Consider the following 229,613-nt stretch of genomic DNA (forward strand, 5'->3'; position numbering starts at 1 on the left):
GGTAACCGGCGAGAGTGACGCTGTGCCCGCCGGTGAGTGACGCGAGGATCGCAGCGCGCAGATCGCCGTCGTCGGGTAACTCGGGCGGGATGGTCCTGCCGATGTCGAGGGCGGCAGCCACCAGCGTGGTGAGCGACGGCCAACGGCGGTAGAGGGCCGCCCGGCTGACGCCGCTCCGCTCCACCACGCGGCCGAGCGTCACCGGCTCGCCGTCGTCGATGAGCTGCAGAGTCGCGTCGAGGATCTGCGCATCGAGGTCCTCATCGCGTGGCCTGCCCGGCCTGCGTCGCACCGTTTCCGCGATCGTCATCTCGTCACCCCGCCACCACAGCGCGGTCGCGCAAACGCGCGACGGTCTCATCGCCGAGCCCCGCGGTGCGCAGCGGCGCGAGCGCGTCGCCGTGACGCCCGCGCAGCCGGGCGAGCATGGTGCGCATCGAGACGTCCATCGGCTCGCTCGAGCTGAGGATCGACAGATCGTCGAGGTCGAAGCCGAGCCGCGCCATCAGCGCACCCATCACCGGCTTCATCCGCTGCTGGATCGCCGGCATGTTCGGGTCAGTGCGCGAGTAGTCGGCGACGATGTCGTCGTCGCTCGCGCCGAGCGCCAGCAGCAACAGCGCGGCGAGGACGCCGGTGCGGTCGCGGCCGGCCGCGCAGTGGAAAGCCGTCGCACCGGGGGCGAGGGCGATCACCGTCACCGCCGTCGCGAGCTGCGACGCCGCTGACTCGACCATGCGCGCATACATCTCGCCCATCTGCACGTGATCGATCGCGAAGGGGCCGTCCTGCGGCATCCCTTCTCCGATGCTCGTCATGAGCGGCAGGTGATGATAAGCGACCGGGTAGTCGGCGAGCGGGCCGCGCCCGGTGATCTCCACCTCGCCGGCGGTGCGGAGGTCGATGATGGTGGACAGCCCCGCGTCCACCAGTTCGGCGGCATCGGCGACGCCGACCGTGCTGAGGTCATCGGCGCGGATCGCAACTCCCGACCGCAGCACACCGCCGTCGACGGGGGTACCGCCCAGGTCGCGCAGGTTCACGGGTGCGCTCAGCGAGAAGTCGTCGCCGATGCGGTCGTCGATGGTGGTCACGTAATTCTCCTTCGGATGAATGCGCTGATCTGGTCGATGACCGTGACCAGCACGATGATGCAGATGACGATGGCGCTGAGATGGCCGTAGTCGTACATGCGCATGGCGGTGGTGAGCTCGAGACCGATGCCGCCGGCACCGACGAGCCCAAGGATGGTGGCGCCTCGGACGTTCCCCTCGAACAGCAGCAGCGTGTACGAGACGAGAAGCGGCGCAGCCTGGGGGAGCACGCCGTATTGGATGACCTGCCGCTGTGACGCACCCACCGCCCGCATCGCCGTCATGGGGCCCTCATCGACGGACTCCATCGCCTCGGCGAAGACCTTGCCGATCGATCCGATGGACCCGAGCGTCATCGCCAGGATGCCCGCGAAGGGGCCGAGCCCGACGGCGGAGACGAACATGAGGGCGAACACGAGATCGGGAACCGAGCGGATGATGTTCATCCCCCAGCGGGCCGGATAGTAGATCCAGCGAGGGGCGAGAGTGGATGCCGCGGCGAAGGCGACGAGCAGCGACAGCACCGCCCCCAGCACGGTGCCGACGATCGCCATCTGCAGCGTCTCGATGAGGAGCGCGACGATCGTGCCGAGGTCGGAGAAGTCGGGCGGAAAGAGCCGCCCGAGGAACTCCGACATGTTGACCGCTCCGTCGGCAAGCTTTGTGAAGTTGAACTCCGCACCGGCGAACGACCACAGCAAGATGACCGCCGCGACCGGCAACCCGATGAGGAAACGGGTGCGCGGGAGGGTGAACGCGCGCTCGAGCCGGTGTCGCTCGGGTGCCGAGAGCCGGTTCCCAGATGTCTCGCGCACCGCCGTGCGGGGCTGCTCAGATGAGGTGGTGGTCATGGTCGTCTCCGTCGTCGTAAAGCGATTGGAGGGCCGTCGCGGCGAGGGTCACGGTCGGAGCAGACACCGTCATCCGCCCGCGGCGGAGCCCGACGATGCGGTCGCTGTGTTCCAGTGCGAGTGGCAAGACGTGGAGGCTCACCAGCACGGGGATGCCGTCGTCGTGGGCGATGTCGCGGAGAAGACCGAGCACGGAGTGGGCCAGGCGAGGGTCGAGGGACGCGACCGGTTCGTCGGCGAGGATGAGCCGCGGCTGCTGCATGAGCGCCCGCGCGATGGCCACGCGCTGCTGTTGGCCGCCGCTCAGCGATCGCGCGGGCATGGTCGCCTTATCGGCGATGCCGACCCGGTCCAGCAGTTCGAGTGCACGCACCCGGTGTGCGCTGGTGAAGCCGCCGACGAGGTTCAGCGGTCCGGACGCGTGCAGGGCGCCGGTCAGCACATTCGTCAAGACGCTGAGCCGCGGGATGAGGTTGAACTGCTGGAACACCTGGCCCACTTCCGATCGGAGCCGGCGCAGCTCGCGCCCGCGCGCCTGACCGACGTCGTGCCCGGCGACGAGCGCTGTTCCGCCGGTGATCGGCGCGAATCCGGTGAGGCTCTTCATCAGCGTGGACTTGCCCGACCCCGAGGCGCCGAGGAGGGCGACGGTCTCGCCGGGGCGGACCTCGAGGTCCACGCCGCTCAGCACCCGGTTGGTGCCGTAGGAGACCTCGAGGCCGCGGACCGCGACCAGCGGAGCGGACGAGAGGTCCGCCTCGCCGGTGCGCGGCTTCTCCGCAGGGAGCGACGAGGTCATCAGCGCAGGTCCTCGAGCTTCACGCCGGCGACGGCGGCGATGTCGACGAAGCCCTGGAACTCCTCGGGATCGGGGGCGATCATCGTTTCACGACCGACGAAGCCTTCGCCGAGCGCTCCGAGTGATTCGGCATTCTCCTCGGAGAAGACCTGCGGAAGCGCCTTCTCGAGGAGCGTGCGCGTCTCATCGTCGAGCGACTGGCGTGCGAGCACGGCGCCCGCGATCGGCATGGAGGGGCTTTCGCCGATGCCGCGCCACTCGCCGTCGGCGAAGGGGAAGTAGGGCTCTCCGAGCTGGGTGAGCATGATGGCCGTGCACGCGGCATCCACCTGTCCCTGTTCCAGAGCGGCGAAGCTGCCCTCGTGACCGCCGGCGAAGATCGCCTCGTAGTCGGTGCCCTGTTCGAGGCCCTCCTCGTGCAGCATGTAGACCGGCATGAAGTAGCCCGAGCTCGAGGCCTGGTCGGCGAACGCGACCGTCGCACCCTCGAGGTCGGCGACCTCGGTGACGGGCGAGTCGTCGAGCACGACACAGGTGGAGACCGGTGTGTCGTCGCCCTGCCAGGCGAGCAGCGCGTCGACCTCGCCGGTGTTGACCGCGAGGGCGGAGGGGAAGCCGCTCATGATGCCGATGTCGACGTGGTCGGCGCGGATAGCCTCGACGACGCTGAGATAGTCGGGCACGTCGGTGATCTCCACGTCGCGACCGGTCTGCTCCTCGAGCAGGGTGGCGAGGGCGTCGATCGGGTTCTCAGCCGACGGGTCGTCGCCGAGCGGAATGGTGGCGATGGTGATGGGGGCGGATGACCCCTCCCCGTCTCCGGGGGAAGCGGAAGCGGCTGCCTGGCAACCGGCGAGGGCGACGACCGTGAGGCCGCTGAGGGCGAGAAGGGGGAGTGTGGTGCGACGCATGAGGGCGGCCTTCCGGGTGAATTTCGAGGTCATCGGTATTCGAACTCGAGAAGGTGAAGGCGAATTACGAGACCGCCGGACTGCGAATCGAACGGAAGGTGAACAGGCGGTGGGTCATGCGCTGATCCCACGAAGCGAACGGTGCCGGGCTCAGCCGACGGTGTCCCCCGAGGCATCGCTGAAGGACTCGGGCTCGGGCCACTCCCATTCGGGAAGAAGGACGCTCAGGGGAGCGGTCCGACCGCCACTGAGAAGGACCGTGGTCGCGATGTTGTACGGGTCGATCTGCCTGATGAACTCGCGGCACCTACCGCAGGGCGGCAGGATGGTCAGCCGGTCTTGGCCGTCTCGCCAAACGGCGACGATGCGAGCGATCTGATACTCGCCGCTCGTCACCATCGAGGCGATGGCCGCGTGTTCCGCGCAGAACCCGGTGCCGCTTCCCGTATCGATGTAGACACCGGTGTGGATGGCGCCACTCGTCGTTTCCAGTGCCGAAGCGACGTTTCCGAACAGGCGATCGTTCGACCAGTGAGGGTTGAGGGTGGCCTCTGCGATGTCGATCAGGTTCACGCGGGTCGCCATCATCCGAGACTAGACACTGCCCTCGACTGCAGCAGCGCGTGGAGATGCCCCGACGCCTCCAGCAGCGCGACACTTCGACGCGTGAGATCGGAGAGTCGCTCCTCGAGAAGCCGCCGCGCATCCTCCGTCATCCCGTCGGCGCGGAGCTGGCCGAGTAGGCGCGCGATGGGCGGGATCGGGTACCCGCCGGCCCTCAGGGCGGCGACGATCCGCGCTTCGCTGATGGCCCGCGCCCCGTATCGACGTGCATGGCCCGCAGCGCTGCGATCCGGGGCGATCAAGGCCTCCTTCTCCCAATGACGCAGGGCCGAGGTGCGGACGCCGAGCGCGTCGGCCAGTTCGCCGATCGTCATCACGTCGTGTTCGTCGAAGTCGTCGGCGCGATCAGCGAGAACCGCGTCGAGGCCTCGGAGGGCTTCTCGCACGTTTCCACGTGATCGTGAGATCTCGGCGTGAAGGTCGTCGATGCGTTCGGCCGCGGCATCCATCGGTTCTTCGAGCAGTGCGGGCATGATCCGGCGTGCAGGAACGGGTCCGATCGCCGCGGTCAGCGCGCGGTAGGCGCGGAGGGCGACGACGTGGTGAGGTCGGTAGCGCCGATACCCGTTCTCGCCGCGGTCAGCAGCAGGGATGATGCCGAGCCGTTCCAGGTCACGCACCTGCTGTGTGGAGTAGCCGACCTGTCGGCCCGCGGCCGAGGTTGTCAGCGACACCTCTTGAGGGTTTGGCACGTTGGTTCCGTCCCTCCCGGCCTCCAAGTCCACATAAGCACATGAAGCTCAGGATGGAGGAATGGATATTCAGGAGATCGTCGCGACCGCCCGGGCCTTCGACGGTGTACTCGTGGTCACCCTCGAGGCGGGGAGCGGGCTGCCCGAGCTCGCCTGGGGTGACGTGTTCGTCTACTACGCACCCGACGGCGTCATGCCCGAGCGCACCCAGCCCTACGCCACGGTTGTCACGAAGAACTACCCCGGCGACGAGGCGTCGAAGCTTGACGAGCCCGGTCGCTTTCGTGTCAACATACACGTCGGGCGCGAGCGGGTCGCAGAGCTGACGGATGCCGCTGCCCGCCCCGCCGCGACAGACACGTTCGTGCGACATCCGCTGTACGGCGACGTCGGGTGGGTGTCGATCGTGAACCCTGGACCGGTCACATCCGGGATGGTGCTCACGCTCCTTCGCGACGCGCACGAGGCTGCGCGCACCCGCGTCATCCGACGCTCGAAGGGGAGCTGAGACCTGGCTTCGCCGCAGGCGCTGAGCGAGACTGACCGTCGCCTGGTCGCGGGGTGGGCGGCGGATTGCGCCGAGCGCGTGCTGCCGCTGTTCGAGCGTGTTGCGCCGGGCGACCCACGAGCACGCGACGCGATCGCCCGTGCCCGCGCCTTCTTCCGCGGAGAGCTCGACGCTGCGGGTGAGATCCGGCGCCGCTTCGTCGCTGGTCGCGCGGCCGCTGGCCTCAGCGACGCGGCAGCAGTGGCCGCAGCCCGGTCGGCGGCACAGGCGGCTGGTGTCGCCCACATGGGTGCGCACGCACTCGGGGCGGCAGCGTATGCCGCGCGGGCGGCCGGATCGGCGGCACCCGATGATCCGGATGCCGCCGCCGACGAGATCCGGTGGCAGATCACCGCGTTGACTGCCGAAACTCGGGCGGCGTTACGCCGGCTTCCTCCTCTCGGGGAGAACACGGCAGGTCCGCTCGGTGGCGGTCTTCTCGCGCGGGGCGACCTGGCGGCGCACATCCGGCTGATCCAGGCGGCGCTGGTCAAGGTCTGATCACGGGCGTCCACTGTCGATGTCCGCCTCCGCGCTCGCGAACCTCGGCTCCGAGACGCGTGAGCCGATCGTTCAGAAGGGTGCGGGTTCGTGGCGGTTGTCGGCGGGTCCGTCGGTGATCCGGAACTCCAGGCCCGGGTTGGTCCATCTCGCCCACAGGTCGTCAGGAAGGTCTTCCTCGGGGGTGAAGTGCACCCCGTGGCCGGGTGGGTTGTCGGTGTAGATCCGTCCGGTGGGGGAGGTCCACTCCATCACTCCACCGTCCCGTTGCCGGACTTTCCAGGCGGTGAACTGTTTCATGCTGTGGTGCCTCTGACACAGGCAGCACAGGTTGCAGATCTCTGTCTTCCCACCGAGGGCGGCGTCGTGGTTGTGGTCGACCTCGCATTTGCGGGCGGGCATGCGGCATCCCGGCCACCGGCAGTGCTTGTCCCTGCCTTTGAGGAACCGGTCCATCGGTTTGGTGCGCTGGTAGGTGTCCACCGCCATCGTCAACCCCGTGATCGGGTGGGTGAGCAGCCGCTCCCACGTCCCGTAACTGTTCCCCGCCAGCAACCGGGCGGTCTTCGCGTCGATCGGCCCCACCCCGGCGAGATCGCACGGGACGTCGCTTCGTCCCATGAGGGCCATCACCGGGATCACGACCTGCACCTTCGCCGTGATCGCCCCAAGACCTCCCGGCTCATCGCCAGACCCGGTCGGGTCCACGTTCGGTGTGGAGGTGAGGAGCATGTCGGCGAACAGGTCCGCACGGACCTCGTCCAGGGACCGAGTGTCATCCGATCCCGGTTCCCGGGCGGCGATGACCTCATTCGCCTGATCGGTGACCCGCTGGAAGATCCCCTCGATCAGCACCGTGGAATGCACAGACCGCAACTCCGACATCCCCTCCCCGACCGGGTACCGGACGATCTTCCGCTCCCGAAACGCCCCCGCATGCCGCTCCGTCAGGGTCCGCGGGTTCATCCGCTCCGCAATGACCTCCAAATCCGCACGAGCACGACCCGGGGTCTCGTCCAGACAGATCTCGGCAGCGAGCTGGTCGAACTCACCCTTCAGCTCGATCGGCAGCCGCCGGCCGATGTCCTCGACCACCGCGACATGCGCCCGAGTGATGAGCCCTTTCTCGAGGCAGTGCACCGTCGCGGGGTAGTCGTTCACCAACGCAAACGCACTATCGATCTGGCGCTGCACCGACCGGTCCGACAACCGCACCGCTGCGGCAATCTCCGCCGCCACACCCCGCAACGCCATATCCCGGTCACGCACCACCGCCGACGACCCCTCCGCCAACCGTGCCGCGAACGCGCCCGCCTCAGCAAGCGCACGCGTCTGCTCCGCCTCCGCCGCGGCAAGCGCCTCTTGAGCGGCTTCCACCCGCGTGAGCACGCCAGTCAGCTCAACCCGGTCCTCGTCACTGAGGAGTGAAAGCCGCGGGTTCGAACGCATGTATGAAGCATCCCACCCACCTCCGACATCGGATTTCGAATCATCTCGCCCTGCATCACAAGGCAGCAGCCAGCCGTACACCACGCGCCCGGCTCCGCCCGACATGCCGGTACCACTGCGCGCAGAGGACGAGGACGATAACCCCATCGACGAGCCCTCCCGCGTAGTACATCAGCATCGCGCCCGCCTCGGCCGCACCAGCGCCGACACCGAGCGGAGGGTGCGCGTAGATCCATTTCGCGAGGATGCTGTGCGCTGCCATCGCCGCGAGCAGCACACCAGCACGAAGTCCGAACCCGGTGCGATGCGGCGCAGGGTCGATCGGGATGATCGCAGCGGTGAAGAGCAATCCCGCGAGCAGGAAGTGAATAGACACCACCAGATGCAGAAGAGGGTTGCCCTCCAAGAGCGCGTATGCGCCGCTCGTGTACAACAACCACAGACCGCCCACGTTGAGGACGGCGGCGACGACCGGAGTGCTGATCACCTGAGCCGGCAGGCTCCGCAGCAGTCGCGAGAGACGACGCGCGCGGCTGACGTGCAACGATCGCAGCGCCAGAGTGACAGGCGCGCTGAGGACGAGCAGCAACGGGCCGGCCATGCCGACGAGCAGATGTGCGCCCATGTGCGCGACGAAGTCCTCGTGGGCGGCCGCGGCGAAAGGCCCGAGAAACGTTGCAGCGATGAGCAGGACGCCCGAAGTCCACGCCGCGGTTCGGAACCACGGCCACGATCGACCCCGGTGGTGCTGAAGAGCGACGCCCGTCGCATAGGCGGCGATCGCCAACCCGAAAGGGATCGCGAAGATCACATCGCCGGGGAGGGACGACGTCGAGTGCGCGTGCATCATCCTCCGGCAGGCAGGATGTTACGGCGAGTCCGGATGAGCAGCACCACCCCGGCCACGATCATCAGCAGTGCAATGGCGTTCCACGTCAGGTCGTACGGGAGCAGATCGTCGACGTATCGGATCTGGTGGATTCCGAGGAGCTTGTGCTGGATGAGCCCGTCATAGAGCTGGAACCCGCCGCCACCCAGAAGCACCCCGCCCCACCACCGCGTCGCCCAGAAGGCTCGGCGCCGGCGCAGATCAGCGACCAGGAACAGTCCGCCGATCGTCGCGAACCAACTCAGTGCATGGAAGAAGCCGTCGGACACCAGGCCGATATCGGTCCCCGACAGGTCGTAGAAGTGATGCCAGTGCAGGATCTGGTGGAACACCGCCTCGTCGATGAACGCCACCGTTCCGATGCCGAAGAGCACTCCCGCCCACACGTTGCGTTGCGAAGCCTGCCGCCTCGCCGCGACGTCGATCTCGGCCTTCTCGGCTGCTGAAGTGCTCACGTTCGTCCGCCCTCTCTCGTGGAGAGCTCGACGAAACCAGACCGACTACGCCTCGCCGAGCCCCTTGACAGCCAGAGCCGTCGGGCGCGCCTCGCCGTCACAGCGCCGACGCCGGCTGCCGCACTCCCGCCGCCGCCCCGGAACCTGCCGACCCCGCGCCCACCTGCTCCCACGCAGCCGCGAGCATCCCGACCCCTGCATCCAGGTCCTCCACGCGTGTCGTGAAAGGGATCCGCAGGAACCGCTCGAGCGACCCGTCGATGGAGAACTTCGGCCCGGCGATCAGCGACATCCCGCGTGCCTGGCAGATCGAGGTCAGTGCCGAACTGCCCGGATGATCCAGCTGGACCCACAGCGACAGGCCGCCGTCCGGCCACGGCGTCGTCCACTGCGGCAGCCGTCGCTGGAGCGCTTCATGCAGCGCGAAGCGGTGCTCCCGCAGCATTCGCTGGCGATCCAGAACCAGCTCGTCCAACCTGCGCACCACGCGCTCCGCGATCAGCTGCTCGATCGGCGGGGTGCCGAGGTCGCCGGCGGGCCGCGCCTGCACCAGGCGGCGGATCACCGACTCGTCCGCCCGGATCCACCCGACCCGCAGCCCGCTCCAGATCGACTTCGACAGCGAGCCCAAGGTGATGATGCCCGATCCCTCTGCTCCGAAGTGTCGCGCGGCGTGGCGGGCGAAGGGCCCGTCATTCCACGCGCGGTCGATCGACAGGTCGACCGTCGCCTCGTCGATCATCAGGGTCGTGCCCGCAGCCCGCGCCGCAGCGACGACTCGCGCTCGATCCGAAGGCGCCATCGACGCTCCCGTCGGGTTGTGGAAGTCGGGGATGAGATAGGCCGCGACGGGGCGCGTGCGCTGGATGGTCGCGACGAGGTGAGGGATGTCCCATCCCGCGGTCGTCACGGGAGTCGCAAGCATCCGCGCCCCCGCCCGCTGGAACGCCTCGTAGGCGTGCGGGTAGGTCGGCGACTCGACGAGGGCGAGATCCGACCGGGTGACCAGCGTCTGCGCCACGAGCGCGATGGCGTGCTGGCCGCCCGTGGTCACGATGATCTGGTCGCGCACCGTGGGCAGTCCGCGCGCGGTGTACCGGTCGGCGATCGCCTGGCGCAGCCCGTCGTTGCCGAGGAGGTCGAAGCCCGGGAAGGTCGTGATGTCGGGCAGCTCCGCCATCGTCTCGGCGATGAGCTCCCGCAACCCCGCGACCGGCGGGGGGATCGACCCGGCGAAGTTCACGGCCTGGTTCGGCCGGCGCGAGACATCCCGGAGGTGGGGGAGGGTCGCGCGACTGCCCGACCCCTGCCGGCTGACCAGGTGCCCGCTGTCGCGGAGCGCCTGGTAGGTCGCAGCGATCGTGGTGCGGCTGCGGCCCGACAGCACGGCGAGCTCACGTTCCGACGGCAGCTGGGTGTCGACGGGGATGCGCCCGTCGGCGATGAGCAGCCGGATGCGCCCCGCAAGCTCGGTGTAGGCAACGCGCTCGGCTCCGAGGCTTCCCGTCATCGACAGCAGCTGGCGTGCAGACAGGCGGGTGGCGGGGACGGACATGAATCCAGCATCCCCAACTGGACCGCGCGCGCCAGCCCACCGACGCAGTTGGCTCAGACATTGGCAGGAAGTGGATGCGGGAAGGCGGTCCTGAATGCTCTGGGTGGCTCTGTTCATCGTCGCGGCGTCGATCGCCGTCCTCATCGCCTGGACGATGCTGGTCGTGCAGGGGGACGATCCGGGACCACGGCCCACCCGTGACGATTACGACACACGGAGACCCGAATGACCGACCTTCTCGGATTCATCGGCCTCGGCCTCATGGGGTCGGCGATCGCGTCGCGGCTGCAGTCGCGGCATCCGCTCCTCGTCTGGAACCGCACCCGCTCAGCCACCGCGCCCCTCGTTCAGGCGGGTGCCGAGGTCGCCGACTCCGCCGCCGACGTGTTCGACCGGTGCGCGACGGTGTTCGTCTTGGTCACCGATGAGCGGGCCGTCGATGAGATCGTCGCGCCGGCCGACCTGCGGCAGACGACGCTCGTGCAGATGAGTACCGTGCGGCCCGCCTACTCCGCGGAGCTCGCCGCGCGCATCACCACCGCCGGTGGTCGCTACGTCGAGGCACCGGTGTCGGGCTCGCGGCAGCCGGCGCTGAACGGTGCGTTGATCGGGATGCTGGCGGGCAGCCCCCACGCCGTCGACGAGGTCGCACCGCTGCTCGACCCGGTCTGCGCGATGATCGTGCGGTGCGGCGAGCCGCCGCGGGCGATGCAGATGAAGCTCGCCGTCAACACCTTTCTCATCACGCTGGTCAGCGGGCTCGCCGAGTCGTTCCACTTCGCCGAGACGCACGAGCTCGACGTACGACTGCTCGAGCAGATCCTCGGCGCCGGCCCGATGGCGTCGTTCGTGTCGCGCGCGAAGGCGGCCGCGATCGTGGCGGGAGACTTCGCGCCGCAGGCGGCGATTCCGGATGTCGCCAAGAACGCCCGCCTCGTCGTCGCCGCGGCCCGCGAGAACGGCACGACCGCGACCCTGATGGACGCGTGCCTCGAGCTGTACGCCGAGACGCAGGCACTCGGTCATGGCGGCGATGACATGGCCGCCGTCATCACGGCCTATCGCGCGCGCACCGCGGGGCGGCGATCATGACGTCCCTCCCCGTCCTCACCTACCTGCAGCGTCGTGTCGCCGGTGAGCTCCTGACCGGTGACGCGACGCTGCTGCACTACCCGACGCCCATCTCCCAGCTGCTCGGGATCGAGATCGTGGCCGTCGATGAACGCGCGGCGACGGTCCGCATGGCAGTCACCACCGGGGTGCACGGCAACCAACAGGGGACGGTGCACGGTGGCACGATCGCCGAGCTCGCCGACGCCGCAATCGGAACGGCGCATTCCACCGTCATCCGCGAGGGGGAGTCGTTCGCGACGATCGAGCTGAGCGTCCGTTTCCTGCGCCCGGTGTGGCACACGACGCTCGCGGCGGGGGCATGGTGCGAGCACGCCGGACGCACCGTCTCGCACTACCGCTGCGAGATCCGTGACGACGAGAATCGCCTCGTCGCCATCGCCGAGAGTGCGGTCATGACCGTTCGGGGCGAGGCGGCAGATCGCTCCGGCCCGACACGACACAGAACCGACACGACACAGAGAGGAGACGACTGGTGCACGAGATCAGACTCGGGGATGACGCTGCTGAGGCCATCCGCTACGACGAGGTGCTGCGGGTCCCCGCCCTGAGCGTCGGTCGCTACGTCCTCCCGGCGAGTGCGGAGGATCCGCAACAGCCGCACACCGAAGACGAGATCTACCTCGTGCGGTCGGGACGCGGCATCCTCCGCACCCCCACCGGTGAAGTCGCCGCCGTGCCCGGCGCCATGCTGTTCGTGCCGGCCGGCGAGGAGCACCGCTTCGTCGAGATCGAAGAGCCGCTCGACGTGATCGTCGTGTTCGGCCCGGCCGAGCACACGAACAGGCCGGTCGAGCACAAGGACATAAAGGAGAGAGGATGACCCGGACCGTCGCCCTCGTCACCGGAGGCAGCCGCGGCATCGGACGCGCGATCGTCGCGAGGCTCGTGCGGCGCGGCTACAGCGTGGTGTTCACCTACACATCTGATGAGGCGGGGGCGACCGAGACCGTGGCGGAAGCCGCGGCGTCGGGTGGGTCGGTGCGGGCGCTGCGATGCGACGTCACCGATCCGGATGGGCCGGAGCGGATGATCGCCGCCTCCGAGGATCTCGGCGACCTGGTCATCGTCGTCAACAACGCCGGCGTCACCGGCCCGATCGGACCCGTCGCCACGGTGGCGGATGACACGGTCGCGCGTGTGCTCGACGTCAACCTCGTCGGGGCGCTGCGGGTGTGCCGCGAGGTCGTCCGTCGCTGGGAGGGAAGAGCGGTGCAGGCTGACCGCAGCATCGTCAACGTCTCCTCGATCGCCGCCCGCACCGGGGCGCCGGGGGAGTACGTCTGGTATGCCGCCTCCAAGGCGGGCGTCGAGGCGCTGACCGTCGGGCTTGCGAAGGAGGTCGCCGCTGCCGGCATCCGCGTCAATGCCGTCAGCCCCGGGACGACCGACACCACGATTCACGCGCGCGCCGGACGCTCCACCCGGGCCGCCGAGGTCGGCGCCCGCTCGCCACTCGGTCGACCGGCGAATCCCGACGAGATCGCGGCGGCCGTGGAGTGGTTGACGACGAGCGACGCCGGCTACGTCACCGGCACGGTGCTCGATGTGGCGGGAGGGGTGCGATGAAGACCGACAGCGCCGTGGACTGGACCGCGCCCGACGCGAAGGGCGATGCGCTCCTCGGTGCCGGCGCGACGCGGGCGGAGAAGACGCTGACGTACGGGGTCGGCGTGGCGGGGGCGGCTCTCATCGTCATCGCCGCGTGGATCGAGAACGTCGACTGGAACGTCGTGCTCTACATCGTGGCGGCGATCATCGCGCTGGATGTCGTCGGCGGCGTCGTGGCGAACGGGCTCAACGCCGCGAAGCGCGATCACTTCGGTCCGCCGTCGGCGACCGGGAGGTCGGTCGGTGGGCGGCTCGTACGGCGGCCGGTGCTCTTCACGGCGCTGCACGTGCATCCGATCATCGTCGGGCTGGTCTACCCGCCGCACCTCTGGTGATGGGGCCTGCTGTGGTACCTCGCGATCCTCGCGGGGACAGCCCTCGTGCGCGCCGTGCCTCTCTATCTGGAGCGCCCGGTCGCGCTCGGGTTCTGTGCGCTCGCCCTCATGGCCGCCGTCTACACGCCGTCGCCCGAGATGTGGGGCTGGCTCCCGGTCATGCTCGCGCTCAAGCTCGTGCTCGCGCACGCGGTGCAGGAGGAGCCGTATCGGCCTGTGCGGTGACGCGATCTCCTGCAGGAACGAGTTGACGTGCGAGGTGCTGGTCGGTGGCGGGGTAGCGTCGGCGATATGAGCCACGACGACATCGTTCCTGCTGAGACGCCGCTCGAGGAATGGTTGGGCCGTCTCGCCGAGGCGCGGGGGGCGCCGGGCGGCGGCGCCGCGTGTGCTGTCATGACGGCGATCTCCGCGGCGTTGCTCGGCATGGTCGCGGCCTACACGCCCGATGATGTCGAGGCGGAACGGGCTGTCGGGCGATTGCGCGGCAGGCGGCGGGCGGCGACGCGGGCGGCCGAGGAGGATGGTGTTCGCTCCGCCGCTTTCGGCGCCTCCCTCGCGATGAGCGATGGGCCGGAACGCGAGCGGGCGGTTCGACAGGCGACGGTGGAGGCGATCGAGTCGTCGCTCTCGATCGGTCGCATCGGCGTATCCCTTCTCGACGACGTCCGCCTGTTGGCCGACATCGGTAACCGTCACGTCGAGGCGGATCTGCGTGTCGCTGCGGAGGCGCTGCGCGCTGCGCTCGAGGGCGCGCACCTCACTGCGGAGGCCAACCTCGACCTCTTGGAACGGCATAGGACGCAGGATGATCAGCTCGACCCGCGCGTCGAGGAGTTTCACCAAGACCTCGCCGAGCTCGCCGAGAAACGATCGGAGTGCGACAGCATCGCGACCCACCTGCGTTCCCGCTGAACCTGCGAGTGGGTTCCGATCGCGTCGTTGTGGTCGTCAGTTCGTGAGGAAGAGGACGCTGATCAGCATCGCGATGATGAAGGTGCTGAAGGCGAATGCGATGTAGGTCTGCCCTGTGACGATGGCGCGCGCGCGTGTCGTGAGGATGTTCACGTCGGAGGAGGAGAACGTCGTCGCGAGCTGGGCGGCGAGGTAGTAGTAGTCGGCGAAGACCGGCGGGATCCCACTTCTGCCGGGGAACTCCAGCGACTCCTCCTGTGTGTTCAATCGGGCATAGTGAACCGCGTAAGCGGTGACGGTGACGAGCCATGCGGTGATGACGACGGCGAAGCTGAGTGCGTTCGCGAGGACACTGTCGAGCAGTCCTGGCAGCACGAGCACGAGAACGACGGCGATGACCGCCAACACAGCCCACTGGGCAGCGGAAGAGGGGATGGCGAGGCTTCGGCTCGGCGAGTTCGTGGCCGCCAGCCAGACCTTGAGAGTGCCCGCGTCAGCCTTCCTGAAGGTCATGTGCGTGAGGATCAGGAACCCCGACGAGTACGCGGTCCAGAACACGAACGCTGTGAGGTGTGGATGCTCCATCCAGCGGCATGGCCGAAGCGTAGCGGCCGTCGCGCGTCCCGGCGAGAATGCGCGGATGTCGATTCAGTCCCGCGTGAACCGGTCAGCCAGCTGCCGCCGCGAACTGATCTCCAACTTCCGGAAGACCTTGCGCAGGTGGTAGTCGACCGTGTTCGGGCTGATGAACATGGTCGCGGCGATCTCGGCGTTCGTCGCGCCTCGAGCGGCGAGCAGGGCGACCTGACGCTCCTGGCTGCTCAGTGGATCCACCGGCGTAGAACCCGACGGCACCGTGCCGCCCGCGGCGAGGATCTCCCGGCGCGCGCGCTCGGCGAAGGTCGTCGCGCCGACGGCCTCGAAGTCGCGAAGAGCATGCGCGAGCTGCCCCCGGGCGTCGGTGCGCCGGCGCACGCGACGGAGCCATTCGCCATACACAAGGCGGGTTCGCCCCGTGTCGCCCCGATGCGACATCGGGAAGAGCGCGATCGCCTGGACGAAGTGCCGCTCGGCATCGGCGTCATCCGACAGCAGCGCCAGCGACCTCATGAACAGTGCCCGCGCCACCGTCGAACCGCTGGCATCGGCGCAGACCTGGATCCGGTCGAGCGCCCACTGCGCCGCCGCACGGTTGCCACTGCGAACAGCGGCCTCGACATACTCCGGCAGGTGATGGAAGCTCGCCTGCAGAAAGGGATGCCGCACCAGCGGCGTCAGCCGCTCGAACGCCGACTCATACGACCCGGCCGCGATCTCGTTGATCGCGATCGCTCCCACGGCCATCCGTGAGATTCCGCCCCACCCCGCCTCGTGGATGGCATGGGTGATCTGTTCCACCACCGTCGACGGCGTGCCCTGCCACGCGAGGAGGGCGGCATTGACCGCCTGTTCGTCGCCGAAGCCCAGGGCTCGACGCAGCTCTGCCGACTGCTCCACATAGTCGAGGGCCGCCTTCGGATTCACACGGCTGAGCTCCACCGCGCTCAGGATCCACATGCAGGCATCCACGTCGCGGAGCGCACCCGTGGTACGCCCGATGTCGGCCGAACGCCGCAGGAGTTCGGCCGCGGCATCCCAATCCCACAGTGCGACGCACGGGACGGTGACGAAAAAGGCCAGCGACGTCAGACCCGCTCCTGACTCCGCCCGCAACGCCTCGGTCGCGCGCCGCAGCACGGGCGCGGCGGTGGCGTAGTCGTCGAGGATGAACGCGCTCGCCGCCTGCAGGACCACCGCTGCGATGTCGTCGCCCTGCGATGCCTCGCGCATCCGAGCACCCAGTTCCTGCACTGTGGCGCCGAGGGCCTGTTCTTCGGTCACCGTGGCCGAATTGAGGGCGAGGAGCAGCGCTTGCCGGCGAAGGCCGGGTGCCACGTCACCGACGAGGTCGGCAGCCGACATGAGCTTCGCCATTCCCGTACGCAGGCCCTCCGGGTCGGACAGGAACAGCCCGGCCATCGCCTCGACGATGAGCTTGCGAGCTCGCCCCACGCTGGTGAGGTCGACGTCGCTCCCTGGGAGCAGCTGCATCGCAAGGCGCGCTGCCCCCGCACTGAGAGCCGCTTCGGCGGCAGCGACCGAGCGATCGCTCGCCTCCGAAGCGTCCGGTGTCAGTTCCGCCGCCCGCGCAAGTAGATGGGCACGGGACAGCATGCCACCGCGGGCGCCGGCGGTGTCGGCGGCGGCGGCCAGTTCGGCGGCGACCTCGGCGTCGGTCCCGTGCACGGCGGCGGCCGCGTGGTGCGCCGCAACGTCGAGCTGCTCACGCCGACGAGCGCCATCAGCGAGTGCGCGGTGCACCCGGCGCCTGGCCGCGTCGGTGGCGGCGCCGTAGACGGCCGACCGGATGAGCGGATGCCGGAACCGCACCGTGTTGCGCACCGAGACGAGATCGATGGCCTCGGCCGGTGCCGACGCATCGGGCGGAATTCCGAGCGCATCGGCAGCTGCCTGGACCGCAGCCGGATCACCGGACGACTCGGCGGCCGCCACGAGCAGCCAGTCTCTACTGGGTGCGGGGAGCTCCGCCATCCGCTGGGTGTAGATCGTCTCGAGCCGGCCGCCGATGGGAATGGGGGAGTGCGCGATCGCCGTCGCCGTCAGCTGCGCGGCCGACAGCTCGGTGGCGAGTTCGCGGAGCGCGAGCGGGTTGCCGGCGGTGTAGCGCACGTACTCGGCGGCCACGGTGGGGTCGAGCTCACCATCCACTCCGCGGCGGAGGAGCGCCGAGCCCGCCTCGGTGCCGAGTCCGCCGAGCTCGATGCGTGGCACCCCCGCGAGTGCGCCCTCGGCGCCCTCGTCGGCGCGGGCCGCGACGACGACGCCGACGCGCTCGGCCGAGAGCCGACGAGCGACGAAGCCGAGTACGAGCAACGACTCGGCGTCGACGTGATGAGCGTCATCGACGACGCAGAGCGTCGGGCGGTCGGCGCCCGCGCGGGCGAGGAGCGAGAGGAACCCGAGGCCGACGAGGGGTGGTTGCGGGGGCGGACCCTCGTCGAGCCCCGCCGCGATGCGCAGCGCCGCACGCTGGGTATCAGGGATGTCATCGACGAACGCGATCAGCGGACCGCCGAGCCGCTGCAGCGCGCCGTACGCGATGCCTGACTCGACCTCGACGCCCTGGATCGCGAGCACGCGTAGGGTCTGCGTCTGATCGTGCACCGCCGACTCGACGAGCGAGGTCTTCCCGATGCCGGGCTCCCCGATGACGAGGAGTGCGCCGCCGGCCTCGTTGCGGACACCAGCCAGCAGCGCGCGGAGTCGCTCCGACTCCTCCGCACGCCCGAGCAGAGTCCGTCCCACGTCGATGCGGTCAGGGTAGCGGTACCGCTCCCACGAGGGGAAGCCTCTGTTTCCGTGCAAACCGCGGGCAGCCCCTGAAGGACTACGTGATCCACGTGGTGCACCCACGCCACCACCGGGCCACGCTGGCGTCGAGCAGATGGAGGATCCCATGCCCTACGTGACCACCGATGACGGAACGCAGATCTTCTACAAGGACTGGGGAGGTGACGGCGCACCCGTGCTGCTCAGTCACGGGTGGCCCCTGAACTCCGATGCGTGGGAGGCGACGGCGCTCTTCCTCGCCCAGCAGGGCCACCGCGCGATCGCCCACGACCGCCGCGGACACGGCAAATCGACGCAGACGTGGAACGGCAACGAGATGGACACCTACGCCGATGACCTCGCCTGCCTCATCGACCACCTCGACCTGCAGAGCCTCACCCTCGTCGGGCACTCGACCGGCGGGGGAGAGGTGCTGCACTACGTCGCTCGCCACGGCTCCGCGCGGGTCGCGAAGCTCGTGCTGGTCTCGGCCGTGCCGCCGATGATGGTGCAGACCGACGACAACCCGGGTGGGCTGCCGATCGCCGTATTCGACAATATCCGTGCGGGCGAAGCAGCCAACCGGTCCCAGCTGTATCGCGACCTCGCCGACGGACCTTTCTTCGGCAACAACCGCACCGGCGACGTGCCGCAGGGCACCCGCGACGCCTTCTGGCTGCAGGGCCTGGCCTCGGGCACCCGCAACGCCTACGAGTGCATCGCCGCGTTCTCGGCCACCGACTTCCGGCCCGACCTCGCCAAGGTCGACGTGCCGACGCTCGTCATCCACGGCGACGACGACCAGATCGTGCCGTTCGAGATCAGCGGACGCCTGTCGGCCGCGGGCATCCGCGACGCCGAACTCCTCGTCTACGAGGGCGGGGCGCACGGCCTGCCCGACACCGAACGCGAGCGCCTGCACGGCGACCTGCTCCGCTTCATCCGTTCTTGACCGCCCGCTCCGACACCCGCGCTCCACCGATCCGAAAAGGACCTCTCATGAGCACCGACACCCCCGACACGATCGTCCTCGTCCACGGCCTCTGGGTCACCCCGCGCAGCTGGGAGGAGTGGAAGGCGCATTACGAAGCCAAGGGCTACACCGTGATCACCCCGGCCTACCCCGGGTTCGAGATCGAGGTCGAAGCGCTGCGTGAGAACACCGACGTCATCGCGAACCTCACGGTGCCCGAGACCGTCGAGCACCTCGCCGGCGTCATCGAGGCGCTCCCGGCTCCGCCGATCATCATGGGGCACTCCTTCGGCGGATTGCTCACGCAGATGCTGCTCGCCCGCGGGCTCGGCGCTGCGGGAGTCGCGATCGACTCCGCACCCACCGAGGGCGTGCGCGTCACGCCGCTGTCGCAGGCGCGGTCGCTCTTCCCCGCGCTGAAGAACCCGGCCAACTTCCACCGCGCCGTCGGCTTCACCCAGGAGGAGTGGCACTACGCGTTCGCGAACGCTCTCAGCCGAGAAGAATCGGATGCCGCGTGGGAGCGCTATGCGATCCCGGCACCTGGCAACTGGGTGTGGGCCTACGGACTGCTTGCGAACTTCCAGCCCGGGCACCAGGAGACGTGGGTCGACTATTCGGTCGACCGCGCGCCGCTGCTCTTCATCGGGGGGAGCGTCGACCACATCATGCCCCCGGCGGTGAACAAGTCCAATGCCAAGCACTGGGGCAAGTCGCCGGCGCTGACGGACTACTACGAGTTCGAGGGCCGCGGCCACTGGACCTGCGGTGAACCCGGGTGGGAGGCCGTCGCCGACTACGCACTCGACTGGGCACTGCAGCACGCGCGGCCGCTGTCAGCGCGGACCGACGCCTGAGCGTCGCCGACCGGCGGGGGACGGGGATGCGCCTCACGCGGATCGGCGGCCCGACCATGCTCGTCGAGCTGGGTGGGTGGCGCATCCTCGTGGACCCCACCTTCGACCCGCCGGGACGACGGTACGCCTTCGCCCTCGGAACGTCGAGCACGAAGACGACCGGGCCCTTCGTGACGGCCGCGGATATAGGCCCGGTCGATGTCATCCTGCTCAGTCACGAGCATCACGCCGACAATCTGGATGACGCGGGCCGCGCGCTCCTGCCTGGCGCGACGCATGTCATCACGACGCACAGTGGGGCTCGGCGGCTGGGGATGGTATCGGCGCGCGGGCTGCAGCCCGACGAGTCGATCCTCCTCGAGGATGAGGGCAAGGAGGCTCTTCGCGTGCTGGCGACGCCGGGGCGGCATGGGCCGCCCCTCAGTCGAGCCATCGTCGGGGACGTGATCGGGTTCACCCTGCGGCGGCAGCACCGCCCGCATCCGGATCTCTGGATCACCGGCGACACGGTGCTCACCCGGAAGCTTCTTCGTGTGGCCGGAGGGATGACGGTGGATGTCGCGATCGTCAACGCCGGCGGGGTGGGATTCCCCGCGACGGGGCCACTGACCTACACGATGACGGGCCGTGACGTCGTGCGCTTCGTCGAGGCGCTGCGGGCGGGGGTCGCGGTGCCGGCGCACTACAACGGGTGGTCGCACTTCCGTGATGGGGAGGAGGGGCTGCGGCGGGCTATCGATATGGCGCCGACTGCGGTGCGCGAGAGGGTGCGGTGGCTCCCCGACGGGGTAGCGGTGGACTTATAGCCCGATCCCCCGCACGGCATTGGCGCGTCGCGACAGGCTGGGGAGGAGGAACAGATCCGCCACCCACCAGATCGCCGCCGCGAGGATCATCGGTATCCCGATCAGCAGGATCGACAGCAGCCACCCACCCCACCACAGGATGTTGAAGACGATCGCGGAGGGGATGAGGCCGAGATAGAAGCGGTGCGCGGCGACGCCTCCGAGGAGGAGCAGGAAGAGGTAGGCGATTCCCACGTCCCTGGCGGGCGCGCCGCCCTGGGAGACCGGCGGCGCGAACGGGCCCCACTGTCGGCCGTCCCACCACCGCAGCGCTCCCGTCGGGCCCGGATACCACCCGGCGGGCGGAGACTCGACGAGGGGGGTCATCGGCACGGTCGCGACGGTAGCCGTCGCGCGCGGCGGCGGAAGGAACGGATCGAGCGCCTCATACTCCGCTGTCGCATTCGGCGCACCCACGACATCGGCCGACCAGCTCCTTCCGTCCCAAAAGCGCTTCCCTCCGGCAGGAACGTCGTACCAGCCGGCCGGGGGCGTAGGGGGAGGGTTCATCGTCGTGGTCCTTCGGTTGGCGTCTCCAGTGGCGCGCCCGCCCAGAGTAACTCCGAAAGCTTCCGGTGTCTGGGGTGAAGTGCATCTTCCTCGCCACGAGCTGCCGCAGCTTCGCCCTAGTGGATCGTCTCACCTCGCTCGAGCATGGCGACGTACTGGGCGACGCGCGCAGCGCGCGACTCCGGCCGCTTGAGGTTGCCGATGCGGAACGTCATCGCGAAGCGGTTCTGCGCCGACTGGGCGGCGAACGCGGCGGCGATGACGGGGTCGGCATCCAGAGCTGCCTGGAGCTCGGCGGGAATGTGGCCGTCGCTCTGACGATACGCGGCGTCCCAGCGTCCGTCGGCTTTCGCGCGGTCGATCTCGCGCTGACCGGTGGGGCGCATCCGTCCCTCGGTGATCAGGCGCTCCGCGTGCGCGATGTTGACCTTCGACCACACCCCGCGGGGCCTGCGGGGAGTGAAGACCTGAAGGAAGTAGTCGGCGTCGAGCGCCTGCTTCTGGCCGTCGATCCAGCCGAAGCACAGCGCCGCATCGAGGGCCTCGGCGTAGGTGATGCCCGGCTTGCGCGACGCGGTCTTCCGGACGCGCAGCCGCACGCCGTCAGGACTGGGATCGGATTCCAGCCAGCGTTCCCACTCGTCGACGGTGTCGACGTGCAGCTCGGGCTTGGCGGAGGCGGCGACCATGATGGAAGGGTAGACGCCGGCGCCGACAGCGCTAGTGGACCTGACTCTCGACCTCGTCCGCCACGCGCTTGGCGATCTCGAGCGACGCCGTCGCCGCTGGGGACGGAGCGTTGAGCACGTGCACTTGCCGGCGGGCGGTGGCGAACGCGAAGTCGTCCACCAGTCGACCGTCGCGGCGAAGCGCCTGGGCTCGTACGCCGGCGTGGGCACGAGAGATACTGTGATCCGACAGCTCTGGAACAAGCTCACGCAGCGTTTCGAGCACACGCTTCCGTGACAGGGAGCGCAGCAACTCGTCGAGCCCGGTTCGCCAGAATCGCGCGCCGAGGCGCCAAAGACCGGGCCACTGCGCGCTCTCCAGAGCGTCCCGCGCGCTGATGCTTCGCCACGAATAGCCCTCCCGAGCGAGCGAGAAGATCGCATTCGGCCCGGCATGGACCGCGCCGTCGAGCATGCGTGTGAAATGAACACCCAAGAATGGGAACTCGGGATCAGGAACGGGATAAACCAGGCCTTTGATGAGATCCGCCTCTTCGGGCCGGACATCGAAGTACTCCCCCCTGAAGGGCACGATTCTCACGTCAGGGCGTAGGCCTGCCATCTGAGCGAGGCGGTCACTGTGAAGACCAGCACAGTTCACGAAACCGACGCCGTCGAACTCGCGCGCCCTCGTGACGACCACGACACCCTTCTCCCTCGGACGGATCTCAGTGATCTGCGCATTCAAGACGATCTCCCCGCCGCCCGATTCGATGATCGAACGGAGGGCTACGCATACACCGGGGTAGTCAACCACCCCGGTCGTTTCCACTCTGAGCGCCGCGACACTGGCAACGTGGGGTTCGAACTCCCGGGCTTCCCCGGGAGTCAGGAGGCGGCAGGGAACCCCATTCGCCTCGCCACGCCTTTGGAGTTCGTGGAGTGCTGGCAGCTGGTCGGGCTTCGTCGCGACGACGAGCTTGCCGCAAATTTCGTGCGCAACCCCATACTCTCGAGCGAATGCGGTCATTGATGCGGCGCCGGCTGTGCTCATCTTGGCTTTCAGGCTGCCCGGTTGGTAGTAGAGCCCTGAGTGGATGACGCCGGAGTTGTTGCCCGTCTGGTGGGCGGCGATGCGCGCTTCCTTGTCGATCACCGTCACCCGATGACCCCTGCGCGTCAGCTCAGCAGCAGTTGCCAAGCCGACGATGCCGGCACCAGCCACGACGATGCGGTTCTCCATTGGGCGTGGCCTCCTAAAAGAATGGACGACCGGGATGCGTCGCGGTCTATTTCACTATACTATAGGCGCCAGAGCCCTCCGACTCGCTGCAACAAGAGGGTCCCAGCCCAGACTCCGCAATATCTCCTCACCAAAGGGAGTGCCATGACGCCGCCCCAGCTGTCGCCTGCCGATGGTTTCGCAACACGTGGCCCGTCCTCGCTGCGGTTCGACGCCAATCTCAAGTGGCTGTTCACAGAACTGCCTTTTGAGGAGCGTTTCGACGCCGCAGCACGAGAGGGGTTTCGTGGTGTCGAGTACTCATCTCCCTACGACCACAACCCCAACCGACTTCTCGCTCGTCTCCATGACGCTGGGTTGGTGCAGGTGCTCATCAATACGCCGAGCGGCGCACCGGGCACGGTCGGTCGGTCTGGATACGCATGCCTCCCCGATCACGTCGACGACTTTCGAGAGGGGATCCGTCGTGCATTGGAGTACGCCACGGCGTTGGGAAGTCCCTACATTCACCTCATGGGAGGTGCCCGACCCGACCACGTGCGGTGGGATCGTGCCTACGCGCAATTCGTCGCCAACGCGGCCTGGGCCGCGGAGCAGGCCGCGGGTACGGACGTGACCTTCCTGCTCGAGGCGCAGAACCGACGTGATGCACCGGGCTTCGTGCTCGACTCGATCGAGCAAGCAGCGTCGATCGTCGAAGCGGTCAATAATCCGCACCTGGGTTTGATGTTCGATGTCTACCACTGTCAGGTGACGCAGGGTGACGTCGTCACTCGAATCCGCGCCCTCTTCCCCCTCATCCGCCACGTGCAGATCGCGGATCCCCCCCTGCGATCTGAGCCAGGCAGCGGCGAGATCAATTGGCAGAACGTGTTCGACGAGCTCATCACCTTGCAATACAGCGGATGGATCGGATGCGAATACCGGCCTCTCAACGAGACGGCGACGGGATTGTCATGGATGAAGCAGTACGGCTCATGAGCACGGTAGATCAAGCCGGCGTCCGTAGCGGTGCTCCCACCATCGCCCTCATCAGCGCCACATTCGCTGCGGTGGAGCCGGCCGTGCGAGGGCTGGCGGACGTCTTTCCCGATGCCATCCCCTGGAACCTGGTTGATGACCGACTATTGGTCGATGCGAACGAACAGGGCGGACTCACTCCTCCTCTCCGTGCACGCATGGTCAGACTCATAGAGCATGCGGTCGCGGAGGGCTCCGAGGGAGTTCTGTTGACCTGTTCGCTGTACGGGGATGTCGCCCAAGAGTTCGACAGCGAAGCTGTCCCCGTACTCGCCGCTGACCAAGCCTCCTTCGCTCTCGCGATTGACGGTGCCTACCCCCGCATTCTCGTCGTCGGGTCGCTGGCAGCGGCCGTCGACGACTCGACGCAGCGCTTACGCGCGGCTGTATCCGAAGCCGCTGGCGGATTATCGGTGTCGGCCACTGTGGCCGACGGGGCACTCCAGGCGACCACCGCGCGTGATGACGTAGCCCTGCTCGACACACTGCGTGGCGCCATCGATCCTTTTCGAGAAGAAGTGGATGCCGTGTTGCTAGCGCAGTATTCACTGGCGCCCGCAGCGGAGGGGCTCCGCGACGCGCTCGACATTCCGGTGATCTCCGGACCCCATGCATCGGCAGCGCTCATGAAGTCGCTCGTCGGCTAATGGTCAGTGCTCGTATAACCGCCGAGGAAGGCGCATCGATGATGGACGAACGGCCTGTCACGCTGTTCAGCACGTTGGCCACGCGCAAGGCCCTCGACGACGAGCTGCGTGCTGCGTGCACTGCCGCCACAGGCGCCGATCTCGATCTGGTGTACGACCCCACGGTCGGACTTGCGCGGCGACTGCGGGCGGGGGAGAGGGCGGATGTCATCGTCGCCGTCACGGCCGCTTTGCAGGACTTGGCCGAGGAAGGGCTGGTCGACTCTGCATCTGTGGTGCCCCTCGCTCGAACACGCGTGGGCGTCGCCGTCGCGCCAGGCGCGTCGCCGCCGGACTTGTCGTCCGTGACGGAATTCGTGGAGGCGATGACGAGCGCGAGATCGGTGGCCTATTCGGAAACGGGTGCAAGCGGGATTTATCTGCGCGACGTCCTTGCGCGCCTAGGCGTCCTCGAGGAAGTGGCATCCCGCGCAACGGTGCTCAGGGCGGGCTTCACCGGGACGGCAATCGTAGATGGCCGAGCTGATCTCGCAGTGCAGCAATTGAGCGAGTTGGCGTTCGTCGAGGGTATCGAGATCGTCGGCCCGCTTCCGGTCGAGATCGACCACGTGACAGAGTTTTCGGGCGCCTTGGTCGCAGGAGCGACCGCTGATCAACGGGCTCGCAATACTCTGGCGTTCCTCGCCTCACAGGATGCGCGGCAGCCCTACCGGCGATCCAAGCTGGAACCCGTTTGAGGTGCGGCCGCGCCCGTCAGGCCGGTTCGTCGGCGTCGCTGAGGGTAGCACCGTCTAGCGCCCGGTCACGTGCTCGTTCGATATGCACGCGCATCAGTTGCGCCGCTCGCTCCGGCGCTCCGGTCTCGAGAGCGTTGTAGATCGCGCTGTGCTCCTCTGCTGCCGAGTGAGCGTGGGTGGCACCAGCCTTCACGAAGAGTCTGTAGCGCTGTACTTGGCCGCTGAGGGAGCGGTAGGCGCCTTCGAGGAACTCATTGTTGCTCTGATGCGCGATGAGAAGGTGAAATCGATCGTCGGAACTCCAGTACAACCGGAATGAGTTCGGGTCGGTGTCCGCCTCCCTCGACGATCGCTCGAGGTCGTCGATCGAATCACGAAGTTCGGTGAGGAATTCCCCGGTCGTGTGCTCCGCTGCCCTCGCCGCGAGCGTCGGTTCGATCACGAGACGCGCATCCATCAGCTTCTCAAGTTCTACAGCACTGAACTGCGGCGCCACGCTATACCCCTTCAGCGCTTCACGGCGAACGAGACCAGTGTGCTCGAGTCGAGCGAGCGCTTCGCGAAGCGGCGTTTGACTGACGTCGAGCTCCCGGGTGAGCGCCCCGATGTTCAGTGGTTCACCCGCTCCACGCGTTCCGTCCATGAACTGCTCGAGCAGGATGTCGTACATGCGGTCGGCCAGTGGTTTGCGTGAAGAAGGTGGCGACACAGCGGCTATCCGTTCGACTGTTCACAAGAGATGGCAGTCAATATAGTATTCGGGTTTCAGGCACACGCAGTCGCGGTCGTCAGAAGATCTATTCCGCCGAAGTTGCCCGACTTGAGCAAGAGCTGGATGCGACGCTCGTCCAGGCTGTGCACCCAGGGAACACCCGCCGCGGCTTCAGACCCGATGAGTGCCGAGCGTATGCGCAGCGCCTCGACCACCGCCCCGGACGTCTCGCCACCGGCGATGACGAGCCGACGGACCCCACGGTCTGCGAGCCCGATGGCGACACTGGAGAGCGCCCCTTCGAGAAGCATCGATGCTCGCTCGGTTCCGAGCGCGTTTTGAACTGTCCGCAATTGCTGCGATGGCAAAGAGGTGTAGATCAGCGCGGACGTTGTCCCGGACAGGCTGTCGAACCACGCGAGAGCTCGTCGGGCGAGCTCCGATGGGTCGCCGCTCGTCAAGGCATCGATCCGATACGACGGCGTGGACCGCTTCATGTGTTCGATCTGCTCGAGCGTCCGCGCCGCGCAGCTGCCGGCGATTGCGACGCCTCGCGTGGTCGCCGTCGACGCTGCCGTCGCGCTGGTGTCGGCTTCATCTAAGGAGGGCGGGGTATTTCGCCACAGGGCTCGAGCCACGCCTGCCGCGAGCCCTGCGGCGCCGATCATGAGCGGAGCGTTCCGCACTGCCTCACCAATGACGTCGAGGTCGTTGACGCTGACGGCATCCACGACGACATATCGTTCGCCCCTGGCTCGCGCCCCCGCCAGCGCCCGTACCACGGCTTCACTCCCCGACATCACGGTCGGCAGGTCGATGAGGCCGACACGGTGCCGTGTCTGTTGCTGTAGCAGGAACGGTACTCGCGGATCCGTCATGGGAGTCAGCGGGTGGTGCCGCATGGGCGAATCACTGAGGAGTTCCGCGCCGACGAAGAGATGACCGAACAGCTGCCGTCGTCCGTGACGCGGCGAGCTCGGAGCCACGACGGTGGTCAAGTTGCCGCCATGCAGTTCGACGAGAGCGTCGGCGACGGGACCGATGTTCCCGCGGGACGTCGAGTCGAATGTCGAACAGATCTTGAAGTACAGCTGTGTCGCACCGTCGGCCAGCAGCAGCCTCGCCGTCCTCAAGGACTGTTCGACGGCGACGTCCGGCGGAATTGTCCGGGTTTTCAATGCAACGACGACGACGTCGGCGGAAGGCAGGGAGACATCCGGGGAGGGATCGCCGAAGACTATCGCGGTGCGCGCTCCCTCGCTACGGAAAGCGACAGCGACATCGGTGGCCCCGGTGAAGTCATCGGCAATGACGCCGATCATGCGATTTCCTCGCGGACTCGCGCGAGACGAGCGCATCGGCTCGCGAACACTCTCGTGGGCATGTTGGGTCGTCAGTGGCGGATATCGATGACGGTCCATGAGACGGGCGGAAGAGACACCGTGACGCTCGATCCGGAGATGGCGGCCGTGTCGTTCGCCTGGGGAGTCACCCGCTCGGGAGCGCTGAGAGTATTCGCGGCGTACACGTCATCGTCGCTCAGCGTGGTTGCTGTCACGGTGGCGGCCATGAGGTCTCCTCGAAGGACGATGTCGAGGTCGACCGTTTCGGTGTTCCCGCGGTTCACCGCAAACACCGTCGTGGCGTTGCGCGCAGCGTCGTAGGTTGCCACCGCATCGATCGTGGACACCTCGCCGTAACGGTCGGTGGAGTGGGACGGGCTTGTGATCTTGACCTGCAGCGCCTCGCCTCGACCGAGGGCCGAGGCCTGCGCGAATGGGAAGAACGTTGTCTGTCGCCAGGAGGGACCGCCCGGCTCGGTCATGATGGGCGCGATGACGTTGACCAGCTGGGCGAGGCTCGCCGAGGTCACGCGGTCCGCGTTGCGAAGGAGCGTGATCATCAGTCCACCGAAGGCGACGGCGTCGGCGACGGTGTAGACATCCTCGAGCAGGCGGGGCACCACGCCCCACTCGTCGACACCGTTGGGCCGCGTTGCCTTGGGGTAGTGGCTCCGGTACCAGATGTTCCATTCGTCGAACGAGATGTTAACCGTCTTGTCGGTTCGTTTGAGGGACTTCACGTGATCGATCGCAGCGACGACCTCCTTGATGAAGTCGTCCATCTGCGTGCCCGAAGCGAGGAAGCTGAGAAGATCCCCGTCTTGCTCCTCGAAGTACGCGTGGCAAGAGATGTAGTCGACGAGGTCGTAGGTGTGCTCGAGAACAACGCGTTCCCACTCGCCATGCGTGGGCATCTCACGATTAGAACTGCCGCAGGCCACGAGTTCGATCGACCCGTCGGTCTTCCGCATCGAGCGGGCGACCTGCGCTGCCAGCTTTCCGTAGTCATCGGCGGTCTTGTGCCCGATCTGCCACGGACCATCCATTTCGTTGCCCAGGCACCACATCTTCACGCCGTACGGCTCGGGGTGACCGTTGGCTGCCCGCTGCTCCGAGACCGTGGTTCCGGTTCGGACGTTGGCGTATTCGAGGAGCTCGATCGCGTTTTCCAGACCACGCGTGCCCAGGTTGACCGCAAGCATCACCTCACTGTTGACCGCTTCGGTCCATTTCGCGAACTCGTCGAGACCGAACTGGTTGCTCTCGATCGAGTGCCACGCGAGATCGAGCCGACGGGGTCGCTGGTCCTTCGGGCCGACGCCGTCCTCCCACCGGTAGCCGGACACAAAATTCCCGCCCGGGTAACGGATCGTGGTGATGCCGAGCTCCTTGACCAGATGGATCACGTCGCTGCGGAACCCGTTCTCGTCAGCGAGTGGGTGTCCCGGCTCATACAGCCCGTCGTACACGCAACGCCCGAGGTGTTCGACGAAGGAGCCGAATAAGCGCGGATTGACGGGGCCGACGGTGAAGTCGTGGTCGATGACGATACGGGAGTTGGCCATGCCGTGCATTCCTTTGCATCAGACGAAGAGTCCTATCACCCGGCCTCAGCGTGGGGCAGGGTGCGAGTGACTGAGCGGTATTGATCCTCGGCCCAACTATACTATAGTCTGCGGTTAGTGGCAAAGCTATCCGCTCGAAGTGGATGCCACCTCGACGCACCAATTTACGAAGGAGTAAGAATGCGCGCACGACCCGAACAGCGATTCAGAACACTCGCCAGACTGTCACTGCTGGCCGCCGGCGCGTTGGTGGTGGCGGGGTGCTCGCCGGCCGCTGACGACACCGGGGACACGACGGGCAGTGAGCCAGTGACGATCACCTTCGCTGCCTCGACATTCGGTGATCCGGGCCGCGGCGAGGGGCTGCAGGCGCTTCTCGATGAGTACAACTCCAGTCAGGATGCCGTGATCGTCGAACCGGCATCGGTGCCTTTCCCGACATTCGCGCAAACGATTCTCACGCAGATGGGCGCCGGATCGGGACCTGACCTCATCCGCTTCAATATGGCGGAATTCGAATCGGCGGCTGAGGCTGGCCTCCTCGAGCCGCTGACTGACAGCATCGATGCGGACGCGCTCGGGCTTACCCCCGGACCGGACCAATACCTAGTCAAGGATGGTGAGCGGTACGGTGTCGTGTTCGAGAACTCAAATTACGGACTGTTCTACAACGCAGACCTGATCCCGGAGCCCCCGACCACGTTCGAGGAGTTCGTCGAGATCGCCCAGGAGCTCACGCAGGGTGAGACGTACGGACTGGCGTTCCGTCAGACGCAGGCGGAGGAGGCCGGCGTGTGGCAGGACATCCAGAATTACGTGCTTGGGTTCGGCGGCGGCTGGTCGGACGGAGAGTCCCTCACCATCGACTCGCCGGAGAACATCGAGGGAATGGAAGCGTTCCAGATGCTCTACGACATGCCTGTCATCCCGCAAGGTGCTGACGCCGCTACGTTCCGCCAGATGTTCGCTGAGGGACTGGTCGGAATGGAGATCAATAACGGCGGATACGCGACGGCCACCACCGCGAACAACCCCGACCTGAACTTCAGTGTCGCCGAAATCCCTTTCCCCGTGCGTTCGCAGGGCACACTGCTCACGCCGATGGTCATGAACGTCAACAGCGAGCATAAGGACGCCGTGGTCGACTTCATAACGTGGCTGCTCCAGCCGGAGCAGCAGACACAACTCCAGGAAGTGCTCGGCGCCAGCAGTGTGGCTATCGATACGGAGCGGAGTGCCGAGAGCCTCGAGCTCTACCCGTTCCTGCCGGTCCTCGACTCGATGACGGAGTCGGGCGTGCCTCAGCTCGTTCTCGGCTACGAAGCGCGGACTCCCGAGCTGCGCACCATCATCGTCACCGAGGTCCTCTCGGCGCTTCAGGGCGAGAAGGACATGGCGACGGCACTGCAGGACGCGCAGCAGCAGGCAGAGGAGCTTGTGGGCCAGTGAGCCGACTTTCTCCGGGGGTCGCGCCGCACGGCGCGGCCCCCTCCTCCGCACCGTCGTCGAAGCCAGTGAGCGCGCGCCGCCGCCGTCGCCGCGTCTCGGGCAGCGCCTGGACGCCCTATCTGTTCATCGCACCGGCGGCTGTCTACATCCTCTTTTTCCAGATGATCCCGCTAGTGCAGGAATTCTGGCTGAGCTTCACCCGGACGTCTCTCCTCAACCCCACTCGAAATGAATGGGTGGGTCTCGACAACTACATGGCGATCTTCTCGGATGCGGCGTTCCAGCGGACACTCCTCACCACGCTCATCTACATGGTGGTGAGCGTCGTCGGAGCGGTCGGAATCGGGCTCGTCGTCGCGCTGCTGCTGAATGGCAAGTTCCCTGGTCGCGGCATCGCCCGCTCGCTCGTCACGATTCCGTGGGCCGCGCCCGGCATTGCTGTCGCGCTGATCTGGATCTGGATGTACAACCCTCAGTACGGCGTGCTCACCGTCCTGATGAGGGGTGTCGGCATCGATCCCGGCCGCAGTGGCGTCCTCGACAACGCGCAACTCGCACTGCCTGCAGTGCTTCTGACCACGATCTGGCAGTTGGTCCCTTTCGTCGCGGTTGTCTTGCTATCCGCGCTTCAGTCCGTGCCGAGGGATCTCATCGAGGCTGCGGAGGTGGACGGGGCGGGAAGATGGACGGTCTTCCGCGTCGTGACCTGGCAGGTCATCAAGCCGACGGTGGGTCTCGTCGCCGTGCTGATGACCATCTGGGCGCTGCGCCGGTTCGAGATCATCTGGGTGATGACGCGTGGTGGTCCTTCGGGAAACACACGCACCCTGGTCATCGGGCTCTACTCGCAGGCATTCGAAGCGCAGCAACTCGGTTCCGCAGCTGCCATCGGCATGGTCGGGATCGTCATCTCGCTCATCATCATCATCGGCGCGCGATTCGTGGCGCGTGGAGCGGGGAAGGAATCATGAAGCGACGAATGACCTGGGGCGTCTCGGCGCGTGTCATCGCGGTTCTCGTCATTCTGGGACTGGCGACATTTCCGATCTATTGGATGTTCGTCACCGCCCTGACACCGAATGCGCAGCTCTATAGCCCAAACGTCACACTCCTGCCGGACCTCTCCCGGCTCTCGGTCTTCGCCGAGGTGATCCAGGACGGCGAGCTCGTCCGGTGGCTTGTCAACAGCTTCATCGTCGCCGCTGGTACGACCGTGCTGTCGATCGGGCTGGGCGTACCGCTTGCCTACGCGCTGTCGCGTTACCGGTTCAAGGGCATGCTCGTGCTGGTGCTGGCTCTCCTGTTCACTCAGATGCTGCCCGAAGCGCTGCTCGTCGTGCCGCTTTTCGCCCTGTTCGGTCAGTTCGACCTGCTCAACACACTCCAGGGACTGATCCTCGCGAACACCGCATTCGCCCTCCCGGTCGTCGCGCTCATTCTTAAAGGAGCCGTCGATGGCGTCCCACGCGAACTGGACGAGGCGGTTCGGGTCGACGGTGGTCGTCCACTGACCATTCTCGGGCGCATCATCGTTCCGCTCATCGCACCGGCGATCGCCGCTGCCGCCGTCATCGCCTTCTTCAGTGCATGGAACGAATTCGTCTTTGCGGTGACTTTCGTGTTCGACAAGTCGATCCAGCCGGCCACCGTCGGCTTGGCAGGCTTCATCGGTGAGCAGAATGTGTCGACGCAGAGCATCATGGCGGCGTCGTTGCTCTTCACGCTCCCTGCAATCATCTTCTACATGTTCGTTCAGCGTTTCGTCGTGAGCGGCATGACGGCTGGCGCCGTGAAGGGCTGATAGGCGGCTATGGACCGGACGCATCGCCGACGAGGGAGAGCCGACGAAAACCTCGGCACCGTTCACGTCCACTGATCGTTCGCGGCAGCGTCGTAGCGGTCGGGCTCCGGTCCGCGCTGAAAGCGTCGGCCCGTGATCGAGGTGGGGGAGAGGCGCACCCAGCGGTACTTGAGGGTCGGGATCCACGGGGTGAGCGGCAGCGCCTCGGCCGCGTCGATCTCGCTCTGCAGTTCGAGGCGGGTCGCCATTCCTTGAACACCACGCTCGCGGCACCGTTGTCGTCGTACTCGTCGACCTCGAACGCGATGCGGGGGTTCGCTGACAGCTCGGCGAGCTTCGACCCGGGCGCCGTGCGGAACAGCACGTGCGGTCCGTCGGTCACGTAGTTGATGGGGAAGATGTCGGGCTCCCCCTGGATCGACACCGCCAGGCGACCCACCTGACCACGTGCGAGCAGGTTCCAGCACTCGTCCTCACTGAGGCCCCACACGGGCGCTGCGGTGATGTCATCCATCAGTGTTCCTCCTCGCCCGGTGGCCGTACACCATCGATGCAGCGGGCTGTTCGTGGGGAGTCTCCCGACAGGCGGAGAGCGGGGCAAGGACATTGGTCCCGCGGCATCGCCCCCTGTGCGCGACGGGACCTTCGGCCTGACCCGCTCGCGACCGTCATTTGACACTGACCGTGCACCGATCGGACGACATCGAAAGAGGTCACGATGGCCATGAATCCCCTCGCCGCTTCGCGAGGCCCGGCCGTCGGAACCGATCACCCCGGAGAGGCGGAGCAAGTCAGCAGCGTCATCGCGCTCGCCGACATCGGCATGGCGGACGTGCCCCAGGTGGGTGGCAAGAACGCCTCCCTCGGCGAGATGATCTCGCGCCTGGCATCCAGCGGTGTGCGGGTGCCGGGAGGATTCGCCACCACAGCGCGGGCCTACCGGACCTTCCTCGCGGGCGACGGGCTCGCGGATCGCATCGCGCAGATCCTGGCGACGCTCGAGGTGTCCGATGTGGCGGCGCTTGCCCGGGCCGGAGCCGAGATCCGCGGGATGATCAACGCCCAGCCCCTCCCGGCCGACCTCGAACGCGACATCCGCGAGGCCTTCGCGGCGGTGGTGGACGATGATGCCGGGGCCACGGGCGCCACCTGGGCGGTGCGTTCCTCGGCGACCGCCGAGGACCTGCCGGATGCCTCCTTCGCCGGGCAGCAGGAGACGTTCCTGCACATCGGCGGCATCGAGAACATCCTCGCGGCCATCAAGGCGGTGTTCGCCTCGCTCTACAACGACCGCGCGATCGCCTATCGCGTGCACCAGGGCTTCGCGCACTCCGACGTGGCACTGTCCGCAAGCGTGCAGCGCATGGTGCGATCCGACATCGGCGCGTCGGGCGTGATCTTCACCGTCGAGACCGAGTCGGGATTCCGCGACAACGTGCTGATCACCGGTGCGTACGGGCTGGGGGAGGCGGTGGTTCAGGGCGCGGTCAACCCCGACGAGTTCCTGGTCTACAAACCCGGCCTTCGCGCGGGACGGCCCGCGATCCTGCGCCGAAGCCTCGGTGAGAAGGCCCTCGCCCTGCGCTTCGCCGCCGAGAGCACCGTCGGGCACAGCACGATTTTCGAAGACGTTCCCGACGCCGAGCGCCGGCAGTTCAGCATCACCGACGACGAGGTCGCCGAACTCGCGCGCTCCGCGCTCGTGATCGAGGACCACTACGGCCGGCCGATGGACATCGAATGGGCGCGCGACGGTCAGGACGGGCGCCTGTACATCCTGCAGGCGCGCCCGGAGACGGTCGTGTCTCGAGAGGACGGAGTGACCCTCGACCACTTCGTGCTGCGCGAGCACGGCGACCTGCTCATCTCGGGGCGCGCGATCGGTCGTCGCATCGGCGTCGGGCGCGTGCGGGTGATGTCATCCGCCGAGCACCTGGAGCGGGTGCACGACGGCGATGTCATTGTCGCCGACATGACCGACCCCGACTGGGAGCCGGTGATGAAGAAGGCCGCCGCCATCGTCACCGATCGCGGCGGTCGCACCTGCCACGCAGCGATCGTCGCACGCGAGCTCGGCATCCCCGCCGTCGTCGGCACGGTCACCGCGACGCGCGAACTGACCGACGGTGCGCTCGTGACGGTCAGCTGCAGCGACGGCGATGAGGGCCACGTCTTCGCCGGACGTGCGCATTTCTCAGAGGAGCACACCCGGATCGATCCGATGCCGCCGATCCCCGTCGGGCTGATGATGAACGTCGGTGCGCCCGATCAGGCCTTCGCGTTCGCGGCGCTGCCCAACGCCGGAGTCGGGCTCGCGCGACTGGAGTTCATCATCAACGAGCTCATCGGCATCCACCCGCAGGCACTGCTGGATTGCGCCTCGATGGATGATGCGCTGCGCGACGAGATCACCGCACGCACGAGCCCTTACGGGACGCCACGGGAGTACTTCATCCGGCGGCTCGCCGAAGGGGTCTCGACCATCGCGGCCGCGTTCGCGCCCAAATCCGTGATCGTTCGCACGAGCGACTTCAAGACCAACGAGTACGCCCATCTGCTGGGTGGCGAGCGGTACGAACCTCACGAGGAGAACCCGATGCTCGGGTGGCGCGGAGCATCGCGGTATGTCACCGACCGCTTCGCCGACTGCTTCGCGATGGAGTGCGACGCGCTTCGTGCGTGATGAGATGGGGCTGACGAACGTGAAGATCATGGTTCCGTTCGTCCGCACCGTCGACGAGGCTGCGGCCGTCGATCGGAAACTCGCGGAGAACGGCCTGCGGCGCGGTGACAACGGTCTCGAGGTCCTGATGATGTGCGAGATTCCCTCGAACGCCCTCCTGGCCGACCGGTTCCTTGATCACTTCGACGGATTCTCCATCGGGTCCAACGACATGACCCAGCTGGTGCTCGGTGTCGACAGGGACTCCGATCTCGTCGCGGAGGCTTTCGACGAGCGGAACCCCGCCGTGCTGAGCGTGCTGCAGATGGCGATCGAGGCCTGCAATCGGAGAGGGAAGTACGTCGGCATCTGCGGACAGGGCCCGTCGGATCATCCTGATCTCGCCGACTGGCTCGTCAGCCACGGCATCGGATCGATCTCTCTCAACCCCGACAGCATCATCGAGACGTGGTTGGCGCTCGCGAAACGCGAGACCTGAGCCGGGCCAGACCGGCTGATCAGAGGTGCATGCTCAGGACGATCCGGCGCGAACCGTCCGCCCGCCGGTCATCCTCGACGCGGTGCATCCCGATCTTCTCCGCCACGCGCTGCGAAGCGCGATTGTCCGGGTGGATGAGTGCGATCAATTCCCGTACGCCCGCGTGATCCCGCGCGAAGTCGCGACAGGCGGCCGCGGCCTCGGATGCCATCCCCCGACCCTGCCACCGCGGCGCGACGTGGTACCCCACCTCGAGCTTCTTCGTGCCGTTGGCGTCCTGCCACGTGAGCCCGCAGTCTCCGACGAACTCGCCCTCGTGTGTTTCGATGATCCAGAGCCCGTAGCCGTGCTCCGAATAGCTGCGCTGGTTCCATGCGATCCAGGCGGCAGCTTGCTCGCGCGTCTTCGGCGCGGGGTAGAACCGCATGACGTCGGGATCGCCCAGAAGGTCGGCCATGTCATCGAGGTCGGTCGGCAGCATCTGGCGGAGACGGAGCCTCGCCGTGTCGTGGGGAACCACCCGAGCACCATAGCGAATGTCGTCGACCGCGGTCTTCAGCGACCCGACGGCACCACGACGACGGGAATCTCGAGACGGCCGATGAGGTCTTGGCCGACCGATCCGAAGAATCCCCCGGCCAGCACTCCCCGCCCGTGGGTGCCCAGCACCAGCAGAGAGCTGTCGCTCGCGGCGATGCTGAGGGCAGACGTGGCGTTGTCGTGGATGAGCACACGGTCGACCACGAGCTCGGGCGCGTCGTCGTGCAGTCGCTCGATGGTCTGGTTCATGAGCTGCGTGTGCTGCGCCCGCACGTCGCGCTGCGAGGACACCGTCGTGCTCGGGATCGGGCCCGACCATGCGTGCACGAGACGAAGGCTCTCACCCGCGGCGGCCGCCTCGGATGCGGCAAAGGTGAGCGCCGCATCACTCGACGGGTCCGACGCGAGGCCCACGGTGACAGGTCCGCTCATCTCGACCCATCCCGAAGGGACGATGCACGTGGGCACGGTCGCTGTCGCACTCACGCGAAGCGACATCCATCCGTGCAGTGCTTCGCGGACCGGGCGACCGGTGTCCACGCCGATCACCAGGAGGTCGGCATGTGTCGCGGCCTCCGTGAGCGCACGCGGCATCATGCCGCCGATGCGCGCGGTTTCGATCGGAAGCGACGGGTTCGCCGTGCGAAGGTGCCGCTCGGCTCGAGCGAGATCTTCTTCCGCCCTCGGCTGATCCTGGAGGAAGGGGTTGGTGACGAGGACGACCTCGACGCGCGCCCGGCGGCGAAGCGCGCGGTCGGTGACCCAGTCGAGCGCAGCATCCGCTCCATCACTGGCGTCGTAGCCCAGCAGAATGCGTTCCATGGCGACCGTCCGTCCCGGTATGTGACTCATCGCACGACCACCGTCGCGGTGGCGAGCCTGAGGAGGACCTGTTGACTGGTGGATCCGAGGAGGAAACGGGCGAGACGGCTGCGGCCGTGTGAACCGATGACGGTGAGCCGGGCGCCGGAGGCGAGTCGATTGATCACCGTCTCGGGTCTCTCGCGGCTCTCCACAACACGGCGCACCTCCACATCGGGATACTGCTGCGAGATCCCGGCCATGGAAATGCCGAGTGCCTCTTCGGTCAGCGACTGCATGTTCCGCAGGTAGCCGTCGGGATACGACCGAACGGAGAGGGGAATGGCGATGGGCGACCAGCTGCTCACAGCGGTCAGCGCCTCGCCCGACCGGTCCGCTTCAGCGGCGGCGAAGGCGATGGCGGCCTCGGACACTTCTGAGCCGTCGACCCCGACGACGACGCCGGACCGGCCGGTGAGATCGAGATCGGGCACGACCGCGACCGGACAGTGCGCGCCGGCTGTGATGCGGATCCCGTGGGGACCACGTGCCGGTTGTGACTCGGTTCCGCGGTAGTCGCTGCCGATGACCAGCAGCGACGCGTCCTTCGACGCGTCGATCAATCGTTCGACAGGCTCGCCGCGTTCGAGGCGTATCTCAACGGGTACTCCGCGTGCGCGGACGCGCTCGGCTACGTCCCTGAGCACGTCTTCATTCCACTCCTGTGCCCAGTCGACCACTTCGCCTTCGCCGCCGACTCCGACGGCACCGTCGATGATCGAGATCAGCTCGAGTCGCTCTCCTCGCGCGGCTGCCCTGTCTACCGCCCAGTCCACGGCACGGCGCGACACCGCCGCATCCGTGACTCCGACCACCACCTTCTGCTGCACCTCTCCACCGTCTTCCTCGGTCGACCCCGGTTTCCGTTGAGTCGACCATCTCGTCACTCGGACGACGCGGTAGGGCCGGAAGTCCCGGTGAGGAGTCGCTGGGGGCGCCGAGTGGCGGATGCAGCGCACGGGGAGCGGAGCGAGGCGCCGCTCGCCGGTCTCATGGGTGGACGCGACGGCGGGAGTCGAACCCGCAACGCTGTCGGGTATGAGCCGAAGCCCGGGACCGCCCGGATCGCCGCGATGTCCTCGACGCTACGTGAGCCCAGCGACATCCGCCAGGAATGTGAAGGAGAGTGTCAGGGTGTGACGGAGTGTTGCGGGGCGATCGACCGATCGGGCGGCGGAGGAGCATTGAGGGCACGCAGCATCCGCTCGAGCACCTCGCGCAGCTCGGAGCGCGCCGGCTCGGCGAGATCGGTCGTGAAGTCGACGCCGGCGGGAATCCACGACAGTCCGTACATGGTCTCGCGGAAGTCGGCGCCACCCACCGGCCAGCGCGTGTGCGCGGCATCCTCTTCCGTCGCCCCCTGTCCCCAGATGCCGAAATACTCCTTCATCACGTCGAAGGGCAGGTCGATGACGGCGTCGGCCTCGACGGGCTGCCGTGTCCACGATCGGGCGACGAGGATGAAATCCTCGACCTCCTCCGGCGTGAGCGGCCGCGGCTCGAAGAGCACCCGGGTGTGCTCGACGCGCGCGAGCCGATCGACGCGGAAGGTGCGCCAGTCATCGCGCTCGAGGTCCCAGCAGAGCAGGTACCAGTGCCGGTCGGCGGGGGCGAGGGCGTGCGGCTCCACGCGCCGACGGGTCTCGGCGCCGGTCATGGAGGTGTAGTCGAACCGCACCCGCTCGTGATCGCGGATCGCCAGCGCCAGCTCCCCGAGCACCTCGCTCGACACCGCCGCACCCGCCTGGATACCCGCCGGCTGCACTGCGTCGGCCAGCGCCGTCACCCGCCGCCGAAGCGGCGCGGGCAGCACCTGCTCGAGCTTCGCCAGCGCCGTGAGGGTCGTCTCGGGTCCGCTCACCAGCCGCTGGGATGCCGCGACGCGCAGCCCGATCGCCATCGCCACGGCCTCCTCGTCGGTGAGGAGGAGCGGTGGGACGGCGCTCCCGGCCTCGAGGCGGTAGCCGCCGGTGATGCCGGGCGTCGACTCGATGCGGTAGCCGAGGTCGCGGAGCCGCTCGACGTCGCGTCGCACGGTGCGCTCGGTCACGCCCAATCGCGCCGCGAGCTCGGTGCCGGGCCAGTGCCGATGCGTCTGCAGGAGGTTCAGCAGCGAGAGGGCGCGGGTGGTGGTGTCGGACATGTGTCGATTCTGCCCGTGATTGCGGACAGGATCTGTCCGGGTGCACTTCTACGTTCGATCCATGGCGAACGAACCGATCATCGAAGCGCAGGGGCTCACCAAGCGCTTCACCGTCAAGAAGAAGACCGTGGCGGCGGTCACCGATCTCACGTTCGAGGTGCAGCGCGGCGAACTCGTCGCATTCCTCGGACCCAACGGCGCAGGCAAATCCACCAGCCTGCGCATGCTCACCACGCTCCTTCCGCCCACCTCCGGCACCGCGCGGGTCGTCGGCCACGACATCCTGCACGACCCCGCGGGCGTCCGCGCCCGCATCGGCTATGTCGGTCAGCTCACCAGCGGCAGCTTCTCGCAGCGCGCTCGCGACGAGCTGCTCAGCCAGGGTGCGTTCTACGGGATGGGCCGCACCGCGGCATCCGCTCGGGCAGACGAGCTGATCGAATCGCTGGATCTCTCGGGGTTCGCGACCCGCACCGTGCAGCAGCTCAGCGGCGGGCAGAAGCGCCGGCTCGACATCGCACTGGGGCTGATGCACGCCCCGCCGCTGATCTTCCTCGACGAACCCTCCACGGGCCTCGACCCGCAGAGCCGGGCGAACCTGTGGGAGCACATCCTCGACCTGCGCACGCGCTTCGGCACGACGATCTTCCTCACCACCCACTACCTCGAGGAGGCCGACCGCTACGCCGAACGCGTCATGGTGATGGACAAGGGCCGCGTCATCGCCGACGACACCGCCGCGCGGCTGAAGGCCGAGCTCGCCGGTGATGTGGTGACCCTCGGTTTCAGAACAGCGGATGCCGCCGAGCGGGCCTTTCCGGTGTTGTCGGCGCTCAGCGGGAGGGACGTGCGACACGTCGAGGGGAGCGATGCGGCGGATCTGGCCGTCACGGCGCCCCAGGGCGACGTGCTGCTGCCGCGCGCGGTGCGCGAGCTCGACGCCGCCGGCATCGAAGTGGTGCGCGCGACCGGGGTGCCGCCGACGCTCGACGACGTGTTCCTGAGTCTGACGGGACGCACGCTCCGCGACGCCGACCAGCCGGCCGACGAGACCGAAGAGGCGGCCGGGAGGGCCGCCGATGACCAGGCCGCCGAGGCCGCAACCGAAGGAGCGGTGCGATGAGCACGCAGACACGGCAGCCCGTGGCATCCGATCGACCTGACACCGTGGTGCGACCGAACGTCGCCCGCGACACCTGGAATGTGCTGAGTCGGGAGCTGCGGCCGACGCTCCGCGACCCGTTCACGGTGATCTTCAGCCTCGTGCAGCCGCTGGTGTTCCTGGGGCTCTTCGCCCCGCTGCTCGTGGGGCAGTCGGGGGAGCCGGTGAGCGAGACGCTCCGCTGGTTCGTCCCGGGGGTGCTCGTCATGATCGTGCTGTTCGGCACCGGGGCGACGGGGTCCAACCTGCAGTACGAAATGATGACCGGCTCTCACGAGCGCACCCTCGTCGCGCCGATCTCGCGGGCGTCGCTGCTCGTCGGGCGTGCGCTGAAGGAGGTCGTGCCGATCGTGGTGCAGGCGATCATCATCGTGCTGATCGCGCTGCCGTTCGGGTTCCCGGTGAATGTGGCCGGGATGGTCATCGGGATTCTGCTGCTGGCGGTGTTCGGCGTGGGGCTCGGGTCGCTCTCGTACACGCTCGCGATCAAGACGAAGGACCGCGAGTGGCTCTTCTGGGGGGTGCAGCAGACCTTGATCTTCCCGCTGCTGATCCTCTCGGGCGTGCTGCTGCCGCTCGACGACGGGCCGGCGTGGATGCGCGCGGTCGCGACCGTGAACCCGATCAACTGGGTCGTACAGGCCGAGCGTGCGCTGTTCGCGGGTGACCTCGCGGCGCCCGTGGTGCTCTGGGGGTGGGTCGCGGCGCTGCTTCTCGCAGCGGTGGGGCTCGCCGTCGGGGTGCGCGCGATGCGCAAGAGCGACTGAGGCGGTTCTGCCGGCGAGGTGGGGCTGGGGCGGGATGCTCCCGGCCCCACCGCGCGCCTGTCGCATTGCGCTGCTCGCCGGCGCTTTCTGTGACAACCCAAGACGCGGGAATGCCGAGGGCGGCTGTTCGCCCGTCACGTTCGGCCGCTCGGCGCAGCCGTCTGCGACAGGCGAGGGGTGCGGGAGCGGCGGGTGGCGATCAGCTCGGCAGCCGCGTTCAGCCGCTCGCCGACGACGTAGACGGCCTCGTGGCCCCTTCGTAGCATGGGGGGATGCGTCTGAATGAACTCTTGGACTGGGAGCGTCGCGGCTGGGAATCGCTCTGCGACGGAACGAGCGCGCACTTCTACGGCGAACTGATGACCGATGACGCCGTGATGGTGCTCGCGACCGGAGCCGTGATGGACCGCTCCCAGGTTCGCGATGCGCTCGCGGCGTCGCCGACCTGGGACTCGTTCGAGATCGCAGACGAACGACTCGTCGAAGTGGGGCCGGGCGCCGCGGCCCTGGTCTATCGAGGCACCGCACGACGCGGGATGACCGAGCCCTTCGTCGCGGCGATGACGAGCGTGTACACATGCATCGACGGTGAGGTGCGACTGAAGCTGTATCAGCAGACCCCGGCGAGCGCATGAGGCGTCTGCCGCGTGTGACCAGCGAGATCGTGGGCCGCAGCTGCGGGAGGCGTCACGCGAGGCGCGGCCGGTAGCGGAGCAAGACCACGCCATTGTCGAAGCGGCGCTCGCCGAGCAGATCCAGATCGATCCGGATGCCGGTGGGCAGACCCGGCTTCCCGCCGCCGACCGAGACCGGGGCGACGTAGAGCTGCACCTCGTCGACGAGTCGGGCGCGCAGCGCGTGCCCCGCGAGATCGGCGCCGCCGATCAGGAGGTCGCGGTCAGCGGCATCCTTCATCTCTCGAACGACTGTCGGATCGAAGGAGCGCTCGATGCGTGTGCGCGCCGTTGGTGTGGCGGTGAGACTCGTCGAGTAGACGACCTTGTCGGTGTCGACGAACGCGGCGGAGAAGAGGGCGAGGGCGGCCGATCGCGCCGCGAACGAGGGATCGGTCTCCCAGACCGACATCCGTTCGTAGAGACGCCGGCCGTAGACGAGCGTGCCGACCGACTGCATCAGCTCCGTGTGCGCGCCGAAGACGTCGTCGCCGGCCGGAAGGAAGTCGAAGCCGCCATCCGGATCTTCGATGAATCCGTCGAGCGAGACATTGGTCGTGTAGAGCAGCCTGCCCACCCCAACCTCCTCACGTCGGCCCTCAGGCTACTCCCCGCGTGCGCTCACGCCGGAGGGGCGAGCACGCGGTGCGGAACCCAGCCCTCCCGTGCCGCGTCGTCACGACACCAGGCCCAGCCGCTCTCGGGATCGTCGCGGATGACATGGAGAAGACCCCCCGCCCGGGCGGGAAGTTCGGTGGTGTCGTAGCCGACGAGGACGACGCCCGTTCGTCCGTCGATCTGGATATGCCGTGCGGGCACCCACCCTGAGCCGCGCGGCGTCGTGACGAACACGAAGGCCGGCCACTCGGCGTCGCGGTCGCCGACCTCTACCGTGTCGCCGGGTTCGACGATGAGAGGGGGGCGATCGGGGATCTCGTGATCCGTGGTCACGACACGCGCGGGGAGCGGCGCAGACGGTGAGTGACCCAGGAGAGGCTCGCTCGTGCCGGCTGCCGCGATCTCCGACGCGGCGTCCGCGACGAAGGCTCGCATGGCCATCTGCAGCGATGTCCAGTCGTCGTCGACCTCGCCGCGATATGCGGCTGCGGCGATGCGCAGCATCTCGTTCTGCTCCTCGGGAGCCGCGCGAGCGATGCGCTCCGCCGCGGCATCCTTCGGCACGAATCGGCCCTCGCGCACGGTCACGAGCATTCGGGCGAGGGTCAGGATGACATTCCGCTCATCCCCGGTGAGGTCACCGAGGAGGGCAGGGAGGGTCGCCGTGATCGCGGCGCGGACGGCGCCCCGTGAGGGCTCAGGCAGGCAGTCCTCCGGCGCGACGCCGCGCAGGGCGTGGCCCGAGTCTCGCGCCATCGCCATGAGCAGGATCACATCGTGGTCGACGTGTGGTCCCGCGAGGCGTCCTGCGGTTGCGTCATCCCGTAGCCACTCGCCGTACTGGAACTGCACGACCGGCTCGGCCTCGCGCATGTGGTCCGTCACGATGACCGTCAACTCGACGGGGCGCGCGGGACCGTCGAAGGCTCGACGGCCGGACGTGCGGAGCAAGCCGTCGACGAGGCGCTCGCGTTGAGACGGATCGAGCGCATGGCTGACGACGGCCAGGAGGTCTATGTCGCTGTCGGGACGGAGACCGCCGGAGACGGCGGACCCGTACAAGATCAGGCTCACCAGGGTCCGTTCGAGCGCCTCGGCGATCACCTCCGCCAGGCGTTCGACTCTCTCGCTGTCCGTCTCCACGCGGTCATCCTGGTCGAAGCGTGTGCGTGTGTCGAGGATCGGCGCCGCTGGTTTCGGAGCGAGCGCGGTCGTCAGCGGCCCGCGAGCCACCTCCTGGCCGCGTCGACATCGCTCTGCGCGAGACCGTGACCGCCGGCGCGGACGTGCCGCTCGACGGCAGCACCGTGCGATGTCGCGACCTCGACGAGGCGATCGACACTCGCCGACGGCGCCATCGGGTCAGCCGCACCGTTGAGCAGCACGAGCTCGATTGCCGACGCGTCGCGGACGGGGTCGCGGTCGGCGAACGGGTACATCCCGCTGAACCCGACCACCCGATCGAGCGACTCGGGGTGCAGCAGCGCGGCCGCCGACGCGATGTTCGCCCCGTTCGAGAAGCCCGCCGCGATGATCCGCCTGCCGCTGAGCCCGTACCGGTCCCGCGCCGCCTCGAGGAACCCGACGAGCTCACCCGCCCGCGCGATCACGTCGTCGACGTCGAACACCCCCTCGCCCCTGCGACGGAACCACCGGGTCATCCCCTGCTCGCTCACCCGGCCGCGGGGTGAGAGCACACCGGCCCCGGGCCACAGATGCGGCACGAGCGCCGTGATCTCGCGCTCGTTGCCGCCGGTGCCGTGAAGGGTCAGCAGCACGGGGGCGTCGGCGTCCCCCGGCTCGAACAGGTGCGGCCAAGCGTCGAGGTCGACGGTGTTCCCAGCCCCGCTCACGCGGCGACCTCGGGGTTGTTCTCGGTCGGCAGCGTCACCGGCTGCACCCGCGCCTCGATCGCTTCGCGCGACGGCTCGAGCCACGGCGGCAGCTTCAGCGAGCGGCCGAGTTCGAGCAGCGGCTCGTCGATGTCGAAACCGGGGGTGTCGGTCGCGATCTCGAACAGCACGCCGCCCGGCTCGCGGAAGTAGATGCTCGTGAAGTACTGCCGGTCGAGGATCTCGGTCACCTGGTGGCCGCGCGAGACAAGGTCGTTGCGCCACGCCAGCTGGGTTTCCTGGTCGGGCACCCGGAACGCGATGTGGTGCACGGTGCCGCCGGCGGTCAGGCCCTCGGGTGCGAGGCCGGATGCGTGCACGTCGACGAGGGCGCCCGGGCCACCCGGGCCGGCCGCCAGGCGCGTGCGCCCGCCCTCCTGCTCGACGATCCGCATGCCGAGGTCGTTCACCATGAGGCCCACGGTTCCCTCGGCGTCGCGCACGGTGAGAACGCTCGAGTGCTGCCCGCGGATCGCGTACTCGGCAGGAACGCTCTTGGAGTCCCAGGGGTCGCGCGGGTCGCCCTCGTTCGTCGCGACGAGCTCGATCTGCAGCCCGTCGGGGTCGCGCACGAGAAGGCGCTCGTCGGTCGAGCTCCTCGAGGTGATCTTGGCCTCCGAGCCGACCGATGCGAAGTGGTCGACCCACCAGCTGAGCGACCCGGCGGGAACCGAGAACGCCGTCGAGGTCGACTGGCCCGCGCCGATCCGCCCGGGTGCGATCCCGCGCCAGGGGAAGAAGGTCATCAGACTGCCGGGTCGGCCCGCCTCGTCTCCGTAGTAGAGGTGGTACGTGCCGGGGGCGTCGAAGTTGACGGTCTTCTTCACCAGTCGAAGCCCGAGCCCGGTGATGTAGAAGTCGATGTTCTTCTGCGGGTCGCCCGCGAGTGCGGTGACGTGGTGCAGACCCTGTGTGGCGGCGGTCATGATCTCTCCTGAAGTCCGATGCCGGATGATGTCTATGCAAACGCATGGATCATTTGTTGCATTCCAGGATGCCGCAGAGCGGCCGATCGCGACAGGTCGGGCGGGGGACGTGGCATCCGTTAGCGTTATCGGATGGCGATGGTGACACGGCGGGGCATCCTCGCCGGCGTCGCGGCCGCCGTGGCGGGGGTGCTGGCCGTCGGCTTGGTGACCGCGGTGGTGCTCACTACCCTGCAGGCGCTTCCTGCCGGGGAGAGTCCGGTGGTCGACGACACCACGATCGGCGTCCAGCTGACCGGAGCGGCGGCTGCCGACCCCGGACGCGACGCACTCATGGCGTGGCTTGCCCGCGGCATCCTTCTCCTCGCCCTCATCTGGGGCGTGATCGGCATGTTCGCCGCACGTACGCGACTGGTGCGCCGACCGGGAGCTGCGGCCGCACGCGCGAGCTGGCTCGGTTCGACGCGACCCTGGCGTGCCCGGGAGTCGACTCTCGGCCTGCTGCAGCTGGACAAGTGGCTGCTCATCCTCGTTCCGGGAGCGCTCCTCGTCGGCACCCGGGCGGTGCAGACCTCCTTCCTGTCGTGGCCGCACCTCGTGATCGTGATGAGCGGATGGTGCGTGGCCGTCCTCGTGCTCAGGGCGCTCGTGGGTGCGCGCTCGCCGTGGCCGGTGCTGGCCGCTGCGGGCGGAGCGGTGGTGCTGCGCTGCGTGTGGACGCTGATCCCGGTCGCGATCGGCGGACCGGCAGCGGCGTGGTCGGCCCTGTGGACCGAACCGGTGCTGCGCTGGATCTACGCGCTCGTCGCCGCCGTCCTGCTGGTCTGGGTGTTCGTCGCCGCAGCCTGGGCGCTCGTGATGCAGGTGGGGCCGAAGGCAGCCACCGGGTTCGTCCTGGCGGCGATCGGTGCGGGGCTGGCGCTGCCGGCGCTGGTGATCGGAATCATCGGCGGAGAGACGGTCGCCGACGCGTGGGCGACCTCGCTTGCTCCCCTGGGAGGCCTGGCGCCTGCGCCGTACGTGTGGCTGGAGTTCCCGGTCGCCGCGGCGTGGTGGGCGGCGACAGCCGGCGGCGTGCTGTGCATCGTGGGTGCGGTTCTGGCGATTCCCGGGAGGCGCGCGGGCGCGGCTTCGGCTGCGAAGTGAGATTCCCGGAAAACGTACATCCGATGTTCCCCGGGTTTGTCGACGCCGCCGCCTAGGCTGAGCCGCGTGACTTCTCCCGACGCCGCCGCGCCCGACCCTTCTTCCGCTCAGGCGGCTGGCGGTGGAATCGCCTCCGACGGAATCACGGCCACGCATGTCCGGCGGTCGTTCGGTGACGTCCGTGCCGTCCGCGACGTGAGCCTGCATGCCCTTCCCGGCAAGGTCACCGGGCTCGTCGGGCCCAATGGCTCGGGCAAGACCACGCTCCTCTTGATGCTCTCGTCGCTGCTGGCTCCCGACGCGGGCGAGATCCGCGTCGCCGGCATCGACCCGGTCGCCGAGCCGCAGCGGGCTCGAGCCGTCATCGGATGGATGCCCGACGCGCTCGGCGCGTGGGGCTCGCTCACGGTGCGCGAGACCCTCGTCACGACCGGGCGGCTGTACGACCTGCCGCGGGGCGACGCGACGGTTCGGGCGGAGTCGCTGATCGACCTCCTCGATCTGCGCGCGCTCGCCGCGGCGCCCGCGCGGGTGCTCTCACGCGGACAGAAGCAGCGCCTCGGGCTCGCCCGCGCGCTGGTGCACGACCCGCGCGTGCTGCTGCTCGACGAGCCGGCCTCGGGCCTGGACCCCGAGTCGCGCGTGCACCTGCGGGTGCTGTTGCGCCGGCTCGCCGACGACGGACGCACGATCCTGATCTCGAGCCACATCCTGTCCGAGCTCGAAGAGCTCGTCGATGACGCCGCGTTCCTCATCGCCGGCGAGTCGGTCTCGTCCGACCGGGTCGCCGCGTCGGCGCAGCGTCAGCGGTTCTGGCGCGTGAGGGTCGCGGGCGGTGACGTCCGTGCCGCGCAGGCCGCGATCGCGGCCGCGCTGGAGAGGACGGATGTCACGGGCGACCGCGCCGGTGCGCTCGTATCGTTCTCGAGCGAGTCCGACGCGGCCGCGGGGCTCGCGGCCATCGTCGGTGCCGGGATCGCGGTGGCGGAGTTCGCGCCGTCGACGGGGCGGCTCGAGCAGACCCTGCTCGACCTGCGGGACGAGGCAGGTCGACCGCCGTCGCCCGTCGCCGAGGCATCGACAGCGGGCCCGGCGCCCGCAGCGGCGGCGGACCCGCCCACCGGCGATACGGACACCACGGGGGAGGGCGACCGATGAGCGCTCAGCGCATCGCCACCATCATCCGCCTGGAGCTGACCCAGCGTGTGCGGAGCGTCGCCTGGTACGTGCTCCTCGGGATCTTCGGGGTGCTGCTGCTCGGGGTGACCGCACTGACCTTCATCTCGGTGCCGCGCGACGCGTTCCAGGAGGCGGGGAGCACGGCGTACTCGATCATCGTGTTCTTCGTGCTGCTGCTGGTGGTGCTCGTCTCGCCCACCCTCAGCGGCAACGCCATCAACGGCGACCGAGACGCGGCAACGCTGGCGCCTGTGCAGGTGACGCTTGCGACGACGACCGACATCATGGTCGGCAAGTTCCTGGCGGCGTGGATCACGGGGCTCGCGTTCCTCGTCGTGGCGGCGCCGTTCCTGATCTTCGCCGCCGTGTTCGGCGAGGTCCGGCCCGACGTGCTGCTGGTGTCACTCGTGATCCTCGTCATCGAGGTGGCGGTGGTCGCCGGGTTGGGGGTCGCGCTCAGCGGCATCCTCGCTCGTCCTCTCTTCTCGGTGGCGGTGACCTATCTGACCGTCGCCGCGCTCGTCGTGGGGACGCCGATCGCGTTCGGGCTCGTGGGCACGGCGTTCCCGACCGAGATCGAGTCGCGTCAGCGCTTCCTGGAGCCGGTGTGGCAGGAGCCGATGCAGGTGCCCGAGGAGTGCATGACGGCCGAGCCCGGGGCGACCACGCCCTCGCCGGAGTGCGTCGACCTCGGCTTCGGGCCCGGGGTGGAGGAGCCGGAGTACGTGTGCGGGGAGTGGATGACCTCGACCTACACCGTGCCGCGCTTCGACCGCGTGTGGTGGCTGCTGTCGGCGAACCCGTTCGTGATCCTCGCCGATGCGACGCCGACGGTGTGGCGCGATGGCTACCCGGTCGATGCGTTCGGAACGCTGAAGGTCGGCGTGAGGACCGCGCAGATCGCTCCCGAGACGCAGCAGGTCTACGACGAGTGCGAGAACGCGACCCTCACGCCCGGGGAGCAGTACCCGACGGTCGAGGAGCAGGTCGACGGCACCGTGCCGAGCTGGTTCGTGGGACTCGGGGTGCAGCTGGCGCTTCTCGCCCTGCTGATGTGGCGCGCCGCGGTGCGGACGCACACGCCGTCGCGGCGGCTTCCGCCGGGCACGCGGATCGCGTAGCCGCGGCGCAGGGCGCGAGTCAGCGGTCGACGTACCGGAAGTGCTGCGCGTTGTACCGGTCGCCGTGAACGCCGATGCGCTGCGCGAGCCGGTCGAGGTCGTCGCGCTCGTCCGCCGACAGGGCGACCGTGGTCGCCGCGGTGTTCTCGGCGATGCGCTCGACCCGGCGGGTGCCGGGGATCGGCACGATCCAGGGATGCTGAGCCAGCAGCCACGCCAGCGCGACCTGCCCCGGCGTCGCCCCCTTCGCCGTCGCGAGCGCCGCGACATGGTCGATGAGCGCCCGATTGGCCTCGAGGTTCTCCTTCTCGAACCGGGGGAGCGCGCGGCGCATGTCGTCGTCCGCCAGCGTCGTCGACGCGTCCATCGTGCCGGTGAGGTAGCCCCGGCCGAGCGGGCTGAACGGCACGAACCCGATGCCGAGCTCCGCGAGAACGGGCAGCACGTCGATCTCGGGGTCGCGCGTCCACAGCGAGTACTCGCTCTGCAGCGCGGTCACTGGATAGACCGCGTGCGCGCGGCGGATGGTGCCGCCGGATGCCTCGGAGAGGCCGAAGTGCCGAACCTTGCCGTCGGCGACGAGCTCGGCGACGGTACCGGCGACGTCCTCGATCGGGACATCGGGGTCGACCCGGTGCTGGTAGAAGAGGTCGATGACGTCGGTGCGCAGGCGCCGCAGCGACTCTTCGGCGACGCGTCGGATATGGTCGGGGCGGCTGTTGACCCCGACGCTTGCGCCGTCCTGGATGTCCCACCCGAACTTGGTCGCGATCACCACCTGATCGCGCACCGGCGCGAGTGCGTCACCCACAAGCTCCTCGTTGACGTACGGCCCGTACACCTCGGCGGTGTCGAAGAGGGTGACGCCGAGGTCCACCGCCGCACGAAGCACCCCGATCATGTCGTCACGGCTTCCGGGGTTCGGGCCGTAGCTCTGCGACATGCCCATGCAACCGAGTCCGATCGCCGAGACCTGCAGGCCCTGGCCGAGGGTGCGTGTGTGCATTCTGCTGCTCCTTCTGCGGGTCCGGGCGTTCGTCCGGGCGTTCTCGGATGACGCTACGCCGCGAGGCGCCGGCACGAAAACGGGGTCGACACATCGCGTCTCGCGGCCAGCGGCGCGGCGCGGCATCCGTTCGCGCACTCTCGCGGGTGTGGGTGGCTGGTGGCAGGCTCGGGGCATGACGAGATTCGCGATCGACGCGCCGACGGCGTTGCGACTCCTGGCCGACAAGAGGGATGTCGCGGACGGACACTCACTCGTCGCGCCGGCGATCATGCGGTCCGACGCGCTTCGTGCCGTCTACGCCGACGTGCGAGCCGGACGGCTCGACGACCGCACCGCGAAACGGACGCTCGAAGCGCTCGCATCGCAGAAGGTGCGGGTGCTGGCCGATCGGGTGTCGCGCGCGACGGCGTTCGCGCTCGCGCGCGAGCGGGACTGGGATGACACGGGGCCGGCCGAGTACCTCGCGGTCGCGAAGCTGCAGGCCGACGCGATCGTCACCCAGGACGCGCTGGTGATCGCGGGGGCGGAGGGGGTGGTGGACGTCGCGGGGTACGAGGCGCTGTTCCGCTGAGACCTCAGCGGGTGGGGCGAGTCAGGCGAAGCGCACCCAGTTCGCGCCGCCGCCGGTCTCGACCTGCTGGAGGAGATCGAGCGCGTCGCCGTCCACCGCGTACAGCGACACGGTCGTCGAGCGTTCTCCCGCGGCGACGAGGAAGCGTCCGTCGGCGCTCAGCGCGAACCCGCGCGGCTGCGGCTCGGTCACGAAGAACCGGCTCGGCGCCGTGACCCCTCCGTCGGGGGCTACGGCGACGGCCGCGAGCGTGCTCTCGGTGCGCTCGGTCGCCCAGAGGTATCTCTCGTCGGCCCCGAAGTGCAGGTCGGCGCCCCAGATGAGGTGTCCCGCCATCGGGTCGGCGCCGAAGGTGCTGTGTGCGAGGCCCTTCGTCCGGTCGTACGCCGTCGCCGCGCCGACGAGGCGCAGCGTCCCGTGGGCGGTGTCGCGGGCGTAGTGCAGCACTTCGCCCGAGAACTCCGTCAGCACGTACACCGCGTCCTGTGCGGCGTTCAGCACGAGGTGCCGGGGACCGCTGCCCTCCGGCGCCCCCACCGTCTCGGGGTCGAGCGGCACGAGCGCGAGGTCGTCGTCGAGCGCGTACTGCGCGACGAGGTCGTCGCCGAGGGATACGAAGTACGCGTAGCGCCCGTCGGTGCTCGGCACCACCGCGTGCAGGTTCGCGAATTCCACCCGGCTCACCGGATCGCCCACCACGCCGTCGTTGATCGGGCACGAGATGCCGTAGCCGCCGCTGTACGCGGCGCCGAGGAGGCCCGTTCCGTCGCGCGTGAGCGCGAGGTAGTTCATGCCGCCGTCGGGGAGGTCCAAGCGCGAGCGCGGCTCCAGTCGGCCGCTCTCCCTGTCGAGCGCGAGGGTGAGGACGCCGGCGGGCTCCCCCTCCTTCGATCCCTTCACTCCCGCGTAGACGAGGTCGCGTGCGGCGTCGACGGCGAAGGTCGAGCATCCGGCGAGCCCCTCCGTGACGGCGAGACGCGTCATCCGCTCGTCTTCGAAACGGAAGACGCTGATCGAGCCGTCACCGGCGTTTGCAACGAGGACGAGCGCAGAGTCGGTCATCCCTCGATCGTAGGTGCAGGGTCGCGACGACTCGAGGGCTGATGTCGTAGCCCCGACCTAGACTTGACGGGCAATGACTGACGTCTCTCCGGCCGCGCATCCCGCGGCATCCGTCCCTCTCATCGTCGACGGCGATCGCGGGCCCCGACCGGGCTCCGGCGCTCGCGTCGACGAAGACCTGCTCGCAGGGCTCAACCCCGAGCAGCGCGAGGCGGTGACCTATCGCGGTCAGGCGCTCCTCATCGTCGCGGGCGCCGGGTCGGGCAAGACCAGTGTGCTGACGCGGCGCATCGCGTCCCTTCTGCGCAACAAAGAGGCGTGGCCGAGCCAGATCCTCGCCATCACATTCACCAACAAGGCTGCGGGTGAGATGCGCGAGCGCGTGCACCAGCTCGTCGGCGACCGGTCGCAGGGCATGTGGATCTCGACGTTCCACTCGGCGTGCGTGCGGATCCTCAGGCGCGAGGCCGAGCAGTTCGGGTTCACCAAGTCGTTCACGATCTACGACTCCGGCGATTCGCGGGCGCTCGTCAAGCGGCTGGTGAAAGAGCACGAGGCGGATGCCTACGGACTGACCCCCTCGGCGGTGCAGGGGAAGATCTCCAAGCTCAAGAACGAGCTCGCCGATGCGGAGTCGTACGCCCGCTCGGCGAACATGAACGACCCGGCCGAGCGCGTCTTCTGCGACGTGTTCGCTGCGTACCAGCGCGAGCTGCAGCGGGCCAACGCGTTCGACTTCGACGACCTGATCGCACAGACGGTGTACCTGTTCCGGGCGTTCCCGCAGGTGGCGGATGTGTACCGGCGGCGGTTCCGGCACATCCTCGTCGACGAGTACCAGGACACCAACCATTCGCAGTACGCGCTGATCCATGAGCTGACCCGCGCGCCGGGGTCTGACGGCGGGCCCATCGCCGAGTCGGGCGGCATGATGATCTTCGACGCGCCGGCGACCGAAGAGGCCGCGTCGCTCACGGTCGTCGGTGACTCCGACCAGTCGATCTACGCGTTCCGCGGAGCGGACATCCGGAACATCAGCGAGTTCGAGCGCGACTTCCCGGGCGCGAAGGTCGTGCTCCTCGAGCAGAACTACCGGTCGACCCAGAACATCCTGTCGGCGGCGAATGCGGTGATCAGCCACAACTTCGACCGTAAGGACAAGCGGCTGTGGACCGACGTCGGCGCGGGCGAGAAGATCGTCGGCTTCACCGGGTACTCGCAGCACGACGAGGCGCAGTTCGTCGCCGACGAGATCGAGGTGCTGCACAAGGGCGGGGTGCCGTACGACCAGGTGGCGGTGTTCTACCGCACCAACTCGCAGTCGCGTGCGCTGGAGGAGATCTTCATTCGCGCGGCCGTGCCGTACAAGATCATGGGCGGCACGAAGTTCTACGAGCGCGCCGAGATCAAAGACGCCCTGGCCTATCTCGTCGCGGTGGCGAACCCCGCCGACGAGATGGCGATGCGCCGCATCATCAACCGGCCGCGCCGCGGCATCGGCGACGTGACGATCGAGACGATCAGTCGGTACGCCGCCGATGAGCAGATCACCTTCCGTGACGCGCTGGGCAATGCCTCGGCGCTCGGTGTCGGACCCAAGATCCAGGCGGCGATCGCGCACTTGGATGCGGTTCTCGCCGAGGCATCCGATCTCATGCTGCCGCCGTCAGGTGAGCTGCCCCCGCCGACCGCCGTCGCCGACGGATTGCAGCTGCTGCTGTCGAAGAGCGGGTATCTCGACGCGCTGCGCGCGAGCCGCGACCCGCAGGACGAGGCGCGCGTGGAGAACCTCGACGAGCTCGTCGCCGTGGCCCGCGAGTTCGCGCGCAACAACCCGGAGGGGACGATCGTCGACTTCCTCACCGAGGTGGCGCTCGTCTCGGACGCCGATGATCTCGAGGATGCCTCGGGGTCGGTGTCGCTCATGACGATGCACACCGCGAAGGGCCTCGAGTACGACGCGGTCTTCCTCACCGGTGTCGAGGAAGACCTGATCCCGCACCGGATCTCGGCCGGTGAGCCGGGAGGCCCGCAGGAGGAGCGGCGACTGTTCTACGTCGGCGTCACCCGGGCGCGTAAGCGCCTGTACCTGACGCTGGCGATGACCCGCGCGCAGTTCGGAGAGGTGTCGGTGGCGATGCCGAGCCGGTTCCTGCAGGAGATCCCGTCGGATCTGCTCGACTGGCGCCAGTCGCCGGGCGACGTCAACTCGCGCGGCGGGACGCAGTCGCGGGCGCTCAATGCGCGGCGCGGGTCCTCTGGGTCGGGGTTCGGCGGGTCGGGGTCGGGGCGGCGCTATGGCGACGATCTCGTGCCGAAGTCGACGTCGCTGGAGAAGTTCGCCAACCGCATCCCGGCGAAGGTGCGCGACAACGGCGACATGGAGCTGGCGCCGGGCGACCGCATCCGTCACGACGATTTCGGCGAGGGCCGCATCGACGCGATCACCGGTGAGGGTGCGAAGCGCGTCGCTCACGTGCGCTTCGACACCGTCGGCATGAAGAAGCTCCTGGTCAAGATCGCGCCGATCGCGAAGCTGTAATCGCGCGCGCAGTGGGTGCGCGAGGCAGTCGGGGCCCGCGTTGTCGCGCGACCCGTCACAATCTGCTGCTCGTCGCGGTCGCGGGCGACGTTTTCTGACCGGTCGCGGCAGGCGCGAGCGGACACGACGGGTGGGGCGTCGCGCTGCGCCGCGCGACCCGTCAGATTCTGCCGCTCGATGCGATCGCGGGCCGCGTTTTGTGACGGGTCGCGGGGTCCGGCTCCGCGACCCGATGCCCGACCCGTCAAAATCTGCTGGTCGTCGTCGTCGGGCGCCGCCTTTTCTGCCGGGTCGCGCGGACCGATGCGCGACCCGTCAACATCTGCTGCTCGTGGCGGTCGCGGGCGACATCTTGTGACGGGTCGCGGCGGGGGCGGGCGCGACGGGCGGGGCGTCGCGCTCTGCCGCGCGACCCGTCCGACCGACCGCGACTGAACCGCGCCTTGCCCGGGACTGGCCCGCGACTGGTCCGCGACCCGCCCGCGCCTTGCCCGGGACTGGTCCGCGACCCGCCCGCGCCTTGCCCGGGACTGGTCCGCGACCCGCCCGCGACCCGCCCGCGCCTTGCCCGCGACTGGTCCGCGACCCGCCCGCGACATGCCCGGGACTGGCCCGCGACCCGCCCGCGACATGCCCGGGACTGGTCCGCGACCCGCCCGCGACTGGCCCGCGACTTGCCCGCGACTTGCCCGCGACTTGTCCGCGACCCGTCGAGAAGTGCTGTGTGGAGCGCGGGGGAGCCGCGTTTTCTGCCGGGTCGCGGAGGCGAAGCCGGCCGCGGCCCGCAGGGCCGCCGCGTAGGCTGGCACGATGGCACTCTTCGGGCGACGTAAGAAGACCGACGACCAGCGCGACGACGCGAACCCGCAGACGGGGACGCCAGACCCCGAGGCCCCCGAGACGGACATCGACGTCGCCGACGCCCCCGGGCTCGCCCCGCGAGAGGGTGACGATCCCGCGGCGGGCGGTGACGCGGCATCCGCTGCTCCCTCGACCGAGGAGCCGGTTCCGCACGTGAACATCTCGATGTCGACCTACGGCTCGCCGCGCACGGCGCCGGCTGCGAAACCGGTCGCCGCCGACGCCTCGGCGAACGAGCCCGCCGCCGGTGCGCAGGCCGCGGCGCCGCGCACCCCCGGCCCGGCCGAGGCTCCCGCGCCGTCGCAGACGGTTCCCGGGCTTCCCGACAACACCCTGGTCATCCAGGCACTGCGGAATCTCCCCGAGAAGCCCGAGTCGCTCGACCTCATGCACGTCGCCCGTCAGCTCCTGCAGGGTCAGCTGTTCCTGCGCATCAAGGGCGACGCCCGGCAGCTGCTGTCGGAGGGCGCTCAGCTGCCGCTCGCCGTCGCGACCGTCGGCGACAAGCAGTACGTGCTGGCCTTCAGCGGCGGGGCGGCCCTGCAGGCGAGCGTGGCGTCGGACGGCGACCAGCAGACATCCGCTGTCGCCCAGCCCGCAGCCACCGTGCTCCGCCACGTCGTCACCGGAAGCTACGCCGGCATCATCATCGACCCGTCGTCGGCGCCCGCGCGCGCGGTGATCCCACGAGAACTCATCGAGCGGATGCTCGATCAGGCCGACCCCAACGCTCTGGTGAAGCACCTGCTCGCGGGGCCGCGCACCGCCGCCACGGGTGCCGAGATCGTCGCGGCCATGCCGGGTGCGCGACTGTGGGTTGCCGTCAACGAAACGCCCGACGGCAAGGTCGGCGTCGCCGAGGCCCGCGCGAACGGCGAGCGGCTGCTGCAGGTGTTCACGCACCCGCTGGAAGTGGCGGCCATCGGCCGCGGCGACAAGGCCGCCCCGATCACGGCCGATCGGCTCGGGGCCGCACTGGCCGCGGATGCGGCGCTCGCCGGCATCCTCGTCGATGCTGCCGGCCCGTGGATCCGTCTCGGCCGCGAGGACCTCGGCCCCATCCTGCCGTGAGGCGGATGCCCGGCCGACGCGTGTCCCCCTGATGGGTGTCGGAGCGACGCGATAGCGTCGCGTGCATGGCGAGCCCGTTCACGATGCTGACCGTTCCCGGGCCCGCGGGCGTCCGCGAGGTGCGCCTGTCCAACCCCGACCGGGTGCTGTGGCCGGCGCTCGGGATCACCAAGCGCGAGCTCGCCGAGTATCTCATTGCGGTGTCGGGGCCGTTCCTCGCCGCGAACGGCAACCGGCCGGTGTCGCTCGAACGCTTCCCCGAGTCGGTCGAGGGGGAGCGGTTCTACTCCAAGAACCCACCGAAGGGCACGCCCGACTACGTCGAAGCGGTGACCGTCCGGTACAACAGCGGGCGGCGGCATCCTCAGATCGTGCTCACCGAGCCCGCGGCGGTCGTGTGGGCCGCCCAGATGAACACGATCGTGTTCCACCCCTGGGCGTCGCTGACGAGCAACACCGACAACCCCGTCGAACTCCGCATCGACCTCGACCCGCAGCCGGGCACCGACTTCGCCGATGCCGCCGCGGTCGCGCCCGCCCTGCGTGACGTGCTCGCCGAGGCGGGGCTGACGGCGTTCCTGAAGACGAGCGGCAATCGCGGCATCCACGTCTTCTGCCCGATCGAGCCGGAGTGGGAGTTCCTCGACGTGCGGCATGCCGTCATCGCCGCCGGTCGTGAGCTGGAGCGCCGGATGCCCGACCGCGTGACGACGAACTGGTGGAAGGAAGAGCGCGGCGAGCGCATCTTCATCGACTTCAACCAGGCCAACCGCGATCGCACGATGGCGGGGGCCTACAGTCCGCGGGCGCTTGCGGGTGCGACAGTGTCGACGCCGATCACGTGGGACGAGCTCGCGGATGTCGATCCCGCGGCTTTCACTGTGCGTTCGGTGCCAGACCGACTGTCGTCGGTGGGAGACCCGTGGGAGGGGATGCTCGAGGCGCCGGGACGCATCGACGTGCTGCTGGAGTGGTGGCAGCGCGACCTCGATGACGGGCTCGGGGAGCTGCCGTTCCCGCCCGACTTCCCGAAGATGCCCGGCGAGCCCCCACGCGTGCAGCCGAGTCGCAAGAATCCGGAGAACTGGCCGAAGGAGTAGCGCGGTTCGTTCCCAGGGTGGGGACGGATGCCGCGGCGCGACGTCGCGCGCAGTGCCCCTCAGGAGGGGCTTTCCGCGTTCGGCTGTCGCGAAGGGTCGTGCGCGGGGGCGCTTTGTGACAGGTGGTTCAGGGCGCGGCTCCAGGCGCCGTCGGCGCGGGATGCCGCGGTGCGACGTCGCGCGGTGTGCGCCTCAGACGGGCGTCCCCGCTTCCCCCGTCACAAAACGCCGTACCTGGCCGCGTTTCGGGGCAGATGTTGCCGGGGGAGCGGACGCCGGGCTGAACATTGCACGAAGATTGCGCGGCGCAGGGCGCCCCGAAATCTGCGCAACGGTCCTCATAGCGTCGGCGCGTGCCGGATGACCCGGCACCGCGAACCGAGGGGACCACCCATGCACACCGCACCCGCACCCGCCCACACCCACGACCACACGCTCGACGCGTCGACTCCGCTGCAGCGCCGTTTCGCAGCCGCTGCCGCGGCTGCTCTGCTCGCCGCCGTCACGCTCACCGGCTGCACCTTCACGCTCGGGGCCTCCGGCGCGGAACCCGACGCGACCGAGCCTGCCACCGCCACGACCACCGCCCCCGAGACCACCGACCCCGGGACCACCGACCCGGGCGGAACCCGCCCGGCGGGCGGGGACGCGGGGTTCATCGAGACCGAGGCCGGCGCGATCGCGCTCTTCCAAGACCGCTGGTACGACAACTTCTGCTCTAGCGTCAACGTCGCGATGGGCGACGAGAACTGCGTCGGCATCGCGATCGAGGCCCTCGAGATGATCGACGGCGCCGCCGACCGGGCCACGGCCGCAGGTGTCGATGACGACCTGCTCGCCGCGGCGACAGCGGCCGAGGACGCCGCCGCCGCGTTCCGCGCCGCCGAGTGCGACGTGTACACCTCCGACACGTGCGTCGGCCCGACCGACGACTTCACCGACGCGGTCCGCGCGTACGGCGACGAGCTCACCGAACGGCTGGCCGCGCAATGAACGCAGCGTCCTCTTCCACGCCGGATTGCAGGAACATTGCACGGCCGAAACGGCTCGCTCCGGCATCCGATTCCGTCCGTAACTTCGGCGACATGAACACCACCGCACCCTCTCGTCGCACTCGCTCACGGCTTCTGCCGGCCGGTGCGGCCATGCTCACGACGTCTGCTCTCGCCCTCACGGGTTGCATGAGCTTCGTCACTCCCGAAGCCGCCACGCCCGCGGGCATCGGCTTCGACGACATCCAGACCGCGACCATCCAGATCGAAGCCGTCGGCACCTTCGTCTCGCCCGAGATGGGCGGCTACGAAGCAGCCGGCCGCGGCTCCGGCTTCCTCATCAGCGAAGACGGCCTCGCCGTGACGAACAACCACGTGGTCGTCGGCGCCGGCACGCTGAAGGTCTGGCGCGGCGGCGACACGAGCGAGACGCTCAACGCCAAGGTGCTCGGGTCGTCGGAGTGCCTCGACCTCGCGGTCATCCAGCTGCAGGACGACGAGTACCCGCACTTCACGTGGCGCGAGGGGGAGATCACCACCGCCACCGACGTGTACGCGGCCGGGTTCCCGCTGGGCGATCCGGAATTCACCATGACCCGGGGCATCGTGTCGAAAGCCGACACCGCCGTCGACACCCCCTGGGCCTCGCTCGATCACGTGATCGAGCACGACGCGCGCATCCGCGGCGGCAACTCCGGCGGCCCGCTCGTCGACGCCGAGGGGCGACTTGTCGGGGTGAACTACGCCGGAAACGACCAGTACGACCAGAACCTCGCCATCCACCGCGACGAGGTGCAAGAGGTCATCGAGCAGCTGAGCGAGGGGGAGAGCGTGCTGAGCCTCGGCATCAACGGCACAGCCCTCATGACCGAGGAGGGGGAGGGGCTCGGCATCTGGGTCAACTCCGTCGCGTCGGGCTCGGCCGCAGACAGCGCCGGGGTCGCGCCCGGCGACCTCCTCACGAAGATGGAGGGCGTCTCGGTCGGCGTCGACGGCACGATGGCCGACTACTGCGACGTGCTGCGCACGCACGGTCACGACGCCACTCTGTCGGTGGAGCTGTACCGCCCCGCCGAGGGCGTGTACTACACCGGTCAGTTCAACGGCGAGCCCGTCGAAGCGGTCTCGGTGGCCACACAGGCCGGCGCGAGCTCGGGCGGCGGGGGAACCGGCGCCTCGGGCGGGTCGGGAGCGGTCTCGGCCGAGGAATACGTCTCGATCGTGGATGACACGGGGAGCGTCACGGTCGATGTGCCTGCCGCCTGGGGCGACCTCGACACCTCGGTCTACACCGATCCGCGCGGCGGTCAGTGGGCACGGATCGATGCCAGCACGGATGTCGCGGCGTTCGCGTCGGGCTGGTCGGTGCCCGGAGTCTCGGTGGTCGCCGCTCCGGCGGCCACGGCCACGATCCAGCCCGAGGAGTGGCTGGGCATGACCGCCGATTACCTCGAGCAGTCGGGGTGCACGCAGGGTGCCATCGATGAGTACGCCGACGACCTCCACACCGGGGTCTTCCAGTACTGGACGGGATGCGGCGAATCCGCGGCCGACTATCTGATGCTCGCCGCCTACTCCAACGACGGGCAGTACGTCATCGTGCTCGCGGTCACCGCTCTGAGCGAGAGCGACCTCTACGCGATCGACCACGCCCTGGGCAGCTTCGCGGCCGCCTTCTGAGAACGCGGGCCCCGACCACCGGGTCGGGGCCCCACCTGACGACAGGATTGCACCACAATGGCATCGGAATCATCACTGACAGCCCCCGCTCCGGTCGCCGGCGCGGGGACGACGCGCTTCGCCGAGGGGGGACTGAGCGTGACGGTGGACGTGCGCCTGCTGGGTCTCATCGAAGTGCGCGTCGACGGCAGAGTCATCTCTCTGCGCGGCGACATCCCCAAGGCGCTCGTCTCGCGGCTGGCGCTGAGCGCCGGCGACATCGTTCCGGCGGAGGAGCTGATCGCGGATGTCTGGCCGCAGCCTCCCGCGAACGTCCTCTCCACCCTGCGGGCCCACCTCTCGCGACTGCGGGCCGCGGGCCTCGGTGCTCATCTCGTCGGGGCGCGCGGGGGATACTCCCTCGATGTGCCCGCCGACCGGGTCGACCTGCTGAGGCTGCGCGCCGAGCTTTCGGCGGCCACCCGCCTCCCGGCGTCGGAGGAGCGCCTTGCCGCCCTGACCGAGATCGCCGCGCGCGCGGCGCGCGATCCGCTCCCGGGCCTGGACGCCATCCCGTACGTCGCTGCGGTGCGCACCCGTCACCTCGCCGATCGGCGGGTGCTCGAGGAGGATCTCGGCGAGCAGGCCCTCGACCTCGGCGACGCCGCTCTGGCGACCTCGGTGCTGGCCGGCACCGCTCAGCGGCATCCCTTCGATGAGCGCCCCGTGCGCCTCCTCGCCACTGCGCTCGCGCGCTCCGCGCGCATCCCCGACGCCCTCACCGCCATCGACGCGCTGACCACGCGACTCCGCGACGAACGCGGGCTCGATCCGTCGACGCGATTGCAGTCGCTGAGGTCATCGATCGTGCGGATGGACCCCGAGGTCGTCACACCCGATACCGGAGCGTCGGTGCGACGGGTGGGCGTCGGCATCCCCCTCACCCGCTTCGTCGGGCGCGCCGACGACCTCGCGCGCCTGCGGGAGCGCCGCCGCGACCGCCGGCTCATCACCATCGTCGGGCCTGCCGGGGTCGGGAAGACCCGCACGGCCGTCGAGCTCGCCCGCGAGGCGACGACGGCCCTCGATGACGAGCAGTACATGGTCGACCTCGCCGACTTCCGTCAGCCTGACGAGGTGGTCGCGGCGATCGCGTCGGTCGTCAGGGCGCGCGAGCTCACGATGGATGCGATCGTGCGGCGTCTCCGCTCCGGCCGGATCCTGCTGCTCCTCGACAACGCCGACCACGTTCTCGGCGCGCTCGCCGTCGCGGTCGACCGGCTGCTGCGGGACAGCGAAGGGGTGCGCATCGTGGTCACCAGCCGCGAGCCGCTGCGTCTGTCGGGCGAGGAGGTGGTGGTGCTGCGTCCCCTCGTCGGCGACGCCCACGTCGACGCCTGGCGGCTCTTCGCCGAACGCGCCGCCGACGCGCGCGGCGGCTACGGTTTCGACGACGGCGAGCTCGAGGATGCCCGCGCCCTTTGCCAGGAGCTCGAGGGCATCCCGCTCGCGCTGGAACTCGCGGCGGCGAGGCTCGACGTGCTCGACGCCGCCCAGGTGCGCGAGGGGATCGGTGCGCACGCCGCACCGCGGGGGCGACACGACAGCGTCCGCACGGCGATCGACTGGACCTTCGGGCAGCTGAGCGGACCGCAGCGCGAACTGCTGCAGGAGACCTCGCGATTCGCCGGTTCCTTCACCGTGGGCGCGGTCTCCGGAGCATCCGGTCGTCCCTGGGCCGACACCGTCGCCCTCCTCGATGAGCTGGTGGGCAAGTCCCTCCTCGCCGTCGAGCGCGGCGGCACCGGTCGACGCCGGTTCCGCATGCTGGAGTCGACCCGGGAGTACCTCGCCGATCGCGAAGACCCGGCGCGGGCGGCGGTCTGGCGGCTGCGGTACCGCTGGTGGTTCGCCGACCTCACGACCACGCTCGGTCCGACGCTGCGCACGTTCGAGGCCCGAGACAGCATGGCGGTCCTCGATGACTTCCGCGCCGACCTCACCGAGGCCTTCGACGCGGCGGTGGATGCGGGGGATCGCGAGGCCGCGGTGCGCCTCGCCGCCGGACAGGCGCAGTACTGGTTCCTGCGCGGGCTCATGGTCGAGGGGCGCAGCCGCCTCGAGCGGGCTCTCCAGCTGCCGGGAGACCCCACGCCCCTCGACGGAATCGCATGGCTCGAACTGGCGAACCTCGCCTACCAGACCGGCGATGCGGCGGCCGGGTTCGCAGCCATCGCCCGCGCGCGTGCCGAGGGGGAGCGCCTCGCCGATCCGTCGGTGGCGGCCGTCGCACTTTCGCGCGAAGCCTACGGTCGGGCGATCTTCGGTCAGGCCGACGTGGGTGAGGATCTTCTCGCACAGGCCCGGCACCTCATCGGCGAAGCCCAGGCGTGGGCGCGCGCCGAGGTGCACATGTCGGCGGGGCAGATCCGCCGCGCGCAGGGGAGGACGGATGACGCGCTGGCGGCCCTCCGCGCCTCGTACCGGATCGCCGCGTCCATCGGCTACACGTGGATGATCACGACCTCGAAGTACGTCGCCGCGAAGACCCTCGTCGACGCGCGCCGACCGAAGGAGGCCATCGATGTCGCGGTAGGTGCGGTCGACGAGGCGCGGGCCAATGAGGACGCCGCCGGCGCACTGGCCGTGGTCTTCGTGATCGCCGGGGCGTGTGCTTTCGTCGAACGCCACGAGATCGGGGCTCGCCTCCTCGGCGCCGTCGAGGAGCTCGGGCGTCAGTACGACTACAGCACCGCCATCGTGGAGGGTGAGGACGCCGAGCGCCTCCGCGCGTCGCTGAGCGTCGGCATGACCCCGACCGAGTTCGGCCATCAGTACGAGCAGGGCCGCCGATGCGGCTGGCCGGAGGTACGGGACATGCTCGCGCGGTTGCCGCGCCGCGAGTTCGCGATGGATCAGGGCTTATCGGGCGCCGACCAGGGCGCGTTGGCGTGAACGCCGTTCAGATCCACCTCTTCGGGGGGCTCCGGGTCACCGGTGAGGGGGCACCGCCGCCGGTGCGCGGCGCGATCCCCGAGGCCATCCTCTGCAGGCTCGCACTCGACCCGGAGCGGTCGTTCTCTACGGACGAGCTCGTCGAGGCGCTCTGGCCCGCCGCATCCGACAGCGTCGTGTCGAGCCTGCGCGCCCACCTGTCCCGCCTGCGGACGCGCGGGTGGGGGGAGCTGCTGCCTGGCGGGCGCGGCGGATACCGCCTGGCGGTCGCCCCCGAGGCGGTCGATGTCATCCGCTATCGGCGACTGCTTCAGGTCGGCGGCGCCGACCGCGCCCGGGCGCTCGCCGAAGCCGAGGCGCTGTGGATCGGCGCTCCGCTGGCGCGGGTCGGAGAATTCCCGTTCGCGCCGCCCGTCATCGCCGAGCTCGGGATGCTGCGGCGAGACGCAGCTCTCGAGCTCGCCGATCGGGAGGTGGCCGCTGCGCGGCCCGCCTCGGCCGTCGCTGCCCTCGCGCCGTGGGCCGATGACCTCGAGGACGACGAGGTGGGTGTGCGGCTCGCCGGAGCGCTCGCCGACGCGGGGCGCATCGCGGACGCGCTGGCCGAGGTGGATCGCCGCGTCGCGCACCGGCGTCGTGCCGGGGCAACGGTGTCGGCGTCGGAGGGGTGGGCGAGCCTGCGCGATCGCATCGCCCGCGGCGAGGGCGGTGGTGCGGGCCTTGCAGCAGCGGGCGGCGCAGGCGCCGGTCGGGTCGGCGCGCCGGCGCCGGCGCCGGCGCCGGGTGACCTCGGGGCCGACGCGTCAGGGGGTTCGGTCGGAACGGTCGCGGGTGCGGATGAACCAGGAGGGCCCTCGGCGGCGCGTCGGGCGCTGATCGGTCGGGTGGCCGAACTCGATCGCATCTCCGACGCGCGGGCTCAGTCGCGACTGGTTACCCTGACCGGGCCGGCCGGGGTCGGAAAGACGCGCCTGGCCGCCGAGGTCGCCCGTCGCGGGGCGGCGGGCGCCGACGACGACGCGCAGTGGTTCGTCGATCTCACCGTCATCCGCTCTCCCGACCGCCTGATCGGCGCGGTCGCCGAGACGCTCGGCTGTGCGAGCGAGATCGACGCGATCGCAGCCGCGGTCGGCGGGCGGCGGACGCTCGTGGTGTTCGACAACGCCGAACACGTCCTCGGCGAGACGGCCGCGCTCGCCGCCGCGCTGCTGGAGCGCTGCGCCGGCCTGAGTGTGCTCGTCACGAGCCGGGAGGCGATGCGGATGGCGGGCGAGCGGGTCGTGCCGGTCGAGCCGCTTCTCGGCGGGGCACTGGATGACGCGGTCGACCTGTTTCTGGAGCGTGCACGTGACAGCGGCGGAATGACCGGGTGGAGCGCCGATGATCGGGCCGCCGTGCGGCGTCTGTGCGTCGCACTCGACGGGCTGCCGCTCGCGATCGAGCTCGCCGCGGCGCGGCTCGACGTGCTGAGCCTCGATGAGGTCGCCGGTTCGCTCGAGGCCCTCGGACCGGAGGGGAGCGGGGCGGGCCGGCACGATTCGCTCGACGCGGCCATCGGCTGGAGCGTCGGCATGATCTCCGATGACGAGCGAGGCACCCTCGGCCAGCTGGCGCGTTTCTCCGGTTCGTTCGGCCTCGACGCTGTGGCCGGCATATGCCGGGTCGAAGGAGCCGACCCCCGCGAGTCGACGATCGCCCTCGTTCGTCGTTCCCTGGTCGTCCCCGCCGGGGCCGTCGGAGGGGGGCGCCGTTTCCGGCTTCTCGACACCGTTCGACGGTACGCCCGGATGCACCTCCAGGCCGAGGACGACGCCGAGTGGTGGGCGCGACACGGGAGCTGGATGGCTGCGTATGCCGATCGCACAGCCCCGCTCCTGCGGTCCGCGGCGGCGCCGAAGGCACGTGCCTCGCTGCGGAGCTATGCGGCTGATCTGCAGGATGCCACGGCCCGCGCCATCCGCTCGGGAGACCGCGCCCTGGCGGTCGAGCTCGTCGGGTCGCTGGCGTGGTTCTGGTACGAGCGCGGACAGGCCGATGAGGCGCTGAACCTCATCGATCAGGCGCTCGCCGTTCCCGGCCCTCGACGTCCCGGACCCGAGGCGCGGGCGCTGTATGCCGCGACGTTCATGCAGGCGGTGGGAGGTGATCCACTGGCGACCGTGCACGCCCTGCGCCGCTTCGCAGAGGCGGCCGACGACGCCGCCGACCCGCCGCACGCGATGATCGCGCACACGCTGCTCGGCTCGCTCGCCGCCGTCGAAGGCAACATCGAGGCGCGCGAGGCCGAGCTCGCGATCGCCGAGCGGTGGCGCACCCAGGTCGGGGAGGAAGATCGCTGGGCTATCGCGGATCACCTGTACATCCGCGGTGATGCGCTGCGGATCGCCGGACACCCGGCGCAGGCGCTCGACAGCCTCGAGGAGGGGTATCGGCTGGCCGCCGAGATCGGACACACGTGGACGCTCGCCGCGTCCTGTTACATCACGGGGAAGGTCTTGACTCAGGTGGGGCGCCCGCGCGATGCGGTGGGGATCCTCCGCACCGGCGCCGGCCACTCCCTCGCCCGGGGGGACCGGATCAGTGCGCTCGCCGCGGTCAACGCGATCGCGGTCGCGCTGGTGGAGCTCGGGGCGGTGGAGGAAGCCGCGGAGCTCTTCGGGCTCGTCGACGCGCTCGGGCCGCGCTTCGGGTTCCACCCCGTCGCGTCGGACGGGTCGTACGCCGAGCCGTTCCGCGCGCGTGCCGCGGCGTCGCTCGGCGGGGCGTGGGATCTCGCGCGCGCCCGCGGCGCCGCGCGCGACGTCGCATGGGCGCTCGAGCGGTCGGCCGCAGCGGCAGGCGGGTCCTGACGGGCGTCCCGTCGGGGTTCGCCTGTCACGAACGGTTGCTGCCGGGCGCGTCTTGTGCCCAGCGAGCGGCGCGGCATCCCTTTCCACCGTTCGTGTGTCGGCAGCGTCGGGTCGCGCGACGCGTGAGGGGGAGCGCGCGGCGGGATGGCGCGACACCGACGCGCACGCGAGACTGAGGCGATGGACCTCCCTGTCATGCCCCCGGTCGCGCCGATGCTCGCGAAGTCGGTCTCGGCGATCCCCGACCTCGGGCACGTCGAGCCGAAGTGGGACGGATTCCGCACGATCGTGTTCCGCGACGGTGACGAGGTCGAACTCGGCAGCCGCAACGAACGGCCGATGACGCGGTACTTTCCCGAGCTCGTCGAGGCGCTGCGCGCCCAGCTGCCCGAGCGCTGCGTCGTCGACGGTGAAATCGTCGTCGCGACCGACGGCGGTCTCGACTTCGAGGCCCTGCAGCAGCGCATCCACCCCGCCGTGAGCCGCGTGAATCTGCTCGCCACCCAGACGCCGGCGTCGTTCATCGCCTTCGACCTGCTCGCCCTCGACGACGACGACCTCACCGGCCGCCCGTTCTCCGAGCGGCGGGAGCTTCTCGTCGAGGCGCTCTCCCGCGTCGAGCCGCCGGTCTACGTCACCCCTGCGACGGGCGACCCCGCCGTCGCCCAGGAGTGGTTCGAGACCTTCGAGGGAGCAGGCCTCGACGGGGTGATCGCCAAACCTCTCGACGGCACGTACCAGCCCAACAAGCGCACGATGTTCAAGATCAAGCACGAGCGCACCGCGGACTGCGTGGTCGCGGGATTCCGCTGGCACAAGTCGGGACCGATCGTCGGCTCGCTGCTCCTGGGTCTGTACGGCGACGACGGCACTCTGCATCACGTCGGCGTGACGGCATCCTTCCCCATGGCCCGGCGCAAGACCCTGCTCGACGACCTCGCCCCCTACCGCGACGTCGACCTCAAGGCGCACCCCTGGGGAGGCTGGGCCGAGCACACGGCCGACGGCACGCAGCTCGCGGGTGCCGGCAGCCGCTGGAACGCGGGGAAAGACCTCTCGTTCGTGCCGCTTCGGCCCGAACTCGTCGTCGAGGTCGCGTACGACCACATGGAAGGCGAGCGGTTCCGGCACATCCCGTCGTTCCGTCGCTGGCGTCCCGACCGCGACCCGCGCTCGTGCACGTTCGCGCAGCTGGAGGTGCCGGCGAGCTTCACCCTCTCCGACATCCTGCCCGGGCTCTGAGGCGCGCGGCGCGCGCCCACGCGCGCTACGCCGCCGGTTCGGCGGCCTTCTTCTGCGCCCAGCGGGCCGGCTCGTTCGGCCCGTTCCAGACCTTGATGATTCCCCAGACCACCGCGGTGATCGGCACGGCGAGCACGGCTCCGAGAATGCCGCCGAGGACGGTGCCGACGGTCAACGCGATGAGGATGACGAAGGCGTGGAGCTTGAGCGTGCGCCCCATGAGCACCGGCTGCAGGAAGTTGCCCTCGAGCTGGTTCACGAGCACGACCACTCCCACGACGAAGAGGGCGTTGACCCAGCCGTTCGCGACGAGGGCGACGAGGGCTGCGAGGATGCCGGCCACGGTCGCCCCGACGATCGGGATGAACGCCAGCAGGAACACCAGGACCGCCAGCGGCAGCGCGAGCGGCACCTGCAGGATGACGAGGCCGATGCCGATCCCGACCGCGTCGACGAAGGCGACCGCCGCCGTTCCGCGCACGTACGAGCCGAGCGTCACCACCGTCTTGTCGCCGATGCGACGCGCCCGCGCCTCGCTCTCACCGCGGAAGGGACGCAGGACGAACTGCCAGAGCCACGGACCGTCCTTCAGGAAGAAGAACAGCACCACGATCATGAGGATCAGCCCCGTGACGAAGTTCGCCAGCACGCTGACTCCGGCGAGGGCGCCGCTGCCGAACTGGGCGCTGGTGACGAAATCGATGACCTGGTCGCTCCACTCCTGGATCTGATTGTCCGTGGGGGCGAAGGGCAGGGTGTTGATCCAGGCGACGAGCTGCTGGAATCCGGCCTCCGCCTGCGAGTAGAGGTCGTCCCACTGGTTGCGCACCGCCCAGACGATGAGCCATCCGGCGAGCCCGAGCACGATGACGACGGCGAGCATCGTGATGAGGGTCGCGACGACGGACGGCACGCCGTGACGGCGCAGCCACGACATCAGCGGAGCGAAAGCGCAGGCGAAGATGAGGGCGATGATCACGGGGATCCAGACGACCGACACCTGCTGCAATCCGATGACGGCGAGTGCGGCGATCCCGATGACGATGAGGATCTGCAGCGATCGGGTCGCCACCTTCCCGAGCCCATCGGCCCAGAGTCCGAGGGCCACAGGCGCCTTGGCCGCGGACGACCCGGCATCAGCGGCCGAGCCGTGCGCTCCGGTGTCGAAGTCGTGGCGGCGCGGGGTGCGACGGAAAAGTCCCATGGCTGAACCATACGGCCGGAGATCTCGCGCGTCCGGGTGGTTGCGCGGCACGTCGCGGGGGCTTAGGGGCCGGCGACGCGAGCACACACCTCCCGCCGTTGTGCGGCTCAGGATCGTCCGGAGTGAAGACAACCGCGACCATTGAAACTCAGTGTCACCGCGTGCGAAACTGGATCTCATGACGTCCGCGCCGATCCCCACCGCGACCGACAGCACCGACCACGCCACCGCGGGTATCGCCCTCCCCGGCGACCGCGCCGGCACGTACCGGGTGACCGATCCCCTCGACACGGACTACTACGGCGTCTTCGCCGACATCGGCGGCGCGGAGCGCGACGCGTGGTCCCGCGCGCGCGTGCTGATCTCGGAGTACGGCGACCGGTCGGCAGCGCAGTGGGATGCCGGTGAGTACGACATATCGATCGTGCGGCGTATGGGCGAGCTCGACCTCTTCGTCGACGGCATCGAGCATGACGGTCTGACCGCCCTCTCGCCACTGGCCGCGGGACTGGTCAACATGGAGATCTCGCGCGGCGACGGATCGCTCGGCACCGTGCTCGCGGTTCAGGGCGGCCTGGCCCTGCGCACCCTGGCGCTGTTCGGCAGCGATGCGCAGAAGGCGCAGTACCTGCAGCCGATCGCCCGCGGGGAGGTGCTCGGCTCGTTCGCCCTGACCGAGCCCGACCACGGCTCCGATTCGGTCTCGCTCGAGACCCGCGCGACGCGCGCCGCCGACGGCGGGTGGATCATCGACGGCGCCAAGAAGTGGATCGGCAACGGCGCCTCCGGCGGGGTCACCTTCGTCTGGGCCCGCGTCGAGTCGCCCGGCGCCGATGACCACGGCAAGGTGCGGTGCTTCCTCGTGCCGCAGGAGACCGAGGGGTACCACGGCGAGCCCATCACCGGGAAGGCGTCGCTGCGCGGCATCCATCAGGCGCACATCGCCCTGCGGGGCGTCCGGCTTGCCGCCGACGCGGTGCTGCCGGGCAGCCGCAGCTTCAAGGACGCCTCGACGGTGCTCTACGCCACCCGGTCGGGGGTCGCCTGGTCGGCGCTCGGTCACGCGACCGCCTGCTACGAGGCGGCACTGCAGTACTCCCAGCAGCGCGAGCAGTTCGGCAAGCGCCTCGCGGCATTCCAGATGGTGCAGGAGCGTCTCACCCAGATGCTCTCGGAGCCACCGCCATGCAGCTGTACTGCCGTCACCTCGCCGACCTCGAGGCATCCGGGGGTCTGCGGCCGACGCAGGCGTCGCTGGCGAAGTACCACAACACCCGCACCGCCCGCCGGATCGCCGCCACCGCGCGCGATCTCCTGGGCGGCAACGGGATCCTCCTGGAGTACGGCGTGATGCAGCACATGGCCGACATCGAGGCCATCCACACCTACGAGGGCACCGAGTCGATCCAGGCGCTCCTCCTCGGTCGCGACATCACGGGTGTGAGCGCGTTCGCCTGAGCGCTACTCCGACAGCGCGTCGCGCAGGCGACGCGCCACTTCGGCGCTGGGCGTGCGGCGCGGGAACACCGCGACCACGAGGTCGTCCGGGGCCGGTGCCGACTCCTCGGGCAGCACTCCGAAACGCCGGCGTGCGTCATCCAGCGCGCGCGTGAGAACCGACACCGGCACGCGTCTCGGACCGCGGATCAGCCGCCTCAGCACGTGGTTGTGCACCGCGGTGACGAGCGCCGAGAACCCCACCGCGTCGAGGGGATCGAGTCCCGGCAGCGCCTGACGGAGGTACTCGTCGAAGAGGCGCTCGTAACGGAAGACGGTCACGATCTCGCGGTCGCGCAGCGCCGGGATCTGCCGCACCACGGCATAGCGTCGCCGGGCGAGCTCGGGGTCGGCCGCGAAATGCTGATACACCTGCACGGATGCGTCGCATACGGCCGCCCACGGATCGTCATGCGGTTGCGCGAGAAAAGCCCGGAGTTCTTCGAGCAGGCCCTCGTGGTCGGCGAAGACCACGTCTTCCTTGCCGCCGTACTGGCGGAAGAACGTCGAGCGCGACATCCCCGCCGCCCGCGCGATCTGATCGACCGAGGTCTGGTCGAACCCCTGCGTGTGGAACAGCTCGACCGCGGCCGCCACGACACCGGTGCGGCCGACGAACGCAGGATCGGCGTCGCTCACGGTCCGAGCTTAGCGGCGGGCTCTCGCGGGCCGCGTGGAGCCGGTGCGACAACGTGATCGAGGACGACTCCTCACGCATTTGTCAAGGGCATGGCCCCGTTCGGTTCATGGTCCTTCACTGTATTCATGTCCCTCTTCGCCGCGGCGGTGAACACCACCGGTCAGGCGCTTCCGCGCGGTGAGCGCTACGACGTCGTGGTGGTCGGGGCCTCGCTCACGGGGCTCGTCGCGACCCTCCTGCTCACACAGTCCGGTCGCCGGGTGGCCCTGGTCGAAGCGGGGGTGATCGGTCCGGTCCGTCCCGGTGGGAGCCGCGATGCGAACGAGGAGACCGCGCTCGCCGCGGCGCTCGTGGCCGCCGGCGCGGCGCTGCACACCGGCACCGTGGTGCATGCCGTGACCTCGGCCAGCCCGTGCCGGCTCGACACCGAGCATGGTCCGCTCTTCGCCGATCAGGTGATCCTCGCCACCGGCGCGCGCGACGCCGACTCCGTCTATCGCCCCGGACCCACCCCGTCGCGCGGGCGCGCGGCGTCGTACCTGCTGCCGCCGCCGTCGTCGTCGTCGGATCCGAGGACGGATGACGGGGCGCGGCGCCTCTCCGACACTCCCGCGTCGATCAGCCCCGTGTCCATCGGGCCCGCGCCGGCGGTGGGCAAAGCACCGCGTTCGCTCGGGCGTATCCGCTACGTCACCTCCTGCCACGGACGAGGCCGGACGCGGGCGGCCCCGGCGGCCCTCGAGGTGGTCGCAGACATCCTGCAGCTCGCCCGCATCGACCGACCCGGGTGGAAGGTGACTCTCCAAAAGGCGAAGACCGCGCAGCAGGCGCACGTCGTGAAGACCGCCCGGAAACCCGACGCCCCGCCCGCGACCTCGTCGGTCGCGTAGCGGGGCAGCAGAGCCTCTCGCGTGGCGGGGCGTCAGGGTCGGCGAGCCCCCACTCAGCCGACGAACGTGATCACACCCGTGATGATGAGCGTGATGAGGGTGGTCCACAGGGCGATCGCGACGGCCTGCCAGAACAGCACCCGGCCGGGGGCGACGCCGGTGGACACCAGCGCCGCGGCGGTGAACTGCGTCGGCACCAGCAGCGGGCCGAGGAGGCTCACGCCGGGGGTTCCGTAGCGCTCGTAGGCGCGCATGACCTTCTGGCGACGCGGCGACTGCTCCGGTGCTTCCCGCCCCCCGCGAGTCGTCACTGCGGTGCGGACCCGGGCGCCGGCGAAGACGACCACGGCGACGCAGAGGAAGTTCCCGGCGAATCCGGCGATGCCGGCGACCACCGGATGGATGCCGCCGATGATGCCGATCGCCGCGGCCCCCTCGCCCTCGATGAAGGGCACGGCGCCGGCGAGGGCGACGATGAGCGGCCGGAGAAGCTCGGGCATCTGAGCGACGAGATTCTGGAAGCCGAGAACGAGGTCGGCGATGGGGTTCACGGTGTCTCCCTGCGGATCGGACGGAGCCGTCTGTCGGACGGTGATTCCATCTCACGCGGTCCGAGCCCGCGGCGGCAGTGCCGGAGCGTCACCTGCTCCCGGGAGGATGCTGGGCGCGAGGGGTGACAAAAGTCATGGTCGTACTGTGGCGGTGTGACCGACGCATCCCGTCCGACCGTCGCATCCGCGCCGCAGCCGGCCGCGCGAGCCCTCTCGCGCGGGGTGACGGCGACCTGGTGGTACACCGCCGGGTCGGTGATGATGTTCCAGGCCGTGACGCTGTTCTTCTGGCTCGTGCCGACGCTCACCGGCGGCGTGGCCCTCGAGGTCGCGGTCTACCTGGCCGCCTCGGCGGTGTCGCTCGCCTCGAGCGTGCCCCTGCTGGCACGGTACGGCCGGCGACGACGACTGGGCGATTCCGACGACGAGGAGCGGTTCTCCGCCACCGTGCTCTGGTCGCTCGTCGCCGCATCCGGCGCCGCAGCGGTGGTCGGGGCGATCGCCGTGTCGGTGCTCGAGGCCGCGGCGCTCGTCGCACTGGCGGTGCTGCTGCTGCGCTGGCGGCCCGGTGTACGGCTTCGTCTGGTCACGGCGGTCACCGTCGTGCTCGTTGCGATCTGGATCGTCGAGCCGGTCGCGACGGGTCGGGCGCTGACCGGTCAGGTCGATTTCGTCTACAACCTGTTCTCCGTGCTGCTGCCGCCCACCGCGGTGGTGTGCCTGTGGTGGTGGGACATCGTCCTCGCCCTCGATGAGGCCCGCGCCGCCGAGGCACGGCTCGCGGCCGCCCAGGAGCGGCTGCGGCTCGCGGGTGATCTGCACGACCTGCAGGGGCACCACCTGCAGGTGATCGCCCTGCAGCTGGAGCTGGCGGAGCGGATGCTGCCGCGCAATCCCGACGCCGCCGCCGAGCAGGTGCGGCTGGCCCGGGCGTCGGTCGACGAGGCCCGCTCGGGCACGCGCGCGCTCGCCGCGCGGTTCCGCGGCGTTCCGCTGCCCGACGAGCTCGCCAACGCCGCCGATCTGCTCCGGGCGGCTGGCCTCCGCGTCGAGCTCGACGTCGACCCGCGTGCCGACGCCGCGCCCGCCGACATCCTGGGTCCGGTGGTGCGGGAGTCGACGACGAACATCCTCAAGCACGGCGGTGGCGCGTGGGTGCAGGTGCGTCTCGCCCTCGAAACGGAAGGGGTCGGCCAGGTGTGGCGGCTCGACATCAGCAACGACCTACCGGTCCTGACGGCGCCCTCGCACGCGGCACCTGCCGGATCGGGGCTGCCGGGCATCGCCGAGCGGGTGGGCTCGGTCGGAGGGGCAGCGCGGTGGGATGCGGCGCACGAGCGCTTCACCCTCGAGGTCACCGTGCCCGCCGCATCCGTCGGGGGTCTGTCATGATCCGCATCCTCATCGCCGACGACGAGGACATGATCCGCTCGGCGCTCGCGGCGCTGCTGCGGCTCGAGGACGATTTCGAGGTCGTCGCCGAGTGCCGCGACGGAGAGGAGGCCGTCGCCGAGGCGGTGCGTCTTCGCCCCACCGTGTGCCTGCTCGATCTGGAGATGCCGGGCCTCGACGGCGTCGATGCGGCCGCGCGCATCCGTCGTCAGGCGGGGTCGAAGTGCGTGGTGGTGACGCGGCACGCGCGACCGGGGGTGCTGCGCCGGGCGCTCAGCGCGGGGGTCGACGGGTTCTTGCCCAAGTCGCGGCGGGCGCAGGATGTCGCCGCGGTGATCCGCGACGTCGCCGCCGGGCGGCGCTACGTCGACCCCGAGATCGCCGCCGACGCCCTCACCGACGAGCGGAGCCCCCTCACCGACCGCGAGCTCGACGTGCTGCGTGCGGGATCACGCGGTGAGACGATCGCCGAGATCGCGGCGACACTGCACCTCTCACCCGGGACCGTGCGCAACCACGTCTCGGCCGTGCTCGGGAAGCTCGGCCTCGCGACGCGTCAGCAGGCAGCGATCCTCGCGCGCGAGCGCGGGTGGATCTGAGGGCGGTCGGCACTGCGCGCCTCTCGCGCCAGCTGGCGCGATCTGCCGGTCTGCGTAGCCCTTCGCGTCAGGCGAACGCTGTCGCGCGGGTTCGGCTGGCGCATTGTGCGGGTCGGGCACGCATTTCGCGACAGGTGAGCGCGGGCCGGCGGGCCAGGGAAAGAGGCCCGGCATCGAGACAACCGGGATGAGGCGGTCCGTCGCCGGTAGTAGGGTAGGGGACTGGCCGATATCTCGATATCGAGATTTCTTCGGCCCACACACCACCGTTCGCCCAGCGAAGGACTCTCTGTGGATCTCTACGAGTACCAGGCCCGCGATCTGTTCGAGAAGTACGAGGTGCCGGTTCTCGCCGGCATCGTCGCCGACACCCCCGAGGAGGCGAAGGCCGCCGCCGAGAAGCTCGGGGGCGTGGTCGTCGTCAAGGCGCAGGTCAAGACCGGAGGTCGCGGCAAGGCAGGCGGCGTGAAGGTCGCCAAGACCCCCGAAGAGGCCTACGAGGCCGCCGAGGCCATCCTCGGCCTCGACATCAAGGGTCACATCGTCAAGCGCGTGATGATCGCGGCCGGAGCCCGCATCGCCCAGGAGTTCTACTTCTCCGTGCTGCTCGACCGTGCCAACCGCTCGTACCTCTCCCTCTGCAGCGTCGAGGGCGGCATGGAGATCGAGCAGCTCGCCGTCGAGAAGCCCGAGGCGCTCGCCCGCATCGAGGTCGATCCGCTCACCGGCATCGACCACGCCAAGGCCGTCGAGATCGCCCGCGCCGCGAACTTCCCCGATGACCTCGTCGAGCAGGTCGCGGATGTCTTCGTCAGGCTCTACGACGTCTACAAGGGCGAGGATGCCACTCTCGTCGAGGTCAACCCGCTGGTCCTCACCGAGGAGGGCGAGGTCATCGCCCTCGACGGCAAGGTCACGCTCGACGAGAACGCCGAGTTCCGTCACCCCGGCCACGCGCGACTGGAAGACAAGGACGCCGCAGACCCGCTCGAGGCCAAGGCCAAGGAGAACGACCTCAACTACGTCAAGCTCGACGGCGAGGTCGGTGTCATCGGCAACGGCGCGGGCCTGGTCATGTCGACCCTCGACGTCGTCGCCTACGCCGGCGAGAACCACGGCGGCGTGAAGCCGGCGAACTTCCTCGACATCGGCGGCGGCGCATCGGCCGAGGTCATGGCCGCGGGCCTTGATGTCATCCTGGGCGACCCGCAGGTCAAGAGCGTGTTCGTCAACGTCTTCGGCGGAATCACCGCCTGCGACGCGGTCGCCAAGGGCATCGTCGGCGCCCTCGCCGAACTCGGCTCGACAGCCACGAAGCCCCTGGTCGTCCGCATCGACGGCAACCGCGTCGAGGAGGGCCGCCGCATCCTGCAGGAGGCGAACCACCCCCTGGTGACGCTCGCCTCGACCATGGACGAGGGCGCCGACAAGGCCGCCGAACTCGCGAACGCCTGACCCGCAGCATCCGGATAAGGAACAACACATGTCGATCTTCCTCACCAAGGACTCCAAGGTCATCGTCCAGGGCATCACCGGCGGCGAAGGCACCAAGCACACCGCTCTCATGCTGAAGGCGGGCACCAACGTCGTGGGTGGTGTCAACGCCCGCAAGGCGGGCACCACCGTGCTGCATAAGGACAAGGACGGCGCCGACGTCGAGCTTCCCGTCTTCGGGTCGGTGGCCGAGGCCATCGAGAAGACCGGTGCGGATGTCTCCATCGCATTCGTTCCGGCCGCGTTCACCAAGGCCGCGATGATCGAGGCCATCGACGCCGAGATCCCGCTTCTGGTCGTCATCACCGAGGGCGTGCCCGTGGGCGACTCGGCCGAGGCCTGGGCCTACGCCACCTCGAAGGGCAACACCACTCGCATCATCGGACCGAACTGCCCCGGCATCATCACCCCCGATGAGGCGCTCGTCGGCATCACCCCGGCCAACATCACCGGCAAGGGCCCCATCGGGCTGGTGTCGAAGTCGGGCACCTTGACCTACCAGATGATGTTCGAGCTGCGCGACATCGGCTTCTCCACCGCCATCGGCATCGGCGGCGACCCGATCATCGGCACCACCCACATCGACGCGCTCGCCGCGTTCGAGGCCGACCCCGAGACCAAGGCCATCGTCATGATCGGCGAGATCGGCGGCGACGCCGAAGAGCGCGCGGCCGACTTCATCAAGGCGAACGTCACAAAGCCCGTCGTCGGCTACGTCGCCGGCTTCACCGCTCCCGAGGGCAAGACCATGGGCCACGCCGGCGCGATCGTGTCGGGCTCGGCGGGCACCGCCCAGGCGAAGAAGGAAGCGCTCGAGGCCGCCGGGGTCAAGGTCGGGAAGACCCCGTCCGAGACCGCCGCCCTCATGCGCGACATCGTCGAGGGGCTCTGAGCCGGATGCCGCTGAAGGGCGAGTACAAGCCGAGCACGTCGCAGTGGGCGCGTGAGCAGGCCGAGCAGTACGAGGCGTCGGGCGGAACCGAAGCCAACCTCCTGCGCGGCGTGCCGATCATCGTGCTGACCACGGTCGGCGCGAAGAGCGGGGGCCTGCGCAAGACGGCGCTGATGCGCGTCGAGCACGAGGGGCGCTACGCAGTCGTCGCCTCGAAGGGCGGCGCACCCGACGAACCCGCATGGGCTGCGAACATGCGCGCGCACGCGCACGTCGAACTGCAGGATGGCGCGGTCAAGCGCGACTATCGGGCGCGCGAGCTCTCGGGCGACGAGTACACCGAATGGTGGAACCGCTCGGCCGAGGTGTGGCCCGACTACAACGAGTATCAGAAGAAGACCGACCGCACCATCGCGGTCTTCGTCCTGGAACCGTTCGACCCGTCGGAGTAGCCCGAGAAATCCCCGGAGGATGCCGCGCCGCGCCGTGGTCGCGCCCGGTCGCCGGTCTACGATCGGGCCGTGAAGTCGGAGACCGCCCTCGTGCTGGCGTGCGTGGGCGCCCTGGGCGCGGCGGCGGGGATCGGTCTCGCGGTGGCGGTCGCCCTTCCGCCGAGCCTGGCGAACCTCGGCGCCACGGTGTACGAGACGCCGACCGAGGTCACGATCGCCGACGCCTCGGTGACTCTCACGGCGCCCGCGGGCTGGATCGTCCGGCGCCCGCCCTTCGACGATGACGAATTGACCCTCACCAGTCCCGACGGGCGACTCGAGATCGCGGTCACCGAGCTGGGCGGGGGCTTCGACACCGCGTATGCGGACCTCGTCCGCGGAAGCGACGCGCAGGGCGCCGTGCCCGTGACCGAGACCCTGTCCTCGGGCTCGCGCACCCAGCACACCGAAGTCGCGGGCGACGACGGCGGCGTCGTCCTGGCGGCCGTCGGAGACGAGCGCGGTCCGGTCAGCGCGGGAATCGTCGCGCGGGTCGCCGACGGGAGCATCGACGACTACCGCTACGCGATCGCCGAGGTGCTCGACACCGTGCGGGTCCCGTCGTGAGTCGGCACCCGAAGCGGCGCCCGAGGTCGCGGGGCTCACGGGGCCGCGGCGCGCTCCCCGTCGTCCTGATCGGCGCGCTCGCGCTGGCCGCGTGCGCACCGGCGACGGATGCGGCGTGGCGGCCCGCCGCTTTCCCCGCCGCCCGAGTGGCGGTGGGTGAGTTCCCCGCGGCCATCGACCCGGCGGCAGTGCCGGCGCTTCGCCCGGTGCGGATCCGCAACGACGAGGTGGGGATTCAGGCCCGCGTCGCTCTGCTCCCCGGGCAGACGCCCCTGGGCGACCGCGTCATCGGCGCGGTGCGGGAGGCGATCGGGGGCCGCGAAGCGGCGACCGGAGTCGCGTACACACCCCAGGTGCAGGCGCGCGGCGCGGGACTCGGCGACCGAAGGTGCGTCGCCGAATCCACCCGCCTCCCCGCCGCCGACCTGCTCGCCGACCCGCGTCTCGGACCCGCGAACGGCTCAGGCACCGCGGTGGCGTGCGACATCGTCGTCGCCGCCGGACCGTACCTCGGGATGCGGGTGCGCACGGTCTCGGGCGACGGCACGGCGATCAGCGCGGACACCTCGGCCACCCTCTACACCGACCTCCGCACCGGCGAGACCGTTTCGGCCGACGCGCTCTGGACCCTCGAGGCGGGTCCCGCACTGTGGGGCGACATCGTCGAAGCCCTCCGACGCGACGCGGGCGCCCTGAGCCTCGCTCCCGTCCAGCCTCCCGACGAGGCCGGGCTCGCCGTCATCGGCGCGGCCCTCGCTCGCTCTGTCCCCGCCGCAGGCACCGTTGTCGTCGAGGTGCCGGCCGGATTCAGCCCGCCCGAGCTGCAGGCACTCGGCATCGCCGCAACGACCGAGCCGATGGCGGTCTCCGTGCCTCTCGACGTGGCGACGCCGTATCTCACGCCGTTCGGGGCGGGTCTGGCCGGCGCTGTGGCATCCGCTCTGCCCTATGAAGCCCCGGCGACCATCCCCGCCGGGGCCGAGACGATCGACTGCGAGCTCGTGCCGTGCGTCGCGCTGACCTATGACGACGGCCCGTCGCCGTACACCGCCGGAATCCTCGACGAGTTGAAGGCACGCGATGCGGCGGCGACGTTCTACGTGCTCGGACAGCTTTCCCGGCCCTACGCCGACGCACTGCGCCGCATGCGCGACGAGGGTCACGAGATCGCCAACCACACCTGGAACCACCCGAGCCTGCCGTCCCTCACCGACGAGCAGGTCGCCGCGCAGCTGCGCGACACCAGCGCGGCGATCCAGAGCGTCGTGGGAACGCGCCCGACGAGCTTCCGCCCCCCGTACGGCGAGTACGACCAGAACGTCCTGCGCATCGCGGGCCTTCCGGCGATCCTCTGGGACGTCGACACGTTCGACTATCAGCGACCCGAGATCGACACGCTCATCGCGCGGGCGGTCGACGCCCCTCGCCCAGGCTCCATCGTGCTGATGCACGACATCCACCCCGGCACCGCGGCAGCTGCGGCCGCCACGTACGACGGGCTGCTCGACCGAGGCTTCTCGCTGGTGACGGTGACGCAGATCTTCGAGGGCGACATGCCGGCGTCGGGGGCCTGGACCTCGGGGCGCTGACCGGCAGCGCCGGCCTGCTGCCCTCTCGGGGACGTCAGGCGCCCAGGACGGCCTCGATCGGTCCGCGGGCGAAGTAGACGACGAACCCCGCTGAGACGATCCACAGCAGGGGGCTGATCTCCCGCGCCTTCCCGGCGCAGACCCGCACGATCACCCAGGAGACGAAGCCCGCGCCGATGCCGTTGGCGATCGAGTAGGTCAGGGGCATCACCGTCACGGCGAGGAAGACCGGGAGGAGCACCGAGAAGTCACTGAAGTCGATCGCCCGGATCTGCGACATCATCAGTGCGCCGACGATCACCAGCGCCGCCGCGGCCACCTCGGTCGGCACGATCGACACGAGCGGGGTGAAGAACATGGCGATGAGGAAGAGCCCACCGGTGACCAGGTTCGCCAGCCCCGTGCGGGCTCCCTCGCCGATGCCGGCGCCGGACTCGATGAAGACGGTGTTGGACGACCCGGAGGTGTACCCGCCGGCGACCGCGCCGACTCCCTCGACGATCAGCGACGAGCGCAGCCGCGGGAAGTTCCCCTGCGCGTCGGACAGGCCCGCCTCCTTCGCCAGACCCGTCAGGGTGCCCATGGCGTCGAAGAAGTTCGTGAAGACCAGGGTGAAGACGAGCATGAGGGCGGCGAGGACGCCGATGCGGGCGAACGCGCCGAAGAGGTCGACCTGCCCGACGAGCGCGAGGTCGGGCAGACTGACCCACTGCGCGGGGAGCTCGGGCACCGACAGCCCCCACCCACCTGGAGCGTCGACGGCGGAGCCGAGGTTCCACACCGCCTCGACGATGACCGCGACGACGGTGCCGCTGACCAGTCCGATGAGGATGCCGCCCCGCACCCGCCGCGCCATGAGGATGCCGGTGAGCAGCAGCGTGAAGACGAACACCAGCGTCGGCACGGTGCCGATCGAGCCCTCCACTCCGAGCCCGACGGGGGGTGAGCCGACACCGGTCGCAGTGACGAACCCGGCGTTGACGAACCCGATGAAGGCGATGAAAAGGCCGATTCCGACCGTGATGGCGAGCTTCAGCTGCAGGGGCACGGCGTCGAAGATCATGCGGCGAAGGCCGGTCGCTGCCAGGAGCACGATGATGAGGCCGTTGATGACCACCAGGCCCATCGCCTCGGGCCACGTCACCTCACCGACCACCGACACGGCGAGGAACGAGTTGATGCCGAGTCCTGCGGCGAACCCGAAGGGCAGCCGGGCGACGAGGCCGAACAGGATCGTCATCACGCCCGCGGTCAGTCCCGTCACCGCGGAGAGCTGAGCGAAGTCGAGGCTGTTGCCGTCGACATCGACACCACTGGAGAGGATGATCGGGTTCAGGATGACGATGTAGGCCATCGTCACGAACGTGACCACCCCGCCACGCACCTCGGCGGCGACAGAGGAGCCCCGCTTGGTGATCTCGAAGAACCGGTCGAGCCGGCTCTCAGGGGTGCCGTCGTCGTGCCGGCTCGATGTCGGGTCGCCGATCGTCGGCGCGTCAGATGTGTTGCTCACTGAGACCTCCCCCTCGACGTTAGCGGGTTCGGGCGACACCGATCGGTAGGGTCGTTGAGGCATGCAACGCTTCGTGGTCGCTCTTCTCGCCGCCGTCGACGCCGCAATCGCGGCGGCGGTCGGCCTTGCGCTGATCCTTGCCCCAGCGACGCTCCTGTGGGTGTTCGGGTTCGGCACCGACGCCGACTGGTCGGCGCTGTGGGCCGCGACCGCGTCCGTATGGCAGCTCGGTCATCTCGTGCCGCTGGACATCACGCTCCCGCCGATCTACCTCACCGCCGCCGGAATCGATGAAGCCGCGGCATCCTTCTCCCTCTCGCTCGCACCACTGGCCCTCGCCGCCCTCGCCGCGGGCCTCGCCGCGCGCACGGGCGTGCGGGCCTCGCGGTCGGAGGCGTGGGAGAGCGGACTCATCGGCGGGATCGTCGCCTTCACGGCGCTCGCCGCCGGCGTCGCGCTCACCGGAGCCAATCCGCTCGCGGCGGCGCCGCCGGGGCTCGCGATCGTCCTTCCGGCACTCGTCTTCGCCATTCCTGCCACCCTCGCCGCCGTCGTCACGGAGTGGCGGGAGGCCGATGTCGGGTTGATCGCCCGCGGCCGCGACGCGCTGGAGAGCCGCATCGGCGAGTCGGGCCTCGCGGCGGTGTCGGAGACGACCCGCGGCGTGGGGATCGTCGTCACCGGATTCGTCGGGGCGGGCGCGGTGCTGCTCACCGTGGCGCTCATCGCCCGTGGGCCGCAGGTGGTCGCGCTGTCTCAGGCCGGCAACGCCGACGTGCTCGGCGCGAGCGTGATCGCCCTCAGCCAGCTCGCGTACCTGCCGACCCTGGTCGTCTGGGCGGCCTCGTTCATCGCCGGGCCGGGCTTCGCCGTCGGTGCGGCGACCACGGTCGCTCCGGCCGGCACGCAGGTGGGGGTTCTCCCTCCGGTACCCCTTCTCGGCGTCATCCCCGAATCGACGACGTCGTGGCTCCTCCTCCTCGCGCTCGTTCCGGTCGCGCTCGGCGCGCTCGCCGGATGGATGGTGCGCTCGCGCCTGATCGCCGACCATCCGCGTGCGATCGCCGACGGGTGGGGCCTGCGCGCCACCGTCGCCGGCGCGATCGCCGCGCTCTCGGGCGGTGCCGCGGCGCTCCTCGCTCAGCTCGCCGGAGGATCCATCGGGCCGGGGGCACTCGCGCAGGTCGGACCGTCGCCCGCAGCGGTCGGGCTCGCCGTCGGCGTCGAGGTGCTCATCGGGGCGGCGATCCTGCTGGCGCTGCCGTCCGGGCGGGGGAGCGGAAACGACGCAGATGTCGACGGGTGGCGGGTCTGGCAGCCGGAGCCGTCGGACGAGCCCAGGCCCCTGACAGGGGATGCCACGGCGGACACGTCTCGGGTGCACGACACGGCGCCCGTGGACGGCACGGCTGACCGGGACGATGCAGGGCGCGTCGAGCCCGCCGACGATCCCGATCGGACCGACACCCAGCCTCTCTTCCCGCACCCCCGGCGCGGCGAAGGGTCGCCGCTAGACTGAGCCGGTGCTCACCGTCGCGGTCCTCATCTCGGGCGCGGGGTCCAATCTCCGGGCGCTGCTGGAGGCCGCGGCCGAATCCGACTATCCGGCGCGCATCATCGCCGTCGGCGCCGACCGCCAGGCCGACGGCTTCGCCCACGCCGAGACCTTCGGTGTGCCGACCCTGCTCGTGCCGTGGCGCGGCGCCGCCGAGCGCGAGGCGTGGGGAGCCGAACTCGACGCCCAGCTGCGCGTCTGGAACCCCGATCTCATCGTGCTGAGCGGACTCATGCGGCTCCTGCCCGCCGCGTTCGTCCAGGCGTGGAGCCCCCGCATCATCAACACCCACCCCGCGTACCTTCCCGAGTTCCCGGGAGCACATGCGGTGCGAGATGCGCTCGCCGCCGGGGCGACCCAGTCCGGCGCCAGCGTCATCCTCGTCGACAGCGGTGTCGACACCGGGCCGATCCTCGCTCAGGAGCGCGTGCCGATCCTCTCGGATGACGACGAGCACCGCCTCCACGAGCGCATCAAGCCCGTCGAGCGCCGCCTGATGATCGACGTGGTCCGCCGGATCGCGACCGGTGAGCCTCGACCTCGCTCGCGCCGCGGTTCCCGCGACGCCGGCGTCACCGACATCCGCTCCCGTCTGACCCCCCTCGCAACCCATCCCCGCACGCCTCGAGAAGGAGACCCATGGCCGGCCCGAGTCACGATCCGTCCCTGTACCGCGACCGAGATGTCGTGCCGATCCGCCGCGCACTGGTGTCGGTGAGTGACAAGACCGATCTGCTGCCGCTGGCCGAGGCCCTCGCCGCGTCCGGTGTGGAGGTCGTCTCGACCGGGTCGACGGCGGCGACGATCCGCGACGCCGGCTTCCCGGTGACGGACGTCTCGGCGGTCACCGGCTTTCCCGAGTCGCTCGATGGGCGCGTGAAGACCCTGCACCCCGCCGTGCACGCGGGCCTCCTCGCCGATCTGCGGCTGGAAGACCACGAGCGTCAGCTGGGCGAACTGGGCATCGCCGCGTTCGAGCTGGTCGTGGTGAATCTCTACCCGTTCGTCCAGACCGTCGCCTCCGGCGCCGAGGGCGACGCGGTCGTCGAGCAGATCGACATCGGTGGCCCGGCGATGGTGCGCGCGTCGGCCAAGAATCACGCCAACGTCGCCATCGTCGTCTCTCCCGAGTCCTACCCCGCGATCATCGACGCGGTCCGCGGCGGCGGCACCACCCTGACCCAGCGCCGCGAGCTCGCCGCCCGCGCGTTCGCTCACACCGCGTCGTACGACACCGCCGTGGCGGCCTGGTTCGCCGAGGGGACGCTCGCCGAGGAGGACCTGCCGGCCCACCTGACGATCAAGGCCGAGCGCCTGGCCACCCTCCGCTACGGCGAGAACGCGCACCAGCGCGCGGCGATCTACACCCGCGTCGGCGGGCACGGCATCGCTCAGGCCACCCAGCTCCAGGGCAAGGAGATGTCGTACAACAACTACGTCGACGCCGACGCCGCGCTGCGCGCGGCGTTCGACATGGTCAAGCCCGCGGTGGCGATCATCAAGCACGCCAACCCCTGCGGCATCGCCGTCACGGCGCCCAACGCCCTCGACCCGATCGCCTCCGCGCACCTGCGCGCGCACGAGTGCGACCCGGTGTCGGCCTTCGGCGGCGTCATCGCGGCGAACCGCACCGTCACGCTCAAGATGGCCGAGAACCTGCGCGACATCTTCACCGAGGTGATCGTCGCCCCGGAGTTCGAGCCGGAGGCGCTGGAGGTGTTCCGGCTGAAGAAGAATCTGCGCATCCTGCAGCTGCCCGCCGACTGGCGGCAGGAGCGGATGGACGTCCGTCTCGTCTCGGGCGGCCTGCTGCTGCAGGACGCCGACCGCTTCCCCGACGACATCGAGTCGGTCGCGAAGGACTGGCAGCTGGTGTCGGGGGAGCGGCCCGCAGAAGACGAGATGACGAACCTCATCTTCGCCTGGAAGGCGTGCCGGGCGGTGAAGTCGAATGCGATCGTGCTGGCGAAGAACTCCGCCACCGTCGGCATCGGCATGGGGCAGGTCAACCGGGTCGACTCCTGCCGTCTCGCCGTCGAGCGGGCGGGGGATCGCGTGACCGGTTCGGTCGCCGCATCCGATGCCTTCTTCCCCTTCGCCGACGGCCCGCGCGTGCTCATCGACGCCGGCGTCTCGGCGATCGTGCAGCCCGGCGGGTCGGTGCGCGACGACGAGGTCATCGCGGCTGCGCGCGACGCGGGCGTGACGATGTTCTTCACCGGGGAGCGGCACTTCTTCCACTGAGCGCGCGGCACGCACGGCGTTGCGCACGCGTCGAGCCACCGCGATCGTGGCGACCCACCGCGCGAGGGCGGGTGGCTCGTCGCGATGGGGGTGCTCGGCGTGGGCGAGCGGGTGGCCCAGCCGAGCACGTGCCTTTCCGACGTCTAAGCCGTGTGGAGATCCAGGGCCCGCACCCGAGTGCGCAGAACGGTGCCGCGGAACGGGAAAGCGCGCTCACCGTGATCAGCGAACCCCGCGGAGCGGCACGCCGGACGGCGTCCTCACCCTCGGGCCCGCCGAGGAATCGCGTCATGTCCGCGGCGTCGGCGGCGAGGAGCAAGGGAAGGTGCTCGGGCGCCCAGGGCCGGAGGGTCACGGTCGACATCGGGGCAGTCAACCACACCGCACCGACCTCGATCACGGCGGGCGGCGACCTTTCGTCGAGGGCCGCGCTCAGTCCGCGGTCGGGCGGCCGTACTCCTCGAGGAAGCGGAGCCACACCTCGCTCACCGTCGGGTAGGACGGAACCGCGTGCCAGAGCCGGGACAGCGGCACTTCTCCGACGACGGCGATCGTGGCGGAATGGAGGAGCTCGGCGACATCGGGCCCCACGAAGGTCGCACCCACCAGCACCTCGCGTTCGGTGTCGATGATCGCCCGCGCGCGGCCGACATAGTCGTCGGACACCGTCGATGCTCCCGCCACCCACGACAGGTCGTAGTCGATGACCCGCAAGGGCAGGCCCGCCTTCTCCGCGGCGGCGGCGGTGAGTCCGATCGACGCGACCTCGGGGTCGGTGAAGGTCACCTGCGGCACCGCGGCGTGGTCGGCCGTCGCGACGTGAACACCCCAGGGCGCGTCGTCGACCGCGCCGCCCTTCGCGCGTGCCGCGATGACGTCGCCGGCGGCACGCGCCTGGTACTTCCCCTGGTGGGTGAGCAGGGCGCGGTGATTGACGTCGCCGACGGCGTACAGCCAGTCGGTGCCGCGCACGAGCATCGTGTCGTCGACGTCGAGCCAGGTGCCGGACTCCAGGTCGATGCTCTCCAATCCCAGGTCGGTCGTGCGCGGGGTGCGGCCGGTGGCGACCAGCACGCGCTCGGCGGCGACCTCTGATCCGTCCGACAGCTCCAGGACAGCCAGCCCGTCGTCGGCGGCACGCGCGCGGGTGACCTCGACGTTCTTGCGCACGTCCACCCCGAGCCCGCGAAGCGACTCCTCGACCATCTCGCCGGCGAACGGCTCGGTGCCGCCGAGCAGCCCCGACCGGGCCACCAGCGTCACCTTCGTTCCGAAACCGGCGAACGCGGTCGCCATCTCGGCTCCCACGACGCCGCCCCCGAGGATCGTCAGCGATGCGGGAGGATGCTGCACCGCGGTCGCATCGCGACTCGTCCACGGCTCGACGTCGCGGAGCCCCGGAATGTCGGGGAGCAGAGCCGCCGAACCGGTGCAGACGGCTACCGCGTGCCGTGCGAGGAGGATGGTGTCGATGCCCTCGTCGTCGGTGACGACGACGCGCTTCTCTCCGTCGAGGCGCGCGTGACCCCGCACGAGGTCGATCTCCGCCTTCTGGAGCCACTGCACCTGCGAGTCGTCGTTCCACTCGTGGGTGATGCGGTCTCGCCGACGGAGCGCCGCCGAGACGTCGAGGTCTCCGGTCACCGCCTGCTTCGCGCCATCCACGACCTGCGCCGCCCGCAGCGCCGACGCGCTCCGCAGCAGCGCCTTCGAGGGCATGCACGCCCAATACGAGCACTCGCCGCCGACGAGCTCGGCTTCGACGATGACCGTCCTCATCCCGCCCTGCACGGCCCGGTCGGCGACATTCTCGCCGACCGCTCCGGCACCGATGACAACGACGTCGTACTCCCGGGTGATGTCCATGGTCCCGACCCTAACGCCGCGTGCCCGCGCGCGGGCGGGATTGCGGGTGCTCGCCGCTGCGCCGCTCCTTCCCGCCGTGCCGCGACCGCGGACGTCGGTCGCGGGATCACGCCTGCGTCGCAGGATTTCCGCCGGATCGTGCGACCCAGACGGGATTCTGCGACGCGGGTGGTCGCAGGGAGGGGTTGCGCGGTCGCCTAAACCGCTTTAGGGTAGGTACTTAACCGGTTTAGACATACGTCGACACACGAAGAGGTGACGGATGACGCAGCAGACCCGCCCCACCATCGCCGACGTCGCGCGCCGCGCGGGTGTCAGCAAGGGCCTCGTCTCGTTCGCGCTCAACGGTCGCGCCGGGGTCGCCCCCGACACGCGGGAGCGCATCCTCTCCGCCGCCGCCGAGCTCGGCTGGAGCCCGAACCTGCGTGCCCGCTCCCTCAGCGTCGGCCGTGCGTTCGCGTGCGGCCTCGTGATCGGCCGAAGCCCCGACGTCATCGCCGCCGACCCGTTCTTCCCGTCGTTCATCGCCGGCGTCGAGGACGAGTTCTCGGTGTCGGGACAGGTGCTCGTCCTGGCCGCTGCGACCCCGGGCCGCCAGGAGGCCGAGACCTACCGTGGCCTCGCCGCCGACAAGAGGGTGGACGGTGTCATCCTCTCCGACCTCCGCACCGACGACGAGCGCATCGCGCTCATCGCCGAACTGGGCCTTGCCGCCGTGACCCTCGGCGTCCCCGACGTGGCGAGCCCGTTCACGTCCATCTCGGTGGACGACGGTGCAGGCATCCGCCTCGCGGTCGATCACCTCGCCGACCTCGGTCACACCGACATCGCCCACGCCGCCGGCCCCTTCTCGATGCTCCACGGGCAGCACCGCTCGGCGGCCTTCACCGCGGCAGCGCGCGCCCGCGGCATCCGCTCCCGCATCATCGAGACCGACTTCAGCGCCGCGGACGGCGCCCGCGCCACCGAAGAGCTGCTGGATGCCGCGACGCCGCCGACCGCGATCGTGTACTCCAACGACAACATGGCCATCGCCGGCCTCGGGGTCGCCCAGCGGCGCGGCCTCGACGTGCCGCGCGACCTGTCGATCACCGGCTTCGACGACACCGAGATCGGCCGTCACCTCCACCCCGCCATCACGAGCGTCTCCACCGACGCGCGCGGATGGGGCGCGGCGGCGGCGCGGGCGCTCCTGGAAGCCATCGCCGGCGCCGAGGCCGGCGCGATCGACCTCGCCGACCCCCGGCTCGTGGTGCGCGCCTCCACCGGCGCTCCACGCGCTTGACCCCACCCGCGGGCATCGCCCGCACGCACAAGGAGATGAACATGCGACGACGCATCATTCCCGTGGCGGGAGCCGCCGCGGCCATCCTCGCCCTGAGCGCCTGCAGCGGCGGCAGCGGAGGCGGTGGCGCCGGCGGCATGGACAGCCGCGGCGACATCACCATCTGGTACTCCAACAACGAGGCCGAGATCGCCTGGGCCGAGCAGATGGTCGAGTCGTGGAACGCCGAGAACCCCGATGAGCAGATCACCGCGCAGGAGATTCCCGCGGGGTCCTCCAGCGAGGAGGTCATCAGCGCGGCCATCACCGCCGGCAATGCCCCCTGCCTGATCTTCAACACCTCGCCCGCCGCGGTGCCGGAGTTCCAGCGCCAGGGGGGCCTGGTCGACCTCACCGAGTTCGAGGACGGCGAGGACTACATCACCGAGCGCTCGGGCGACCTCGCCGAGCAGTACCGCTCGGAGGACGGCGGCTTCTACCAGATGCCCTGGAAGAGCAACCCCGTGATGATCTTCTACAACAAGGCCCTCTTCGCCGAGGCGGGACTGGATCCCGAGAACCCGGCGCTGTCGACCTACGACGAGTTCCTCGAGACCTCGCGCACCCTCAGCGAGGCGGGCGTGGCGGAGTACGCCATCAACCCCGCCCCGACGAGCGAGTTCTTCCAGTCGTGGTTCGACTTCTATCCGCTCTACGCCGCTGAGACCGGTGGCACCCAGCTGGTCGAAGACGGCGCCGCGACGTTCGACAGCGCCGAGGGAGAAGCGGTCGCCGACTTCTGGCGCACCCTGTACGCGGAGGGACTGGCCGGCCAGGAGCAGTACCAGGGCGATGCGTTCGCCGACGGCTACTCCGCCATGGCGATCGTCGGACCGTGGGCCATTTCGGTCTACGGCGACACGGTGGACTGGGGCTCGGTTCCCGTCCCGACCTCCGGCGGCACCGCGGCCGACGAGACCTGGACCTTCAGCGACGCCAAGAACGTGGGCCTGTTCACCGCCTGCGAGAACAAGGGCACCGCGTGGGACGTGCTGAAGTTCGCCACCAGCGAGGAGCAGGACGGACTGTGGCTCGAGGCCACCGGCCAGATGCCGCTGCGTCAGGACCTCACCGGCACCTACCCCGACTACTTCGCGGCGAACCCCGCCTACGAGCAGTTCGGCGACCAGGCGTCGCGCACCGTCGAGGTGCCGAACGTGCCGAACTCGGTCGAGATCTGGCAGACGTTCCGCGACGGCTACTCCGAGGCGGTCATCTTCGGTGAGGGCGAGATCCCCGCGTTCCTCTCCGACACCGCGACCGAGGTCGACGACCTGGCGGCGGGAGACTGACATGACCGTCTCCACCGGCACTCCCGGTCAGGACGCCACGGCGCGCCCTGGCCGGGAGCAGCCCGGGCGAGGCGGCGCAGACGGGTCTGATCGACCGAAGGGGATGCTGCGCCGCATCCTGGGTTCGCAACCGCTGGGCCTCATCTTCGCCGCGCCCTATCTGATCTTCATCGGGGTCGTCTTCGCGTACCCGATCGTGTTCGCGGTGTGGATGTCGTTCCACGACTACTTCTTCGCCGCACCCGGGGCGGTCGTGGACCGCCCGTTCGTGGGGTTCGACAACTACGCCGCCGTGCTGAGCGACCCCGACGTCTGGCGGTCGTTCGGGAATGTCGGGATCTTCCTCCTCATCAACGTGCCCCTGACCGTGGCCCTGTCGATGCTGCTGGCCACGGCGCTCGACCGCGTCGCGCGGGCGAAGACCTTCTTCCGCGTCGCCTACTACGTCCCCTACGTCACCGCGTCGGTGGCCGTGGTCGCGGTGTGGCTGTTCCTCTTCTCGGGCAACGGCCTGGTCAACAACATCCTCGGGCCGCTCGCCCCCGACCCGTCGTGGCTGATCAACTCCGCCCTTGCGATGCCGACCATCGCCCTGTTCGTCACCTGGAAGGGGCTGGGGTTCTACATCCTGCTCTACCTCGCAGCGCTGCAGAATGTGCCCCGCGAGCTCTACGAGTCGGTGTCGATGGACGGCGGTGGCCGCATCCGGCAGTTCTTCTCCGTCACGGTGCCGAGCGTTCGTCCCGCGACCCTGCTCGTGGTGCTGCTGGCGACCATCACCGGAGCGAATCTCTTCACCGAGCCCTACCTCCTCACCGGTGGGGGCGGACCCAACGGCGCGTCCACCTCGCCGGTGCTCCTGATCTACCAGCGCGGCATCGAGCAGGGGAACCCCGACATCGCCGCGGCGATCGGGGTCATCCTCATCATCTTCGTACTGATCATCGCGGCGCTCCAGCGCCGATTCGTGGGAGGGGAGGACCGATGAAACGGGCCCTCGGCAGTTCCGCCGCGATGTACGTCGTGCTGAGCCTCGGGGCTCTGGCGTTCCTCTTCCCCTTCTACTACATGGTGATCGGGTCGCTGCAGACGACGGTCGACCCGTCGCCGAGCGGCGCGTTCCCCGACCCGGGCAACCTCACGCTGGACAACTACGGCGCCATCAACGAGCGGATCGACCTGCTGCAGGGTCTGGCGAACTCGGGCATCTTCACCGGCGGGGTGATCCTCGGAACCGTGGTGTTCGGCGTGCTCGCCGGATACGCCCTGGCGGTGCTGCACTGGCGGGGGAGGAGCGCCACCTTCTCGCTCGTGCTGCTGGTACAGGTCATCCCGTTCCAGCTGCTGATGATCCCGCTCTACGTGATGATCGCGCGTGACTACGGACTCGCCGACTCCTATGCCGGCATGATCCTGCCGTTCTTCATCAACTCCACCGCGGTCATCATCTTCCGCCAGTACTTCCTCCAGCTGCCCAAGGAGCTCTTCGACGCCGCCCGCATCGACGGCGCCGGTGAGCTGCGGCTGCTGTGGAACGTCGCCCTGCCGCTCGTGCGCCCGGCGCTTCTGACGGTGGTGCTGCTGACCTTCATCGGCCCGTGGAACGAGTTCCTCTGGCCCTTCCTCATCACCAAGGAGGCCTCCATGCAGCCCCTCGCGGTGTCGCTGGCCAACTTCCTGTCGAACATCGCCGCGTCCACCGCCAACCCGTTCGGCGCGACCCTCGCGGGCGCCGTCGTGCTCGCCGCCCCCGCTGTCGCGCTGTTCCTGATCTTCCAGCGCTACTTCACCAGCAACGACCTCGGATCCGGAGTGAAAGGATGACAATGACATCCCCCCTGACCACCGTTCCCTATCGGATGACGCGTGTCGGCGTCGTGATGACACCGACCCCCGGCGACGCGCAGGAGGCCGAGGGGGTGCTGAACCCGGCCTCGGGTCGCGGTCCCGACGGCACCCTGTACCTCCTGCCCCGGCTCGTCGCCGAGGGCAACGTCTCGCGGGTCGGCCTCGCGCGCGTCGTGATCGACGACGGCGTGCCGGTGGGAGTCGAGCGGGAGGGCGTCGTGCTCCAGCCCGATCGCGGGTGGGAGCGGGGCGCCGACAACGCCGGCGTCGAAGACCCCCGGGTCACCTGGATCGAGGCCCTCGGGCTCCACGTCATGACCTACGTCGCGTACGGCCCGCTCGGACCGCGGACCGCGCTTGCGGTCTCGCCCGATCTCCGCCAGTGGCGACGTCTGGGTCCGGCGCTGTTCCGGTACGAGGAGTCGCTCGACATGGACCTCAACCTCTTCCACAACAAAGACACCGTCTTCTTCCCTGAGCCGGTGACGGCGCCGGATGGGACGCTGAGTCTCGCGGTGCTGCACCGCCCCATGTGGGACATCGGTGAGACCAAGCCCGGTCAGGGCGTGCGGGTGCCCGCCGGTGTCACCGACGAGCGCCAGTCGATCTGGATCAGCTACGTCCCCCTCGACGTCGTGCGCGAAGACATCGCGAACCTCGTGCTGTGGGAGCAGCACCGCTTCGTCGCGGGGCCGGAGTTCCCCTTCGAGGAGGTCAAGATCGGCGGCGGGCCGCCGCCGCTGCGCGTGCCCGAGGGGTGGCTGGTGCTTCACCACGGGGTGACGGGCGTCATCGACAGCGCCTTCTCGCAGCAGCAGAAGGTCAACTACGCCGCCGGCGCGCTGCTGCTCGACGCCGACGACCCCAGCCGGGTCATCGCGCGAACGCCCGAGCCGCTGCTGCGGCCAGAGACCGACGACGAGCGCAGCGGCATCGTGCCGAACGTCGTGTTCCCCACCGCGATCGAGGAGATCGACGGACGCCACTTCGTCTTCTACGGGATGGCCGACTCCAAGATCGGCGTCGCGCTGCTCGAACGCACCGACGCCACGACCGACTGAGCTCGACCGACTGAGAAGGAGAAGCACATGAACACGCACGCACGACGAGGTGCGCGCTGGGCCGTCACCGGCGCCGCGGTGGTCGCCCTGACCGTGGGGCTCGCGAGCCCCGCGGCGGCGACTGCGCCGGCGCCGGTCGCGGCGGCGACATCCGTCCCGTCCGCACCACTGACGAACCTCTCGCACCTGGACTTCCTGCTCGACCAGGCCACACCGCCGCCGGGCGTCGAGGGGCACACCACCTACCGCCTCGCCGAGGAACCCGAACTGACCTTCCCGTGGACGTACGCCGACGCCCGCGACGGCGGCACGTTCGAGCGGGTCGGCGGCGGACCCCTCGACCCCGAGACCGGGTACTGGGGGCAGGGGGCGTACAACGCCGACGACATCTCCCGGGCGGCGGTGGTCTACCTCCGGCACTTCGAGCAGACGGGCGACGAGGCGAGCGCCGACAAGGCGTACGAGCTTCTGCGCGGGCTCACCTACATGCAGACGGTGACCGGCCCGAACGCCGGCAACGTCGTGCTGTGGATGCAGCCCGACGGCACGCTCAATCCGTCGGCCGAGCCGATCGAGCTGCCCGACCCGTCGGACTCGGGCGCCAGCTACTGGCTCGCACGCACGATCTGGGCGCTCGGCGAGGGCTACGCCGCGTTCGCCGACGTCGACCCGGGGTTCGCGGCGTTCCTCGACGAGCGGCTCGACCTCGCCCTCGAGGCCCTCGACCGTCAGGTGCTCTCGCGCTACGGCGAGTGGACCGAGTCCGACGGGCTGCGCGTTCCGGCGTGGCTGATCGTCGACGGAGCGGATGCCTCGGCTGAGGCCGTCATCGGACTCGCGGCGCGGGCGTCCGCAGGCCCTGACGCGCCTGCCGCACGGGACGCGCTGGCCAAGCTCGCGGAGGGCATCGCGGCGATGTCGGCCGGGGACGAGGAATCATGGCCCTACGGCGCGGTGCTCCCGTGGGCGCAGTCGCGGAGCATGTGGCACGCGTGGGCATCGCAGATGCCGGCGGCTCTCGCCGTGGCATCCGATGTCCTCGACGACCCGTCGCTGCTGGCACCTGCCGTGGCCGACACGGCCGTCTTCACCCCCACGCTGCTGACCGCCGGCGGGGCGGACAACGGCTGGTTCCCGAGCCCGACCGACCGGGTGCAGATCGCCTATGGCGTCGACTCGCGGGTGCAGTCGCTGCTGTCGGTCGCGGATGCCACGGGCTCGGCCGGGCTCGAGAGCCTGGCGGGCCTCCAGGCGGCGTGGTACTTCGGTGCGAACCGGGCGGGGGAGCCGATGTACGACCCCGCGACCGGTGTCACCTACGACGGCCTGCAGCCCGATGGCACGATCAACCGCAACAGCGGTGCCGAGAGCGCCATCCACGGCCTGTTGACGATGCTCGCGCTCGACGCGCACCCTGCGGTCGCGGCGCGCGCCACGGCGTTGACGACCGTCGCCGCGCAGGACGGCCTGCGTGTCGTCGAAGCCGAAGACGCCGTGGCCACCGATGGCACCGTCACCACGCCCGAGTCGTGGACGGGGGAGTCGAGCTGGTCGGGCGACGCCCTGACGCTCGCTCCCGGTCAGGAGGCGACCTGGGAGGTCGGCACCGCCGACACGCGGCGCTGGCTGGAGCCGGTGGTGTGGTCCGATCCGGGTGAGACCTCGAGGTCGACCTGGCGATCGGGCGGGCAGCTGAAGGTCACCGGGCCCGCGCAGGGCATCTCGCCGGCGCCGGGCGTGCTCCTGCCGTACGCGCTGACCGCGCTGCTGTCGGAGAACCGCGACGAGGTCAGCGTGAAAGCGCTGAGCGGCGAGCTGATGCTCGACGCGATCCTGGTTCGTCCGTGGCTCTCGCGGCTCGTGCTCGAGGGCGACGGTGCGCGCACCGAGCCTCGTGCAGTCGACCGCGGTCGGCGTGCAGCGCGCCACCCTCGGCGCCGACGGTGTCGCCTCGACGATCCGCGTCTACGACGAGGAGGGAGAGCTCGTGCGCACGACGTCGGTGACCGGCGAGGCGAGCGTGGTCGTCCCGCGCGGCGGCTTCGCGCTCGCCGAGGGCTGAGCGCGGCGAGGTCGCGACCGGGTGCGGCGGCACGCGGGAGGACATCGGCACACGGGAGGATTCGGCGGGGGGCTGTGGTCCTCCCGTGTGTCGATCCCCTCCCGTGTGCCGCGCTTCCCGCGCGGCGGTTCGCGCTCGCCGAGGGCTGAGCGACACGGGGGTGTGCGCGGGGCACCACCCCCGTGTCCGATTTCCGCCGGAACCTCACCTCCGAGCGTGACAGGCTGGGGGCATGACGACGCCCGAGACCGTGCACGCGACGCCCCGCGACATGGGCTTCGCCGAGCGGTATCGGGTCATCCAGTCGCGCGACCGGCGCTTCGACGGGCAGTTCGTCACGGCGGTGCGTTCGACCGGCATCTACTGCCGGCCCAGCTGCCCCGCCCGAACCCCCAGAGAGCAGAACGTCACGTTCTTCGCCACCTCGGCCGCCGCGCACGAGGCGGGCTATCGCGCGTGCAAGCGGTGCCTGCCCGAAGCGGCGCCCGGATCGCCCGCCTGGGATGTGCGCGGCGACCTCGCCGCCCGTGCCATGCGGCTCATCATCGACGGCGTCGTCGACCGCGAGGGCGTCCCCGGCCTCGCCCGGCGCCTCGGCTATTCCGCGCGCCACCTCACCCGACTCCTCACCGCCGAACTCGGCGCCGGCCCCCTGGCCCTCGCTCGCGCTCAGCGCGCGCACACCGCCCGCACCCTGCTCGTGGGCACCGATCTGTCGTCGGCGGACGTCGCCTTCGCCGCGGGGTTCACCAGCGTCCGTCAGTTCACCGACACGATCGGCGAGGTGTTCGGGATGCCGCCGCGCGACCTCCGAGCACGCCGACATCGCCTCCACGGCGCAGCCCCCACTCCCGGGACGATCGACCTCGCGCTGCCGCTGCGGGGACCCATCGACACCGCGGGACTTTTCGGCTGGATGCGCGCGCACGCCGTTCCGGGCGTCGAGCGCGGCGACGCCGCATCCTTCGCCCGGGTCGTGCGGCTGCCGGCCGGACCCGCGTGGTTCGAGGTGCGCGAGGATGCCGGGCGGCTGCGTCTTCGCGCACGCCCGTCGTCGCTGCACGACCTCAGCACCCTCATCGCGCGGGTGCGGCGGCTGTTCGACCTCGACGCCGACCCGCTGGCGGTGGATGAGGCGCTGTCGGCTCATCCCGAGCTGGGCGCTGCGGTCGCGGACATCCCGGGTGTGCGCGTTCCGGGGGCTATCGACTCCGGCGAGATGCTTCTGCGGGCGATGATCGGCCAGCAGATCAGTGTCGCCGCCGCGCGCACGATGCAGGGGCGGCTCGCTGCGGCACTCGGAACCACTGCCGACACCCCCGACGGGCCGATGACGCTCTTCCCCGATCCGGCGGTGATCGCCGAGCGTGGCCACGAGGTGCTGCGGGGACCGGCAGCGCGCGTGGGCGCCGTCATCGCCACCGCCGCGGCGCTCGCCGACGGCACCCTCGCCCTCGGCCCGGGCGACGACAGGGCCGAGCAGCGCCTCCGGCTGCTCGCCCTCCCGGGCGTCGGACCGTGGACGGCCGACTACGTGCGCATGCGCGTCCTGGGCGACCCCGATGTGCTGCTGCCCGGTGACGTCGCGGCCCGCACCGGGGCGGCGGCCCTCGGCCTTCCCGGCGATCCGCGGGGCTTCACGGCGTGGGCCGAGCGCACCGCGCCCTGGCGCAGCTACGCGATGGCGCACTTCTGGTACGCGGCGCCCGTCACGCGAGCGTGGCGCGCGGACGACCGCACCGCCGACACCGCGGACAGCACGAACACCCGCATGGCCGACCCCGTGACCGACCCCCACCCACCCCACCTGTCGCCCTGCGCCCCACCGATCCGCCACCCGTCACCGCACCGACCCGCCGGAGGACCGCCTCATGAGCACCGCGATCATCCAGACCCTCGACACTCCCGACGGCGCCTTCACGATCCTCGAGCACGAGGGTCTCGTCGAGGCGTCGGGGTGGACCGCCGACCACGCCGCGCTCCTCGCCCGCCTCGCCCCGGCCCACCGTCCCGACGCGATCGCCGAGGGCGACACCGAGGCGGCCGTGGCCGTCACCGCCTACTACGCCGGCGACTCCGCGGCCATCGACGCCGTCCCGGTCCGTCAGCACGGCACGGCCCTGCAGCACGCCGGGTGGGAGGCCCTCCGCGGCATCGCACCCGGGCGGCCGCTCACCTATGCCGCCTTCGCCGCCCGGCTCGGCAACCCCCGTGCGGTCCGCGTCGCGGCCTCGATCTGCGCGCGCAATGCGCCGGCGCTCTTCGTCCCCTGCCACCGCGTGCTCCGATCCGACGGCACCCTGGGAGGCTTCGCCTGGGGGCTCGACGTCAAACGCGCACTCCTCGATCGCGAGACCCGACGCGCTCTGGCGCAAACTGCCTCTTGATCACAGCCGCTTCCCAGGTTTAGTCTGGAGGGCTGTCGCGATCGCGGTGGCTTCGGACCACCCCACACCCTGGAGGATGCCATGTATCAGGTCGACCACGTCGCGAAGATCGCCGCCCTCCTCCCCACGGCGCGGTAGCTCGCACTCCTCGGGTTCTCCTCCGGCATAACCGCCGCGCTCCGAGCGTTCCGTTCGAGCAGCGCTCCTTTCTGCGTCTCACCACGAGTGAGCGCTTCTCCGCCACGTCCCACCAAGGATCATGACCTCCTCCGCTCCGCCCGCGACATCCGCGAAAGCCCACCTGTCCACACCCCGCGCGCTCGCGCGGCTGCTGCCCTTCGTCCGCCCGGTGCTTCCGCGCCTCTCGCTCGGTGCCGGCAGCGCACTCATCGCCAGCCTGCTCGCCCTCTGCATCCCGCTGGTGCTCGAGGCGATCGTCCAGGGGCCGATCAGCTCCGGCGACCTCGGTCTCATCGGGTGGGGCGCCGCCGCGATCCTCGGGCTCGGCATCGCCGAGGCGGCGATGGTGTATCTGCGCCGCTGGTTCGTGCTCGCCCCCGCCACGATGGTGGAGTACGAGCTGCGTCAGACGTTCTACTCGCGTCTGCAGCGCCTCCCGGTCGCCTTCCACGATCGCTGGCAGTCGGGACAGCTCCTGAGCCGCATGATGCAGGACATCAGCACGCTGCGCCGCTGGATGGCCTTCGGCCTGGTGCTGCTCGTGGTGAACGTGCTGACCATCGTCGTCGGCACCGCGCTGCTGTTCCGCTGGCACTGGCTCCTGGGCACCGTGTTCCTCGTGGTGTCCGCGCCGCTGTGGTACGCCGGATACCGGTTCGAGAAGGCCTACGGGACCCTCGCCCGTCAGAGTCAGGACCAGGCGGGCGACCTCGCCACGTCCGTGGAGGAGAGCGTCCACGGCATCCGGGTTCTCAAGGCCTTCGGTCGCGGCAAGCACGCCCTCCAGAAATTCGCCCGCCAGGCCGAGACCCTCCGCCAGACCGAGCTGCGCAAGGCCGGTGCGGTCGGGTGGATCTGGTTCTGGCTGGTGATCCTGCCCGACATCGCCTTCGCGCTGTGCCTGGGCACCGGCATCTACCTCGCCGCGACCGGACAGCTGGAGGTCGACGCCCTCATCGCATTCTTCGCCATGACGACCGTGCTGCGCTGGCCGATGGAGTCCATCGGGTTCCTCTTCTCCTTCACCCTCGACGCGCGGACGGCGACCGACCGCATCTTCGAGGTCTTCGACGAGGAGAACACCATCACCGACCCCGCCCGACCCGTGCAGTTGACGAACGTGCGCGGTCAGCTGGCCTTTGAGGACGCCCACTTCCGCTACCAGGATGCGGGCGCCCACGAGGCCGATCTGCTGAACGGCATCGACCTCGTTCTCGAGCCGGGGGAGACGATGGCGCTCGTGGGGCTGACCGGAAGCGGCAAGACGACGCTCACCACCCTCCCGACGCGGCTCTACGACGTCACCGGCGGACGGGTGACCCTGGACGGGACGGATGTGCGCGACCTCACCCTGAAGGACCTGCGACGTCATATCGGCATGGCCTTCGAGGACGCGACGCTGTTCTCGCAGACTGTGCGCGAGAACATCCTGCTCGGGCGCGAGGACCTCGAGCCGGGTTCCGACGAGGCCGAGCGGATCCTCCATGAGGCCCTCGGCGTCGCTCAGGCGAGATTCGTCTACGACCTCCCTGCCGGCGTCGACACCGTCATCGGTGAAGAGGGGCTGAGCCTCTCCGGCGGTCAGCGTCAGCGTCTCGCGCTCGCGCGGGCGGTGGCGGCACGGCCCAGCGTTCTGGTTCTGGATGACCCGTTGTCGGCGCTCGACGTCGACACCGAGGCTCTCGTCGAAGACGCGCTCCGCGTCGTGCTGAAGGACACCACCGCCCTCGTGGTGGCGCACCGCCCCTCGACCGTGATGCTCGCCGACCGCGTCGCGCTGCTGGAAGCAGGGCGCGTCACGGCGGTCGGCCGTCACTCGGATCTGCTGCGGGAGAGCGAGCACTACCGGCACGTCATCTCCAGCCTCGAGCTCGCGGAGCGCGAGGCGCGCGACCCGTCCGACGTGCTCGACGCCCCGGCCGACGGCCGCGACGAACCCTTCGATGCCCTCGAGAAGGAGGTGACCCGATGAGCACGACCACCGTCACCGGAACCAGCGGCGAAGACCGCTCCGACTACACCCGGGAAGAGAGCCGCGCCATCCGGCGCCGTTCGCTCCGTCTCCTCGGCTCGCTGATCGCGCCCGTGCGCTGGCAGCTCGTGCTGGCCGCCGCGGTGCTCGTCGTCTCCACGGCGCTGCGCGTCGCCGGTCCGGCGCTCATCGGATTCGGCATCAACAACGCCCTGCCCGCCGTGGTCGATCAAAACGACTGGATGCCCACCATCGTCGTGGTCGGTCTCTACCTCTTCAGCGGCATCGGCGGTGCCGCCCTCATCGGCTGGTACGTGGTCGTTGCCGCGCGCCTCACCCAGGCGGTCATGCTCGACCTCCGCAAGCGCATCTTCCTGCACACGCAGAAGCTGAGCCTGGAGTTCCACGAGTCGTACACGTCGGGCCGCATCATCTCGCGGCAGACGAGCGACCTCGACACGATCCGCGAGCTCCTGGACGGTGGGCTCAATGAGCTCGTCTCCGGCATCCTCTTCGGGTTGTTCACCCTCATCGCACTGCTGCTCGTGGACTGGCAGTCCGGCGTCATCCTCATCATCATGGGGATTCCGCTCTTCCTCCTCATGCGCTGGTTCTACAAGCGCTCCCAGATGGTCTACCGCCAGTCGCGGGTGGTCAGCGCGTCTGTGATCGTGAAGTTCGTCGAGTCGATGACGGGCATCCGCGCTGTCAAGGCCTTCCGGCGCGAGGAGCGCAACGACAAGGAATTCGGCGACCTGGCCCTCAGCTACCGCGACGTCAACATCCGCTCGATCCGCCTGTTCGGCACCTTCGAGCCGGGGCTGATGGCGGTGGCCTCGATCGCGATCGCGATGGTGGTGCTATGGGGCGGCATCCGGGTGTCGACCGGGGCGCTCGGGCTCGGATTCCTGCTGTCGGCGGTGCTGTACGTGAGGAACTTCTTCTCCCCCCTGCAGGAGGTGGCGTTCTTCCTGAACTCCTATCAGTCCGCGGTCGCCGCGCTGGAGAAGGTGTCGGGTGTGCTGGAGGAGCAGCCGACGGTTCCGGATCCGAAGCGGCCGGTCGACCTGTGGTCGGCGCGCGGGCACGTGAGGTTCGACGGCGTGACGTTCGGATACGGGGACGACCGCGTCATCCTGCCCGACTTCTCCCTCGACATCCCCGCGGGCCAGACCATCGCGCTCGTCGGGACGACCGGGGCGGGGAAGTCGACGCTGGCCAAGCTCGTCTCGCGCTTCTACGACCCGACCATCGGGTCGGTGTCGCTCGACGGCGTCGACCTGCGGAACCTGCACCCGAAAGACCTGCGACGCGCGATCGTCATGGTCACGCAGGAGGCGTACCTGTTCAGCGGGACCGTCGCGGACAACATCGCCCTCGGCAAGCCCGACGCCACCCTCGACCAGATCCGGGCCGCGGCGCGGGCGGTCGGTGCGGAGTCGTTCATCGAGAAGCTGCCCGACGGGTATGACACCGACGTGAACAAGCGCGGCGGCCGGGTCTCGGCGGGGCAGCGTCAGCTGATCTCCTTCGCCCGCGCCTTCCTCGCCGACCCGGCGGTGCTGATCCTCGACGAGGCGACGGCGTCGCTGGACATCCCGAGCGAGCGCGCGATCCAGGAGGCGCTGCAGACCCTGCTCGCCGATCGCACGGCGATCATCATCGCCCACCGCCTCTCGACAGTGGCGATCGCCGACCGGGTACTCGTGATGGAGCACGGGCGCATCATCGAGGACGACACCCCCGACACGCTGATCAGCGGAGACGGCAAGTTCGCGCAGCTGCATCGGGCGTGGCGGCAGTCCCTGGTCTGACGCCCGGTGCAGGTCGCCGCCTCGCTCACAGAACGCCGCCAACCTCACAGCATCCGGCCTTCGGGCTGTGAGGTTGGCGCGACTCTGTGAGCTGAAGAGCCCCGGGGCACGCGGGAGCGGGGCGAGGCCCGGCGTGCGGTTAGAGCGACACCTCGGCGATGACCTCGCCGTACTCCGTCTCGCCGACGGGGGAGAAGCCCACCCGGCGGAAGAAGGCCTCCGGGCCGCCCTCGCCGGCCTCGTAGATCACGTTCACCGAATCCATGCCGCGCGAGCGCGCCTCGGCGAGCAGCTGCTCCACGGCGAACCGGCCGACACCGCGGCCCTGATCGTCGGCGTCGACGTTGATGCGCCACAGCACGGAGCGGAAGTACTCCTGCGGGAAATCGGGGTCGAAGTTGGCGCTGACGAAGCCGACCACCTCGTCGCCGTCGAGCACCACCCGCTGCCACGAGGTCTGCGGGTTGACCACGGTCGCGGCGATGCCGTAGCTCACCGGTGAGAGGAACTCCTCCTGGCCGGGCTTCAGCGACATGTTGTTGACCGCGACGATCGTGGACGCGGACAGTTCTTCGAGGCGAAGTTCGGCCATACCCGACAGGCTAGCGAGAAAGGTCACCTCACGTGCGACGAGGTCGCTCGACAACGGGCCGAACCGCGGCCCGAAGTATCTCGACGTCAAGATACTTCGGCCGGTTGGGATAGGGTGGGATGCGACGTGAACGACAGTCGAACGACGGCCGGCGGCGGCCGCATGAAGGACAGAGACGTGACGGAATCCACCATCATCTACACCTACACCGACGAGGCGCCCGCGCTGGCGACGGCCTCCTTCCTCCCCATGGTGCAGGCGGTGACGCGTACCGCGGGTGTGGACATCGAAACGCGCGACATCTCGCTCGCAGGCCGCATCCTCGCGGCCTTCCCGCAGAATCTGACTCCCGAGCAGCAGGTCGGCGACGCCCTCGCCGAGCTCGGCGGCCTTGCCACGCTTCCCGAGGCCAACATCATCAAGCTCCCCAACATCTCCGCCTCGATCCCGCAGCTGAAGGCCGCGATCGCCGAGCTGCAGAGCCAGGGGTACGACATCCCCGCCTACCCCGACGAGCCGCGCACCGTGGAGGAGAAGGACATCCGCGCCCGCTACGACCGCATCAAGGGCTCCGCGGTGAACCCGGTGCTTCGCGAGGGCAACAGCGACCGCCGTGCCCCGCTGTCGGTGAAGAACTACGCGCGAAAGCACCCGCACCGCAACAAGCCGTTCGCCGACGGGTCGAAGACCCGGGTGGCGACCATGGGTCACGACGACTTCCGCTCGAACGAGAAGTCGGCGCTGATCCCCACCGACGACGTGCTGACGATCCGCCAGGTCGCCGCCGACGGCACCGAGACGGTGCTCAAGGACGGCATCAAGGTTCTCCCCGGCGAGATCGTGGATGCCACGTTCCTCTCCGCGAAGGCGCTCGACGCCTTCCTCGCCGAGACCATCGAGGCCGCACGGGAAGACGACGTGCTCTACTCGGTCCACCTCAAGGCGACGATGATGAAGGTCAGCGACCCGATCATCTTCGGCCACGTCGTGAAGTCCTTCCTCCCCGACGTCTTCGCACGCCACGGTGCGGCCCTGACCGCGGCAGGCCTCACCCCCAACGACGGACTCGGTGCGATCCTCGCCGGGCTGTCGGAGATCGACGGCGGCGACGAGATCGCGGCGGCCATCCGCGCCGACCTCGAGGGCGGTCCGCGTCTGTCGTACGTCAACTCCGACAAGGGCATCACGAACCTCCATGTCCCCTCCGACGTGATCGTCGACGCCTCGATGCCCGCGCTCATCCGCAACGGCGGCAAGCTCTGGGGCGCCGACGGCGGCGAAGACGACACGCTCGCCGTCATCCCCGACTCCTCCTACGCCGGCGTCTACCAGACGGTCATCGACGATTGTCTCGCGCAGGGTCCGCTCGACCCGGCCACGATCGGCACCGTGCCCAACGTCGGTCTCATGGCCCAGGCGGCCGAGGAGTACGGCAGCCACGACAAGACCTTCGAGATCGCTGCTGCGGGCACCGTGCAGGTCGTGAACGCGGCCGGCGACGTGCTCATCGAGCACGAGGTGCAGGAGGGCGACATCTGGCGGGCGATGCAGACCAAGGATGTCGCGATCCGCGACTGGGTGAAGCTCGCCGTCACCCGTGCCCGCGCGACCGGTGCGCCGGCCGTGTTCTGGCTGGACAGCACCCGTGCGCACGATGCCACGCTCATCGAGAAGGTGCACACCTACCTCGCCGACCACGACACCGACGACCTCACGATCGAGATCCTCGCTCCGTCGGAGGCGACGCAGTACTCCCTCGACCGCCTCCGCCGCGGCGAGGACACCATCTCGGTCACCGGGAACGTGCTGCGCGACTACCTCACCGACCTCTTCCCGATCCTCGAGGTCGGCACGAGCGCCAAGATGCTCTCGATCGTGCCGCTGCTGGCCGGCGGGGGCCTGTTCGAGACCGGCGCCGGCGGCTCCGCGCCCAAGCACGTGCAGCAGCTCGTCGCCGAGAACTATCTCCGCTGGGACTCGCTGGGCGAGTTCTTCGCCCTCGCCGCGTCGCTCGAGCACCTCGCCGAGGTCACCGGAAACGGCAAGGCGAAGGTCCTCGCCGACACGCTGGATGCCGCGACCGGGACGTTCCTCGAGAACGACAAGTCGCCCGGCCGCGCCCTCGGGACCATCGACAACCGGGGGAGCCACTTCTACCTCGCGCTGTACTGGGCGCAGGAGCTGGCTCGCCAGAGCGTCGACCCCGAGCTCGCCGCCGCCTTCGCACCCATCGCCGAGGCCCTGGCGGAGAACGAGCAGCGCATCGTCGACGAGCTCATCGCCGTGCAGGGTTCCGCCGTCGAGATCGGCGGCTACTACCGTCCCGACCCCGACCGGGTCGCGCAGGTGATGCGTCCTTCGGCGACCCTGAACGGAATCATCGACGGCATCGCCTGACGCCGCCGAGGACCGCCGCGACGCCGAGGACCGCCGCGACGAGGGCGGGCAGCCTACATTCGCTCGCGCAGGAACGCCGCCTGCACGAGCCACTGGTAGGACTGCCCGCCCTCGTGCTCGTTGAAGGGGTAGACCTCGATCGCCTTATCGGCGACCGGCACCCGGTTGTACGCCGCGAACACCGTCGACGGCGGGCAGATCATGTCGTGAAGGGCCGCAGAGAACAGTGCGGGCGCCGAGATCCGGGCGGCGAAGTTCACGCCGTCGATGTACGACAGCGTGCGGAAGACTCGCTCCTCGGCGCCCCGGTGTACCCGCAGGTAGCGCACGATCTCCTGGTAGGGATCCGCGTCGGTCATCCCGACGGCGCGTTCGAAGTGGGAGAGGAAGGGCACATCCGGCATCACCGCGCGCAGCCCCTCGACCAACCCGCCCACCGCGATGGCGATCCCGCCGCCCTGGCTGCCGCCGGTGACGGCGACGCGGGTCGGGTCGACCTGGGGAAGCCCGCGCACGGCGTCCACGCCACGCACCCCGTCGGTGAACAGGCGCCGGTAGTAGTACGTGGCGGGGTCGTCGATGCCGCGGGTCATGAAGCCGGATGCCGCGGGCCCCGACCCGTGCGGGTCGGGCGTCTCGCCGCCCGAACCCCAGCCGCTGCCCTGCCCCCGGGTATCCATGAACAGGTGGGCGTATCCCGCATTCGCCCAGGACAGGCGCTCATGGGGAAGTCCGCGGCCGCCTCCGTATCCGTTGAACTCAACGACGGCCGGAAGGGGTCCCTCCGCGCCGCGCGGCACCCACAGCCAGGCCTTCACGGGGTCGCCGGCGAAGCCCGGGAAGGTCACGTCGTAGGTGTCGACGAGGGTCAGCGGCGTCGCGACCGGGGTGACGGTGACCTCACCCCCCGCGGCGCGCGCGGCGCCGATCGTTCCGGTCCAGAAGTCGTCGAAGTCGGCCGGTTCGGCAACGGTGGGGTGATAGGTCGCCAGCTCGGCGGGGCTCAGATCGAAGCGGGGCACCGGGTCAGCGTAGCGCTCTCCCGGCGTGGATCGCCGCGACTTCAGGAGTAGACGCTGACCTCGGTGCCGGTGGCGGTCCACTCGTAGATGAACCGCGCCGCGTCATCCCACATGTTCACGCAGCCGTGGCTCTGCGGGTAGCCCAGCGACGAGCGGAAATTCGATGCGCCGTGGAACGCGATGTCGGGTGCGAACCACGTGATGTAGGGCACATCCTCGGTGCAGTAGCTGTTCACCGCATCGGGGTTGTAGCAGAGCGCGCCCATGTCCTGAACGCGGGTGTACGCGAAGACGGTGAAGTTGCCGGTCGGGGTGGGCGTTGCGGCGGTGCCCGATGAGATGGTGAACGACTCCACCATGTTGCCGTTCTCGAACAGGTAGGCGCGCTGCGCGCTGAGATCGACCTCGACCGACCGGGCGAGCGCGACCGTGGCGAAGGGCGTCTCGGTCACCCCGAGCTCGATGACACCGTCGCCGGCCGCGAGCTGCGACGCGGCGTCGGCCGCGAGTCCGTCGGTGGACTCCAGCGCGCGTCCGTTGACTCCCGCGACGTCTTCGCGCAGCACCGTGCCGGCCCTGTTGGTGATGACCGTGGCGTCGACCGCCTCGCGATCCACCAGTCCCGGAAGGGTGTCGACGACCGACTGGATGCCCGCCTGGTCGACCTCGATCGAGATCGTGCCGCGGTCGCCGTCACCGAGGGTGATCCACGACGCGACGACAGCGCGGTCGAGCGGCACGGTGCGCTCATCGCCGATGTAGAAGCCCGCGGTGTCGAGCATGGCGTTGAGCCGCGACGCGGTCGCCTCCGCGATCGTCGTCGTGGTCTCGGCCTCGACGACGGCCAGAGTCGGTGCGACCTCGACGCGCTGCTCGCCCGCGAGGAACGCGTCCTGCAGGCTCTGGCGCACGGCATCGGCATCGATGCCTTCGCCGGGCACGGCGGGCGTGACCTGGTAGCTCGCGGAGGCGGTGTCGAAGGCGACCACCGCATCGACGGGCGAGACGGAGAGGTCGGGGGCGGCGGCCAGCAGGGCGTCGGCGGCGACCACCGGATCGAGCTGCACCTCCGCGTCGACGGGGGAGGGGAACCAGCCGGTCGGATTCCACATGGGGTGCTCGGCGAAGGCGGTCTCGGCGAGGGCCTGCGCGTTGACGGTCGCCCCGAGGTCGGCGCCGGTCAATTCGGCGTCGCCGGCGGGGCCGGTGAGGACGACCGTCGTCTCGGCGAGGCGTGTCTCGATCGCAGCGGCGGCGGCGCCGGGGGTCAGGAAACCCACCGGCACACCGGCGACCGCCGTGCCCGGAGCGATGAGGAAGACCGATGCCGCGACCATGCCGATCGCGGCGGCCGCAGCCGTCACGCCGATCCAGAGACCCCAGCGACGCTTCTTGGGAGTGGGTTCCGCGGGCGCCCAGGCGTAGGTCGGAGCATCTCCGCCGGGGACATCGGACGTGGGTGCGTCGGCCGTGTCGGCAGCCTGCGGCCGCGATTCAGCGGCCCCGTCGGCATCCGGCCGGGTCACAAGGTCAGTCACGCGGTCCCCCCGACTGCGTCAGTGTCGTCGTTACATGCTAAACGACCCTGCCGGCGGCGAGGGCAACGGTCTTATCACGACCCGGGGTGCGACCGAATCAGGGCGCGCAGAGCTCCTGGAACTTCGTCACCGTCACCTGGAACGACTCGCCGATCTCCGCGGCGTCCTCGACCTGGGTGAGGTCGCCGCTGGCCACGGAGTCCATCACCTCGGCGGTCTGGGTGAACATGTCCTGAAGCTCGGGCAGAAGGGCGGCGATCTCGTCGTTGGTCACCTGCGAGGCCGCGGAGCCCAGGCTGTCGGCGGCGGCGCGGGCCGCCTCGGCGACGGCGCCGGGATCTTCGGCCGAGGCCTCCTGGAACTCCGTGGTCGCCTCGGTGATGCTGTCGGAGATGAGCAGGCACGCGTCCTGGGTGGACTGACCGCCGTCACCCGAGGTGTCGGAGGATCCGTCGTCGGGGGCGCCCTGCGAGGCCGCCGAATCCCCCGAGGGGGAGGCGGCGGGAGAACCCGTGCATCCGGCAAGGGCCAGGACGGCGAGCAGGCTGAGGGTGCCTATGGCGGCTGTGGATCGCATGGCGACCTCCTTCGTCGACCTCCACCCTAGGACAGCCCGCGGATCACGAATTCGTAAAGACTCCGAGCAAATTCGCCGAATCGCTTGCATCCTGCTTAGTTCGTAAGGTGTACTAACAAACATGACCCCGGTCGACACCTCTCGTACGATCCCCGGCGACGCCGCTTCCCCGGCGCTGGCTCTGCCGCCGCGGGGGCGTCGCCAGACCGCGAAGGTGCTGCCCGAGCAGGCGCGTCGGCACAACCGTTCCCTCGTGCTGCAGACGCTGTTCCACGGCGGAGCGATGAGCCGGGCCGACCTGGCCCGGGAGACCCGGCTCACCCGCGTGACCATCTCCGACCTCGTGGCGGAACTGATCGCCGACGGTTTCCTGGCTGAATTCGGCACCCGCGAGGCCTCCGGTCCCGGCAAGCCGGCGATCCTGGTCGATCTCGACCGCGCAGGTCACCGTATCGTCGGTCTCGATCTCTCAGGCAGCGAGAGCTTCATCGGTGCCGTGCTCACGCTCGACGGAGAGATCGTCGCCCGGCACGAGGTGCCCGCGCCGGCTGCGGCCGGCGACGTCGTCCACACGGCGGTGGCTCTGGCGAGGTCTCTCGTCGCCGATGCCCACGCGCCCGTCCTCGGCGTCGGGGTGGGAACCCCCGGTGTCGTCGACGAGCACGGTGTGATCCTCGCAGCGCCGAACTTCGGCTGGGTGGGCTTCGACCTCGAGCGCGCCCTCACCGACGCGCTGCAGCTGCCGGTGCTGGTGGCCAACGACGCCAACGCCGCCGTCCTCGCCGAGTACACCCTCGGGGGAGCCGCCGACGACGTGATGCTCATCAAGGTCGGTCGCGGTGTCGGTGCGGGGCTCCTCACCGCGGGTAGGCCCCTCCGGGGCTCGCGCTTCGCCGCGGGCGAGATCGGGCATGTCACGGTCGGCACCGACGGCGGTCCGCAGTGCGCGTGCGGGAAGATCGGATGCCTCGAGGCGTGGCTCTCGGTTCCCTCGCTCTCCGAGCGCCTCGCCGGAGCACCCGACGACGACGCCGCCCGCGAGGGCGTGCTCCGCGACGCGGGGGAGCGGCTGGGGATCGCGCTCGCGCCGGTGGTCGCCACCCTCGATCTGTCCGAGATCGTGCTCTCCGGCCCGCCCGAGCTCCTCGACGGACCCCTCGCCGCCGCCACCGTCGATACGCTCCGCGCCCGCACGCTCGCACCCTTCCACGAGGGGGTGCGCGTCCGGATGACCGCGCACGGCCAGGACATCGTGCTGCGCGGCGCCGCCGTCATGGTGCTCTCCGGCCAACTCGGGGTCTCATGACGCCATTCGCTTCCGCTCCCCGCACACCCGGTCGGTCTCTCCGACCCCACCCAGAAGAAGGAACGCTATGAAGAAGACGCTCGTGAGCGCCGCCCTGCTCGGGGTCGGCGCCGTGGTGCTGGCCGGCTGCGCCGGCGGTACGGGCTCGGCCGGCTCGGACCAGGGCGCGGAGATCCGCGTGTGGCTGGTCGGCGCCGACACGCCCCAGGAAGCCCGCGACTACCTCGTCGAGACGTTCGAGGAGGACAACCCCGGTTCCACCCTCGTCATCGAGGAGCAGAGCTGGGAGGGTCTGGTCGACAAGCTCACCACCAGCCTGTCCAGCTCCGACAGTCCTGACATCGTGGAGTTCGGCAACACCCAGGCGCCCGCTTTCACCTCGGTCGGCGCCCTCCTCGATCTCAGCGACGAATTCGAGTCCCTCGGCGGGGAGGACCTGCTGCCCGGCTTCGTCGAAGCGGGTTCCTACGACGGGGCGTTCTACGCACCGCCGCTGTACTCCGGCGCCCGCGTGGTGTTCGCCGATCCGGCGCTCGTCGCCGAGGCACCCGCGACCCTCGACGACTACATCACCTCGGCCACCGCCCTCGCGGAGGCCAATCCCGGGAAGTCCGGCATCTACTTCGCCGGCCAGGACTGGTACAACGCGCTCCCCTTCATCTGGGAGAACGGCGGCGAGATCGCCGTCGAGTCCGACGGGGAGTGGGACGCGCAGCTGAGCTCCGACGAGTCGGTCGCCGGCCTCCTGCAGGTGCAGGAGCTGATGACGACCGCGTCCGTGGCGCCGAAGGACGGCGACAACGCCGAGCCGTGGACCCCCTACTGCGAGGGGTCGGCGATCCAGTTCTCCGCGCCGAACTGGGCCCTCGGTCTCGCGAGCGCCTGCGAGACCGAGAACCCGCCCGCCGCGCCGCTCGTCTACGCCCTCCCCGGCATGGACGGAGGACCCGCCCAGGTGTTCGCCGGCGGCTCGAACATCGGCATCTCGGCGAGGTCGGCGAACCCCGACCTCGCCAAGGAAGCTCTCGCCATCATCCTCAGCGACGAGTTCCAGACGATCTACGGCGAGAACGGTCTGATCCCCGCCAAGAAATCGCTCGCCTCCACCCTCGGCGACACGCCCGAGGCCGCCGCCTTCGCCGAGGCCGCGAGCAACGCCAAGCTGACGCCCGCATCTCCCGACTGGGCCGAGGTCGAAGCATCCCGCGTTCTGGAGGACTTCTTCGTCAAGATCGCCCAGGGCGGTGACGTCGCCGCGCTCGCCGCCGAGGTGGACACTCAGATCGAGGACATCCTGAACGGCTGACCGGCCGCACCACGCTCCGGGCCGGCGGTTCTCGCACCGCCGGCCCGGCCCACGACCACACTTGGGAGACCCGCCATGTCGACGCTGCACCGCGACGTCAGCCCCGCCGTGAGCGCGGTCGACGGTGAACGCCTCGTCGCCCCCGCACCGCCGCCGAGCCCCGGCAGACGCCGAGCGCTCCGCTCCGGCACCCTCACTCCGTACGCCCTCCTCACGCCGGCGCTGATCGTCCTCGCCGCCATCACCGGGTGGCCGCTGGTGCAGCTGGTCATCATGTCGTTCCAGGAGTTCGGTCGGGCGCAGGTCTTCGGCGCCCCGCCGGAGTTCATCGGCCTGGCCAACTACGTCGGCATCCTCACCGATCCGCAGTTCTGGCAGGTGCTCGCCCGTTCGCTGCTCTTCGCGGCGGTCTGCGTCGTCGCCACGATGATGCTCGGCATCCTCATCGCCCTCCTGATGCGGCGCCTGGGCACCGTCATCCGCACCCTCGTCTCGATCGGACTGCTGCTGGCCTGGGCCATGCCGCCGCTGTCGGCGACGATCGTCTGGGGCTGGATCTTCGACACCCAGTACGGCGTGCTGAATCAGGTGCTCTCCCAGGTGTTCGGCCTGGAGCAGTTCGTCGGGCACTCCTGGCTCATCGAACCGCTCAGCTTCTTCTTCGTCGCGACGATCATCATCGTGTGGGGTGCGATCCCGTTCGTCGCCTTCACCGTCTACGCGGGCCTGACCCAGGTTCCCGACGAGGTACTCGAGGCGGCACAGCTCGACGGGGCGGGAGCGACGAAGCGGTTCTTCCTGGTCATCGTGCCCTTCATCCGCCCGATCCTCGTGGTCGTGACGATCCTGCAGGTGATCTGGGATCTGCGGGTGTTCACGCAGATCTACGCCCTGCAGTCGATCGGGGGGCTGGCCGAGCAGACCAACACCCTCGGCGTGTACATCTACCGGGTCTCGCTCGGTGCCGGCGACTTCGGGGTGGGCGGGGCCATCTCGGTCATCGTGGTGCTGCTGCTGGTGGCGCTGTCGATCTTCTACGTCCGCCGGAACCTCCGGGAGGAGTCGCTGTGACCACGCTCGCCCCCTCCCGGAACCCGATGTCTCCGCGCATCCGCCGCCGCGTCGCGTCCGTCCTCGCCGCCGTCGCGGGTCTCATCGTCTTCGCATGCTCGGTGTTCCCGGTGTACTGGATGGTCAACACCTCGCTGCAGCCGAACGGCCAGGTGCGCGGCAGCGCCCTGCGGCTGTGGCCCGAGAACGCCACCCTGGAGAACTACCTCGGGGTGATCTTCGACCACGATCGCGCGCCGTTCCTCACGGCGCTCGGCAACTCCCTCGCCGTGACCCTGCTCACGGTGGCGGTCTCGCTCGTCTTCGCCTTCCTCGCCGCGCTCGCCGTCACCCGGTTCCGGTTCCGCAGCCGCGCGGCGTTCATCGTGACGATCCTCATCATCCAGATGATCCCCGCCGAGGCCCTCATCGTCTCGGTGTTCCGCCTCATCGACGGCTGGCAGCTGCTCAACACCGTGATCGGGCTCACCGCCGTCTACCTCGCCACCGTCCTGCCCTTCACGATCTGGACCCTCCGTGGCTTCGTCAACGGGGTGCCGATCGAACTGGAGGAGGCGGCGATGATCGACGGGTTGAGCAGGTCGCAGGCGTTCTGGCGGGTGACCTTCCCGCTCCTGGCCCCCGGTCTCGTCGCCACCGGCGTCTTCGGGTTCATCCAGGCCTGGAACGAATTCGTCTTCGCGCTCGTGCTGAACCCTCGCCCCGAGGCCATGACTCTGCCGGTGTGGCTTCGCACCTTCCTCGACCCCAACGGCGGCATCAACTGGGCCGAGCTCATGGCAGGATCGACGCTCGTGTCGATCCCCGTCGTGGTGTTCTTCCTCATCGTCCAGAGCCGGATGACCTCGGGGCTGGTGTCCGGGGCGGTGAAGGGCTGATGCGGGTCGGACTCGACGTCGGCGGTACGAAGACCGAGGCGGTCGCGCTCGATGAGGCGGGGGGCGTCGTCGCACGGGTGCGCCGCGCCACCGCGTTCGGCCCCGACGGCGTGATCGCCTCGATCCACGCGGCGGTCGAGGAGGTGAGCGCACAGGCGGGTGGGCCTGCGACATCGGTGGGGATCGGGATGCCGGGGCAGATCGTCCCCGGGTCGGGGATCATCTCCCACGCGGTCAACCTCGGCGTGCGCTCCCTCGACGTCGCCGCGGTGGTCGGCGCCGCGCTCGGCCTCCCCGTCGACGTCGAGAACGACGTCAAGGCCGCCACGCTCGGCGCGGCTGTGCTCCGCGGGCCCGTGGATCCGGCCGCCTCCGGCACTGCGGAGCCGGGCCTGGCCTACCTCAACCTCGGCACGGGGGTGGCCGCGGGGCTCGTCACCGGCGGCGCACTCTGGCGGGGGTCCCGCGGCGCGGCCGGGGAGATCGGTCACCTGAGCGTCGACCCTGCCGGTCCCCGGTGCCGCTGTGGTCAGCGCGGGTGCATCGAGGCGCTCGCCGGCGGACGCGCCATCGCCGAACGGTGGGCGAGGCCGGGGGTCCTCCCCGTCGCCGACGTCTTCGACTGCGCCGACGGAACAGACGCCGACGGTCCTGTCGGTGCGCGGGCCCGCGAGCTCCGCGACGACCTGGTGCGCGGGGTCGCGGCGGCGGTGCGGGTACTCGTCCTCACCGCCGACGTGGACGTCGTCGTGCTCGGCGGCGGTCTCACCGCCCTCGGTGACCGGCTCGTCACGCCGGTGCGGGCGGCGCTGCGGCGAAGCGGCGAGACCTCGCCGTTCCTGCGGTCGCTGCACCTGGACGAGCGCATCGAGCTCCTCCCGACCGGATCACCGGCCGCGGCGCTCGGAGCCGCCCTCCTCGGCGCAGAGCGGGGCGAGGAGGTGCTGACCGTTGGCTGAGATCGTCATCGTCGACAGCGCCGACGCCGCCGGCGCCCTCGTCGCGGCGGAGATCGTCCGCCTCATCGGTGAGAATCCGCGAGCCGTGCTCGGCCTCGCCACCGGGTCGACACCGCTCCCGGTCTACCGCGCGCTCCGGCAGCAGACGACGGGGGTCGACCTCTCCGGCGTCCGCGGCTTCGCCCTCGACGAGTACGTCGGGATCGCACCCGACCATCCCGAGAGCTACGCCTCGGTCATCCGTCGCGAGGTCGTCGAACCGCTCGGTCTCGACCCGGCGCTGGTCCACGTGCCCGACGGCGATCCCCAGCGGATCGCCGTGTCGGGAGAGGAGTACGAGCAGGCGATCGACGCCGCCGGCGGCGTCGACCTCCAGATCCTCGGGATCGGCACCGACGGCCACCTCGGGTTCAACGAACCCGGGTCTTCCTTCGCATCGCGGACCCGGGTGAAGACGCTCACCGCCCAGACCCGCCGCGACAACGCCCGTTTCTTCCCGAGCCTCGACGACGTCCCCCGGCACTGCATCACCCAGGGCCTCGGAACGATTCTCCGCGCCCGGCACCTCGTGCTGCTCGCGTTCGGTGTGGGCAAGTCCGCGGCCGTCGCGGGAGCCGTGGAGGGCCCGCTCACCGCGTCGCTTCCGGCGTCGGCGATCCAGCTGCATCCGCACGCCACCGTCGTCGTCGACGAGGGGGCGGCCTCGCAGCTGCGGCTGGCGGACTACTACCGCTACGCCTGGGAGAACAAGCCCGACGGTCAGGGCCTGTAGTCCGCGCCCCACACGAGCGGCAGCAGCACGACGCAGAGGGGAGCGAGCGGTGTGGTCGCGGCATCCTCGGGAGTGATCCACCGGGCCTCGGCGATCTCGGCCCGGGGCGTCGGGCCGGCCGGATCGATCTGGAGTCCGAACGCGTCGGCGACGACGTCGTGGCCCGGTTCGTTGGCCGCGGCGGTGCGGAAGACGCCGAGCGGATGCAGCGACGCGGCCGCGACCGAGAGGCCGAGTTCCTCGTGGAGCTCGCGAACGAGCGTCTCTGCGGGGTTCTCGCCGGGTTCGGGTTTGCCGCCGGGGTTCATGAACAGCCGCGTGCCGGACTTGCGCACCAGGAGCGCGCGTCCCGCGGCATCCGTCACCAGCCCCGCGCTCACGCGGATCTCGTGCGGGTTCACACGAACACTTTGCCGGGGTTGAGGATCCCCTGCGGGTCGAAGACGCGGGCGATCTCGCGCTGGAGCCGCCACTGGTCGTCGCCGAGCTCATCGGCGAGCCAGCGGCGCTTCAGCACGCCGACGCCGTGTTCACCGGTGAGCGTGCCGCCGAGCCGGAGCGCGGCGCGGAACAGCTCGTCGGCGGCTGCCCACACCTCGGCGGGAACCTCATCGGACCCGGCATAGACGAAGTTCGGATGGAGGTTCCCGTCGCCGGCGTGGGCAACGGTGGGGATGGCCATGCCGTACTCCCTCTCGATGCGCGCGATCTCGTCGAACATCGCCGGGAGGGCGCTGCGCGGTACCGAGACATCCTCGATGAGGGTGGTGCCGAGGCTCTCCATCGCCGGATGCATCGACCGGCGGATCGCCAGCAGCCGCTCACCCTCGTCGGGGTCGTGCGAGAGCACGACGGTTCCGCCCGCCGCGCGGAGGATCGCCGCGATCTGCTCGGCCTCGGCGCGCGCGGCGACGCCGTCGGTCTGGATGGTCAGCTGCGAGGCGCCGGGGGTCGGGAGGGGGAGGTCGAGGAGGGCGTGGACGGCCGCGAGGGATGCGGCATCCATCAGCTCCATGATCGCGGGCTGGATGCCCGCCGCGGTCACTGCCGCGGAACCGCCGGCGGCCGCGCGGACGGTGGGGAACGTCGCCGCGATCGTGCAGACCTCACCGGCGGTGAGGCGCCGGAGCTTCAGGGTGGCACCCACGATCACGCCGAGGGTGCCCTCCGAGCCGATGAGGAGCGAGGTGAGGTCGAGGCCCGTGACTCCTTTGACGGTGCGGTGCCCGAGGGAGATCAGACGTCCGTCGGCGAGGACGACGTCGAGCCCGAGCACCGCGTCACGGACGACGCCGTACTTCGCGCACAGGAGGCCGCCGGCGCCGGTGGCGATGTTGCCGCCGACGGTCGAGATCGCCCGGCTCGCCGGATCGGGAGCCCACCACAGGCCGTGCGGGGCGAGGGTCGCGTTCAGATCGGCGTTGAGGATGCCGGGTTCGACGACCGCGATCAGGTCATCGGCGCGCACCTCGAGAACGCGGTCCATTCTGCGGACCGAGAGGGCGATCTCACCCTCGCCGGCGTTCGCGCCGCCGGCGAGGCCCGTGCGGGCCCCCTGGGTGACGACGGGTGTCGACGTCCGGCTCGCGATGCGAAGGGTGGTCTGCACGTCGGCGACGTCGTGCGCGTGGACGACGGCGAGGGGCAGGCCCGTGGCGGCGTGGCCGGATTTGTCGGCGCGCGATGCTTCGCGGGCGGCATCGGAGATGTCCACGCGATCGCCGAGCGCCGCGCGGAGCGCGTCGAGCGCGGCGCCGGCATCAGGGGTCACGACGACAGCTGCCCCCGGCCGGCGAACACCCCGGCGGTGACGGCGATCACGCCGAAGACGATGCCGACCCAGACGGCGCCGAGGTCCCACCAGGCGAGGACGGCCGCGGCGTAGACGAGCAGCTCGACGAGGGCCCGGACGAACGGGTGCACCGCGAACACCGCCCGGGGAGAGACGAACAGCGCCCAGATGAGGATCGCCGTCACCGGGGCGCCGATGCCCGCGACGATGTTCCAGGGGAGAGGCCAGGCGAGGAAACCCCAGAAGGCCAGGGAGACGAACGCGAACAGCTCGCAGACGAACGCGAGGATGTCGATTCCCGACAGCGGTGCACGGGTGCCGGCGGGGCGCCCCTCGGCAGGGGCATGCGGCTGCTGCGGCGCGACGTTCGGCGTCTGCGCGGCGGTCGGTTCGGGGGTGCGCCCAGCGTCCTTCCGCGGCGCCTGGGTGGGCTCTTCGGGCATTTCCCCAGTCTAGGCGCGGGGGTGCGCCCCGAACCCGGGATGCGCGGGGTGGGCTGCGGCGACGGCGCTCACTCGCCCGTCCATGCGATCTGACGGTCGGGGTGGAACACGATTTCCTGTCGCCGCCAGAGCGGGCCGAGCCCGCCCACGCGGCGGCGGAACGACTCCCACGAGCGCTCCGGAGTGGAGCCGAGAGGCGCCGACCAGGCCGCCTCGGCTGCCGCCGCCAATCGCGGGAACATCATGGCGTCGAGCCCGGCCAGGTCGTCGATGGTCTCGGTCCACACGGCCGCTTCGACGCCGACGATGTCGTCATCGGCGATGCCGTCGATGACCGATACCGGATCCCACTCGTACGCTCGGCGCACACTCGTGGGTCCGCCTGCCCAGGTGAGACCGCGGGGAGTGTCGTCGTCGTACTTCATGTCGAGATAGACCGCATCGGCGGGGGAGAGGATGACACCGCTCGCGCGGCGGACGAAGGCGAGTGCGGCGTCCGCGCCCGCAGCGTCGGGGGTCGTGAGGCCCCAGTACTGTCCGACGGTCTCGGGCGCGACGTCGGCTCGTCCCGCGTCGTGCCAGGTCACCGGCACCTTGCCGAGATCGGCGACGAGCTGGGTGACGCGTGAGAGGAACGCGTCGTACTCGTCCGCAGCGGTGCCGAACGCCTCGTCGCCACCGAGGTGGAGGTACGGGCCCGGCGTGAGGTGAGCGAGCTCGCCGAGCACGTCGGCGACGAAGTCGAAGGTCGCCTCCTCATCGAGCCGGAGCGAGGAGAATCCCACGCCGAGCCCGGTGTACGGCGCGCCCGCAGCGGGCAGGGCCTCGCCCCGGCCGGCGGCTTCAGCGACGAGTTCGGGGGTCACGACGGGGTCGGCCGCCAGGTGCGGGTAGGCCAGGCCGACGGCGTGCGTGTGTCCCGGCAGGTCGATCTCGGGCACCACGGTGATGTGCCGCGCGGCGGCGTACGCGACGATGTCCCGGTAGTCCTCCTGCGTGTAGAACCCGCCCGGGCCTCCGCCGATCGCCGAGCCCGACGCGGCGTCGGTGAGGGCCGGGTGCGCGCGCAGCTGCAGCCGCCACCCCTGGTCGTCGGTGAGGTGGAGGTGCAGGTGCGTGAGTTTGAGGCTCGCTGCCCGATCGATGATCGCGCGGACATCGGCCACCGGGAAGAAGTGTCGCGCGACGTCGAGCATGAGGCCGCGATAGGCGAAGCGGGGCGCGTCGTCGATGCGGACGGCGGGGACGCGCCATCCCTCGGACGTCGGGGTGAGCAGCTGCGCCAGCGTGTGCAGGCCGGCAGCGAGGCCTTCGGCGCCGGCGGCCGAGATCTCGACGCCGGTGTCGGCCGCGACGAGCCGGTAGGCGCCGGGCGGCGCGATGTCGGAGGTGTGGGAGAGGGTGAGCGCGGGGGAGGAGGGGGACGCCTCGGCCGGCAGAGCGAGGGTCTGAGCAGTGGCGGTGGAGAGGATGCGGCGGGCCGCCGCCGCGGCATCCGGATCCGCGATTACCGGGGTCTGCGCTGTCAGTCGGAACGGGTCGCCCTCGATGACGGCCACGGAGCGCGGAAGGGGGACGAGGGCCGGATGCGCCGTCATGTAAGGATCCTTTACAAATAGCGGTCCCACCAGCCTATCGCCCGTCGTCCACTATGCTCGGGGTGTCGCGACTGGCGTTGAGGTGGGACACCACCGGGGAGCGACCGGGAGTCATCCGTCCGACCGCAGAGCATTCGACCGCACGCCTGGGCCGATGTCCGATCCGCCGCTGTGGAAGGAGACCGTCGTGTCCGATCCGATCTTCAACGCCCCTCTCGCCGAGGTCGACCCTGAGATCGCCGACGTGCTCGAGCGCGAGCTCGACCGTCAGCGGGGCTTCCTCGAGATGATCGCGTCCGAGAACTTCGTGCCGGTCTCGGTGCTGCAGTCCCAGGGCTCGGTGCTGACCAACAAGTACGCCGAGGGATACCCCGGCCGTCGCTACTACGGCGGCTGCGAGGTCGTCGATGTCGCCGAGGAGCTCGCGATCGAGCGCGCCAAGGCGCTGTTCGGCGCCGGGTTCGCCAACGTCCAGCCGCATTCCGGCGCCACCGCGAACGCGGCGGTGCTCCACGCCATCGCCCGCCCCGGCGACACCCTCCTGGGTCTTGCGCTCGACCAGGGCGGCCACCTCACGCACGGGATGAAGATCAACTTCTCCGGTCGGCTGTTCGACATCGTCGCCTACGGCGTCGACCCCGAGACCTCGCTGATCGACATGGACGAGGTGCGACGCCTCGCCGTGGAGCACAAGCCCAAGGTCATCATCGCCGGCTGGTCGGCCTACCCCCGTCAGCTCGACTTCGCGCGATTCCGCGAGATCGCCGACGAGGTCGGCGCCTACCTGTGGGTCGACATGGCGCACTTCGCCGGGCTCGTGGCCGCCGGCGTGCACCCCTCGCCCTTCCCCCACGCCCACGTCGTGTCCTCCACCGTGCACAAGACCATCGGCGGTCCGCGGTCGGGCATCATCCTCACCGATGACGCCGACCTCGCGAAGAAGATCAACACCGCCGTCTTCCCCGGGCAGCAGGGCGGCCCGCTCATGCACGTCATCGCCGCGAAGGCGACCGCGTTCAAGCTGGCTGCGACTCCCGAGTTCCGCGAGCGACAGGAGCGGACGCTGCGCGGAGCGAAGATCCTCGCCGACCGGCTCATGCAGCCCGATGTCGCCGCCGCAGGCGTGTCGGTGCGGTCGGGCGGCACCGACGTGCACCTCGTGCTCGTCGACCTGCGCGAGGCCGAGATCGACGGCAAGCAGGCCGAGGACCTTCTCCACGACATCCGGATCACCGTCAACCGCAACGCCGTGCCGAACGACCCGCGTCCGCCGATGGTGACCTCGGGTCTGCGGATCGGCACCCCCGCGCTCGCCACCCGCGGATTCGGTGACGCCGAGTTCGCCGAGGTCGCCGACGTCATCGCCCTCGCGCTCCAGCCGGGCGCCGACGTCGAGGCGCTGCGCGGGCGGGTCGCTGCGCTGACCGACGCCTTCCCGCTGTACCCCGGCCTCGCGCAGTAACCCGCGCGTCGCCTGCTGGCGCAATCCCACTCACCGGGCACCCGCCCCCCGCCACCCCGCGCCTCCCCGCGAGAATGCATCTGGACGCCGAGGATGCGGGAACACCCCGCACCCTCGGCGCGCAGATGCACTCTCGCCGCAGGGACGCAGAAGGAGAGACGACATGACGGCTCAGAAACTCGACGGCAAGGCTGCCGCCGCCGCCATCCGCGCGGAACTGACCGAACGGGTCGCCGCGCTCAAGGCGCGCGGCGTCACCCCGGGCATCGCGACGGTGCTGGTCGGCGCCGACCCCGCCTCCCAGCTCTACGTGGGGATGAAGCACAAGCAGTCGGTGGGCATCGGGATGAACTCGATCCAGCGCGAACTGCCGGCGGATGCCACGCAGGAGCAGGTCGAAGCTCTGATCGACGAGCTCAACGCCGATCCCGAGTGCCACGGCTACATCGTGCAGCTGCCGCTGCCGAAGCACCTCGACACCGATCGCGTCCTGGAACGGATCGACCCGGCGAAGGATGCCGACGGGCTCCACCCGACGAACCTCGGCCGGCTGGTGCTGAACGTCAACGCGCCGATCACGACGCCCCTGCCCTGCACTCCGCGCGGTGTCATCGAGCTCCTGCTGCGCAACGGCTACGACCTGAAGGGCGCGCACGTCGTCGTCGTCGGCCGCGGCGTGACCATCGGCCGGTCCATCGGGCTCCTCCTGACCCGCCGGGAGATCAACGCCACGGTGACCCTCACCCACACCGGCACCCCCGACATCCCCTCCTTCCTCCGCCAGGCCGACGTCATCGTCGCCGCCGCGGGGGTGAAGCACCTGGTGCGAGCGGAGGACGTCAAGCCCGGCGCCGCCGTCCTCGACGTCGGCGTGACCCGCGAAGACGACCCCAAGACGGGCGCGCAGCGCGTGTATGGCGACGTGCACCCGGACGTCGCCGAGGTCGCCGGCTGGCTCTCACCGAACCCCGGCGGGGTCGGACCGATGACCGTGGCGCTCCTCATGACGAACGTCGTCGAGGCTGCCGAGCGCTCGCTGGAGGCCTGACCCGCGGCATCCGTCCCTTCTCTTCATCCCCACAGCGCCTCCGGTCGCAGAAACACACCGGCGTCGCAGCCGATGGCAGGGATTCTGCGACATTCGCGTGATTCTGCGACCGACGGGTGATGCGTCGGGGCGGACGGGTGATGCGTCGCGGCCACCGGGTGATGCGACGGGTCCGACGGGCGATGCGTCGAGTCGCCGCAGTGCGCCGGGGCGGGTGTGGGCGGGGACAGGCCAGGAGCACCCCGGCCCTGGCGGGCCGGATTAGCGTAGGAGCATGGACGACACCGCGCGCCGTGCGATCGACCGGGCGCTCATGCCCCTGGTCGTGTCGACGGGGGCGTGGGGTGTGGTCGACGCGCACTGGCTCCCCGGCCCGGATGGCACACCGGTGGTGTGGCTGCGCACGCGCACCGAGATCGAGCGGGTCGCCCTGGAGACCCAGCCGTGGGTGGAGGCGCAGGTTCGGGTGATCCTCACGAGGCTCAGCGTGGACTATCCGCTCGTCGCCCGTACCCGCTTCGAGATCACGTCGCTCGAGCGGCAGCGGAACCTCTTCGATGACGGGCTCCCGGCATGACTGCGGACTTCCCCCGCTGCCCGACCTGCAGCGACCCGCTGCGGTACGAGATCCTCGACGACGAGCGCTTCCTCGTGGCGTGGTCGTGTGTGAACTGCGGGGTCATCCGCACCACCGAGCCGGTCTGACCCGCGACCGCGGCACCCCGGATCAGGTTGTGAAGCGCGACAGGAATCGCCGTGTCCGCTCCTCGCGCGGCGCGACGAGGACCTCACTCGGCGGCCCCTCCTCGACAACCCGCCCCTCGTCGAGGAAAAGCACGCGGTGCGCGACATCGCGGGCGAAGGCCATCTCGTGGGTCGCCATGAGGATGGTCGCCCCCTCCTCGGCCAGCGACTTCACCAGCTCGAGCACCTCGCCCACGAGCTCGGGGTCGAGGGCCGAGGTGATCTCGTCGAGGAAGAGCACCTCGGGGTCGGTCACCACCGCGCGCACGATCGCGGCGCGCTGCTGCTGGCCCCCCGAGAGGCGGTCGGGATGCTCGCGCGCCTTGTCGGCGAGCCCGATGCGCTCGAGGAGCGCCATCGCCTTGGCTTCGGCGTCGCGCCGCGGCATCCGGTGCACTTTCCGCGCCGCGAGCGTGACGTTGTCGATGACCGACAGGTGAGGGAAGAGGTTGTAGTGCTGGAAGACCGCACCGAATCGCGCGCGCACCCGGTTGCCGTCGACGCGCGGGTCGGAGATGTCGTCTCCTCCGAGCAGGATGACACCGTCGTCGATCGTCTCCAGGAGGTTGAGGCAGCGCAGCAGGGTCGACTTGCCCGACCCGCTCGCTCCGATGACGGCGACGACCTCGTGCGCCGAGAGGTCGAGCGCCACGCCGCGCAGCACCGATCGGTCGCCGAACGACTTCCAGATGGCGTCTGCGTGCAGGAGCGCCGTCACAGGATCGATCCCATCTGCTCGCGCCGCTGCAGCCGCGCCGTCCACCAGTCCGCGAGGCGGATGGTGGGGATCGCCAGCAGGACGAACAGCACCGCCGCCACGATGTACGGGGTGAAGTTGTACGCCAGCGACGTCTCGATCTGCGCAGCCCGCACCGCGTCGACGGCGCCGATCACCGACACGAGTCCGACGTCTTTCTGCATCGCGACGAAGTCGTTCATGAGCGGAGGCGTCATCTTGCGAAGGGCCTGCGGCATCACCACGAGACGGAGCGACTGGGCGTACCCGAGCCCCATCGCCCGCGCCGCCAGCCTCTGCGAGGGATGCACCGCCTCGATGCCGGCACGGATCACCTCGCTGACGTACGCGGAGTAGGTGATCGTGATCGCTGCGGTGCCGAGGATGACCGGGGGAATGCGTTCGTTCACGAGCCCGGGGATGCCGAAGCCCACGAGGTAGAGCACGATGATCAGCGGGATGCCGCGGAAGACGTCGGTGTAGCCGGCTGCAAGCGCCCGGAGCGGGAAGAACACCGCGCCCCGCAGGGTGCGAAGGAGCGCGATGACGGTCGCCCCGATCGCGACGGTGATGACCGAGAGCCCCAGCACCTGCAGGTTCAGCAGGAAGCCCTCCCACACGCGGGGGAGGGAGGCGATGGCGGTCTCGGGGTCGAAGAACGACCGCTGAACCGACGCCCACCCGGGGGTGTTGACCACGGTGAGCCACACCACCACCGCGAAGACGACGGTGGAGATGACGGCGATCAGCACCGAACGAGTCGATTGGCGCGCGCGGTAGGCGCGCCGCTGCAGCTCGAGCGCGCTCGGCTGATGGATGTCGGCGCTCACCTCTTCGACGCTAGCCGACCGCTCCGGGCCGGGCTTCACTCCAGCAGTGTGACGCCGGCGCCCTCGCCCAGCCATTCCTGCGTGATGGCCTCGAGCGTGCCGTTCTCGCGCAGTGCGTCGACGGCGGCGGTGACGCGCTCGGTCAGCGGCGAATCCTTCGCCAGCACCAGGCCCCACTCGTCGGGGATGCCCGCGGTGGGGAGCTCGCCCACGATGAAGGAGTCGTCGATGTAGACGCCGGTGGCGTAGTACGCCGTCGGCAGGTCGAGCACGAGACCGTCGATCTGGCCGGCTTCGAGGGCGGCCTTGGCGTCCTCGTTGGTGTTGTAGAGCTGAGCGGGGGTGTCGGGCTGGACGACCTCTTCGATCGTCTGGGCGCTCGTGGACCCGACCATGGCGCCGAGCAGCAGGCCCTTCGTGTCGGCGAGCGAGGCGACGCCCTCGGCGGCGGTGTTCCCCTCGATGGCGACGATCGCCTGGCTGGCGGCGTAGTAGGGCGAGGAGAAGTCGACGTTCTCGGCCCGCTCGGGGGTGATGGAGTACTGCTGGATGTTGACGTCGAAGTCCTTCGGCCCCGGCGCGATGGCCGCTTCGAAGGTGGTGCGCACCCACTCGACATCCTCCGGGGCGAATCCGAGCTCTTCGGCGACGGCGTACGCGATCGCCGACTCGAAGCCCTCGCCCGACGCGGGGTCGTCGTCGATCACATACGGGTAGTAGGCCGGCTCGCCCGTGGCGAAAGTGAGCTTGCCGGGCGTGAGGAATCCCTCGTCGGTCGGAGCAGCGGATGCGTCGGAGCCGGCGTCGGCATCGGAGTCGCCGGAGCCGGTGGCGCAGCCGGTGAGGGCGAGCGTGGCGAGGGCGACGCCGGCCAGGGCCAGGCGCAGGCGGGAACGGGTGCGGGACATGGCTGCCTCCAGGTACGGGATGACGCGCGCCGCGTGCTGCAGCGGACGCGCGCTCCTCCATCATCCTGCGGGAACACGGATGCTGCGCCCTCCCGCGTCGCTTTGTTACACGCTCTTCACGCGCGGCGCCGGGCGGGCCTGGGATTCGCGCTCGCGTGGCGAGAGGGAGAGGGCGATGTCAGAGCTCGTCGAGCATGCGGCGCTGCTCGTCGGTCAGGCCGTCGCGCAGTTCCTTCCGGCCCTGCGCGGTGGTGCGCGAATCGCCGAAGGGAGGGCGCGGGCCCGTGGCATCCGCTCCCGCCGCCTTCGTCCGTGTGGCGCGGTCGTACAGAGCGCCGGCCTGCGCCTCGACGCGGTCGTCGATGACGTCGTAGATCGCCCACCCGATGATGAGGAGCACGGGCGGAAGGATCCATCCCCAGAACCATCCGCCGATCGACACGCCCGTGAACAGCACCGTCGCGATCCACACGAGGAAGGCGACGGCGAAGGCGACGAAGAACTCCGCCACCTTCTCGCCCACCCGGGTCCGTCGGTCGGCCGAGCGCGCCGCCATCCCGCCGAACCACCGGGACAGCAGCGGCTTGATCCAGATCACGATCGCGGTGAGCACGATGCCCGCCCACAGGGCGGCCCACCCGACGCGTGCGGGGGTGAGGAATCCGATCACCAGCAGCACTGCGATGTTGAACACCAGCAGCGAGACGAACCGCACGACCCAGGTCTTCATGCTTCCAGCGTGCCATGCCCCGTTCCCGGGGGCCACGGGGGGTCAGCGCAGCGAGACGAGCTCGGTGACGTCGTCGTCGGGCAGGACGTCGGCGACGGCGGTCACCGACATGGTGCCCAGCATGACGGCCCCCGAGATCGTGGTGAGGAAGGCGGTGTCAGCGGCGTCTCGGCCCGTCGCGATGCGGACGAGCGTGCTGCGAGGCGCAAGGGTCGTCGCATCGACGACGTACCAGGCGCCGTCGATGTGGGCTTCGGCGACGGCGTGGAAGTCCATCGGATGAAGCCCGGGGGCATACACCGAGACGAGGCGGGCCGGGATGTTCCGCGCGCGCAGCAGCGCGACGGTGAGGTGGGCGAAGTCGCGGCAGACGCCCTGTCGGGCCAGGAGCGTGCGCATCGCGCCGTCGGTCGGCAGACTCGATCCGCTGACGTAGGCCAGGCGTGTGCCCACCCACGACGACACCGATGCGAGCAGCTCGGCCGGGTCGCTGATGCCGGCGAACTCGGCGGCCGCGGTGGGGAAGAGGGCGTCCGACTCGGCGTAGCGGCTCGGGCGCCGGTAGCGCACGAGCTCCGCCGCGCTCGCGGTGGCGGGCTCGGCCTGTCCGGCGACGGTCGCTGCGTAGTCGAGCCTCAGGGTGCCGGGACGGGTGAGGACCCGGTGCAGGCGCGTGCCGTGTTCGTCCTCCAGCTCCTCGGTCTCGACGGGTTCGCCGTCGAGGGTGACGCTCAGCTGCTCTCGTTCGCGCGGCACTCCGGCAGCCACGGCGACGGAGAACACCAGCTCCGACGCCTCGGTGACCTCGAGCTCCAGGTTCGCGCCCACATCCCGCTTCATGCGCTCCACTCTCGCGCGAGCGGGCGCCGCTCACAACCGGGCGGGCGGTGTGATACGGATGAGGGGTGATCACCCTCACCCTCGACGACGGCGTCGCGGAGATCGTCCTGGACGCTCCCGAACGACGAAACGCGCTCACCCTCGACGATCTGACCGAGCTGGATGCCGCCTACCGACGCGCCGCGGAGGCGGACACCCGCGCGCTCGTCCTCCGCGGTGAAGGCCGCGTGTTCTGCGCCGGCCGCGACATCTCCGGAGTCGACCCCGAGACTGACGACGTCGCAGGCTATCTCGGAGCCGTCGAAGGCCTGATGCGCCGGATGGCGGGTCATCCCGTTCCCACCTTCGCCGCCGTGCAGGGCGCTGCGCTCGGCGTCGGGCTCGGTCTCGCGATCGCCACCGACGTCGTCTACGTCAGCGAGACGGCCAGGATCGGCTCGCCGTTCGCCCAGCTCGGGGCGCTGCTGGACTCCGGCGGTCATGCGCTGCTGTTCGATCGGCTGGGCGCGCATCGCGCCCTCGACCTCATCTACACCGGCGACCTGCTGAGCGGCGCCGACGCGGTGGCTGCGGGACTGTTCAGCCGCGCGATGCCTGATGACGAGCTGCTGGCGTTCGCGCGCGAGAAGGCGCGGGCAGCGGCATCCGGTCCGACCCGGGCGTTCCGGGCATCCAAGCGCCTCATCGCCTCGCTCCGCGACGAGCGGCTCTGGTCGGTGGTCGCCGCCGAGACGGCCGGTCAGGAGGCGCTGCGCGCCACCGACGACTACCGCGAGGGGTTTGCGGCGTTCCAGCAGAAGCGGCGCCCCTCCTTCCGCGGTGCCTGAGGTTCGCACGCCCCGCCAGGACTCCGCCGAACGCCGGCCTCAGCCGCCGAGCGCCTCGCGAATCGCCTCGGCGGAGCGAGAGAGGCGCGCCGCGATGACCGCGGGCTCTCGTGCGCCCGCGACGTGGACCACGGCGATCGTCGCGGGCGGTCGGGATCGCAGCGTCAGCGGCACGGCGACGGCGTGGACGCTCGGCAGGACCTCGTCGTGGCTCGTGGCGAAGCCTCGCGCGGCCGCCGCCCGCACTTCAGCGGCCACCGGGGCGGGAACGCTTGGCCAGGCGCGCTCGGGCAGCTGCGCGAGGATGGCCTTGCCCGGCGCGCCGACGGTGACCGGATGCAGCGTGCCCGGCCGCTGCGCGACGGCGGCGACGGAGTGGCGGGGTTCGACGCTGACGAGAGTGACGCATTGGTCGTGATCGAGGACGGCGAGGAAGCACGTCATCCCGAGGTCGTTGGCGGCCGCCGTGAGTTCGGGCAGGGCCTCGGCCTGCAGATCGTGCGCGACACCCGCGGCGAGCGCCGCCATCCGCGCCCCGAGGGTCAGTCGCCCGCTGCGCTCCCGCACGACGAGGCCGTGGTGCTCGAGCGTGCGAACGAGTCGATAGGCGACCGAGCGATGAAGCTCCAGCCGCCCCGCTACCTCGTCGATCGTGAGCGGCTCACGAGCATCGGCGAGGGTCTCGAGCACCCGGATGCCACGGCTCAGCGTCTGTGACGGGGGTGCACCCTGCCCGGCATCCGTCATCGAGGTCCCCTTTCGCTCGCGGCTCTTGCCCGCGCCCGTGCCGGTCATATACGATCTGTTCAATAGTAGAACGGTCTGTTCGAATATAGAACAAGCGATCTCCACTTTCCAGCGCACCGACGCGCCGCTTCCGACATCGGCGTCAAGGAGAATCCATGCAGTTCCACCACCACGGCTACGTCTCCGGTGACCCTCGCGTCCAGCCCGCCGCGGGCACGGGGGTGAACCGGCCCGACGACCTTCCCGGCGTGGTCGACGTGCTCATCGTCGGGTCCGGACCCGCCGGCATGCTGCTCGCCGCCCAGATGTCCCAGTTCCCCAGCCTCACGACACGGGTGATCGAGCGTCGCGACGGCCGTCTCCCGCTCGGCCAGGCGGACGGCATCCAGCCTCGGAGCGTCGAGACCTTCCAGGCGTTCGGCTTCGCCGAGCGCATCATGGCCGAGGCGTACAACATCGGGTGGATGAACTTCTGGGGCCCCGACCCCGCCGACCCGTCCCGGATCGTCCGCACGGCGCGCACCGAGGACTACGGCTACAAGATCAGCGAGTACCCGCACCTCATCGTCAACCAGGCACGCGTGCTCGACTACTTCGCCGAGGCGGCGGCACTCGGCCCCGCCCGCATCGCGCCGGACTACGGTGTGGAGTTCGTCGGCCTCACCGTGCACGACGCCGACGCCGGACACCCCGTCGAGGTTCGCGTGCGTCACGTCGCCGGTCCCCGCACCGGGCAGGAGGGCTCCATCCGCGCGCGGTACGTCGTCGGCTGCGACGGCGCGCGCAGCCGCGTGCGCGAAGCGATCGGGCGTACCCACGTCGGCAGCGCCGCGCAGCATGCGTGGGGCGTCATGGATGTCCTCGTCGACACCGACTTCCCCGACTGGCGCATCAAGTGCGCGATCTCCGCCGAGGCGGGTGCGATCCTCCACATCCCTCGCGAGGGCGGATACCTCAGCCGCATGTACATCGACCTCGGCGAGGTCGCCGCCGACGACAACCATCGCGTCCGTGAGACTCCGATCCAGGAGATCATCCGTCGCGCCAACGCGATCCTCCACCCGTACTCCATCGATGTGAAGCAGGTCGCCTGGCACAGCGTCTACGAGGTCGGGCACCGGGTCACCGACGGCTTCGACGACGTCGCACCGGGCGACGATCGCGACCCGCGCGTCTTCCTCACCGGCGACGCCTGCCACACGCACAGCGCGAAGGCCGGGCAGGGGATGAACGTCTCCATGCAGGACGGGTTCAACCTGGGCTGGAAGCTCGGTCACGTGCTCACCGGCCTCGCCCCGGCCTCTCTTCTGCGCACCTACGACGCCGAACGCAAGCCCGTCGCGCAGCAGCTGATCGACTTCGACCGCGAGTGGTCCTCACTCATGGCGCGCAAGCCCGCCGAGATCTCCGACCCGCAGGACCTCGCCACCTACTACCTGGGGACCGCCGAGTTCCCCTCCGGGTTCATGACTCAGTACGAGCCGTCCCAGGTCGTGGGCGATGCCACGCATCAGGCGCTTGCGGAGGGCTTTCCCGTGGGCAAGCGGTTCACGAGCTCCGAGGTGGTGAAGGTCGCCGACGGCAACCCCGTGCATCTGGGCCACCATGCCAGGGCCGACGGCCGCTGGCGCATCTATGCCTTCGCCGATCGGCCTGCGACCGGGGAGCAGTCTGCACTGGCCGAGTGGGCCGAATGGCTGAACGCTCCCGACGGCCCTGTCCGACGCCACACCCCGACGGGCGCCGACCTCGACGCCGTCTTCGACGTGAAGGTGATCTACCAGCAGCCCTTCGAGGAGGTCGTGCTCGCTGCCGTCCCCGAGGTCTTCCGGCCGCGCTCGGGTCCCCTCGGCCTCATCGATCCGGAGAAGGTCTTCGCCGCGGCACCGAGCGCCTGGACCCGCACCGACATCTTCGACGAGCGCGGTCTTTCCCGCGACGGCGTCGTCGTCGTGGTGCGTCCCGATCAGTACGTCGCGGCGGTCCTGCCGCTCAGTGCCACCGCAGAGCTGGACGCATTCCTCACCGGCGCCTTCCTGCCGCAGCGTGAACCCGTCGCGGCCGGAGCAGCGCCGCGCTGAGGCATCCGTTCCGCCCCCGTGCATACCGCAGGTGTGCAGACTGTACGCCGTGTATATCGGAGCCTGCGCCGACAGCCGGGCACAATGACCACGACCACCCCCGATCCCGAGGAGTCCCATGACCGCCGATCGTGAAGCCGCTCTGCTCGCCGAGGTGCCCGACGGGCTGTTCATCGGGGGAGCGTGGCGCCCCGCCTCGGAGGGTCGGACGCTGCGCGTCTTCGATCCCGCCACCGGCGAAGCGGTCAAGACCATCGCCGACGCCTCGGTCGACGACGGCAAGGCCGCACTGGATGCCGCGGTCGCGGCGTTCCCGGAGTGGTCGCGCACCCCCGCGCGCGAGCGCGCGGAGCTGCTTCGTCGCACCTTCGACCTCCTTCAGGAGCGCAAGGAGGACCTGGCGCTCCTCATGACGATCGAGATGGGCAAGCCCCTCGCCGAGGCCCGCGGCGAGGTCGTCTACGGCGGCGAGTTCATCCGCTGGTTCAGCGAAGAGGCATCACGCGTGCAGGGACGCTACGGCGCGAACCCCGAGGGCACGGGACGCATGATCGTCTCGCAGCACCCGGTGGGCCCCTGCTACCTCATCACACCGTGGAACTTCCCCCTCGCGATGGCGACCCGCAAGATCGCGCCCGCGCTCGCCGCCGGCTGCACCGTGGTCATCAAGCCCGCCGAGCTGACGCCGCTGACGACGCTGTTCTTCGTCAAGCTGCTCGAGGAGGCGGGGCTTCCGGCGGGCGTCGTGAACGTCCTCACCACGTCGAGCTCGGGGAAGGTCTCCGAGCCGATCATCCGTGACCCGCGCCTGCGCAAGCTCTCCTTCACCGGCTCGACCCCGGTCGGCCAGCGGCTGCTCGAGCAGGCCGCGGAGGGGGTGCTCCGCACCTCGATGGAGCTCGGCGGCAACGCGCCCTTCGTCGTCTTCGACGATGCCGACCTCGACAAGGCGGTCGACGGCGCGATGGCGGCGAAGTTCCGCAACATCGGCCAGGCGTGCACCGCCGCGAACCGCTTCATCGTGCATCGCTCCGTCGCCGATGAGTTCGCCCGCCGTGTCACCGCGCGGGTGCAGGGCCTCCGCATCGGCCGCGGGACCGAGGAAGGCGTCACGATCGGTCCGCTCATTGACGACCGCGCGGTCGCCAAGGCTGAAGCCCTGGTCGAGGATGCCGTCAGTCGCGGCGCGGAGCTGCGCACCGGCGGCAGGGCCGTCGACGGTCCCGGCACGTTCTACGAGCCGACGGTGGTCTCGGATGTGCGGCCGGGAAGCGACATCCTCCGCGAGGAGATCTTCGGGCCGGTGCTCGCGATCATCCCGTTCGACGACGAGGACGAGGCCGTCCGCATCGCCAACGACACCGAGTACGGCCTGGTCTCGTACGTCTACACCGAGAGCCTCGCCCGCGGGCAGCGCATGATCGAGCGGCTCGAGACCGGCATGATGGGCCTGAACATGGGGGTCGTCTCCAACGCCGCAGCCCCGTTCGGCGGGTGGAAGTTCTCCGGCCTCGGCCGCGAGGGCGGCGCCGAGGGCATCCACGAGTACCTGCAGACGAAGTACACCCTCACCCCGAACCCGTTCGCCTGAGAGCCGCGGCGCGCCTTGCGGGTGCGGAGAGCGAGCGGGTGTCAGGGGCGCGCGCCAGGATGACCGAGTGATGACGTCGCCGCTCCTCGCGCGCCGCATGCGCTCGCACCGCCTGAGCGCACCCGCGGCGACGCTTGAGGACGCCGCGCGTTCGCTGCTCGCCGTTCAGGCGCAGGATTTCGTCGGCGGCCGGTGGGCGCTCGCGACTCGCACGCGCGGTGCTCCGTCGCTCTCCGACGTCGACGCGCTCTTCGACGGCGGCCGGCTGGTGCGCTCGTGGACGATGCGGGGGACGCTCCACATCGTCTCCGCGGCGGACCTGCGGTGGATCCTGCAGGCGACCCGGGCGCGGCAGGAGCGCCGTGCGGCCCCTGTGCTCCGGCGCGAGGGGGTCGACGGCGCCGTGCTGGTGCGCGCCGAGGATGCCGCGCGCCGAGCGCTCGCCGACGCGCAGCGCATGACCCGGACCGACCTCTTCGCCGCGTGGGATGCCGCGGGCATCCCGACCGCTGCGCAGCGCGGGTATCATCTGCTGTCCGCCCTCGCCGTGGCGGGTGTGCTGTGCCTGGGGCCGGTCCAGGAGCGGCCGAGCCGTGCGGTGCGCGAGCAGACCGTCATCCTCGTCGATGACCTGAAGACGGATGCCGCGGCGCCGGCCGATCCTCTCGTCGAGCTGATCGTGGGCTACATCCGCGGCCACGGGCCGGCTTCCGCGCGCGATGCGGCGTGGTGGTCGGGGCTGCCGCTCACGGCCGTCCGCGCGGCGTTCGCCGATGCCGGCGATCGCATCACCGTCTGGCGCAGGGGCGTCGAGCCGCTCTACGTCGACCCCGCCGCTGCACCCCGTGCGAGCGCGCATGGCGACGCACTGGCGCTCCCGCCCTTCGACGAGTACTACCTCTCCTACGACGACCGCTCGGCCGCGTGCGCGCCGCACCATCTCGACCGGGTCGGACCGTCGAAGAACGGCATGGTCCGCGCCGTGCTGATCGCCGACGGCCGGGTGGCGGGAACCTGGACGCCGGCCAGAGGCGCCGCCGGCATCGACCTGTTCGACGACGACGGCCTCTCCGTCTCCGGCGCGCTCGCGGCGGTCGCCCGATTCACCGCATTCCGCGCGGGGTGACCCGCAGGCGGACTATTCCGCCGGGGAGTGCCGCTCGAGGAAGGCATACACCTCGGTGTCGTCGACTCCCGGGAACGCCCCGCGAGGGAGAGGGGAGAACATGTGCTGGTGCACCCGCGCGCTCGGCCACGCCTTGCCGCTCCAACGCGAGGCGACGTCGGCGGGCGGACGGCGGCAGCACGATTCGTCAGGGCAGGTGGATGTCGCCCGCGTGGCCGTCTCGCGACCGCGGAACCACTTCGCGTCGTCGAAGGGCACGCCGACGGTGATCGAGAACTCCCCGTCCCCGGTCACGCCCGTCTGCGTCGAACACCAGAAGGTGCCCGCCGGGGTGTCGGTGTACTGGTAGTGCTCGGTGGTGCGGTTCTGCTCCTCGAATGCCGAGCGCGCCGACCACTGCCGGCACACGATCTGCCCTTCGACCGACCCCGTGACATCCATCGGCACCGGAAGGTCGTCGTTCTCGTACACCCGGGAGACCCCGCCGTTTCCGTCCACCCGCAAGAAGTGCAGCCGGATGCCGAGGTGGTGGGTGAGGAGGTTCGTCAGACGCATCGCCGCGGCCTCGTGCGTCACCCCGAACGCATCACGGAAATCCTCGACGGCGAGGTTCCGGTCCTTCTTGGCCTGCTGAAGGAAGGTCACCGCGGCGGTCTCGGGCATGAGGCAGCACGCGGCGTAGTAATTGATCTCCAGGCGCTGCTGCAGGAAGTCGGCGTAATCGGTGGGCCGCGTGTGCCCCAGCAGGCGGTGAGCCATCGCCTGCAGAGCCATGGAGCGCAGGCCATGGCCGCCGGGGATCGACGCGGGTGGCAGGTAGATGCGTCCGTGCTCCAGGTCGGTGACCGAGCGCGCCGAGTGCGGCAGATCGTTGACGTAGATCAGCTCGAAGCCGAGCTGCTCGGCCATGATGCTCACGGTGCGGTGGGTGAGGGCACCGGAGACATGGCCGGCGGCTTTGAGCTGCTTCTCGGCGAGGCGTTCGATGTCGGGAAGATAATTGTCGGCGTCGCGCATCCGCACTCGCAGCTCGGTGTTGGCCCGGCGGGCCTCTTCCGGCGTCGCGATCGCCTCGCGCTCGCGACGTTGGGCTCGCGGTGCAGGGCCAGGATCGATTGGAGCGTCTCGTCGGTCATCGACTTCGTGACCTTGATCGGCGGGACCCCGAGCTGGCGGAACACGGGACTGGTCTGGGCCTGCGCGAGCTCGATCTCCAACGCCGCCCGCCGGTTGGGGGGCTCGGCGGAGAGCAGATCGGTGACCTCGACGCCCGTGGCCGAGGCGATCGCCTGCAGCAGCGAGAGCTTGGGCTCGCGCTTACCGTTTTCGATGAGGCTCAGCTGGCTGCCGGCGACGCCGACCTTTTCGCCGAGCCCGTCGAGCGTGAAGCCTCGGGCGAGCCGGTGGTGACGGATGCGGTGGCCGAGCGTCGTGAGATGCAACGGTGAGGACGACGTCGTCGAGGGAAGCGCCATGATTTGAGGATAGCTAAAGATTTGGCATTCTTGCACCGAAGTTGACGACAAACACCGCGCAGAGAGCCCGGATAGTGGAGGAACAACAGGTTTCGTATCGATCTGAGGGAGCTTCCATGGCCATCGCCGACATCTTCTCGCGCACCGTGTCACCGCTCACCGTCGCCGGAGACACTCGTGCGTACGGCAGTCGCCCGACGATCGCCGGCGAGGGGATGGTCGAGCTCGAGGCGTGGGTCGAAGAGATCGCCGCCCTGACGCAGCCCGACCGGATTCACTGGATCGATGGATCACGCGGTGAGAACGACATGCTCCTGCGACAGATGGTCGACGAGGGCAAGCTCATCAAGCTCAACCCCGAATGGCGCCCCGGCTCCTACCTCGCCCGCTCGCACCCCAGCGACGTCGCCCGCACCGAGGCGCGCACCTTCATCGCCTCCGAGCTCGAAGAGGACGCCGGACCCACCAACAACTGGGCACCGCCCGCGGAGATCCGCGCGACCATCACGCCGCTGTTCGAAGGATCGATGCGCGGGCGCACCATGTACGTCGTCCCCTTCTCGATGGGTCCGGTCGGCGGTCCGCTGTCGCACATCGGCGTTCAGGTGACCGACAGCGCCTACGCCGTGGCATCCATCGGGATCATGACGCGTGTCGGTGCGCAGGTGCTGCGGGAGATCGCCGCCGGCAAGCCCTGGGTGAAGACCGTTCATTCGGTGGGCGCTCCGCTGAAGCCCGGCGAGCCCGACGTGGCGTGGCCGTGCAACGACGAGAAGTACATCGTGCACTTCCCCGACACCCTCGAGGTCTGGTCGTTCGGCTCGGGCTACGGCGGCAACGCGATCCTTGCGAAGAAGTGCTTCGCGCTGCGGATCGCCTCGGTGATCGGCCGCGACGAGGGCTGGCTCGCCGAGCACATGCTGCTCATCCGCGTCATCGACCCGGCCGGCAGGGCCTACCACGTCGCCGCCGCGTTCCCCTCGGCCTGCGGCAAGACGAACCTGGCCATGCTGCGTCCCACCATTCCCGGATGGCGCGTGGAGACCCTCGGCGACGACATCGCCTGGCTTCGCCCCGGCGAGGACGGACGCCTCTGGGCGATCAACCCCGAGGCGGGCTTCTTCGGGGTCGCGCCCGGCACCGGCGAATCCACCAACGTCACCGCGGTGGAGACCCTGTGGGGCAACACCATCTTCACCAACGTCGCGCTCCGCCCCGACGGCGATGTCTGGTGGGAGGGCCTGACCGACACCCCGCCCGCCGAGCTCACCGATTGGGAGGGCAACCCCTGGACGCCCGAGAGCGGGCGGCCCGCCGCCCACCCCAACTCGCGCTTCACCGTGGGCGCCGCCCAGTGCCCCCAGATCGCCGAGGACTGGGACGCCCCGCAGGGTGTGCCGCTGGATGCCATCCTCTTCGGCGGCCGCCGAGCCACCAACGTCCCGCTCGTCGTCGAAGCCACCGACTGGACCCACGGCGTGTTCATGGGGGCGACGATCTCGTCGGAGCGCACTGCGGCCGCGGAGGGCACCGTCGGCGAGCTCCGCCGCGACCCGTTCGCCATGCTGCCCTTCTGCGGATACAACATGGCCGACTACTTCGGGCACTGGCTGAAGGTCGGGCAGAAGCTCCGCTTCGACCGCGCCCCCCGCATCTTCCAGGTCAACTGGTTCCGGAAGGGCCCCGACGGACGCTTCCTGTGGCCCGGCTTCGGCGACAACGCCCGCGTCATCGACTGGATCATCCGCCGCATCGAGGGCGAGGTCCCTGCGATCGACAGCCCGGTCGGACGTCTGCCGCGCACCGAGGACCTCGATGTCGACGGCATCGACGTCTCGGCAGACGACCTCGAGCGTCTCTTCGCCATCGACCCGACGTCGTGGCTCACCGAGGCCGAGCTCACCGAAGAGTTCTTCCGCACCTTCGAGGGACGGATCCCGGCGGCCCTGTACGCCGAGCTCGCGGCGTTGCGCTACCGCCTCCAGCGGGCCTGAGGCTGCGTCACACCAGCAGCTGGTGGCGGGCGAGGTCGCGGTAGAGCGGCGTCGTCTCCACCAGCTCTCCGTGGGTGCCCTGACCGACCACGCGGCCGTGATCGAGCACCACGATGAGGTCGCTGTCGACCACGGTAGACAGCCTGTGGGCGATGACGATGAGGGTGCGGCCGGCAGCGACCGCGTCGATCGCGTCGCGCATGCGCTGTTCGTTCAGTCCATCGAGCGAGGAGGTGGATTCGTCCAGCAGCAGGATGGGCGGCGCGGCCAGCAGGGCCCGGGCGATCGCGAGGCGCTGACGTTCGCCTCCGGAGAGCATGACGCCGCTCTCGCCGACCGGGGCTTCCAGGCCCAGGGGGCTCCGCTCGAGAACCTCCCCCAGGTTCACCGCCCGCAGCACCCGCTCGCACTCGATGTCGGAGGCATCGGGGGCTGCCAGTCGCAGGTTCTCGGCGATCGTTCCCGCCAGGGTCGGGGCGTCCTGCTCCACGTACCCGAGCTGAGCGCGCAGCGCGCCCCGGTCCAGAGCCCGGACGTCCTGTCCGTCGAGCAGGATCGCGCCACCGGTCGGGTCGTAGAAACGCTCGATGAGGGCGAGTGTCGTGCTCTTCCCGGCTCCCGATGGTCCGACCAGGGCGACCCGCGCGCCACGCGGCACGCGGAACGACACTCCGCGCAGGACTTCGCCGTCGGGAGCCCCCCGCATCGACGCCGCGGCCGCGGCATCCGTCGTCTGTTCTGCGCCGACCTCGATGGCGCTCGTGCCGACATGCGCGGACTCGAGAAGAGCCTTGGCCTCCTGCTCGGCGCTCCGCCGGGCCGCGATGACGTTCTCGGGGTACGAGAAGCGCACGTCGATGAACTCGATCGCCGCCGGCTTCGCTGTGTCGGCAGCGGACGGGGACGGGGAGGAGGCGGGGAGGGTCGCCGCGATGCGGGCGTCGTCGGCGGTCTCGGTGGGAAGGTCGAGCACTTCCTGGATGCGCCCCAGCGCGCCCAGCGCCTGGTTCACCGAGGTGATGGCGCCGAAGAACGTCGCCAAGGGGCCGACGAGAAGGAAAAGGAAGATGACGAAGGTCACCAGGCTCGCCACCGAGATCGCGCCCGAGGCCACGCGGAACCCGCCGAGCCCGAGGACGACGAGCAGCGACACCTGGAGGGCGATCCCCGCGACCGGCACCACGAGCGCCGAGACCTTCGCGATGCGGACGCCCACGTGGTACACCTCGGTCGCGACGCCGGTGATGGTCTCGGTCTCGCGTTCGGTGGCCCCGGCGGCGCGCACTGTGCGGATCGAGCCGATCGCCCGCTCGACGCCCGAGGCGAGTTCGCCCACCTTCTCCTGCTGCGCCTGGGTGGCCCGGCGGATCCGGCCGCTGAGGATGACGACGGCCGCGACCGAGACGCCGAGCACGAGGACGATGGCGCCGAGGAGGGCGGGATCGATGATGGCCATGCCGATCACCGCTCCGACGAAGATCAGCGAGTTGCCGACGGCGTCGGCGAGCCCCTGCGTGAGCACGGCGTACAACAGGGTGGTGTCGGTGCCGACCCGTGAGACGAGATCACCCGTGCGCCGCGAGTCGAACTCGCTGATCGGGAGGCGGAGGATGCGCGAGACGAGCTTCCGGCGACTGGAGTACACCACCGCTGTTCCGGTGCGCTGGAGCAGGTAGTGCTGATAACCCCCGATGAGCGAGGCGGCGACGACGAGGGCCACGATGCCCCACACGAGCAGGCCGAGGGTCTCACCGGCCTGCACCCGCTCGATCACCTGACCGACCAGCACCGGCTGCCCGAGTGTCGCCACCGCGCCGATGACGCTGAGGATCGCCACGACCACCAGTACGCCCTTGTGTTCGAGGAGGAAGGGGATCAGTTGCTTCAGGCTGGCGCGGGGACCCTCCGGGGCCGCGCCGCGGCGGCCGCGGCGAGAGGGGCGGGTGCGATCTGACATGGGGATGCTCCGAGATGAGGGTCAGCTACGACCGTACTTCGTGTCAGCGGTCTGTTCGCCCCTGCCGAACGCGACTGTGGCCGTTGCGCGGCCGTTCGTTCGTCGCAGATGTACGCCACAGGGTGCCTACGGCGTACATCTGCGACGGATGAACAGTGGGAGGGGGTGGAGGGGACAGACAGACGGATGCCGCGGAGCGGCCGGTCGCTGGGCGCACCCGTGTCGGAGGTCGCCGGTAGTGTGGTCCGGTGCCAAAGCCCGTGATCCGCGCCGAGAACCTCGTGAAGACGTATTCGTCGAAGGGGAAGCCCGACTTCGTCGCCGTCGACGGGTTGTCGTTCGAGGTCGCCCCGGGCGAGTCGTTCGGGCTCCTCGGCCCGAACGGCGCGGGCAAGTCGACGACGATGAAGATGGTCGGTGCGGTCTCGACCCGCACCCGCGGTGAGCTCAGCATCCTCGGTCTGGACCCCGACCGCTACGGGCCGGAGATCCGCTCGCGTCTGGGCGTCGTTCCGCAGCAGGACAACCTCGACGGTGAGCTGAACGCCCGCGAGAACCTCTACATCTACGGCCGCTACTTCGGGCTGCCCGGCAAGGTCTGCCACGAGAAGGCCGGTGAGCTGCTGGCCTTCGCCCAGCTCCAAGACAAGGCCAAGAGCAAGGTCGAGCAGCTCTCGGGCGGCATGAAGCGGCGCCTCACGATCGCGCGCGGGCTCATCAACGATCCCCGGATCCTGCTGCTCGACGAGCCGACGACGGGACTGGACCCCCAGGCGCGGCACGTGCTGTGGGACCGGCTGTTCCGCCTGAAGGAGCGGGGCACGACGCTGGTTCTCACCACGCACTACATGGACGAGGCGGAGCAGCTCTGCGACCGGCTCATCGTGGTGGACAAGGGACGGATCATGGCCGAGGGGACGCCTGCTTCCCTCATCCGCGAGCACTCCAGCCGCGAGGTCCTCGAAGTGCGCTTCGGCTCGGATCGCAACGAGCAGGTCGCGCCGCAGCTGCAGGGTCTCGGCGACAGCGTCGAGGTCCTCCCCGACCGCATCCTCATCTACACCGACAACGGCGAACGCGCGCTCGAACGCGTCACCCAGCTCGGATTCGAGCCGATCACGTCGCTCGTCCGCCGCTCCAGCCTCGAGGACGTCTTCCTGCGCCTGACCGGACGGTCGCTGATCGAATGAGCGCGGACCCAATGAGCGGTCCGGCGACGGCGAAGATCCCGCAGCCGAGCCTGGACGAGCTGCGCGCCGAGGCGATGGCGTGGGGACGCAAGCCCCGCGCCTACGGCTCGTGGTACGTGACCGAGCACATGGTGCGCGCGATGCGCGCCTACGGCTGGACCATCGTCGTCGGCGCGCTCGGACAGCCGGTCGTGTACCTGCTCGGCCTCGGACTCGGGCTGGCAGCGCTGATAGACCAGGACGTCGTCGACGGCGGCGTCTCCGTCCCGTACGTCGTCTTCGTCGCCCCCGCCCTGCTCATGACCGCCACGATCGCGGTGGCGAGTGAGGAATTCACGTATCCGGTGATGGCGGGTTTCAAGTGGCGGCGCTACTTCTACGGCTTCAACGCCTCGGCGCTGTCATCTCCGCAGATCGCGCACGGCGTCATCCTGGGCGCCACCGCCCGCATGATCGTGGTCGCGGTGGCCTACTACCTGTTCCTCGTCCTCTTCCAGGCGATCCCCGATCCCGAGACCGGGTGGATCTCGATCTTCATCTCGATCCTCGCGGGCTTGGCCTTCGGCGTGCCGATCATGGCCTACGCCGGGCGGGTCGAAGAGGACAAAGGGCAGTTCGCCCTCGTCCAGCGGTTCATCTTCATGCCGATGTTCCTCTTCTCGGGCACCTTCTATCCGCTGTCGACGCTCGGCTGGCTGCAGGTGATCGGCTGGATCTCCCCGCTCTGGCACGCCACAGAGCTCGGCCGCCTCGTCACCTACGGTCGGCCCGAGAGCCTGCTCATGATCGGTGTGCACATCCTGTACCTCCTCGTCCTCACCGTCGGCGCCGCCTTCCTCGCGCGCCGGATCTTCGTGCGGAGGCTCGCGAAATGACCGCCACCGTCATCGAGCCTCAGACCCGCTCCGGCGGTGTGCGGTCGCTGTGGGCCGGAAACCCGCAGGCCGTCGTGCAGCGGGGGCTCATCGCGGCCCGCTCCTCGAACTGGATCGTCGTGCTGTCGGGATTCTTCGAGCCGGTCTTCTATCTGCTGTCGATGGGCGTGGGGCTCGGCGCGCTGATCGGCAACGTGACGACGGCCTCCGGAATGGAGGTGCCGTACGCCGCCTTCATCGCGCCCGCGCTTCTGGCCGTCTCGGCGATGAACGGCGCCGTGTACGACTCCACCTGGAACGTCTTCTTCAAGCTCAACTACGGCAAGCTCTACGAGGGGATGCTCGCGACCTCGCTCGGACCCCTCGACGTCGCCCTCGGAGAGATCCTCTACGCACTGCTGCGCGGGCTCGTCTACGCGAGCGGATTCATGGTGATCATGCAGTTCGCCGGCTTGAACCTGTCATGGACCGCGATTCTCGCCCTCCCTGCCGTTCTCCTCATCGCGTTCGGCTTCGCCAGCCTGGGCATGGCGATCACGAGCTACATGAAGGCGTTCCAGCACATGGACTGGATCAACTTCGTGATGCTGCCGATGTTCCTCTTCTCCGCGACCTTCTACCCGCTGAGCGTGTACCCCGACTGGGTGGTCCCGATCATCCAGGCGCTTCCGCTCTGGCACGGCGTGGAGCTCATCCGCGGCCTCACCCTCGGCGATCTGGACGTGGGCATGCTCTGGCACGTGCTCTACTTCGTGGTGATGATCACCGCCGGGCTCATCTTCACCACGAAGCGGCTGCGCGCGCTCTTCCTCGATTGAGCGTCTGCGTCAGAGCGAACCTGTCGCCCCGACCCCCAGGTCCTCGTCGTAGTCGACGTTCTTCGTCTCGGGCGCGAGTGCGAGCGCGATGAAGGTCAGCACCCCCATCGCCGACAGGTAGACGCCGACGAGCCACGGGTTGCCGTCTCCGAGCTGCCACAGCGCCACCGCGATGATCGGTGCGACAGCGGCACCGAGGATCGACGACACGTTGTAGGCGATCGCCGAGCCCGAGTACCGCACATTCGTCGGGAACAGCTCGGGAAGCACGGCTCCCATCGGTCCGAAACTCCACCCCATGAGCACGAACCCGAAGATGAGGAACGCCTGCGTGAGCGCACCGGTGAACAGGGGATCGGCCGCGGGGAGCAGGAAGATCGAGAACGACAGCCCGAAGACGACGATGAGCGCCGTGACCCACATCAGCAGCGTGCGACGGCCGATCGCGTCGGCGATCGGTCCCGACAGCAGCGTGAAGATGCCGAAGAACACCACGCCGATGATCTGCATGATGACGAAGTCGGTGTAGCCGAAACCGAGGCCCGGATAGAACTGCGCGGCGAATGCGGCCTCGTCGAAGGCTCGGCCCGACGACTCAGCGGCGGCCCGAGCGGCGGCGCTCGCGGTCTCGAGGTCGGCGGGCTTCGTGCCGTACGACAGCGTGAACTGCGTCATGAGGTAGAACAGCACGTACGTCGCCAGCATGATGAATGTGCCGAGGATCGCCTGACGCCAATGCCGGCGCAGGACGGTGCCGACGGGGAAGCGCCGGATGACGCCCTTCTGCTCGGCTTTGACGAAGGTGCTCGATTCCACCAGCCGCAGGCGCACCCACAGGCCGATGACCACCATCACCGCCGAGAACAGGAACGGCACGCGCCATCCCCATGCCAGGAAGGCGTCGGAGCGCAGGGCCGGGTCCTCGGGGTGGGGGAGGAGGAAGTAGATCGTCAGGAACAGCGAGTTGGCGATGATGAAGCCGAGCGGTGCGCCAAGCTGCGGGAACGTGCCGTACCAGGCGCGCTTTCCCGTCGGCGCGTTCTCGGTCGCCACCAGCGCCGCGCCCGACCACTCGCCGCCGAGGGCGAAGCCCTGCGAGAGCCGCAGGATCAGCAGCAGCAGCGCCGCCCACAGGCCGATGTCGTTGAAGGTGGGCAGGCACCCGATGAGGAACGTCGCGATCCCCATGGTGAGGAGGGATGCCACGAGCGTGGCCTTGCGGCCGAAGCGGTCTCCGAAGTGCCCGAAGATGACCGCGCCGAGCGGCCGGGCGACCATCGCGGCACCGAAGACGCCGAAGGAGGCCAGGAGGGAGGTGGTGTCGTTGCCCGTGGGGAAGAAAAGCAGCGGGAAGACCAGCACCGAGGCGGTGGCGTAGACGTAGAAGTCGTAGAACTCGATCGTCGTGCCGACCAGGCTCGCCGTGATGACACGCGAGCGCGGGTTGGCGGGCGCGGGCGGCGACGCAGCGGCGGCGGAGTCGGTCGCCTGTGTCATCGATTCACCACAGCACGGCGATGGCGGCGTTGGCGAAGGTGAGTACGCCGATCGACCAGAAGAGCGCCGGCGGCGTGGCATCCGTCCTGCGCTGGCGGGCGCGCGCGATGCCGATCACAGCGCCGATCGCGAGGAGGATGACGAGCTTCACCCCGATCTTGACGTAGTTCAGCTCGATGCCCGCCGGCCACGGGGCGGCGAGGACCAGTCCGGCGGCACCGGCGATGAGCAGACCCCAGTCCATCAGCCGGGTCGCCTGCCGGCGACGCGAGACCGCCTCGACGACCCAGGCGCCGAAGAGCACCGCGAAACCGGTGAGGTGGATCAGCACGACGAGGTGACGCAGGAACTCCATAGCTCAGAGGGTAGGGGCCGCCCGGGCGGCCCCGCCAGGAAGGCGCGCCTCACGCGCTCGGGGCAGTGTGGGTGGGGTCGGTGGGTGGGTCAGCCGCGCACGGCGCGGAGGACGAGTGCGGTGCGCAGGGCTGCGTCGGCCGCCTCGGCGCCCTTGTCTTCCTTAGAGCCTTCGAGGCCGGCACGGTCGAGGCCCTGCTGCTCGTCGTCGAGCGTGAGCACCCCGAACCCGACGGGCTTGCCGGTGTCCAGCGCCACCCGCGTGAGACCGTCGGTCGCAGCTGCCGAGACGTACTCGAAGTGCGGGGTGCCGCCGCGGATGATCACCCCGAGCGCCACGACGGCGTCGGCTCCGGCTTCGAGCGCCGCCTTCGCGGCGACCGGGGCTCGAACGAGCCCGGAACGCGCACCAGGCGGTAGTCGGCGCCTGAGGCGTCGAGCACGCGCTCGGCGCCCGCGATCAGGCCATCGCTGATGGCCGCGTGCCAGGTACCGGCGACGACGACGACCTGCAGACCGGTGCCGTCGATCTCGTCGACCGCGATCGGTGCTCCCTTGCCGCTCACGCGACCCCCTCCTTCATGTGGGCGATGGCATCCGCCAGATCGCCCTCGTCGATGATGTGCCCCATGCGGTCCCGCTTGGTGGCGAGGTACTGGTGATTGTTCGGGCCGACGCCGACGAGGAGCGGCACCTGCTCGACGATCTCCAGCCCGAACCCGCGCAGCTGCGCGACCTTGTCGGTGTTGTTGGTCAGCAGCCGCACCTTCTCGATGCCGAGGTCGGCGAGGATGCCTGCGGCGGCGGCGTAGTCGCGGGCATCGGCGGGGAGGCCGAGGGCGAGGTTCGCGTCGACGGTGTCGAGTCCGCGCTCCTGCAGGCTGTACGCGCGCAGCTTGTTGATGAGCCCGATGCCCCGCCCCTCGTGGCCGCGCATGTAGATGACCACGCCGCCGTCCTGCTCGATGGCGTCCAGCGCGGCATCCAGCTGCGGGCCGCACTCGCATTTGAGCGAACCGAAGGCCTCGCCGGTGAGGCACTCCGAGTGCACCCGCACGAGCGGAGCGGTCTCGGTGAGCTCACCTGAGATGACCGCGAGGTGGTCGGTGCCGGTGACCCGGTCCTTGTACGCGCGGAAGCGGAACTCGCCGTGCGAGGTCGGCACGGTCGCCTCGGCGCGCAGGCTGACGCGCCGCCGCTGCGCCGCGTGCGCGGAGGCGTCGACGGGATCGACCTCGTCGAGGTGGGCGATGAGCTGTTCGATGGTGATGAGCGGGATCCCGTCTCGGGCGGCGAGCTCGACGAGTCCCGGCATCCGCATCATGGAACCGTCTTCGGCGACGACTTCGGCGATCGCGCCGACCGGTGGGAGGCCGGCGAGCTTCATCAGCTCCACGGCGGCTTCGGTGTGCCCGGCGCGCTCGCGCACACCCCCGTCGACGGCGCGCAACGGCAGGATGTGCCCGGGGCGGATGACCGAGCTCGGCGTCGACTCGACGTCGGCGAGCACGTTCAGGGTGTGGGCCCGGTCGCTCGCACTGATGCCGGTGGAGACCCGGTCCGCGGCGTCGACGCTCACGGTGTAGGCGGTGCCGCGGGCATCCTCGTTCACCTCGACCATCGGCGGGAGGTCGAGCCGATCCGCCCAGTCGGCGGGCATCGGCGCGCAGACGAAGCCGCTCGACCATCGCACCGTCCAGGCCACCCATTCGGGAGTCGCCAGCTGTGCGGACAGGATGATGTCGCCCTCGTTCTCGCGGTTCTCATCGTCGACGACGATGACGGGCTTACCCGCGCGCAGTGCGTCGAGGGCGTCGGAGAGGGGGGAAAGGCTCATCGGGAGCCTCCTTCTTTCGGGACGGCGGGCGCCGTCGGGGGGAATGCGAGAAGGCGCTGCACGTGCCGCGCCAGGATGTCGGTCTCGAGGTTGACGGGGTCGCCGACCTGTCGGGTGCCGAGCGTGGTGGCCTCGAGCGTCTCGGGGATGAGCGAGACCTCGAACCAGGGCTCCGCCGCCTCGGGCGCACTCACGGCGCTGACGGTCAGCGAGACCCCGTCCACGGCGATCGAGCCCTTGTCGACGACGAGAGGGGCGAGGTGTGCGGGAAGGGCGATGCGGACGACCCGCCACTCGGCACCGGGGCGCACCGCGGTCACGGTGCCGGTGCCGTCGATGTGGCCCTGCACGATGTGGCCGCCCAGACGCCCGTGGGCGGCGGTCGCGCGCTCGAGGTTCACAGCGCGCCCCGCGGCCACGCCGGCGAGGGTCGACATGTCGAGGGTCTGCCGCATCACATCGGCGGTGAACCAGTCCTCGCCGCGATCGACGACGGTGAGGCAGACGCCGCTGACCGCGATCGAGTCGCCGTGGCCGGCGTCCGAGACCGCCTTCGGGGCGCGCACCGTCAGCCGCAGCCCGTCGCCGGACGGGGCGACGGCGGTGACGGCGCCGACTTCTTCGATGATTCCGGTGAACATCAGCTGTCCTTCACATTCGCGGGGGAGGGGGTGGGCGCGCAGCGCGCGACGAGCAGGATGTCGTCGCCGAGACGCTCGACGGAGGAGAGGGTGAGGCGCACGGCCGCACCGATCGTCTCGACGCCGATGTCGTCGAGCGCCAGGCGCGGACCGCCGAGCAGGGTGGGCGCGACATAGGCGAGGACCTCGTCCACGAGGCCCGCGCGCACGAACGCCGAGGCCAGGGTCGGCCCGCCCTCGACGAAGACCCGCTGCACGCCCTGACGGCGGAGGTCGTCCAGTACTCGCGAGAGATCGTGGGACGAGAAGAAGAGAGGTTCGCGGGGATGCCGCCGCACGGCCGCCTCGGGAGGGGTCTGCCGCTCACCGATCACCACGGGTCGCGGCTGATCGGCCAGGAGCGCACCGTCCGCATCGCGGGCGGTCAACGACGGGTCGTCGGAGAGCACGGTGCCGGTTCCGACGACGATCGCGTCGGCCATCGCCCGCCGTCGGTGGACGTCCTGTCGTGCCGCGGCGCCGGTGATCCACCGGCTGGTGCCGTCGGATGCCGCGGCGCGGCCGTCGAGGGACTGCGCCCACTTCACCGTGACGTGCGGGCGACCGAGGCGCTGCACGGTCAGCCAGGAGGAGAGGAGCTCGCGGCCCTCGTCGCCGAGCACACCTGCCTCGACCTCCACGCCCGCCGCTCGGAGTGTGTCTGCGCCGCCGGCGGAGACGACGCCGGGATCATCGACCGCGTAGAGAACGCGTGAAATCCCGGCCGAGAGGAGCGCCCGGCTGCACGGCCCGGTGCGCCCGGTGTGATTGCAGGGCTCGAGGGTCACCACGGCCGTGGCGCCCTCCGCCTCACCGGGGGACAGGCGGGACAGGGCATCGACCTCGGCGTGGGCAGTCCCTGCCCCGCGATGCCACCCCTCGGCCAGGATCCGGCCGTCGGGCGCGAGGATCACCGCTCCCACCTGGGGGTTGAACCCGGCGGGACCGTTCACCGCCAGCGCGAGAGCGCGACGCATCGCGTTGCGCTCGACGTCTCGCACCGTCATCCGTCTTCCCTCGTCCATCCCATCGGCCCTCGCGGGCTCCGGGGCACGGGAACGGCAGGCGCAGGCGCCTGACGTGCTTCTCCCATCCGGACTCGCGAGGACCTTCCCTCGCATCACCGTCGGTCCCGGAATTCCACCGGATCAGGTCAGGCGACACCCTCTCGGGTGTGACGCCGTCGCTCGCGGACTGTCACCGCCGGTTCGGATTCTCACCGACCCCGGAGCACGTTGCTGCTCACGAGTGTAGTCAACACGCTGTTTGCGGATTCATTCCCGCGCATGTGCGCGCGGAGGCCCGGCGTCGGGGGGCATCGCAGCGAGCTCGCGTGCGGTGGACTCGTCGAGGATGACGTCGGTGATGAGCCCCGCACGCAGGGCGCCGCGAAGGCTCGGCACCTTCGCGCGACCGGCGACGATTCCGACGCGCCGGGGCGCTCGGCGCAGGACCGAGAAGTCCGGCCCCGTCGCACGTTCGTTCAGCGGGATGCCGTCGCTCGAACCGTCGGCGCGGTAGAACACCGTCGCGACGTCGCCCACGACGTGCTCGCGGCTGAGGGCACGGTAGTCCGCCGCGTCGAGGTAGCCGCCCTGGTAGACATGGCTCGGCACCTCGGCGAAGGGGGAACCCACACCGAAGACCGCGAGGTCGAGGCTGGCCTGCATCTCCAGCACCCGGCGGATCGAGCGCTCTCGCCAGAACGCGCGCTTGGTCGCCGGATCGTCGAAGAAGGCCGGCACGGGGAACTGGTGCACCTGCGCACCGAAGGCGTCGCCGAACCTGCTCAGCAGCTCGCTGGCGTACATGATGCCCGTCGTGCGCATGTTGCCGGCGCCGTTGAGCTGGACCACCTCGGTGTTGTGGGTCACGCGCCGCGGCAGGTGGCGGCTGACCGCGCCGATCGTCGACCCCCACGCGATGCCGACGCTCTGGTTGGAGTCGACCCAGCTCGCGAGGGTGCGTGCCGCAGACAGGGCGACGCGGTCGAGGCGCTCGACGTCGCTTGCGCGGTCGGGCACCGGCACGATGTGGGCCGTCACCCCGAACCGGTCGCGGATGTCGGCGGCGAGCCGGGACGGGCCCTCGAGGGGCGAGTGGATGACGATCTCGACCAGACCCGTCTCGCGCGCCTGACTGAGCAGACGCGACACGGATGACCGGGAGGTACGCAGCTCCGTGGCGATGGCGTCCATCGTGAGGTCCTGCATGTAGTAGAGCTGCGCGGCGCGCAGCGCGTCGCGCGTGCGCTCGGGGAGGACGGTCTCGGAGATGTCGGCCGGCTTCGTCATCATCCTCTCCTCTGCACATATGTGCAAGATGATTGCACTGACGTTCGGGCGGGTTCAGGATGTATTCATCCAGATGATGCGGTGTCGCGCAAGGGGCACCGTGAGAGGAGTCCCGATGAGCAGCCAGCCCGCCGCATCGCAGCCCGCATCCCAGCGCGCTGAGGTCCGAGCCATCGCCGCGGACCCGACGGCCGACGTCGTCATCGTCGGTGGCGGCATCAACGGCATCGCGACCTTCCGAGATCTGGCGCTGCAGGGCGTGAAGGTGATCCTGGTCGAGCGCGACGACTTCGTCTCGGGCGCCTCGAGTGCGTCGTCGCACATGATCCACGGCGGCATCCGCTACCTCGAGAACGGCGAGTTCCGTCTGGTGCGGGAATCGGTCGTCGAGCGCAATGCCCTCATCAAGACCGCGCCGCACTACGTGCGCCCGCTGCCGACGACCGTGCCGATCTTCTCCACCTTCTCCGGGCTGTTCTCCGCACCCCTGCGTTTCCTCACCCACAAGCAGGGCAAGCCCTCCGAGCGCGGTGCCCTGCTGATCAAGGCGGGGCTGACGATCTACGACTTCTTCTCCCGCGACGGCGGCGCGGTGCCTCGACACCGTTTCCACGGCCGGAAGCGCTCGCTCGCCGAACTCCCGGCGCTGAATGCCGATGTGAAGTACACCGCCACCTACTTCGACGCCAGCATGCACGACCCCGAGCGTCTTGCGCTCGATGTCCTCTACGACGGCCTGGCCGCCGGTCCCCACGCGCGGGCGGCGAACTACCTGTCGGCGGTCGGCATGTCGGCATCCGGCCTGCGGGTACGCGACGGGGTGACGGGAGAGGAGTTCGATCTCACCTCGGACGTCGTGGTCAACGCCTCCGGTCCGTGGACCGACCTCACCAACGAGTCGCTCGGTCGCGACACCGCGTACATGGGCGGGACCAAGGGGTCGCATATCGTGCTCGACAACCCGGCGCTGTTCGAAGCCACGGGCGGTCGTGAGATCTTCTTCGAGCACGAAGACGGCCGGATCGTCCTCATCTACCCGCTCAAGGGCCGCGTGATGGTCGGCACCACCGACATCGACCACGACATGCGCACCCCGGCCCTGTGCACGGAGGAGGAGGTCGACTACTTCTTCGACCTCGTCGCGCACGTGTTCCCCGACATCCCCGTCGACCGCTCCGAGATCGTCTACCGATTCGCCGGCGTGCGTCCGCTGCCCCGTCACGACGACACGCAGCCCGGCTTCGTCTCACGCGATTACCGCATCGAGCAGGCCACGGCCTCCGGCCGCCCGCAGACGACGGTGCTCAGCCTCGTCGGCGGCAAGTGGACGACGTTCCGCGCCCTGGGCGAGCAGCTCTCCGACCGTGTGCTGGGGATCCTCGGGCGGCGCCGGGTGCGCAGCACCGCGGGCCTCATGATCGGCGGCGCCGAAGGCTACCCCCGCACGCAGCGCGCCCGCGCCACGTGGGTCGAGAGTCACCGGGGTCACCTCGATGCCGCACGTGCCGACCAGCTTCTCGAGCGATACGGCACCCGCGCCGCCGCTCTGATCGAGGCCCTGCCCGACGACGACCGGCCGCTGTCGACTCTGCCGGATTACAGCACCGGGGAGATCGCCTACCTCGCGCGCACCGAGTACGTCGTTCACCTCATCGATGTCCTCCTGCGCCGCACGAGCGTGGCGTTCGTGGGATCGGTCACGATGCCGGTCCTGCAGGAGCTCGCCGAGGTCGTCGGCGACACGCTGGGCTGGGACGCCGAGCAGCGTGGCGAAGAGGTCGCCGCCAGCGCTCGCTTCCTCGCGGAGCGGCATGGTGTCGATCTGACGCAGGACGCCGTACTCTCATGATCGTCATGACCGGCGCTGCGGTGCCGGTCATGTCGCCCCGGTCGCCGGGGACGCGCTCCTCGGCGAACATCCCTGACGCGGCATTGGGGCCGCACGACGAAAGAAGGTCAATGTGGACAATCTGGGAATCGTCTTCACCTCGGAGGTGATCGGCACGATGCTGCTGACCCTCCTGGGTTGTGGCGTCGTCGCCAACGTCGCCCTGACGAAGACGAAGGGCTTCGCCGGCGGCTTCCTGCTGGTCAACTTCGGCTGGGGTCTCGCGGTCTTCGCCGGTGTGACCGTCGCCTACGTCTCCGGTGCGCACCTGAACCCCGCTGTCACGCTGGGTCTCGTCGCCAACGGCGCGACGGAGTTCGGCCAGGGTGTGCCGGTCGGACCCCTGTCGATCCTCGTGTACATCGGCGCGCAGATGATCGGTGCCTTCATCGGCGCGGTGCTCGCCTGGGCGGCGTACAAGAAGCACTTCGACGCCGAGGAGGACGCGGCCACCAAGCTCGGCGTCTTCTCCACCGGCCCCGCCATCCGCACCTACGGCTGGAACCTCGTCACCGAGATCATCGGCACCTTCGTGCTGGTCTTCGTCGTGATCGGCTTCGGCCGCAACGGCGACCCGTCGGGTCTGGCAGCCCTAGGCGCCCTCCCCGTCGCCCTGCTCGTCGTCGGCATCGGTGCTTCGCTCGGTGGCCCCACGGGGTACGCCATCAACCCTGCGCGTGACCTCGGCCCCCGCATCGCCCACGCGATCCTGCCGATCAAGAACAAGGGCGGCAGCGACTGGAGCTACTCCTGGGTGCCGATCGTCGGACCGATCATCGGTGGTGTCCTGGCCGGTTTCGCCGCGATCCCCCTCATGCCGATCCTGGGCTGAGTCCCGGCATCCGCAGCGCCACAGCCCTCACGCACGACGAACCATCCGCAACGAGACAAAGGAGTATCACGCATGGCCGACTACATCCTCGCAATCGACCAGGGCACGACGTCCACCCGGGCGATCATCTTCGACAAGTCCGGCAGCATCGTCCAGAGCGGTCAGCTCGAGCACGAGCAGATCTTCCCGCGCGCGGGCTGGGTCGAGCACGACCCGATGGAGATCTGGCGGAACACCCGTGAGGTGATCGGCCAGGCGCTGTCCAAGGCCGATCTCACGCGCCACGACATCGCAGCGATCGGCATCACGAATCAGCGTGAGACCGCCGTGGTCTGGGACAAGAACACCGGCGAGCCGGTCTACAACGCCATCGTCTGGCAGGACACCCGCACGCAGGGCATCGTCGACAAGCTCGCCGCAGACGGCGGCACCGAGCGGTTCAAGTCGGTCGTGGGGCTTCCGCTGGCGACCTACTTCTCGGGGACGAAGATCGTCTGGATCCTGGACAACGTCGAGGGCGCACGCGAGCGCGCCGAGCGCGGCGACCTCCTGTTCGGAACGACCGACACCTGGGTTCTGTGGAACCTCACCGGCGGCGTCGACGGAGGTGTTCACGCCACCGATGTGACCAACGCCTCGCGGACGATGTTCATGGACCTCGAGACGCTGTCGTGGCGCGAGGACATCCTCGACACGTTCGGTGTGCCGCTGTCGATGATGCCCGAGATCCGCAGCTCGTCCGAGGTCTACGGTCATGCCGAGAGCTCGAGCCTGCTGCGCGAGACGCCGATCGCCGGCATCCTCGGAGACCAGCAGGCTGCGACCTTCGGTCAGGCGGCGTTCGAGCAGGGGGAGGCGAAGAACACCTACGGCACGGGCAACTTCATCATCTTCAACACCGACACCGAGATCATCCACTCGCAGAACGGCCTGCTGACCACCCTCGGCTACAAGCTCGGCGACGAGCCGGCGCACTACGCCCTGGAGGGCTCGATCGCCGTCACCGGGTCGCTTGTGCAGTGGCTGCGTGACAACCTCGGCATCATCTCCTCCGCGCCGGAGGTCGAGACCCTCGCCGCCAGCGTCGAGGACAACGGCGGGGCCTACTTCGTCCCGGCGTTCTCGGGGCTGTTCGCACCGTACTGGCGTCCCGACGCGCGCGGCGCGCTGGTGGGTCTCACCCGGTACGTCAACAAGGGGCACATCGCCCGCGCGGCACTGGAGGCCACGGCGTTCCAGACTCGCGAGGTGATCGACGCGGTCAACGCCGACTCCGGGGTGCCGCTGACGGAGCTGAAGGTCGACGGCGGCATGATCGCGAACGACCTGCTGATGCAGTTCCAGGCCGACATCCTCGGCGTGCCCGTCGTCCGCCCGGTGGTCGCCGAGACCACCGCCCTCGGTGCCGCATACGCGGCGGGGCTCGCCGTCGGGTTCTGGTCGGGCCTCGACGACCTGTCCAAGAACTGGCAGGAAGACCGCCGCTGGGAGCCGAAGATGGACGAGACCGAGCGCGACCGTCTGCTGCGCAACTGGAAGAAGGCCGTGACCAAGACCTTCGACTGGGTCGACGAAGACGTGTCGTGATGCGCGTGTGAAGAACGGGGAGGTCGCTGCGGCGGCCTCCCCGTTCTCTTTCACGCCGGCGTCATTTGAGAAGCCGCGAGAGGCGCCGGTCGGCGAGGATCTTCCCGCCCGTCTGGCACGTGGGACAGTACTCCAACGAGTTGTCGGCGAAGAAGACGCTCCGCACCTCGCTCCCGCAGACCGGGCATGCCTCCCCACGACGGCCGTGCACCCGCATCCCGCGTCGCTTGGCATCCTTCAGGTCAGCGGGTGGCTTTCCGGATGCCGCGGCGAGCGCCTCCGCAAGGGTCTCGGTCATCGCCTGGTACAGTCCGTCGATCTCGGCGTCGTCGAGACCGGCGGCGAGGGCGTACGGTGACATCTTCGCGGCGTGGAGGATCTCGTCGGAGTAGGCGTTGCCCACACCCGCGATGATCGACTGGTCGCGGAGCACCCCTTTGATCTGCGTGCGGCGGCCGGCGAGGAGCGCTGCGAACGCATCGCGGTCGAAGGTCGGGTCGAGCGGATCGGGTCCGAGTCGCGCGATGCCGGCAACCTCATCGGGATCGCGGACGACCGAGACGGCGAGCGACTTCTTCGTTCCGGCCTCGGTGAGGTCGAACCCCGAGCCGTCGTCGAATCCGACGCGGAGGGCGATCGGGGTCTTGCCGGGGCGGATGACGGTCGACGGCAGGGCGTCGTACCACCGCAGCCAGCCGGCTTTTGCGAGGTGGAAGACGAGGTGCGGGGCCGGGGCGCTCGCGGTGTCTTCTGCCGTGGTGGTGGTGGCGATGTCGATGAACTTGCCGTGTCGCTCGACGCCGGTCACGGTCGCGCCGACGAGCGCGGTGATCGGCGGGTCGTACGTCTTCAGGGCGGCGATGTTCGCGACGGTGGCGCGGGTGACGGCGCGATCGATCAGGCGACCGCGGAGGAACTCCACCAGTCCCTGGACCTCGGGCATCTCCGGCATCCCCTCATCCTGGCATGCGGGGGGTCCTGAGGTCAGGGGGTGAGCACCGGCCAGGGGACGGGAGTACGGTCGTCGGTGCGGAGGATGCCGGCGACCCAGCCGTCATCGCGTCCGCCGGGTCCGACGAGCGCCTGGCGGAGCAGCCCCTCGTAGCGGAAGCCCACGGCACGGGCCGCGGACGCCGAGCCGACGTTGCCGGCGACCGCTCGCCACTCGACGCGAACGAGGTCGAGCCCCTGCGGGGCGAAGGCGAAGTCGAGCACGGCGGTGGCAGCCTCGGCCAGCAGGCCCCTACCGCGGAAGGGCGCGGCCACCCAGAACCCGATCTCACCGCATCCCTCGGTCGCGCCGAGCCGATGCATGCCGATCATCCCGGCCAGGGCCCCGTCGTGGCGGATCGCCCAATTCGTCGAAACCCCCTCCGCCCACTGCTTGGGCACGAGGTCGATGAACCTCTCGGCGTGCTCGCGGACGTACGGCCGCGGCACGGTGGTGAACCTCTGGATATCGGGGTCCTGACACGCGTGGAACACGGCGTCGGTATCGGCCCGGGTCGGCAGCGACAGCACCAGTCGTCGGGTGCGGAGGATGGCGGGCTGCATGTCGCCACTTTATGACCTCGCGCGGCTTCGGCGCGGAGCGTGGCGTGGCGGATGCGGCGGGGGCCGCATGCACGATCCGAGTGGCGGACGTCGGCGCCCGACGGTGTCCGACGCGATCATCCCCGCCTCGAGGGCGGAGACGGCAGCGGCCGAGGAACGGCGCCCGCGGCGCGTCAGGCGCGGCGCAGCAGCCCCACGCTGTCGTAGACCTTCGCCAGCGTGTCGTCGGCGACCTCCGCCGCGCGCGCCGCGTTGGTCGCGAGCACGCGGTCGAGCCTCGGCGGGGTCGCTGAGCAGCTCCATCGCGCGGGCGCGCACCGGCTCGAACTCGGCGACGACGACCTCGGCGAGGCCCTTCTTGAAGTCGCCGTACCCGCGGCCGGCGTACTCGTCCTCGATCGAGGCGATCTGGCGCCCGGTGAGGGCTGCGTAGATCACGAGCAGGTTCGACACACCCGGCTTGTTCTCCCGGTCGTAGCGCACCGTGCCGTCACTGTCGGTGACAGCGCGCATGATCTTCTTCGCGCTGACCGCCGGGTCCTCCAGCAGCCACAGCACGCCAGCCTCCGACTCAGCGGACTTCGACATCTTCGCCAGCGGGTTCTGCAGGTCGTAGATGCGGGCCGTCTCCTGCTGGATGACCGGCATCGGCACCCGGAAGACCTCGCTGTAGCGGCCGTTGAAGCGCTCGGCGAGATCGCGTGTGAGCTCGACGTGCTGCTTCTGGTCGTCGCCGACCGGCACGATGTCGGTCTGGTAGAGCAGGATGTCCGCAGCCATCAGCACCGGGTAGGTGAAGAGCCCGACGGATGTCGCGTCCGATCCGTACCGCTGCGTCTTGTCCTTGAATTGGGTCATCCGCCCGGCCTCGCCGAACCCGGTGATGGTCGACAGGATCCAGGCGAGCTCGGCGTGAGCCGGCACGTGCGACTGCACGTACAGGGTCGACTTCGACGGCTCGATGCCGGCGGCGATGTACTGCGCCGCGGTGCGGCGGGTCTTCTCCCGGAGCTCGGCCGGATCGTTCGGCTGCGTCAGCGCGTGCAGGTCGACCACGGAGAAGAACGCGTCGTAGGCCTCCTGCAGGTCCCGCCACTGCATGAGCGCCCCGATGTAGTTGCCGATCTGGAGGGAATCGGCCGAGGGCTGCATGCCGGAGTAGAGACGCGCTTTCTTCACCCGTCAATCCTAGGTGGCCGTCTCACCCGCCGTCAGCGAAGGGAGCGACCACGACCGGTGGGGCGGCTCCCACGAACGCGACGATCTGGTGGCCTCCGGGATTGGTCGGCTGGGGATCCTGCTCCCAGTTGTTCATCACCCACACGTTGCCCGATGGATCGACCGCGATGCCGGTGCTGCGGGTCAGGCCGTCGAAGGAATACCCGGTGTCGTCCGGTGAGATCCCCTCACCGGTGTCGAGCCCTCGCGGACACACCGACGGGTCGGCGCCGCAGAACGCCGACACTCGCTGACCGTCGAAGTTCGCCACCCAGACGTTGCCGACCCCGTCGACCGCGAGGCCCCACGGCAGCACCACGCCGCCACCGGTGAACGGGCCCATCGTCGATGAGCCGTCGGGGCTGATCATGGTCACGGACGGCACCCCGCGTCCTTCCTCCACCCGATCCGGGCAGGGGAGGGAGATGCCGCCGGAGTTGGCCACCCAGACGTTCCCGTCGGCGTCCACTCCGAGCCCCATCGGGCGGTCGAACACCCCGGTCAACGGTGACCCCGCAATCGGCGTGCCGTCGTAGTCGACGACCGCCACAGCACTGTTCACCATCGCGCTGACGAAGATGAGCTGGCCGTTGTCGATCGCGGTGAAGGGCTGCTCGAGTCCGAGACTTCCGAGATTGCGTGCCTGCTCTGGGTCGCCGCCGGGGTAGACCGCGACGGTGTCGTTGCCGCAGTTCGCGATCCAGACGTCGCCGTTGCGGGCCACCTCGATACCCTGTGGCCAGCTGAGGTCGCCCTGGGTGAATCCCGTGTCGGGGGAGAGGAACTCGCCGTCGGCGAAGAGAGTCATGCTGTTGTGCGGCGGCTGCTGATCGGCGGGGCACCCGGGCTCGGGTGCGGCGAAGCCGTAGTTGCTCAGCCACAGGCGTCCCTCGGCGTCGAAGTCGATGCCGAAGCCCGACCCGCTGAGCCCGCCGCCGCTGTAGCTGGCGACCAGTTCGCCGTCCGGGGCGAACTCGAACATCTCGTCACTGCCGCAGACCGGGACGGTGGGATCGTCGCCGTACTCGTAGTTGTTGTTGATCCAGATGTGACCGCGCGGGTCGATCGCGAAGTTCCCCGGACCGTCGAGGGACTGGCCGTCACCGTCGAAGCGCAGGGCGAGCGTCCACGCCGCCGGGGCATCCGACAGTCCGGGCTCGGTGCCGGCGGCCTGCAGGGCGAGGTCGAACAGCGCGTCCGGCTCGGCCGAGGGGTCGCGGGCGATGGCGGCGAAGGCAGCGGCCGCGGAGCGGACGGGTGATCCACCGGCTGCGGTTTCGAACAGCGACACGCAGGCGGATTCCTCCTCGAGGCATACCGACAGCATCGCGGTGAGGGAGGTGAATGTCGGCAGGGTCGACGTCTCGGATCCGTTGGGTGAGGATCTCAGAACCTCGCCGAACTCGCCGGTGGAGAAGTCGGCGAGGTTCGAAGCCATGGCCGCCGCGTTGGCGAGCCAGGTCGCCTCTCCGATCGGCAGTGTGTCGTCGAAGAACTGGGCCAGGCCGTACCCGGTGGCCACGGTGGTCCGCTCATTGAGCGTCGCCGTCTCGGCGTCAGCCGCGACGATGCCGGCCAGCAGCGCCGCCTCCGAGTCCGCGGGTCGGGCGTCGAGGATGAGCGGGCGGACGCTGTCTTCGGGAACATCGAGGATGAAGCCACCGTCGTCGTCCGCCGTTGCCGTGGCGATCTCGCGTGACGTCTCGCCCGACACATCCCACGCGGTGACCTCCCAGCCCTCGACGGCGACGTCGCCTGCGACCGGGGCGAGGGTGCCCATGATCGGGGCGGTGCCCGAGGGTGGGGACCCGGTGCATGCTGACAGCGCAAGTGCTGAGAGCCCCACTGCCGTCGCCCAGAAGAGGATGTGTCGTCGCTGCGCCATCGAGCCCCCGATCATCAGCCGCAGTCTAGCGAGACGTGATTTCCGCTCCGGTCACCGACCGAGTGCGTAGTCCACGACGACGGGGGAATGATCGCTCCACCGCGTATCCCACGACGGGGCGCGCACCACCCGGTAGTCGCTCGCCCGCTCCGCGAGCTCGGGCGTCGCCAGGTGGTAGTCGATCCGCCAGCCGGCGTCGTTGTCGAAGGCGCGCCCGCGCATCGACCACCAGGTGTATGGTCCGTCGACGTCGCCGGCGGCGCGGCGCCCGATATCGACCCACCCGAGTCCGGTGCCCACCGAGCCGTCGTTCGCGGTGATCGCTTCCCCCGCGGGCCCGGTGAACCGATCGAAGTAGGCGCGCTCCCGCGGCAGGAAGCCAGCCTTCTTCACGTTGCCCTTCCAATTGCGGATGTCGAGGGTACGGTGTCCGACATTGAGATCACCCATGATCAGGCTGAGGGGTGAGGATGCGGCGAGCTGCGGCATCCGCTGTTCCATGGCGTCGAGGAATGCCCACTTCGCGTCCTGACGCGGGGTGTCGGCCTCACCCGAGTGCACGTAGGCGCTGACGACGGTGAGGCGCTCTCCGTCGATTTCGAGGTCTGCCTCGATCCAGCGTCCGGCCCATTCGGTGCGGTCGTCGTCCGCGGGGCCGAGTCCGCGGCGCACATCGACGGCGGGCACCTTCGTCGCGATCGCGACCCCGGCGCGGCCCTTTGCGACAGCCTCCTCGTTCACGATCTGCCAGTCGGGGAGCGCAGCGGCCAGCTCGTCGGCGGTCGCCCGCACCTCCTGCAGGGCGAGCACATCCACGTCGGCATCGGCCAGCCAGGGGATCATCCCCTTCCGGACGGCGGCGCGGATGCCGTTGACGTTGACGGTGGCGATTCGAATCGGGCGAGACACGCCCGTCAGCCTAATCGGCGCCTCCGACATCGCGGCCCGTGCGGGGCGGAGTCACTCGAGCAGCAGCGAGCGCTTGATGGGCGGGGGCGGGGTGGCCTCCAGCGTGGCGAGATCCTCCTCGGCGCGGCGAAGAGCGCGGGCCGCGTTCCACCGGCGGAACCACGGCGCCGTTGCCACCTCCGTCCGGGCGTCGCGCACCCGCACGCGGGCGGCGACGACGAGAGCCTCCCATTCGTGCTGGCGTCGCTCCTCTTCGCTGAGCTCGGCGAGGGCGACGTTGCGGTCGGCGGCGGCGACGGCGATCCACGCCCCCGCGACGAGGATGACGATGCTGTTCAGGCGGAACCACAGCAGGAACCCGATGAACACCGTGAAGGTGGTCAGCAGCGGATTGGACGGGGTGTAGCGCAGCAGCAGACCCGCACCGACCTGCAGCACCACGATCGCCGCACCGCCGAGCATGGCCCCCGGCCAGATGCGCCGCCAGCCCAGGGCGGCCCCGGTGAGGAAGCGGATGAGCGCGGCGAGTGCGGCGGCGTTGATCGCGAAGGAGACCCCGAGCGAGAGGAGTCGGGTGAGGAGGTCGGTGATCACGCTGAGCGCCTGCAGACCGAGGAGATCGACGACCCCTTCCAGCGCCCACACCGCGAAGCTGGAGAGCGAGGCGCCGATGAGCAGCGCAACGCCGAAGATCAACGCCGCGACGAAGTCACGCGCCTTGAGAAGGACGTAGGGGCGGCGGTCGAACGGCAGCCCGAAGATGTCGCGCACCGCGCGACGCGTGAAGGTGATGAAGCCGATGGCGGTCCAGATGACCACGACGAGGGCGATCGCTCCGGTGATCCCCAGCGCGCTCGCCGACTGATTCGCCACGTCCTCGACCTGCTCGGGTGTGACCAGCCCCTCCTCGCTGATGAGGTTCGGGATGTACTCGTTGATGATCTCGATCACGCGCTGGATCGCCGCGCTCGAGGCCCCGAGCCACAGCCCCACGATCGCGAAGGCGAGGTAGATGACACCGAAGATGGCGAAGAGGGACTGGTAGCTCACTCCGGCGGCGAGGAGGAAGCCGTTGTGCTGCAGGAAGTGGCGCCACACGCGCACGGGGAACCACGCCAGTGTCCGCCGCGTGAGCTCGGTCGCACGCGTGAGGGGTGCGTCGAAGCGTTCACGAAGCCTGCCCTCGGTGTCCGACCACCGCTGAGCGGCCGTCGACGTCGGCGACGGCTCGACGTCCGGATCGGCGCGCCCGGCGTCAGCGGCTCCTCTGGTCGTCACAGCCCCACTGTATCGAGGGGAGCCGCGGCGGAATCGCCCCGGAGACCCCGCCGCCGGGTCAGCCGCGCAGAACCGCCTGCTTCACCTCTGCGATGGCCTTGGTGACCTCGATGCCGCGGGGGCAGGCCTCGGTGCAGTTGAAGGTGGTGCGGCAGCGCCACACGCCCTCCTTGTCGTTGAGGATGTCCAGGCGCACATCGCCGGCGTCGTCGCGCGAGTCGAAGATGAACCGGTGCGCGTTGACGATCGCGGCGGGGCCGAAGTACTGCCCGTCGGTCCAGAACACCGGGCAGGACGAGGTGCACGCCGCGCACAGGATGCACTTGGTGGTGTCGTCGAAGATCTCGCGGTTCGCGATCGACTGGATGCGCTCCTTGCCGGGCTCGGGCGTGGAGTTCGCTATGAGGAACGGCTTGATCTCGCGGTAGGAGGCGAAGAACGGCTCCATGTCGACCACGAGGTCCTTCTCCAGCGGCAGACCCTTGATGGCCTCGACGTAGATCGGCTGCGAGATGTCGAGGTCCTTGATGAGGGTCTTGCAGGCCAGGCGGTTGCGGCCGTTGATGCGCATCGCGTCGGATCCGCAGATGCCGTGCGCGCACGACCGGCGGAAGGTCAGCGAGCCGTCGACCTCCCACTTGATCTTGTGCAGAGCGTCCAGAACGCGATCGGTGGAGTACAGCTCCACGTCGTAGTCGACCCAGCGCGGCTCGTCATCGACCTCGGGATCGAAGCGGCGGATGTTGAAGGTGACCAGGAACGATTGGATGCCGGTGTCTGCCGGCGCCTGCTCGACGCGGTCTTCTCCGTCCGCGACGCGATCGCCTGCGGCATCCGTCCGAGTGTCGAGAACCGTCGACATCAGTACTTCCTCTCCATCGGCTGGTAGCGGGTGATGACGACGGGTTTCCAGCCGAGCGTGATGTGATCGTCGGCGTGCGACGAGGTGGGGTCGCCCGTGAGGTAGGCCATCGTGTGCTGCATGTAGGTCTCGTCGTCGCGCGTGGGGAAGTCGTCGCGCATGTGGCCGCCGCGGCTCTCCTTGCGGTTGCGGGCCGTGACCACGACCACCTCGGCGATGTCGAGGAGGAAGCCGAGCTCGACCGCCTCGAGCAGGTCGGTGTTGAACCGCTTGCCCTTGTCGTCGACGTGGATGTTCTTGTACCGCTCGCGGAGGTCGGCGATGACGTCAAGGACGTGCCCGAGGGACTCCTCGGTGCGGAACACCTGGGCGCCCTTGTCCATCTCGTCCTGCAGCGTCTTGCGCAGCACCGAGATGCGCTCGGTGCCGGGGTTGCTGCGCAGGCCCTCGATCATCTCGCGCACCGCTCGTGCCGGATCGTCGGGAAGGGGCACGAAGTCGGCGGTCTGGACGTACTCGACCGCGTAGCGACCGGCGCGCTTGCCGAAGACGTTGATGTCGAGCAGCGAATTGGTACCCAGGCGGTTCGAGCCGTGAACCGACACGCAGGCGCATTCGCCCGCGGCGTACAGTCCCGGAACGACGGTGTCGTTGTCGGCCAGCACCTCGGCCTTGATGTTGGTGGGGATGCCGCCCATGGCGTAGTGCGCCGTCGGCATCACCGGAACGGGCTCGACCACCGGGTCGACGCCGAGGTAGGTGCGGGCGAACTCGGTGATGTCGGGGAGCTTGGTCTCGAGCACTTCGGCGCCCAGGTGCGTGCAGTCCAGCAGCACGTAGTCGCGGTGCGGACCCGCGCCGCGGCCCTCGGCGACCTCCTGCTGCATGCAGCGGCTGACGATGTCGCGCGGCGCGAGGTCTTTGATCGTGGGGGCGTAGCGCTCCATGAAGCGCTCACCGCTGACGTTGCGGAGGATCGCGCCCTCACCGCGAGCGCCCTCGGTGAGGAGGATGCCGAGACCGGCCAGCCCGGTCGGGTGGAACTGGAAGAACTCCATGTCCTCGAGCGGAAGCCCCTTGCGCCACACGATCCCGACCCCGTCGCCGGTGAGCGTGTGGGCGTTCGAGGTCGTCTTGTAGATCTTGCCGAAGCCGCCGGTGGCGAACACCACGGCCTTGGAGTGGAAGACGTGCAGCTCGCCGGTTGCGAGGTCGTAGGCGACCACACCGGCGGTCTGGGTCTTGCCCGCGGCATCCTTCACGGTGATGAGGTCGAGGACGTAGAACTCGTTGAAGAAGTTGATGCCGAGCTTCACGCAGTTCTGGAACAGCGTCTGCAGGATCATGTGCCCGGTGCGGTCGGCGGCGTAGCAGGCGCGGCGCACGGGGGTCTTGCCGTGGTCGGCCGTGTGGCCGCCGAAGCGCCGCTGGTCGATCTTGCCGTCGGGCGTGCGGTTGAAGGGCAGCCCCATGTTCTCCAGGTCGATGACGGCGTCGATCGCCTCCTTCGCGAGGATCTCGGCCGCGTCCTGGTCGACGAGGTAGTCGCCACCCTTGACGGTGTCGAAGGTGTGCCACTCCCAGGAGTCCTCCTCGACGTTGGCGAGAGCCGCCGCCATGCCGCCCTGCGCCGCACCCGTGTGGGATCGGGTCGGATAGAGCTTGGAGATGACCGCCGTCTTCGCGCCCGGACCCGCCTCGATCGCCGCGCGCATTCCGGCGCCGCCCGCGCCGACGATGACGATGTCGAACTGGTGGTAGTGGACGCCGTCGCGAACGACGCTGTCGGAGGTTTGCGTGCTCACTGGAGGATGTCTTCCGTTCTGGTGAGGGGGACCCGAGGTGCGGCGCCGGTCAGGCGCACAGCTCCTGCAGCCAGTCGGCGCTGGTGCTGCTCAGTCCCAGGCACGGGTCGAAGGTGAACACCACGAGGGTGCCGAGGAGGATGAGGAAGGCCGCGGACGCCCAGAGACCGGAGACGAGAACCTTGCGGGTGGTCTCATTGGCGACGTAGTCGTTGACGATCGTGCGCATGCCGTTGGTGCCGTGGATGAGCGCGAGCCAGAGCATCGCGACATCCCACCACTGCCAGAACGGGGTGGCGAACTTTCCGGCGACGAAGGCGAAGTCGATGCCGCGGATGCCCTCACCCACCATCAGGTTGACGAAGAGGTGCCCGAAGATGAGGACGATGAGCAGCACGCCGGAGGCGCGCATGTAGATCCAGCCCCACTTCTCGAGGTTGCCGCGGCGGCGCTGGGTGGCCGAGCGGGGGCTGCGGGGCGCGGCGAGCAGGTCGGTGGTCATCAGTTCCCTCCGAGCTCGGCGAAGACGTTGATCAGGTGACGCGGGGTGAAGGCGAGCATCGTGACGACCCAGAGGCCGAGGACGCCCCACCACAGCTGACGCTGGTGGCGGGTGGCCCAGCTCCAGAAGTCCACCAGGATGATCCGCAGCCCGTTGTAGGCGTGATAGGCGATCGCTCCGACCAGCGCGACCTCGCCGACGCCCATGACCGGGTTCTTGTAGGTGCCGATGACCGCGTCATAGGCCTCGGGGGACACCCGGATGAGCGCGGTGTCGAGGATGTGCACCAGCAGGAAGAAGAAGATGGCCACACCGGTGATGCGGTGCAGAACCCACGACCACATGCCCTCACGGCCGCGGTAGAGCGTTCCGCGTGGGACGGTCGAGGTGGTCTCCGAAACCGTCAGCGTGACGCGTGCTGGTGCTGACACGGTCGTCCTCCCTGGGTCGAACACGTTGCGGGGCGGGCATTGCCCCTCGCAGGACACGGGGCCCTCACGGCGTCACACGGGCGCAGAACAATCCTATGGCGGGCGGTCTTCGGGCGGCGATGAGGCGAACCTAACTGTCTCGATATCGAGACAAGAAGATGCCGCGCCCGAGGCCGTCGAACCGGCTCGCCCCGGGCCTGCGAGACCGATCCGAAGCACGGGCCGGATACCCTGTCGCCATGCCTGAACCCATCGCCGACTTCTACGCCGTCATCCCCGCCGGCGGCATCGGCAGCCGGCTGTGGCCGCTGTCACGAGCCGACGCCCCCAAGTTCCTGCACGATCTCACCGGGTCAGGTCAGACGCTGCTGCGCGACACCTGGGACCGGCTCGAGCCGCTGAGCGGACCCGACCGCATCGCGGTGGTCACGGGGCGCGCGCACCGCGCCGCCGTGGAGCGCGAGCTCCCGGGGATCCCGGACAAGAACGTCTTCCTCGAGTCCGAGCCCCGCGACTCCACCGCCGCGATCGGCCTCGCCGCCGCCGTCCTCGTCCGCCGCGAGCCCGACGTGATCATCGGCTCGTTCGCCGCCGATCACGTCATCCGCCCCGCGCACCTGTTCGACTGGGGGGTCCGGCAGGCGATCGCCGTCGCGCGGGAGGGGTACATCTGCACCCTCGGCATCCAGCCGACGGAGCCGTCGATCGGCTTCGGCTACATCAAGAAGAGCCCCGAACTCATCGTCGAGGGGGCTCCCGAGGCGGCGCTGGTCGAACGCTTCGTGGAGAAGCCCGACCTCGACACGGCGCGCGAGTACTTCGCCGACCGCTCCTACCTCTGGAACGCCGGCATGTTCATCTCGCGCGCCGATGTGCTTCTCGCCGCGATCGAGGAGAACCGTCCGGAGCTCTACGCGGGACTTATCGAACTCGCCGAAGCGTGGGACGACCGGGAACGCCGGGGGCCTGTCGTGGACCGGGTGTGGCCGACGCTGGAGAAGATCGCCATCGACTACAGCGTCGCCGAGCCCGCGGCCGCGGCAGGGCGCCTGGCTGTGGTCCCCGGTCACTTCGACTGGGACGACGTGGGCGACTTCGCCAGCCTCACCAAGCTCAACTCGCATGGACGCGGCAACGACCTGGCGATCCTCGGCGAGAACGCCCGGATCCTCGCCGACACCTCCAGCGGCATCGTCGTCTCCCAGACCCAGCGGGTCATCAGCGTCATCGGGGTCAAGGACATCGTCATCGTCGACACCGACGACGCGCTGCTGGTCACCACCAGCGAGAACGCGCAGCGGGTGAAGGGCGTCGTCGACGCGCTGAAGCTCACCGGACGCGGCGACGTCCTCTGACCCCCGGGTGACGCCTCTTCGCCGGGGCGCCGGTGCGTGGCATCCGCTCATTTGGTCACGCGCGTATTGCGTCTTTGTAACCTTTGGGTACGCCGGGCTCAGCACGTCTACCAGTGCGCTGTCACAGTAGGTAACTTTGTGCAGTCCCCGTGAAGGACGCGGGGCATCGATGTGGAGGCTGAGTTGACCATCTCACGCACCAAGAAGCTCGCTGGCGCCGCCGCCGCCGCGGGCCTGCTCGTGGCCCTGGCGGGCTGCGGCGCCGCACCCGAAGCAGCGCCGTCCGGAGAAGCATCCGGTGGGGGCGAGGCGACGTCCGACTTCAAGGCCTGCATGGTCTCCGACGCGGGCGGGTTCGACGACAAGTCGTTCAACCAGCTGGGCCTGGAGGGCCTGACCGCCGCGTCCGAGGAGCTCGGCTTCGAGATCGCGACGACCGAGTCGCAGTCCGAGAGCGACTACGCCGCGAACCTCGACAACCTCGCCGCCGAGGGCTGCAACTTCATCGTCTCGGTCGGCTTCCTGCTGTCGGCCCCGACCGTCGAGGCGGCCCTGGCCAACCCCGACATCGAGTACGCCATCATCGACGACTACGCCGACAACGACTTCGACGGCGAGACCGACGCCCCGAACATCAAGCCGCTCGTCTTCGACACGGCGCAGGCCGCGTTCCTCGCCGGCTACGCGTCGGCCTCGTACAGCGAGTCCGGCATCGTCGGCACCTTCGGTGGCGCGAAGATCCCGCCGGTGACCATCTTCATGGACGGTTTCCAGATGGGCGTGGAGTACTGGAACGAGCAGAAGGGCGAGGACATCCAGGTCGTCGGCTGGGACATGGAGACCCAGGAGGGTCAGTTCACCGAGGAGTTCCTCGCGAACGACACCGCCAAGCAGGTCGCGCAGGGTCTCATCGACCAGGGTGCCGACGTGCTGCTGCCGGTCGGTGGCCCGATCTACCAGTCGGCCGCTGAGGCGATCCGCGACTCGGGTGGCAACATCGCACTGCTCGGTGTCGACGCCGACGTGTACGAGACCGACCCCAGCGTGGCCGAGCTCCTGCTGGTGTCCGTCCTCAAGGGCATGGACGTCGCCGTGACCGAAGCTGCGACCGAGGCGGCGAACGACGAGTTCGACCCCACCCCGTTCATCGGCACGCTCGAGAACGACGGTGTCGGCATCTCGTCGTTCCACGACTTCGAGTCGCTCGTCGACCCGGCGCTCGCGGACGAGCTGGAGGAGATCCGCGCGGGCATCATCGACGGGTCGATCGACGCCCGTTCGCCCGCGTCGCCGTAACACCTCTTCGACACACCGGCGGCCGGACAGATGCGTGCATCTGTCCGGCCGCCTCACGACTCCATTAGATTGGCGGCTATGACGCTCGAACTTCGGGGCATCACCAAGCGGTTCGGCGCCCTCGTGGCGAACGACCACATCGATCTGGTGGTCAAGCCCGGAGAGATCCATTGCCTGCTCGGCGAGAACGGCGCCGGCAAGTCGACTCTCATGAATGTCCTGTACGGCCTCTACACCGCCGATGAAGGTGAGATCCTCCTCGACGACGAGGTGCAGCACTTCTCGGGGCCCGGTGACGCGATGGCCGCAGGAATCGGCATGGTGCACCAGCACTTCATGCTCATCCCCGTCTTCACCGTCGCCGAGAACGTCATGCTCGGCCACGAGGACACCCGGTTCGCCGGCGCCCTCGACCTCGAGAAGGCCCGCACCCACGTCCGCGAAGTGGCGGCACGGTTCGGCTTCCAGATCGACCCCGACGCGCTCGTCGGCGACCTTCCGGTCGGCGCGCAGCAGCGAGTGGAGATCATCAAGGCGCTCTCCCGCGACGCCAAGGTGCTCGTCTTCGACGAGCCGACCGCGGTGCTGACCCCGCAGGAGACCGACGAGCTCATGGCGATCATGCGTCAGCTGCGCGACGACGGGACGGCGATCGTCTTCATCACCCACAAGCTCCGCGAGGTCCGCGAAGTCGCCGACCGCATCACGGTCATGCGTCTGGGGAAGATCGTGGGGGAGGCAGAGCCCACCGCCACCAACGCCGACCTCGCGAACCTCATGGTCGGTCGCGCCGTCGAGCTCACCGTTCAGAAGGAGCCGGCACAGCCCGCCGCCGGCGGTCTCGTCGTCGACAACCTCCGCGTGCTCGACGATCACGATCAGATCGTCGTCGACGGCGTCACCTTCGAGGTGCGGCCCGGGGAGATCCTCGCGATCGCCGGAGTACAGGGCAACGGTCAGACCGAGCTCACCGAGGCCATCATCGGCCTGCAGCGCAAGGTGACCGGATCGATCCGGCTGAACGACAGCGAGCTCCTCGGCAAATCGGTCAAGAGCATCATCGACGAGGGAGTCGGATTCGTGCCCGAGGACCGCAAGGTGGAGGGCTTGGTCGGGGAGTTCAGCGTCGCCGACAACCTCATCCTCAACCGGTCCAGCGGCGCACCCTTCTTCTCCGCCGCGACCCTCCGTCGCGGCGTGCTGCGCGCGTTCGCCGAGGAGAGGATCGCGGAGTTCGACATCCGCACCCAGGGTCCCGACCTCGCCGCGGGCCGCCTGTCGGGAGGAAACCAGCAGAAGGTGGTGCTCGCACGCGAACTCAGCCGCGACCTGAGCCTGTTCGTCGCCTCGCAGCCGACCCGAGGAATCGACGTGGGGTCGATCGAGTTCGTCCACAAGCGCATCGTCGCCACCCGCGACTCGGGGGTGCCGGTGATCGTGGTCTCGACCGAACTCGACGAGGTCTCAGCCCTCGCCGACCGCATCGCGGTCATGTACCGCGGCAAGATCGTCGGCATCGTGCCCGGCGATGCCCCGCGTGAGACGCTCGGCCTGATGATGGCAGGCGAGATGCCTGCCGCGCCCGCGCGCGCCGAGGGGGTCACCGCATGAGCACCCTCCCTCCCGAAGGAACCGGACTCGGACCCGGTGTCGACCCCGGCATCACGCACACCGCACACGGAGAGCCGGCGAAGCAGACTCCGGCCGCCGACATCCCGCCGCCGCCGCGACAGAACCAGATCATCCGCGAGATCCTGCGCAGCAACGCCGTGGCGACGATCCTCGCCATCGTGCTGGCGATGCTCATCGGCGGCGTGCTCGTCGCCTTCACCAACCCCGAGGTCCAGCGGACATCGGGCTACTTCTTCGCCCGTCCCCAAGACACCCTCGTCGCGGTTTGGGACGCCGTCGCCGGTGCCTACGCGGCACTGTTCCGCGGTGCGATCTGGAACTACGAGGCGGAGACGTTCGTCCGCGCCATCAAGCCGATCACCGATACGCTGAACTTCGCCACGCCCCTCATCGCTGCCGGTCTGGGCGTGGGGCTGGCCTTCCGGGTGGGCCTGTTCAACATCGGTGCCCGCGGCCAGATGCTCATCGGCGTCACCACCGCCGCGTTCGTGGCCACCGGTTTCAGCGCGCCGCTGTTCATCCACCTGCCCCTCACGATCGCCGCGGGTATCGCGGGCGGCATGATCTGGGGAGGCCTCGTCGGGTTGCTCAAGGCCCGCACCGGGGCGAACGAAGTGATCCTCACGATCATGTTGAACTTCGTGGCGTTCTACTTCCTCTCCTGGCTGCTGAACACCCCGGGTCTGCTCCAGCGGCCCGGCGGGTCGCAGCCCATCTCATCGCCGACGCCCGCGTCGGCCCAGTTCCCGAGCCTGTTCGGCGCGCCCCTGACGGTCAACTGGGGATTCATCGTCGCGATCGCCGCGACGGCCTTCGTCTGGTGGCTCGTCGAGCGCTCGAGTCTCGGGTTCCGCATGCGTGCAGTCGGCGAGAACCCCTACGCCGCGCGGGCCGCCGGCATCAACGTCGAACGCATCATCATCTACGCGATGGCGTTCGCCGGAGGCCTGGCGGGCCTGGCCGGGGTCAACCAGATCTCGGGCACGATCACCAGCGGCTTCGGCAACGGCATCGACGCCGGCATCGGCTTCGACGCCATCACCGTCGCGCTGCTCGGCCGCAGCAAGGCGTGGGGCGTCTTCGCCGCCGGCATCCTGTTCGGAGCCCTCAAGGCCGGAAGCTTCACGATGCAGGTGTCCGAGGGGATCCCCGTCGACATCGTCGTGGTCGTCCAGGCCCTCATCGTGCTGTTCATCGCCGCACCGCCCCTGGTGAGGACGATCTTCTTCCTCCCCAAGGACCCCGGTGAGCTCTCGGCCGGACGGCGCGCGCGCCGTGCCGCGAAGGCCGCAGCGAAGAACCCGTCCGCACCCGCACGCAAGGAGGAGGTGAACGCATGAGCACCACGACCGTGACCCCCGCCCACGCCGAGGCCGATGAGGTCATCACCCGTCAGACCGTGCGCCAGCGGCGCTGGAAGCTCGCCGTCTCTCTGGTTGTGGCGACCGTCCTGATCGGCATCATGGCGTTCGCCTTCCCGCGCGACGGGATCAGCACGTATCGCCTCGGCGACCGCACGTCGACGGTCGACCTCGGCGACATCGGTCTGCCGACCTTCGCCACCGTCGCCGTCTGCTTCGTGCTGCTGGTGATCATGACCGCGTACGCGGTGTGGGCGGCCTACTCCTACCGGCGTCCGGGACTCTGGCTCCCGATCGTCTTCTCGTTCGTGGCCGTCTTCGCCTTCCTCACCTGGTCCGCCGCCGACGGGCTGGTCCCCGTCACCGGTCTGCTCTTCGGGGCGGTCTCCCTGTCGGTGCCGCTGGTGTTCGGCGCTCTCGGTGGCGTGATCGGCGAGCGTGCGGGTGTGGTCAACGTCGCCATCGAAGCGCAGTTCCTCTTCGCGGCGTTCTCGTCGGCGATCGTCGCCTCGATCACCGGCTCGTTCCTCCTCGGGCTCGTCGCGGCGATGCTGGCGGGAGCGCTCGTGGCCTCGGTGCTCGCGGCGTTCTCGATCAAGTACCTCGTCGATCAGGTGATCGTCGGTGTGGTGCTCAACGTCCTCATCACGGGCCTCACGAGCTTCCTCCACGGGGCGCTGCTGACCCCCAACTCCGAGGCGCTGAACTCCCCGCCGCGCTTCCCGCGGTGGGCGATCCCCGTCCTGTCCGACATCCCGGTCATCGGCCCGGTGGTGTTCAACCAGACGCTGATCGTCTACATCATGTACATCGCGATCCCGCTGGTGGCGTGGGGACTGTACAAGACGCGCTGGGGTCTGCGCCTCCGCGCGGTCGGCGAGCATCCGCAGGCCGCCGACACCGTCGGCATCCGCGTGAATCCGACCCGCTTCTGGAACGTCCTCCTCGCCGGTGCCGTCGCCGGCATCGGAGGGGCGTACTTCACGCTCGGCTCGGTGGGGTCGTTCGACAAGGAGATGACCGGAGGCCTCGGCTTCATCGCGCTGGCCGCCGTCATCTTCGGCGGCTGGGACCCGGTGAAGGCGTCCTTGGCGGCGCTGCTGTTCGGGTTCGCGACGAACCTGCGGACGCTGCTGACCAATCTGGGATCGCCGATCCCGTCGGAATTCATGGCGATGCTGCCGTACGTCGTGACGGTCCTGGCGGTGGTCGGCTTCGCCGGCCAGGTGCGCGGACCCGCGGCGGCGGGCAAGCCGTACATCAAGGGGTGAGTGTGGCACGACGTTCAGGACGCGGCTGGGACGCGTCATCCGACGACCATGACGATCAGGTCCCGGTCGATATCGACTGGGACCACCTGAGAAGCGTCGCGATCGAGGCGGCATCCCGCGCCTACGCCCCGTATTCGCGCTACCGCGTGGGTGCGGCGGCGCTCGTCTCCGACGGGCGCGTGGTGGCGGGGTGCAACGTCGAGAATGCCTCCTACGGCGTCACGCTCTGCGCCGAATGCGGACTGGTGTCCGAGCTCCACATGTCCGGCGGCGGTCAGCTCGTGGCGTTCGTGTGCGTCAACGGCGAGAGCGAGACGATCATGCCGTGCGGACGCTGCCGGCAGCTGCTGTTCGAGCACGCCATCCCCGGGATGCTGCTGGAAACCGTCTCGGGCATCCGCACCATCGACGAGGTGCTGCCCGACGCCTTCGGCCCGCGCGATCTCGACGCGCGACCGAACCGCGAGTCGGAGTCGGCGCGATGAGCGGCACCGCCGCACCCGAGCCCTTCGACGCCGTCGACATCATCCGCGCCAAACGCGACGGGCGCGACGTGCCCGAGGATGCGCTGCGCTGGATGATCGACGCCTACACCCGCGGCTACGTCATGGACGCGCAGATGTCGGCGTTCGCGATGGCGGTGCTGCTCAACGGCATGTCGCGCGACGAGATCCGCGTCATGACCGACGCGATGATCGCCTCCGGCGAGCGGATGAGCTTCGAGGGGCTCGGCAAGACCACGGTCGACAAGCACTCCACCGGCGGAGTCGGCGACAAGATCACCCTGCCGCTCGCCCCGCTCGTCGCGGCGTTCGGCGTGGCGGTTCCGCAGCTCTCGGGCCGCGGACTCGGCCACACCGGGGGCACCCTCGACAAGCTCGAGTCGATCCCCGGTTGGCGCGCCGCACTGTCGAACGAAGAGCTGCACGCGCAGCTGCGCGACGTCGGAGCAGTCATCTGCGCGGCGGGCTCCGGGCTCGCGCCGGCGGACAAGCGCCTGTACGCCCTGCGTGATGTCACCGGGACCGTCGAGGCCATTCCGCTCATCGCATCGAGCATCATGTCGAAGAAGATCGCGGAGGGAACGGCCGCGCTGGTGCTGGACGTGAAGTTCGGCTCGGGCGCGTTCATGCAGGACATCGATCGTGCCCGCGAGCTGGCGCGCACGATGGTCGGACTCGGCACCGATTCGGGGGTCGCGACGACCGCTCTCCTCACCGACATGAACACGCCGCTGGGTCGCGCGATCGGCAACGCCAACGAGGTGCGCGAGTCGGTGGAGGTGCTCGCCGGTGGGGGGCCCGCCGACGTCGTGGAGCTGACCGTCGCGCTGGCGCGCGAGATGCTCGCCCTCGCCGGTCAGCCCGATGCCGACGTCGAGGCAGCCCTCGCGGACGGTCGGGCGATGGACGTCTGGCGGGCGATGATCCGCGCGCAGGACGGCGACCCCGACGCGCCGCTCCCCACGGCCCGCGAGACCCACACCGTCACCGCGCCGCGCGGCGGCATCGTCAGCCGCATGGAGGCCCTGCCCTTCGGCATCGCCGCCTGGCGCCTGGGAGCAGGGCGCGCTCGCGCCGAGGATGCCGTCATCCACGCGGCCGGTATCGACCTGCACGTCAAGCCCGGCGACCAGGTCTCCGCGGGCGCACCCGTCTTCACCCTCTCGGCCGATGATGCGGCGCGTTTCGCGCGGGCACTGGACGCCGTCGAGGGGGCGTGGGACATTGGCGAAGACGCGCCCGCCGCGTCATCCCTCGTTCGCGAACGCATCACCGCCGACTCGATCTGATTCGCCGCCCGACCCAATCCCCCGGAGGAACACGATGGCCATCGATCAGCACGGTGACGCCCAGCTGGAGGGCGTGTCTCTGCGGAGCCTGCCCAAGATCTCTCTGCACGACCACCTCGACGGCGGCCTGCGTCCTGCCACGATCGTGGAGCTCGCCGACGACGCCGACATCGACCTGCCCGAGGACGACGCCGAGGCGCTGGGCGAGTGGTTCGCCGAGAAGAGCGACTCGGGGTCGCTGGTGGAGTACCTCAAGACCTTCGACGTCACCCTGTCGGTGCTGCAGACCCGCGAGGGTCTCACGCGGGTGGCGCGGGAGTTCGTCGAGGACCTCGCCGCCGACGGCGTGATCTACGGCGAGGTGCGATGGGCACCTGAGCAGCACCTGGGCGGCGGCCTCACCCTCGACGAGGTGGTGGAGGCGGTGCAGGACGGCATCGAGGAGGGCGAGGACCTCTCCGCCGATGCGGGACGCGACATCCGTGTCGGTCAGCTCATCACCGCGATGCGCCACACCGACCGGTCGCACGAGATCGCGCGGCTCGCGGTGGAGTGGCGTGGGCGCGGCGCCGTCGGTTTCGACATCGCCGGTCCTGAAGACGGCTTCCTGCCTTCGCGGCATCGCAAGGCGTTCGACTACCTCGCGGGGCAGTTCTTCCCCGTCACGGTGCACGCGGGGGAGGCGGCGGGGCTCGAGTCCATCCGGTCGGCCCTCCTCGACGGTCGCGCCCTGCGTCTCGGGCACGGCGTGCGCATCGCCGAGGACCTCGACATCGTGCAGCGGTCGGGCGAAGAGGTGCTCGTGGAGTTCGGCGATCTCGCGCGGTGGGTGCGCGACCGCGAGATCCCCCTGGAGCTGTCGCCCTCGTCGAATCTGCAGACCGGGGCGATCCAGCGGTGGGGCACCGACCTCGAAGACCACCCCTTCGACCTGCTCTACCAGCTGGGGTTCGCAGTGACGGTCAACGTCGACAACCGGCTCATGAGCCGCACGTCGCTGACGCGCGAGCTCGCGCTGCTCGTCGAGGCCTTCGACTACGGGCTCGACGACCTCGAGGCGTTCCAGATGAACGCCGCCGCGGGCGCGTTCCTCCCCGTGGAGCAGCGCGAGGAGCTGATCGACCTCATCTCCGAAGGCTTCGACCGGTAGCGCCCGCCCGTCCTGTCCCCAACTCCTGCAGAATCGACGGACCCGGCCCCGAAACCTCGGGACTCGGGCCCGCCACCGGCGTTGTGCAGGAGTTAGGGACACGCGTCACCGCGCCCGGCGCGCGAGGATGACGGCTCGGATAGCGGTCGCGGTGGCGTCGTAGGCGTACAGAAGGTCTTCCGCCAGGGGGCGGATCGTTGTGTACCCGAGCGCCGCGGCAGCGATGTCGCGGCGACGATCACGTCGCTGGGCATCCCACCCCTCATGATGCGCCTTGCTGTCGCACTCGATGATCAGCCATCCGTCGACGACGAAGTCCACCCGTCCCACGCCGGGGATCTGCACTTGGACGTCGACGTCACAGCCGAGCCCGCGGAGGATGAGGCGGACGAGCGTCTCGGGCCCGGACTCCATGCGGCGATCGAGGAGTCGTCGGAGGGCGCGATAACGATGCGGGAGGCGGCGGAAAACCTCGGCGATGTCAGCTTCGTCGACGAGGCCGAGGTGCCACGCGCTGTCGAGGGTCGCGATGGCATCGCGGGGAGACTGACACTTCACCGCCTGGGTAAGTGCTCCGATGAGATCGGTAGTGAGGCTGGATGAAGGCTCGTCCCCACAGCGCCAATGGGCGGTGAACCCAGGTCGGAGCGCCGGGATGCGGCTCGCAGCACGGTCGAACTGGATGTGCAGCCCGGGGTTCTCCCTCACGAAGACACCGAGCGTCGCGAGGAGCGAGACGCAATCGAGGCGACCTCCGACGCGCCCGGCGTCGAGGAGATCCGGGAGGAGGCGCGGATCGGCGTACCGGCCCCTGCGGAGACGGATGAGGCGTCCCTCCGACACCAGCCGCCGGACCATCCGCTTGTCGAGCCCCCGCTTGGCAAGTCCCCGCGTGCTGAGGAAGGTCGCGGAAAGAACCTGCGACGAGGCGAGGTGAGGTGCGACCACACGTCCATTCCATGGGCGCGGGCCGATCGGGGGTCGTCGCACGGGCGATCCGTGGACAGGGTGTGCGGTTCGGCGTGCTGTGCAGGAGAGGTGAGGGCAACCCGGCCAGTGTCCCCAACTCCTGCAGAATCGACCTCGCACGGTGACGGAAGAGCCGTACGGGGCGCGCCAGTGACGTTATGCAGGAGTTAGGGACAACCCGGCTCGGACGGGCGGGCGGTTGGGCAGCCCGGCTCGGGCGGCCGGGCGCTCAGCGGGGGAGGGCTGCGACGAAGGGGGCGAGGAGGTCGGCGAGCTTCGCGCGCATCTCGGGCAGGGTGATCGAGCCCTCATTGTCACCGGCCTGCGGGCCGTACGCGCCGAAGGCGGCGTGGTTGGCGCCCTCGATCTCCGTCATCACCGCCTCCTCCGGCAGCAGCGGCCGCGCCTCGGCGATCTTCTCCGGCGTGGACAGCCCGTCCTCACTGCCCGCGATGCTGGTCACCGGCACATCCGATCCCGAGATGTCGCCGGCGCAATACGACGCGAAGAGCGCCAGCGCGTCGGCGTCGCCGGCGAGCTGGCACGCGCGCAGCCCGCCGAGCGAGTGCCCACCGACGATCCACTGCTCCACGTCGGGGACGAGGCCGGTGAACGCCGACAGCGGTCGCAGGTCGAAGAACGCGAGGTTCAGCCAGGGCTTGGTGATCACGACCGTCACCCCGTCTTCGGCCACGACGTCGGCCATCGTCGCCGCGTAGGCCGCGGCCTCGACCTTCGCGCCGGGGATGTAGACGAGGCCCACCTCACCCGGCCCGTCGGTGGGCTCGAGGATGACCGCGGTGGAGGTGTCGGTGAAGGAGACCTCGGGGTTGCTCCGCACCTCGGCGAGCGGTCCGGCCTCCGCCTGCATGACTCCGACCTGGCTCCAGACGACGAGCCCGCCGACGGCGAGCAGAAGAAGCGCACCGAGCGACCCGAGCACCCACGCCAGCACACGCCGCCAGCGGCGTCGGCGGGGCGCCGGTGGCGTGACCGCTTCGGGAGACCCGTCGTGAGATCCGGATGACACGTGGTGAGCGTACCGCCGTGCCTGCCCGAAACCGCGCGCCGCCGGCCTCAGCCCGCGAGCGTCGCCTGACGGGCCGCGACCGCGTCTCGCACCCGCGGGTACAGCGGATGCCCCTCCTCGAGCCCCGTCACGGCGGCGGTCACCGCATCGGCGTCCTGCTCCTGCAGCATGGCCTGCAACTCGACGGCCTGCGGATCATCGGGGTCGTCGAACGTGAGCGCCGCCTCCATCGCCGCAACGAGCGCGTCGACGGGCAGCCCGCGTTCGGCGGCCTCCGCCGCCGGCCCGACGAACCGCTCGTTGCGCGACAGCTTCCGCAGCGGCTGCCGCGCCACGCGGCGCACGTGATCGGGCAGGGCGGGGTTGGCGAAGCGGGCCAGGATCGTTGCGCGGTACTCCGCCAGTTCCTCGGGGGAGAACTCGTGCTTGGCGATGAGCACCGCCGAGGTCTCCTCCAGCGTCGCCGCGACCGCCGAGGCGATCGAGGGGTCTGCCAGCGCGTCGGCGATCCGCTCGACCCCGGCACGCGCGCCGAAGTACGCCGTCGCGGCATGCCCGGTGTTCACGGTGAACAGCTTCCGCTCGATGTACGGCGCCAGGTCGTCGACGAAGTGCGCACCCGGGATCGTGGGCGGGTGGTCGCCGAAGGGGTGTCGCTCGATGGCCCACTCGAAGAACGGCTCGACCGTGACATCCACCCCCGCGTCCGCGGGCTGTTCGGGCACGATGCGGTCGACGGCGGTGTTGGCGAACACCGCGCGCGTCTCCAGCGCCCCCCATGCCTCGCCCGCGGCCTCGACCATCTCCTCGCGCAGCAGGTCGGTGGCGTTGATGGCGTTCTCGCACGCCATGATCTGCAGCGGCGGCGAGGAGGGGTCGCGCAGCGCCAGCCCCGCGACCAGGTGGGGCGCGACGAAGCGGAGGATCGTCGGCCCGACTGCCGTGGTCACCACGTTCGCGCCGGCGACCTCCTCGATGACCTCGTCGGGGTGCTCGGCGCTGTTGATCGCCCGGAACCCCGTGACGACGTGATCCCGCCCGCCTTCCCCGACCTCGTGCACGGTGTACTCCGAGACGGCGTTGATGGCGTCGACGAGCGGCCCCGCGACATCCGGGAAGACCACCTCGTAGCCGCCCTCGTGCAGCAGCAGCCCGACGAAGCCTCGCCCGATGTTGCCGGCGCCGAAGTGGACGGCCTTCATTCCACGCCCGCCGCGACGGCGTCGTAGAGCTCCTCGGCGGTCGAGGTCGACTTCAGCCGCGCCACATCGTCCTCCTCGGAGAACAGCAGGGCGATCCGAGAGAGGATCTCGAGGTGCTCATCGCCCTTGCCGGCGATGCCGATCACGAAGGTCACCTGCTCGCCGTCCCAGTCGACGCCCCCGTCGTAGCGCACGACGGACAGACCGGACTCGAGGATGGTGTCCTTCGTCTCGTTGGTGCCGTGGGGGATCGCCAGCTCGTTGCCCATGTAGGTCGAGACGGTCTGCTCGCGCTGCTGCATCGCATCGAAGTAGGCGCCGGTGACGGCGCCGACCGACTCGAGGATCTCGGCGGCCTCGCGCATCGCCTCCTCGCGCGTCGCGCTGCCGGAGTGGATGCGGACCTGCCCCGGGGTGAGGACCTCACGTGCCATGATTTCGCCTTTCGATCGGTGATGTCGGTGATGAAGCCGGATGCCGGGAGCCGCGCGTCCACGCGTCGGCCCCCGGCATCCCGGTTCTGCAGATGCTTACGCACCATCCTTGTGCTGATCGCGCACCAATTCCACGACCTCGTCGTAACGGGGCGAGTTCATGAAGTTGTCCACCGACACGTGGATCGCGTTCGGCGTCTGGCGCCGCGCGCGGTCGGTGAGCTGGTTCTGCGTGATCACCAGGTCGGCGGAGTCGTCGAGCGCGGCGATGGCTTTGTTGACCACGGTCACGTCCTCGATGCCGGCCTTCTTGATCTTGTTGCGCAGGACGCTGGCACCCATGGCCGAGGAGCCCATGCCGGCGTCGCAGGCGAAGACGATGCTCTTCACCTCGCGCTCGGTCATGACCGCCGGCTCCACGCCACCGCCGGCCTGAGTGGCTGCGCCGCCGCGAAGGTTCGACAGGGCGTCGGAGGACTTGCCCTTGGCCGCCTCGGTCTGGGTGATCGCCGCGCCGAAGGCGTCATCGGTTGCCGCAAGGGCCTCGAGGTCGCGCTTGCGCGAGGCCCGGAGGATGACCGCGGCGATGAGGAACGTCACGGCCGCCGACAGGATGACCGACAGGATGACTGCGAAGTAGGCGCCGTTCGCGGTCTGCAGCAACACCGCGATGATGCTTCCCGGCGCCGCCGGTGCTCGAAGCGCGCCACCGAGGAGCATGTTGGTGGTCACACCGGTCATGCCGCCCGCGATGAGGGCGAGGATGACGGCCGGCTTCATCAGCGCGTAGGGGAAGTAGACCTCGTGGATGCCGCCGAAGAACTGGATGACCGCGGCGCCCGGGGCCGACGCGCGGGCAGCGCCGAGCCCGAAGATCGCGAACGCCAGCAGGAGGCCCAGGCCCGGGCCGGGGTTGGCCTCGAGGAGGAACAGGATCGATGCGCCCTGGTCGTCGGCCTGCTGGATGCCGAGCGGTGTCAGCACCCCGTGGTTGATGGCGTTGTTGAGGAACAGCACCTTCGCCGGCTCGATGATGATGCTCGTCAGCGGCAGGAGGTTCGCCTCGACCAGGAAGTCCACCGCGTTGCTGAGCGTGGTCATCAGGCCGTTGACCAGCCACGCGATCGGGTAGAACCCGACGACGGCCATCACGAAGCCCCAGATGCCGGCCGAGAACATGTTCACGAGCATCTCGAAGCCTGCGCGGATCTTGCCGTCCCACAGGCTGTCGAGCCACTTCATCGTGTACGCCGCCAGCGGCGCCATGATCATCGCGCCGATGAACATGTGCACCTGGCCGAGCTCCGAGGCGCCCTCGGGGAGGGTGGCGTTGAAGTCCGCGACCAGCTTGTCCGACCCGGCGATGGCGCCCATCACGGCGATCGAGGCCACGACGCCGCCGCGCACGCCGTAGACGATCGTGCCGCCGGTGTAGGCGATGATGATCGGCAGCAGGTAGTGGATGAACGGGCCGACGATCGTGGCGAGGTCGGCGTTGGGTGTCCATCCGACCTCGATGAAGAACGCGGTGAAGATGCCCCACGCGATGAGCGCGGGGATGTTCGGCATGATCATGCCCGACAGGAACGTGCCGAAGCGTTGAACGCCGACCCGCACCCCTCCCGGCTTCTTGGCCGGGACAGACGTCGTTGTCATTGCTGTGTCTCCTTCGTTGTTGTCGCGGCCCCGCGTTCGGTGGCGAGGAGGGCCGCATCTCGGGCTGCCGCGGCGTCATCCGCGGCGAGGGCAGCCTCGGCGATCGCGCGTGCGTCGTCGAGGGTGTGCTGCAGGAGGGTGGCGCGCACGTCCGCGAGGGCGCTCGGCGCCATCGACAGGCTCGTCGCACCGAGCCCTACCAGCACGACCGCCAGCAGGGGGTCGGCGGCGGCTTCGCCGCAGATCCCCACCGGTTTGCCGTGGGCGCGTCCGGCGTCGCCCACCTCGCGGATGAGGCGGAGCACGGCAGGGTGCCACGGGTCCTGGAACCCGGCGACCGAACCGAGCAGGCGGTCGGCGGCGAGGGTGTACTGGGTCAGGTCGTTCGTGCCGATCGAGGCGAAGTCGGCGTGGGCGAGGATGCGGTCGGCGAGGAGCGCCGATGAGGGCACCTCCACCATCACCCCCGCGGTGCGGATGCCGTACTCCTTCGCCAGCGCGGTGAAGTATGCGGTCTCCTCGACGGTGGCGACCATCGGCGCCATGACCCACAGATCGGCCGGGCCTTCGGGGGTGCGCCGCGTCGCGGCATCCGCCTCTGCCAGCGCTGTGAGCTGCTCGCGCAGGATGTCCTCGCTCGCGCGAAGCGCGCGCAGGCCCCGGAGACCGAGCGCCGGGTTCTCCTCGTGCGCGTCGTTGAGGAAGGGCAGGGGCTTGTCGGCACCGGCGTCGAGCACGCGCACGACGACCTTCTTGCCGGGGAACGCCCGCAGCAGCTGCTCGTAGCTGTCGCGCTGCTGCTCGACCGTCGGCGCCGAGGATGCGCTGAGGAAGAGGAACTCGGTACGGAACAGTCCCACGCCCTCGGCGCCGAGCTCCACGGCTTCGGCGGCTCCCTCGGGCTTGCCGAGATTCGCCAGAAGCGGCACGGGGGTGCCGTCAGCCAGGGCGCCGTTGGTGATCGGCGCGGCCGCGGCATTCGCCCGGGCGTCGGCGCGCACGCGCGCCCGCTGCAGTTCGTCGTCGGACGGGTCGGCTGTGACCACACCGGCGGCGGCGTCGACGATCACGCTCTGCCCCTCGGTGAGTGCCGTCGCGCCGCCCGCGCCGACGATGGCGACGATGCCCTTCTCACGGGCGAGGATGGCGGTGTGCGACGTGGGGCCGCCCTCGGTGGTGACGAGCGCGAGGACCTGGTCGAGATCGAGCAGGGCGGTGTCGGCGGGGGCGAGGTCTTTCGCGACGAGGACGAACGGATGACCCGGCTCGGGCACACCCGGGGCCGCCACGCCCCGCAGCCGCGCGATGACGCGCTGCGCGACGTCGTCGAGGTCGGCGGCGCGTTCGCCGAGGTAGCCCCCGACGGCGGTGAGCTGGTCGCGGAATGCGGCGAACGCCTCGAACACCGCGCGTTCGCCGGTCTTGCCGTCGGCCAGGCGCGTGCCGATCTCGTCGGACAGGGTCGGGTCTTCGGCCATCATGGCCTGCGCCTCGAGGACGTCCTGCGCAGCGCCGCCGGCCTGCTCGGCGCGTTCTTCGAGCTCACGGGCGACGGCGGCCACCGCCTCGTCGACGCGTGCGCGCTCGCCGGCCTCGCCGATCGTGCTCGGCTCGTCGGCGGGCGCGGGAAGCGGCTCGGCCATGCGGGCCACCGGGCCCTGCGCGACGCCCAGCCCGATCCCGACCCCGCGGATCTCGGTGCGTGCCACGGTGCTCACGCCGCGTCGTGGTCGGTGGTGAGCAGTTCGCTCAGCGAGTCGAGCACGCTCTCGGCGTTCTCGCCGTCGGCGGTGAGCGTGACGTAGTCGCCTTGGTCGACCCCCAGCGAGATCACGCCGAGGATGCTCGCGGCGTTCACCGGCTCGCCCGAGCCCTTGGCCACCGTGATGGGGATCCCGGCCTCCTTCGCCGCCTGTGCGAAGAGCTTGGCGGGGCGGGCGTGCAGCCCGTGCGACGATCCGATGCGCACCGTGCGGGTCAGGGGGGCCATGGGGGTTCCTCTCCTCGGTTTTCAGTGGGGCCGACTCGCGGGGAGTCAGGTGTGCGCGGGGTCTTCGGCCCCGGCATCCGTCGTGGTCTCCGCCGCCGTGACGGCGACCGCGCGGCGGACCAGCTCCAGCGTGCGGGTGCCGTCGAGGTCGGCGAAGACGTCGTCGGGCAGCAGAACCACCGTCGTCATCCGCGAGCCCGCCGCCTGCTCGATGTGCGGGAGCGCATCGGCAAGGTGCGGACCGACCAGGATCACGTCGGCGGCGTCGAGGTCGATCGGGAGCGACTGCTCGGTCCCGGCGATGGCGGTCCAGTGCAATCCCGCATCCTGTGCGGCGCGACGCACACGCTGCGCCACGAAGGTGCTGGAGGCACCCGCTCCACACACGACAAGGATCCGCATCGATCCGCCCTCCTCCTGAGCGATTCTTGTGAAGACGCTGAGTGTCGACAAGTCACGCGTTCTTCCGCCCGGGCGGAAACCTCCGCCTGCGGCCCCGGCCCGGCGGGCCCCGGCGTGGTTGACTGGTGCTCGATGCGGACCGCGGCACGGCGGCCCGGCGGAGGGGTGCCCGTGACCAGAGCCAGGCAGGATCGCCTGCTGACGCTGCTGCTGCGGGACGGCACCTGGGCGACGGCGGCGACGCTGGCCGATGCGCTGGGAGTCACCCCCCGCAGCATCCGCTCGTACGTCACCTCGGTGAACGCCCGGGTCGCTCCGGGCGTCGCGATCGAGTCGGGTCCGCTGGGCTACCGGGCAGGCCCCGAGGGTGCCGCCGCCCTGCGGGCCGGAGGCGGGACGGATGCCGGGACGCCGCGGGATCGGCTGCACACCGTCATCCGGGGTCTGCTCGACACCGACACCGGGATCGACCTCTTCGACACCGCGATGCAGCTGCACGTCAGCCCGGCCACGCTCGAGGCCGACCTCGCGCGTGTGCGAGGCCTTCTCAGCGGCACCGAGCTGACCCTGGAGCGCTCGACGTCGACGGCGCGGCTGCGCGGCGGCGAGATGGCCCGGCGGCGCCTGCTCAGCAGGCTCGCCCACGACGAGATGGATGCCGGTGCGTTCGACCTCGGGGCGCTGCGGCGGAGCCTCGCCGGCACCGCGGTCGACGCCGACGCGTTCGGCGCCTTCAAGTCCGACCTCGTCGCAGAGCCTCGGCGGTCTCGGGTACTACGTCAACGAGCTCGGGATCGCCGACGTCGTCATGCACATCGCCATCGCCGCCGACCGGGTCGCCCACCGGCATCCGCTCTCTCACGACCCCGCGTCCGGCGGTGCCGCCGGCGCCGACGTGGCGGCCGTGATCGAGCGCCTCGTGCAGCAGCACTTCGGTGTGCGCCTGGGGGAGGGCGACGTGCAGCACCTCGCTGCGCTCGTGCTCACCCGCGTGATCGCGCCGGGCGGCGAGGCCGAGCAGGTGCGGGCCCGCCCGTCGCTCGACCCGCAGGTGGAGGCGGCGGTGCGCACGGCGGTGGGGCGGGCGGCGCGGGAATTCCTCGTCGACATCGACGACGAGGACTTCATCACCCGGCTGGCGCTTCACGTGCAGAACCTCCGGCATCGTGCGCAGGATCAGGCGTGGTCGCGCAACCCGCTGACCCGGTCGCTGAAGTCGACGTACCCGATGATCTTCGAGCTGGCGGTCTACATCGCCGGTGAACTCGACGCGGAGCTGGGCTTCCCGCTCCCCGACGACGAGATCGCCTACATCGCGATGCACGTCGGGGGCCGGCTCGAGCGGAGCCGCCAGAACGCGCAGCTGCTCACGGCGACGATCGTCTGCCCGGGGTACTACGAGCTGCACGAGCTGCTGCGATCCAGCGTCGATCGCTCGCTCGGTCAGGCGATCGAGGTCGTCGGCGTGGAGACGCGCGTCGACCCCGACTGGGACAACCTCGGCACCGACCTGGTCCTCACCACGATCGACGCGCCGGTCGCGGGGGAGAGGATCGTTCGGATCCAGCCGTTCCTCACCGACGCCGACGTCGAGCGCGTGCAGGCCGCCGCGGGCCGGGTGCGCCGTGGACGACGTCTGGCGCGGCTGCGCACCGAGCTCGAGCGGTACTTCCCCGCCGACGCCTTCGTGCGCGGACTCGACGTCGACGACACCGGTGAGGAGGGGATCATCCGCCGCCTGGGCGGCATGCTCGTCGCCCAGGGCGTCATCGACGACGACTACGTCGAACGGTCGATACACCGGGAGCGGATGTCGTCGACCGCGTTCACCGATGCGCTGGCCGTGCCCCATGCCATCGGGATGACCGCGACGCGCACCGCCATCGCGGTCGGGGTCGCGGAAGGGTCGATCCCGTGGGGTGACTCGCGGGTGCAGGTCGTGGCCCTGGTGGCGTTCTCCGAGGGCGACCGGGAGGCCTTCCAGACGGTCTTCGAGCAGCTGGTCGAGGTCTTCTCCGAGCGCGAGAGCGTGTCGCGGATCGTCCGGCGGGGCACGGACTTCCCGGCCTTCCTCGACGAGCTCGTCGCCGTCATCGACGGCTAGCGTCGGCCGAGCCTGGCGTCCCGAACTCCTGCAGAATCGGCGGACACCCGGCCACGGCGACGTTCACAGCGGCGTCGGCCACGGTTCTGCAGGAGTTGGGGACAGGCGGCGGAGCACCCGGTGGCGGGAGCCCGGGGTCAGCCGCGGCGCAGCCGCGCCTGAAGTCCCAGCCGTGCGGCGGGCCACTCGTGGGGGAGGAGCGAGTAGACCGCGGTGTCGCGCAGCGACCCGTCTGGCCCGAGGCGGTGGTTGCGCAGAATACCGTCCAGCTTCGCACCGAGCCGTTCGATCGCCGCGCGCGACTGCCGGTTGTGGAAGTGGGTGCGGAATTCCACGGCGATCGCGTCGCACGCCTCGAAGGCGTGACCGAGCAGGAGCAGCTTCGCGGCCGTGTTCACCGCCGTGCGCTGAGCCGCCACGCTCAGCCAGGTGTAGCCGATCTCGACGTGCCGGTTGGCCTGGTCGATGTTGCAGAAGGTGGTCATGCCGACGGCCACGCCGGTGTCAGCGCGGAGGATCGCCCACGGGTTCATCTCGCCGCGCTTCCGCCATGCCTGCCGCTGTGCGATCTCGGCATCGACGCCGGCGGGTGAGGGCACGGAGGTGTACCAGGCGTGCTCGAGCCCCTCGGCGGCCTGACGCAGGTCGGGGGCGTGCTCCGCCGCCAGGGGCTCGAGCCGGACGTGAGCGTTCTCGAGAGTGACGGGGTCGGTCAGCAGCACGACCTCGGGAGCGGAGGTCATCTCCCCTCGATCTGCGCGAGGAGTGCGCGGGCACCCGCGGCGAGGTCGGCGACCTGCGCGGCGGCGTCGGCGGACGAGGACCCGCGTACATCCAGGTAGAGCTTCAGCTTCGGCTCCGTCCCGCTCGGCCGCACGATGACCCGGGCGCCCTGCGCGAGCCACAGTCTCAGCACATCGCCGGGGGGTAGGTCACCGACGCCCTCGCTGAGGTCTTCGAACCGCTCGACGGCGACCGTGCCGATGCGGCTGGGAGGGTCGGCGCGGAGTGCCGCCATCACCCGATCGATGGTCGAGAGGTCGTCGACCCGCACCGAGATCTGGTCGCTGGCGAAGAAGCCGAAGGTCTCATCGAACTCTCGCAGCACGTCGGCGAGCGTGCGCCCTTCGGCGCGGGCGTCAGCAACGATGCCGAGCAGGGCGATCGCGGCGGAGATCCCGTCCTTGTCGCGCACCGTCTCGGGGTTGACGAGGTATCCGAGGGCCTCCTCGAATCCGTAGACGATGCCCGGTGCGCGCGAGATCCACTTGAACCCCGTGAGCGTCGCGTGGAAGTCGAGGCCGTAGTGGCGGGCGACGGTTTCCAGGCCGGGGGAGGAGACCAGAGAACACGCGAGGGATGCCGCTGACCCGCGCCCTGCATCGCCCGCCGCCGCGCGCGCGGCACGCCAGCCGAGGAGCAGCCCGATCTGGTTGCCGGTGAGTCGGCGCCAGCCGCCCTCGGCGGAGGTGTCGGGCAGGGCCACCGCGAGCCGGTCTGCGTCGGGGTCGTTCGCCACGATCAGCTCCGCGCCTGCGGCGCGCGCGGTCTCGAACGCCAGATCCATCGCCCCGGGCTCTTCGGGGTTGGGGAACGCCACCGTGGGGAAGCGTCCGTCGGGTGCGGTCTGCTGCTCGACGAGGACCGGTTCGGGGTAGCCCGCGGCGGCGAGGATCTTCGACAGCGTCTCCCACCCCACGCCGTGCATCGCGGTGTAGACCCAACGGAGCCCGGCGGCACCGGGCCCGGCCGGGGCGACCCGTGCGGTCGCGGCGACGTAGGCGTCGACGACGTCCTCGCCGGCGAGCTCCCACGCGTCCGAGCGCGGCAGCTCGTCGACCCGCAGTGTGTCGGCCACGCGCTGGATCTCGGCGGCGATGAGCGCGTCGACGGGCGCGACGATCTGCGACCCGCCGTGCACGCCCCCGAGGTACACCTTGTAGCCGTTGTCGTTCGGCGGATTGTGACTCGCCGTGACCATGACGCCCGCATCGGCGCCGAGGTGGCGCACCGCGAAGGCGAGCACGGGGGTGGGAAGGAGTCGGGGGAGAATCGCGACACGAAGCCCCATACCCGCCATGATCTCGGCGGAGTCGCGGGCGAACACGTCGGAGTTCCGGCGCCCGTCGTAGCCGATCACGACCAGCGGGGCATCGCCGGCCACTCCACCGCCGGCGGCCTGCGCGAGCACATACGCCCCGAGCCCGGCCGCGGCCTGCGAGACCAGCACCCGGTTCATCCGGTTGCTGCCCGCGCCCAGCTCACCGCGAAGACCCGCCGTGCCGAAGGCGAGGCGCTCCGAGAAGCGGTCGGTCAGCTCGGCGCTCGCGGCGTGGTCTGCGGCCTCGGCGCGCGTGATCAGATCATCGAGTTCGGCGCGGGTCTCGTCATCGGGGTCCTGGTCGCGCCAGGCGCGCGCCAGCGCGATCGCGTCCGGCCCCGCTGATGCGGTCACAGCTGCTCCACCACCCGCGCGAGGAGGGACGAGATCACCGGCTCGGCGTCGCGTCCGGCTTCGAGCACCTCTTCGTGACTGAGGGGTGTGGTCTGAATGCCCGCGGCGAGGTTCGTGATCAGCGAGAACCCGAGGATCTCCATCCCGGCCTCTCGCGCGGCGATCGCCTCGAGGGCCGTGGACATCCCGACGATGTCGCCGCCGATCCGCTCGGCCATCCGCACTTCCGCGGGCGTCTCGTAGTGCGGACCGCGGAACTGGCAGTACACGCCCTCGTCGAGCGTCGGGTCGACCGAGCGCGCGATCTCGCGCAGGCGCTCGGAGTACAGATCGGTGAGGTCGATGAAGGTGGCGCCCTCGAGCGGCGAGGCGGCGGTGAGGTTGATGTGGTCGCTGATGAGCACCGGCTGGCCCGGGCTCCACGTCCGGCGGATGCCGCCGGCGCCGTTGGTGAGGACCATGATCCGGGCCCCGGTCGCGGCGGCGGTGCGGACGCTGTGGACGACCCGGCGAACCCCGTGGCCCTCGTAGAAGTGCGTGCGCGCCCCGATGACGAGCACCCGCCGGCCGGCGGGGGTCAGGATGCTGCGGATCGTCCCCACATGACCTTCCAGCGCCGGCCGGCTGAACCCGGTGACCTCGGTGGCGGGAACGGTCGCGACGGTCTCGCCGAGCAGATCGGCGGCCTTGCCCCACCCGCTGCCGAGGGTGAGGGCGATGTCGTGGTGATCCACGCCGGTGAGGCGAGCGATGTCGTCGGCCGCCTGGGCGGCGACGGCGAACGGATCGGCGTTCGGGTCGTCGAGCGGATGGTCGCTGGGTCGATGCATAAGGTCACGATACGGACCAGATCCGCCACCCTGCCACCGCACCGCCCCCGGGCGAGGGTCCGCGGCTGTTTGAATGGGGGTATGTCGTTGAGCTTCGAGCGGACCCAGACCGTGGCGATCCTGGGCGGCGGTCCCGGTGGATACGAGGCGGCGTTGGCCGCCGCGCAGCTGGGTGCCGAAGTCACCCTGGTCGAGCGCGCCGGCGTCGGCGGGTCGGCTGTCATCACCGACGTCGTCCCCTCCAAGACGCTCATCGCCACGGCCGACGCCGCGGTGGCGATCTCGGAGGCCGGTGACCTCGGCGTGCAGCTGTTCGCCCGAGGCGAGAGCGGAAAGCCCCTCAAGCCCGAGATCGCGATCAATCTCGCCGCTGTGAACAAGCGGGTGCTCTCCCTCGCACGTCAGCAGTCCGACGACATGCGGGCTTCGCTCGTGGAGGCGGGGGTGCGCATCATCTCCGGCCACGGTCGCCTCGAGGGACGCAACGAGGTCATCGTCTCCACCGACATCGGCGGCACCGACTTCGACAGGGTCGAGGCCGACACCCTCGTCGTCTCGGTCGGTGCGTCGCCCCGCCAGCTCCCGAGCGCCAAGCCCGACGGGCAGCGCATCCTCACCTGGACGCAGCTCTACAGCATGAACGCCCTCCCCTCGCACCTCATCGTGGTGGGGTCGGGGGTCACCGGGGCGGAGTTCGCATCGGCCTACATGAACCTCGGCGCCGAGGTCACGCTCATCTCCAGCCGTGACCAGGTTCTTCCGGGGGAGGATGCCGACGCCGCGGCCGTGCTGGAGAAGGTCTTCAAGAGGGGGGGGATGACCGTGCTGTCCCGGTGCCGCGCCGAGAGCGTCGAGAACACCGGCGAGGGCGTCCGCGTCACCCTCGGCGACGGGCGCGTAGTCGAGGGGAGCCACTGCCTCATGGCGGTCGGTGCCGTCCCGAACACGGCCGGCATCGGCCTGGAAGAGGCCGGGGTGCAGATGACCGACTCGGGTCACATCCAGGTCAACCGCGTCGCGCGCACGAGCGTGCCGAACATCTACGCCGCCGGAGACTGCACGACCTTCGTGCCGCTGGCCTCGGTCGCCTCCATGCAGGGCCGCACCGCCGTGTTCCACGCGCTCGGCGACGTGGTCATCCCGCTGGAGCAGCGGCGCATCACCTCGAACATCTTCACCGCTCCCGAGATCGCCACGGTCGGATTCCAGGAGAAGGATGTCACCTCCGGCGACGCCGACGGGCTCGTGCTGAAGCTTCCGCTTTCGGCCAACCCGCGGGCGAAGATGATGGGCGTGCGCGACGGGTTCGTCAAGCTCATCGCCCGACGCGGCAGCGGCACCGTCATCGGCGGCGTCATCGTCGCGCCGCGCGCGTCGGAGCTGATCTATCCGATCGCGATCGCCGTGGAGCGCCGCCTCACCGTCGATCAGGTGTCGCGCGTGTTCGCGGTCTACCCGTCGCTGTCGGGGAGCATCACCGACGCCGCGCGGGCGATGCACATCGTCGACCGCCCGATGGATGCCGCACAGGTCTGACGCCCCGCCCGGGCCTCTAGACTGCCACCGTGCCGATCAATCCCGCGGCGCGCTCGACGTCCAGCGCCGACGCCGCCCCCGCAGCATCCCGTCCGATCGACCCCGCCCTGCTGTCGATTCCCGACGGCGCGGCCGATGTGACCGTCGTCCGCGAGATCGACGGGCTGAGCTACATCGACCCGGATGACCCGGCGATGCCCTCGTACCGGGTGATCGCCAACAACCGCCAGCCCGTGGCGCTGCGCGACATGATGATCCTGCCGGTGCGGACCGGCTACATCGGGCAGGACCGGGTCAAGCCCGACCCTGCTCTCGTGCCCCCGACCGGCGCGGAGGCGGTGCCTGACGTCGACGTCGACACCGTCTACCTGCCCGTCCGCGACGGGGTCGCATCGGCCCTGGTCTACCGCCCGCAGGGTGTCGCCGTGGGGGACGCGCTCGGCGTCATCCTGTACGTCCACGGCGGGGGATTCACCGTCGGATCCGCGGCCGACACCGACTACATCACGCGCCGGCTGGCGAAGGACAACGGCGTGATCGTCGTCTCGGCCAACTACCGGCTCGCGCCGGAGTATCCGTTCCCGACACCTCTCGACGACGTCGCCGACCTCTATGCGTGGCTGCGCACCGACGCCGGTCGGCTCGGCGGCGATCCGGCGTGGGTGGCGGTGGCGGGCGACTCGGCAGGGTCGAACTTCGCCGCGGCGCTGCCTCTCCTCGCGCGCGAGCGCGGGCTCGCCGCGCCCGACGCGGTGCTGATGTACGGCGCGTTCGTCGATTTCGCCCAGGAGCGGTGGCCGTCCTTCCAGGCGCAGGCGCCGCGGGGGATTGTCTACGACAGCGCGTTCTTCGGGTTCATCCGAGGGGCCTACCTGCCGACGACGCCGTGGACCGACCCCCTGGCGAGCCCGATCTACGGCGACCTCGGCGGTTATCCGCCCACCTTCCTCGCCACCGGGACGCATGACCCGATCGTCGATTCGGCGAAGGCGTTCGCCGAGGCGCTCGCCGCCGTAGGCGTCGCGGTCGACGGGTACTTCCCCGAGGGGATGCCGCACGGGTTCTACTTCTTCCCGGACGTCCAGGTGCCCGAGGGAGACGTGGCGTTCGAGCGCACCGCGGCTTTCCTCGCGAAGCGTCGCGCGCGGTAGCGGGTCGCGACCCGTCAGAAAATGCGGCCCAGGGTCGCGCCGGGCAGCGGGTTTCGACGGGTCGTGGAGCGGCTCCCACAGAAATCGACGGGTCGTGACGCGGCCGCGCCTGACGTCGATGAATCCGAACGCGGTCGCTGCAGACTCGACGACGTGGAGCGGTTGTTCCGCGACCCGTCGATGAGTGCGGTTCGGGATGCTGCCGGGCAGCGTTTTTCGACGGGTCGTGACGTGGCCGCGACAGAAGTCGACGGGTCGGGGCGCCCGACGCGCGCGCTCCCGGCGTGCGAGCGCGCTACGCGATCGTCAGCAGCTGGTGACCAGCCGCGACAGTCGTGCCCGGGTCGGCGTTGATGGCGCCGACGGTTCCGTCCTTGTGCGCCTGGATGGGCTGCTCCATCTTCATGGCCTCGAGCACCACGACGAGGTCGCCCTTGACGACCTGCTGCCCCTCCGCGACGGCGACTTTCACGATCGTCGCCTGCATCGGCGCCTTCACCGCGTCGCCTGATGCGCCCGCGACGGCCGAGGCGGTGTGCGAGCGCCGCGACGGCGGCACGGCCGCGGGTCTGCCGGCGGTGTGCGACGTGGTGGTGGCGACACGGTCGGGGAGGCTGACCTCGAGCCGCTTTCCGGCGACCTCGACGACGACGGTGTGGCGGCCCTCGCCTGCGGCCGGGGTGTCGAGCTCGCCGTCCCACGGCGGGATGTCGTTGTCGAACTCCGTCTCGATCCACCGCGTGTAGACCCCGAACGCGCCGTCGGCGGCGGTGAAGGCGGGGTCGCGCACGACCTTGCGGTGGAACGGCAGGACGGTGGGAAGTCCCGCCACCTCGAACTCGTCGAGGGCGCGCCGTGCGCGCTCCAGCGCCTCCGCGCGGTCGCGGCCGGTGACGATGATCTTCGCCAGCAGCGAGTCGAAGGCCCCCGAGACGCTGTCGCCGGCGGTGACTCCGGAGTCCAGGCGCAGGCCCGGGCCGCCGAAGGTCTTGAACACGTGGATCGGACCCGGCTGGGGGAGGAACCCGCGCCCGGGGTCCTCGCCGTTGATGCGGAACTCGATCGAGTGGCCCACCGGCACCGGGTCGTCGTAGCCGAGCTCCTCGCCCTCGGCGAGGCGGAACTGCTCGCGCACGAGGTCGAGCCCGGTCACCTCCTCGGAGACGGGGTGCTCCACCTGCAGCCGGGTGTTGACCTCGAGGAACGAGATGGTGCCGTCGGCGCCGATGAGGAACTCGCAGGTCCCCGCGCCGAGGTACCCGACCTCCCGGAGGATCGCCTTCGACGCGTCGTACAGGATGCGGTTCTGCGCCTCGCTGAGGAACGGCGCCGGCGCCTCTTCGACGAGCTTCTGGTGGCGGCGCTGCAGCGAGCAGTCGCGGGTGGAGACCACCACGACGTTCCCCGCGCTGTCGGCGAGGCACTGCGTCTCGACGTGCCGGGGCTTGTCGAGGTACTTCTCCACGAAGCACTCGCCGCGGCCGAACGCCGCGATGGCCTCACGGGTCGCCGACTCGAACATCTCGGGCACCTCGTCGATGGTGCGCGCGACCTTGAGGCCGCGCCCGCCGCCGCCGTAGGCGGCCTTGATCGCGATGGGGAGCCCGACCGACTCGGCGAAGGCCACGACCTCGTCGGCGCCGGCGACCGGCCCCGGCGTGCCGGGAGCCAGGGGAGCGCCGACCTTCTCGGCCACGGCGCGCGCGGTGACCTTGTCGCCCAGCGCCTCGATCGCCTCGGGCGACGGGCCGATCCACACCAGGCCCGCGGCGATGACGGCGCGGGCGAAGTCGGCGTTCTCCGCGAGGAACCCGTACCCGGGATGCACCGCGTCGGCACCCGAGCGGCGGGCGACGGAGAGGATCTTCTCGATCGAGAGGTAGGTCTCGGCGCTCGTGGAGCCTTCGAGGGCGTACGCCTCGTCCGCGAGGCGGGCGTGGAGGGCGTCGCGATCCTGGTCGGCGTAGACGGCGACAGAGGCCTTTCCGGCGTCGCGGGCGGCACGGATGACGCGAACGGCGATCTCGCCGCGGTTTGCGATGAGCACCTTGGCGATTCGAGGCATGATGGCCAGCCTACCCACGCGGATGGTCGGTCATTTGACTGGTTCGTACAAGAACCGGGAAGAAACGTGGGCGTCCAACCACAACGCGTGCCGTCACTCGGGACTCGCCCAGAGCGAGGTCCAGGTCACGCCGTGGCGCGTGATGAGGCGTCGGAGGGTCGACAGCGACATCCCGACCACCGTAGACGGATCGCCCTCGACCCGCTCGATGAAGGGTCCGCCCAGGCTGTCGACGGTGAAGGCGCCCGCGACGTGCAGCGGCTCCCCGGTGGCGACGTAGGCGTCGATCTCGTCGTCGGTGACGTCGGCGGCGAAGCTCACCGACGCCTCGGCGACGGCGTGCTCCTCGTGGGCGGGTGCGCCCGGGGCGATGCGGAACACGCTGTGTCCCGAGTGCAGCACGCCGGTGCGGCCGCGCATCGCGCGCCACCGGGCGACCGCCACCGCGGGCTCGTAGGGCTTCCCGAGGATCTCGCCGTCCAGCTCGAACATCGAATCGCCGCCGATCACGACACCGTCGAAGGCTGGATCGTCCGCGACCACGCGCGCCGCGACATCCGCCGCCTTCCGTCGCGCGAGCAGCAGGACGTGCTCCTGCGGGCTGAGGGTGCGGCCCTCCCCGGCTTCCACGGCGGCGATGACGGCTTCCTCGTCGACGTCGGGAGCAAGGGTCTCAGGTTCGATGCCGGCGCTGCGCAGCAGCATGAGACGGGCGGGCGACGTCGAGGCGAGGAGCACGCGCATGACACCACGCTAGCGAGGGCGCGGGGCCTCGTCGGTCATAGGGTTGAGGGATGGAAGTCGGTGACGAGCTCGTTCTCCGCATCGACGACGTCGCCCACGGAGGCGTCTTCGTCGCCCGCCACGGCGCGGGGGAGGGGGAGCGGGGCCGGGTCGTATTCGTTCCCGACACGCTTCCCGGCGAGGAGGTCCGCGCGCGGCTCGTCGACACCTCGAAGAAGGCGTTCTGGCGCGCCGAGGTCGTCGAGGTCACCCGTGCCTCACCCGATCGACGACCCCACGTCTGGGGCCAGGCCGACCTCGCGACGCCCCCGGCGAATCGCCCCGGCGGCGCCGACTTCGGACACATCGCGCTGGACGCGCAGCGCGCCCTGAAGAAGCGTGTGGTGAAGGACGCACTGCGGCGCATCGGAGGCGCGGAGCGCGAGGTCACGATGGCGCCGGCGGGCACCGCGCGCGGAGGAGCGGAGACGCCGGATGCCACGCGCTGGCGAACGCGCGTGAGTCTCCACGTCGACGCCCGCGGCGCCGTGGGGCCGTACGCGGTGCGCAGTCACCGCGTGGTCGAGGTCACCGAACTGCCGCTGGCGACCGCCGAGATCGAAGAGGCGATGTCATCGCTCGGACGTCTCGCACCGGGGCGGGTGGATCTCGTCCGACCCGCAGACGGGCGCGTGCGCGTCATCCCCCGTCCGGAGCGCCCGCGCCGCGGCCCGGCGATCCCGGCCGACCCCTCCGTCCGAGAGACGATCGTCGAGCAGGTGGGAGAGCGTGCGTTCCGCGTCGATGCGGGGGGCTTCTGGCAGGTGCATCGCCTGGCCGCGGAGACCCTCACCGACGTCGTCACGGGTGCATTGCGCCGGTCGGGCGGGTTCGATCCCGACGCCCTGCACCTCGACCTCTACGGGGGTGTCGGCCTCTTCGCGGCGGCGCTCGGTGACCTCGGCGGCCCGCGCACCCGGGCGATCAGCGTCGAGTCCGATCCCCGAGCCACCGGCCACGCCGCGCAGAACCTCCGCGCATGGCCGGCGATGAACGCCGAGACCGGTCGCGTCGACCGCTGGCTTCTCCGCTTCGCGCAGGGGCTCGCGCGCGCCGACGCCGAAGCGGTCGGTCGCGGCACCATCCTCCTCGACCCGCCGCGGGCCGGGGCCGGACGCGAGGTCGTCGATGCGGTCGCTGCGCTCGCGCCCGCCGCCGTGGTCTACGTCGCATGCGACCCGGTCGCGCTCGCGCGCGACCTCCGCACGTTCCGCGACCACGGCTACGACACCGCCGTCGTCGAGGCGATCGACCTCTTCCCGCACTCGCACCACGTCGAAGCGGTGGCGGTGCTCACCGGCGAGGGGCGCCGTGGATAGAGTGCTGACATGACCCGCGTGGCCCTCATCGACGATCACGAGTCGGTGCGCCTCGGGCTGGAGGCCGCCTGCGCCCGCGTGGGCGGGCAGACCGTGGTGTTCTCGGGCAGCTCGGTCGCCGCGTACCTCGACTGGCGGGCGTTCAGCGCCTCCTCGCCCGCCGATGTCGTCGTGCTCGATCTCACACTCGGCGACGGAACGACGGTCTCCGAGAACGTCCGCCGACTCGTCCGCGACGGCTCGAGCGTCATCATCCACAGCGTCGCGGATCGGCCCGAGGCCGTGCGCGAGGCGCTGCTGGCGGGAGCCGCCGGAATCGTCAGCAAGTCCTCGCGCATCGACGACGTCACCGCGGCCATCGACACGGTGTCGCGCGGCGAGCCGCTCAACAACGTCGAGTGGGCGAGCGCGATCGAAGGAGACCGTGCCTTCGCCGACGCCCAGCTGTCGGCGCGCGAGCGGGACGTCCTCCGCCTGTACGCGGCGGGCCTGCCGTTGCGGGCCGTCGCCGAGCGGCTGGGCGTGGCGTACTCCACGGCCAAGGAGAACATCACGCGCGTGCGGGTGAAGTACGTCGAGGTCGGACGCCCGGCGCCCACCAAGCTCGACCTCATGCGCCGCGCGATCGAGGACGGCATCCTGACTCCGCCTGCGGCGGACGGATCGGTCGGCCATGAGCGTCGGCGCTGAGGCGCAGCGCTCGGTGACCTCGGAGTCGGTCGGGCGCATTCCTCAGGGACCGGAGGGCGCGGCATCCCTCGGCTCCTTCACCCGGCAACGGGTCGAGCGCATCCTCACCATCGCGATCGCGATCGGATGCCTCATCCTCGGCGCCCAGGCCTTCGTCACCGCTCTCGGGCCGAGCGACGAGGCACCCGGCTGGCACGTGCCGCTGTTGATCCTCACGTTCGGGCCGCTGGCGGCCATGCTCATCGCCTGCGCGCTCGGGCGCGCCGTGCGAACCTTCGCCGCGCTGTTCTGCATCTGCTACGTCGTCGCCCTGGCTCTCTGGCCCGCCGCCACCGTGGGTCAGCCGTCCGACCCGACCACGCAGCCCTGGATCTGGTACCTGGTGAACGTCGCCACGGTCGCGTCGGTGGTCGTCGTCCCCTTCATGTGGCAGGTGGCGTGGACGCTGATGGTGCCGATGTTCTTCGGCTCGGTCCGGATCCTGCAGACCGATGCGGCGCCGCAGCTGTGGATCCCGCTCGTGCTGGATGTCTCCTTCGCCCTCATCCTCGGGATGATGCTCATCACCCTCGGCCGGGTCTTCCGGCGGATCGCCGCCGACGTCGACGACGCCCGCGCCAAAGCGGTGGCCAGCTACGCCCGTGCCGCGGCGGCCAACGCCGCGGAGGAGGAGCGCATCGCGGTGGCCGCCCTCATGCACGACAGCGTGCTGGCGGCCCTCATCGCCAGCGAGCGCGCCGACACCGAGCGCGAGCGCACCCTCGCCGTGGCGATGGCCCGTGAGGCGCTGACCCGCTTCGCCAACACCGAGCAGGGAGTGGAGGAGGGAAGCGACGAGCCCACCGACGCCCACGCGCTCGCCGAGGCCGTCGAACGCGCCGCGGAGAACCTCGGAGCCGCGCCGGAGCGCAGTCGTGACATCGACCCCGCCACCCCGCCGCTGCCCGGACGTGTCGCCCGCGCGCTCACCCTCGCAGCGACCCAGGCCGTCGCCAACGCCGTCGAGCATGCCCACGGCGCGGGTCTCTCCGTCTGCGTGTCGGGGCGGGCGGACCGCGTCGCCGTCATCGTCTCCGACACCGGCGACGGGTTCGACCTGCATGCCATCCCCGACGACCGGCTGGGGATCCGGGCGTCGATCGTCGCGCGCGTCGCCGCCGTCGGCGGGATCGCCACCGTCGAACCGACCCCCGAGGGGACCACGGTGACTCTGGAATGGCGGCCGGTGACGACATGATCAGCGTCCGCGGCATCCTGCTCGGCCTCGCCTTCGCCTTCACCGCATACCTCGCGGCGCGAGGGCTCTGGTGGACCGAGGACGTTCAGAATCCGTCGCTTGTGATCGCCGCGCTGCTGCTGTATCTTCCGACGACCTGGCTCTGCATCTTCTGGGAGCCGCGGCTGACCACCGACGACCCCGTCGACTCGTCCGTGACCGCGGGTGTGCGCGGACCCACGCGCCTTCCGGTCTGGATCTCCCTCCTCGCGATCGTGAACGCCGTGGTCGTCCCCGCCGCCATCTCGATGGGGGTCGCCGCCGACATCCGCACCGAGCCGTTCGCCACCTGGTATCTCGGGGGCATCGGGGCGCTGATGACGATCGTGATGGCGCGGCGGCGGCCGCTCTTCGCCTGGGTCGGCACCGCCATCCTCGCCGCGCTCTCCGCTCTGTGGATGGGGCCGCTCGATGCCCTCCGGCTCGGACTCGTCGGGTCGGTGGTGTGGGTGGTCGTTGCGCAGCTGCTCATCCGGGGGCTCGATCGTGCAGCCCGCGATACCGCGCAGCTCGCCGAGCTGCAGCGGGTGTCCTCGTCGTGGCAGGCATCCCAACTGACCCGCCAGCGTGAGAGGCGCATCCAGGTGCAGCGCGCCCTCGCCATCGCGGGACCGCTCCTGACGCGCACGGTCGCCACGGGCGGCCGGCTGACGCCCGAAGAGCGGCTGCAGGCGCGCCTGGCGGAGGGGAGGCTCCGCGACGACATGCGGGGGCCGCGACTGCTCGATGACGACGTGCGCGCCGAGGTGGAGCGCCTGCGCCGCCGGGGGGCCTCGGTGACGATGCTCGACGAGGGCGGCCTGGACGGCATCGATGAACGCTCGCTCGCGGTAATCCGCGCAGAGCTCGCCGAGACGCTGCGTTCGGCCACATCCGACCGGCTCTACATCCGCACCTCGCCGCATACCCGCGTGGCGGTCACGGTCGTCGGGCGCTCGGGCACCGAGAACGGACTGTCCGATGAGGATGCCGTCGACCTCTGGCGTGAGATCGACCACCCCGGTCGGTGACCTCCGGTCGCGACACAGGGGGCTTCCTCCTGCCTCATCCCCCGAAGGGAGAGGAGGCAGGGGCGGCGAAGCCGCCCGCCCCTCGCCTGAGCGAACGGTTACCCGAAAACCGTTCGCGCAGCCAAACCGCTTGGACCGTCGAAGAGACGACGGGCGGTCGGGCCGAACGCAGAGCGTTCCAGCTCCTCCAGTATGCAAGGTCGGAAACGGTCTGTCTGTAGGTAGTTTGGGGGACAAATCCATGAATTTTCCATGAGGCGTCAGCCGGCGAACCGGCCCCACCCGACGTCGCGGCGAAGCGGCTGGCGAAGCCCGCGCTGAGAGAGCGACCACGCACTCCGAGCGGGGCGGTCATCGGCCACGGCGCCCGCCGATTCGGCCGCGTACTCCTCGCTGACCACGGCGATGAGCGCGGCGAGCTCCTCCTCGGTGGGCGCACCCCGGCGCACGTCGATCGCGACGGGCGGCAGGGCGTCGCCCGACCCGCCCGGGCCGCCGTGCGGACCGCTCGTCGTGCTCACAGCGGGATGTTCCCGTGCTTCTTCGGCGGGAGGCTCGCCCGCTTCCCGCGGAGCGAGCGCAGCGCCTTGGCGACGGCGACGCGCGTCTGAGCCGGCTCGATGATCCCGTCCAGCTCACCGCGCTCGGCGGCGAGGAAGGGGGACGCGACGTTGTAGGTGTATTCGTTGGCGAGGCGGGCGCGCACCGCCGCGACATCCTCTCCTGCCTCCTCGGCGCGCTTGATCTCGCCGCGGTAGAGGATGTTCACCGCCCCTTGACCGCCCATGACCGCGATCTCGGCGGTCGGCCACGCGAGGTTGACGTCGGCCCCGAGCTGCTTGGAGCCCATCACGATGTAGGCACCGCCGTAGGCCTTGCGGAGGATGACGGTGACCAGCGGAACAGTGGCCTCGGCGTAGGCGTACAGCAGCTTCGCGCCCCGGCGGATGACGCCGGTCCACTCCTGGTCGGTGCCGGGGAGGTAGCCGGGCACGTCGACGAGGGTGAGGATGGGCACCGAGAACGCGTCGCAGAAGCGCACGAAACGGCTCGCCTTCTCGCCGGCGTCGATGTTCAGCGTCCCCGCCATCTGCGAGGGCTGATTTGCGATCACCCCGACCGTGCGCCCCTCCACCCGGCCGAAGCCGATGACGATGTTGGGGGCGAAGAGGGGCTGGACCTCGAGGAAGTCGCCATCGTCGACCACGTGCTCGATGACGCCGTGGATGTCGTACGGCTGGTTGGCCGAGTCGGGGATGACGGTGTTCAGGCTCCGGTCGGCGTCGGTGGTCTCGAACTCGAACGCCGTCTCGTAGACCGGCAGCTCCGACATGTTGTTGTCGGGGAGGAAGCCCAGGAGCGTGCGGGCGTAGTCGATCGCGTCGTCCTCGTCCTCGGCGAGGTAGTGCGCCACACCCGAGCGGGTGTTGTGGGTGTGCGCGCCGCCGAGCCTCCTCCATCCCGACGTCCTCGCCGGTGACGGTCTTGATGACGTCGGGACCGGTGACGAACATCTGGCTGGTCTTGTCGACCATGATGACGAAGTCGGTGAGGGCGGGGGAGTACACCGCGCCCCCGGCTGCGGGCCCCATGATGATCGAGATCTGGGGGATGACGCCCGAAGCGGCGGTGTTCAGGCGGAAGATCTCGCCGTACTTGCCGAGCGCGACCACGCCCTCCTGGATGCGCGCGCCGCCGGAGTCGAGGATCCCGATGATCGGGATGCCGCCGCGAAGCGCGAACTCCATGATCTTGATGATCTTGTCGCCGGCGACCTCGCCGAGCGACCCGCCGAAGGTGGAGAAGTCCTGCGCGTAGACCGCGACCGTCCGTCCGTGGATCGTACCGGTGCCCGTGACGACCGAGTCGCCGTAGGGCCGGGACTTGTCCATGCCGAAGGCCGTGGTGCGGTGGCGGACGTACTCGTCGAACTCGACGAACGAACCGGTGTCGACCAGCAGCTCGATCCGTTCCCGGGCGGTGAGCTTGTGCTTGGCGTGCTGCTTCTGCTGCGCCGTCGCCTCGGCGTCGAGGACGGCCTCCTGATAGCGCGCCCGAAGGTCTGCGATCTTGCCGGCGGTCGTGTAGAGGTCGGGCTGATCGGTCACGGGTTCCACCCTATCGGCGGGGGCTCACGAGCCCTTGGAGGGTTCGCACAAGCGGTTCGCGGTTGCGCTGTGCGGCGTCGCGCTCTGCGGCACGTCGCACGCTGCGGCATCCGTCCGGCCTTCTTCCCGGCGCGTACGATCGGTCCGCGCGAGTACGTTGCGGTGGTTTCCGTACTCCTCTCGGCCGATCATCCTCACGCCAGCGCCCCGCGGGGCGCGAGATGGAGACCCTGCGCGATCGCCCGCAGCACCTCGGCCTGCACCCGCGGCCAACTGTGGACGACGTCCACGTCATCGAAGCGGAGGATCCGAGGGAGCGCAGCAGCCGGTCATGACGGATGTCCTTCCGCCGCTGCGTCGCATCGGAATGGTGCGCGAAACTGTCGATCTGGATGACGAGGCGATCGCCGATGAGACCGTCGACGGGTTGCCGCCGACCACCACCTGTTGCAGGACGCTCACGCCTACCTGCCGCATCCCGTGCACGAAGAGAGTCTCCAAGCCCGAATCCGAAAGCGCTCCTGCGATGTCGGCCACCTGGCGAGCGGCCGTCGTCCGCCACGCGACCGCCCCCAGATGAGCGGGCGTGACGACGCCGCGCTGAAGCGCCGCTGGAGTGGGGCGGGAGGCGGATATGCGGGCGGTTCGTTCCGTCCGGACGCCACAGGCCGAATGCATTCGTGGCACTCACGCAGGTCACCACGCCGCCGAGGGTCGCCGCATGGCGTAGGTCGAGATCCAGATCGGGCGCCACCACCCAGGTGCGGCGCAGCAGCTGCAGTCCCTGCTCGGCCATCGTTCGGCGCAGGGTGTCGGGGCGCCATCCGGTCTCCAGCAGGGTGGCGCGGTGCAGGTATCCCTGGGCGGGAAGGATGATTCGTCGCACCCGGTCAGCATGGTAGCGCCGGGTGGCGGTCGGGCATGCCGCGCGACGATCTGGGGATGAGTCGGCGCCGGCGCCGCATGTGCAGGAATGGACGGCGGGACGGTTCCTGTCCACCTTCCCCGCGTGCGTACTATCGGCCTAGGCGCGTACACCGATCGCGGAAACGTACTCCGCTCGGCCGATCGTCCTCGTGCGGGGCAGGCGCAGGAGGGTGAGGGCGCCGCACGCGGCGCGAATGCCGCCAGGCGGCGCGAAAGCCCTCCACGTGCCGCGCCGCGGCGCGCGCAAGCCCCCCGCGCGCCGCGCCGCGCGCGCATAGGGTGAAGTCATGCCGATCCCCACCGACGGGTATCCCCGCGCCGCCGCCGTCAGCCCTCGCGTCCAGATCACGGAGTCCACCGACTCCACCAACGCCGACGTCCTCGCCGCCGCCGGCGCCGACCCGTCCGGCTGGCCGCACCTCTCGGTTCTCCTCACCACCGACCAGCGCGCGGGGCGCGGCCGCCTCGACCGCAGCTGGACCACCCCGCCCGGCACCGCCCTGGCGATGTCGGTCGTGGTCCGAGTACCCGCACTCCCCGTCGCCGCGCGCGGATGGATCCCGCTCGTCGCCGGCGCCGCCATGGCGCGGGCGGTCGGCGCGCAGCTGCGCGGTACACCCCACTCGGCCACGCTCAAGTGGCCGAACGACGTCCTCATCGACGGAGGCAAGGTCTCCGGCATCCTCGCGGAGGTCGTCCCGGGCGATCCCGACACCGTCGTCGTCGGTGCCGGAGTGAACACGCGGATGACTCGGGCCGACCTTCCGGTCGACACCGCCGTCTCCTTCGGCGCCCTCGGTCTCACCTGCGACGACGACCGTCTCGTCGCCGACTTCCTCTCGGCTCTGGACGAGCAGCTCACCGCGCTGGTCGCCGGGCGAGGGGATGCTGCGGCCACCGGGGTTTCCGGAGAAGTCAGCGCCCTCTGCTCCACCCTCGGCGCCGACGTCGCCGTGCAGCTGCCCGACGGCACCCGGCTCACCGGCCGCGCCGCCCGGCTCGACGCCGATGGGCGGCTCGTCGTGGAAGACGCCACCGGCATCGAGACCGCGGTCTCGGCCGGAGACGTCGTGCACGTGCGCTGACCCGATTCCGGGTGAGAGCGGCGCTCGCAGGGTGTGGTGCGCCGGAATGTCGGGCCCTGCCCCGACAATGGGTGCATGACGCACCCGACCAGCTTCGCCGGGCGTCCCGCCACCCCCGCACCAGGTGTGCCGACGCCCGAGCTGCGGATCGCCCGGGTGCGCTCGCATGCGCGGTGGCTCTTCTGGTCGGCGCTCATCCTCATCGCGGTCGCCGGCGCAGCCGGCTATTTCTGGGGGAACCTGCCGGCGCCGTTCGAGAACTGGATGCTGCTGACCGCGGCCGCCGTGGTCGTCTTCCTCCTCGTGCTCCTGCCGTTCCTGGCGTGGTGGAGCCGCGTCTACACGATCACGACGCGACGGGTCATCGAGCGATCCGGGATCTTCGCCACTCGTCGCCGCGATCTGTCCCACGTGCGGGGGTACACGATCCAGGTGCGACGCGGCATCCTGCAGCGGATGTGGGGGGCCGGGACCCTCACCCTCTCCAACGGCGCCGATGAGCCGCTCCGCATGAAGAACATCCCCGGCGTGGTGCTCGTCCACGAGGTGCTCGTCGATCAGGTCGAGGTCAACCAGATCCTCGCGCACCGCGACGCGCAGTCCTCGGTGTCGGGGCCCTACCCGCCCGGACCGCCGCCACCCCTGCCGCAGCTCGGCTGACTCCGTCGATTCGCACCGGAGGGCAAGTGGGGCGGTGAGAGATCGGTCGTCCACGCACGCCTGGCTTCTGCGCGAATGTGCCGACTGCGCGAAGATGGCCACGGCACGAAAGAGCAGTCGAGCGGAAGGATGTCCCATGGCGTTGCGAGTCGGAGTCGTCGGCGGAGGACAGTTGGCGCGCATGATGATCGCGCCGGCCGTCGAGCTGGGTGTCGAGCTGCGGGTCCTGGCCGAGGATGACGGGATGGCTGCGGCGCTCGCCGCCACTGCCGTCGGCGACTACCGCGACGCCGACACCGTGCTGCGGTTCGCACGCGACGTCGACGTCGTCACCTTCGACCACGAGCACGTGCCCCAGGATGTCCTCGCCGCCCTCGTCAGCGCAGGTGTCGCCGTGCGTCCGGGACCGCACGCCCTGCAGTTCGCCCAGGACAAGCTGCACATGCGGCGGCGCCTCGCCGAGCTCGGCATGCCCCAGCCCGACTGGGCAGCCGTCAGCGATGCCGCGGGGATCGGCGCCTTCCTCGCCGATCACGGCGGGCGTGCCGTGGTGAAGACGCCCCGAGGCGGCTACGACGGCAAGGGCGTACGCGTGGTGTCGTCCGAGCACGACGCCGACGACTGGTTCACGGCCCTCGCTGAAGACGGTCGCGGCGGCGAGCTCCTCGTCGAAGAGCTCGTCCCCTTCACCCGCGAGCTCGCCCAACAGGTCGCTCGCCGCCCGTCGGGGGAGGTGCGGGCGTACGCGCTCGTCGAGACGGTCCAGCGTGACGGCGTCTGCGCCGAGGTGCTGGCCCCCGCTCAGCGCACGGGTGAGCGCGAGCAGCAGGTCACCAGCGAGATCGCCGTCGGCATCGCCGAAGGGCTGGATGTGTCGGGGATGCTGGCGGTCGAGCTGTTCGAGACCGCCGACCGCGTGCTCGTGAACGAGCTCGCGATGCGCCCCCACAACAGCGGCCACTGGACGCAGGACGGCGCCGTCACGAGTCAGTTCGAGCAGCACCTGCGCGCGGTTCTCGACCTGCCGCTCGGCGACCCCGCGCCGAAGGCGCCGTGGACGGTGATGATCAACATCCTCGGAGGGCCTGCCGAGGGCGGCCTCACCGACCGCTTCGCCGACGCGATGGCCCGCCACCCCGAGGCGAAGGTGCACACCTACGGCAAGTCGCCGCGGCCCGGCCGCAAGGTGGGACACGTCAACGTCTCCGGCGACGACCTCGACGACGTGGCCTACGCCGCGCGGGCGGCGGCGGCTGTGTTCCTGGACTGATCGGCCACCGGCGCTTGCGCGCCGACGGCACCCTCAGCACCGGCGCTTGCGCGCCGACGGCACCCTCAGCACCGGCGCTTGCGCGCCGTTGCGGGCTTCTTCCAGTTGGGCGTCCTAGCCTTATCGGGTGACTGGGTCTTTCGCGAGCGCTGAATCCGACGCGCGCACCGCGCCGCTCCCCGACACCCCCCTGCACGCGGCCTCCCAGCCGCTGGTCGGCGTGGTCATGGGGTCCGACTCCGACTGGCGGGTCATGAGCGACGCCTCCCAGGTGCTCACCGACTTCGGCATCCCGCACGAGGTCGAGGTCGTGTCGGCCCACCGCACGCCCGACAAGCTGATGAGTTACGGGCGCGAGGCGCGGGCCCGCGGCATCCGAGTGATCATCGCCGGCGCCGGAGGCGCGGCGCACCTGCCGGGCATGCTGGCGTCGGTCACCGCTCTGCCCGTCGTCGGCGTGCCGGTGCAGCTGGCCACCCTCGACGGACTCGACTCGCTCCTGAGCATCGTGCAGATGCCCGCCGGCATTCCCGTCGCCACCGTGTCGATCAACGGGGCCAAGAACGCCGGTCTCCTCGCCATCCGCATCATCGGGACAGGAGACCCGCGCGTCGCCGATCAGGTCGAGGCATATGCCCGCGACCTCGAGGCCGCCGTCGAGGAGAAGAACCGCCGCCTGAAGGAGTCGCTGTGAGCGTGTCGACTCCGCCGCGGACGGCGACGCGCGGACCGTCCGTGACAGCGGGCCTCGTGCTCGAGGAACGCCCACTCCGCTTCCCCGACGCCGGCTCGACGGCGATGATGACCACGCGCGGCTGGTGGCTCGTCGGGCTCAACTTCCTGCTCCCGGGCTCCGCGCAGGTCGTCGCCGGCAACCGGCGCCTCGGCCGGGTCGGCATCGCCGCGACACTCGTGTCATGGCTGCTCGCCGTCGGCGCGGTGCTCACCTCCGCCTTCGCGCAGACGCTCTTCCTGACCCTTGCGACGAACTGGTTCGTGCTCCTGCTCATCCAGGTGATCTTGATCGCCTATGCCGCCCTGTGGATCGTGCTGACCATCGACACGCTCCGGCTGGTCCGTCTGGTGCGCACCGGCCGGGGCGCTCGCTTCGGCATCGCCGCGGTCGCCGTCGCCCTGCTCGTCGTCGCGAGCGGCACCGTCGGCTACGCCGCACAGGTCACCGGCACCGCTCGCGACACCCTCGGCGCGATCTTCGGGGTGAGTGGCCCCTCCGTTCCCCCGTCCGACGGGTACTACAACATCCTGCTCCTGGGCGCCGACAGCGGTGAGGGCCGCGATTCGATGCGGTTCGACAGCATCTCGGTCGTGTCGGTGAACGCCGACACGGGTGCGACGACCATCACCGGCATCCCGCGCGACATGCCCCACTTCCCCTTCGCACCGGGACCCATGCAGGACCGCTACCCCGACGGTCACCAGGGATTCGCCGACCCGAGCTGCGGCTGGGGGAGCGGGATCAACCAGCTCCGCACCGAGGTGGAGGTCTGCCAGGACGGCAATGCCCTCTACCCCGACGCTGTCGCGAACGGCTCGGCTCCGGGCATCGAGGCGACGAAGGATGCCGTAGAAGGCATACTCGGGATCGAGATCCCGTACTACGTCTTCATCGACATGCACGGCTTCGCTTCGCTCGTCGACGCGCTCGGCGGTGTGGAGATCGAGGTCGCCGAGCGCCTGCCCAAGGGCGGCGGCCCGGCGTACGACGGTCAGCCCGCCGAGGAATGGGCCATCGGGTGGATCGAGCCGGGCCTTCAGCGCATGGACGGCGACACGGCGCAGTGGTACGCCCGCTCGCGATACACCACGAGCGACTTCGACCGGATGCAGCGCCAGCGCATCCTGCAGCAGGCCATCCTCGACCAGTTCACGCCCCAGACGGTGCTGACCCGGTTCCAGGACATCGCCGCGGCCGGCGCCGACATCGTCGAGACCGATCTGCCGCAGTCGCTGCTGCCCTACCTCGCCGATCTGGCGCTGAAGGCGCAGGAGCAGCCGGTCACCACGATCGAGCTGATCCCCGAGTTCGGCATCGACGAGTACGACCCCGACTACGCCTACGTGCAGGAGCTCGTGCGCACCGCGCTGCATCCGCCCACCCCGACGCCCACGCCGGAGGGCTGATGACCGCCACGCTCCGAGTGATGCTCGACCAGGTCGCGGTACCGACCGACACCGACCTCGCCGAGGCATCGCGCGAACTCGCCCGCGCACTCGTCGCCGGGGCTCCCTCGGGAACCGAGGTCGAAGCGATCGTGCCGGCGCAGACGGATGCCGCGGCATTGCGTGCCGCAGTCCCCGGCCTTGCGGCGGTGCATCCCTCGGCGCTGCCGCGCCGCGAGCTGTCGGTGGCTGTGCAGCTGGGCGCGCCGACGGGCATCGGGGCGGGGATGATCCACTCGCCGACGCTGATGGCGCCGCTCGTGCGTCACGACCGGGTGCACAACCACGATCAGACGGTCGTCACCGTCTGGGACAGCCGCGCGTGGGACGCGCCCGGAGAGCTCTCGCGCGGTGCGCTGTCGTTCCAGCGGGCGATGATCAAGCGTGCCGCGAAGCACGCGGACGCCGTCGTCGTGCCGACCCACGCGCTCGCACGCCGCATCGCCGGCGTGGTGAACCTGGGGGAGCGGATCCGCGTGATCCCCGGCGCGGCGCCGCTCGGCTTCGCCGTGCCGAACGACGAGGTCGGGCGGCGGCGTGAACTCGACCTCCCCGAGGGATTCGTACTTCTCGCCGGTTCGGCATCGCGCGTGTCGGACGGGCTCGCTGTCGGGCTGGCCGCAGTGGCGCGATCGGGTGTGGACCTGCCCGTCGTGGTGATCGATGCGTCGGAGGGGGAGGAGCCGGCGATCGCCGATCTCGCCGAGGCGGCGGGGCTCCCCGAGCGACGCCTGCACGTGCGAGGGGCGCTGGAGACCTGGGATCGCGCAGCGGTGTTCGGTGCCGCGCTGGCGTTCCTCGCGCCGTCGCGGCGCGAGGCGTTCCCCTGGCGCGCGGTCGATGCGCTGACCCTCGGCGTGCCGGTTCTCGCCGCGGCATCCGATTCGCACACCGAGGTGGTCTCGGATGGCGGTCAGCTCGTCGACGAGTCGGAGGACGCTGTGCTGGGTGAGGCGCTCGGCGCTGCCCTGGCCGAGGCGCTCGGGTCGGTCTCGGCCGCAGAGCGGCTCGGCGTGCTCGCGGCGGACCGCGGGCGGGCGTTCTCGTGGGCCGAGACGGCCGACAAAGTCTGGCATCTGCACGCCGACCTCTAGGCCGCTGCGGGTGCTGTGCGCCGGCCGGGCATCGGCTGTAATCGGCGTGTCGTCACATCAGTAACACCGATCACTTGGTAAACGGGACTCACTTCCGCCACACTGATCACATGATGAGCCTTCTGCTCGATCGTGGGCGGCGCACCGTCGCGATCGCCGTGACTTTCCTGACGGTGCTCGCGCTTACGGTCGGGCTGTTCCCGATGGACTCTGCTCGGGCGGATGCCGTGGTGCCGACGAGCCAAGCTCCGGCGGCCACGACGGTCGAGGCCGCGGGTCCGGTGAAGGCCGCCGACCTCTCGCAATTCCGACCCGGAAACATCGTCAGTGACGCTGTGTTCTTCGACCGGAACACCATGACCGAGGCCCAGATCCAGGCGTTCCTGGAGCAGAAGGTTCCGAGGTGCGAGTCGGGCTACACCTGCCTCAAGGATTGGTACGACACGTCGCGCACCACCTCGGCCGATGCCATGTGCGGCGCGTATTCGGGGGGTGCGCGCGAGCGCGCGTCCCGCATCATCTACAAGGTGGCGCAGGCCTGCGGCATCAATCCACAGGTCATCCTCGTCACACTTCAGAAGGAGCAGGGGCTCGTCACACATGTGTGGCCCAGCGAGTGGCGCTACACCGCGGCCATGGGCCAGGGGTGCCCCGACACCGCTGCGTGCGATTCGCGCTACTACGGCTTCTTCAACCAGGTCTATGGTGCGGCGTGGCAGCTCAAGCGTTACGCCAACCCGCCCGGCACCAGCCAGTACTTCACGTGGTATGCCCCGGGGAAGACCTGGAACATCCTGTACAACCCCAACCGCGACTGCGGTTCATCGTCGGTCCGCGTCGAGAACCAGGCCACGTCCAACCTGTACTACTACACGCCGTATCAGCCGAATGCCGCGGCCCTCCGTGCGGGATACGGCACCGGCGACGGCTGTTCCGCATACGGCAACCGCAATTTCTTCAATTACTTCACAGACTGGTTCGGCTCGACCCAGAAGCCTGTCAACGCATGTGCTCAGCCGGCCGACTCAGCGCTGACGGTGGGTGAGGCCGAGTTCGTCGTGAATGTGGCGTCGCTGAACGCGCGTTCGGCGCCCACGACGTCGTGCGAGCCGGTTGTGCGCTCGCTTTCCCAAGGAACCGCCGTGACGAGGACGGCCGTGTACGGGGACTGGGCGAGGATTCGCATCGACGGAGCCCGGTACTGGGTGCACGGCAGCTATCTGAGTCCTGCCGCGCCCGTGCCATGGACCACGTCACGGGTCGCCGGTGCGACACGGTACGAGACGTCCGTCGAAGTGTCGAAGGTCACCCATCCGAGTGGGTCGAAGACCGTCTATCTCGCGTCGGGTGTCGACTTCCCGGACGCGCTCACCGCCGCCCCCGCAGCCGTCAAGTCCGGCAGTGCGCTGCTTCTCACCGATCCGAACGCGCTTCCTGCGATCGTGCGCTCCGAGCTGACGAGGCTGGCACCATCCGCTGTCGTCATCGTCGGTGGCGTGGGCGCAGTCAGCGAGAGCGTCGAGGCGGAGCTGGCAGGTCTGCTGCCCTCGGCGTCCGTAGAACGCGTCGGCGGTGTCGACCGGTACGAGACCAGCCAGATCCTCGCCACCACCAAGTTCGGTACATCGGCCACCGCGTACATCGCGACGGGTGAAGGCTTCGCTGATGCACTCGCTGCGTCGTCGGCGGCCGGCGCTCAGGGCGCTGCGGTGATTCTCGTGGAAGGTGCCGCTTCGTCGGCCGCTACTGCCACGCTCGATGTGCTGCGGGCCCTCCGCACGTCTTCCGTCGTGATCGCGGGCGGCACCGGCGTGGTCAGCGCGGGAGTCGCGAGCTCGCTGCAGGGCGCGGGATTCGGGGTGACACGCCACGGCGGAGCTGATCGATACCAGACGAGCTTGCTCATCAACAGCGCGGTCTACCCGACGGCGGGTGCGGCCATCTTGGCCACGGGGCTCGATTTCCCGGATTCGCTCGCTGGTGCTGTGCTCGCGGGACAGACCAAGGTGCCCCTCCTGTCACAGCCGACATCGTGCATGACCGGCACGGCGAAGAACTGGCTCATCGCCCGAGGTGTCAAGTCCGTCCGATTGATCGGTGGTCCCGGCGCGCTCACCGAATCTGTGGCCCGCAGCATCCGTTGCTGAGCCGAGGGGACGCTCAGGGTCCTGCTGTGGCCCTCGGATAGAGTGAGTGGTGCCTGCGATGCGAGCGCGGGGTTCAGCCGAGTGAGTGGGACCGTGTCCGATACCCGAGATCTTTTCGCGCGCGTGCCGCGTGCGCAGTTCGACGTCCCTGGCAAGAGCGGCGGGCTGCTGGATGTCTTCCGCTGGCACTATCTTCTGCGTCTGCTCGTGCGGACAGGCGTCACGACGCGATATCGCAACTCGGTGCTGGGGTGGACGTGGTCGTATGTCCGACCGGCGGCGCAGTTCCTCGTGTTCTGGATCGTTCTCGGCCTCTTCCTGAGCCTCGAGCGCGGCATCCCGAACTACGCGATCTATCTGTTCTCCGGCATCGTCGTGATCAACCTCTTCTCCGAGGCCTACAAGAACGCGACGACATCGATCGTCGGCAACGCGCCGCTCGTGCGAAAGGTGTACCTGCCGCGGCAGCTCTTCGCGGTGTCCGCGGTGATCGTCGCGTTCGTGCACTTCCTCCCACAGGTCGGTCTGCTGCTGGTGGTCTGCCTCATTCTCGGCTGGATCGTGAACATCTCGATCGTCTCGGTGCTGGCGATCCTTGCGGGGGTCACCATCGTCATGATCTTCGCCCTGGGGCTCGGGCTGCTGTTCGGCTCTCTCAACGTGCGCTATCGCGACGCGGAGAATGTGGTCGAACTACTGCTTCTCCTCGCCACGTGGGCCTCACCGGTGCTTTACTCATGGATCATGGTGCGCGACGCGCTGCAGACTCTCGGGTGGCCGGAGTGGGTGCTCGAGCTCTACCTCCTCAACCCCATCACCCAAGCGGTGGAACTCTTCCATTTCGCGTTCTGGTACCCCGTCACCACAACGACGTCGGCACTGCCGCCCGACCTCGCCATCAACACGCTGTGGACCTTCCTCATCTCGGCTGTTGTGCTCATCGTCGGGCAATCGGTCTTCCGCCGGCTCGAAGGAAGGTTTGCTCAGGACCTATGACCGACCGCACCCTCGCCGTGCCGCGACCATCGATCATCATCGACGGCGTGCACAAGAAATTCACCCTGAACCACGCGTTCTCGCTCAAGGACACGTTCGTGTCCTGGATCCGCGGCCGCAGGCTCACGAGCACGTTCGAGGCGCTCCGGGGCGTCGATGTCGTGATCAACGAGGGCGAGTCAGTGGCGATCCTCGGGCTGAACGGGTCGGGCAAATCCACGCTGCTCAAACTGATCTCGGGTGTCATGCAGCCCGACGGGGGCGAAGTCCTCACGCGCGGCCGGGTGGCCGGCCTCATCGAGGTGGGCGCCGGGTTCCATCCGGAACTCTCCGGCCGCGAGAATGTCTATCTCAATGCGGCGATCCTCGGCATGACGCGGCGGGAGATCGACGAGCGCTACGACGAGATCGTCGCGTTCAGCGAGATCGAGGAATTCATCGACCAGGAGGTCAAGCATTACTCCTCCGGCATGTTCATGCGATTGGCCTTCTCGGTCGCCATCCACGTCGAGCTCGATGTGCTTCTCGTCGACGAGATCCTGTCGGTCGGGGACGCGCCCTTCCGGGAGAAGTGCCGCCTGAAATTCCAGGATCTCATCGCCGACAGCAAGACCCTCGTCGTCGTCAGCCACGACATGGAGATGGTACGGGAGCTGTGTGCTCGCGGCATCGTGATCAGCAAGGGCGAGGTGGTTTACGACGGTCCCGTTGAGGGGGCGATCTCCCTGGTAGGGCGCTGATGGGCGAGTGGCTCGCGCAGACCCCCGCGGTCGCGGCGTCGATCGCAGTCGTCTTCGGTCCCGGGCTGCTCGTCCTCGCGGCGGTCGGAGTCCGCGGGCTGGGACTGTGGGCCCTCGCGCCCGCGCTGTCGACGACCGTGCTCACCGCGTCCGCGCTGGTCACAGGGCTCATCGGCATACCGTGGGCACCGCTGCCCGCGTTGCTCTCGACGCTGATCCTCGCCGCCGCGGCGTTCGCGTTGCGGCGGGCATTCGGCCTCGACGTCACGCCGGGCCGACGCCCCGACCGCATGCGACCTGTCCTGGTCGCGGGCATCGTCCTCGGAATCATGTACACCGTGCTCCGCCTGGCGCTCTACGTCGGCGAGCCGGCAGCCGTCTCTCAGACGAACGACGCCGCGTTTCACCTCAGCGCCCTGCGATTCGCCCTCGAGACCGGGGCAGCATCGCCACTGGAGATCAGCCGGGTCATCGGAGCGACCTCCTTCTACCCGTCGGGCTGGCATGTTCTCGCGGTGCTCGTGCCGGCCCTCACGGGTGCGACCGTCGAGGTGGCGGCGAACACGGTCAGCCTGGTGATCGGTGCGCTTGCCTGGCCCCTCGGTGTCGCCTACCTCGCGCGATCGGCCGCCGGAAGCACAGCGGGTGCAATCGCGGCAGCGTCGGCCGGAGCGCTCCCCGCGTTCCCGCTGCTGCTCATGCAGTGGGGCATCCTCTACCCGCAGCTCCTCGCGGTTGCAGTGCTGCCGGCGGCGCTCGGCGCCGTGATCCAGGCGAATACGCTGCGTGGCGAGGACTCACCGGGTTGGCGTGGTGCGCTGCGGGTCGTGTTCCTCGTCGCGGCCGCGGCGGCCGCCATCGCCGTCGCCCAGCCGTCCGTGCTGCTGGCCTGGGCCGCGGCAGCGCTCGTCTTCGGTGCGTCCTCGCTGATCCTCCGACGCGCCGCTTTCGGCCGGCGAGCCCGCGCGCTGTCGTGGGGAGCGCTGCTGGCTGGCACGGTGATCACCGCGGCGGCGTGGTGGTATTTCTCCCGCAGCGTGTCGGTCACCTGGCCGCCGTTCGCCGGAAAGGTCGAGGCGCTGCTGCACGTACTCGTGAATGCATATCTCGGTTATCCACCATCGATCCTCGTGAGCGCACTCGCTCTCGTCGGTCTGATCGTGGCTGCGATCATGCCGCGGCTTCGGTGGCTCGCCGTGGTCTGGCTCGGCTTCGCATGCCTCTACGTCACCGCAGCCGCGGTCGGATCGCCGCTGGCTCGCAGCGTGCTGGTAGGTGCCTGGTACGAGGACCCCTACCGGCTTGCGGCGCTGACGCCGGTCGCGACGCTGCCCCTTGCGGGCGTGGGTGGAGCATGGCTGATCACCATCGGAATCCGCGCCGTCCGGCGGATGCGGAAGGGCCATCATGAGGCCGAGGCCGAGGCCGAGGCCGAGGTCGAGGTCGAGGTCGAGGTCGAGGTCGAGGTGGATGAGACAGGCGGTCGCGACGACCTCGGACCCCGTGTCGCGGGCGTTTCCTTGGCGCTGCTGGGCGTTGCGGCTGCTGTTGCTCTCGTGCTGACGCCTCAGATCGACCGCCGCGACGTCTTCGTGGATCGGGTCGACCCCAATCTGTACGCGGTGACGGGCGACAGCTTTCTGACAGCGGATGAACTGACGCTTCTCGAGCGGCTCGACGAGCTCGTTCCCGAGGATGCGGTCATCATCGCCAATCCGAGCACCGGTGCGTCGTTCGGCTACGCGCTCAGCGGCCGCGACGTCGTGCCGCGGACCTGGGCGCCGCCGCCGGAGCCCGCGTACTCGACGCTGTGGACGAATCTGCGTGACGTGGCGGCGGATCCCGCGGTGTGCTCCGCGCTGGACGCGTTCGATGCGCGCTACATGCTGGACTTCGGACCCGGGGAGGCGTACCCGGGACGCTGGATCATGCCCGGGTTCACAGACATCGAGGGTCAGCCGGGCTTCGAGCTGGTCGACCGGGAGGGCGATGCCTCGCTGTGGCGAGTCACGGCCTGCCCGTGAACAGGTGGTCAGCCGCGCGGTTCAGTGCTCTCTGACGGCGGCGCGTCCGAGTCGCGTCCGTCCTCCGCTTTCGGGGCCACGGTGTCAGCACGCTCCTCTTCGCGGGCGTCGAGGATCGCGATCCGGCGCGAGAGTATCGTCAGCTGCCGTTGCAGGGCGTTGTTGCGACGGAACTGCGTGAAGACGAACACCAGGAAGACGATGATGAGGGCGTACAGCAGCAGGTCCGTGCCACGGCCGACGCCGATGAGGTTCGCCAGCCATGTGAGCAGCTGCGGGAACAGGATCGCCATCACCGCGGCGATGATGAAGAAGAGGAAGCCGATGCGGCGGAGAGCGAGGTGGCTGTCCGCACCCGTGCGTCGCATGAAGAAGGAGCCGAGGAGCACCACGGCGGCAATGAGGAGGAATTGGATCCACACGATCAGCGCACCACCAGGTCGACGAGGATGTTGACGGCGTTCAGCAGGCCCTGACCCTTCGCCTTCGAATAGTCGGTGTAGAGCACCTCGACCGGCTGCTCCGCCCACGGAAGTCCGGTGCGGCCCAACTGCAGCACGATCTCAGTCGCGTGGGCCATGCGGTCCTGCTGCAGGCGGAGAGTGGATGCCGCGTCCCGGCGGATGACGCGAAGTCCGTTGTGGGCGTCCGTCAGGGTGAGCCCAGTGGTCATATTCGTGACCCAGACGGCCGTCTTGAGGACCAGCTTCTTCAGTGCCCCCGGACGCGTGCGGTCATCCAGGAATCGCGAGCCGAAGACGATCGCCAAGTTCTCCTGATGCGCACGGGCGAGCATGGCGAGGGCATCCTCCACACGGTGCTGGCCGTCCGCGTCGAAGGTCACCACGAAGTCGGCGCCGTTGTGACCGAGTGCGAACTCGATCCCGGTCTGAAGCGCAGCCCCCTGCCCGAGGTTGACCGGGTGCTGCACGACGATCGCTCCCGCTCGCCGCGCTTGCTCGGCCGACCCGTCGCTCGAGCCGTCGTCGACGCAGACGATGTGGTCGAAGTGCTCACGAAGCGCCGTCACCACGTCGCTGATGATCGCCGCTTCGTTGTACAGCGGGATGACGACCCACGCGGAGATGTCGGACCCGGGCGGGACACCGGTTGACGAGATCACCGACCCATTCTGTCAGAGCAGCCCCGGCGAGCCCGCCGGATAAGCTGGAATTCGGCGCTGTCCGGCGCCGCCGAGGAGGAGCCGTGGCCCGAACGCCCGCGCGCCCGCGCGTCGTCATCGCGACCCGGCTGTACGCGCCGGAGCCCTCGGCAGCCGGCTTCCGGATGGAGGCGCTGGCCAAGGGCCTGGTCCGCGCCGGCGCGGAGGTCACCGTCCTCAGCACGCGTCCGCCGCGGGGTACCCGCGTACCATCGGACGAGCAGCGGATCCGGGTTCGGCGGTGGCCTGTGCTCCGGGATCGAAGCGGCAACGTCCGCGGCTACCTGCCGTACGCCAGCTTCGACGGCCCGGCCCTCGTGCGGATGCTCTTCGCGCGGGGAGACGTCGTGGTGGCCGAGGCTCCGCCCACGACCGGCATCGTCGCGCTGGTCGCCTCGCGCTTGCGCCGCCGTCCGCTGGTGTACTACCCGGGCGACGTGTGGACGGACGCGCTTCAGGCTGTGAATGCGCCACCCGCGTTGGTCGGGTTCGCGCGCGTGGTCGAGAGGACGGTGGTGCGCGGTGCCTCGCGGTCGTTGGCGGTGTCCGCCGAGGTCGGCACCCGACTGACGGCGCTCGGTGTCGCGTCACGCGTCATCGAAGTGGGCAACGGCGTGGATACCGACGTCTTCCGGCCCGATGTGCCCCCGGCCGATCATCCGACGCCGTACTTCGTCTACACCGGCACCATGTCGGAGTGGCAGCGGCCGGAGATCTTCATCGAGGCCCTTGCCCTCCTCGAGGACACGCGGCCGGAGATCGTCTTCCTCGGCCAGGGCACGGGCGAGGCAGCCGTACGCGAAGCAGCCGACCGGCTCGCGCGGGGTCGTGTGCACTTCCACGGTGTCGTCCCGCCGTCCGAGGCGGCGCGTTGGCTGCGCGGGGCTACGGCGGCGCTGGTGAGCATCGTCCCGGGCATCGGATACGACTTCGCGCGTCCCACCAAGACGTACGCCGCCGCCGGTGTCGGCACCCCCGTGCTCTACGCCGGCGCAGCGGCCGGGGCCGAGCCGGTCAAGGAGGGCCGACTCGGCGAGGCCGTCGAGTTCGACGCACCCCTGATCGCATCCGCCATGCGCAGATTGCTCGACGCCGAGACCGGTGGCGCGTCGTCGCGCGATCGGGAGCGCCGCGCAGCTTGGGCGCGTGACAACGTCTCGCTGCGGTCGGTGGGCGACAGGGCGGCCGGTGTCGTGCTGTCCGTGGTCGCGGGCGACGCTGGCGGCCCGATGACGACGCGTTCCGGCGCCCGGACGGGATCAGTACAGGAACGAGGAGAGAGATGAGCGATCGACCGGGCGTGAGAATCGTCGACTCCGCGGACGTCGCGGGCGACGCGGAGGTCGGCGAAGGCTCGTCGATCTGGCACCTCGCCCAGGTGCGCGAGCAGGCGAGACTGGGTCGCAACTGCGTCGTCGGGCGTGGGGCCTACATCGGCACCGGCGTCGTGATGGGCGACAACTGCAAAGTCCAGAACTACGCTCTGGTCTATGAGCCCGCTGTGCTCGGCGACGGCGTCTTCATCGGTCCGGCCGTCGTGCTCACGAACGACACCTACCCCCGCGCCATCAATCCCGACGGCACTCTCAAGTCAGCCCACGACTGGGACGCGGTCGGCGTGACGGTAGGACGAGGTGCGGCCATCGGAGCTCGGGCGACGTGTGTTGCGCCGGTGTCGATCGGGCAGTGGGCGACGGTGGCCGCGGGCGCGGTGGTGGTCAAAGACGTGCCCGATTACGCGCTCGTCGCGGGAGTTCCGGCGCGTCGCCTTGCGTGGGTCGGCGAGGCGGGCGTGCCGCTGGTCCCGGGGACGGACCATGGAACCTGGCGCTGCCCGCGCACCGATGCCCGCTACATCGAGACGGACGGGGTGCTGACCCGGGCATCCGAGCGCTGACGTGGGGCCGTCCTGGTCCACGTGGCGCGATCGTTTAGATTAGTGCGGTGTCGCGCGTTGCGATCGCGTCGACGTCATTCTCAAGCTCGCCGTGGTCGCGCGTATCGACGTCGCCCCGGCAACGCCGCGGCGACAGGAAGGTTCTGATTCCATGGCCGATTTCATCCCGCCCGCAAGACCGATCATCGGCGACGAGGAGCGCGCTGCGGTGGACCGCGTGCTGCGCACCGGGATGGTGGCGCAAGGACCCGAGGTGGCGGCCTTCGAGGCGGAATTCGCAGACCACTTCGTCCAGGGGCGCCCCGTCGTCGCTGTGAACTCCGGCACGGCGGGCCTGCATCTCGGCCTGCTCGCGGCCGGGATCGGACCGGGCGACGAGGTCATCGTGCCGTCCTTCACCTTCGCGGCCACCGGGAACTCCGTGGCCCTGACCGGTGCGACCCCGGTGTTCGCCGACATCGAGCCCGACACCTTCACGTTGGACCCTGGTGCCGTCGAAGCGGCCATCACGCCGCGCACCAGGGGGATCATGCCGGTGCATCTGTACGGACACCCCGCGCGCATGACCGAGCTCGACGCGCTCGCGGACGAGCACGGCGTCATGCTCTTCGAGGACGCTGCGCAGGCGCACGGAGCTTCGCTGCACGGCCGTCCGGTCGGTACGTTCGGCGCGTTCGCCATGTTCTCGCTCTACCCGACGAAGAACATGACCAGCGGCGAGGGTGGCATGATCGCCGCTGCCGATGAGGACATCGCCCGCCAGGCGCGCCTGCTGCGCAACCAAGGCATGGAGCGTCAATACGAGAACGAGCTCATCGGGTTCAACGCGCGGATGACCGACATCCACGCCGCCATCGGCCGGGTCCAGCTGACCAAGGTGGATGCCTGGACGCAGCAGCGACGCAGCAACGCGGCTTTCCTCGACGAGAACCTCCGCTCGGTCGTCGTACCGCCGGTCGCCGAGGGCGCCCTGCACGTGTACCACCAGTACACGATTCGCGTCAGCGACGACCGAGACGGTTTCGTCCGTGCGCTCAAGGAGGAGCACCAGGTCGGAAGCGGCGTCTATTACCCGATCCCGAACCACCGACTGCCGTCGCTCGCGCCGTACGCGCAAGGGCTCGAGCTCCCCGAGACCGAGAGAGCCGCGCGGGAAGTGGTGTCTCTGCCGATCCACCCCTCGCTGTCGCAGGAGGAGTTGGAGCGCATCGTCGCCGCCGTCGCCGCCGTCACGCGGGCGGGTGCCTGATGCCGCTGCGCGCCGGCCTTCTGGGGGTCGGCATGATGGGTCGTCACCACGCGCGGGTGCTTCGGGAGCTCGACGGGGTCGAGCTCGTGGCGATCGCGGACCCCGGGGGAGACCCGCACGGTGTCGCGGGCGATCTTGAGGTCCTCGCCGACATCGAGGCCCTCATCTCCGAAGGCATCGACATCGCGGTGGTCGCGGTGCCCACCCGCTTCCACGAGGACGCTGCGCTGAAGCTCGCCGAGGCCGGCGTGCACACGCTCGTCGAGAAGCCGATCGCGCACACGATCGAAGCCGGGAGGCGCATGGTGGACGCATTCCGCGCCGCGGGACTGGTGGGCGCTGTCGGACACATCGAGCGCTTCAACCCGGCGCTGCAGGAGCTGCGCCGGCGCATCGCGGCGGGGGAGATCGGCGCCGTCTACCAGATCGCGACGCGTCGGCAGGGCCCATTCCCGTCGCGCATCGCTGATGTCGGCGTCGCGAAGGACCTCGCTTCGCACGACGTCGACCTGACCTCGTGGGTCGCGCAGAGCGAGTACACGTCGGTGTACGCCCAGACGGCGACCAAGAGCGGGCGTGAGCACGAGGACATGATCGCCCTCACCGGGCGGCTGGGCAACGGCGTCATCGTGAATCACCTCGTGAACTGGCTGAGCCCCATGAAAGAGCGCGTGACGATCGTCACAGGCGAGAAGGGTGCGTTCGTCGCGGACACCTCGGCGGGTGATCTCACCTTCTACGCCAACGGCACGATCCCTGTCGAGTGGGAGTCGATGACGGTGTTCCGCGGCGTCTCCGAGGGAGACGTCACGCGGTATGCCTTCCCCAAGCGCGAGCCGCTGCGTGTCGAGCTCGAGGCGTTCCGCGACGCGGTGCTGGGGCGCGAGAGCGATGTCGTCACCATGGAGCAGGGGCTGCGGACACTCGCCGTGGTCGAGGCGGCACTCGCCGCGCCGGGCTCGCCGACCAGCCTCGTGCCGTGACCGTTCCGCTCCCCGCCGAGGCGCCGGCGCCGCCCGGAGGGCGAAGGATGAGGATGCTGCGCACCGCGGCGGGAGTCGCCATCGCAGCGGTGCTGAGCACGTTGCTGCTGCCTGGTGGAGCCGTGGCCGACGGTGAGCGTGTCGCGGGGTCCGGAACGGAAGTGCCGGCGGCAACCGCCGAAACCGTCCAACGCCTGGCGGGCGCCTCGCGTTATGACACCGCCGTGGCCATCTCGGGAGAATTCCCGGAGAACGTCGACGTCGCCTATGTGGCCACAGGTGAGGACTTCTCCGACGCTCTATCCGCCGCGGCCGCTGCCGCTGCCGAGGGCGGCCCGCTGCTCCTCACGCCACGCGAGCACCTGCCGTCATCCGTCGCTGCCGAGCTCAGCAGACTCTCGCCTTCGCGCATCGTCGTCGCCGGCGGACAAGGGGTCGTCTCCAGCGCGGTGTTGGAAGCGCTCGGACGGATCGCGCCGACACAGCGCGTGGCGGGGGTCGACCGATACGAAACGTCTCGCCTGATCGCGAAACACGCCTTCGCCCGCGCGCCGCGCGCTTATGTGGCCACCGGGCGGGGATTCGCCGACGCGTTGGCCGCCACCGGGGCGGCCGCCGCCGTGGACGCCCCCGTCGTGCTCGTGGACGGTCTCGCCGACCGCGCTCCCGAGGCGACCATCGCACTGCTGAACGAGGGACTCGACGTCTCGTCGGTCGCCGTTGTGGGCGGATACGGCGCCGTGAGCGCCGGCATCCAGGGCGGCTTCCAGGATGAGGGGTTCGTCGTGGACCGGATCGGCGGGGCGACGCGCTATGACACGGCAGCGCTTGTGAACGAGGCCCAGTTCTCGGGCCGGGGGACGCAGGCCGCCCTCCTCGCGACCGGTCAGGACTATCCGGACGCGCTGGCCGGCGCCGCGCTCGCCGGTCGCCTCGGGGCACCCGTCTTCCTCACCACCCGTGACTGCCTCCCTGCGTCGACATCGACCACCCTTGCTGCTCTCGCGCCGTCGCAGCTGATCGTCGCGGGCGGCGCGGGTGTGGTGTCGCATGCCGCCGCCGGCCGCACCGCATGCGTGCCGCCCGATCTCTCCGAGATCGACGAGGATTGGCAGCTCGGCGGATTCGACTTCCCGGCGGGGGTCGAAGCCCCGTACGCCGACCGTCCGCCGGTCGATGTCGCAGCCCAGACCAGGGGTTTCGACGACACCGGCCTGCTCATCTACAACCGCGTCGACACGGGGCAGCGCGCGGATCATCCGGTCGCATACGCTCAGTACGGCATCTCCGCTCTTCTCGAGTACGAGGTCACGGGTGATGCGCTGTGGCTGCGCAGCGCGATCCGGCACGCCGAGCAGCTCGCGGCCATCCGCGTCCTCCGTGGCGACGCGTGGTGGTTCCCCTACACGTTCCCGTGGTCCTATGACAAACGCCGCCTTGAGCCGTCGTGGTGGTCGGGCATGGCGCAGGGCGAGGCGCTGTCGCTGTTCACCCGCCTGGCCGAGGCCACCGGAGAGGCGCGGTGGGAGGTCGCCGCAGACGCGACGTGGCTCAGCTTCCGCCAGCCCCGCATCGCTGCCGGACCGTGGTCGACTTTCGTTCGTGACGGCTCGCTGGTGTTCGAAGAGTACGCCGCAGATGTCGAGCCGCTCGTTGTGCTCAACGGGCACGCCTTCGCAGTGTTCGGCCTCTACGACTACTGGCGCCACACGGGCGATGCGGAAGTCAAGCGCTATATGGACGGAGGTGCTCAGACGGTCTTGAACTGGATGCCGGACATCCGCAATCCCGGCGGCATCTCGTACTACTGCGCCGACGCCGAGTACTGCCAGCGGCCGTACTGGCAGAACGCGACCTACCACGTCATCCACTCCTGGCAGCTCGATACGCTTCAGCGCCTCACCGGCGATACCCGGTTCGGCGAGTGGGCCGACCTGCTCCGCGAGGATTGGCAGCCGGCCGCGGCACGCCGGTCGGCGCCGGAGCCGCCGGCCGAGCCCGATCCGCTCTATCCCGGGCCGAGCGAGGAGCCGGAGCAGCCGTGAGGGGGGATCGTTGCCACCGGCGCGGCGCAGGAGGTGAGATCCGATGAGCGGCGGCTTCCGCCGACGTGCTGCGAGTTCGCCCCTCGTTCAGCGCAACGTGCGGCGGTGGGCCGATCTGCGCGCCGCCCGCCGGGCGGGCACCAGCGTGGTCGGCAAGGCTCGAGTGCGCCTCCTCATCGCTCCGGTGAATTCGGCCGGTCAGGGCTATGCATGGGCGCGCGCAGCGGAGCGGTTGCCCGGCGTGGCGGCAACAGACTTCATGTACCGCAACCCGCAGGACGTGTTCGCCTACCCGGCGGACCACTCGGTGCCGACGGTCTTCTTCCGAACCAACCGCCGGTGGCAGCACGCGCAGCGGCGGGCGGTGGAGCGCCGGTTCACCCACGTCATCATCGAATCCGGCCGTCAGGTGCTGGGGACGAAAGGCGACACGCTGGAGCAGGTGCGCCTGCTCCGCGCGCGAGGCATCGACGTCGCGCTCCTCTGGCACGGCAGTGACATCCGTCAGCCGTCGCGTCATGCACTCGAGGAGCCGGACTCGCCGTTCCGCGACGGCGGGTACCCCGAAACCGAGCTGCTGGAGGACATCGTCCTGCGCAACCAGAGGCTGATGAGGGAAGCCGCCGCTCCCGTCTTCGTCTCGACCCCCGATCTGCTGGCGGAGGTCGAACACGCCACGTGGCTGCCGGTCGTCGTCGACGCCGAGCTGTGGCGGGCAGCCGCACCGCAGGCCCCGCTGCAGCGCCGGCGGCCGGTGGTCGTCCACGCACCCAGCAACGCCGGCCTCAAAGGCAGCGCCCTCATCCAGCAGACGATGAGGTCACTGGACACCCAGGGGGTGATCGAGTACCGAGAGGTGCGCGGCGTCGCCGCGGCCGAGATGCCGGCCATCTACGGCGGAGCGGACATCGTTCTCGACCAGTTCGCGCTCGGGATCTATGGTGTCGCGGCGTGCGAAGCGATGGCCGCCGGCCGCCTCGTCATCAGCCACGTCGCCGAGCGCACCCGCACCATCGTGCAGGAGAGGACGGGGCGACGGCTTCCCATCCTCGAGGCGTCCGCTCGAACCCTGGAGGCCACAATTCGCCGGTTGAGCGCCGATCCCACTGCCGCCCGGGTGCAGGCAGCCGAAGGACCGGCTTTCGTGCACGCCGTGCACGACGGCCGGCGCTCCGCCGAGGCGCTTCGCGGTTTCCTGGCCTGCTACGACGCACCGGGGGCTGCCAGCACGGCCGTGGGAGAATAGTGCAATGCCGCATTCCCCCCATGCCCGAGCGCGCCGCGGATGAAGGTCGTCTTCCAGACGCTGCGCGATCTCCTGGTGTGGCTTCCTGCCGATGCTCGCGCGTACCTGCGTAAATACGTCGTCCTGTCGTGCCTTCTGGCCATCCTCGACATCATCGCGATCATGCTCCTCGCGCTGAGCCTGGCGCCGATGATCGCGGGCACAACCATCCGCATTCCCGTCATCGGTCCGGTGGGTCCCGACTCGTTCATCTGGGTCTTCCTCGTCGTCGCCGTGCTCATTCTTCTGAAGTCCACGCTGGCCCTCGTGCAGCAGTGGTTCGCCACGCGTCGATTCGCCTCCTTCGAGCTCGAGATCGGCCGCCGCCTGTTCGATGCCTACATCAAGGCGCCGTGGACGCATCGTCTCGCGCGCAACACCGCGCAGATCGTACGGATCGCCGATGTGGGGATCGCCAACGCCACCACCGGCTTCCTCCTGCCGATCATCCAGCTGCCGGCGCTCGTTCTGAGCTTCGTCCTGATCCTGGCGGTCATCGTCGTCGCGCAGCCCCTCACCGCGCTCATCACCGTCGTGTATCTCGGCGCGATCATGGCGTTGCTGTACTGGGTCGTCTCGTCGCGGTCCGTGCAGGCCGGACGTGTCTCCCGCGACTACTCGCTGAAGGTCGTCGCGCTCATGACCGAGATGATGCAGGCGCTCAAGGAGATCACGCTGCGAAACAAGGTCGCTGAGGTGGCCGAGGTGGTGCACTACAACCGATCGTTCTCGACGCGCGCGCGGGCCAACACCAACTTCCTCGGATCGCTGCCCGGCTTCGTCCTCAACGGTGCCCTGGTCGGGGGGTTCCTCCTCGTCGGCGGCCTCGGCTACGTCACCGGCGGCATGGAGGCGGCGGTGGCGTCCGTCGCGCTGTTCGCCGTCGCCGGTTTCCGCCTGATCCCGTCGTTGACGGGGTTCCAGTCGATCATCGTGACCACCACGGCCAATGTGCCGCACGTTCAGGCCGTGATCTTCGACATCAAGGCCTCGCAGATCCACCTCGAAGTGGCCGAGCGGCTCGGACGGCAGCCGATCGAGGGTGAGCCCGAGATGCTGCGCCTGGAGGGCGTCGCGTTCGGCTACCCCGGGCACGAGGACACTCCCGCCATCCACGACATCGACCTCGAGATCCCCTTCGGCACGTCGTTGGCGCTCGTCGGTTCGTCCGGCGCCGGCAAGTCAACGCTCGTCGATGTCCTCCTCGGGCTTCTCGTCCCGCAGCGCGGCACCATCCGTCTCGATGATCAGGACCTGACCGACGTGCTCGCGGCGTGGCGGTCCCGCGTCGGCTACGTGCCGCAGGATGTCGCCCTCTTCGACGGGACGATCGCGCAGAACGTCGCACTGGCGTGGGAGGACGACGAGATCGATTTCGAAAGAGTGGAACAGGCGCTGCGCCGGGCGCACCTGTGGGAGACCGTCGCCGTGCGCGAGGGCGGCGTGCGCGGACGCATCGGCGAGCGTGGCCTGGCCCTCTCGGGCGGACAGCGGCAGCGGCTCGGAATCGCCCGCGCCCTGTACGGCGACCCGCTGGTGCTGGTGCTGGACGAGGCGACGAGTGCGCTGGACACCAAGACGGAGTCGCTCGTGTCCGCCTCCATCCGCGGTCTCAAAGGCGAGGTGACGATCATCTCCGTGGCCCACCGGCTGTCGACGATCCGCGACAGCGACCTGATCTGCTTCCTCCAGGACGGCACCATCGCGGCGCGTGGCACGTTCGACGAGCTCGTCGCTGCTGTCCCCAACTTCGCCGAGCAGGCGCAGCTGGCGGGGCTCGCATGACGGCACCGCTGGTGGACGTCGTGATCGCCTGTCACGATGTCACGCGCCCGCTGGCCCGCGCGGTGAGCTCTGTGCTGCAGGATGCCGAGACGCGTCCGATCGTGCGGGTCACGGTCGTCGCCCACGGCGTCCCCGGCGACGAGCTGACCGCTCAGCTCGCCGGGATCGAGGGATCTTGGCGCGTGGTGGAGTTCGCCGACGGCGTACGCAGCGCCGCCGGCCCGTTCAACCACGGCCTGAGCATGGTCGACGGGGAGTACTGCGCTGTCATGGGCTCGGACGACTTCCTCGAGCCGGGCACGATGGCCCGGTGGGTCAGAGAGGTGCGGCGACACCGTCCGGACATGCTGATGGCGGCCATCCGGATCGACGGCTTCCCGGTCATGCCGAACCCGCTCGTGCGCCTCGGGCGCCGCCGTCGCCTGGATGCCGCCAAGGACCGGCTGTTCTACCGCACCGCTCCACTCGGCCTCATCCGGACCGCAACGATGCGCGCGATGGGCCTGCGCATGGTGGAAGGGGTGCGGGTCGGGGAAGACTTCGAGTTCGGCATCCGGATCGCATCCCTCTCAGGTCGGGTCGATGTCGCCGCCGGCGCGCCGTGCTACGTGATCGGTGTCGATGCCCGCGAGCGCACCACCTACGCGCGTCTGACGGTGACCGAGGCTCTCGAGCCGGTGGTGCGGCTTCTGGACGACGGCGTCTTCGACGCCCTGCCTCCAGCGCATCGCCGAGCGCTTGCGATCAAGCTCGCGCGGGTCACCGTGCTGGGGTGCGCGCGCACCAGGCCGCGCCCCGAGGACTGGGACGGCGACGCTGAGGTCGCGGAGCTGTCCAGGCTGCTGCACCGGCTGCTCGCCGTCGCCCCGCGCGTTCTCACACCGTTCAACCGCGAGGAGCGCCACATCCTCGACGTCATCCGTCACACCCCCACGCGCGATGCGGTGACGGCGGCAACGAAGCGGATGACCGGCGCCGGGCGAGTCGACCGCTGGTTCACTCCCGACATGGTTCACAGCTTCGCCCGTGAGTCGACGCTTCGCCGCTACGTGCTCTATGTGCTCACGCGCGAGCGCAAAGCCGGGCGGCCTGCCGCCAGGCGCCGAGCGCGTCTCCCCTTCGGTCGCGGCGTCGTGGTTCGACTGCGAGCCATGAGGGCTCGTCCGCGGCGGAAGAGCGGCCCGGCGACTGGACGGCCGACCATGCTGATCCTCTCGTACTCGCCCATCGCGCGCGACGCACGACTGCTCAAGCAGGTCTCGCGATTCACGCGGTCCTTCGATGTGACGACGTGCGGATATGGCCCCCCGCCCGAGGGCGTCGTCGAGCACATCCGGATCCCGGACGACGAGCGGTACAACGACCTCGACGGCAAGCTCATCACGCTGAAGCGGTATCGCCAGGCGTACTGGCGCCTGTCCGCCGTACGCTGGTCGCGCGACCACCTCCTCGGGCGCCGGTTCGACGTCGCGATCGCCAACGACGTCGAGGCGGTGCCGGTCGCGGTCAGACTGCGGCCGCGTCACGGCGTTCTCGCCGACCTGCATGAGTACAGCCCGCGTCTGCACGACGACAATCCCGCCTGGTTCGAGCGGATCACGCCCTGGTTCGAGTGGGTCGTGCGCCGGTATGTGACGAAGGCCGACGCCTGGTCCACCGTCAGCAACGGCATCGTCGACGAGTATGAGAAGAACTTCGGCTTCCGCGCCGAACTGGTCACCAACGCGGCTCCGTACCAGGACTTCCGACCGGGACCGGTGAGGTCGCCGATCCGCCTGGTGCACAGCGGGGCATGCCTGCGCAACCGCAACCTGCACGTCATGGCCGAGGCGGTCGACGCCGCCGCCAACGACGTCACACTCGACTTCTACCTCACTGCCAACGACCCGCCGTATCTGCAGGAGCTGAAGGAATCCGCGTCCAGGTCGTCACGTGTCACCGTTCACGACCCGGTCCCTTACGCGCAGCTGGGAGAGACCCTCGCGCAGTACGACGTGGGCATCCACGTGCTCCCGCCCGTCAATTTCAACAACAAGCTCGCCCTGCCCAACAAGCTCTTCGACTACGTCCAGGCGCGCCTGGGCGTCGTCATCGGCCCGACCGCCGAGATGGCGTACTTCGTGGAGCAGTACGGTATCGGCGAGGTCGCCTTTGACTTCACCGCGGACGGTACGCGTGCGGCGATCGAACGTCTGACGGTCGAATCGGTGAGGCGGTTCAAGAACCAGGCCGACCTCCACGCGCACGAGCTCGCGGGGGAGCGTCAGGTCGAGGTCTGGGAGCGGCTGATCGACGGGCTCATGACCCGCGGACCCCGCCGCTGACGGGAGATGCGCGTGACCCGGCTGCTGCTGTTCACCAACGACTACCCCTACGCCACGGGCGATGCCGTATTCGTCCGCAATGAGATCGACGACCTCGCGGCCCGGTTCGACGACGTGGTGGTGTTCTGCCACGCCCGAGACACCGCCGTCGATCTGCTTCCCATGCCCCCGAACGTGAAACTGGGAGGCAACCTCTTCCAGCCCGCCCCCGAGGACAGTCCGTGGACGCCTCTTCGTCCTCGTATGCTCGCGGGGCTGGCGTCGGCCGCGTGGCGGGAGTTGTGCGCCGGTAGGCTGCGGGGGCACGCTCGGCTGTTCCTCATGGGCGCCCGGGTCGGCATGACCCAGGCTCACCGTGTCGCCGTGCGCCATGCCGCCGCGGAAGCGCAGGATGTCGTCGCCTATGCGTTCTGGGGGATGGGATGCGGGCTCGGGCTGCCCTGGCTGAGCGGCGTGCGCGCCCGGGTGGTCCGCGTCCATAGGTACGACCTCTACGAGTCGCGCGCCGAGGGTGGCTACCTTCCGGCTCGCTCCTTCCTCTACGCGAGGGCGGACCGCGTGCTGACCATCTCGGAGGACGGCGGCCGATACCTCGCACAGCGTCCTTATGCGGATGCGGTGCGTGGCAAGGTCATTCTCAGCAGGCTGGGCGTGCCCGGCCCGGCGACGGTGGATCGGGAGGGGGGCGGCGAGGGACTGCTCGTGGTCTCATGCTCCGCGGTGACCGAGCATAAGCGCGTGGCGCTCATTCTCGCCGCGGTCCGCCTGTTGGCCATGCAGAGCGGTGGGCACCCGGTGAGGTGGGTGCACTTCGGCGACGGTCCGCTTCTGGATCAGCTTCGTGAGGCCGCTCGCGACGTTCCGGAGCACCTGACCGTCGAGCTGCGCGGCCGGACGCCCAATGACCAGGTGACCGCCTTCTACCGGCAGCATCGAGTCGACGTGTTCGTCAACGCCAGCACCACCGAGGGCGTGCCGGTGAGCATCATGGAGGCCATCGCCCACGGCATCCCCGTTGTCGCCACCTCGGTCGGCGGCACGCCCGAGATTGTCGGCGAGGCGCTGCGATCGGGGGAGCTGGTATCCGTCGACGCATCGCCCGAGGAGCTCGCGGCGGCGGTGCGCACCGTCGCGGACGCCGCAGACGGCGCGTACGCTCCGCGGGAGCTGTGGGCTCGCGAGTACGACGTGCGGATCACCGGGCCGCGCGCGGCCGAGCTGGTGGCAGGCGCCCCGACCGTAAGACGACGGCGCTGATACCGTCATATGGTGCCTCCGACGCCCGCTTCGCCCGCGCGCCGCGTGCTGATCCTGTCGTTCTCGCCGATCGCGTCGGACGCCCGTGTCCTCAAGCAGGTCGCCCTGCTCGCGGAGCGCTATGACGTCGTGACGTGCGGCTACGGGGTCGCGCCGATCGGGGTGGCTGAGCACATCCGCGTGCCGGACGAGCTGGCCATCTGGAGGTACCCGCGGCTGGCTGTCGTGCTGCGCCGCTATCGCAGCGCCTACTGGGGCAACGCCGCGATCGACTTCGTGCGCACGGCATTGCGGGGCCGTCGCTTCGACATCGTCCTGGCCGACGACGTCGACGCGGTACCGCTTGCGTTGTCGCTGAAACCTTCGTGCGGCGTGCACGCCGACCTTCACGAGTACTCGCCCCGTCAACACGACGAGCTGCCGCGATTCCGCTGGTTCGTGAAGCCCTTCATCGAGTGGATCTGCCGACGCTACGTCACCCGCGCCGCCTCCACCACCACGGTCAGTGCGAGCATCGCACGCGAGTACGAGCGGCGGTTCGGCTTCCGCCCGGAGGTGGTGACGAATGCCGCGCCGTACGTCGAGGCGGTGCCGACCCCACCGCACACGCCGCTGCGGATCGTCCACTCCGGCGCGGCGCTGCGCAACCGTCACCTCGAGACCCTGATCGACGCGATCACGGGGGCGCGTCCCGGCGTGACGCTCGACCTGTTCCTCACGGCCAACGACGCGGCATATCTCGCGGAGCTGCGCGAGATCGTCGCCGCCGCGGACGGACGGGTGCGCCTGCATGACCCCGTGCCGTACGCGCAGCTGGCCGAGACACTGCGGGGCTTCGACATCGGCATCCACGTGCTCCCGCCGGTCAACGTGAACAACGAGTGGGCGCTGCCCAACAAGATCTTCGACTATGTGCAGGCCCGCCTCGCCGTCCTGGTCGGCCCGTCGCCCGAGATGGCCGACTACGTGCGGCGGTACGGGATCGGCGTCGTGACCGACGGGTTCGGCGCCGACGACGTCCGACGCGCCGTCGACGAGCTCGACGCCGCTGCGGTCGCGCGGATGAAGGCGGCGGCGTCGTCCTCGGCCCGCGAGCTGTCCAGCGAAGACCAGGTGCGCGTGTGGGACCGAGCGATCGCCGCGCTCGCGGCGCGCTGATCTCGGCGGCGCTCAGCGCAGTTGCAGTGCGGATGCCACGGCGAAGCGCAGCGGCGCCTCCCGATGCAGCGCATACCGCAGCGAGCGCGGTAGCAGCGCGCCCGGTCGCGAGAACTGGCGTCGCCGCGCCGCCGCGGCGATGAGTTCCTCCGCGGGCCTGCGGGGGTCGAGCGCTGCGTCGAGCAGGACGCGATCGCGGCGAGACAGCAGCCGCTCGGCGCCCTCGCCGTGTCGGATCATCCGTGTGGCCGCGTCGCTCAACGCCGCCCGCTCGCCGGCCGTCCAGAGCGCGGCATCCGGCCGGTAGGTGACTGCCCCGAAGAGATGGATCCGCAGGAATTTGACGACGACCGCTTCGCGTGCGCCCGGGGGGAGCCCCGCGAACCAGGGCGCGTCGAAGACGTGGGGGAGGAACGCGAAGGAATCCGCCAGCGGGCGCGGCGTCATCGTCGTACGGTCGGCGGCGTCGTCATGGATGAGGTAGGCCGGTCCGCGGCGGTCGTAGGAGATGCGAGCGCCTGAGAACCACAGTCGCGTGACCAGCGGCAGGTCCTCGCCGACCATCACGCCCTCCGTGAGCCGGAGGTCGCCGAAGCGCGCGCGGGACACCAGGCCCAGCGGCGCCGACCTGTAACTCAGCCGATCGGCGACCGGATCCAGTACTCGACGCGTCCGGGGCCGCGTCGGCGGCGTGGGCACGGCGACGCCGCCGGCGTGACGCAGGTGCGTGATGACGGCATCCGCGCCGGTCCTCTCCGCGAGCGTCAGCCACGAGTCGATCGCTCCGAGCTCGAGTTCGTCGTCCGATCCCATGATCGACGTGTACGACGCGGTCGCGAGGTCGAGGCCGTGGTTGAAGGGGCCGGCGGGACTGCGGACGCCGTCGGCCAGAGCGACGACGCGCACCCGCGGGTCGATTCCGGCGGCCCCCAGCCGTTCTGCGATGGCGGCCGGGTCGGTGTTGTGGGCGACGACGGTGACGCGCAGCGGCGCGACCGTGGTCAGCGCCGACGCCACAGCCCGGTCGATGCGTCGCGCCGGGTCGTGGACGGCGATGACCAGGTCGACGGCGGGGTCGGTCATGCGCCCGCGCCCGCCCGCCGGTAGACGTCGTCGAGCAGGTCACGGACGGTCTCGGGCGCGAAGCGGCCGCGAACGGTGGCCGACACCTCCCGTGCGGACGACGACGCGGTGGCCGACAGCAGCTCCTCGACCGCATCGGCGTAAGCCCCGGCGGACGCCGTGTCGACGAACCGGCTCACCTGCGGCGCGGCGTAGTCGACGGCTCCCGTCGCGGCGCCGCTCACGATCGGGCGCCCGTGGCTGAGCGCCTCGGCGGCGACGACGCAGAAGTTGTCGCCCTGCGTCGGCAATACGAACAACCGCGCCGCATCGAGCTCCGCCGCCACCCCGGCGGGGGGAAGGATGCCGGTGAAGGCGACCGCATCGCCGACGCCGAGCTGCGAGGCCCGCGCCTCGGCTGCTGTGCGCTGCGGCCCGTCGCCCACCCACGTGAGCCTCGTGTCACGACCCCGCCGGCGCAGCTCCGCGACCGCTTCGACGGCGATCAGCGGGCCCTTTCGCGGAATGAGGCCGCCGACGGCGACGAGGCGCTCCGCGTCAGGCCATGGCGCGACCGTGGATTCGGGGACGATGCACGGGACGACGTCCACCGGTGCGTCGCGGTGCGGCCGGATCGCGTCCACCAGCCGGCTGCTCTCGGCGACGACCGCGTCCGGGCGGGCGAGCAGGCGGGCGAGCGGAGGAAGGAGCGCCCGCTCCCCGCGCCCCACCGTCTCGGGAGAGGTCAGCCCCGACCAGTGCTCGGAGTGCACCCACGTCGACGCCCGCGGTCTGTCCGCCAGCCACGGCAGCAGGACGGGGAGGGCATGGGTGTGGAGTACGTCGGCCTTCCGGGCGGCGCGCTCGACGATGCGGCGTGAGCGGGCGAAGTCGAGAGGACGCGACCGACGCAGCACGACCCGCCGGGTAGTGTGCGGCGTCACGGGCACCTCGTCCGCGAATGAACCTGTCCAGTCCAGGTGGAGAACCCGAACCTCATGGGTCGTCGCCAACGCGGCCGCCTCGCGGGCGACGAAGAGTCCCGACTGCGGAGCCGCCGTCGTCGGGAACCACGGGGTCACGACGAGGATGCGCACGCGACCACGCTACCAACGGCGATCCCACCCGCCTCTGCGGGCATGATCGCTCGGTGTCCGCCTCGTCTTCCGGCGGGGCGGCGCGCCGTGGTTCCGTAGACTGGTCACCCGTGAAGATCGTCAGCGTCGTCGGCGCGCGCCCGCAGTTCGTCAAGCTCGCCCCCATCGCGACGGCCGCCGCCGCCGCAGGTGTCGAGCACATCATCGTCCACACCGGGCAGCACTACGATCCGATGCTCTCGGACGTCTTCTTCGACGACCTCGGCATCCCGGCGCCGGACGTGCATCTGGGGGTCGGCAGCGGCTCGCACGGCGTGCAGACCGGTGCGATGCTCTCAGCGTTGGACGCCGTGTTCGACGCCCAACAGCCGGACTGGGTACTCGTGTACGGCGACACCAACTCAACGGTCGCGGCAGCGCTGAGCGCGGTCAAACTGCACGTGCCGGTGGCGCACCTCGAGGCAGGATTGCGCTCGTTCAACCGACGCATGCCGGAGGAGCACAACCGTGTGCTCACCGACCACGCCGCCGATCTGCTGCTCGCTCCCACGCACGTGGCCGTCGACCACCTGACGCGGGAGGGGCTCGCCGCACGCACGGTGCTGGTTGGCGACGTCATGACCGATGTGCTCCTCTCCGTCCGGGACGAGGTCGCAGGTCGCTCCTCGGCGCTCCTCGAGGAGCTCTCGCTCACGCCCGGAGGCTTCTACGTCTCCACGATCCACCGAGCGGAGAACACCGACGACCCCGATCGGCTCCGGGCGGTCGTGACGGGACTGGCGGCGGTCGACAAGCCCGTCGTCCTGCTCGCGCACCCCCGTGTCGTCGCGAAGGCCGCAGCGCACGGCATCCCGCTCTCGCAAGGGTCGCTCATCGCTCACGCGCCGCTGGCGTACCCCGACCTCATCGCAGCCGTGCTGGCGAGCGCGGGAGTGGTCACCGATTCGGGCGGGCTGCAGAAGGAGGCCTTCCTGCTGCGGGTCCCGTGCACCACCGTGCGCAACGAGACGGAGTGGGTGGAGACGGTCGAACTCGGTTGGAACGTGCTGGTCGAGACCGCGGACGAGATCGCCACGGCTGTGACGCGGGCACGGCCCGTCGACACGGATGCCGCGCCGTACGGCGACGGCCACGCGGCGACCCGGGTGATCGAGGCGCTGCGCGCGCGCTGAGCGGAGGATCCTCGCCGGCGGGGTCCGGCGGGGGTCCCTCTGCCCTGCCGCCCCGGAGGGCGTCTGGCTGCTCAGGGACGTGGGCGCGGTCTCGCGCGCGGGCTCGGCTTTCGCGCGAATTAGGATGGAATCCATGCGCATCGCCGTCGTGGCCCTCGGAAAGATCGGGCTTCCCCTCGCCGTTCAGTTCGCCGACTCGGGTCACGACGTGATCGGCGTGGACGTGAACCAGCGCACGGTCGACACGGTCAACGCGGGCGTCGAACCGTTCCCCGGCGAAGCGCAGCTGCAGGTGAAGCTGGCGGAGCTCGTCCCCGCCGGTCGCCTGCGCGCGACCACATCCTATTCCGAGGCGATCCCGGGCGCCGACGTCGTCGTGGTGGTCGTGCCGCTGTTCGTGGACGACGCGACCTGGGAGCCGGACTTCGCGTGGATGGATGCTGCCACTCGCTCGATCGCCGAGCATCTGACCCCCGGCACTCTCGTCTCGTACGAGACCACGCTTCCCGTCGGCACCACCCGCAGCCGGTGGAAGCCCCTGCTCGAGTCGGGATCGGGTTTAGTCGAGGGACGTGATTTCCACGCCGTCTTCTCGCCCGAGCGAGTGCTCACCGGCCGGGTGTTCGCCGACCTGCGCAAGTACCCGAAGCTCGTCGGCGCGCTCTCGCCGGAAGGCGCTGCGCAAGCTGTCGCGTTCTACGAAGCCGTGCTTCAGTTCGATCAGCGCGACGATCTGGCCCGGCCGAATGGTGTCTGGGACCTGGGCAGCGCCGAGGCGGCAGAGATGGCCAAGCTCGCTGAAACCACGTATCGCGACGTCAACATCGGCCTGGCGAACCAGTACGCGCTGTTCGCCGCCGAGCACGGGATCGACGTGTATCAGGTGATCGAGGCCTGCAATTCGCAGCCCTACAGTCACATACACCGGCCGGGCATCGCCGTCGGCGGCCACTGCATCCCGGTCTACCCCCGGCTGTACCTGTCGACGGATCCCGGTGCGGACATCGTCCGTTCGGCGCGCCTGCTCAACGCCTCGATGCCGAGCCGTCTCGTCGAGCAGGCGGCGGGTCTGCTCGGGTCACTGCAGGGCCTCCGCGCCGTTGTCCTGGGCGCGGCGTACCGCGGCGCCGTCAAGGAGACGGCTTTCTCCGGTGTCTTTCCCACGGTGGCGGCGCTCCGCGAACAGGGCGCAGAGGTGCGTGTTCACGACCCGCTCTTCGGCGACGACGAGCTCCGCGCGCTCGGGTTGGAGCCCTACCGACTGGGCGATGAGGTCGACCTGGCCGTGCTGCATACCGATCACGCCGAGTACCGGGTTCTGAGGCCCGCTGACCTTCCCGGGCTCCGCCTCCTGGTAGACGGGCGCAACACGACTGATCCTGCAGAATGGACCGGCATCCCCCGACTCGTCGTAGGCGCCGGCTGAACCCAGGGGCCTCGCAGTCGCTTTGTCCAGCGCTGTGAACGACGTGCTGGAGGAGAGCGTCTTTCCGTCGCTCCCTCAGTTTCGACGATCTCGCACGGCGCGTCGGGCCCCGACTCACGCGCTTCACGAGAGCTCGCGCATAACCTGGCGAGACGCGGTTGCGACGTAACATCCCGATGAAAGGCGCCCGTCCGTGTCTTTGCGTACCCTTTCGGCAGTTTCGGCCAGTGCTGCTCTGTTGCTTTCGTTGCTGTCCACCGCCCAGCCGGTCAGTGCTGAAGAAGTCACGGCCGCACAGCTACCTTCGCTGTTGACACAGAGCAACGAGTCGACGACGCCCGCCTACAGCCGAGACCGCTTCGATCACTGGGTCGACGCGGATGCAGATGGCTGCAACACGCGCTACGAGGTTCTCATCGAGGAGTCGACTTCGCCGGTCAGCGTGGGCGGAGGTTGCGCGCTGAGTGGGGGAACCTGGGTTTCGCCGTACGACGGCGTCACTGCAACCACCCCCGCTGAGATCGAGATCGATCACGTTGTCGCCCTTGCCGAAGCATGGCGTTCAGGCGCGTGGGCGTGGGACGACGACCAGCGCCGAGCATTCGCCAACGACACAGAGGTCCCATACGCCCTCGTCGCCGCATCCAGTTCCGCGAACCAGTCGAAATCCGACCACGATCCTGCGGAATGGTTGCCGACGAACTCCGCGTACACCTGCGAGTACATCGTGGGATGGGTTCTCACGAAGTACCGATGGAGTCTGAGCGCTGACCCTGCGGAGATCGAGGCGGTGCGGGCGCAACTGTCCGGTGACTGTGGTGCGACGCCGATCACACTCCCGACGGTCATGGTCGGCGGTGCGGACGGGGGTGAGCCGGGTACAGGACCGACGTTGGCCTTCGATGCCGGCGTCACTCGATTGTCAGGGGTCAGTCGTTACGAGACGGCCGTCGCGGCGTCGAGTCGCTTCGACGCAGGGGTGACCGCCGCGTTCGTCGCGACGGGGACCGACTTCCCGGACGCGCTCTCTGCTGCAGCGGCGGCAGCCAGTCTCGGTGGGCCGTTGCTTCTCACCTCGCCGGATTCCCTGCCGTCCGCCGTTGAATCCGAGATATCTCGTCTGGAGCCGCGCAATATCTACGTCGTCGGATCGACGGGCGCCGTTTCCGAGACAGTGGCTTCCCGTCTTGCTCTGTACGCCCCGGTCACCCGGCTCGGCGGGAAAGACCGCTACGAGACGGGCTTGGCGATCTCACGGATCTTCTCTTCATCGAGCTCCGCGTACCTCGCCACCGGGCGGAACTTCCCCGACGCGCTGGCCGCGTCTGCCGTCGCAGGCGCGAAGGCTGCGCCGGTCATCCTGGTGGATGGACTTGCCTCCTCCGTAACCGCGACGGTTCATGAGGAACTTCGACGTCTGGGAGTCACTGAGATAACGATCGCTGGTAGCAGTTCGGGTGCAGTTTCCTCCAGCATCGAAAGCGAGCTCACCCGATCCGGGTACTCAGTCACCCGATCGGGTGGCCGAGACCGATACGAGACAGCCGTCGCCATCAACTCCTCGGGGTCGTCGACTTCTCCTGCTTCGGTGGCGTTCATCGCTACGGGAGCCGACTTCCCTGACGCGTTGTCGGCCGCGGCGATCGCGGGCGTTGTGGGAGCACCCCTCTACTTGACCTCGCCCAACTGCGTTCCCGAAATGGTGCGCAACGCCATCACTAAGCTCTCACCGTCCGCCCGGGTCGTCATGGGCGGCTCCTCGGTCGTGAGCGACGCCGCTGCGGAGAACCTGGGATGTCTCAGCTCGACCATTCCCTCGATCGTCGGTACCCCGAAAGTCGGAAACACGCTGACGGCGGACGCGGGAGCGTGGACTGCGGGAACCACTCTCGCGTACGCCTGGTATGTGAACGGTGCTTACTACGGCGGAGGCAATGCTTTGGCGCTTTCTGAGGGGCTTGCTGGAAGATCGGTTGCGGTTCGCGTGACCGGGAGCTTGACCGGGTACGTGACCCTCACCCAGACATCTCGTCCCGTCACGGTAGCGGCACAGACGCCCGCACCCCAGCCGCCGGGACCTCCGGCGAATCCCGGAAACACCAAGAACTGCACGGACTTCGCAACGTGGTCCCAAGCCCAGGCGTGGTTCGAAACCTACTATCCGCACTACGGCGATGTTGCACAGTTGGATGGGGACGCCGACGGGATTGCCTGCGAGTCTCTGCCGGGCGCACCCTGAGCCGAGAACGTGGACGAGCTGCTCGTCACTCGTCGATGGTCTGAAGCCCCCCGTGCCCGGTGAGATAGGCGCGCAGTCCGTCGTTCCACGTCGGCGTCGCGAATCCCACGCCTTCGATCTTCTCGAGATCGAGCACACTGTTGCGTGGCCGCGGGGCGACCGGGGCGGTCGCCGATGCGAAATACTGCTCGGTGGACACCGGCTTGACCCGCCCCGGGTCGTGGCCGTTGAGGCGGTAGACCTCTCGCGCGACTTCGGCCCAGCTGGCCGGTTCGCCGGATCCGGTGAGGTTGTAGGTTCCGAACGGAGCTGCGGTGGCGAGCAGATGCCGGATGCCACGAGCGATGTCCTCCGCGAACGTCAGACGGCCCATCTGATCGTCGACGACAGCGGGATCGATTCCGCGCTCGGCGAGGTTCTGCATCGTGCGAACGAAGTTCTTCCCGTCGCCGATCACCCATGACGTCCGGACGATGTAGTGGCGAGGTGACGCCGCTACGACCGCGTCGCCCGCCGCCTTCGTCTGCCCGTACACGCCGAGGGGCGCCATCGGATCGTCCTCCCGGTACGGGCGCGGCAGGGCGCCGTCGAAGACGTAGTCGCTCGAGACATGTACCACGGTCACGCCGTGGGAGGACGCGATCGCGGCCAACCTCGTGACGCCGGCGACGTTCGTTCTCCACGCTGCGCCG

At 69.8% G+C, this 229,613-nt stretch carries 198 protein-coding genes, 1 tRNA gene, 10 pseudogenes and 2 riboswitches (2 of these 211 running past the window's edge); of the genes and pseudogenes, 118 read left to right on the forward strand and 91 right to left on the reverse strand.

Going from position 1 to position 229,613, the window contains the following annotated elements; genetic code table 11:
* The 7 genes from QSU92_RS13220 to QSU92_RS13250 all read right to left on the reverse strand — a co-directional run.
* Positions 1 to 310, reverse strand: the start of a protein-coding gene (locus tag QSU92_RS13220; protein ID WP_289262625.1) for a TetR/AcrR family transcriptional regulator. It extends 311 nt beyond the left edge of the window; 310 of the gene's 621 nt are visible here — the first part of the coding sequence; its start codon is at positions 308 to 310; its stop codon lies off the left edge, out of view.
* Positions 311 to 314: 4 nt separating this feature from the next.
* A complete protein-coding gene (locus tag QSU92_RS13225) occupies positions 315 to 1,094 on the reverse strand; it encodes a tyrosine-protein phosphatase (RefSeq protein WP_289262626.1) in 780 nt (259 codons plus the stop codon).
* Positions 1,091 to 1,945: a phosphonate ABC transporter, permease protein PhnE gene (gene phnE, locus QSU92_RS13230; protein ID WP_289262627.1), complete on the reverse strand. Its 855-nt coding sequence runs from the start codon at positions 1,943 to 1,945 to the stop codon at positions 1,091 to 1,093. The genes QSU92_RS13225 and phnE overlap by 4 nt, the downstream gene beginning before the upstream one ends.
* Positions 1,926 to 2,744, reverse strand: coding sequence for a phosphonate ABC transporter ATP-binding protein (locus QSU92_RS13235; protein ID WP_289262628.1), 819 nt, complete (start codon positions 2,742 to 2,744; stop codon positions 1,926 to 1,928). Before QSU92_RS13235 ends, phnE begins: the two co-directional genes overlap by 20 nt.
* On the reverse strand, positions 2,744 to 3,688 hold the full coding sequence (locus tag QSU92_RS13240) for a phosphate/phosphite/phosphonate ABC transporter substrate-binding protein (RefSeq protein WP_289262629.1): 945 nt from the start codon (positions 3,686 to 3,688) through the stop codon (positions 2,744 to 2,746). The genes QSU92_RS13235 and QSU92_RS13240 overlap by 1 nt, the downstream gene beginning before the upstream one ends.
* A gap of 117 nt (positions 3,689 to 3,805) precedes the next feature.
* A complete protein-coding gene (locus tag QSU92_RS13245) occupies positions 3,806 to 4,240 on the reverse strand; it encodes a cytidine deaminase family protein (RefSeq protein ID WP_289262630.1) in 435 nt (144 codons plus the stop codon).
* Entirely contained in the window at positions 4,240 to 4,953 is a 714-nt protein-coding gene (locus QSU92_RS13250) for a MerR family transcriptional regulator (protein WP_289262631.1), read from the reverse strand. Before QSU92_RS13250 ends, QSU92_RS13245 begins: the two co-directional genes overlap by 1 nt.
* Before the next feature lie 79 nt (positions 4,954 to 5,032).
* On the opposite strand from QSU92_RS13250, the gene QSU92_RS13255 reads away from it, so the two are divergent.
* Together QSU92_RS13255 and QSU92_RS13260 are read left to right on the forward strand one after the other, a co-directional pair.
* Complete coding sequence (locus QSU92_RS13255) at positions 5,033 to 5,479, forward strand: DUF6194 family protein (RefSeq protein WP_289262632.1); 447 nt, start codon at positions 5,033 to 5,035, stop codon at positions 5,477 to 5,479.
* A 78-nt stretch (positions 5,480 to 5,557) separates the two neighbouring features.
* Positions 5,558 to 6,019, forward strand: a complete 462-nt coding sequence (locus QSU92_RS13260; RefSeq protein ID WP_333783428.1) for a putative immunity protein — start codon at positions 5,558 to 5,560, stop codon at positions 6,017 to 6,019.
* A gap of 72 nt (positions 6,020 to 6,091) precedes the next feature.
* Here QSU92_RS13260 and QSU92_RS13265 read toward each other — a convergent pair whose 3' ends face one another.
* The 4 genes from QSU92_RS13265 to yczR form a co-directional block, all read right to left on the reverse strand.
* Positions 6,092 to 7,468: an HNH endonuclease signature motif containing protein gene (locus tag QSU92_RS13265; protein WP_289262633.1), complete on the reverse strand. Its 1,377-nt coding sequence runs from the start codon at positions 7,466 to 7,468 to the stop codon at positions 6,092 to 6,094.
* Positions 7,469 to 7,523: 55 nt separating this feature from the next.
* Positions 7,524 to 8,318 carry a cytochrome c oxidase assembly protein gene (locus QSU92_RS13270; protein WP_289262634.1) on the reverse strand — a complete coding sequence of 265 codons (795 nt, stop codon included), beginning with the start codon at positions 8,316 to 8,318 and terminating at the stop codon, positions 7,524 to 7,526.
* Positions 8,315 to 8,812 (reverse strand): DUF2243 domain-containing protein, encoded by a 498-nt coding sequence (locus QSU92_RS13275; protein ID WP_289262635.1) that lies wholly within the window; start codon positions 8,810 to 8,812, stop codon positions 8,315 to 8,317. The genes QSU92_RS13270 and QSU92_RS13275 overlap by 4 nt, the downstream gene beginning before the upstream one ends.
* Before the next feature lie 97 nt (positions 8,813 to 8,909).
* The gene (gene yczR, locus QSU92_RS13280) at positions 8,910 to 10,367 is read right to left on the reverse strand and encodes a MocR-like transcription factor YczR (protein ID WP_289262636.1); all 1,458 of its coding nucleotides are present in this window, start codon (positions 10,365 to 10,367) and stop codon (positions 8,910 to 8,912) included.
* A 94-nt stretch (positions 10,368 to 10,461) separates the two neighbouring features.
* Between yczR and QSU92_RS13285 the strand changes: the two genes are divergently transcribed.
* From QSU92_RS13285 to QSU92_RS13320, 8 genes are all read left to right on the forward strand, one after another.
* Positions 10,462 to 10,596 carry a hypothetical protein gene (locus tag QSU92_RS13285; RefSeq protein ID WP_289262637.1) on the forward strand — a complete coding sequence of 45 codons (135 nt, stop codon included), beginning with the start codon at positions 10,462 to 10,464 and terminating at the stop codon, positions 10,594 to 10,596.
* Entirely contained in the window at positions 10,593 to 11,459 is an 867-nt protein-coding gene (locus QSU92_RS13290; protein WP_289262638.1) for an NAD(P)-dependent oxidoreductase, read from the forward strand. Before QSU92_RS13285 ends, QSU92_RS13290 begins: the two co-directional genes overlap by 4 nt.
* Entirely contained in the window at positions 11,456 to 12,049 is a 594-nt protein-coding gene (locus tag QSU92_RS13295; protein WP_289262639.1) for a PaaI family thioesterase, read from the forward strand. The genes QSU92_RS13290 and QSU92_RS13295 overlap by 4 nt, the downstream gene beginning before the upstream one ends.
* On the forward strand, positions 11,974 to 12,321 hold the full coding sequence (locus tag QSU92_RS13300; protein ID WP_289262640.1) for a cupin domain-containing protein: 348 nt from the start codon (positions 11,974 to 11,976) through the stop codon (positions 12,319 to 12,321). The genes QSU92_RS13295 and QSU92_RS13300 overlap by 76 nt, the downstream gene beginning before the upstream one ends.
* A complete protein-coding gene (locus tag QSU92_RS13305; protein ID WP_289262641.1) occupies positions 12,318 to 13,067 on the forward strand; it encodes an SDR family NAD(P)-dependent oxidoreductase in 750 nt (249 codons plus the stop codon). The genes QSU92_RS13300 and QSU92_RS13305 overlap by 4 nt, the downstream gene beginning before the upstream one ends.
* Complete coding sequence (locus tag QSU92_RS13310) at positions 13,064 to 13,444, forward strand: hypothetical protein (RefSeq protein WP_289262642.1); 381 nt, start codon at positions 13,064 to 13,066, stop codon at positions 13,442 to 13,444. The genes QSU92_RS13305 and QSU92_RS13310 overlap by 4 nt, the downstream gene beginning before the upstream one ends.
* Before the next feature lie 45 nt (positions 13,445 to 13,489).
* Positions 13,490 to 13,669 carry a hypothetical protein gene (locus tag QSU92_RS13315; protein ID WP_289262643.1) on the forward strand — a complete coding sequence of 60 codons (180 nt, stop codon included), beginning with the start codon at positions 13,490 to 13,492 and terminating at the stop codon, positions 13,667 to 13,669.
* 66 nt (positions 13,670 to 13,735) lie between these two features.
* Positions 13,736 to 14,359, forward strand: coding sequence for a cyclodeaminase/cyclohydrolase family protein (locus tag QSU92_RS13320; protein WP_289262644.1), 624 nt, complete (start codon positions 13,736 to 13,738; stop codon positions 14,357 to 14,359).
* 36 nt (positions 14,360 to 14,395) lie between these two features.
* Here the strand turns inward: QSU92_RS13320 and QSU92_RS13325 are convergent, their stop codons facing one another.
* Together QSU92_RS13325 and QSU92_RS13330 are read right to left on the reverse strand one after the other, a co-directional pair.
* Positions 14,396 to 14,872: a DUF1345 domain-containing protein gene (locus QSU92_RS13325; protein WP_289262645.1), complete on the reverse strand. Its 477-nt coding sequence runs from the start codon at positions 14,870 to 14,872 to the stop codon at positions 14,396 to 14,398.
* Between the two features lie 135 nt (positions 14,873 to 15,007).
* Positions 15,008 to 17,725: an AAA family ATPase gene (locus QSU92_RS13330; protein WP_289262646.1), complete on the reverse strand. Its 2,718-nt coding sequence runs from the start codon at positions 17,723 to 17,725 to the stop codon at positions 15,008 to 15,010.
* Positions 17,726 to 17,876: 151 nt separating this feature from the next.
* Between QSU92_RS13330 and QSU92_RS13335 the strand changes: the two genes are divergently transcribed.
* Genes QSU92_RS13335 through QSU92_RS13345 form a run of 3 tightly spaced genes read left to right on the forward strand, consistent with a single transcriptional unit; the run spans position 17,877 to position 20,385 of the window.
* Positions 17,877 to 18,701, forward strand: coding sequence for an alpha/beta fold hydrolase (locus QSU92_RS13335; RefSeq protein ID WP_289262647.1), 825 nt, complete (start codon positions 17,877 to 17,879; stop codon positions 18,699 to 18,701).
* Between the two features lie 47 nt (positions 18,702 to 18,748).
* Entirely contained in the window at positions 18,749 to 19,579 is an 831-nt protein-coding gene (locus tag QSU92_RS13340; RefSeq protein WP_289262648.1) for an alpha/beta hydrolase, read from the forward strand.
* A 26-nt stretch (positions 19,580 to 19,605) separates the two neighbouring features.
* Positions 19,606 to 20,385 carry an MBL fold metallo-hydrolase gene (locus QSU92_RS13345; protein ID WP_289262649.1) on the forward strand — a complete coding sequence of 260 codons (780 nt, stop codon included), beginning with the start codon at positions 19,606 to 19,608 and terminating at the stop codon, positions 20,383 to 20,385.
* Here the strand turns inward: QSU92_RS13345 and QSU92_RS13350 are convergent.
* The 3 genes from QSU92_RS13350 to lhgO all read right to left on the reverse strand — a co-directional run bounded on the left by QSU92_RS13350 (position 20,380) and on the right by lhgO (position 22,845).
* Entirely contained in the window at positions 20,380 to 20,934 is a 555-nt protein-coding gene (locus QSU92_RS13350) for a DUF2510 domain-containing protein (RefSeq protein WP_289262650.1), read from the reverse strand. The genes QSU92_RS13345 and QSU92_RS13350 overlap by 6 nt on opposite strands.
* A gap of 116 nt (positions 20,935 to 21,050) precedes the next feature.
* Positions 21,051 to 21,623, reverse strand: coding sequence for a YdeI/OmpD-associated family protein (locus tag QSU92_RS13355; protein ID WP_289262651.1), 573 nt, complete (start codon positions 21,621 to 21,623; stop codon positions 21,051 to 21,053).
* Positions 21,624 to 21,654: 31 nt separating this feature from the next.
* Positions 21,655 to 22,845 carry an L-2-hydroxyglutarate oxidase gene (gene lhgO, locus QSU92_RS13360; protein WP_289262652.1) on the reverse strand — a complete coding sequence of 397 codons (1,191 nt, stop codon included), beginning with the start codon at positions 22,843 to 22,845 and terminating at the stop codon, positions 21,655 to 21,657.
* A gap of 144 nt (positions 22,846 to 22,989) precedes the next feature.
* Between lhgO and QSU92_RS13365 the strand changes: the two genes are divergently transcribed.
* From QSU92_RS13365 to QSU92_RS13375, 3 genes are read left to right on the forward strand one after another with little or no spacing between them, the layout of a single operon-like run.
* On the forward strand, positions 22,990 to 23,826 hold the full coding sequence (locus QSU92_RS13365; protein ID WP_289262653.1) for a hydroxypyruvate isomerase family protein: 837 nt from the start codon (positions 22,990 to 22,992) through the stop codon (positions 23,824 to 23,826).
* Positions 23,823 to 24,512 (forward strand): hypothetical protein, encoded by a 690-nt coding sequence (locus QSU92_RS13370; RefSeq protein WP_289262654.1) that lies wholly within the window; start codon positions 23,823 to 23,825, stop codon positions 24,510 to 24,512. Before QSU92_RS13365 ends, QSU92_RS13370 begins: the two co-directional genes overlap by 4 nt.
* 38 nt (positions 24,513 to 24,550) lie before the next feature.
* Complete coding sequence (locus tag QSU92_RS13375) at positions 24,551 to 25,249, forward strand: substrate-binding domain-containing protein (protein WP_289262655.1); 699 nt, start codon at positions 24,551 to 24,553, stop codon at positions 25,247 to 25,249.
* Between the two features lie 16 nt (positions 25,250 to 25,265).
* Here the strand turns inward: QSU92_RS13375 and QSU92_RS13380 are convergent, their stop codons facing one another.
* From QSU92_RS13380 to arfA, 3 genes are all read right to left on the reverse strand, one after another.
* On the reverse strand, positions 25,266 to 25,919 hold the full coding sequence (locus QSU92_RS13380) for a GntR family transcriptional regulator (RefSeq protein WP_289262656.1): 654 nt from the start codon (positions 25,917 to 25,919) through the stop codon (positions 25,266 to 25,268).
* A 95-nt stretch (positions 25,920 to 26,014) separates the two neighbouring features.
* Entirely contained in the window at positions 26,015 to 27,283 is a 1,269-nt protein-coding gene (otnK, locus tag QSU92_RS13385) for a 3-oxo-tetronate kinase (protein WP_289262657.1), read from the reverse strand.
* Positions 27,284 to 27,354: 71 nt separating this feature from the next.
* On the reverse strand, positions 27,355 to 28,869 hold the full coding sequence (gene arfA / locus QSU92_RS13390) for an arabinosylfuranosidase ArfA (RefSeq protein WP_289262658.1): 1,515 nt from the start codon (positions 28,867 to 28,869) through the stop codon (positions 27,355 to 27,357).
* Between the two features lie 180 nt (positions 28,870 to 29,049).
* Between arfA and QSU92_RS13395 the strand changes: the two genes are divergently transcribed.
* From QSU92_RS13395 to QSU92_RS13405, 3 genes are all read left to right on the forward strand, one after another.
* Complete coding sequence (locus QSU92_RS13395; protein WP_289262659.1) at positions 29,050 to 30,318, forward strand: ABC transporter substrate-binding protein; 1,269 nt, start codon at positions 29,050 to 29,052, stop codon at positions 30,316 to 30,318.
* Between the two features lie 65 nt (positions 30,319 to 30,383).
* Entirely contained in the window at positions 30,384 to 31,289 is a 906-nt protein-coding gene (locus QSU92_RS13400; RefSeq protein WP_289262660.1) for a carbohydrate ABC transporter permease, read from the forward strand.
* Positions 31,290 to 31,297: 8 nt separating this feature from the next.
* The gene (locus QSU92_RS13405) at positions 31,298 to 32,119 is read left to right on the forward strand and encodes a carbohydrate ABC transporter permease (protein ID WP_289262661.1); all 822 of its coding nucleotides are present in this window, start codon (positions 31,298 to 31,300) and stop codon (positions 32,117 to 32,119) included.
* Positions 32,120 to 32,181: 62 nt separating this feature from the next.
* Here the strand turns inward: QSU92_RS13405 and QSU92_RS13410 are convergent, their stop codons facing one another.
* Together QSU92_RS13410 and QSU92_RS13415 are read right to left on the reverse strand one after the other, a co-directional pair.
* Positions 32,182 to 32,367 carry a hypothetical protein gene (locus QSU92_RS13410; protein WP_289265977.1) on the reverse strand — a complete coding sequence of 62 codons (186 nt, stop codon included), beginning with the start codon at positions 32,365 to 32,367 and terminating at the stop codon, positions 32,182 to 32,184.
* Between the two features lie 68 nt (positions 32,368 to 32,435).
* A pseudogene (locus QSU92_RS13415) lies at positions 32,436 to 32,726 on the reverse strand (pyridoxamine 5'-phosphate oxidase family protein); the annotation flags it as partial.
* Between the two features lie 216 nt (positions 32,727 to 32,942).
* On the opposite strand from QSU92_RS13415, the pseudogene ppsA reads away from it, so the two are divergent.
* Positions 32,943 to 35,280: pseudogene (gene ppsA, locus QSU92_RS13420) on the forward strand (phosphoenolpyruvate synthase).
* 19 nt (positions 35,281 to 35,299) lie between these two features.
* Here the strand turns inward: ppsA and QSU92_RS13425 are convergent.
* From QSU92_RS13425 to QSU92_RS13445, 5 genes are all read right to left on the reverse strand, one after another.
* Positions 35,300 to 35,800, reverse strand: a complete 501-nt coding sequence (locus tag QSU92_RS13425) for a GNAT family N-acetyltransferase (RefSeq protein ID WP_289262662.1) — start codon at positions 35,798 to 35,800, stop codon at positions 35,300 to 35,302.
* A 35-nt stretch (positions 35,801 to 35,835) separates the two neighbouring features.
* A complete protein-coding gene (locus QSU92_RS13430) occupies positions 35,836 to 36,672 on the reverse strand; it encodes a universal stress protein (protein WP_289262663.1) in 837 nt (278 codons plus the stop codon).
* Complete coding sequence (locus QSU92_RS13435; protein WP_289262664.1) at positions 36,669 to 37,511, reverse strand: universal stress protein; 843 nt, start codon at positions 37,509 to 37,511, stop codon at positions 36,669 to 36,671. The genes QSU92_RS13430 and QSU92_RS13435 overlap by 4 nt, the downstream gene beginning before the upstream one ends.
* Positions 37,512 to 37,678: 167 nt before the next feature.
* A tRNA-Met gene (locus tag QSU92_RS13440) sits at positions 37,679 to 37,754 on the reverse strand.
* Between the two features lie 56 nt (positions 37,755 to 37,810).
* Positions 37,811 to 38,824, reverse strand: coding sequence for a helix-turn-helix transcriptional regulator (locus tag QSU92_RS13445; protein ID WP_289262665.1), 1,014 nt, complete (start codon positions 38,822 to 38,824; stop codon positions 37,811 to 37,813).
* Positions 38,825 to 38,885: 61 nt separating this feature from the next.
* On the opposite strand from QSU92_RS13445, the gene QSU92_RS13450 reads away from it, so the two are divergent.
* A complete protein-coding gene (locus QSU92_RS13450) occupies positions 38,886 to 39,947 on the forward strand; it encodes an ABC transporter ATP-binding protein (RefSeq protein ID WP_289262666.1) in 1,062 nt (353 codons plus the stop codon).
* Positions 39,944 to 40,753 carry an ABC transporter permease gene (locus tag QSU92_RS13455; RefSeq protein WP_289262667.1) on the forward strand — a complete coding sequence of 270 codons (810 nt, stop codon included), beginning with the start codon at positions 39,944 to 39,946 and terminating at the stop codon, positions 40,751 to 40,753. Before QSU92_RS13450 ends, QSU92_RS13455 begins: the two co-directional genes overlap by 4 nt.
* A 134-nt stretch (positions 40,754 to 40,887) precedes the next feature.
* Here QSU92_RS13455 and QSU92_RS13460 read toward each other — a convergent pair whose 3' ends face one another.
* Positions 40,888 to 41,019, reverse strand: coding sequence for a hypothetical protein (locus QSU92_RS13460; protein ID WP_289262668.1), 132 nt, complete (start codon positions 41,017 to 41,019; stop codon positions 40,888 to 40,890).
* Between the two features lie 6 nt (positions 41,020 to 41,025).
* Here QSU92_RS13460 and QSU92_RS13465 point away from each other — a divergent pair, with 6 nt between their 5' ends.
* On the forward strand, positions 41,026 to 41,388 hold the full coding sequence (locus tag QSU92_RS13465) for a DUF4440 domain-containing protein (RefSeq protein WP_289262669.1): 363 nt from the start codon (positions 41,026 to 41,028) through the stop codon (positions 41,386 to 41,388).
* Between the two features lie 52 nt (positions 41,389 to 41,440).
* On the opposite strand, the gene QSU92_RS13470 is transcribed toward QSU92_RS13465, so the two are convergent.
* The 4 genes from QSU92_RS13470 to QSU92_RS13485 all read right to left on the reverse strand — a co-directional run bounded on the left by QSU92_RS13470 (position 41,441) and on the right by QSU92_RS13485 (position 44,863).
* Positions 41,441 to 42,004, reverse strand: a complete 564-nt coding sequence (locus QSU92_RS13470) for a dihydrofolate reductase family protein (RefSeq protein WP_289262670.1) — start codon at positions 42,002 to 42,004, stop codon at positions 41,441 to 41,443.
* Positions 42,005 to 42,048: 44 nt separating this feature from the next.
* On the reverse strand, positions 42,049 to 43,188 hold the full coding sequence (locus tag QSU92_RS13475) for an aminoglycoside adenylyltransferase domain-containing protein (protein ID WP_289262671.1): 1,140 nt from the start codon (positions 43,186 to 43,188) through the stop codon (positions 42,049 to 42,051).
* A 71-nt stretch (positions 43,189 to 43,259) separates the two neighbouring features.
* Positions 43,260 to 43,898 (reverse strand): alpha/beta hydrolase, encoded by a 639-nt coding sequence (locus tag QSU92_RS13480; protein WP_289262672.1) that lies wholly within the window; start codon positions 43,896 to 43,898, stop codon positions 43,260 to 43,262.
* Positions 43,895 to 44,863 (reverse strand): ring-cleaving dioxygenase, encoded by a 969-nt coding sequence (locus QSU92_RS13485; RefSeq protein ID WP_289262673.1) that lies wholly within the window; start codon positions 44,861 to 44,863, stop codon positions 43,895 to 43,897. Before QSU92_RS13485 ends, QSU92_RS13480 begins: the two co-directional genes overlap by 4 nt.
* Before the next feature lie 132 nt (positions 44,864 to 44,995).
* On the opposite strand from QSU92_RS13485, the gene QSU92_RS13490 reads away from it, so the two are divergent.
* The 3 genes from QSU92_RS13490 (at position 44,996) to QSU92_RS13500 (ending at position 48,309) form a co-directional block, all read left to right on the forward strand.
* Positions 44,996 to 46,009 carry a hypothetical protein gene (locus QSU92_RS13490; protein WP_289262674.1) on the forward strand — a complete coding sequence of 338 codons (1,014 nt, stop codon included), beginning with the start codon at positions 44,996 to 44,998 and terminating at the stop codon, positions 46,007 to 46,009.
* A gap of 126 nt (positions 46,010 to 46,135) precedes the next feature.
* On the forward strand, positions 46,136 to 47,167 hold the full coding sequence (locus tag QSU92_RS13495; RefSeq protein WP_289265908.1) for an ABC transporter ATP-binding protein: 1,032 nt from the start codon (positions 46,136 to 46,138) through the stop codon (positions 47,165 to 47,167).
* Positions 47,164 to 48,309: an ABC transporter permease gene (locus QSU92_RS13500; RefSeq protein ID WP_289262675.1), complete on the forward strand. Its 1,146-nt coding sequence runs from the start codon at positions 47,164 to 47,166 to the stop codon at positions 48,307 to 48,309. Before QSU92_RS13495 ends, QSU92_RS13500 begins: the two co-directional genes overlap by 4 nt.
* A gap of 19 nt (positions 48,310 to 48,328) precedes the next feature.
* Here the strand turns inward: QSU92_RS13500 and QSU92_RS13505 are convergent, their stop codons facing one another.
* Positions 48,329 to 49,315, reverse strand: a complete 987-nt coding sequence (locus QSU92_RS13505) for an aldo/keto reductase (protein ID WP_289262676.1) — start codon at positions 49,313 to 49,315, stop codon at positions 48,329 to 48,331.
* A gap of 175 nt (positions 49,316 to 49,490) precedes the next feature.
* Here QSU92_RS13505 and QSU92_RS13510 point away from each other — a divergent pair, with 175 nt between their 5' ends.
* Complete coding sequence (locus tag QSU92_RS13510) at positions 49,491 to 49,889, forward strand: hypothetical protein (protein ID WP_289262677.1); 399 nt, start codon at positions 49,491 to 49,493, stop codon at positions 49,887 to 49,889.
* Positions 49,890 to 49,910: 21 nt separating this feature from the next.
* Here QSU92_RS13510 and QSU92_RS13515 read toward each other — a convergent pair whose 3' ends face one another.
* Positions 49,911 to 50,951: a lactonase family protein gene (locus QSU92_RS13515; RefSeq protein ID WP_289262678.1), complete on the reverse strand. Its 1,041-nt coding sequence runs from the start codon at positions 50,949 to 50,951 to the stop codon at positions 49,911 to 49,913.
* A 73-nt stretch (positions 50,952 to 51,024) separates the two neighbouring features.
* On the opposite strand from QSU92_RS13515, the gene QSU92_RS13520 reads away from it, so the two are divergent.
* The 8 genes from QSU92_RS13520 (at position 51,025) to QSU92_RS13555 (ending at position 66,222) form a co-directional block, all read left to right on the forward strand.
* Complete coding sequence (locus tag QSU92_RS13520) at positions 51,025 to 53,493, forward strand: ATP-dependent helicase (protein WP_289262679.1); 2,469 nt, start codon at positions 51,025 to 51,027, stop codon at positions 53,491 to 53,493.
* An 810-nt stretch (positions 53,494 to 54,303) separates the two neighbouring features.
* On the forward strand, positions 54,304 to 55,425 hold the full coding sequence (locus QSU92_RS13525; protein ID WP_289262680.1) for an SseB family protein: 1,122 nt from the start codon (positions 54,304 to 54,306) through the stop codon (positions 55,423 to 55,425).
* A 65-nt stretch (positions 55,426 to 55,490) separates the two neighbouring features.
* Positions 55,491 to 56,525, forward strand: a complete 1,035-nt coding sequence (ligD, locus tag QSU92_RS13530) for a non-homologous end-joining DNA ligase (RefSeq protein WP_289262681.1) — start codon at positions 55,491 to 55,493, stop codon at positions 56,523 to 56,525.
* 393 nt (positions 56,526 to 56,918) lie between these two features.
* Positions 56,919 to 57,518: a hypothetical protein gene (locus QSU92_RS13535; protein WP_289262682.1), complete on the forward strand. Its 600-nt coding sequence runs from the start codon at positions 56,919 to 56,921 to the stop codon at positions 57,516 to 57,518.
* 92 nt (positions 57,519 to 57,610) lie between these two features.
* Positions 57,611 to 59,197 carry a S1C family serine protease gene (locus tag QSU92_RS13540; RefSeq protein WP_289262683.1) on the forward strand — a complete coding sequence of 529 codons (1,587 nt, stop codon included), beginning with the start codon at positions 57,611 to 57,613 and terminating at the stop codon, positions 59,195 to 59,197.
* 57 nt (positions 59,198 to 59,254) lie between these two features.
* Positions 59,255 to 62,131, forward strand: coding sequence for an ATP-binding protein (locus QSU92_RS13545; protein ID WP_289262684.1), 2,877 nt, complete (start codon positions 59,255 to 59,257; stop codon positions 62,129 to 62,131).
* Entirely contained in the window at positions 62,128 to 64,980 is a 2,853-nt protein-coding gene (locus tag QSU92_RS13550) for an AfsR/SARP family transcriptional regulator (RefSeq protein WP_289262685.1), read from the forward strand. Before QSU92_RS13545 ends, QSU92_RS13550 begins: the two co-directional genes overlap by 4 nt.
* A 180-nt stretch (positions 64,981 to 65,160) precedes the next feature.
* On the forward strand, positions 65,161 to 66,222 hold the full coding sequence (locus QSU92_RS13555) for an ATP-dependent DNA ligase (RefSeq protein WP_289262686.1): 1,062 nt from the start codon (positions 65,161 to 65,163) through the stop codon (positions 66,220 to 66,222).
* Between the two features lie 25 nt (positions 66,223 to 66,247).
* Here QSU92_RS13555 and QSU92_RS13560 read toward each other — a convergent pair whose 3' ends face one another.
* Complete coding sequence (locus QSU92_RS13560; protein WP_289262687.1) at positions 66,248 to 67,426, reverse strand: AI-2E family transporter; 1,179 nt, start codon at positions 67,424 to 67,426, stop codon at positions 66,248 to 66,250.
* 178 nt (positions 67,427 to 67,604) lie between these two features.
* Between QSU92_RS13560 and QSU92_RS13565 the strand changes: the two are divergent.
* Positions 67,605 to 68,884 (forward strand): annotated as a pseudogene (locus tag QSU92_RS13565) (acyl-CoA dehydrogenase family protein).
* 3 nt (positions 68,885 to 68,887) lie between these two features.
* Here the strand turns inward: QSU92_RS13565 and QSU92_RS13570 are convergent.
* On the reverse strand, positions 68,888 to 69,562 hold the full coding sequence (locus tag QSU92_RS13570) for a TetR family transcriptional regulator (RefSeq protein WP_289262688.1): 675 nt from the start codon (positions 69,560 to 69,562) through the stop codon (positions 68,888 to 68,890).
* Between the two features lie 126 nt (positions 69,563 to 69,688).
* Here QSU92_RS13570 and QSU92_RS13575 point away from each other — a divergent pair, with 126 nt between their 5' ends.
* Entirely contained in the window at positions 69,689 to 70,453 is a 765-nt protein-coding gene (locus tag QSU92_RS13575) for an FAD-dependent oxidoreductase (RefSeq protein ID WP_289262689.1), read from the forward strand.
* Between the two features lie 53 nt (positions 70,454 to 70,506).
* Here the strand turns inward: QSU92_RS13575 and QSU92_RS13580 are convergent, their stop codons facing one another.
* On the reverse strand, positions 70,507 to 70,953 hold the full coding sequence (locus QSU92_RS13580) for a small multidrug efflux protein (RefSeq protein WP_289265909.1): 447 nt from the start codon (positions 70,951 to 70,953) through the stop codon (positions 70,507 to 70,509).
* A gap of 204 nt (positions 70,954 to 71,157) precedes the next feature.
* Between QSU92_RS13580 and QSU92_RS13585 the strand changes: the two genes are divergently transcribed.
* From QSU92_RS13585 to QSU92_RS13615, 7 genes are all read left to right on the forward strand, one after another.
* On the forward strand, positions 71,158 to 72,396 hold the full coding sequence (locus tag QSU92_RS13585; protein ID WP_289262690.1) for a sensor histidine kinase: 1,239 nt from the start codon (positions 71,158 to 71,160) through the stop codon (positions 72,394 to 72,396).
* Complete coding sequence (locus QSU92_RS13590) at positions 72,393 to 72,995, forward strand: response regulator transcription factor (RefSeq protein ID WP_289262691.1); 603 nt, start codon at positions 72,393 to 72,395, stop codon at positions 72,993 to 72,995. Before QSU92_RS13585 ends, QSU92_RS13590 begins: the two co-directional genes overlap by 4 nt.
* A 291-nt stretch (positions 72,996 to 73,286) precedes the next feature.
* The gene (gene sucC / locus QSU92_RS13595; RefSeq protein ID WP_289262692.1) at positions 73,287 to 74,450 is read left to right on the forward strand and encodes an ADP-forming succinate--CoA ligase subunit beta; all 1,164 of its coding nucleotides are present in this window, start codon (positions 73,287 to 73,289) and stop codon (positions 74,448 to 74,450) included.
* Positions 74,451 to 74,478: 28 nt separating this feature from the next.
* Positions 74,479 to 75,381, forward strand: a complete 903-nt coding sequence (sucD, locus tag QSU92_RS13600; protein ID WP_289262693.1) for a succinate--CoA ligase subunit alpha — start codon at positions 74,479 to 74,481, stop codon at positions 75,379 to 75,381.
* A gap of 5 nt (positions 75,382 to 75,386) precedes the next feature.
* Positions 75,387 to 75,833, forward strand: a complete 447-nt coding sequence (locus QSU92_RS13605) for a nitroreductase family deazaflavin-dependent oxidoreductase (protein ID WP_289262694.1) — start codon at positions 75,387 to 75,389, stop codon at positions 75,831 to 75,833.
* Between the two features lie 69 nt (positions 75,834 to 75,902).
* Entirely contained in the window at positions 75,903 to 76,439 is a 537-nt protein-coding gene (locus tag QSU92_RS13610) for a hypothetical protein (protein WP_289262695.1), read from the forward strand.
* On the forward strand, positions 76,436 to 78,028 hold the full coding sequence (locus tag QSU92_RS13615) for a polysaccharide deacetylase family protein (protein ID WP_289262696.1): 1,593 nt from the start codon (positions 76,436 to 76,438) through the stop codon (positions 78,026 to 78,028). Before QSU92_RS13610 ends, QSU92_RS13615 begins: the two co-directional genes overlap by 4 nt.
* Before the next feature lie 34 nt (positions 78,029 to 78,062).
* Here the strand turns inward: QSU92_RS13615 and QSU92_RS13620 are convergent, their stop codons facing one another.
* A complete protein-coding gene (locus QSU92_RS13620) occupies positions 78,063 to 79,514 on the reverse strand; it encodes an NCS2 family permease (RefSeq protein ID WP_289265910.1) in 1,452 nt (483 codons plus the stop codon).
* Between the two features lie 88 nt (positions 79,515 to 79,602).
* Between QSU92_RS13620 and QSU92_RS13625 the strand changes: the two genes are divergently transcribed.
* The 3 genes and pseudogenes from QSU92_RS13625 to purH all read left to right on the forward strand — a co-directional run bounded on the left by QSU92_RS13625 (position 79,603) and on the right by purH (position 83,340).
* A complete protein-coding gene (locus tag QSU92_RS13625) occupies positions 79,603 to 81,060 on the forward strand; it encodes a cell division protein PerM (RefSeq protein ID WP_289262697.1) in 1,458 nt (485 codons plus the stop codon).
* A gap of 4 nt (positions 81,061 to 81,064) precedes the next feature.
* Positions 81,065 to 81,628 (forward strand): annotated as a pseudogene (gene purN, locus QSU92_RS13630) (phosphoribosylglycinamide formyltransferase); the annotation flags it as partial.
* Between the two features lie 107 nt (positions 81,629 to 81,735).
* A complete protein-coding gene (purH, locus tag QSU92_RS13635) occupies positions 81,736 to 83,340 on the forward strand; it encodes a bifunctional phosphoribosylaminoimidazolecarboxamide formyltransferase/IMP cyclohydrolase (protein WP_289262698.1) in 1,605 nt (534 codons plus the stop codon).
* A gap of 432 nt (positions 83,341 to 83,772) precedes the next feature.
* Here the strand turns inward: purH and QSU92_RS13640 are convergent, their stop codons facing one another.
* The gene (locus QSU92_RS13640) at positions 83,773 to 85,206 is read right to left on the reverse strand and encodes a dihydrolipoyl dehydrogenase family protein (protein ID WP_289262699.1); all 1,434 of its coding nucleotides are present in this window, start codon (positions 85,204 to 85,206) and stop codon (positions 83,773 to 83,775) included.
* Between the two features lie 262 nt (positions 85,207 to 85,468).
* Here QSU92_RS13640 and QSU92_RS13645 point away from each other — a divergent pair, with 262 nt between their 5' ends.
* The 10 genes and pseudogenes from QSU92_RS13645 (at position 85,469) to QSU92_RS13690 (ending at position 99,146) form a co-directional block, all read left to right on the forward strand.
* The gene (locus tag QSU92_RS13645) at positions 85,469 to 86,491 is read left to right on the forward strand and encodes a LacI family DNA-binding transcriptional regulator (protein ID WP_289262700.1); all 1,023 of its coding nucleotides are present in this window, start codon (positions 85,469 to 85,471) and stop codon (positions 86,489 to 86,491) included.
* Positions 86,492 to 86,532: 41 nt separating this feature from the next.
* Positions 86,533 to 87,822 (forward strand): extracellular solute-binding protein, encoded by a 1,290-nt coding sequence (locus QSU92_RS13650; RefSeq protein WP_289262701.1) that lies wholly within the window; start codon positions 86,533 to 86,535, stop codon positions 87,820 to 87,822.
* A gap of 1 nt (position 87,823) precedes the next feature.
* On the forward strand, positions 87,824 to 88,810 hold the full coding sequence (locus QSU92_RS13655; protein ID WP_289262702.1) for a carbohydrate ABC transporter permease: 987 nt from the start codon (positions 87,824 to 87,826) through the stop codon (positions 88,808 to 88,810).
* Positions 88,807 to 89,646, forward strand: coding sequence for a carbohydrate ABC transporter permease (locus QSU92_RS13660; RefSeq protein ID WP_289262703.1), 840 nt, complete (start codon positions 88,807 to 88,809; stop codon positions 89,644 to 89,646). Before QSU92_RS13655 ends, QSU92_RS13660 begins: the two co-directional genes overlap by 4 nt.
* Positions 89,643 to 90,731 (forward strand): glycoside hydrolase family 130 protein, encoded by a 1,089-nt coding sequence (locus QSU92_RS13665; protein ID WP_422880382.1) that lies wholly within the window; start codon positions 89,643 to 89,645, stop codon positions 90,729 to 90,731. Before QSU92_RS13660 ends, QSU92_RS13665 begins: the two co-directional genes overlap by 4 nt.
* 27 nt (positions 90,732 to 90,758) lie before the next feature.
* Positions 90,759 to 92,942, forward strand: coding sequence for a hypothetical protein (locus tag QSU92_RS13670; RefSeq protein ID WP_289262705.1), 2,184 nt, complete (start codon positions 90,759 to 90,761; stop codon positions 92,940 to 92,942).
* A gap of 83 nt (positions 92,943 to 93,025) precedes the next feature.
* Positions 93,026 to 94,564: pseudogene (locus QSU92_RS13675) on the forward strand (DNA-3-methyladenine glycosylase 2 family protein); the annotation flags it as partial.
* Between the two features lie 100 nt (positions 94,565 to 94,664).
* Positions 94,665 to 95,180 carry a methylated-DNA--[protein]-cysteine S-methyltransferase gene (locus QSU92_RS13680; RefSeq protein WP_289265911.1) on the forward strand — a complete coding sequence of 172 codons (516 nt, stop codon included), beginning with the start codon at positions 94,665 to 94,667 and terminating at the stop codon, positions 95,178 to 95,180.
* A gap of 259 nt (positions 95,181 to 95,439) precedes the next feature.
* The gene (locus QSU92_RS13685) at positions 95,440 to 97,332 is read left to right on the forward strand and encodes an ABC transporter ATP-binding protein (protein ID WP_289262706.1); all 1,893 of its coding nucleotides are present in this window, start codon (positions 95,440 to 95,442) and stop codon (positions 97,330 to 97,332) included.
* Positions 97,329 to 99,146: an ABC transporter ATP-binding protein gene (locus QSU92_RS13690; protein WP_289262707.1), complete on the forward strand. Its 1,818-nt coding sequence runs from the start codon at positions 97,329 to 97,331 to the stop codon at positions 99,144 to 99,146. The genes QSU92_RS13685 and QSU92_RS13690 overlap by 4 nt, the downstream gene beginning before the upstream one ends.
* A gap of 139 nt (positions 99,147 to 99,285) precedes the next feature.
* Here the strand turns inward: QSU92_RS13690 and QSU92_RS13695 are convergent, their stop codons facing one another.
* Positions 99,286 to 99,738 (reverse strand): GNAT family N-acetyltransferase, encoded by a 453-nt coding sequence (locus tag QSU92_RS13695; protein WP_289262708.1) that lies wholly within the window; start codon positions 99,736 to 99,738, stop codon positions 99,286 to 99,288.
* Positions 99,739 to 99,915: 177 nt separating this feature from the next.
* Here QSU92_RS13695 and QSU92_RS13700 point away from each other — a divergent pair, with 177 nt between their 5' ends.
* The gene (locus tag QSU92_RS13700) at positions 99,916 to 102,135 is read left to right on the forward strand and encodes an NADP-dependent isocitrate dehydrogenase (RefSeq protein ID WP_289262709.1); all 2,220 of its coding nucleotides are present in this window, start codon (positions 99,916 to 99,918) and stop codon (positions 102,133 to 102,135) included.
* Positions 102,136 to 102,188: 53 nt separating this feature from the next.
* Here QSU92_RS13700 and QSU92_RS13705 read toward each other — a convergent pair whose 3' ends face one another.
* The 3 genes from QSU92_RS13705 to QSU92_RS13715 all read right to left on the reverse strand — a co-directional run bounded on the left by QSU92_RS13705 (position 102,189) and on the right by QSU92_RS13715 (position 105,272).
* The gene (locus QSU92_RS13705) at positions 102,189 to 103,157 is read right to left on the reverse strand and encodes an acetylxylan esterase (RefSeq protein WP_289262710.1); all 969 of its coding nucleotides are present in this window, start codon (positions 103,155 to 103,157) and stop codon (positions 102,189 to 102,191) included.
* A gap of 41 nt (positions 103,158 to 103,198) precedes the next feature.
* On the reverse strand, positions 103,199 to 104,695 hold the full coding sequence (locus tag QSU92_RS13710; protein WP_289262711.1) for a L,D-transpeptidase family protein: 1,497 nt from the start codon (positions 104,693 to 104,695) through the stop codon (positions 103,199 to 103,201).
* 97 nt (positions 104,696 to 104,792) lie between these two features.
* On the reverse strand, positions 104,793 to 105,272 hold the full coding sequence (locus tag QSU92_RS13715) for a hypothetical protein (protein ID WP_289262712.1): 480 nt from the start codon (positions 105,270 to 105,272) through the stop codon (positions 104,793 to 104,795).
* A 121-nt stretch (positions 105,273 to 105,393) separates the two neighbouring features.
* On the opposite strand from QSU92_RS13715, the gene QSU92_RS13720 reads away from it, so the two are divergent.
* The 6 genes from QSU92_RS13720 to QSU92_RS13745 all read left to right on the forward strand — a co-directional run bounded on the left by QSU92_RS13720 (position 105,394) and on the right by QSU92_RS13745 (position 111,564).
* Positions 105,394 to 106,578: an ROK family transcriptional regulator gene (locus QSU92_RS13720; protein WP_289262713.1), complete on the forward strand. Its 1,185-nt coding sequence runs from the start codon at positions 105,394 to 105,396 to the stop codon at positions 106,576 to 106,578.
* Positions 106,579 to 106,645: 67 nt separating this feature from the next.
* A complete protein-coding gene (locus tag QSU92_RS13725) occupies positions 106,646 to 107,884 on the forward strand; it encodes an extracellular solute-binding protein (protein ID WP_289262714.1) in 1,239 nt (412 codons plus the stop codon).
* A gap of 75 nt (positions 107,885 to 107,959) precedes the next feature.
* Positions 107,960 to 108,955 (forward strand): carbohydrate ABC transporter permease, encoded by a 996-nt coding sequence (locus QSU92_RS13730; RefSeq protein ID WP_289262715.1) that lies wholly within the window; start codon positions 107,960 to 107,962, stop codon positions 108,953 to 108,955.
* Positions 108,956 to 108,981: 26 nt separating this feature from the next.
* Positions 108,982 to 109,833 carry a carbohydrate ABC transporter permease gene (locus QSU92_RS13735; RefSeq protein WP_422880444.1) on the forward strand — a complete coding sequence of 284 codons (852 nt, stop codon included), beginning with the start codon at positions 108,982 to 108,984 and terminating at the stop codon, positions 109,831 to 109,833.
* The gene (locus QSU92_RS13740; protein WP_289262717.1) at positions 109,833 to 110,792 is read left to right on the forward strand and encodes an ROK family protein; all 960 of its coding nucleotides are present in this window, start codon (positions 109,833 to 109,835) and stop codon (positions 110,790 to 110,792) included. The genes QSU92_RS13735 and QSU92_RS13740 overlap by 1 nt, the downstream gene beginning before the upstream one ends.
* On the forward strand, positions 110,785 to 111,564 hold the full coding sequence (locus QSU92_RS13745) for a glucosamine-6-phosphate deaminase (RefSeq protein WP_289262718.1): 780 nt from the start codon (positions 110,785 to 110,787) through the stop codon (positions 111,562 to 111,564). The genes QSU92_RS13740 and QSU92_RS13745 overlap by 8 nt, the downstream gene beginning before the upstream one ends.
* On the opposite strand, the gene QSU92_RS13750 is transcribed toward QSU92_RS13745, so the two are convergent.
* The 4 genes from QSU92_RS13750 to QSU92_RS13765 form a co-directional block, all read right to left on the reverse strand.
* A complete protein-coding gene (locus tag QSU92_RS13750) occupies positions 111,552 to 111,965 on the reverse strand; it encodes an NUDIX hydrolase (RefSeq protein WP_289262719.1) in 414 nt (137 codons plus the stop codon). The genes QSU92_RS13745 and QSU92_RS13750 overlap by 13 nt on opposite strands.
* Positions 111,962 to 113,335, reverse strand: a complete 1,374-nt coding sequence (locus QSU92_RS13755; protein WP_289262720.1) for an FAD-binding oxidoreductase — start codon at positions 113,333 to 113,335, stop codon at positions 111,962 to 111,964. The genes QSU92_RS13750 and QSU92_RS13755 overlap by 4 nt, the downstream gene beginning before the upstream one ends.
* On the reverse strand, positions 113,332 to 113,799 hold the full coding sequence (locus QSU92_RS13760) for a YrdB family protein (RefSeq protein WP_289262721.1): 468 nt from the start codon (positions 113,797 to 113,799) through the stop codon (positions 113,332 to 113,334). Before QSU92_RS13760 ends, QSU92_RS13755 begins: the two co-directional genes overlap by 4 nt.
* A gap of 68 nt (positions 113,800 to 113,867) precedes the next feature.
* The gene (locus QSU92_RS13765; RefSeq protein WP_289262722.1) at positions 113,868 to 115,397 is read right to left on the reverse strand and encodes a family 20 glycosylhydrolase; all 1,530 of its coding nucleotides are present in this window, start codon (positions 115,395 to 115,397) and stop codon (positions 113,868 to 113,870) included.
* A 57-nt stretch (positions 115,398 to 115,454) separates the two neighbouring features.
* Positions 115,455 to 115,556, forward strand: a riboswitch (ZMP/ZTP riboswitch).
* A 28-nt stretch (positions 115,557 to 115,584) separates the two neighbouring features.
* Between QSU92_RS13765 and glyA the strand changes: the two genes are divergently transcribed.
* The 4 genes from glyA (at position 115,585) to QSU92_RS13785 (ending at position 118,612) form a co-directional block, all read left to right on the forward strand.
* Entirely contained in the window at positions 115,585 to 116,859 is a 1,275-nt protein-coding gene (gene glyA, locus QSU92_RS13770; RefSeq protein WP_289262723.1) for a serine hydroxymethyltransferase, read from the forward strand.
* A gap of 163 nt (positions 116,860 to 117,022) precedes the next feature.
* Positions 117,023 to 117,907: a bifunctional methylenetetrahydrofolate dehydrogenase/methenyltetrahydrofolate cyclohydrolase gene (locus tag QSU92_RS13775; protein ID WP_289262724.1), complete on the forward strand. Its 885-nt coding sequence runs from the start codon at positions 117,023 to 117,025 to the stop codon at positions 117,905 to 117,907.
* 274 nt (positions 117,908 to 118,181) lie between these two features.
* Positions 118,182 to 118,484, forward strand: coding sequence for a hypothetical protein (locus QSU92_RS13780; RefSeq protein ID WP_289262725.1), 303 nt, complete (start codon positions 118,182 to 118,184; stop codon positions 118,482 to 118,484).
* On the forward strand, positions 118,481 to 118,612 hold the full coding sequence (locus QSU92_RS13785) for a hypothetical protein (protein ID WP_289262726.1): 132 nt from the start codon (positions 118,481 to 118,483) through the stop codon (positions 118,610 to 118,612). Before QSU92_RS13780 ends, QSU92_RS13785 begins: the two co-directional genes overlap by 4 nt.
* Positions 118,613 to 118,634: 22 nt before the next feature.
* Here the strand turns inward: QSU92_RS13785 and QSU92_RS13790 are convergent, their stop codons facing one another.
* The 5 genes from QSU92_RS13790 to QSU92_RS13810 all read right to left on the reverse strand — a co-directional run bounded on the left by QSU92_RS13790 (position 118,635) and on the right by QSU92_RS13810 (position 122,695).
* Positions 118,635 to 119,369: an amino acid ABC transporter ATP-binding protein gene (locus QSU92_RS13790; protein WP_289262727.1), complete on the reverse strand. Its 735-nt coding sequence runs from the start codon at positions 119,367 to 119,369 to the stop codon at positions 118,635 to 118,637.
* Positions 119,366 to 120,217 carry an amino acid ABC transporter permease gene (locus QSU92_RS13795; RefSeq protein ID WP_289262728.1) on the reverse strand — a complete coding sequence of 284 codons (852 nt, stop codon included), beginning with the start codon at positions 120,215 to 120,217 and terminating at the stop codon, positions 119,366 to 119,368. Before QSU92_RS13795 ends, QSU92_RS13790 begins: the two co-directional genes overlap by 4 nt.
* Positions 120,218 to 120,252: 35 nt before the next feature.
* A complete protein-coding gene (locus QSU92_RS13800; RefSeq protein WP_289262729.1) occupies positions 120,253 to 121,125 on the reverse strand; it encodes an ABC transporter substrate-binding protein in 873 nt (290 codons plus the stop codon).
* A 178-nt stretch (positions 121,126 to 121,303) separates the two neighbouring features.
* Positions 121,304 to 121,855 (reverse strand): hypothetical protein, encoded by a 552-nt coding sequence (locus QSU92_RS13805; protein ID WP_289262730.1) that lies wholly within the window; start codon positions 121,853 to 121,855, stop codon positions 121,304 to 121,306.
* 42 nt (positions 121,856 to 121,897) lie between these two features.
* Positions 121,898 to 122,695, reverse strand: coding sequence for a transglutaminase-like domain-containing protein (locus QSU92_RS13810; protein ID WP_289262731.1), 798 nt, complete (start codon positions 122,693 to 122,695; stop codon positions 121,898 to 121,900).
* A 65-nt stretch (positions 122,696 to 122,760) separates the two neighbouring features.
* Here QSU92_RS13810 and QSU92_RS13815 point away from each other — a divergent pair, with 65 nt between their 5' ends.
* Complete coding sequence (locus tag QSU92_RS13815) at positions 122,761 to 123,522, forward strand: enoyl-CoA hydratase/isomerase family protein (RefSeq protein WP_289262732.1); 762 nt, start codon at positions 122,761 to 122,763, stop codon at positions 123,520 to 123,522.
* A 39-nt stretch (positions 123,523 to 123,561) separates the two neighbouring features.
* Here the strand turns inward: QSU92_RS13815 and QSU92_RS13820 are convergent, their stop codons facing one another.
* Positions 123,562 to 124,269, reverse strand: a complete 708-nt coding sequence (locus QSU92_RS13820; protein WP_289265912.1) for an IclR family transcriptional regulator — start codon at positions 124,267 to 124,269, stop codon at positions 123,562 to 123,564.
* A 155-nt stretch (positions 124,270 to 124,424) separates the two neighbouring features.
* Here QSU92_RS13820 and QSU92_RS13825 point away from each other — a divergent pair, with 155 nt between their 5' ends.
* The 3 genes from QSU92_RS13825 (at position 124,425) to QSU92_RS13835 (ending at position 129,067) form a co-directional block, all read left to right on the forward strand.
* Entirely contained in the window at positions 124,425 to 126,350 is a 1,926-nt protein-coding gene (locus QSU92_RS13825; RefSeq protein WP_289262733.1) for an FAD-dependent monooxygenase, read from the forward strand.
* A gap of 118 nt (positions 126,351 to 126,468) precedes the next feature.
* A complete protein-coding gene (locus tag QSU92_RS13830) occupies positions 126,469 to 127,941 on the forward strand; it encodes an NAD-dependent succinate-semialdehyde dehydrogenase (protein ID WP_289262734.1) in 1,473 nt (490 codons plus the stop codon).
* Between the two features lie 70 nt (positions 127,942 to 128,011).
* On the forward strand, positions 128,012 to 129,067 hold the full coding sequence (locus tag QSU92_RS13835; RefSeq protein WP_289262735.1) for a winged helix DNA-binding domain-containing protein: 1,056 nt from the start codon (positions 128,012 to 128,014) through the stop codon (positions 129,065 to 129,067).
* A gap of 12 nt (positions 129,068 to 129,079) precedes the next feature.
* Here QSU92_RS13835 and QSU92_RS13840 read toward each other — a convergent pair.
* Positions 129,080 to 130,542, reverse strand: a pseudogene (locus QSU92_RS13840) (helix-turn-helix domain-containing protein).
* Between the two features lie 116 nt (positions 130,543 to 130,658).
* Between QSU92_RS13840 and QSU92_RS13845 the strand changes: the two are divergent.
* Positions 130,659 to 132,536 (forward strand): phosphoenolpyruvate carboxykinase (GTP), encoded by a 1,878-nt coding sequence (locus tag QSU92_RS13845; RefSeq protein WP_289262736.1) that lies wholly within the window; start codon positions 130,659 to 130,661, stop codon positions 132,534 to 132,536.
* Between the two features lie 7 nt (positions 132,537 to 132,543).
* On the opposite strand, the gene QSU92_RS13850 is transcribed toward QSU92_RS13845, so the two are convergent.
* The gene (locus tag QSU92_RS13850) at positions 132,544 to 134,493 is read right to left on the reverse strand and encodes an ABC transporter ATP-binding protein (protein ID WP_289262737.1); all 1,950 of its coding nucleotides are present in this window, start codon (positions 134,491 to 134,493) and stop codon (positions 132,544 to 132,546) included.
* Between the two features lie 248 nt (positions 134,494 to 134,741).
* Here QSU92_RS13850 and QSU92_RS13855 point away from each other — a divergent pair, with 248 nt between their 5' ends.
* From QSU92_RS13855 to QSU92_RS13865, 3 genes are read left to right on the forward strand one after another with little or no spacing between them, the layout of a single operon-like run.
* Positions 134,742 to 135,683 carry an ABC transporter ATP-binding protein gene (locus QSU92_RS13855; protein ID WP_289262738.1) on the forward strand — a complete coding sequence of 314 codons (942 nt, stop codon included), beginning with the start codon at positions 134,742 to 134,744 and terminating at the stop codon, positions 135,681 to 135,683.
* A complete protein-coding gene (locus tag QSU92_RS13860; protein ID WP_289262739.1) occupies positions 135,680 to 136,558 on the forward strand; it encodes an ABC transporter permease in 879 nt (292 codons plus the stop codon). Before QSU92_RS13855 ends, QSU92_RS13860 begins: the two co-directional genes overlap by 4 nt.
* Positions 136,555 to 137,376: an ABC transporter permease gene (locus QSU92_RS13865; protein ID WP_289262740.1), complete on the forward strand. Its 822-nt coding sequence runs from the start codon at positions 136,555 to 136,557 to the stop codon at positions 137,374 to 137,376. The genes QSU92_RS13860 and QSU92_RS13865 overlap by 4 nt, the downstream gene beginning before the upstream one ends.
* 9 nt (positions 137,377 to 137,385) lie before the next feature.
* Here QSU92_RS13865 and QSU92_RS13870 read toward each other — a convergent pair whose 3' ends face one another.
* From QSU92_RS13870 to QSU92_RS13900, 7 genes and pseudogenes are all read right to left on the reverse strand, one after another.
* Positions 137,386 to 138,873 (reverse strand): MFS transporter, encoded by a 1,488-nt coding sequence (locus QSU92_RS13870; RefSeq protein ID WP_289262741.1) that lies wholly within the window; start codon positions 138,871 to 138,873, stop codon positions 137,386 to 137,388.
* 4 nt (positions 138,874 to 138,877) lie between these two features.
* A complete protein-coding gene (locus QSU92_RS13875; RefSeq protein ID WP_289262742.1) occupies positions 138,878 to 139,228 on the reverse strand; it encodes a Fe-S protein in 351 nt (116 codons plus the stop codon).
* A gap of 89 nt (positions 139,229 to 139,317) precedes the next feature.
* Positions 139,318 to 139,793: pseudogene (gene ribH / locus QSU92_RS13880) on the reverse strand (6,7-dimethyl-8-ribityllumazine synthase).
* Entirely contained in the window at positions 139,790 to 141,064 is a 1,275-nt protein-coding gene (gene ribA / locus QSU92_RS13885) for a GTP cyclohydrolase II (RefSeq protein ID WP_289262743.1), read from the reverse strand. The pseudogene ribH and the gene ribA overlap by 4 nt, the downstream one beginning before the upstream one ends.
* A complete protein-coding gene (locus tag QSU92_RS13890; protein ID WP_289262744.1) occupies positions 141,061 to 141,705 on the reverse strand; it encodes a riboflavin synthase in 645 nt (214 codons plus the stop codon). The genes ribA and QSU92_RS13890 overlap by 4 nt, the downstream gene beginning before the upstream one ends.
* Positions 141,705 to 142,751 carry a bifunctional diaminohydroxyphosphoribosylaminopyrimidine deaminase/5-amino-6-(5-phosphoribosylamino)uracil reductase RibD gene (gene ribD / locus QSU92_RS13895; protein WP_289262745.1) on the reverse strand — a complete coding sequence of 349 codons (1,047 nt, stop codon included), beginning with the start codon at positions 142,749 to 142,751 and terminating at the stop codon, positions 141,705 to 141,707. The genes QSU92_RS13890 and ribD overlap by 1 nt, the downstream gene beginning before the upstream one ends.
* A gap of 69 nt (positions 142,752 to 142,820) precedes the next feature.
* A riboswitch (FMN riboswitch) is annotated at positions 142,821 to 142,982 on the reverse strand.
* Between the two features lie 36 nt (positions 142,983 to 143,018).
* A complete protein-coding gene (locus QSU92_RS13900; protein ID WP_289262746.1) occupies positions 143,019 to 144,038 on the reverse strand; it encodes a sugar-binding transcriptional regulator in 1,020 nt (339 codons plus the stop codon).
* A gap of 115 nt (positions 144,039 to 144,153) precedes the next feature.
* Here QSU92_RS13900 and QSU92_RS13905 point away from each other — a divergent pair, with 115 nt between their 5' ends.
* The 3 genes from QSU92_RS13905 (at position 144,154) to glpK (ending at position 148,345) form a co-directional block, all read left to right on the forward strand.
* Positions 144,154 to 145,887: a glycerol-3-phosphate dehydrogenase/oxidase gene (locus QSU92_RS13905; protein WP_289262747.1), complete on the forward strand. Its 1,734-nt coding sequence runs from the start codon at positions 144,154 to 144,156 to the stop codon at positions 145,885 to 145,887.
* 157 nt (positions 145,888 to 146,044) lie between these two features.
* On the forward strand, positions 146,045 to 146,758 hold the full coding sequence (locus QSU92_RS13910) for an MIP/aquaporin family protein (protein WP_248241389.1): 714 nt from the start codon (positions 146,045 to 146,047) through the stop codon (positions 146,756 to 146,758).
* 72 nt (positions 146,759 to 146,830) lie between these two features.
* Positions 146,831 to 148,345: a glycerol kinase GlpK gene (gene glpK / locus QSU92_RS13915; RefSeq protein ID WP_289262748.1), complete on the forward strand. Its 1,515-nt coding sequence runs from the start codon at positions 146,831 to 146,833 to the stop codon at positions 148,343 to 148,345.
* A 61-nt stretch (positions 148,346 to 148,406) separates the two neighbouring features.
* On the opposite strand, the gene QSU92_RS13920 is transcribed toward glpK, so the two are convergent.
* The 10 genes and pseudogenes from QSU92_RS13920 to sdhC form a co-directional block, all read right to left on the reverse strand.
* Positions 148,407 to 149,297 carry a DNA-formamidopyrimidine glycosylase family protein gene (locus tag QSU92_RS13920; protein ID WP_289262749.1) on the reverse strand — a complete coding sequence of 297 codons (891 nt, stop codon included), beginning with the start codon at positions 149,295 to 149,297 and terminating at the stop codon, positions 148,407 to 148,409.
* Between the two features lie 32 nt (positions 149,298 to 149,329).
* Complete coding sequence (locus QSU92_RS13925) at positions 149,330 to 149,899, reverse strand: GNAT family N-acetyltransferase (RefSeq protein ID WP_289262750.1); 570 nt, start codon at positions 149,897 to 149,899, stop codon at positions 149,330 to 149,332.
* Between the two features lie 173 nt (positions 149,900 to 150,072).
* Positions 150,073 to 151,051: pseudogene (gene trpS / locus QSU92_RS13930) on the reverse strand (tryptophan--tRNA ligase).
* A 49-nt stretch (positions 151,052 to 151,100) separates the two neighbouring features.
* Positions 151,101 to 153,017 carry an NHL repeat-containing protein gene (locus QSU92_RS13935; protein WP_289262751.1) on the reverse strand — a complete coding sequence of 639 codons (1,917 nt, stop codon included), beginning with the start codon at positions 153,015 to 153,017 and terminating at the stop codon, positions 151,101 to 151,103.
* A 36-nt stretch (positions 153,018 to 153,053) separates the two neighbouring features.
* Positions 153,054 to 153,911 (reverse strand): exodeoxyribonuclease III, encoded by an 858-nt coding sequence (locus tag QSU92_RS13940; RefSeq protein ID WP_289262752.1) that lies wholly within the window; start codon positions 153,909 to 153,911, stop codon positions 153,054 to 153,056.
* A 51-nt stretch (positions 153,912 to 153,962) separates the two neighbouring features.
* Positions 153,963 to 155,189 carry a YihY/virulence factor BrkB family protein gene (locus QSU92_RS13945; RefSeq protein ID WP_289262753.1) on the reverse strand — a complete coding sequence of 409 codons (1,227 nt, stop codon included), beginning with the start codon at positions 155,187 to 155,189 and terminating at the stop codon, positions 153,963 to 153,965.
* 58 nt (positions 155,190 to 155,247) lie between these two features.
* On the reverse strand, positions 155,248 to 156,051 hold the full coding sequence (locus QSU92_RS13950) for a succinate dehydrogenase iron-sulfur subunit (RefSeq protein ID WP_289262754.1): 804 nt from the start codon (positions 156,049 to 156,051) through the stop codon (positions 155,248 to 155,250).
* Positions 156,051 to 157,856 (reverse strand): succinate dehydrogenase flavoprotein subunit, encoded by a 1,806-nt coding sequence (gene sdhA / locus QSU92_RS13955; protein WP_289262755.1) that lies wholly within the window; start codon positions 157,854 to 157,856, stop codon positions 156,051 to 156,053. Before sdhA ends, QSU92_RS13950 begins: the two co-directional genes overlap by 1 nt.
* Positions 157,857 to 157,905: 49 nt before the next feature.
* Positions 157,906 to 158,358, reverse strand: coding sequence for a succinate dehydrogenase hydrophobic membrane anchor subunit (locus QSU92_RS13960; RefSeq protein WP_289262756.1), 453 nt, complete (start codon positions 158,356 to 158,358; stop codon positions 157,906 to 157,908).
* The gene (gene sdhC, locus QSU92_RS13965) at positions 158,358 to 158,789 is read right to left on the reverse strand and encodes a succinate dehydrogenase, cytochrome b556 subunit (RefSeq protein ID WP_289262757.1); all 432 of its coding nucleotides are present in this window, start codon (positions 158,787 to 158,789) and stop codon (positions 158,358 to 158,360) included. Before sdhC ends, QSU92_RS13960 begins: the two co-directional genes overlap by 1 nt.
* Before the next feature lie 239 nt (positions 158,790 to 159,028).
* On the opposite strand from sdhC, the gene QSU92_RS13970 reads away from it, so the two are divergent.
* The 8 genes from QSU92_RS13970 to QSU92_RS14005 all read left to right on the forward strand — a co-directional run bounded on the left by QSU92_RS13970 (position 159,029) and on the right by QSU92_RS14005 (position 168,646).
* Positions 159,029 to 160,144, forward strand: a complete 1,116-nt coding sequence (locus tag QSU92_RS13970; RefSeq protein WP_289262758.1) for a mannose-1-phosphate guanylyltransferase — start codon at positions 159,029 to 159,031, stop codon at positions 160,142 to 160,144.
* 183 nt (positions 160,145 to 160,327) lie between these two features.
* Entirely contained in the window at positions 160,328 to 161,440 is a 1,113-nt protein-coding gene (locus QSU92_RS13975) for a BMP family lipoprotein (RefSeq protein WP_289262759.1), read from the forward strand.
* A gap of 78 nt (positions 161,441 to 161,518) precedes the next feature.
* The gene (locus QSU92_RS13980; protein WP_289262760.1) at positions 161,519 to 163,051 is read left to right on the forward strand and encodes an ABC transporter ATP-binding protein; all 1,533 of its coding nucleotides are present in this window, start codon (positions 161,519 to 161,521) and stop codon (positions 163,049 to 163,051) included.
* A complete protein-coding gene (locus tag QSU92_RS13985) occupies positions 163,048 to 164,412 on the forward strand; it encodes an ABC transporter permease (RefSeq protein WP_289262761.1) in 1,365 nt (454 codons plus the stop codon). The genes QSU92_RS13980 and QSU92_RS13985 overlap by 4 nt, the downstream gene beginning before the upstream one ends.
* The gene (locus QSU92_RS13990) at positions 164,409 to 165,704 is read left to right on the forward strand and encodes an ABC transporter permease (protein ID WP_289262762.1); all 1,296 of its coding nucleotides are present in this window, start codon (positions 164,409 to 164,411) and stop codon (positions 165,702 to 165,704) included. The genes QSU92_RS13985 and QSU92_RS13990 overlap by 4 nt, the downstream gene beginning before the upstream one ends.
* A 71-nt stretch (positions 165,705 to 165,775) precedes the next feature.
* Positions 165,776 to 166,189 carry a cytidine deaminase gene (locus QSU92_RS13995; RefSeq protein ID WP_289265913.1) on the forward strand — a complete coding sequence of 138 codons (414 nt, stop codon included), beginning with the start codon at positions 165,776 to 165,778 and terminating at the stop codon, positions 166,187 to 166,189.
* Entirely contained in the window at positions 166,186 to 167,496 is a 1,311-nt protein-coding gene (locus QSU92_RS14000) for a thymidine phosphorylase (RefSeq protein ID WP_289262763.1), read from the forward strand. The genes QSU92_RS13995 and QSU92_RS14000 overlap by 4 nt, the downstream gene beginning before the upstream one ends.
* 34 nt (positions 167,497 to 167,530) lie before the next feature.
* On the forward strand, positions 167,531 to 168,646 hold the full coding sequence (locus QSU92_RS14005) for an adenosine deaminase (protein WP_289262764.1): 1,116 nt from the start codon (positions 167,531 to 167,533) through the stop codon (positions 168,644 to 168,646).
* Between the two features lie 105 nt (positions 168,647 to 168,751).
* Here the strand turns inward: QSU92_RS14005 and QSU92_RS14010 are convergent, their stop codons facing one another.
* From QSU92_RS14010 to QSU92_RS14045, 8 genes are all read right to left on the reverse strand, one after another.
* Positions 168,752 to 169,594, reverse strand: coding sequence for a type IV toxin-antitoxin system AbiEi family antitoxin domain-containing protein (locus tag QSU92_RS14010; RefSeq protein WP_289262765.1), 843 nt, complete (start codon positions 169,592 to 169,594; stop codon positions 168,752 to 168,754).
* Between the two features lie 250 nt (positions 169,595 to 169,844).
* Positions 169,845 to 170,645, reverse strand: coding sequence for an alpha/beta hydrolase (locus tag QSU92_RS14015; protein WP_289262766.1), 801 nt, complete (start codon positions 170,643 to 170,645; stop codon positions 169,845 to 169,847).
* A 47-nt stretch (positions 170,646 to 170,692) separates the two neighbouring features.
* The gene (locus QSU92_RS14020) at positions 170,693 to 171,847 is read right to left on the reverse strand and encodes a mannitol-1-phosphate 5-dehydrogenase (protein WP_289262767.1); all 1,155 of its coding nucleotides are present in this window, start codon (positions 171,845 to 171,847) and stop codon (positions 170,693 to 170,695) included.
* Positions 171,844 to 172,281 (reverse strand): PTS mannitol transporter subunit IIA, encoded by a 438-nt coding sequence (locus tag QSU92_RS14025; RefSeq protein ID WP_289262768.1) that lies wholly within the window; start codon positions 172,279 to 172,281, stop codon positions 171,844 to 171,846. The genes QSU92_RS14020 and QSU92_RS14025 overlap by 4 nt, the downstream gene beginning before the upstream one ends.
* Positions 172,282 to 172,377: 96 nt before the next feature.
* Positions 172,378 to 173,937: a PTS mannitol transporter subunit IIBC gene (locus QSU92_RS14030; protein ID WP_289262769.1), complete on the reverse strand. Its 1,560-nt coding sequence runs from the start codon at positions 173,935 to 173,937 to the stop codon at positions 172,378 to 172,380.
* A complete protein-coding gene (gene ptsP / locus QSU92_RS14035; protein WP_289265914.1) occupies positions 173,934 to 175,580 on the reverse strand; it encodes a phosphoenolpyruvate--protein phosphotransferase in 1,647 nt (548 codons plus the stop codon). The genes QSU92_RS14030 and ptsP overlap by 4 nt, the downstream gene beginning before the upstream one ends.
* 71 nt (positions 175,581 to 175,651) lie before the next feature.
* On the reverse strand, positions 175,652 to 175,927 hold the full coding sequence (locus QSU92_RS14040) for an HPr family phosphocarrier protein (RefSeq protein WP_289262770.1): 276 nt from the start codon (positions 175,925 to 175,927) through the stop codon (positions 175,652 to 175,654).
* 45 nt (positions 175,928 to 175,972) lie between these two features.
* Positions 175,973 to 176,329: a PTS sugar transporter subunit IIB gene (locus tag QSU92_RS14045; protein WP_289265915.1), complete on the reverse strand. Its 357-nt coding sequence runs from the start codon at positions 176,327 to 176,329 to the stop codon at positions 175,973 to 175,975.
* 132 nt (positions 176,330 to 176,461) lie between these two features.
* Here QSU92_RS14045 and QSU92_RS14050 point away from each other — a divergent pair.
* Positions 176,462 to 178,433, forward strand: a pseudogene (locus tag QSU92_RS14050) (BglG family transcription antiterminator).
* A gap of 137 nt (positions 178,434 to 178,570) precedes the next feature.
* Here QSU92_RS14050 and QSU92_RS14055 read toward each other — a convergent pair.
* The 3 genes from QSU92_RS14055 to QSU92_RS14065 are packed head-to-tail and all read right to left on the reverse strand — an operon-like array spanning position 178,571 to position 181,718.
* A complete protein-coding gene (locus QSU92_RS14055) occupies positions 178,571 to 179,176 on the reverse strand; it encodes a GNAT family N-acetyltransferase (RefSeq protein ID WP_289262771.1) in 606 nt (201 codons plus the stop codon).
* Positions 179,173 to 180,888, reverse strand: a complete 1,716-nt coding sequence (locus QSU92_RS14060; RefSeq protein ID WP_289262772.1) for a phospho-sugar mutase — start codon at positions 180,886 to 180,888, stop codon at positions 179,173 to 179,175. Before QSU92_RS14060 ends, QSU92_RS14055 begins: the two co-directional genes overlap by 4 nt.
* Complete coding sequence (locus QSU92_RS14065) at positions 180,885 to 181,718, reverse strand: purine-nucleoside phosphorylase (protein WP_289262773.1); 834 nt, start codon at positions 181,716 to 181,718, stop codon at positions 180,885 to 180,887. The genes QSU92_RS14060 and QSU92_RS14065 overlap by 4 nt, the downstream gene beginning before the upstream one ends.
* Before the next feature lie 81 nt (positions 181,719 to 181,799).
* Here QSU92_RS14065 and QSU92_RS14070 point away from each other — a divergent pair, with 81 nt between their 5' ends.
* Positions 181,800 to 183,254 carry an NAD(P)H-quinone dehydrogenase gene (locus tag QSU92_RS14070; RefSeq protein ID WP_289262774.1) on the forward strand — a complete coding sequence of 485 codons (1,455 nt, stop codon included), beginning with the start codon at positions 181,800 to 181,802 and terminating at the stop codon, positions 183,252 to 183,254.
* Positions 183,255 to 183,283: 29 nt separating this feature from the next.
* Positions 183,284 to 184,405 (forward strand): alpha/beta hydrolase, encoded by a 1,122-nt coding sequence (locus tag QSU92_RS14075; RefSeq protein ID WP_289262775.1) that lies wholly within the window; start codon positions 183,284 to 183,286, stop codon positions 184,403 to 184,405.
* A gap of 295 nt (positions 184,406 to 184,700) precedes the next feature.
* On the opposite strand, the gene QSU92_RS14080 is transcribed toward QSU92_RS14075, so the two are convergent.
* Together QSU92_RS14080 and QSU92_RS14085 are read right to left on the reverse strand one after the other, a co-directional pair.
* Entirely contained in the window at positions 184,701 to 186,470 is a 1,770-nt protein-coding gene (locus QSU92_RS14080) for an acetyl/propionyl/methylcrotonyl-CoA carboxylase subunit alpha (RefSeq protein ID WP_289262776.1), read from the reverse strand.
* Between the two features lie 93 nt (positions 186,471 to 186,563).
* Entirely contained in the window at positions 186,564 to 187,214 is a 651-nt protein-coding gene (locus QSU92_RS14085) for a Maf family protein (RefSeq protein ID WP_289262777.1), read from the reverse strand.
* Between the two features lie 50 nt (positions 187,215 to 187,264).
* Between QSU92_RS14085 and QSU92_RS14090 the strand changes: the two genes are divergently transcribed.
* From QSU92_RS14090 to QSU92_RS14105, 4 genes are read left to right on the forward strand one after another with little or no spacing between them, the layout of a single operon-like run.
* Positions 187,265 to 188,572 carry a class I SAM-dependent RNA methyltransferase gene (locus QSU92_RS14090; protein WP_289262778.1) on the forward strand — a complete coding sequence of 436 codons (1,308 nt, stop codon included), beginning with the start codon at positions 187,265 to 187,267 and terminating at the stop codon, positions 188,570 to 188,572.
* Positions 188,573 to 188,581: 9 nt separating this feature from the next.
* Positions 188,582 to 189,262 carry a response regulator transcription factor gene (locus tag QSU92_RS14095; RefSeq protein WP_289262779.1) on the forward strand — a complete coding sequence of 227 codons (681 nt, stop codon included), beginning with the start codon at positions 188,582 to 188,584 and terminating at the stop codon, positions 189,260 to 189,262.
* On the forward strand, positions 189,246 to 190,499 hold the full coding sequence (locus tag QSU92_RS14100) for a sensor histidine kinase (protein WP_289262780.1): 1,254 nt from the start codon (positions 189,246 to 189,248) through the stop codon (positions 190,497 to 190,499). The genes QSU92_RS14095 and QSU92_RS14100 overlap by 17 nt, the downstream gene beginning before the upstream one ends.
* Positions 190,478 to 191,548, forward strand: coding sequence for a hypothetical protein (locus QSU92_RS14105; RefSeq protein WP_289262781.1), 1,071 nt, complete (start codon positions 190,478 to 190,480; stop codon positions 191,546 to 191,548). Before QSU92_RS14100 ends, QSU92_RS14105 begins: the two co-directional genes overlap by 22 nt.
* 260 nt (positions 191,549 to 191,808) lie before the next feature.
* Here the strand turns inward: QSU92_RS14105 and QSU92_RS14110 are convergent, their stop codons facing one another.
* Both QSU92_RS14110 and QSU92_RS14115 read right to left on the reverse strand, forming a co-directional pair.
* Positions 191,809 to 192,069, reverse strand: a complete 261-nt coding sequence (locus QSU92_RS14110) for an acyl-CoA carboxylase subunit epsilon (protein ID WP_289262782.1) — start codon at positions 192,067 to 192,069, stop codon at positions 191,809 to 191,811.
* A pseudogene (locus QSU92_RS14115) lies at positions 192,066 to 193,665 on the reverse strand (acyl-CoA carboxylase subunit beta). The gene QSU92_RS14110 and the pseudogene QSU92_RS14115 overlap by 4 nt, the downstream one beginning before the upstream one ends.
* 322 nt (positions 193,666 to 193,987) lie before the next feature.
* On the opposite strand from QSU92_RS14115, the gene QSU92_RS14120 reads away from it, so the two are divergent.
* The 11 genes from QSU92_RS14120 (at position 193,988) to QSU92_RS14170 (ending at position 206,780) form a co-directional block, all read left to right on the forward strand.
* Entirely contained in the window at positions 193,988 to 194,236 is a 249-nt protein-coding gene (locus QSU92_RS14120; protein ID WP_289262783.1) for a hypothetical protein, read from the forward strand.
* A 634-nt stretch (positions 194,237 to 194,870) separates the two neighbouring features.
* Complete coding sequence (locus QSU92_RS14125; protein ID WP_289262784.1) at positions 194,871 to 195,668, forward strand: biotin--[acetyl-CoA-carboxylase] ligase; 798 nt, start codon at positions 194,871 to 194,873, stop codon at positions 195,666 to 195,668.
* A gap of 75 nt (positions 195,669 to 195,743) precedes the next feature.
* Positions 195,744 to 196,328 (forward strand): PH domain-containing protein, encoded by a 585-nt coding sequence (locus tag QSU92_RS14130; protein WP_289262785.1) that lies wholly within the window; start codon positions 195,744 to 195,746, stop codon positions 196,326 to 196,328.
* Positions 196,329 to 196,464: 136 nt separating this feature from the next.
* Entirely contained in the window at positions 196,465 to 197,598 is a 1,134-nt protein-coding gene (locus QSU92_RS14135) for a 5-(carboxyamino)imidazole ribonucleotide synthase (RefSeq protein ID WP_289262786.1), read from the forward strand.
* 226 nt (positions 197,599 to 197,824) lie between these two features.
* Positions 197,825 to 198,292, forward strand: a complete 468-nt coding sequence (purE, locus tag QSU92_RS14140) for a 5-(carboxyamino)imidazole ribonucleotide mutase (protein ID WP_289265916.1) — start codon at positions 197,825 to 197,827, stop codon at positions 198,290 to 198,292.
* Positions 198,289 to 199,740 (forward strand): LCP family protein, encoded by a 1,452-nt coding sequence (locus tag QSU92_RS14145; protein WP_289262787.1) that lies wholly within the window; start codon positions 198,289 to 198,291, stop codon positions 199,738 to 199,740. The genes purE and QSU92_RS14145 overlap by 4 nt, the downstream gene beginning before the upstream one ends.
* Positions 199,740 to 200,873: a glycosyltransferase gene (locus tag QSU92_RS14150; RefSeq protein WP_289262788.1), complete on the forward strand. Its 1,134-nt coding sequence runs from the start codon at positions 199,740 to 199,742 to the stop codon at positions 200,871 to 200,873. The genes QSU92_RS14145 and QSU92_RS14150 overlap by 1 nt, the downstream gene beginning before the upstream one ends.
* Before the next feature lie 110 nt (positions 200,874 to 200,983).
* Positions 200,984 to 203,020, forward strand: a complete 2,037-nt coding sequence (locus QSU92_RS14155; RefSeq protein WP_289262789.1) for a cell wall-binding repeat-containing protein — start codon at positions 200,984 to 200,986, stop codon at positions 203,018 to 203,020.
* A gap of 93 nt (positions 203,021 to 203,113) precedes the next feature.
* Positions 203,114 to 204,016 (forward strand): ABC transporter permease, encoded by a 903-nt coding sequence (locus QSU92_RS14160; RefSeq protein ID WP_289262790.1) that lies wholly within the window; start codon positions 203,114 to 203,116, stop codon positions 204,014 to 204,016.
* Positions 204,013 to 204,756, forward strand: a complete 744-nt coding sequence (locus tag QSU92_RS14165) for an ABC transporter ATP-binding protein (protein WP_289262791.1) — start codon at positions 204,013 to 204,015, stop codon at positions 204,754 to 204,756. Before QSU92_RS14160 ends, QSU92_RS14165 begins: the two co-directional genes overlap by 4 nt.
* Entirely contained in the window at positions 204,756 to 206,780 is a 2,025-nt protein-coding gene (locus QSU92_RS14170) for a DUF6541 family protein (RefSeq protein ID WP_289262792.1), read from the forward strand. The genes QSU92_RS14165 and QSU92_RS14170 overlap by 1 nt, the downstream gene beginning before the upstream one ends.
* 8 nt (positions 206,781 to 206,788) lie before the next feature.
* Here the strand turns inward: QSU92_RS14170 and QSU92_RS14175 are convergent, their stop codons facing one another.
* On the reverse strand, positions 206,789 to 207,202 hold the full coding sequence (locus QSU92_RS14175; protein ID WP_289262793.1) for a DUF2304 domain-containing protein: 414 nt from the start codon (positions 207,200 to 207,202) through the stop codon (positions 206,789 to 206,791).
* Positions 207,203 to 207,204: 2 nt separating this feature from the next.
* Positions 207,205 to 207,903 (reverse strand): glycosyltransferase family 2 protein, encoded by a 699-nt coding sequence (locus QSU92_RS14180; RefSeq protein ID WP_289262794.1) that lies wholly within the window; start codon positions 207,901 to 207,903, stop codon positions 207,205 to 207,207.
* Between the two features lie 83 nt (positions 207,904 to 207,986).
* Here QSU92_RS14180 and QSU92_RS14185 point away from each other — a divergent pair, with 83 nt between their 5' ends.
* From QSU92_RS14185 to QSU92_RS14230, 10 genes are all read left to right on the forward strand, one after another.
* On the forward strand, positions 207,987 to 209,228 hold the full coding sequence (locus QSU92_RS14185; RefSeq protein WP_289262795.1) for a glycosyltransferase family 4 protein: 1,242 nt from the start codon (positions 207,987 to 207,989) through the stop codon (positions 209,226 to 209,228).
* A complete protein-coding gene (locus QSU92_RS14190) occupies positions 209,225 to 209,839 on the forward strand; it encodes an acyltransferase (protein WP_289262796.1) in 615 nt (204 codons plus the stop codon). Before QSU92_RS14185 ends, QSU92_RS14190 begins: the two co-directional genes overlap by 4 nt.
* Before the next feature lie 151 nt (positions 209,840 to 209,990).
* Positions 209,991 to 211,088, forward strand: a complete 1,098-nt coding sequence (locus QSU92_RS14195) for a DegT/DnrJ/EryC1/StrS family aminotransferase (RefSeq protein WP_289262797.1) — start codon at positions 209,991 to 209,993, stop codon at positions 211,086 to 211,088.
* Positions 211,085 to 212,071 carry a Gfo/Idh/MocA family protein gene (locus tag QSU92_RS14200; RefSeq protein ID WP_289265917.1) on the forward strand — a complete coding sequence of 329 codons (987 nt, stop codon included), beginning with the start codon at positions 211,085 to 211,087 and terminating at the stop codon, positions 212,069 to 212,071. Before QSU92_RS14195 ends, QSU92_RS14200 begins: the two co-directional genes overlap by 4 nt.
* Positions 212,068 to 214,116 carry a cell wall-binding repeat-containing protein gene (locus QSU92_RS14205; RefSeq protein WP_289262798.1) on the forward strand — a complete coding sequence of 683 codons (2,049 nt, stop codon included), beginning with the start codon at positions 212,068 to 212,070 and terminating at the stop codon, positions 214,114 to 214,116. The genes QSU92_RS14200 and QSU92_RS14205 overlap by 4 nt, the downstream gene beginning before the upstream one ends.
* 43 nt (positions 214,117 to 214,159) lie before the next feature.
* Positions 214,160 to 215,362, forward strand: a complete 1,203-nt coding sequence (locus tag QSU92_RS14210) for a glycosyltransferase family protein (RefSeq protein ID WP_289262799.1) — start codon at positions 214,160 to 214,162, stop codon at positions 215,360 to 215,362.
* 39 nt (positions 215,363 to 215,401) lie between these two features.
* A complete protein-coding gene (locus tag QSU92_RS14215; RefSeq protein WP_289262800.1) occupies positions 215,402 to 217,186 on the forward strand; it encodes an ABC transporter ATP-binding protein in 1,785 nt (594 codons plus the stop codon).
* Positions 217,183 to 219,510, forward strand: coding sequence for a glycosyltransferase (locus tag QSU92_RS14220; protein ID WP_289262801.1), 2,328 nt, complete (start codon positions 217,183 to 217,185; stop codon positions 219,508 to 219,510). The genes QSU92_RS14215 and QSU92_RS14220 overlap by 4 nt, the downstream gene beginning before the upstream one ends.
* A 12-nt stretch (positions 219,511 to 219,522) precedes the next feature.
* Positions 219,523 to 220,767 carry a glycosyltransferase gene (locus QSU92_RS14225; protein ID WP_289262802.1) on the forward strand — a complete coding sequence of 415 codons (1,245 nt, stop codon included), beginning with the start codon at positions 219,523 to 219,525 and terminating at the stop codon, positions 220,765 to 220,767.
* Between the two features lie 12 nt (positions 220,768 to 220,779).
* Positions 220,780 to 221,925 carry a glycosyltransferase gene (locus tag QSU92_RS14230; RefSeq protein WP_289262803.1) on the forward strand — a complete coding sequence of 382 codons (1,146 nt, stop codon included), beginning with the start codon at positions 220,780 to 220,782 and terminating at the stop codon, positions 221,923 to 221,925.
* Positions 221,926 to 221,937: 12 nt separating this feature from the next.
* On the opposite strand, the gene QSU92_RS14235 is transcribed toward QSU92_RS14230, so the two are convergent.
* Positions 221,938 to 223,008: a glycosyltransferase family A protein gene (locus tag QSU92_RS14235; protein ID WP_289262804.1), complete on the reverse strand. Its 1,071-nt coding sequence runs from the start codon at positions 223,006 to 223,008 to the stop codon at positions 221,938 to 221,940.
* Positions 223,005 to 224,084: a glycosyltransferase family 4 protein gene (locus QSU92_RS14240; protein ID WP_289262805.1), complete on the reverse strand. Its 1,080-nt coding sequence runs from the start codon at positions 224,082 to 224,084 to the stop codon at positions 223,005 to 223,007. Before QSU92_RS14240 ends, QSU92_RS14235 begins: the two co-directional genes overlap by 4 nt.
* 110 nt (positions 224,085 to 224,194) lie before the next feature.
* Between QSU92_RS14240 and wecB the strand changes: the two genes are divergently transcribed.
* The 3 genes from wecB (at position 224,195) to QSU92_RS14255 (ending at position 228,921) form a co-directional block, all read left to right on the forward strand.
* Positions 224,195 to 225,256, forward strand: a complete 1,062-nt coding sequence (gene wecB / locus QSU92_RS14245; RefSeq protein ID WP_289262806.1) for a non-hydrolyzing UDP-N-acetylglucosamine 2-epimerase — start codon at positions 224,195 to 224,197, stop codon at positions 225,254 to 225,256.
* Between the two features lie 133 nt (positions 225,257 to 225,389).
* Positions 225,390 to 226,682, forward strand: a complete 1,293-nt coding sequence (locus QSU92_RS14250) for a nucleotide sugar dehydrogenase (RefSeq protein ID WP_289262807.1) — start codon at positions 225,390 to 225,392, stop codon at positions 226,680 to 226,682.
* A gap of 238 nt (positions 226,683 to 226,920) precedes the next feature.
* On the forward strand, positions 226,921 to 228,921 hold the full coding sequence (locus QSU92_RS14255; RefSeq protein WP_289262808.1) for a cell wall-binding repeat-containing protein: 2,001 nt from the start codon (positions 226,921 to 226,923) through the stop codon (positions 228,919 to 228,921).
* A gap of 25 nt (positions 228,922 to 228,946) precedes the next feature.
* On the opposite strand, the gene rfbD is transcribed toward QSU92_RS14255, so the two are convergent.
* Positions 228,947 to 229,613, reverse strand: the final stretch of a protein-coding gene (gene rfbD, locus QSU92_RS14260; RefSeq protein ID WP_289262809.1) for a dTDP-4-dehydrorhamnose reductase. 773 nt of this gene lie beyond the right edge of the window; 667 of the gene's 1,440 nt are visible here — the last part of the coding sequence; the start codon falls outside the window, past its right edge; it ends in the stop codon at positions 228,947 to 228,949.

Source organism: Microbacterium sp. ET2 (assembly GCF_030347395.1).
GTDB lineage: Bacteria > Actinomycetota > Actinomycetes > Actinomycetales > Microbacteriaceae > Microbacterium > Microbacterium albipurpureum.

Bases quoted from the DNA above. Each gene is read 5' to 3' on its own strand.
- phnE (WP_289262627.1), bottom strand. From the start codon at position 1,945: ATGACCACCACCTCATCTGAGCAGCCCCGCACGGCGGTGCGCGAGACA.
- QSU92_RS13235 (WP_289262628.1), bottom strand. From the start codon at position 2,744: ATGACCTCGTCGCTCCCTGCGGAGAAGCCGCGCACCGGCGAGGCGGAC.
- QSU92_RS13240 (WP_289262629.1), bottom strand. From the start codon at position 3,688: ATGACCTCGAAATTCACCCGGAAGGCCGCCCTCATGCGTCGCACCACA.
- QSU92_RS13245 (WP_289262630.1), bottom strand. From the start codon at position 4,240: ATGGCGACCCGCGTGAACCTGATCGACATCGCAGAGGCCACCCTCAAC.
- QSU92_RS13255 (WP_289262632.1), top strand. From the start codon at position 5,033: ATGGATATTCAGGAGATCGTCGCGACCGCCCGGGCCTTCGACGGTGTA.
- QSU92_RS13265 (WP_289262633.1), bottom strand. From the start codon at position 7,468: ATGCGTTCGAACCCGCGGCTTTCACTCCTCAGTGACGAGGACCGGGTT.
- QSU92_RS13270 (WP_289262634.1), bottom strand. From the start codon at position 8,318: ATGATGCACGCGCACTCGACGTCGTCCCTCCCCGGCGATGTGATCTTC.
- yczR (WP_289262636.1), bottom strand. From the start codon at position 10,367: ATGTCCGTCCCCGCCACCCGCCTGTCTGCACGCCAGCTGCTGTCGATG.
- QSU92_RS13285 (WP_289262637.1), top strand. From the start codon at position 10,462: ATGCTCTGGGTGGCTCTGTTCATCGTCGCGGCGTCGATCGCCGTCCTC.
- QSU92_RS13290 (WP_289262638.1), top strand. From the start codon at position 10,593: ATGACCGACCTTCTCGGATTCATCGGCCTCGGCCTCATGGGGTCGGCG.
- QSU92_RS13295 (WP_289262639.1), top strand. From the start codon at position 11,456: ATGACGTCCCTCCCCGTCCTCACCTACCTGCAGCGTCGTGTCGCCGGT.
- QSU92_RS13305 (WP_289262641.1), top strand. From the start codon at position 12,318: ATGACCCGGACCGTCGCCCTCGTCACCGGAGGCAGCCGCGGCATCGGA.
- QSU92_RS13310 (WP_289262642.1), top strand. From the start codon at position 13,064: ATGAAGACCGACAGCGCCGTGGACTGGACCGCGCCCGACGCGAAGGGC.
- QSU92_RS13320 (WP_289262644.1), top strand. From the start codon at position 13,736: ATGAGCCACGACGACATCGTTCCTGCTGAGACGCCGCTCGAGGAATGG.
- QSU92_RS13325 (WP_289262645.1), bottom strand. From the start codon at position 14,872: ATGACCTTCAGGAAGGCTGACGCGGGCACTCTCAAGGTCTGGCTGGCG.
- QSU92_RS13335 (WP_289262647.1), top strand. From the start codon at position 17,877: ATGCCCTACGTGACCACCGATGACGGAACGCAGATCTTCTACAAGGAC.
- QSU92_RS13340 (WP_289262648.1), top strand. From the start codon at position 18,749: ATGAGCACCGACACCCCCGACACGATCGTCCTCGTCCACGGCCTCTGG.
- QSU92_RS13345 (WP_289262649.1), top strand. From the start codon at position 19,606: ATGCGCCTCACGCGGATCGGCGGCCCGACCATGCTCGTCGAGCTGGGT.
- QSU92_RS13350 (WP_289262650.1), bottom strand. From the start codon at position 20,934: ATGAACCCTCCCCCTACGCCCCCGGCCGGCTGGTACGACGTTCCTGCC.
- QSU92_RS13355 (WP_289262651.1), bottom strand. From the start codon at position 21,623: ATGGTCGCCGCCTCCGCCAAGCCCGAGCTGCACGTCGACACCGTCGAC.
- lhgO (WP_289262652.1), bottom strand. From the start codon at position 22,845: ATGGAGAACCGCATCGTCGTGGCTGGTGCCGGCATCGTCGGCTTGGCA.
- QSU92_RS13365 (WP_289262653.1), top strand. From the start codon at position 22,990: ATGACGCCGCCCCAGCTGTCGCCTGCCGATGGTTTCGCAACACGTGGC.
- QSU92_RS13370 (WP_289262654.1), top strand. From the start codon at position 23,823: ATGAGCACGGTAGATCAAGCCGGCGTCCGTAGCGGTGCTCCCACCATC.
- QSU92_RS13375 (WP_289262655.1), top strand. From the start codon at position 24,551: ATGATGGACGAACGGCCTGTCACGCTGTTCAGCACGTTGGCCACGCGC.
- QSU92_RS13380 (WP_289262656.1), bottom strand. From the start codon at position 25,919: ATGTACGACATCCTGCTCGAGCAGTTCATGGACGGAACGCGTGGAGCG.
- otnK (WP_289262657.1), bottom strand. From the start codon at position 27,283: ATGATCGGCGTCATTGCCGATGACTTCACCGGGGCCACCGATGTCGCT.
- arfA (WP_289262658.1), bottom strand. From the start codon at position 28,869: ATGGCCAACTCCCGTATCGTCATCGACCACGACTTCACCGTCGGCCCC.
- QSU92_RS13395 (WP_289262659.1), top strand. From the start codon at position 29,050: ATGCGCGCACGACCCGAACAGCGATTCAGAACACTCGCCAGACTGTCA.
- QSU92_RS13405 (WP_289262661.1), top strand. From the start codon at position 31,298: ATGACCTGGGGCGTCTCGGCGCGTGTCATCGCGGTTCTCGTCATTCTG.
- QSU92_RS13410 (WP_289265977.1), bottom strand. From the start codon at position 32,367: ATGGCGACCCGCCTCGAACTGCAGAGCGAGATCGACGCGGCCGAGGCG.
- QSU92_RS13430 (WP_289262663.1), bottom strand. From the start codon at position 36,672: ATGAGTCACATACCGGGACGGACGGTCGCCATGGAACGCATTCTGCTG.
- QSU92_RS13445 (WP_289262665.1), bottom strand. From the start codon at position 38,824: ATGTCCGACACCACCACCCGCGCCCTCTCGCTGCTGAACCTCCTGCAG.
- QSU92_RS13450 (WP_289262666.1), top strand. From the start codon at position 38,886: ATGGCGAACGAACCGATCATCGAAGCGCAGGGGCTCACCAAGCGCTTC.
- QSU92_RS13455 (WP_289262667.1), top strand. From the start codon at position 39,944: ATGAGCACGCAGACACGGCAGCCCGTGGCATCCGATCGACCTGACACC.
- QSU92_RS13460 (WP_289262668.1), bottom strand. From the start codon at position 41,019: ATGCTACGAAGGGGCCACGAGGCCGTCTACGTCGTCGGCGAGCGGCTG.
- QSU92_RS13465 (WP_289262669.1), top strand. From the start codon at position 41,026: ATGCGTCTGAATGAACTCTTGGACTGGGAGCGTCGCGGCTGGGAATCG.
- QSU92_RS13485 (WP_289262673.1), bottom strand. From the start codon at position 44,863: ATGACCGCCGCCACACAGGGTCTGCACCACGTCACCGCACTCGCGGGC.
- QSU92_RS13490 (WP_289262674.1), top strand. From the start codon at position 44,996: ATGGCGATGGTGACACGGCGGGGCATCCTCGCCGGCGTCGCGGCCGCC.
- QSU92_RS13500 (WP_289262675.1), top strand. From the start codon at position 47,164: ATGAGCGCTCAGCGCATCGCCACCATCATCCGCCTGGAGCTGACCCAG.
- QSU92_RS13505 (WP_289262676.1), bottom strand. From the start codon at position 49,315: ATGCACACACGCACCCTCGGCCAGGGCCTGCAGGTCTCGGCGATCGGA.
- QSU92_RS13510 (WP_289262677.1), top strand. From the start codon at position 49,491: ATGACGAGATTCGCGATCGACGCGCCGACGGCGTTGCGACTCCTGGCC.
- QSU92_RS13515 (WP_289262678.1), bottom strand. From the start codon at position 50,951: ATGACCGACTCTGCGCTCGTCCTCGTTGCAAACGCCGGTGACGGCTCG.
- QSU92_RS13520 (WP_289262679.1), top strand. From the start codon at position 51,025: ATGACTGACGTCTCTCCGGCCGCGCATCCCGCGGCATCCGTCCCTCTC.
- QSU92_RS13525 (WP_289262680.1), top strand. From the start codon at position 54,304: ATGGCACTCTTCGGGCGACGTAAGAAGACCGACGACCAGCGCGACGAC.
- ligD (WP_289262681.1), top strand. From the start codon at position 55,491: ATGGCGAGCCCGTTCACGATGCTGACCGTTCCCGGGCCCGCGGGCGTC.
- QSU92_RS13535 (WP_289262682.1), top strand. From the start codon at position 56,919: ATGCACACCGCACCCGCACCCGCCCACACCCACGACCACACGCTCGAC.
- QSU92_RS13540 (WP_289262683.1), top strand. From the start codon at position 57,611: ATGAACACCACCGCACCCTCTCGTCGCACTCGCTCACGGCTTCTGCCG.
- QSU92_RS13545 (WP_289262684.1), top strand. From the start codon at position 59,255: ATGGCATCGGAATCATCACTGACAGCCCCCGCTCCGGTCGCCGGCGCG.
- QSU92_RS13555 (WP_289262686.1), top strand. From the start codon at position 65,161: ATGGACCTCCCTGTCATGCCCCCGGTCGCGCCGATGCTCGCGAAGTCG.
- QSU92_RS13560 (WP_289262687.1), bottom strand. From the start codon at position 67,426: ATGGGACTTTTCCGTCGCACCCCGCGCCGCCACGACTTCGACACCGGA.
- QSU92_RS13575 (WP_289262689.1), top strand. From the start codon at position 69,689: ATGTCCCTCTTCGCCGCGGCGGTGAACACCACCGGTCAGGCGCTTCCG.
- QSU92_RS13580 (WP_289265909.1), bottom strand. From the start codon at position 70,953: ATGCCCGAGCTTCTCCGGCCGCTCATCGTCGCCCTCGCCGGCGCCGTG.
- QSU92_RS13590 (WP_289262691.1), top strand. From the start codon at position 72,393: ATGATCCGCATCCTCATCGCCGACGACGAGGACATGATCCGCTCGGCG.
- sucD (WP_289262693.1), top strand. From the start codon at position 74,479: ATGTCGATCTTCCTCACCAAGGACTCCAAGGTCATCGTCCAGGGCATC.
- QSU92_RS13605 (WP_289262694.1), top strand. From the start codon at position 75,387: ATGCCGCTGAAGGGCGAGTACAAGCCGAGCACGTCGCAGTGGGCGCGT.
- QSU92_RS13625 (WP_289262697.1), top strand. From the start codon at position 79,603: ATGCAACGCTTCGTGGTCGCTCTTCTCGCCGCCGTCGACGCCGCAATC.
- purH (WP_289262698.1), top strand. From the start codon at position 81,736: ATGGCCGGCCCGAGTCACGATCCGTCCCTGTACCGCGACCGAGATGTC.
- QSU92_RS13640 (WP_289262699.1), bottom strand. From the start codon at position 85,206: ATGGACATCACCCGGGAGTACGACGTCGTTGTCATCGGTGCCGGAGCG.
- QSU92_RS13645 (WP_289262700.1), top strand. From the start codon at position 85,469: ATGACGCAGCAGACCCGCCCCACCATCGCCGACGTCGCGCGCCGCGCG.
- QSU92_RS13650 (WP_289262701.1), top strand. From the start codon at position 86,533: ATGCGACGACGCATCATTCCCGTGGCGGGAGCCGCCGCGGCCATCCTC.
- QSU92_RS13655 (WP_289262702.1), top strand. From the start codon at position 87,824: ATGACCGTCTCCACCGGCACTCCCGGTCAGGACGCCACGGCGCGCCCT.
- QSU92_RS13660 (WP_289262703.1), top strand. From the start codon at position 88,807: ATGAAACGGGCCCTCGGCAGTTCCGCCGCGATGTACGTCGTGCTGAGC.
- QSU92_RS13665 (WP_422880382.1), top strand. From the start codon at position 89,643: ATGACAATGACATCCCCCCTGACCACCGTTCCCTATCGGATGACGCGT.
- QSU92_RS13670 (WP_289262705.1), top strand. From the start codon at position 90,759: ATGAACACGCACGCACGACGAGGTGCGCGCTGGGCCGTCACCGGCGCC.
- QSU92_RS13680 (WP_289265911.1), top strand. From the start codon at position 94,665: ATGAGCACCGCGATCATCCAGACCCTCGACACTCCCGACGGCGCCTTC.
- QSU92_RS13685 (WP_289262706.1), top strand. From the start codon at position 95,440: ATGACCTCCTCCGCTCCGCCCGCGACATCCGCGAAAGCCCACCTGTCC.
- QSU92_RS13690 (WP_289262707.1), top strand. From the start codon at position 97,329: ATGAGCACGACCACCGTCACCGGAACCAGCGGCGAAGACCGCTCCGAC.
- QSU92_RS13695 (WP_289262708.1), bottom strand. From the start codon at position 99,738: ATGGCCGAACTTCGCCTCGAAGAACTGTCCGCGTCCACGATCGTCGCG.
- QSU92_RS13715 (WP_289262712.1), bottom strand. From the start codon at position 105,272: ATGCGATCCACAGCCGCCATAGGCACCCTCAGCCTGCTCGCCGTCCTG.
- QSU92_RS13720 (WP_289262713.1), top strand. From the start codon at position 105,394: ATGACCCCGGTCGACACCTCTCGTACGATCCCCGGCGACGCCGCTTCC.
- QSU92_RS13725 (WP_289262714.1), top strand. From the start codon at position 106,646: ATGAAGAAGACGCTCGTGAGCGCCGCCCTGCTCGGGGTCGGCGCCGTG.
- QSU92_RS13730 (WP_289262715.1), top strand. From the start codon at position 107,960: ATGTCGACGCTGCACCGCGACGTCAGCCCCGCCGTGAGCGCGGTCGAC.
- QSU92_RS13735 (WP_422880444.1), top strand. From the start codon at position 108,982: ATGTCTCCGCGCATCCGCCGCCGCGTCGCGTCCGTCCTCGCCGCCGTC.
- QSU92_RS13740 (WP_289262717.1), top strand. From the start codon at position 109,833: ATGCGGGTCGGACTCGACGTCGGCGGTACGAAGACCGAGGCGGTCGCG.
- QSU92_RS13760 (WP_289262721.1), bottom strand. From the start codon at position 113,799: ATGCCCGAAGAGCCCACCCAGGCGCCGCGGAAGGACGCTGGGCGCACC.
- QSU92_RS13765 (WP_289262722.1), bottom strand. From the start codon at position 115,397: ATGACGGCGCATCCGGCCCTCGTCCCCCTTCCGCGCTCCGTGGCCGTC.
- QSU92_RS13775 (WP_289262724.1), top strand. From the start codon at position 117,023: ATGACGGCTCAGAAACTCGACGGCAAGGCTGCCGCCGCCGCCATCCGC.
- QSU92_RS13780 (WP_289262725.1), top strand. From the start codon at position 118,182: ATGGACGACACCGCGCGCCGTGCGATCGACCGGGCGCTCATGCCCCTG.
- QSU92_RS13785 (WP_289262726.1), top strand. From the start codon at position 118,481: ATGACTGCGGACTTCCCCCGCTGCCCGACCTGCAGCGACCCGCTGCGG.
- QSU92_RS13800 (WP_289262729.1), bottom strand. From the start codon at position 121,125: ATGTCCCGCACCCGTTCCCGCCTGCGCCTGGCCCTGGCCGGCGTCGCC.
- QSU92_RS13805 (WP_289262730.1), bottom strand. From the start codon at position 121,855: ATGAAGACCTGGGTCGTGCGGTTCGTCTCGCTGCTGGTGTTCAACATC.
- QSU92_RS13810 (WP_289262731.1), bottom strand. From the start codon at position 122,695: ATGAAGCGGGATGTGGGCGCGAACCTGGAGCTCGAGGTCACCGAGGCG.
- QSU92_RS13820 (WP_289265912.1), bottom strand. From the start codon at position 124,269: ATGACGGATGCCGGGCAGGGTGCACCCCCGTCACAGACGCTGAGCCGT.
- QSU92_RS13825 (WP_289262733.1), top strand. From the start codon at position 124,425: ATGCAGTTCCACCACCACGGCTACGTCTCCGGTGACCCTCGCGTCCAG.
- QSU92_RS13830 (WP_289262734.1), top strand. From the start codon at position 126,469: ATGACCGCCGATCGTGAAGCCGCTCTGCTCGCCGAGGTGCCCGACGGG.
- QSU92_RS13835 (WP_289262735.1), top strand. From the start codon at position 128,012: ATGACGTCGCCGCTCCTCGCGCGCCGCATGCGCTCGCACCGCCTGAGC.
- QSU92_RS13845 (WP_289262736.1), top strand. From the start codon at position 130,659: ATGGCCATCGCCGACATCTTCTCGCGCACCGTGTCACCGCTCACCGTC.
- QSU92_RS13850 (WP_289262737.1), bottom strand. From the start codon at position 134,493: ATGTCAGATCGCACCCGCCCCTCTCGCCGCGGCCGCCGCGGCGCGGCC.
- QSU92_RS13860 (WP_289262739.1), top strand. From the start codon at position 135,680: ATGAGCGCGGACCCAATGAGCGGTCCGGCGACGGCGAAGATCCCGCAG.
- QSU92_RS13865 (WP_289262740.1), top strand. From the start codon at position 136,555: ATGACCGCCACCGTCATCGAGCCTCAGACCCGCTCCGGCGGTGTGCGG.
- QSU92_RS13870 (WP_289262741.1), bottom strand. From the start codon at position 138,873: ATGACACAGGCGACCGACTCCGCCGCCGCTGCGTCGCCGCCCGCGCCC.
- QSU92_RS13875 (WP_289262742.1), bottom strand. From the start codon at position 139,228: ATGGAGTTCCTGCGTCACCTCGTCGTGCTGATCCACCTCACCGGTTTC.
- ribA (WP_289262743.1), bottom strand. From the start codon at position 141,064: ATGAGCCTTTCCCCCCTCTCCGACGCCCTCGACGCACTGCGCGCGGGT.
- QSU92_RS13890 (WP_289262744.1), bottom strand. From the start codon at position 141,705: ATGTTCACCGGAATCATCGAAGAAGTCGGCGCCGTCACCGCCGTCGCC.
- ribD (WP_289262745.1), bottom strand. From the start codon at position 142,751: ATGACGGTGCGAGACGTCGAGCGCAACGCGATGCGTCGCGCTCTCGCG.
- QSU92_RS13900 (WP_289262746.1), bottom strand. From the start codon at position 144,038: ATGACGAAGCCGGCCGACATCTCCGAGACCGTCCTCCCCGAGCGCACG.
- QSU92_RS13905 (WP_289262747.1), top strand. From the start codon at position 144,154: ATGAGCAGCCAGCCCGCCGCATCGCAGCCCGCATCCCAGCGCGCTGAG.
- QSU92_RS13910 (WP_248241389.1), top strand. From the start codon at position 146,045: ATGCTGCTGACCCTCCTGGGTTGTGGCGTCGTCGCCAACGTCGCCCTG.
- glpK (WP_289262748.1), top strand. From the start codon at position 146,831: ATGGCCGACTACATCCTCGCAATCGACCAGGGCACGACGTCCACCCGG.
- QSU92_RS13920 (WP_289262749.1), bottom strand. From the start codon at position 149,297: ATGCCGGAGATGCCCGAGGTCCAGGGACTGGTGGAGTTCCTCCGCGGT.
- QSU92_RS13925 (WP_289262750.1), bottom strand. From the start codon at position 149,899: ATGCAGCCCGCCATCCTCCGCACCCGACGACTGGTGCTGTCGCTGCCG.
- QSU92_RS13935 (WP_289262751.1), bottom strand. From the start codon at position 153,017: ATGATCGGGGGCTCGATGGCGCAGCGACGACACATCCTCTTCTGGGCG.
- QSU92_RS13950 (WP_289262754.1), bottom strand. From the start codon at position 156,051: ATGTCGACGGTTCTCGACACTCGGACGGATGCCGCAGGCGATCGCGTC.
- QSU92_RS13960 (WP_289262756.1), bottom strand. From the start codon at position 158,358: ATGACCACCGACCTGCTCGCCGCGCCCCGCAGCCCCCGCTCGGCCACC.
- QSU92_RS13970 (WP_289262758.1), top strand. From the start codon at position 159,029: ATGCCTGAACCCATCGCCGACTTCTACGCCGTCATCCCCGCCGGCGGC.
- QSU92_RS13980 (WP_289262760.1), top strand. From the start codon at position 161,519: ATGACGCTCGAACTTCGGGGCATCACCAAGCGGTTCGGCGCCCTCGTG.
- QSU92_RS13985 (WP_289262761.1), top strand. From the start codon at position 163,048: ATGAGCACCCTCCCTCCCGAAGGAACCGGACTCGGACCCGGTGTCGAC.
- QSU92_RS13990 (WP_289262762.1), top strand. From the start codon at position 164,409: ATGAGCACCACGACCGTGACCCCCGCCCACGCCGAGGCCGATGAGGTC.
- QSU92_RS14000 (WP_289262763.1), top strand. From the start codon at position 166,186: ATGAGCGGCACCGCCGCACCCGAGCCCTTCGACGCCGTCGACATCATC.
- QSU92_RS14005 (WP_289262764.1), top strand. From the start codon at position 167,531: ATGGCCATCGATCAGCACGGTGACGCCCAGCTGGAGGGCGTGTCTCTG.
- QSU92_RS14020 (WP_289262767.1), bottom strand. From the start codon at position 171,847: ATGAAGGCCGTCCACTTCGGCGCCGGCAACATCGGGCGAGGCTTCGTC.
- QSU92_RS14025 (WP_289262768.1), bottom strand. From the start codon at position 172,281: ATGGCACGTGAGGTCCTCACCCCGGGGCAGGTCCGCATCCACTCCGGC.
- QSU92_RS14030 (WP_289262769.1), bottom strand. From the start codon at position 173,937: ATGACAACGACGTCTGTCCCGGCCAAGAAGCCGGGAGGGGTGCGGGTC.
- ptsP (WP_289265914.1), bottom strand. From the start codon at position 175,580: ATGGCCGAGCCGCTTCCCGCGCCCGCCGACGAGCCGAGCACGATCGGC.
- QSU92_RS14040 (WP_289262770.1), bottom strand. From the start codon at position 175,927: ATGGCCCCCCTGACCCGCACGGTGCGCATCGGATCGTCGCACGGGCTG.
- QSU92_RS14045 (WP_289265915.1), bottom strand. From the start codon at position 176,329: ATGCGGATCCTTGTCGTGTGTGGAGCGGGTGCCTCCAGCACCTTCGTG.
- QSU92_RS14055 (WP_289262771.1), bottom strand. From the start codon at position 179,176: ATGACCTCCGCTCCCGAGGTCGTGCTGCTGACCGACCCCGTCACTCTC.
- QSU92_RS14065 (WP_289262773.1), bottom strand. From the start codon at position 181,718: ATGCATCGACCCAGCGACCATCCGCTCGACGACCCGAACGCCGATCCG.
- QSU92_RS14070 (WP_289262774.1), top strand. From the start codon at position 181,800: ATGTCGTTGAGCTTCGAGCGGACCCAGACCGTGGCGATCCTGGGCGGC.
- QSU92_RS14080 (WP_289262776.1), bottom strand. From the start codon at position 186,470: ATGCCTCGAATCGCCAAGGTGCTCATCGCAAACCGCGGCGAGATCGCC.
- QSU92_RS14085 (WP_289262777.1), bottom strand. From the start codon at position 187,214: ATGCGCGTGCTCCTCGCCTCGACGTCGCCCGCCCGTCTCATGCTGCTG.
- QSU92_RS14090 (WP_289262778.1), top strand. From the start codon at position 187,265: ATGGAAGTCGGTGACGAGCTCGTTCTCCGCATCGACGACGTCGCCCAC.
- QSU92_RS14095 (WP_289262779.1), top strand. From the start codon at position 188,582: ATGACCCGCGTGGCCCTCATCGACGATCACGAGTCGGTGCGCCTCGGG.
- QSU92_RS14100 (WP_289262780.1), top strand. From the start codon at position 189,246: ATGAGCGTCGGCGCTGAGGCGCAGCGCTCGGTGACCTCGGAGTCGGTC.
- QSU92_RS14105 (WP_289262781.1), top strand. From the start codon at position 190,478: ATGGCGGCCGGTGACGACATGATCAGCGTCCGCGGCATCCTGCTCGGC.
- QSU92_RS14120 (WP_289262783.1), top strand. From the start codon at position 193,988: ATGACGGATGTCCTTCCGCCGCTGCGTCGCATCGGAATGGTGCGCGAA.
- QSU92_RS14125 (WP_289262784.1), top strand. From the start codon at position 194,871: ATGCCGATCCCCACCGACGGGTATCCCCGCGCCGCCGCCGTCAGCCCT.
- QSU92_RS14130 (WP_289262785.1), top strand. From the start codon at position 195,744: ATGACGCACCCGACCAGCTTCGCCGGGCGTCCCGCCACCCCCGCACCA.
- QSU92_RS14135 (WP_289262786.1), top strand. From the start codon at position 196,465: ATGGCGTTGCGAGTCGGAGTCGTCGGCGGAGGACAGTTGGCGCGCATG.
- purE (WP_289265916.1), top strand. From the start codon at position 197,825: ATGGGGTCCGACTCCGACTGGCGGGTCATGAGCGACGCCTCCCAGGTG.
- QSU92_RS14150 (WP_289262788.1), top strand. From the start codon at position 199,740: ATGACCGCCACGCTCCGAGTGATGCTCGACCAGGTCGCGGTACCGACC.
- QSU92_RS14155 (WP_289262789.1), top strand. From the start codon at position 200,984: ATGATGAGCCTTCTGCTCGATCGTGGGCGGCGCACCGTCGCGATCGCC.
- QSU92_RS14165 (WP_289262791.1), top strand. From the start codon at position 204,013: ATGACCGACCGCACCCTCGCCGTGCCGCGACCATCGATCATCATCGAC.
- QSU92_RS14170 (WP_289262792.1), top strand. From the start codon at position 204,756: ATGGGCGAGTGGCTCGCGCAGACCCCCGCGGTCGCGGCGTCGATCGCA.
- QSU92_RS14190 (WP_289262796.1), top strand. From the start codon at position 209,225: ATGAGCGATCGACCGGGCGTGAGAATCGTCGACTCCGCGGACGTCGCG.
- QSU92_RS14195 (WP_289262797.1), top strand. From the start codon at position 209,991: ATGGCCGATTTCATCCCGCCCGCAAGACCGATCATCGGCGACGAGGAG.
- QSU92_RS14210 (WP_289262799.1), top strand. From the start codon at position 214,160: ATGAGCGGCGGCTTCCGCCGACGTGCTGCGAGTTCGCCCCTCGTTCAG.
- QSU92_RS14215 (WP_289262800.1), top strand. From the start codon at position 215,402: ATGAAGGTCGTCTTCCAGACGCTGCGCGATCTCCTGGTGTGGCTTCCT.
- QSU92_RS14220 (WP_289262801.1), top strand. From the start codon at position 217,183: ATGACGGCACCGCTGGTGGACGTCGTGATCGCCTGTCACGATGTCACG.
- QSU92_RS14235 (WP_289262804.1), bottom strand. From the start codon at position 223,008: ATGACCGACCCCGCCGTCGACCTGGTCATCGCCGTCCACGACCCGGCG.
- QSU92_RS14250 (WP_289262807.1), top strand. From the start codon at position 225,390: ATGCGCATCGCCGTCGTGGCCCTCGGAAAGATCGGGCTTCCCCTCGCC.